The organism is Bacteroidota bacterium, assembly GCA_019637975.1.
In the GTDB taxonomy this organism is placed as follows: domain Bacteria; phylum Bacteroidota; class Ignavibacteria; order UBA10030; family UBA6906; genus CAADGV01.
The window spans coordinates 1-183,294 of sequence record JAHBUR010000004.1; the positions used below are offsets into that span (position 1 = coordinate 1).

Genomic DNA, 183,294 nt, shown 5'->3' on the forward strand with positions numbered 1-183,294 from the left:
GATCACATGACAGGGGGCCTTCCTTTGTGTTCAAAGGTACATGTACCCATGTCCGGTGGAGCGTGGTCGAATCAAGTTTTCGCGTTGTGAATCATTTCCCCTTGTAACAGGTCTTTGTGCCAAACCAACGACCGTCATAATGCACGGTCACGAATAAACGCAAGTACGCCTCAGCGTACGGCACCCCGTTCCTGGATCGAGGTGGGTAACACTTGTAGATATTGTTGTCCGCGGCCCTGATAGCGCGGACGGTATGCAGCAGTAAAATCTCGCCCTCATAACGATAGGAAAAGCGAATGAGATTTTCAAGGGCTATGCCCTGAACGTGTCACAGATCAACCCTCTTCACCTCAAGACCCCAAAAGAGCTCGAAAAAAATCCCCCCAACATGTATTGACCAGCCTAATTTGCTGCTTCCAGTGATCTTGATTGGCTTCGATTGGCTACAAAGAGCATACACCATATTCAGTCAGGACTGACACATTCGTTGCGATCCTTTGATAAATCCATGACATACCAGGTCTGCTATAAGGAAACCTGTGGCGATGTTGAAGAGGGTTGTTGTACCGGCGCCGTTGGGGCCGATGAGGGAGGTGTATTGTGTTGTTCAATCAAGCTCGGATCGTTCTCTATGTGTCCACTTTCTTTGTCCGTCACGCGAGAAGCGTGACGAGATCTCGATGCCATTGGGATCGGACTCGCCCAAAGTCCCGCTCTTTGAGATTCCGCAGATGCGGGATTCAAGGGCGGAAAAAGTGGACGGAAAGTCCGCCTTCCAGGATCCCGCACATAGGGCGGATCCAGAAGCGGGAAAAGGGCGGCGAAATCGTAACCCACGAATCACTCGCCACCCCGCATGCCAGAGATTTCGGCCGTGGTGCAATTGCTTGTTTTGCCGAAATCTCAACCCCTTCGAGTGATTCTTCCCACTGCGCACCGCCAGCGATTTCGGAAGCCCACCACACGTTAGATCAGATCCCCTGCGCTAATTCATTATCAACAGTTGTCATGGGACATCTTAAGGTTGATTCAAGTCAGTCTGTTGGTTTCGCCAAAGCCAAATTTTAAGCATGCGGTCAGTTCATCGCCCACTTTCTTTGCTCACCCAGTTGAAATCGCGAAGCTCTGCATGATTCGCCAACCCGCACAGCTCGTCAGAGTCCGTCGGACGACGGCCCTGCCGGAGTCTGACGACCGTCAATTCCGGACACCTCAGCTTATTGGCGGGCAAGCTGAAACCGCAAAGCCAGATTGGTTTGCCATCCCACACAGCTCGTCAGAGTCCGTCGGACGACGGCCCCTGCCGGAGTCTGACGACCGTCGATTCGGGAGGAGTAAGGGGCTGGATTCTTGGGGCTATGTATATCTGGCAGATAGACGGCCTATCTGCTACAAATAGATTCGATTGAGAAGACTCCTGCAAGGTACCGACATCTATCAATGGCACATTATGCTCTATGTGCCGGTGATATATTCTCAGCCAACCGAGGTGGGTAACACTCGTAGATATTGTTGTCCGCTGCCCTGATAGCGCAGACGGTATGCAGCAGTTACATTCTCAGAAAACGGTGCCGTACCCAACGTATTTCGGCTCAGCTGCAGCGACCACCTACTGTAGGAAAATAGATCGAAAGGAGAAGTGTTATGGCAATGCGGGGTTTTGTATTCCTGATTCTTGTTGTGTCGGCTTTAACTGTGTAGGTCGGCGCCCGAAAAGAGTGCTTTTTGCGCATGGCACCAATGCCTTGACATGGCGAATCGATCTCCAAGCGTACGCTTAAGGCGGTTTGCCCTATCCGCCGATTGCGACCATTGCGGCATTTCCGGAATGTACTAACTCGGGGACATCGGGATGGCGCTCCCATTTGGCAATGACGCATGCTTGAATTGCCCGTTCGATTTCCGTCTGCTCTGCTCCGCTACGAAGCAGCAGCTTGAGATCCGTTTCCTCGCGCGCAAAGAGGCAATTCCTGAGTTTTCCGTCTGCGGTGAGGCGCAAACGATTACACGAATCGCAGAAGTGTTCGCTGATCGTCGGGATGAAGCCAACCACTGCATCGGTTCCGGCAACCCGATACTCTTTCGCTGTTCCCCGCACACCTTCGCCCGGCAATATTGGAATGAGCTGATACCTCCGGCTGATTCTCTCTTTCATCTCACCGTAGGACATGAAGCGGACTTCGTTCCACCGGTTGCCGAGAAACGGCATGTATTCTATGAACCTGACATTCAGAGATTTGTCGACGGCAAGCGAAACGAAATCCGGTAATTCGTCGTCGTTGAAGTCTCTCATGACCACCGTGTTGATCTTCACCGATGCAAAACCGGTTTTCGATGCGGCTGAGATGCCGGCGAGAACATGGTCGAAGCCACTGCGAAGCGAGATATGCTCGAATCGTTCCGGTCGAAGTGTGTCAAGGCTGATGTTGATATGACGTACACCGGCCGCGTGCAGGGCTTGCGCATTCTCTTCCAGGAAAATGCCGTTGGTTGACAACGCAAGCGTTGTAAGACCGGGAATTGCCGAAAGGTGCGAACATAATTCCTCAACCCCCTTCCGCACCAAAGGCTCTCCCCCCGTCAACCGGATTTTGTGTACTCCCAGATCAACGAAGGTACGCGCAAGGGCCAGAATTTCATCGAACTTCAGAATCTCTTCCCGCGGCTGGATGGCAATTCCTTCCGCGGGCATGCAATACTTGCATCGCAAGTTGCATCTATCGGTGAGTGAAATCCGGAGATACTCGTGGCGACGATCAAATGTATCGGTGAGGGGGGTGACGGGCATACGTTTCAGAACGTTACCATGGTCAAAAGGTATCCCCAGAATGCAGCATCGCTGCCGTTAAACCGTTGGCGCATCGCCGAGGCCGGGAGGAATACCGAAGTGCCCACTTCAAAATTGACATTCCTGTTGTAGCGGAGTGTGAGCACTACATCGATTTCCTGACCCAGGGTGCGTTGGCCCGCGATAGATTGATGGTAGGCGAAATGGTGGAACCAAATGTTCAGGCTGAGTTTCTCGGAGGGCGTGATGGTGGAACGGATCATCAGATCAGTCAATCCGCGGTCAAGCGTCTGTGCCGGGATGTTGATGAAGTAGTCCATATACCCGTAGAACTTATGTCCCGTATGAAAGGCGGGATCAAACGACTTGTACGTCGTTCCGCCCGATAATCCGGACAGGAGTTCATAACCTGCCGCAACGCGGCTGAACACGGAACCTTCAAACGAGTATCCCACTCCTCCTGTCAACATATACGCCGAAATGTTGGTGGCCCGCCGCTTGCCCCCTTGATAGGCAAATTCACATTCGTAATCGAGAGCATTGGCCTTCCCTTTGACGTGCGAACCGGCTGTGAAACGCTGCAGTTCCGTGGCACCAGACGAAAGCGAGCGGTTCCATTCGTACAGAAGATAGCCGCTTACTGTGTGTTCGGGAATATTCTTTATTGAAAGATACGAACCGAAGAAATTGCTCCCCTCATCACTCACCGGTTGCACCGCCGGAGGAGTTGCCACCGGTGCATACGGTTGTACCTCGCCGGTGTTCATCGCAAAGAGATCGAGCATGAATGAAGGAATATCGAAACGGGCGAGACCACCGTCAAATACGCGGCCGACGTTATGCCAGCCAACCGTCCCGACCATTCTCTCATTGCCGTACGACAATTCCTGGCGGCCGAGACGCAGCGTCAGTTCATCGAGAAACAGCTTTGTAAGCTCAACGTATCCTTGGTGAAGGTCGAGGTTGCGTGAATCGGAAAGAGTGCTTGTTTCCTGGCCGAACACCCGCGAATCACGGGCCTGAATAAGAATGCGGACATCCTCCAACGGACGCGCTTCGAGCCCCAGCCGTGTTCGCAACAGCGTGTAGGTATTTGCATGGGTTCGCTGATTACAATCGCGCATGTCCACTTCACTGCGGATCCGGATATCTCCCATCCACCGAAAAGAGGGAGAGAAATCCTGGGAGGATGCTGGCACAGCGGCAAGAAGAAGGAAGAAGGCAAGAAGGCGCATACGTACATTGTTCCTGAGACAAGTTCAAGAGAGATGGAGGCTTTCCTCCAGCATCGGGTCTTTCACGGGAACTACCGGGGCCCGGGAGAGCGCCCGGAAAGTTCCGAAAAAAAAGTATGCAAGTGCAGCGGCAATCGGCCCGATAACCCAGAGGCTGAACTCCGGCCCCGACTCGTGAAACGGCGGCAGTATCATCCAAAACAAATCTATCCAATGCCCGATCATGATGATGATGCAGACCTTGAAGAGCAGGCCTTCGTTCCGCTTCGCTGATTGCGGAAGAAGAACAGCGAAAGGAATCACCCAGTTGAAGACAACATTGAGTCCGGTGAAGATGAGCCAACTCCCTTGCTCCCGACGAAGATAATATACCACCTCCTCGGGAATATTGGCATACCAGATAAGAATGTACTGGCTGAACCAGATGTACATCCAGAATGTGCTGAAGGCGAAGATGAGCTTCCCGAGATCGTGCAGGTGGGATTCGTTCACAACTCTTTGCAGCGGCCCCCAGCGCCGCAACAGGATAACGACGATGGTAATGGCGGCCAGACCGTTCAACAGCAACCCGCAGAAATTGTAAATACCGAAGATGGTGCTGTACCAGTGCGGCTCTAACGACATGATCCAATCCATGCTTGCGACAGTGAAGGTCAACGCAAACACGACAAGAAATACTGCCGAGAGTTTTGTGCTTTTTGCCGTAAGCGTAATGTCGCCGCTCGCATCCTGCTTGCGTGAGTACTTTACCAGCAAGGCCACAAACAGCAGCCAGAGACCAAGGTAAATCACCGTGCGGATCACGAAGAACGGGACGTTCAACCAGCCGGCCTTCTCGTGCAACATGTGGTCCGCCGCGACGACATCCTGATGACTCCACTCATACAACGTCCCTATGCCGAACAAAACGACGAACATTGCAAGGGCCGCGACGGGCAACACGCTTGTCATTGCCTCCGGTACCCGGCGGAATGCTACGGCCCAACCGGCGTTGGTAACAAACAGCAGGGCGATAAACACAGCCCCGGCAATTCCCAGACTCAGCAGATAGTATGCAGCAAGCAGAATGTTCGGCCAGGTCGCCGCGGGATTGACGATCACGCCTATAGCGGTGATGATGAGTCCCGCCCCGGCCAACAGCAAAAGATTCCGACGGAGAGCGGGAGAGAGCTGAAATGCAGCGTGCTTCATGATCATGGCTGCCCCGCTGCAAGTGATCGTTGCTGTGTTTGCAACGACCGGATGTACGCGATAACATGCCATCGATCGGCACGCGTTACCTGCGCGGCAAGGGACGGCATGTTCTTTTGTCCGAATGTTATCACATGAAACATTTGTCCATTCTTCATCTTCATGGCATTCTCTGCAAAGAGTGATGGTGGAGGGGGGAATCCACGCTGCGCGACAGTGCCGTCACCCGCTCCGCCGGCGCCATGGCACGGGGAGCACACTGCGGCGTACACTTTTCCACCGCGCTGAATATCGTGCAGGGTGTCGGCTGCGACCAGCGGGCTTTGCAATTCCTCGCCTGCCCGTTTTGCTTCGGCTTCGGAAGCCGAAAATGATATTGGCGGAAATCCGCGCGCTATTGTTCCCTCCACCGGCGGCTGCAGAAGCTTCCCGTCGGGAAAGACACTTGTTGCTGCAAGTGACGGATACGAAGTATGTGCCACCATCCCCGGAAGTATCTCGATGTTGCGTGTGGTATAGTCACGCCGGACGAGAAAAATAGTCGCAATCAACATTATGAACAACAACAACAGGACAGTATTGACGATTTTGATAACCATCAGTCGGCCTCCACCTGTTCTTCCATCTTCAGTAGATGAAACGGTGTGAACATCTCACGCACGGTGTGCACGTCGAACGCGGCGTCCGTTTGTGTCAGGACAAGCACGAATTTGTCGTTTGTCACTCCCTCGAACAATCTCTTCGGCTTCCTGCCCGGAAGGAGCTTGCTGCGCAGCAGGAACGCGAGTACTGTTCCGACTCCGGCGAACAATACCGTCACTTCAAACGTGACAGGTACGAACGCTGGAAGCGAAATCAGGGGTTTCCCGCCGACATTGACAGGCCAATCCCACGCCGAAGTCCAGATTTGAAATCCGAGCTTCGCAATCGCTCCGGTGAGGCCAAGCGCAAGACACACTGCAGCAATGCGAGTCGGCTTGATTCCTTGGGCGATGTCAAGTCCGTGCACGGCAAACGGCGTGTAGGCATCTACTATGTCATAGCCGCGGGTTCGTGCCGTCTTCGTCGCTGCAACGATATCGTGTTCGCTGCCGAACACGCTGACCAGCAGTCGTCTGCTCATGCGTGACCTCCTTTCCCGTTGCGGCCGTAGTGGAGAACCCCTTTTACTTCACCGATTGCAACCATCGGAAGGAAGCGGGCGAAGAGGAGGAAGAGTGTGAAGAACAACCCGAAGCTTCCGGCAAGTGTTGCAAGATCAATAATCGTGGGCGTGAAGCTTGCCCAGCTTGCGGGCAGATAATCCCGCGTCAGCGATGTCATGATGATAACAAAGCGCTCGAACCACATACCGACGTTGATAATGATGGAGATGATGAACACCCAGATGACATTCGTTCTCAATTTCTTGAACCAGAAGAATTGTGTCGCGAGAATATTGCAGCCCACCATCATCCAGTACGTCCAGCCGTACGGACCCAGCGCACGGTTGATGAATGCAAACTGCTCGTAGCCGTTCGCCGAGTAGTATGCGACGAACAGCTCCGTCGCATACGCCAAGCCGACAATTCCTCCCGTTGCGAGAATCACCTTGCACATGTTCTCGATGTGGTGTGTGGTGATATAGGCTTCCAAGCCATTTACCTTTCTCACAATCAGCATCAGCGTCAACACCATTGCGAAGCCCGAGAACACGGCACCGGCGACAAAATACGGGGGCAGAATTGTTGTATGCCAGCCGGGAATCACCGACGTGGCAAAATCCCAACTCACGATTGTATGCACGGAAACAACAAGCGGGGTTGCGAGTCCGGCAAGCAGCAAATAGACCTTCTCATACCGATGCCACGTCCGGTTGGAGCCGTTCCAGCCCAGACTGAAGAAGGCGTACACTTTTTGTTTGATGGTTGATGTTGTTCTGTCGCGCAGCGTTGCGAGATCGGGTATCAATCCCACATACCAAAAGACGAGCGAGATGGTGAAGTAACAGCTGATTGCAAACATATCCCACTCAAGCGGCGACCGGAAGTTAACCCACAACGGCCCGCGGAAGTTGGGATAGGGAACAAGCCAGAATGCAAACCAGGGTCTTCCTGTGTGAATGATCGGGAAGATTCCGGCGCAGATCACGGCGAAGATCGTCATCGCTTCGGCAGAGCGGTTGACGGATGTTCTCCATTTCTGTCTGAAGAGAAAAAGAATAGCCGAGATCAGTGTGCCCGCATGCCCGATACCGATCCAGAAAACGAAGTTGGTGATATCGAACGCCCAGCCTACCGTATTGTTCAATCCCCACACACCAACACCAGTCATAATTTGATAGGCGACGGCGGCAGCACCGATCAGCAACACGCCGGCCGAAATGATGAACGCTGCCCACCATGCTGTGGAGGTTTTTCTTTCGAGAGGCTTCGCGATGTCGTGTGTGACGTCGGCGTACGACTTGTTGTCGAGAACGAGAGGCTTGCGCAACACGGAAAGGACTTCAGCCATGTGTCACCTCCTTCGTCTCCTCACGGTCGTGCACAAGTGTCATATATCCCACCGAGGGTTTCACGCCGATTTCTTCCAACACGCGATAATAGCGGGGGTCCTTCATCTGTGCTGCAATTGTGCTCTTCGGATCGTTCATGTCTCCAAACATAATGGCTTTTGCAGGACACGATTGTGCGCACGCAGGTTGCACGTCGCCATCCTTCACCGGACGGCCGTCGCGCTTCGCTTCGATTTTCGCAAGCTGAATCCGCTGAACGCAGAACGAACATTTCTCCATCACGCCGCGGTCACGCACGGTCACGTCCGGATTCAGCACCATCCGCTGCATATCATCGCCGCGGTAGTAGTGGAACCAGTTGAAGCGGCGGATTTTGTACGGACAGTTGTTGGCGCAGTAGCGTGTTCCGACGCACCGGTTATAAATCTGTTGATTCAACCCTTCGTCGTTGTGCACTGTCGCAAGCACGGGGCAGACGGTTTCGCACGGCGCGTTGCCGCAATGCTGACACATCATCGGCTGGTGGGCAACGGAGAAGTTGCCGTCCGATTCATCGTAGTAGCGGTCAATGCGAATCCATGTCATTTCCCGGTTGCGACGGACTTCGTCTTTTCCCACAACCGGAATGTTGTTTTCCGCCTGACAACTCACGACACACGCCGAGCAGCCCGTACACGCCGTCAGGTCAATCGCCATTCCCCAATGATGCCCCGTGTACTTGTGATCGTCCGACCACATCGAAACGATCTCATGCTTGTCGAAACTTCCGGCGGAGGGATCCTTGGTGTATGCGGCGAGCGTTGTCTCCTGCACGATTGGCCGCCGTTCGGTGGTTGGCTTGCCTAACAGATCGGGATTGTAGAGAGAATCATACTCCTGCGTTGCAACCAACTCGACACTCCGGCTGGTCGGCGCGAGTGTGACGTTGCGCCCCGCGTATTGCAGCGAGCCGTTCACGAAGGCGAGCAGCGGCGCGGCATTCACGCCGACAAGATGTCCCTTTTCAACCGTTGGTCGGGACTGCATCCACTTCGGACCGATATCGAAGAACCGGTCAGTTCCTTTGCGCCCATAGCCGAACGCAACGGCAACTACACCCTCATGCTGGCCGGGCTGAATGTGCACCGGAAGTGCAATGCGTTTACCGTCATCGGTCGTGATGGTGACGATGTCCCCTTTTACAACACCGAGTCGCAGCGCAGCGCGTTGCGAAAGGGACGCGTAATTATCCCATACAATCTTCGTCACCGGGTCGGGCAATTCGTGCAGCCACGGATTGTGTGCGTGCCGGCCGTCGAGCATCGTGAGTGACGGCTGCAGAACGAGCATCATTGATCCCGTTTCGGTTGACGCCGGTTCGTTCAACGTGTCAGCAATTACAGATTGTTTGAATGATGCTTTGACCGGCGGCGGATTGGCTTGCGCGACACCTGTCATCACAGCGTCGTTCCAGAACTTCTCGAACGTCGTTGCGCCGGTTGCACGCTTGAAGATGGTAGCGTTCCATTCTTCACGAATCAATTCGTATGCTGTCTTCTTCTCACCCATCCACCGGGCCAATGATTCTGCAAGCGAACGCCCGTTCGAGAGGGATTGCATGACAGGCTGCGTGACAGCGACAACGCCGGCAACAGGCTCCGCATCGTTCCAACCTTCAAGCGGATGCGGAAGCGGTAACGCAAACCGTGCCGCCGACGCGGTTTCATCAAGCCGGTCGGAAAGCGCGATCGTCAGCGGCAGAGTTGCCAACTTCTCCCCAAGCGAAGTTCCAACAGGAAGATCATACACCGGATTACAGCCCGCGGTGATGAGGATGCCGACTTGGCCCGACTCAATCTCATCGAGCAATGAATTCAACTCTGCGTCATTTCCCTTCGCCTGCAATGACGGGCGTTCGACATCTAACGTGCTGCCGTAGTTGCCGAGCAGTTGGTTGATGACGTTTACCATCAATTGCGTGTGCGTATCATTTGCGCCGCATACCACGAGTGATTCGCCGCGTGCGTTCCACAACTCCCCGGCAATTTCCTCGATCTGGTCAGCGAACGCAAGATTGGGTGCAGCTACAGAAGCGGGCGTGCCCGACTTCTTCAACAGATTCATCATCAAGAGCTTGACGGATGCCTGCATTTCACCGGGCGAGACGGCGATGCGTTTGTCCGCGTTACTGCCCGTGAGCGAGAGTGCCGATTCGATGTGGATATGACGGGAGAATTTCGGCGGCGTGCCTTCAAGCGAGCGGCCCTTCCTGTACGCAGCAGTGAACTCAACGGCCGAAATCCAGCTCCCCAGAAAATCCGCCGCAAAGCTGACGATCGTCTTCGCTTTATCGAAACGGTAATGCGGCAGAACGCGCACGCCGTGACTTAGCGCGTGTGCGTCGAGTATCGCCGAAGTTGAAATCGCATCGTACTGGATGTGCCTCGCATTGCCGTAGCGGGCGAGAAAGCGGTTGATGACCGCGAGCGTTGCGGGACTGTTGATCGTTCCGGTGAGAATGCGGATGCCGGATGGGGCATGACGCGCAAGCGCGTCCATCACTGCTGCGTCGAGTTCCTCCCACGTAATCTGCTTGCCTCCTGCGTGTGGTGCGCGCAAACGCTGCGAGTCGTACACTGTTAGAAGCGACGCCTGCCCGATAGCGCATAAGCCGCCGCGTGAAAGCGGGTGATCCGGGTTCCCTTCAAGTTTGACCGGACGGCCGTCACGGTTCTTTGCCAAGACGCCGCATGCCGCGCTGCAACCATGACATGTTGTCGAGTACCAGTACGCGAGCCCGGGTGTCACTTCCTCCGGTTGTATCAGAAACGGAATCGCTTTCTCAAGCTTTCCTTCCTGACATCCGGCAAGGATTGCGCCGAACGAGAATCCCGCCAGCTTCAAAAACGACCGGCGGTCAAATCCCGTTGTCTCTTCTTCATGATGATGATCGTGACTCATGGTGCCTGCTGTTGTTCTCCAAGAATGCATTGCAAATCGTTTTCGGGGGATGAGGTCTGTCGATGCTCACCCTCTAATGATGACACGTCACACAATCAGTTGACGCCTTCACTTGCATCCCGTTGATGCCGTTGATATTTGCGTCACGGTGGCAATTCACACACCAGCCCATTGAGAGGTCGGAGACCTGGCGCACACGCTCCATCGTCTCGACGGCGCCGTGGCATTTCTGACACGAGACACCCGCATTGACATGTGCGCTATGATTGAAATAGACGTACGCCGGAAGATTGTGAACTCTCACCCATTCAACCGGCGTTGCGCTTGCCGCCAAAGCGCTGTCGCGGCTCATGTGTTCATACAATTTCTTCAATTCGGGCGAGACGACTTCACGCGGCTTGCGCTTTTCTTTGTCCGCCACATCACCTTCCGCCTTCACGTCAACCCATGGTGCGGTCACAAATTTGTGACAGTTCATGCATGTGTTGACCGGGGGAATGCCGGCATTCTTGCTTCGCTCGGCTCCGCCGTGACAGTGCATGCAGTCGATGCCCAACTCTCCGGCATGGAGCCGATGCGAGTAGGCAATAGGTTGCACAGGTTCGTAGCCCTGATGATTGTCCGGAAGCTTGATGTTATAGGTGAAGGAGGTCATAAAGACACTTCCGGCAAGCAACACAGCGACACCGAGAATTACTGTAAGAAGTCGACTCTTCAACCAGTTCATGGATCTATCCCGTTATGCGTACTGAATACATCATCTGTCAGCTTGGCTTCTCGCATCCTTTGCGTGTGTAGTACCACCAGTTGATGGCGGTGGCGATCACATAGAATACCCCGACACCAACGAAGAACGGCACCGGTGTTCCGACGTTCGTGATCACGGCTCCGATCAATGTTGCAAACACAAACGGCCCGTATGCGGCAACTGCGGCGGTCCATCCGATCACGCCGGCGGCCTGCCGGGGTGAATGGGAAAAGATAATCGGATACTGCCGGAAGGTCGAGGCATTCCCGACCCCTGTCAGGAAGAACAACACTAACATCAGCACAACAAACATCGGGAACTGATCGATCGAAGCCGGATGCAGCAGGCCCATCCCGATCATGATTGCAACACCGGCAATCAGGCCGATGCCGACGAGATGAGTGAGTATAGCGCCGCCATACTTGTCCGCCAACGGCCCGGCAGCTACCCGCGCCGCTGAGCCGACAAGCGGGCCGAGAAACGCATAGGTCAGCGCGTCCGGTGCGTCAGGGAATCCTCCGTACAGTGTCTTGATCAGAAGAGGAAACGCCGCGGAGAGTCCCGAGAACGATCCGAACGTCATGATGTACGTGATCGTACAAAACCAGGTGTGCTTATTCTTGAAAATATCGAGCTGCTCTCTGAAGGTTGCTTTGATAGGCACACTCCGCAAATAGCGCCACGCCACCACGCCGACAATCAAGAGCAAGGGCACGTACCAGAATGCGGCGTTTTGCAGCCAGATTTCGCTTGATACTCCTCCTTTTGTCATTGTGCGCGATTCGCCCAGCAGCGACCCGAACATTGCGAAGCCGATGATCCAGGGAGTCACAAATTGTGTCAGGCTGACGCCGAAATTGCCAATGCCGGCTTGAATGCCCAACGCCGTGCCTTGCAGGCGCTTCGGGAAGAAGATACTTGTGCTCGGCATGTAGGAAGAGAAGTCGCCGCCGCCGAATCCCGCCGTAAATGCAAGAACCATGAAAATCCAGAACGGCGTATCCGGGTTCATCACCGCAAGCCCGATGCCGATGCACGGAATGAGTTTGATGAGAGTTGCGACAGAAATCACATTGCGCGTACCGAAAATCGGGATGAGGAATGTGTGCACGATGCGCAGAGTTCCCCCGGCGAGACCGGGCATAGCCGCCAGCCAGAACAGCTGCATCGTATCGAACGTGAAGCCGACTTGCGGCAGCCGCACAACAATCGCGCTCATCATGAACCATGTGGCAAACGACAGAACCAGGCTCACCGTCGTGATCGTGAGCGTACGCCAAGCAATCTTCTTCCCCGTCTCTTCCCAGAATCGTTCATCTTCCGGGAGCCAAGTGTCAAGATACGTCGTGTTGGATGCGGTTCTCATTGCCGTTTCCCTGACGTTGAGGAGGTCACTTCAATTGGTACCGGAACAGGCTCTCCCGAAACGACTGGTCCCAAAGTCGTGTGATGTGTACTCTCCTCCTCGATGTGATGCGGATCGAGTTCCTCATCGAAAGCCCCCTTCGGCTCTTTCAGGAACACGAGACAGTACAGGAAGCTGAACGCCGCTCCGCCCGCAAGGATGTAGAAGAAGGTTGTCGCATCGACCAGAGAGTAGATAACAAGATAGATCACGGCTCCCACGTTGCCGAACGCTCCCGCCATTCCCGCAATCTGGCCGGTCATCCTCTTATTGATGAGGGGAATGATGGCGAACGTCGCCCCCTCCGCGCCCTGCACAAACATCGAACACATAATGGTGATGGCAACCGCAATCCAGATCGGCCAGGCTGAGTCGATCATTCCCATTCCGAAGAACCCGAGCGCGATACCAAACATGTAGATGCTCATGACAAGCTTGCGGTTCTTCATAGTGTCCGACAACAACCCCCCCAGCGGGCGGGCGAAAAGATTGACAAACGCGAATGACGAGGCCACAATGCCTGCAAATTCCGGCCCGACGGAAAACGTGCTCTCGAAGAACGCCGGCAGCATCGAGACGACGGCCAATTCCGCCCCAAAGTTTGCGACGTACGTCGTGTTGAGTGCTGCGACGTTGTTGAAGGAATAGCGTTCCTCTTCCGGCACACCTTTCTTCAGGATCGGGAGGTTGATCTGGAGTGTCTTGATCACGTGTCCGATGTACACAACGATCAGCCCTGCGTAAATGATGTACAGGTATTCCGCCGGGATCAGGCTGTGCGTCTCACCGGACTCGTTGGTCAACTGAATGCGGGCGATACGCCACGCAAGCAGCCCGAGCGCCCCCACGAGAGGGAATGACCAAAGCAGATACTGGACAAGATCGCCGTACGACGTCACGGTCATCGGCTGGGTCTTCTTCGTTCCGACGAACCTCGTTCCCTTCGGCGTGTCTCTCACGACAAAATAGTACACGAAGCCGTATACAAGAGACACGAGGCCGTTGACGAACAGTGCCCATCGCCACCCATTCTCTGTCTGTCCGAACCATCCCTCCATCACGGTCAAGGCAATCCACGGCAATGTCATTGCGGCCCATGCCGAACCGAAGTTCCCCCATCCGGCATAAAAGCCTTCCGCCCGCCCGATCATTTTCGGAGGAAACCATTGTGACACCATCCGGATGCCGATAACGAAACTTGCGCCGATCATGCCGAGCACGAGCCGGGCGACAAGAAGCTGAAGGAAGGAGTTGCCGAACGCGAAGATGAATGTCGGAATCGCCATCACCACAAGCAGCCCCGAAAACACGATGCGCGGCCCGTACTTGTCAATCAACGCCCCGACGATGATGCGGGCGGGGATCGTCAGCGCGACATTGCAAATGGCAAGGATCTTGATGTGTTCAGGCGTCAACCAGTTGACTTCACGCAACATGGTGGTCGCCAGCGGCGCCATATTGAACCACACGTAGAACGAGATGAAGAAGGCAATCCAAGTATAGTGCAGCACACGGATGCGCTCTTGCGAGAAGTCGATCAGTTCAGGCTTTTTCATAAATGATGATGAGTGGAATTATGCCTTGTTGCGCAGCAATGCATACCATCGGACGACTTGCGGCTTCCGCCAGAAGTAGGGGTTCGGTGCCACAAGAATGTGCACGAGCCTCGTGAAGGGAGCGAAGGCAATCATCAGCCACGCACTGACGATGTGCAGTTTCACCATCCACGGCATTGCCGTCACATAGGTGATGTCGGGACTCAACGTGACGAGCGACCACAAATAGGGTGCAGCCAGAGAGGCAAACCATGACGAGCCCCAGCTGTGAAAGATTGCCACGTAAATGCCGCTCAGGATCTGCACCACAAAACTCGCAAACACAACCCAATCTGCCCAGCTTGTCACTTTTTTGACTTTCGGGTCTGTTATACGACGGAAGATGAGCGCACCAAGCCCGATCAATGTCAACAGCGCCGCGATGAAGGCAGATGCTTCGAGGATGTACAGACGGAGCGGAACACTGTTCCATGCCAGCACTTCGCGAGGGAACAGGAAAGCAATAAGATGCCCCAAGAGAACGGTGATAATGCCGAAGTGAAACGGCACGAGCCCCCAGAAATGCTGTTTGTTCTCAAGAAATTGAGATGAGAGACTCGAGAATGTGAAGGCCTCGGTCCGGTAGCGGCGAATTGAGACGAGCAAAAAGAGAATCACCGCCACGTACGGAAAGACGATGAAGAAAATCTGATCGAGGAAAAAAGGGCCCGTGCTGATCATGACTCTACTCCTTCATGAGTTTGTATCATCATTGTGAGCATCAACTGCACACTCACAAGGACATGTTCGTAGGGGTTTTCCTGCCCGGCAAACCCTTCGAGCATCTTCGCCATCGCTTTGAGAACGCGGGAGGGGATGAATTCTTCCGCTTCACTACGCTCCATTCTCCCCACTGCGTGAAGCACCGAGGTGAGATGATCGGGCAGTTCAGTAGACTCCTCAACGCCGCACCTTCTGAGCACATTCCGCATCTGTACCAGAAACGCCCCGCGTTCGTACGTCTCGCCATAGAGATGCCAACCCACTTCGAGACTGCTGACGGGATTGATATCGAACGTGCGTGTGTAGAGTTCCTCCATCTCTCCCTTGTTCAGTCCTTCGATTGCTTTCGAGAATGCATACAGTCTTCCCACCATCTCCTCCGCGTCGGAATGTGCCGCAATGAATTGCAGGGACTCCGCCACGCGGGATTTGTAGTCTTCGCCGGGATAGGAGAGGATGGTGGCGAGTCCGTCAAGTGCTTGCGCGTAGTGTGTCATCAGAGACCTCGCTTCGGTGGTTCCATGAATCCGAATCCGACTGCCGTTTTGTGCTCCGCCGGGTCACGCATCATCTCGATCGCCTCTTCACGATGCATCGGCGGAATGACAAACCTATCATCGAATGTACAGAGTGATGTAAGATTGTAGATGGCTTCGGCTTGTTCAATCGAGCAATCTGCTTCACGGAGCATCTTTTCGGCAGTCTCCATCGGAATGTCGCCGACGGTTTTTGCGCGGCGGTAGGTTCGCACAGCCTTTTGCTTCTTCAGCGCATAGACCACTTTGCCCTGATGTCCCGCGCCGAACAGATTCGCCATAAACTGCAGCGGCACACGCGAATGCTCGATGTCGTGGAAGAATTCCTCTGAAACGCTGCTCACGGTGTCATCGCCGCGGTTGGCCATCACAGGCGACATGGGCGGAACGTAGTAGAGCATCGGCATTGTGCGGAACTCGATGTGCGGCGGCAATGCGAGCTTCCATTCCTTCACAAATTTGTAAACGGGCGATGCCTGCGCCGATTCAATCACGGAATCGTGGATGCCGTTCGCCTGCGCCCCCGCAACCACTGCAGGGTCGTGCGGATTCAGGACGAGCGAACGGTGGCCGTCGATCAGTTGATCATCGGGGAGCTTTGCGACCTCCTCGATCCGATCAGCATCATACAACATCACACCGAGATAGCGTATGCGCCCGACGCATGAGTGGAAGCACGCTGGCGCCTGTCCTGTTTCGAGCCGCGGATAACACAACACGCACTTCTCTGACTTGCCCGTTGACCAGTTGTAGAACGTTTTCTTGTACGGACACGCGGCGACACATGCGCGCCAACCGCGGCAACGTTTCTGGTCGATCAACACAATGCCGTCCTCGCCTCGCTTGTACAATGCGCCCGAAGGACACGCAGCAACACAGCTCGGGTTCAGGCAGTGGTTGCAGATACGGGGAAAGTAGAAGAAGACAAGCCGTTCGATGGCAAACAACTGCTGCCGTTGATCTTCCGTCAAGCCCTTCAGATTCGGGTCGCTTTCCGCGTACACGGGCGAGCCGCCGAGATCATCATCCCAATTCGGGCCCGATTCAACATTGATATACTCTCCCGTCACCATCGAGATCGGGCGGGCGGTCGGCTGGTCGGAACCTTCCGGTGCGTTGAACAACTCGTCGTACTTATAGGTCCATGGTTCGTAATAATCATCCATGCTCGGCATGGAGGGATTATGGAAGATGTTTGTGAGCGTCTTCGCCTTGCTGGTGGATTTGAGCTGCAGCTTGCCGTCTTTCAATTCCCAGCCGCCGCGATACTTGTCCTGATCCTCCCACTTTGTCGGGAACCCGGTGCCGGGCTTTGTCTCGACGTTGTTCCACCACATGTACTCCGTCCCCTTGCGGTCCGTCCAGATGTTTTTGCATGCAATGCTGCACGTGTGGCAGCCGATGCACTTGTCGAGATGAAACACCATCGAAATCTGTGAGCGTACGTTCATTGTTTGATCTCCTACCAGAGTAACTCGGGAAGTTTCCGCACAAGAATGTGCGTGTCACGGTTGCAGCCTGTCGGGCCCCAATAATTGAAGTGGAACGTGAACTGTCCGTATCCACCCACCATCAGGTTGGGCTTCAGGCGCGTGCGTGTAAGACTGTTATGTCCGCCTGCGCGGCGGTTATTGCGCATCGGCGATTTCGGAACCGAGTAGGTTCTCTCCGGCGAGTGGTAGATGATGCAGATGCCCCGTGGTATTCTGGCGCTGACAGCCGCACGCGTAACGACAACACCGTGATCGTTATAGACTTCAACCCAATCGTTATCGTTGATGCCGAGTTCCGCGGCATCTTTATCGTTCATCCAGAAAGGTTCGATGCCGCGGGAAAGTGTCGTCATCCGTTGGTTGTCGCCGTATGTCGAGTGGATATGCCACTTGCCATGCGGCGTCAGGTAATTCAGCATCTTCGTCTTGCCGCCATCGGTCGAGAACTGCAAGTCCGAATACTGTGTCGGTAGCGGCTTCGGTTTGTACGTGGGAAGATGTTCTCCGAACTGGATGTATCCCGGATGATCGAGATAGAAATGCTGGCGGCCGGTCAGTGTCCGCCACGGCACAAGCGCCTCGACGTTGTAGGTAAAGGGTGAATACGCACGGCCATTTTCCGTCAAGCCGGACCACATCGGACTGTTCAACAGCCGCATCGGCCTCCCCTGTAACTCACGATAGCTGATGCGGGTACCGCGGTTCTTTTCGGCGAGATGGACAAGCGGCAAGCCTACTTTCTCTTCCATATTCTTGTAGGAACGGTAGGCAAGCTCGCCGTTCGTGACTGTTGCGAGATGGAGAATCGCGTCGCACACATGCACATCTTTTTGGAGAGAAGGATATTTCTTGCCATCGAACGACGCAGTCGGACCGGTGACGAGCATCTGATCGTAGAAATCATCCACGGCGTACTTCGTGCCGTGCGCCCCGATACCGTTCGCCCTCACATTCGGGCCGAGCGAAATGAACTGATTGTAAACGTTCTTGTAATCACGCGACACCACCGCAAGCGCCGGCATTGTTTTGCCCGGGATCGCTTCGATTTCGCCGCTCATCCAATCCTTGATGTCGAGTTGAGAGATCTCCGCGGCCGAGTCGTGCGCAAGCGGGGTAGCAACAATGTCCTTTACCGGGCCCGTGAAGTGCCGTTCCGCGAGTTCGGAGAATTGTTTTGCGATTGCCTTGAAGATATCCCAATCACTCTTCGACTCCCAGCACGGCGGCACAGCCGCCGACAAGGGGTGGATGAAGCTGTGCATATCGGTGGAGTTCAGATCGGCCTTTTCGTACCACGTTGCCGCGGGCAACACGATATCCGAGTACAACGCCGAGGTATCCATCCGGAAGTTCAGGTCAACAACAAGATCCATCTTGCCGTGCGGGACTTTGTCGTGCCAGGTAACTTCCTTTACGGAATCTTTTGCCAACTCGCCGGCAACGGCATTGTCGTGCGTGCCGAGGTAGTGGCGCAGGAAGTACTCATGCCCCTTGCTGCTCGCCATCAGTGCATTACCGCGCCAGATGTACCAGACACGGGGCCAGTTCGCTTCCGCATCGGGATCTTCAACTGAAAACTTCAGCTCGCGACTCTTCAGCTTCTTGACTGTCTCCTTGATCATTTCTTCGGGAGTCGAGCATCCGGCGGCTTCGAGTTCCCGCGCCAGGTCAAGTGAGTTCTTGTCGAATTGGGGATAGAACGGCAGCCAGCCGTTGCGCACCGCTTTCACCTGCACATCCATCGTGTGGCCTTTTGCGAGCGAGCCGTCCGGTTGCTTCATCGGAACGGTGTGGTAGTCGGTGAACTCCTTCTCATATCTCCATTGATCCGTGTGCACGTAGTGCCAGCTCGGCGCATTTTGCTGACGCGACGGGCCGAACCAATCTTTTGCAAAGGCAATTGCGCCCCACGATTCGCCCGGCGCGAGTTTTTCCTGCCCTACGTAGTGCGCAAGTCCGCCGCCATTGACGCCGATGCATCCGCTGAACATCAGCGCATGAATCGCCGCGCGGTACATCAAATTTGCATGATACCAGTGATTGATTCCGGCGCCGATGATGACCGTACACTTGCCGTTCGTATGTTCGGCGGTGCTTGCCCATTCCCTCGCAAACTTAATCAGGTCTTTCCGCCCGATGCCTGTGTATTTTTCCGACCATGCGGGTGTATAGGGCTTTTCTTCATCATCGTAATCTGAAGGATATTCACCTTGCAGGCCGCGAGGTACGCCGTACTGCGCCATCAGCAAGTCATACACCGTTGCAACGAGAATCTTTTTGCCATCTTTTCCTTTGATGGATTTGACGGGGACGTGACGCGTCAAGCTGTTCCCCTCGCCAAAGTTATCGAAGCGGACGGGAGCAGTTGTCTCTGAATCCTGCAGGAAGGTGAGTTGGGGCTTGATGTCGGAATTATCGATGCCGTCCTTCAGCAGAAGATTCCATTTTCCCTTCTCCGCCCCCCACCGAAATCCGGAGCTTCCCATCGGCATTTTTGGTGCTTTCGCATCTTCATCCCACATCAAAAACTTCCAGTCGCCGTTCTCAACCTTCTCATACTTCGAAAGGCGGTTTGCCCGAAGCATTTGTCCGGATTCGTACACTCCGCCGTCTTCCGTTAATTCAACGAGATACGGGGCGTCGGTGTATTTCTTTGTGTAGTCGATGAAGTACGGGACCTGGCGTTCGTGATGAAATTCTTTGAGGAGAACGTGGTTGACGGCCATCCACCACGCGCCATCTTGTCCGGCGTTCAACGAGACCCAATGATCGGCGTACTTCGCAACCTGATTGAAGTCGGGAGAGAAGACGTACATCTTGGTGCCGTTGTGCCGTGCCTCTGCGGCGTAATGACAATCGGGTGTACGTGTCATGTTGAGATTGGAGCCCATCACGGCGAGGAGCTTTGCGTTGTACCAATCGGCGGACTCTTGCACGTCGGTTTGTTCACCCCATGTTTCCGGAGAGGCAGAAGGCAAGTCACAGTACCAGTCGTAGAAGGAGAGCGATATGCCGCCGAGAAGCTGCATCAACCGGGCGCCTGCGGCATAGCTCACCATCGACATTGCCGGAATCGGCGAGAACCCTGCGATGCGATCCGGGCCATGCTCTTTGATCGTGTTGACGTTTGCAGCCGCCATGATTTCGAGAACTTCGTCCCAACTTGCCCGCCGGAAGCCGCCTTTGCCGCGCGCACGCTGCCAACGCTGTCTGCTTTCGGGATTGGAGACGAGGAAGCGCCATGCGTCCACGGGGTCTTCGTATTCAGCACGCGCCTTGCGCCAGAGATCGAGCAACGCGCCGCGTATGTATGGGTACTTCACACGCAGCGGACTGTAGAGGTACCACGAGAACGAGATGCCGCGCTGGCATCCGCGCGGTTCGTACGGCGGCAGGCCATGTTCAAGCGAGGGATAGTCGAGCCCCTGCATTTCCCACGTCACGATGCCGTCCTTCACGTGAATCATCCACGTGCAGCTTCCGGTGCAGTTCACACCGTGCGTGCTGCGGACGACCTTGTCATGCTGCCAGCGGTTCCGGTAGAATTCCTCCCAACTGCGCAACTCGGCACTTGCTTCATCCTTAATCCAGGAAATTTTGTTGTCATTACTCATGAACAGCCTCCAGACGTTTTTCGCGTACGAGTGCCCGGCGAACGGACCGCAGCCGGTTGTTCCAGATCAGATCGAACAGTGCCAGCACGAGCAATGCTCCGGCAAGTCCGACCAGTACAAAGTTCAGCCGCGCAGTTGATGGATCTTCGGGATTGCGTTGCAGCGTGCTTTGGAAGTATGCGACCAGAGGAAGAACTTCCTCCGGGTCAATGGGGTGAGCTTTGAACACAGCTTGCATTGTCGGGGTTGCCGGAGCAGTAAGCCACGTTGAAAGGGTTTTCCTCCCACCATACCGTTCCATCACGGTTGTGAGATCAGGCGCAAGTCCGCCCCCACCGAACCCTGACAGGCCATGCACATTATGGCATGCATTGCAGGCGGGGCCGCTGTTCTTCAGCTTCACGGTTCCGACAAACAGCTTGTGCCCTATCACGACATCCTCGGCAGTGAAGGGGCGCTCGCTCAGTTTTATTCCCTGAAACTGCGACTTCTCAAGTTTCGACTCCGCCTCGATAAGATCAAGCAAGGCCTGAATTCTCTGAGGCGTCATTCCCGGCAGCGTCGGCATGATGACTCCGCGGGATTCCTCTTTGAGTTGCCGTGCGTACGGGTCACCGCTGTCGATGACGGCTTTGGGATCGATCATGAACTTCGCGAGCCATGCGCGATCCTTGCGCTGCGAAACGTCTTTCAAATCAGGGCCGGTCAGGCGTCCTCCGCCAATCGTGTGGCAGCTCATGCAGTTCTGGCGGTAGTCTGTTGCGGGATCCTGGGCAGCGAGCTGCATTGGAACAAGGAGGAATACGATCATTCCCGCGAGCCGGTTGATTTTCGGGAAGATGTTCCACTTCTCAATCGGGTGTTGTGGCATGGGATGTCACCTCTCGTGATGCTGGAACTTTGGACTGGTGCAATTCTCCGTCACTAATCAGATAACGTGCTCTGAAATACACGTACATCACACTCTGCACCATGCAACAGTCATGTTAAGATGTTTCGTTGTGCTCTTTCAAACGATTGAGATAGCCGGGTTTCCGTGTGCTGAGTGCCATGCTGGCGATGTTCTTTCTTGTGAGCATACGGTAGACAGCATCGCGCAATTCCGCCCATTCGTCGTGAACCCCGCACGGACATTGCGGCGTACACTCCGAGAAGCCGAGGACACACATTGTTGTGAATGCGATACCGTCGACTGCCTCGACGATGTGAAAGAGCGTGATATCTTCCGGGGGCACACTCAGTGCAAACCCGCCTGATGGACCTTTTTGCGACACGAGAAATTCCTTGCGAGACAGATCCTGAAGGATTTTTGCGAGGAAGTGATAGGGGATATCGAGTTCTGTCGCTAGCTCTCGTATTGATGTCATCTGTGACCGTGGCTTCAGTGCGAGATACAACACACTTTGGATTGCATACTCACATTGACGGCTAAAGATGAGGCTCATCAGAATTATTCAGACTTATTTATCTTAAATATAAGATATGAAACTGCGTTTGTCAAGGGGGAGTGAAAAGGTTTCTTGGGGGGCAATAGCTCTGTAGAAATGCCAGGTTACGTTGGGGTTTCCATTACCACAAGGAGCCCCCGTGACAGATACGCTATCGTCGTGGGCGACGAGTTGCGCACACACATCCGAAAAGACGCCATTGGCAATCAGCATCATAACAATGGCTGCAGGTCGAAGATTCGAAATGAGCTTCATAGAACCTCCTTATATGTTAAACATGATGAACATTCCCGCAAGTCACTGCACGCGTGTGCAATGATACTTGAGGGTAAGGTTGAAAATCTCAGACTCTTGCAGCAGCACAGAAATTCCTTCTCGCACAGAAAATGCTCAGTCGTACGATCAAGTCCAACTTCGGTCAAACGTGTTCGTGGTCTGGTTCACCGGGAACCACGTGATGCGTCAACTCGCAGTCGCAAAGGCCTGTCGCGTGAATTCATTCATTCCTCCTTGGATCGAAGCATGTCGGCACGTTGCCGGTGTCTTGTAGCCCGTTGTTCCGTCATCGATGTGGCTATCGCGCGGAGGTCAGGACATATGCCTTCAAATCTTGCCTGAAAGAACCGGAGTGTCGGCGGCTCGTATACCATTTTCAATCCCGTGATGCGCTCCCGTTCTTCATATAGGGCGATGCAGCTTTCTGCAACAACATCCATGTGAAGATTCGTGTAAACCCGGCGCGGTATCGTCAGTCGGACGAGTTCGAGTTTGGGGAAACGATGATTGCCGGTTTTCGGATCGCGTCCTGCCGAAACAACACCGCGTTCCATGCTGCGAACGCCGGCGTCGACGTACAGCTCTGCGGCAAGGGTTTGCGCGGGAAATGCATCCTGTGGAATGTGTGGCAGAAAACGCTTCGCGTCGAGGAAGACAGCGTGCCCTCCGATAGGGAGGACGATAGGGACACCGGCCTCATGGAGTGTGTTCCCAAGGTACTCCACCTGGCGGACGCGGCTCCCAATGTACTCATCATCGACCATTTCGTAGATACCGCGGGCAATCGCCTCCAGGTCACGTCCCGCCAACCCCCCGTAGGTGTGAAGACCTTCATACACGACAACCATTTCCTTTGCCCTGGTGAAGAACTCCTCGTTATTCGTCGCAAGGAAACCGCCGATATTCACCAGATTGTCTTTCTTGCTGCTAACCGTGCATCCTTCGCCATAGGACATCATCTCCTTCAGAATGTCGCGCACGGGCGTGTGTTCATATCCGACTTCCCGTTGCTGAATGAAGTAGGCGTTTTCCACTGCTCGTGTTGCGTCAAAGATGATGGGAAGGCGCAGAGGCTTTGCCCATTCTGCAACTTCTTTGAGATTCTCCATTGAGAACGGCTGGCCTCCTGCCATGTTCACGCAAGGCGCGAGAGAAAGGTACGCGATAGCCTTGGCCCCATACTCGTGAAGCAGACGGTTTAGTTTTCCAATGTCCATGTTGCCTTTGAACGGAAATTCGCTTTGAGGATCGTGGGCTTCGTCAACGATCACATCGACGAACACGCCCCCGGCGCGCTCCGCATGTTCGCGCGTAGTCGTGAAGTACATATTCATCGGCACGAATTGCCCGCGCTGGATGCGCAACTGCGACGTCATATGTTCGGCTCCTCTCCCCTGATGTGTCGGGACGACGAATTGAAAGCCGTACATCTCTTGCACCGCCCGCTCCAAGTTGTAGAAGTTCCGGCTGCCGGCGTACGCCTCGTCCCCAAGCATCATTCCGCTCCATTGCCAATCGCTCATGGCGCTTGTTCCGCTATCGGTCAGCAAGTCGATATAGACGTCTTCACTTCTGAGTAGAAAAGTATTCATGCCAGCCTCTCGCATCTTCTCTACGCGATAGTCGCGCGTGGTCATGCGGAGCGGCTCAACCATTTTGATCTTGTATGGTTCGGCTTTTGTTCGTTTTGTCATGACTTGTTCTTCATCTTATGTTGTGTCTGAATCTTGATCAGGACTGGGGCACGGTCCGCACCCAACATCCGAACTGCTTCAACTCTTCCATGCGGCAAGACCATACCAACTCTCCGTTGTACAGGGTCATGTCGGGGCAGCCGTCACACATGTTCTGCAAGCCGTTCTCCAGAAAATCCACGGGCTGAATGATCATCACGGATTGGTAGTGCAGTCCCTTGAACAGACGAACAGGATTAGCCAGCGTGGACGTCAGATAGTGTGCGGCAGTCGAGCGCACGCCTGAATCGATGGCAGAGAGCAGCAGCATCGTTCTTCCCATGCTCGTCAGGCGCGGTTGGGCGTATGCAAGATACCGCCCTTTGAAGAGGTGGTAGGAAGTCTGAATTGCTTCCATGAACTTGGGACCGACGTATCCATACATCTTCTCCTTCGTGCCGATGCGGCCTGTGAGAAGCCACTTGAAGGAATTCGGTTTCTCCGTCCCATTCAAGTAAGCACAAGGCGTGAAGTCAGGGAAGCGCTTGCGAATTTCCGCGACCACATCCGTGGATTTTAGATCTATCTTGCGCTCGTGCGTTTCGCTATACACCAGCTTCTTGCGGTCAATCTTCTGCCCGCCGGCATACCAATCGAACGGAAGTTGCGGCGCGGCTGCACGGTAGAGGATAAACACCATCACGTGCACAATGTCTATGTGTTTTGCAGCCCAGTCGACGAGTTCGGGCGTGTAATGCAGCGTGTCTTCGTACACCGTCGAGTTGAACGCACAGGACAGCCCGCCGACTTCCGCAACCATCTCCGCATATTGCAGACGTAGCTCATTCATGTCCAGTTCGTTCTTGCCTCTCCACTTTGGCCTTCCTTGCTTGCTGTCGATGTGAAACGTGAAGCCGTACACGCCTGCATTCTTCAGGTCCCGCAAGAGTTCCTTCGTCAATGGCCCACCGTTGGTATTGATAATGGGCTTCAACCCTTTTGCAGCGACCAGCCTTACGATATCGGTAATCTGCGGATGCATCAGCGGGTCCCCGCCGGCGATTGAGATGCCGTCGGAGTTGCGCAGCTCATGGAAGAGGTCCACTTCCTGCGATACGACATCCAACGACTTGTGACTGTTCCTGAGGTTCTCACGGTAACATCCATCGCACGCGAGATTGCACGCTGATGTTGGCTCAAGCCACGAGATGGCGTTGTCGGGTAACGACCAGGGCAGACGGTAGAGATCACGGTGATTTACAATTGCGTTGTTCGTCATGGGGAGTACTGTCCTCCTCTTGCTGGTGGTAATTGTGGTTTGATTTTTTCTTATCTACTCCAGAACTGAGTTTTCCACTTTTTTTCCCGAGTGCACGAGTATTCTATGCTGCTCCAGCATCTCCTTCAAAGCACCGGCCTTGTTATGGTTCTCATCGTTTGCTGTAAATAAAGAAGCGTCACGTCTTGCTTTCTGCGCTCGAATCGGTTGATGGTTCGAAGAAGTTCTGGCTTGGTTGTGAGCTTACGATCTCGACTGACGGCTGATGACATTCTATGAGTTCGTTAATTCTTGCTCAAGCGCAATTGCCTTCGGAAAAAGAAGATTGTTTTCAAGATGAACGTGCTGATGAAGGTCTCGTTCAAATTGCTGTAACTCCTGAAAGCTCACACGATACGTTGTGCAAGCGTCTTCGGGGGGAACATAGTTACTGCTTAGAGTTCGTACTTTGTACAGTTCATCGCCCGCTGCTTGATGTTCGGCCTCCATCATTCGAATAGGATTTTGAATGGTACCAAACGGGGAAGCTATTGATGCGCCGTTCGTACGTTTTGCCTCAACAATCGCCTTCATATAGGGAAAGAGCATATGTTCTTCCTTCATCATGTGCTGTTGCAAGTCTGAAGCCACAGCTTCGAAATGACGAGCAATCTCAATTACTTCAGGGTGGTTGTGACCGTGCACCATGGCAACCTTCTGAGTGTGCGCGTAAATGACAGGGGTCATTTCACGCACATACTTGTGGTGCACATTGACTATATGGTCAACAAGTTTGTCGATTGGCCACTCAGAGTACTTGAGCGTTTCCTCGGGTAACGTCTTTGTCAATTGCTCGAGCTCAGCGAGCACCAACTCTGCATTGATGTGTTTTTCTGAGCACGCTTCTTTGATGGTGACCCCGCCTTTACAGCAGAAATCCAGTGAGTATTTTTCGAAGATAGCTGCTGTCCGATAGTCGCGTGTAACAATTGATTTGATTGTCGTGTTTTGCAGTGCTTCCATTGATTTATTTTCCTTTCTGATTCGTTGATGTCTTTTTCCAAAGAATTTTTCGCTCATCATCGAGACTAAGAGGATCCTCTTTGGAGTCTGTTGAAATATGCGCCGCTTGCTCCACCACTAGGGCCGATCCAACAAAATGAATAGACGAAAATCGGCAGTAACTGCATGTTGGATACGGCACTGTGCCCCTTTGCTGTACAAACAATTAGTTGGAGGGGCACTAGCATCCCACTGCACCGATTGTCGGGTTGAACCGGCTTGGATTATTCTGCGAGAGCGAACAATAGAGCGGTAGACCGTTTGTATTTCCCATGATTCCCGTGGTACCTCTCGTCGGCTATTCCTGTACTCTACTTGAGCTTGATCATCTATCCATCAAATCCTTTGCACGAACCCACTGCTCTGCCGTTCCATTAAACAGAATTTGCAGCGCGTGGCCAGGGAGTCAGACCGGGCTTGTCGTTCAGAACCTTCTTCAGCTTGACCAGCGCTGTCCTCTCTTATTCTCCAACGCCAGAGTCACCGATCGAAGACCATCAGATGCTTCACATCAATGCGCGCTCGATTGCGTTGGGTGTAGTCCCAACAGAACACTGCCGGGACTACCGAAGAAAGACACGTTTTGACCCTACAAGATCTCTCAATAGGAGATACTGCCTTCCAGGTTGAGGATAAAATCCCCCGTTGTCACCTGCACACTCCCCGATGGTGTGCCGCTCCCTGTCGCGTGTGCGAACCTGCCTGTTCCTCCAGTGAACGAAAAGCTGCCCGTGAGTGCGAATACAGTCGGATCGGCACTCGGCACTAAATTGCCAGAGTACGTCCCGGATAACCGATCGCCGTTGGCCGCCGTGTACTCGAACTCCCCGTTACTAAATGCACCTGTTGCAGGATTCAGGCAATGATGCTGAGACCCTGCCAGTCGTCCCAAGTGCGTGGCGGTTCCTTGAATGGTAAGCGCCGTAAGAAGCAAACCAGGACATTGTGGACTCGGCACTGGTGGTGTACCGCTTCCGCGAAGCGCTGCTCTAAATGGGACGAACTTCGCAAGTGGGGCCAATGTGCCGTTGCCATCGCTCGGCGCGACGTCTGATGGTGACTCGTGCGCGCATCCGATCCACGCGAAGGACGCACACGCGACAAGGAAGAGAAGTTGTTTCATGATACCCTCCATTTGATTTTGAATGAACTTATCACAGGGAAAATTCCGATGTCGGTCAAGGCACCTACCTGACCAACAACATCTTCTTCACCTGATTGAATGAACCAGCCATGAGTTTGTAGTAATATACACCGCTCGCCACATTGCCCGCATCCCACGTGACCGAATACCTGCCCGGCGCTTTCACCTCGTTCACGAGTGTGGCGACTTCACGGCCAAGAAGATCGTAGACCTTCAACAACACCCTCACCCCTTTCTCCCCTCTCCCTGAGGGAGAGGGGTCGGGGGTGAGGGAATATCGAATCGTTGTAGTTGGATTGAACGGGTTCGGATAGTTCTGCTCAAGCCTGTATTCATTCGGCAAGGCTGATCCCTGATCGTCGCCGATTCCCGTGGCTTGGTTCTGCAACTCAAGCGTATCGTCTATTGTCCCGTTGTTGCCGATATCAACATAGACGATGAGGTCGCCGTGGGTGATGTCGCTCCAATCAGGAACGAAGATGTGCGACGTGTTTGCGGGTAAGGAGACATGAGAACGAACAAACCGGCCGAGTCCTGTTCCTGTGGCATGATGAAGCTCAATATCATACTCTTTGGCCGGGCCGTAGGAGATGAGTTTCAACCTGTTGCTATCCGGGTTCTCGATTCTCACCGAGTCATTCTGCGCAAGCTCAAGCGACCGCAGCGAGAAGAGTTTCTCTTGCGCGGTTTCATTGATGATAGTGACGAGACTTGCGGACTTCACGAACTGGTCGGGATTCACGACTGACACGCCGTTGTCAAAGAACAACCTGTCCGTTTGATTCTGTGCGGCGTTGCTTCTTGTGTAGCTAAACACCTTGTTGCCGGTTGCGAAGAGCGCCTTGACGGTATCGGCGGTGAAGTCACTCATGCTGACGGAGTACCTTCCCGTGGGAAGCACATACCCATACGGCGGCGTTTCACTTCCGTCCATCATGATAAGCGGCGTTGAGCCGGGAATCTGCGCATAGACAGTGTCGTTGTCATAGCCCGTGATGTTCCCGACACTGTCTCTGATCCGTGTTGAGGCAAATACTGAACCGAGAATCTGAAGCTGCGTGTCGGCAAGAACGAAAGGCGAGTGTTGAATGCCTTGCTTCGGCAGTATCGGGTCGACCAAATAGTCCACCGCCGGATCCATGAGAAAGATCCCGGTGTTCCCTCCCCAGGTGGGCCAATTCGGGGTGAACCAGGTTCCACTCCCGCCGTTTGCTGCGGTATCAAGCCAGATTCGGGCGTCGGAGGTGGGAAATGTATTATCGTAGATACTTACATGGAAGAGGGCTGGATTCACCGGGTCACGATCCACGCGATACGGCAAAACGGCGTGTCCTCCACTCCCACTGTTCTTCCGGATGGTCAACGTTCTGGGAACTCCGGTATCCTCGATCAGCATCTCCTTCAGCTCGTTCAGAGTTTCTGTCGGCGTCTTTCCCATTCCTACGCTAACTGTGTATGTGATGTGAGGATCTCCTATCTGGTGAGTATATAGCTCATTGACGACAGTCTTGACGCCCGGAGTAGACGCCAGCGTGACAGGCTCCAGGAAGGGGGGGAAGTTGGGATACGTGCTTTGAAATTGTTGCCTGTAGGAAAAGGCAAGCGCATTTGATACTGCTATTCCAAAACAGGAGCCGAACCACCGTTTCTTCAGGGCATTCCACCACGCAAGAGCAGTAGGTGAGTAGATCCCCAATGTGGTGCTTACATAACAGGCATCAACACTGAACGTGTTCACCCACGATACCCAGTCGGGAAACTCTGCCGAGATCGCCGCTGCAAAAACAAAATTCCCCTGCCACTGGGAATACTGACTATTGATAAATGGGTCGGTCCCTTGATAGTCGAATTGCTGATACCATGCGGGCGGGAACATATCAGACCGCGTATTGCTGAATGCCCACTGATCCTGCCCGGGTCTGAACGGCTCATACTGTCCGCTGCTGTCGCGGGTCAGGACGTATCCTTTAATCTTGAACACCTCGCTCGTGTCCACGATGCTCTGTGCATTAAAGTCCATGATCCGTATCATGCATTTCTTGGAGAGGATGTCACGGGGAATATCCCATACATATCTTCCCGTGTCACCGCTGGCTACGTAGTCCACCACATCGAACGTGGTTCCTCCATCTACGCTGTAGGAGATTTCCAGCACCTGATCCCGTTTGCCACCACTCCATGTGATCGTGTCTTTCTGTCCGGCGATCCATCGCCTGTTTGCGCGAGGCTCCGTGATGCGGAGGCCAGGCAACCTGACCCACCATCCCTCCTGGAAACCACCGTGGTTCCCATATCCAACGATGACAGAACCCGAACTATCCACTGCCGTGGCACTGGTGAGCGTCCACCCTGCAATGTTGAGGTTATATTCATTCTCCAGCACAGTCTGAAGATCCCGCGCACCGGAATCCGGGTCCCAGATGAATGCCCTTGTATTTCCCAATGTGCCGACGATGGTGTTGCCATCGGCAGATACGTCGAAGGCACGACTGGGACTTGTTACACCCTGGAGAACTTCCCATCCACCTGCCTGCGTCCATCGCGCCGCAATGGGTGACCCACCAAGGGTGGCGGTAAGCGAACCAACAATGACCGCTCCACCTTCCGAGACACCGTTTGCCGTGCTCCCGTAGTAGCCACCGGTTCCCAGCGACTGAAGCCCGCCACCATTGATTCTCCTGAATGCAACGGAATAGGGTTCAGTAGGACTATAGTACAATCTATCATCACCAACAATGACCGAGCCGTCTGGTGATATGTTAGTCGCAACACTTGAATTGCCTCCGGCGAGATAACCAAGGGGTTGCGGTGAACCATTAATCCACATCAATGCTTCATAACGATTGTCGGCATTGCTCCCCATTCCCACAATCACTGAACCATCATCTGAAACTTTACGCGCCCATGCAAAATTCCAGTTTTGAGGTATTGCGAGGACGGTGAGACTTCCCCCTACCCAACGAATTGCATTAGCTGGATTATACCCGACTATAAGAGAGCCGTCGCCTGAAACACCTTGTGCAAACCACGATTGGTTTTGATAGACAGGAAGAGCAACCATTCCCCCAGATTCAGTCCATCGAAACGGGTTAATTGAATTCCCTTTAACCACCCGACCATCAGCAGATACATTGCTAGCGTTGCTGATGGTCGACCCCGGCAGAAATCCCAAGCCAACGAACCTTGCAGTATCCTGAGCGGTAAGCGCGGCGGGAGAGAACAAGAGACCGAAGACAATGATCTTCCACCGTTCGGCAGGAACGATGTTAGCACACGCACGATTCACGGCAAACCTCCTCCTGAAAATTCTCATGGTTCAGATTTATCTCTGCTGCTCCTTACTTCAAGACAACCAGCCCTTTCACATCCACGAAACTGCCACTGTGTAGCCTGTACAAACTGAACGCAGGTTCGCAGCCAATTCGATTTCAGATATTTTTATCTGCAATATCTGAACACCACATTCGCTATGACAACAAGGTGCGAGACAAGAAAATAAAATCACGGCTGTTGCGGCGACGAATCATCGTCCCGACTACACAACTATTGATTCACTTAAGAGCCTTCTGCAAGCACTGTTCGTTTCCGATAAAGTTCGTAGAGCAATGTGTTATTAAGGAAGCTCTGTGTGCAAGTTCTTTCGAGAGGGGATTGAGAATGGTTGTAAGAACGCAAGCAAGCATGATAATCAGACATAATGCTCTCAAATATAGCAAGTGGAATCGTTCATGTCAAGAGGCAATCGCGAAAATGACCTCGGAACACCAGTCAGAAGCCAACGCCCGGGGAGCCTGATCGTACGAACAAGGCGCCAAATAACAGAAACTTGGCAGTTATGAGTAGACTTTGCTTCAGCGCAACCAGCTTGCGTGTGGATACACAGCCTGCTGCCTTCCGCCACTTACTTCGTGCTAAAGGCATCCCACCAGCTTTTTCAGAAAGGAAAGAGTCGTCTAGCAGCAGAAAGGTGATCGTGTCTGCATCACGGACATGCGTTATAAATGTGTCAAGAAAAGCGAATAAAATGAACATGAACATCCAGGCGGGACTGCCTCCCGCCCGGATGTGTGTAGCACTACGCCGCTTTCTGTCGGGCAAGATGTGCGTTTCGCTCTTGAATGGCCCTCTTGACCCTGTCGGCTTGTTCCGCGGTAATACGCTTTGCGTTCAAGCCTTTGCTCATGCTCTGCTCAATCGAAAAGAGGCGCTCTGCGGTTGCCGCATGTTTGACGGCGAACAGCATGGCATTGGTTTCCTGTTCTCCGGGCCTGTGGCCGTTGTTGTCGAACAGATTAGGTTTAGAGGGTAGAGCAGGTTGAGGATGAGGTTCAGGTTGAGAAGCGGACGGACGACTGGAGACGGGGGACGGGTTAGTTGATCGTTGTTGGCTGACAGTTGATTCTGCTGTTGTGTTTCGGTTCAACCATGAACCAATCTCTTGCCCGACTCTCTCATCGGGTTTGCTCAGCACGCGCCCATCGAACAGGCTGGAGCGGTCTTTGCTTGACAGCGCATTGTGATTCAGGTCGAGGTCGAACACAATGTCGAATTCGTAATCCATTCCCTCACGCTGAATCGGTGCAAGTCCGACTTTCTTCGGTACGGCCTTTCCCTTGTCGTTCTGCTCAACGATGTAATCCATTTTTGAACGCATGGTTGCAATGACGTGGAGCTTCGAGCGAATCATCGCCTCGACGAACGCGTTATGCTTCGGTGTGAGCTTACGCCATGCGGTAAAGCTGTTCATACCGCCATCGGCGAGCTTGCCTTGCGTATCGAGCAAGCCTCCCTCCCCGGCCCACGCGTGCGAGATGCTGTCAAGAATCAGCACGGCATAGTTTCCCTGCTCGGCAGCTTTGATGGCGTTGATGTATTTGTCAATATCGAACGGCGGTTCGATGTTCAACACATCGAAATCGATCCGGTCAGCGTAGAGGACGCTGGAGTTGTTCTCGGTATCGATAAGCGCAAGTCTCCCGCCGTTCGGCGTAAGTCCACCGGCAATCTTGAGTGCAGTCAACGTCTTGCCTGAACCCGACGGACCGGAGAGACCGATGCGGGCTTTCTTGGTGACATACTGTGCCTTCTTGAATTGAAGGATGGAGGGTTTGGGGAATGTGGTTGGGGTGTTCATGGTGGTGCTCCTTTGATTAAGGTTGAGGATTAGGTTAAGGTTGAGTTGCAGAGTCCAGTTGGTTAGAAGCTTACTTGAAGCGTGACTCCACCTGAAAGAAACTTTGCCGGATAGATTGGTTCGCCGGATTCATCCTTCATGGGATCGGTGATGCTTTCAAGGAACTTCTTGCGGGCTTTCAGCTGTGCATCGATCTCTGCCTTCTTCGCTTCGAGTTGGGTAACGAGCCTGTCGTTATACTCGAACTTCTTCGGCAACTGCTTGAGTTGTACCCGTGCGCCAAAGATTTCGCAATTGGAATCGTGCACGTCAACGATTGCATGCTCTTTGACCTGTGCGCACGCGATCTCGAGGATTTCAATCACGTTGCGGATGCGGACAAAGGCCTCGAGCGAGGATTGCTCTTCGAGCAGCCGGCTGATCAAGTGTGTCGCATACTCCGTGAACTGCGGTTTTGGTACAACTCGCCGAAGTATTGCGACCTGGTCGGTTTCGATGAGTTGCGGTCCTGCAACCTCGGCAGTTGCGATATCCTGAAAGAACTCATCGTGGTGGTTGGTGTTGGGCATGGTGTCCTCCTAGGGTTAAGGTTAAGGTTAAGATTGAGGTTTAGGTTTAGTGTTTGTACACGCAGCTTCTGCGGCGGCGTTGCGTTGGGCGATTTTTGCATACCGGCGCTTGCGGTCTTCCCGGTATTCCTGCTCGGTGGCAGGGCAGACTTTGTTTTTCGCAATGGAGACAACAGTAGAATGGAACGTGACATATTGAATGGTGTCGCCGTTGTCGCGATAGAAGAAGCCGAGCACAGTTTTGCCTGATATGCGCTTGATGGGTTGATAGGGTTTGAACATTGTTGCACCTGTTGTTGCTGAGACCGCCGCCGCCGATAAGCGCCCCCGAAAAAGAAAAGGGGAAAAGAAAAAGCGGGGGTTGTGGCACAACGGCAAACGAAAAAGGCAAGGGCGCGTTTACGACGACCGCCGGAGCGAAGCGCAGGCGGGCGGAGTGCGTTCACTTTACCCTTGCCTTTTTCCTCCTGAGCACTAACTAAGATGTTTGCCGTTGTATCTTGCGCCGCTTTTTCTGCTTTTTCCCCCTTTTCATTTTTTGCTTGGGGGCGATCCATACGGGGAAATTCCAAAGTGGTTGATCGTTGATGGTTCAGAGTTGATGGGGTGATGACCGGGGATGGAAGACGGAAAAAGGGGTGACGCTTGAGGGCAGACGTCGGACGTCAGCGTCAAGGGGCTTGGCGTGACTTTGGTGTGAAACTGATCGTCTATCGAAATATCAATGAGGCGGCGGCCAAAGGCATGCCAAGCCTATAACATGCTGAGGGCCGCAAGTACGCCGAGCGAAGTGATGAGGGAGGCGTTCTTGCTCATGGCTTCTTGTGGGAAAGGCGGCAGTATGTGACCCGCAGTGAATCGATTCATTTTCAACAACTCACTCGCGGGCACTTTCTGCCGCCGTGCGGCTGGCCTCGTGCCAGCAACGTTGTGGCGGTTCATTCAGTGCAGTTTGTGTGACGGGAATGAGACGAAACTATGTTGCAACAGGGTCTTTGGAGAAGCGGCAGGATATTTAGGGTTGAAGCTATATCCTTATAGATGATCTTGAGATGGCAACACGCTGCCGCTGTGCACGGGGATATATGCGCACGCACGCGCAAAGACCTTTTTCATGGCTTAGCAATGTTTGCACACTTACTATGTATTATGGAGTAGGCTGTGCATCAATGACTCAGTGGGCCCCTTCCCGTTGCAGGTAACTTTGTGGCGGCGTGCCATTCTTAACTTCAATGTTTCGGAGCACGGCAAGACGACACAAATTTGCTCCAGAGGAGCTTTGGGAGAGGATGCTTGGTGCAACCGATGTCGTCGTCTTTTTGTCAGCGAATTGTGACAGTCTATCTGTGGTTGGATTACTATCAATGAGCTCGACGAAGTGTAGCGGAATACGAAGGCAGGTGTTCTTGTAGAAGGTTTGGGAAGAGGCGGCTTTATCCGTCTTGAGTTTTATGAGCAAACGGGATTGCTCAACTCTGAGTCGACCAATTCCAATGAGACGGCCCTTGATCTGTGTCAAGCCAAGGTGAGGCAGCAGAATCTTTACTTACGTACCTCCTTGTTCTTTGCATTCAAGGCTACGGAGAGCTTCTCAGCCAGAGTATATCCAGTTTTCGGAATCTTGTGGCGGTCGCGGTGATTTTTGCATGCTCTTGCGTGCAGACGGTAAAACAAACAAGACTCACCGGTACAAGTGTCATTCGGGCAATAGTCGATAGGCATTTTCTCTAGCCATTCAATTTCGGTTAGAGCGATGCCAAGTAAGTTGTTCATTTGAATCTTGCTTGGAATAAAATCCTTCGCTTTGGGTGACCCACAAATTAAGAGACTGTCGGAGGGATGAAGAAACCACTTATGCATCATGCCCGGCAACCTTAGTCGTTGATAATCGGGGGTGGTCTTTTCTTCGATACATTCAGCTATGCGAACTTTTTCAGCCAGGCTCGGCATCGAGAACTTGTTAAGCGGTCCCCTACGGTTTAACAAAAGAGAAGTTGCACCGGAGAAACCATCGCGGTAGATAATTAGATCCGCATGCACACGAAATCGTGCTGCTTTGATGACCATCCCATTTGTGGACACTACACTAGCGATGCTTACATTCCTGACCTTGTGAACGATTCCTCTATTGTCAAATTCTTCCAAGGCATTTGCCCACTGTTTTTCTCTTTCCCAAATTGCATCCAACCAAAAATTAAATGTTCCAGTAATGCGCTCTTGATTGCCTTCTTCGCGAAACATCAGACCAGCAAGCAACGCGGGCAAAGAGACCATTTCATCTAAGGGATCTGGAGAGAAAGCAATTTCTGGATTCTCAATCAGTCGACGGTGCAATTCACGAATGGTAACCAAGGTTGGTTCTGCACTTCCAACCACTGAACCTCGGTCAAGCAGATATTTCCCTATCAATTCCTTCAGCAACAATCTGCTGTCTGGAGCATTCTGTGAATCTGTTTTTTCTTTTCTCTCTAAATACAATGTGATAACCTCCAATACGTTCATACCCTCATGTAAGAGGCGGTACGAATCGGAACCGTAGAGCAATTGGAGACCACTGAGAATAGTCGGCAGTGTTCCTAAATGGTGGACATAATCTCTAGAGCGGATGCTTTGCCCGGTGGTATCCTGCAGGCGTGTATACTGAATTAGACTTCGCCAGGCTGGATCGTCGCTTATGCCAACCATCTCCGCTGTGAGATCTGCCGCGCAGCGATCTTGTTTTTCTTTAGTGACTTGATTCTCAACGGGATGCGAGTCCAGCCGCCCGCCACCAACGTCGACTGCAAGTATGCCTTCTTTTTCCAATTCCTCAGACGACTTTCCTTCAGGGAGCTTTCCGGCAGGGCAGAACGCAATATCTGCCGTTCGCGCACCCGGAAACTGCGCTTCGCCAAAACGGCGCAGGACAAGTGTGGAGAGCATAGCATCAAGATCCGGGGACTCATGAGTGAGAATACACCTTATGGGAATCGGTCTCATTTGTTTGCCCATTTCATCTTATCAAGTATTGGTGGACGGATATCCCTGACTTGAGGAATAAATCTCGGCTATTGAGTGTGTCCGGCGGCTCCATGCGACCAGTGCGATTGTCTAGGAAATTCTGCAAAAGGAGAGTTAGGAATGACGGTGATGACCGCCGAGCCTCTAACAAGTAGCTTAGTGAACCGTAATCTCTTAGCGCGACTGCTAGCCCTGTTGAAAAAATGATCGAATTTGAGTCGGATTCACTTTCGGGATGATAAGAATTGCAATATTTCTTTAAGAGGTCGACGAGGTTGTCAAACCAGGCTTCCTCACTGGGCCTGCCAGTAGGTCGTTCGTGCAACCGCCCAGCCAGAAAACTCATGCACAGCCTTAGCACTTCGATACGCCGTCGCCAAGCTCGGTCTTCTTCCACAGATCCGAGATGATAGCCTGCTTCCTCAAGATGTTCTTGGACCTTTTCTTCGTTTTGCGAAACAAAATAGAGACACGCAAGCAGATAATGGAGCCGACCGACTTTCAATGTTGGTTTTGTTTTGACTTCACGAATCCAGTTTTCAATCGTATCGACGGTGCTGCCTAATTCTCCTGGGATGTATTGCTCAAGGGGATTTGTTGCTCTTCCCATTGTAGCAACAGCGTGATTCTCCATATCTTGTTTCCAATCCGGCCAATACGGCTGCAAGAACAATTCGAAGTGACTACCAAGGCGTTGGACAACCTCCTCAACAAGTTGAGTATAATCCATATCGGCGCCGCTTCGTCTGGCGGCAATGATGCGCCCGAGACCCGCATTCAGTGATTCTGGAATTCTCTCGTGTGTGTAGTTGACCATAGCATAGATCACTTTCCAATCTATGGAGTGTTCTTGATGGGATCGGTGAATATCTGCATACTCCTCAACGGACAAAAAATACTCTATTGCAGCAAGAAGCACCAGTGGATCCTGATCCTCACGATAAAGCTGCGGGTTCATTATGATTCTTGCTGTTCCCGACAGGAATGACGACCAATCATCCCGTGAAGCTTCCGGGATGACAGCAAACAGATGCAACTGTCGCAAGGGTGCAGCCAAGAAACGCGCTACAGCTGTCGCTGTTGTGCTATTAATTGGAACAAAGAGTTCTGACAGTTGGCTTCCAAAGGCCAGCCAGTCGTATTCTGAGTGCTTCGATTGTTTGCGACGATCCCAGAGATTTGTCCAAACCAATTCGGCCCATGCCGGAAAAAATTTACAGCATGTGTCCCAAGCCACTTGTTTACGATGAATCATTGAACTTTGACTGCGTACTGATAAGTGCCTCTTCTTCCCGATCATGAACTGGCTCAGACGTACCTCATCTCCAGTCTCTAAGGGTTCGTGAAATTCACTCTTGACGTAGTTCATGGCAACCATACCATACGATTGCTCGTAACGCACTAATAAACAGTCTGGATGTTTAGAAACAATTTTGGCCACGAAGGTTTCGTTTCGTCCAGCATCGTCAAATGTTGGTACACGGCTCAAGAGGATCCTTCCTTCTGAGGGACTCCATTCACGAAGAACGCAGCTAATGGCCATATTCTTCTGCAGCTTGCCTTTTCCGAAATAGCCATAAATCAGCTCGTCGTACAGAATGAAAGTGACAAATCCAGGAAATTGTATGAATGCACCTTCTGCACAGGCTCGCTTGACAATTCCAGGTAGTAGAGATGCCACACCAAAAGTTTGAACTCTTTCACTCAAATATTGATCGTAGCTTACTTCAATCGTGCGATCAGCGGCAGTGATCAGCACAGGGATTTCAAGGTTCTTCAAGTTGTCAAGGTTAATGTTGTTTCTCGAGAGACACTTGGCTTCTTGATTTGGCAAGAAGCCTGTCAAAGCGGCGTCTTCTTCGAAAACCACGCGATAACCATTTTCAAGAATCTCCTCTATTCGCACTCTTGCCAACCTACCAGTTCCCCGAACCGCGTCTTCCTTGACCTCATGCTGCAACCCGACCTCCACCCGAGTGATTTGAAAGACCCCATGTTCGCTATAGCGCAAGCCTTCATGCGCAACCATCAATCGCCCATGTAAGCGATCCCCGGGCTTAAGCCAAAGAAAGCTGCTGCGTTGTTCCGCAGGAAGCGCGCTGAGTTGAAGCAAAAGTCGTTCTTCTATCTTCTTATGGTTTGTGTAAAACACAGAGAAATAGTTTCTACTAATTCCCCACTTTTCGAAAACGAAAGAAGCGTCTTTAATATAGCCCTCACGATTAGGGTGAGGCGGTTGAGCGCTCTGTAAGAAGATCTTCCAGAGCCAGCCATCACGAAGGAACATTTCAATTTCCAACCGAAAGGAAATATTGTCGAATCTTACGACATGCGCGATGATGCGATCGCCACGGCGCAGATCTTTGATTCTCTGCGGACGGTCGAAGCGCGATAGCGGAATGCGATAGTTCATTCCTGGGACACGTTCAACAAGGATAGGTTCGTCAGACTTCGCAGTGTCTTGAAGCATCGTGAACACCAGACGTTTTTCGTTGGGGTTTTCTAAAAAGAACTGATCCAATTCCCCCACTTCCCGCGGAGTACTTCCGGTCAGAGAAAGCTTGGAGGAATTATCGTGCTTAACCAAAATTGCGCTATGCCATTCTCCGACATTAAAATTGAGGGTGCCGGGATGCATAACCGGATGCATCGGGCGAGTCAAGCCGAAGAGTGACAACGATGAGTTGGAAGTAAGATCAGGGAACTTGAGATTTCCTACAGGTCCGTTTGCGGGTCGAACTCGCCAACCGGTGTTGTTACCTTCAGGAACGAGAAGCTGGATCTCAATCTCGTATTTTTGGTGCTTATCACTATCCCAAATGCGGAAAACGAAGGCTTCCTGCTCTTTATCAAAGTGTCCGAAAACTACGGAAAAAATATCCTGATCGGATACTTTTTCCGTCAAGATCTGAGCATCCTCGAGTGCTAGGAAAGCCTGAACATGCTGCAATTGGATGTGCCTTTTCGCAGCTTCTCCCAAGAACCTAATCCGCCATTTTTCTCTCTCATTTGAGAGATGGCAACGAAAGACATGGTTTCTTAAGCTATTGAGTGTTTCGCTTAGTGAACGAACGGGCAGAGCTCGAAGGACCAGCTTGTTGTTATCAGAGAACGCAAAACTGAACATTCCGTCAATGAATTTCCAATTGAAGTATGATCGACGTTGACCCGGAGTGATTAGTATATCATCGACCGAAACCCTGCATATGACCAGAGTAGCTGTCTCAAAAATATACGAGCGATTGTCCTCTGAAATCCTGATGAGGCATGCTTCGCCCTTGTCAATACCAAACTCCGCATTGAGCTTTCCGTTGCGATTGAGGTTCTGAGGAATGCCCTGACAGAGACTGAGTTTCACGAGTTTCTTCTCTGTATCGACACCCATGACACGAAAGCCACGCACGAGATTCCGATTAGCCCGGGATTGATAGTACTGGTAATCGCGTCGTGATACAACATGTGAGATATCTCTATAGGGCACCAAGAAAGTAATATCGCTATCGTAATTCCAAGACTTAATCCGAAGCCCGTCTTTTCCAGCAGACTGTACTCTCCCCCAGACGTTGAAAAACTCATTCTTCGTCTTCTCTTTTAGAATCGAGTCTATTCCAGGGACGGTGGTGCTATCAGCAACTGGAACGAGATCTCCATGGAGCTTTGGAATACCGGATGAACAACTCATCCAAATTCGCTCGGCTCGGACATCAATCCGCGCCCGCGTTCGATAGTGTGAACCGCCGCCAACTAGTCTTCCGTTCATAGATCGGATCCCTGGAGGCGTGACTCTCACCAGCCCGTCTTCTGATATCACAAGTCCTTTCAGTGGCTCTTCTTGTGCAAGGATGCTCCTAATGCCGCCACTTTGGACTTGGAGATTATGCACAAGAAGAACGCGGTTCAGCTCGCGACCAGGTTTAAGACTCACCGCATCGCCTGCATAAAAATGAGTACGCCCGAAATCCTCGAAGCATTGACGCGCTATCCGCAAGCATATGCCGGGTTTTCGTTCGATCCAAACGTATCGGTCATATCCCTTTTCCTGATAACCAATGTAGATGCCGTTTGCCGGCAGCTTCAGCCGCTCAACTGACTGTATAGTTTCTTCGGGACTATCGAGAAGTAGAGAAAACTCCATTTCTCCTCTTTTTTCATTTTTCCCAACGTAACGAGCCTCCACGACAGTATCGCACGGAAAATCCTGAATCGTGATTTTCGGATTGTACGCAAGTTGGTCTTCATTAATTACGAAACTTTCGCGCGTCGTCCAATGCGATAGATTCAACCAATTTCTCCAGTCATCTCTAGACGAACCGATGACTTTGAGATGGTACCAATCACCCACTTCGAATTTACGGAATTCATCTATGAGGGGGATAACCAGAGGGACACTCTCTCGGTAGCCTATGATCTTGGCTCGAAGCTTCAGAACCTCATCAATCTCCCCAAGATGCAACAGCATCTCGGAGTCGACCTTATCCCACTCTAAGATTGCAGGAACTGGCCGTTCCTCAAATTGAGGCTCGATGATTTCTACTGTTTGTGGTTTATCGGACCAAGGTTTTGAAGGCTGAGCAATAATGGTGACGCGAGCTTCAAGTTCGAACTTCCCATGCAGATCATAGCGATAAGGTGCTATCCGTCTAAGCTTCAACACACACTCACCCTGCTGCTGCCAAGGGCGATTGTCCCTTTGGTTCACTTGAGGCAAGAGCCATTGGGCCTCGAACGTCTCGCCACATTTTGGGGGATAGGCTGTGAGCAGCGGATGATAGTTGAATTCATCCTTGTCCACCATTCTCTCCGCGCTAAGCTTACAAAGAGTTCCAGGACGTACAAAATGGTCGGGATAGTCTGATTCAGGTAAGGAAGTATGTACTTCAAAAAGTAGATCATTCTTGTCGAGATTAACAAAGGTCAGTTTGAAAGGAGCCGTTCCAAAAAACATGGCCAATTTTTCAGCGCCCCAAACAGGTTTGCGCCGCTTGAAAGAGAAGATAACCTTTGCACCTTCGGCAGGTCGAACAAGGCAAATCTTGATCCGCTCTTGTCGTTCCTCCAGGAGTTTAATTACTTCAAGCGTATTCTGCAAATTTGCCCAAGAAACCTCTTCCCTTGAAACCTCGAATGGCAAATGTCCACACAACACTCGAACATTGCCTTCCAGATTGATTGCATCAAGAGCGACTTCCATTTCGAGGTTATCCCTCACGTTGAGCAAAACTTCTTTTAGCGAAGCTATGAGCGCTCTCTTTGAGAGAATCAGGTCACCCGCCTGTTCGCGACCAGCGACCATGAACAAATGAAGTTGGCCTAGATTACCTAGCTTTTCCGTTTGTGTTTCACCGATCTCAGGCTCCGACCAGATCCCTTTGGGATAGCTTGCGCCTAAGTCGACAATGAACTTCTCGCCAGAGTTCGTTTCGCACAACCGTTCGATGCTTCCCAGCACACAATCCCCAACACAAATTTGTTTGTTGCTTTGAGGTTCTGTGTTAAGATGTAAGTTCTTGATTTTGTCAGCTATGGCTGAGGGGAAATCGGCTCTATTCGTCACTACACGCCACACATTCCGCAAACCCATGACCGGAGATGCAAAAACCACATTCCGATGGTGATGCAAACTTTCTTGAGTGAGTAGTTTAACAGTGCCACCTTCAGCAGTGCCTACCAAGGTTTCCTCGAAATCAAGCTGGGCTAGGGCACTTGCGAGTCTCGAACTGACTGCCTCGGACTCGCCAGTGCGATCCGATTGCCCTTCTGGGGGAAATGGCAAATGATGTTCATTGGCGAATTGGGACGCACGTAGCAAGCTCAGCCACGCGAACTTGGACAGTTCCGCATCTGTAAGCTCTGTTTCGCCACGCAACTCTTCATATAGATAATACGCAGCTTCTCCGCTCAGGTGCTGACGCACATATTTGTTGAGTCCCCCATAGAGAAATCCGTAATGAGAGTTGGTACGCTCATCTTGGAGCATGCACCGCAACAAATCTAATAAATTTTGGATCTCCCGAACCGGCAACTTCATGAGTACTGGTACGCTTTCGATCCAGCGATATTCCTTGATGTCACTAATCAGATCGAGGGGGGGGTGCCTATCTTCCAGAGCAAAAGGACAATTTTGATAAGGCATCTTGGGGTGGTTTGTCGCTAACTCAAGCCAAAGCGTCAGTTTTCGCGCGCGCACCGTCTCTTCATCAAATGCCTTCTTCAAAACCATCGCGTCCTTGATATGGCGGAGTTGCGAATCCTCATTCCTGAGTACAATCAATTCGTCGTCAGTCGGAATAAACCGGCTCAGATTCTCAGAGAGATCAAGCTTTTCTATCAGGAACGAGAATTGCACGAACCGCTTGATCATCGTTGCTCGATCCGGTGCTTGACGTAATGCGTCTCGTAAAATGCATCTGAGTTCTTCAATTAATTCTGGCATTAAAACTTGCCGCTCGTCCAAAAGTTCGTCTTCTGGAGTGAGAAGCATATTCCATAGATGCAAAAAATCCTCCATTTTGAAGCCAGACACGGAACTCTTGTAGCATGCTATGCTTTTTCGTAATATTGGATTGCGATTCCACACTTCGCCCTTTCCAATGTAGAGCGTCACCAAGTTGTTGGCGACATACCTGCTGTTGTACCTAACGAGATCATTCCACTTCTTCGGGTTGAGACTGCGGCATTTCCCCATGACTTGCATAACATGGTTTTCGACAGCTTTTCGCGAGCGTCCCAAGGTCAAGAGATGCTGAACGATTTCTTGACACTGCTCAGATTTGAACTGATCGAAGTTACGCACTAAGGCAAAGTGCCACATCTGCAATGTGTAGCTGACGGATTCGCATTGTAACCCCGCATCGAAAAACTTCCTTAGCTCAAACAACGAATCGCAAGCACCGATTTCTCCAAGTGCTTTGATCGCGTTCTGGCGGTTGGCGTCCTTACATTGGTCAGGCTTGTTTCTGTAGTCATTCTGCTGCCGAATGACACTCTCCAGCGCATGGATCAGTCTGATCCTGTTTTCCCGAGTCTTTGCAAATGCCTTCTCAAGATTCTCACCATCAGCAACGGACCTTATCTTCCATTTCTCGAGCAAAGCCTCCCATTGTTCCGACGACCAATAGCCATCATGACATCTTTTGGATTGTTCGACCAAGCCGTCGCTCATTCTTTCATCATGGAGCATATTGCCGATGATGGAGCGGGCAGATTCATACAAGGGTGTCGCCCATAACAGCCTAGCGCTACGTATTCCAGATTCAATCACCTGATAGTAAGCGTGAGGATCGTTACTGTACTCGAAATCTTTGTACGGAGGCGGTTGGATTAGCTCCAGCGCGACGTCAAAAGCCGAAGTCGTTTCGTCCTTTGGCAGACCCGTTCTTCCGAAGAAATCCAGAATTCTCCGAAGAACGAAAGGGTCTAAGTCCATTTTGAGAAGACTGTGTAATTGTTCGCCCAACTTAGCATTAGGGAATTCGCTCTGGAAATCTTTTTCGATGAAATCTACAAAGCGCGATCTGCTCGTATCTCCAACATCGGCCGGTAAGCTGAAAATCCCAGACTCGGTCCCGAGCCATAGGAGATCAAGGCCGTGCCGGTGATTCGGCTGAAAATAGCTGGGTGCCTCCCGGGAGCTTATCCCTTTCCTAGGTGGTTCTCCTTGCTCCAGCAGATCTAGTCCCTTGCGTATAATTTTTTTCAAGTTCTGCGGTAGAGGGTTGGCATAGAAAGTTTCGAGATCGACACCGACATATTCCCAACGTTCCGGAAATCTCTCACGCATAATTTGGGCAGCCCATTTCCTTATTTGCTCCTCATGAACAAATGACCCAGTGACAAGCCCTAAAAAGTATTCGCGTTCATCGGGGTTTGTCATCTGAGCCAAGCAATCTTCCATCTTCTGCATCCCGCGCAGTTGCACTGCAGACCAGGGGGAAGTCAAATACTCTTTGACGGACTTGATTTTATCAATTAGGCTAAGAGACTCGAATCTCGCTAGGCGCTTGTTCTTTGCCATGTGTTAACCTCTGCATTCTGCGTATGTTGTAACTTATCCATGAATGATCTGAATGATGTGCGTTGTTGCTCTGTAGGCAGCTTCGTCAGAATCCTCTCAAGTACCTTGATGTGAGCGGAAACTCGCGCGACAGCTTTAGCTTCCTCAAGGTTAATTCTTGTACGAGACTCAAGGAAAAAGTTTGCCACTTTGTCCCTGTGCGTTAGCGAAACTTCCGGCATCTTTGCAAGGCTTTTCAAAAGTTGGATGGTCGAAAGTCTGCTGAGTATGGCTAATTCTTTCTCATTTTCCCCTCCTTGGTGATAGCGTGTCAACAACGCAATAGCCGCACGTAAGCGCAGCAGAGGAACTTTTCCAGTAGCGACAATGTCTTCCAGTTTCGAAATTTCACCACAGGCAATAAGATGCTGGAGTATTCTATCCTTTACAAGTGGAGCTACTTCCTTATCGTAGAAGGTCGTAAGCCAACTAGCTGCTTCAGTAAGACTCGTGGATTGCATTAAGTCAAGTGCAACCTCTTTCAAATTGTTGTCCCGACGATCTTCCCCCAGTTCGCACAGTTTTTGAATGAAGGTCAGTGATGCAAATTGGCTCCAGCCCCGCAAAGCATAAAGTAGAGCAATTGTCCTCTGCGGATCTCGCACGTAAAGTCTCTCGGGCGCCTCCAGAATATCATTCATCCAAGTTTGAATGATGTCCCGTTGATTAGGTTCCAGACAAAAGAAGGAAAACGCGGAAAGAATTCGATTGATAGTGGCCGTGTCAAGAGAATTTCGATATTCGAAGCACGCCTTGACGGCTTGCTCTGCTGCATTTTCGATCGGATATTGTTCGATGATGCTTAACCACTCCTCCCAAAGTCGTGGCGAATTCCCATAGAGATCGGAACGGAGTTTTTCGGCGCCGTTAGAATGAAAGAGTTCACGCAATGATTGATGACGTCGTATCAAGTGATCAGAAAGCAGGTCGCACAAAGCAGGCGGTATCTCCTGATTCCCAAGAGCGAGATCGTCAAGCGTCATTTCACGTTCGCGTGTACTTTCTTCCCGTAACTCAGGATAGGTCTTCATCATATGGATGAGTTGGTCCCATGTCTGCTGATTCGCGTTGGATTGGGCTGAAACTCTCCATAAGAACTTGATCGCTATGCTGGCTTGATCTGAAGAGCGGATGTTTCTGAAGCGTTCGAAGCATTTTGAGACGACCAGATCCCAATCACGGCTATCCGATAGCCTTTCCAAAAAGAGTATTGCCAGCGACCAGAAATTGGGATTCTCCGACAACGCAGCGACCCCACCCGATATTTGGGCACGATTACCAGACCAAATGGTCAAGGCTGCCTCCACCACCCAGTAATTGAGCATGAACGGAAAGGAAATGGTGACCGTTGAGAAATCTCTTTGCAAAATGTCCTTCAAGACAACAGGGCCCAATTCTGGGAACGGGAATTCCCTGCGTTCGGCCTCAAAGCTCTCTGCGTCGATTTTTCCGTTCCAATCCTTCCATGTTTCCGGAGGGGAATTCAACCACTGTCTGGCGAAGGGTCTGATTATCAGCAAATCGACTTCTTTTATCTTTTCGTTACGTCGAAGACCAGATGGCAACACTTGTTTGAGAAAGCCATGGCTGAGTTCACGCAAGTAGTCAATATCGGACCCACCTTCAGCAGCACTTTGGTAATAGTTCAGCAACAGGTTCAAACCGAACAAACTATCCTTAGGTAGTGGAGATGAAGGCGACACCCAGAAATTATACAAGCTACCCCACTTTTCTCTAAGGAGACTGCGCTGAGCACGCAAATATTGCCACACTTCCGGAATCGATGGGGGACATATCGACATTTCCCGCCAGTTCTTGAGTTCGCCTCCGTGTTCTCTAAAATCTTTGCTGCGCAGACTGAGCCAAACGCGATTTGCCCGTCCCTCACGTTCATTTTCATCACGCAACCGTCTTAGCCAAGCCGGCAATAGCCTGTATTTTTCTTCGGCAGGATCAATCTCATCCAAATACAACCACAGGCTACCCTTATTCCAGCAATACTGGAGAGTTTCAAACTCTGGCCACAATGCCGATCTAAGAATCGTGAATGGAGGTCCATCGTTCGTGTCAAAGTCCTTGATCGCAGCAAAGCTCACTGGCAAGGGCCAATGTGTCGGATTTTGCTGTAGGTACAAAAGTTCCCGTACTACATGAATCATGAGTGACGTTTTCCCACTGCCGACGTCGCCAGTAATAATTGCATAAGGACTGTCGCATGCCACTTCCAAGGGTGACAGCCTCTGCTCGGTGAGATGCAGAGGACAATAAGGCTGCCCTGGAGTCTCCAGGATCGGATCCTGTTCCCATGCTCTCGGCCCTCGGTTCCAGTACTTCCTTATTGCGTCTCGAATTTCGCCACTGGTTGGATCTTGCCGTTGTTTATTATCTAATTTGCCTCCGTATTCATGCGCAAATATGTCCTTGATTCGAGAGAATTTGGGATAGTCTGTGTTATAGAGATTGACTATTTTGTGCAATAGATCCTTGGCCGAGAGAATATGCTTTTTAGGATCGAACCATTGGTATTTGCTCTTTTTCATCCTTGGGCGATCAAGTTTGAGAATAAGAAACCGAAGTCCGTTGGTGAAAGTTTTGTCATGCTGATACTTGACAAAAGCCTCTAGCGTGTCTCTTATTTTTGTTCCATCAGTTCTCGATGTTATTTGAAAAGCAACCTTACCTTGTGTATTATCGCCCAAGTCAATAGCCGGAAAATTTGCTTGTTTCTGGTTGAGGTTTTCCAGTCTCAGATCAAAGATCGTATTTAAGACATCTTTGCATAGATCTTCAGAAAGTTTGTTGATATCGAAAAAGTTTAAGGCATTCTGCGAATCAATTTCGCTGAGCCATTCCATCACATATTTCGATATGGTTTGTATTTCGGTTTGCTTATTCATGCAAATGACAGATTTGGAGCGAACTCAATAGTTGGTCATTGTGTCAACCAATCGTTTGACGAGTCATCTTCTGACTGGCCCCATTGGATCATCCGTTTGTCCACATGCCTCTCCCACTCACCAGATTTCAACGATACTGTTCTCCAAAAAAAACGGCAACCCATTTTTGCGATCGGCCAGTTATTCACGCTTCAAAGTTCAGCGCTGACTGACTTTCCCAACTCTAAGATGGCGTGTGCCAAAACAAATCTCCCTGCTTGAGTATGTCCGCGCGTTGACATTATTTCGGCAAGCCCGAGATGCGCCGACGCGACAGAAACGCGCAAGCGATATTCCCAGTTATCCCAATCTCCTTCTCTTTGCTCTTCAATCTTGTCTAATGTGTACTGCTCGACCCTTTTTCTTCTGAGCTCCGCAGCCTTGGGAATATCACTAAGATGAATATCCAGGACCCACCTGCTTTTTCTGGATGGCGGGATCCATCTGCTGTGGCAGGACTTGGGATTACGCGCGACCCATCCGACAGGTTGCATCCAATGTAACAGTTTTCCAAAATCATAGATTGGGTCGGACATTCCGATAAGAGGATTTGGATCTATCAGGAAGCATGAGAATCCATGACCGCGTTTGCGGAACAGGATATTCCCCAAGTGGGGATCCCCGTGCACAAGATTCATTCTCAGTTTGGGAAGATCCGCCTGTAATCGTGCCTTGACAGTCTTAAGTGTATTGTTCAGTGGAGGCACTTTCTTACCATTCACATAACCAGGCTCAGACATGATTGAAGAAAGCGCTTCGTCTGCCTTTAATATTGCACGCAGTTTAGAGTCAATACGTTTGGTGTAAGGATCAACGCTGGTGCCTATCCGGGACTTAATTCTGACAGTGGTCTTGTGAACATTCTTGATGGCGCTAATGGCCTTGTCTACTAGACGGTTCAAAACAGCTACCTCCGTTGCTTCATTGTAGAGGTACTTGGAAAATGACTTGAACTTTCTCATTTGTTCCATCAATAAAACAAATCGAACATCATCTAACACATCAATGTGCAGCACGTCGGGGAATGTCCTTGGATATTGGCTGTTGACCAACTCTATGAGAGCCTTATGCAATTTCAATTCATCAGTCCCGAGTTTTACTACCGTATGCACATCAGTTCGCACCGTTCCAACAAAGTCGGCTTTGAATCCTTCGCCGAGTTGCTCTATCTTTCCTATTCTCACGCAGCTTCGCATGAATTGTTCGGAGAATCCTAATTGTAACACCCGCCTGACTATCGGAACAAAGTCTATTGGGTTGTGTTGAAAATCAGGGGCTTGGATTGAAGATGACAGGTTTTGGAAGCCACGAAGTTTTCTGAGGGCTATTTTGTTGTTGAGCGAAGTGAGGTTTTTTTCAGGTGCGGTCAAGAAGCATTCCCCTAAGTGAGCCACGGAACGGAATGAAACCAGTCGGATATTTCACCCTGCACACCTACCACGGTCAGGGCGTACCGTTCACATGAAGTAGCAGAGAACTAAAAGCCTCTACTAGGCCGTAGGCCAATCGAGCTGACGGAGGTCAGGTTGATTGTGTGTGGTAACTTAGATGATCGCACGGAAAAAGTCAATAGAGCGGGGTGAAGCAAACGCGGACTCGACGATGCTGTGGAGTGGGCATCCGCAGCTGTGAATCGCCATTCTCTCCCAAGTAGGTCTTGGAATGATGGTTTGAGATCAGATTGAGCTGTCAATGAAAAACCTCGACAATTGCTACCGGGGGACTTCTCGTCTTCGGTGCAGCCGGTCGTTCACCCTTGCGGTAAGGTCACATCACGTAATCGTTTACGCCGGTCCCACGTTTCGCGCCAAATGAACAATTCGGTGATTTTGCTTTTTTACCAAATATTCTTATCCTGTGTAAAGGTTGGGAGCGCGCGCGTTAGTAAGGGGATGGGAGCAATACCCAACCGCCCATTCCCTTACTTTTTTTCCTGGGTGTAGGTCGCAAGACTGAATAACGAGGCGTAAGTAGGACGCCTACAAGAGCCATTCGCTCGGAGACCCAGACCTGTCCCTTGCCACTTTTCAAGATTCCATCCGTGGTGAAATGCGGGAATGGCGCGCTGAACTCGGATTTTTGATTTCTCAGTTAGTACAGGACGAAGTCGTTTCATTTCAATGTTTCTAAGATCGTAGAACAAAGAAGTTCCTCAGGCAGCAGACCAAATACGCTATCGTGTGCAGTTCCTGTTCCGGGCACAGCCCAAGGGGTATCGTTCACGCGGTACCCCTTGCTGTTTTGGATTGATGCAGTGAGCACGATCCCTTCAAAAACAGAACCGCCCCGCACGTCTGCGGGGCGCTTCATTTTGCTCTTTGCATTGTACTTCTCATGTTATTTCTAACATCAGTTATACTCCGCAATCGCGGCGGTGTGCACACGGAAGTCGCCGCGCTGTATCTACCTGACCTGCCCCCAATAAACCGTTCCAAGTGTTATCTTGGATAAAAGGAGGCAGCAATGAGCAAACAGAGACATACGGCAGAGCAAATCATCGGCAAACTTCGCGAAGCAGAAGTGTTGCAAGCAAAGGGGATGTCGATGGAAGAGGTAATGCGCCAGTTGTGTATCAGTGATGCAACATATTACAAGTGGCGGAAAGAGTATGGCGGTCTTCGCGTTGATCAAGCAAAACGGCTGAAAGAGTTGGAACATGAGAACAGTCGGTTGCGCAAGGTGGTGTCAGATCTCTCGATCGATAATGCCATCTTGAAGGAGGCGGCCCGGGGAAACTACTGAGCCCGGCCAAACGGCGCCGGGCGGTGGAAGAGATTGTGGAGGCACTTCACGTATCCGAACGACGAGCGTGTCGCGTGTTAGAGCAGCCGCGAACAACACAACGTCATCAGGCGTCACGCCGAAGCGATGAGGAACCGTTGCGGAAACGGATTGTTGCCTTGGCGTGTCTGTACGGACGCTATGGGTATCGGCGAGTAACGGTGTTACTGAGGGACGAAGGCTGGCGAGTGAATCACAAGCGCGTTGAACGCCTATGGCGCCAGGAAGGCTTAAAAGTGCCGCAACGACAAGCCCAAACGGAGACGGTTGTGGTTCAATGATGGGTCATGCATACGGTTACGTCCGTTGTATCGGAACCACGTGTGGAGCTACGATTTTGTTGCAGATCGTACGAGTGATGGCAAGCCGATACGGATATTGAACATTCTAGATGAGTATTCACGCGAGTGTTTGAAGATTCGCATCGACAGACAGATGAAAGCAGTAGATGTGATTTATGAATTGTCGGAACTGTTTGTTGAACGCGGAGTACCGGATTACCTCCGCTCTGATAACGGGTCGGAATTTGCAGCGGCGATAGTCCGTGATTGGCTGAAACGACTCGGCGTCAAGACACTCTTTATCGAACCAGGGAGTCCATGGGAGAACGGCTACATCGAATCATTCAACGGAAAAATGAGAGATGAATTATTGAATGGAGAAATCTCTGATACTATTCTGGAGGCACGGGTGATCACAGAACGATGGAGGAAGGCATACAACACGGTTCGACCACACAGTTCATTGGGATACCGTCCACCGGCGCCAGAAGTACACCAATATCTTAGCTTGCCAGTGGCTGAGCAAATTAACTAACTTTACACTGGCACTACAACTGGGGGCAGGTCACTATTTCCGGTGATCTCAGATTGTCGCATAGTTGGCTTCTGCTTCTCATGAAATTTCTGGCTGGTACCATAATCCACGTTCCTTCCAAGCGACAAGATTCTAGTAGCTAATGCGGGAATTAGCAACCATATGCTTGCAGTTTTGTGCCTTGAAGGGTTGCCTTGAAAAGGGCAGGACCAAAACGAATACTCGTTGCAGTCATTTTGCCCTTCGGTGAACAGACTGTTACCATATCTCCTTTTTTGAAGGAACTCCAAGTTACTTTCTTCGTGTTCCTACATAGCTTTGTTACTGGTGTGATATCAAAGCTAAGCACTGTGTCCTTGGCCTCCAACGTGATGCGTTTTGAAGTGATCTCGGATATTGGGAAACTGACAAGAACGAGTTTCGGGTTGATCAAATAGGTTCCCTTCCCCTGCATCATAAGTTGGCCTCCTGCACCCGTGGTAGTTCCGACGAAATTGATCTGATATTCAATGGTTTGAGAACCAAGGCCTTTACTATTCTGCGTGGCAGTGTAAGGCATAACAGCCCTTCCTTTCCGGCTGGCGGTAGAAGAATGAGGCTTCTCGAGCAGCTCCACAATTTCACTGTGATTGTTTTTTTTTGCTTCACTTAAGGCCGTACTTCCATCATTTGCAGTGAGGTTCTCTGACAGGCTCGATAACCTCTTCGTTGCCGCATCAGCCGATGCTTGAGAATATGCAGTACTTGCACTACATCCTGCTAAGACATTGATGAAGTAAACGAACAGAAGGAGTAAAAATGAATACCGCTTGCCCATGTTGTTGACTCCCAAGGTAATATGAGACTTTCGACGTGAGGGGGATTATCGCAATCATATGTTTGCAGTTTTCACCGAATTCTTTCCCTTGATTAGCAGGTTCTCTTCAAACGTCATCTTGACTTACGTGAAAACACCATCAGCAGGATAATCAGTTGTGACAGAACTTTCAAAGCGTCCTTGGAAAGAATCGCAAACACCGCAAATGAAGAAGTTAGGGCGAGCAGGAACAAGATAGCGAATGACCATACTGATAATCCGAAGATCTCCCTGATTTGCAGCAGGACAAAGGTGATGAAAACGACAAATGAGACAATCATTTTCTTGATTAGCGAGCCAATGTCCTTGCATGATATCACGTACGCGTTAGAAGCTTATTCCGGCCGTTACAAGGATAAGAGATGAGGGTTGCTGGCCTTTGCCTATTGTCTGACCACCGGATTTGAATTCGTATTCAGGCGAACTAGCATAATAGCGAACTGAAAGATCGAAATGCGAAATCGTAATCCCGATTCCACCGCCGTAGGCAACAGCAGTAGCTGTAGCTCTCTCAATGGTTACCGAAGCGCTTTGGCCAGTTGTGCTTCGCGCGGAGAGGGTGATTTCAGGTGATAGCCCAATTAACGCGCCAAGCAATCCTTCGCCGTGTATCCTGACGGTCGGCGAAATTGCCCCAATCACACGGACTCCTAACATTGGCCAGATTCCTGTCCATGAGCCTGACTCCACATTGACCGTGACTGTCGGCGACACCGAACCAACACCTGCGATCACAGTACCAAAGTCTGAGCCGTTAAACGAAACTACGGTACCAAGCAGCACCTGAATGGTTTGTCCGCTGCTATTCCATTCTATGCCTGCAGCAAAACCCGATTTCGCGAATCCGGCATCAGGAGTGCTTATATTTGATTCACCGAAATTGCCCACTGGCATTGCAAGACCACCAAACAGCGACACGGAATTGCTTTTCTCAGGATATGTCCCGGTCGGGGTAAACTCTGAATCGAATGGTGGCCGTTCTGCAGTGGAAGGTCTTGAGGGAGGCCTTGAAGGGGGTCTCGATGGAGGCACCGGCGACATGCTCGATTCTCTGGTGATTGAGATAACGTCGTTCATATTCAGTGTGACAAGGCTTGAATCAGCGAGTTGCACAGTCAGGGGCTCGTAGCTCAGGATCTTACCTCGAATGTTGCTGCCACCTTTTAACATGATGACGTCCTGAGTTTCTTGGCTCTGCGCGGCCTTCTCGCTAGTCACCGCTCGGGTTGTATCTGCTGTCGGCGATTCGAGAATCCAAGTGGAGTTGGCTGTTGCTGATATGATTGTAGGGAAGACCAGGCATAAGAGTGTTTTATTCATGATTCACATCTCCAAGTATTAGGGTGCATTCTCTTATTCTGATACGCCCATACTTCCCTGGAACAACTGATATTGATAGCCTTTGTCCGTCTGACTGATCTGCAAGGCACTCCACATAGTACGTCTTACCTGCCTCTGCCTTGAAGACAAACTTGGCTGGTCCTCCAATAGCCTGGATCCCCGTAACAAACAGCTTGAAACGGACGGCAGAAGTAATTTCGACTTTCCCTTCCTCAATGACCACCGGAAAGTATCCCATCCTTTCCAGAATACCGATTTCTGCACCATTAACCTTCAGGTCGAACTCGGTGCTTTTGCCATCGTCAGGACGATAGAGATATGCAATGCTGCGACCATGTGGGATGCCGGCCACCTCCTTGAAAAGCGGTCCACGACTTGAAGAGCAGCCGACACTTGATAAGGTAATGGCAAAGAGCAACCCCAAATGGAACGTGTCAATTTGTCTCAAAAGAAGTTTCCTCCCAGCAAGAGTATAGGGCAGTTACACTGACGACCCAGCACATCTCAACTGCTTTCAGAAAAAAACGTTATAGGATACGGCCAATCCACCATTGTGGTGTCGTTTGATATTGAGGCCCCTTAGAAGCGCGGAGCTCTTGCTGTAAACCGTACTCCAATCCTCAATGGCCTGTCCTATTAAGTAACCAACCAACCCGCCTCCAAGTACGGCGAGCGGTATTATGAGCGCAGTCGTAAGCTCCTCATCTGTAACCAAGCCAGGAAGGTTTGACTTTTCAGGTTCACTCCCCAACGAAATAGCTAACCCAATGCCACCGCCCATGAGAGCGCCAACCACCCCTCCGGTTAGTCCATAGTCGCCGCTATACTCTTCCATCCTCGCGACTTCACTCAAACTCATTGCGTACCTAATCGGAGAGTCTTTTACATAGTACTCGACGGAATCACTAGTTAAGACCATGTGCTGTCCATTGATAAGAACGTTATCAGCAGTATAGATTCTACCCTTGTTAATTGCTTTGGCTTCAACACGCTCATTTCCTTGCCCGAATGATGACTGGTTCATCGTGACCAGAAGTACGAAAATAGCTATCTCTTTCATGTTAACCTCACTGATGATATTGAATGTACAGTTGATTCTGCTGTTGTGCGAATAGAACGACTATGATCATCATTACAGCGCCAGATGGAATCTCCTGCAACGGAATTTGAATATTCAGATCATCTCTTCGATTGTCTCATTCTTCAAGCTTGACAGTAGCGAAGATCGAACTGAAAGGACGGAAGCAAGATTGGACAGTGTGCTTGTGGTTTGGCACCGACCACTCGTTCACTTGGTATTCGTTCCGGCTTGCCTTGTACGCAGAAAAAAAGCCAGACTTTTTGAGTCTGGCTTCCTTGACAACGGATGCACAATGGTAACGTTACTTCACGCTTTTCAGCGCCTCGACATACCTCTTGTTAGAAACCGGCTTGTCATGCCATGTTTCGCCATCCCAATAGCGGATTGATTTTTGGTATTCGCTCATGTAAAGCCCTCGGTCCAAGCGTCGTATGCGCCCTTTCTCCATGAGATCTTCATAAACAAGATCAAAATCGTCTCCAGTACCGATGCCGGTAACGGTGAGGTCCGTTTTGAAGTACGCCCATAGTGAGGGGGACAGTCGGTCTTCCTGACGCTCACCATCGATGTCGGCATCCTCCAACCTCAGAACGAAGGTAGATGAATCTTCGTAAAAGATACGCCGCGCCCAATTGTACTTGTTTCGTAGCCCAAAAACCTCGCCAACAACCGTTCTTGGTATCCGGATGTAAGAGCGCTCGGTGCCTGCATCGTACCCATCCACTTGATACTCAGCAGTGAGCGGAGAATGTCCTGACATGAAACGAGGGTCAAGTACAACAACACACGCAGATCGCAAAGCGTTGTTAGTTCCACACAGTAGGATTTCTGTGATACCATCCCCATCCAAGTCCCACGGCAGTATATCCACCAAGTGACCAATGTGAACATAATGCGCTAGTTCTTTCCCGGTTGCTGCATCGAGCTTCATAACAATGCCGGGAAAGAACGGCGAGAGGCGTCCACTAATAATGACTTCATAAGAGCCATCATTATCAAAATCTCCTGCAATGAGCGCGTTTGGGACCAGCTCTTTCCCTTTCACGTCGGTGTTATGCGGAAAGTGGAGAGTCTTCTCCATGACTTTCGACCAAAGAGGGGTTTTGGTGCCTATCGATTTACAGTCAATTCTTGTAGGAAAAACGCTTGCCACCCAAATAACCTCGCTCACCCCATTATGATCAACGTCGGCAAAACCTACAAACACCGTTCGAGGACGCCGAAGATCGTCATCCTTTGAGCCCTTTACGATTGTCTCACCAACCCATATTTCGTCCACTGTCTGGCCTTGCTTGTTCTTTATGAACAACATCCCACCCTTAAATTCAAATCCAACTGGATTCTTGTCGAGCGGACCGTACCACAATCGCCAGAAAGCGACAACAAGAAAGAGAAAGGCTGCCGCAGCAATCGGGAACCGCCACTTCCATAGCCTTCGCGCGGCGTGCTTGTGAATGGGAACACGAACCAGGTCGGAAAGCCGGCGGTCGAAAAACACCTCGCGTAAATCAGTGACGCCGACAAGAGTGAGAGTTCGATGTGGATATTTTTCCGTCAATGAGCAAAGTGCTTCTTCAGCAGCAGCAAGTTGTAGCTTCGGAAGGACAAGAAATTCAATCCATGAAAAGAAGGCTGCCTTCACCTTCTCGGGCAGGGTTGCCGACTTGACCTCCTGCACGTAACCTTTTTCGTCAATGGCACCCGTTAACGCAACTGTAGGTCTGATCCGATAGTACTCCCGCTGCATCGATGAACGGAGTATTTCACAGCAGGTAAGCGCCGCTATGCCAAGGTTTGCCGAGAGTCCTTCGTGCATAGCATGTTCGTCTTCAAAAACCAATCTGCCGGCAACAAAATGCTTGGCTGCTTCGGGATACTTTTCTGTAATCAGATTGCGGGTGGCTGCGATTGGCGCGGCAATGATGTCGGCTGAGGTTGTGTCGGCTCCAAACACAGCAACATCTGCATAAATTTGGTCTTTACCATTACGAGATTCACCAAGGACCTCCACGCTGACACGACGGAGGCCGCTGTCACCCTGTTCTGAATGTACCCTTACCAGGGAATGCTCGACAACAGGAATCACCACACTACGATTGGCTCCGGATATTGCCTTTACCCAGATGGCTTCGATTTTCTTCAGGGCAGAAGTCGTCTTCTCATCCGTGGACCTTTCCACTGCCTGACGCAAACGATTCAAGGGGGGAATTGACGGATTTGTCTGGATTTCCGTGACCCAAGGTTGCAGGTTGCCTTCCTGCAACACAGACATTGCTTTGGCAAGCTCTCCAGCATATGCAAACAATGTCGCAGCAGCGAGCTTCATCTCGTTGATGTCAATGCCGTAATCACGGAAGACCACAATATCATTGTGGACCAACAACACATCTTCGGGATCACATCCAGTCAGATCGGCGTTTGACAGGATGTTTGGAAGATACTCGGTCAGTTCTGTGAGGTACGGTTCTCTGGAAATCTGACTCTTATTCAGCATTCCGAGAAATCTGGCCATCGCGAACAAATGCTGGCGGGCTGAAGATGGAAAAGAAAGCAGGTGCTTCAGGTCTTGAAAATGCTGTTCGATATCAAGGGGGGAGTTCACTACGTCACTACAAGATTGTTCAGAGCTATCCAGTTCATAAGCAGTGGTTGGCACTCACGGCAAAGTTGAATCAACAGTAGAGCCTGATTGCAAGTGTATCGGGAATACTCGCCATTGTGCAGGTTCCCGCCCCGTTCTTTAAGGGGATAAGAAGTGCTCTCCCGCTACCGTCAGTTATCAGCGCCCTTGTGATCTCCTTCTCAGACGCTGACTGTGCATTAAGGTGAAGGGTGGCCCCGTCATAATGCACAGAGAGCGTGAAGTCGGCCTCACTTGATCGAGAATGGCCTTCGTGATTGACAACATCTTCCTTGGAATACTCAAAATGAGCGGCAGCCGTGTAAAGTAATGCAGGCATTCCTGCAACTTCCTTTGTCCGATACGTCGCCGGAACCTTGAACTCGGCAAACCCTTGCATGTCCGTAACACACTCTACTGCAAGTTCCGGGAAGACGACGATCCCATATTCCCGCTTTCGTACATCATCGGTCAGAACGTAGAGCTTATATGTGCCGTGCGTTTTATCATACAGAATGCGGGCAACAATACTCTCTTCTTCGGAATGTAGTGCAAACGATTCAAAGCGATGCTCTATTGCAGTATCGGCAGCTAATACAGTTGTGAAACCTGAAGGGACCGCTCTTGGCCCCGGTTTGTATACGAGAGGGCGCAACGGAACAACTCCACTCACCGGAAAAATGGAGTGTACAAAAGCGGCCGCCTTCGGTGTCCGAACATATGGACGAGCTTCCACCTCGGAATAAAAAGACTGCAGAAATTCAAGAGCCTTGAGGCATACTGGGCAGGATTGCAGGTGTTCTCTCGTTGCTGCAACCTCGTCCTCGTGAAGGGTATCCGGGGCACGCAGGTAACGCTCTAATATAATTTCATCAATGTGTTTCATGTTCCCCAATCTGATTCGTAACGGTTAGCATGCCGTGCAGAAAAATCAGAGCTCATCTTTCACTTTTTTAAGGAGAGCTGCACGTGTTTCTTTCAATAGATACTCTAAGAATACTCGATGCACTGCGTGGTACGTCTCTCTGGAGAGGTTGTCGCATTTGTCCGCCAATCTGGCGAATAACGATGTACCGTCCCCATCATTATGAATGAACTCAGCCTCCAGAGACTCTGAAATCACATCGAAGTAGATGCAGTACATGGTTTCCTCAATTTTGTTCTTGCCTACATAGCTTTGCTTCTTGTCGAATTTGACTGTTGCTATGCATTCCTCGAGAAACGTTCGTAGCTCTTGCTGCTCAAATGATCGATCGTCCTCGGAGGCAATGGAGCTCATTTCGCCGAGACTTTCAAAGGCCGAAAGAAGAATCTGTGCGAATCCAACCAATGGGAATGCCCTGCTGTAGCAGGCCTGATCAGCGAGCTGTTTCGTAAGATCATTGAGAAGCACCCTCAAGTTCCGATTTGCACTCACCAAAGGAACAAGATACACTTCCAACAGCTCGGGAGGTATCAATGGCAGCGTAAACGCAGACGGGTTCGCATCACCAAAACAAACCCACCATTTGTCATTCACGAGCTTAACTGATGCCCGGGAGGACGATTTTGTATCTTTCAAATTTCGAATCAACTTGCGAAGATTTGGGTCAGACTCGCCGTACGCTTTGAAGATTCGGTTCGATACTTCGCTGAATACGAGTCTTCGGGTAATGCCGTAGAGAGCGGTTTCATCCATTGCCGCAATGGAGAATTGAGAATAATAGTCAACCAGTCTAGTGAATTTGTTTTCCTTGTCCCTCTCGAAGAGTTCGGCAATGCAATCAACCGCAAAGTCTTCCAAAGAAAGATGAAGAAGGAACCCTGCCAGCCTGCCGGATTTCTGTTTGGTGTACAAGTAGGCAATGGCGATCTTGTGAAATTCTTCGAATACCAAACCAACACATTTTTGTGAGGGGAAAGGCGAGATAGCACCCGAAATGATTTCTTTCAAGCTCATCGGAGACGGGGAATCATGAACTAACTCCGGAATGTGTAGACTAAAGATACGTTGAGAGATGATGATTTACAATAGAAACCGAAGAGATTGGGGCGGCCCCTGCCGTGCATCATCAGCAAGGTCTGGAAAGAAAATCAACTGAGGGGGATGAGGGATGCAAGCAGGAATTCGATAAGGGCTACCGGGCAACTGAAGAAAAATTGCGTCTTCGCTACTGTGACATCCTTAGATTATCATTTCAAACACGGTATGATAGTGCGAACGTGTGAGCAAAGATTTTGGTGGGTTGCTGGCACAGCCCTTCAAGCGTGTGAGTTTAGATTTTGGTGGGTTCCGGGCACAAACATAGTCAGGAACCTCGTCCGCTTTGTGGACGGGTCCTGTTCCGGGCACAGCCCAAGGGGTATCGTTCACGCGGTACCCCTTGCTGTTTTGGATTGACGCAGCGAGCACGATCCCTCCAAAAACAGAAATGCCCCGCACGTCTGCGGGGCATCTTATTTTGTTCTTTGCATTGTACTTCTCATGTTATCTCTAACATCAGATACTCCGCAATCGCGGCGGTGTGCACACGGAAGTCGCCGCGCTGTATCTTCCCTACCAGCGGATCTACTGCACGGTCTCCGTCTTCGTTCCGATGTTGCCGGGACGGTCGTTAGCCGTTACCACAACAGAGTACGCCTGTCCCGCAGGGACCTGCGCTGTTGCGGTATAGACCCACCGGTCGAGCAAGCCTCCCTCCTTCACCGCGTTGCCGCTTTCCACTTCGTTGCCGTTCGCGTCGTTGATGCGGACTTTGACGCTCGTGACTTCGAAGTCGTCTGTGGCACCGATGATGATTGTGCCTCCGGGCTCACGGTTGTACTGCGAGAGGTCGATGGAGTTGACCTCGGGAGCATTCAGGTAATCGCCGGAGATGAGACCAGCTACGGGACGGTTTCTGAGTTTTGCCGCCTCGTCGTACGGTGCACGGGCTTCCGGATCGGCAGCAACAAGTTTCACGTAGCGCCCCGCAAGACGCACGCGGGCTTGCTGTGTAACCTGCTTCTCCGTAAACGGGGCGTTCCGTTTCGGCTTGCGCCGCATCCCCGCTTTCCCGTAGCTCTCGTAGAAGACGACGTTTCCCATCCGGCCCGAGAGACCGTCGAGGAATGAGCCTAACCTTGGAGTTGCCATTGTAGTACCTTTCAATTAGTGGTTGATGTATGATTTAGGTATTCACTCCGGCCTGAGTGTTTTCTTCGTCGTCGTGCAATGCCCGGAACCACTCACTACTCCGGGCGTATCTCTCCGGTGTACTTGTCTCAAAGAACATTTCTTGCTACTTGTCCGCTACTTCCTTGCTATCTTGTCGCTACTTGCTTGCTACCTTGTTGCCTTTCCGTTGCTTTTTGGTATTGACTGTTGACGATCTCTACAGATCGGTTACACAGATGGCGTGCCAAAACAATTCGTTGCTGAAGTGTAGCAAGAAAATTGAGGATGGGGATCTGAGAGAGGTAAAAATGGGGATGTACTTCTTTCCTCAGAGGAAAATTTTGCACCGGCGGCTCGTGACCGGGGCGTGTGTACACGCGGCTCTCGAAACACACCCCCCGCCTCCGTTTCACTTCGGCGCGGCAGGCCTCCGTCTCCCCTCTCGCAAACGCTCACGCCAACACACAGAGGGGAGTGTGTTCACCGGATTTTCTTTACCGCGCTCAATCCCATTCCCCTCTTGCCTGCCCGCCGTCTTTGTGGCGGGAGAGGGCTTGCCCCGACGGAGCGCTTTTGGCGCAGTCGGGGTGTCCCGACGAAGCACGCTTTTGCGTAGTCGGACGGGGTGTGACAATCGCATCTCAGATTCAGCGCTCAACAACTACTCCCCTCTTTGTGCTGGCATGTGTGCTGGGGAGAGGGCTTGCCCCGACGGAGCCGCTTTTTGGCGCAGTCGGGGTGTCCCGATGATCCCGACTTGTCGGGAGAATCGGGACGGGGTGTGTTCCGCGCCCACTTGCAGCAATCAACCCACCGGGGATTGGCAATCAGGACAACAAGAAGAAAAAAGTCCCACGAGCAGCCCCGGCAAAACCGATTTGGCGGTCTGTAACGGCGCAGGGAGTGTCGTATTTGCCGTGACAGCCGAGAGTAAGCAGTACGTTTCTTCAGGGTTGGCGTGAGCGTTTTGTCTTTGATTCTGCGTGCCCCAGCACTTCACGGCATAGCTGGACAAATTCTGCCAGGCTGAGATCACTCTTTGCATCGTTCACGCGCCATGAGCAGATCCTAAAGTTCGGTGCATCCATACCATCGTCCACGTGATCGACGGTTGGCAGGTCGCCAAAGTTCTTCTTATACGCTCTTCCGCCAGCTTGAGCTGCATCATTATCGTAACGGGAAATGAGTTCCCATTTGAGTGGAAGACCAGTGTACGCATCCACACCATTGCTCGCTGTGACAGCTGCGTGAATGGCTTTCTTGTAACTCCCAACCTTTGCAGTAGTATTCCCGCGCTTTCTGTCCCGGCGGACATGGGCATTCGCTTTTGCATGCAACCATTTCTGGTATACACGCTCGGAGCACTTGCCATGAAGAAAGAAAGGTAAGGTGTACTTCATGAGCTCTCCTTGGTGCCGACAACGATACTTTCATCAACGAGTTCAAAGGGTGATGTCTCACGTTGGTAGTTAGCCCAATGAGAACGGTACTGAGTCTGCTCAAGCAAGTGCATGTCAACGTTGTCCCCATCAGGGCCTTCATCCAGCCCCCATTCGACCAGAACACCTCCAAGATTTGTCAAGATAAACCTTGGATGCATTCTTTTTCCTCCCGCACCTTGTTCCCAAGCTTCAAACCTCTTCCAACGAACGAAATTGACGCTGAGAACTTTTGGAATAATATTCCCCAAGAGCTGGGTGCACCCCTTTGAAAACTTCGCCTTGTCCAGATTGCCCGAAGCAAGCAGGTGATATTCGATTCTCGTCTTTTGAACAGTGCCGCGAGCAACTTTGCCGAGGAACAACTCAAGGGGTCTTCGAAATCTCTCCTCGGCTGCGTCGAAGTGTGCATCAACGAAGAGAATCTCAGTACTCATCTGAAGCAAACGACCGATTGCAGCTGCCATCGGCTCTGCTTTCCGTTGTACATTCCGCTGGCGGGGCGTGTTCCACAGCGGCGTCTCTTCCGATAGATCCTTCGCTATGAGAATATTCGGATGGCTTCGTGGGTTCTGATAGGAAACAATAGCATGAAACGGTTCCGCTTTGTGTGCCTGCTCTGCATTTGCCAACCAATCAAGAGTTTCCGAGTAGTGACGATCGGTCTTGCAGAGCCGGTCGCCTATTGTGTGGAGCCTTTCTTCGATTCGTTTGAGTTCGATTTCCTTGCAGGCCTTTTTGCATGCCCGATAGACTACACGTTTCCATTTCTCGGGGTACTCGGCGATAATACGGCCATTGTGGACACCGCAATGGTCGACAACGTAGCGGAAGTCTTGCCAGTTACTGATGGAGGCCGGCTCGATTGCATATTCGAATACCATGGCTAGAACAGCTCCTCCGCCCGCTCTGCGAAGAAACCGCCGGGCCATTTCTGTACGAAGTCTCCCTCCGGCGTGATATCTAATGGAATCACCGCAGAACCATTGGCTCCGGGCTGAACATAAAGAACCTGAACATCATTCGGGGTTATGTCGGGAACTTTTTTCTCGGAGCTTTCCCTGATCCTTCGCAGAATCCTCAGTATCAAATGCTCACTATGCGTCTCCAAGATAAACGTGTTCTTCCGTTCACCCAAAGCAGACTCAATGAACACATCGCCGAGTTCGGCTTGCAAGGCCGGGTGAAGATGAATTTCCGGCTGTTCGATGGCAATAGTCTTCTTCTCATTTGCAAACGCATAAACGAGAACTGGCAATGCTTGGCTTATACCTATTCCCACGTCACGATGGCTGACGGGTGTGTCTGTGCGCAGGTCAATCAACACGAGGTCTCTGATTTGGTCGGGTGATGTTTGAGCAAGTTTTCTTGCCAACTCTTGTCCTCGCGAAGGCTCACGAAAGAATGCTTCAATTTCTTCTTTCGTGGCCTTTTTCATTTCCACTTGAGAGAGATCGATTCTCTCAAGCAGACGGTCATTGTACTCGTCAAACATCGCATCGAGTTCTTCAGAGAGGTAGGTATCAGCGATGAGATCTCTCACGACAAGGGCGTAGGGGGTTGAGAGACGGTCGGGGCCAAGCCAATTGTTGACCATGTTGCGAACTTCAAAATTGCGACGAACAATGTCCCAAGCGTATCCTCCGCCGGCTTGCCAGTTGGCATCGAGTTCCTTGGAGAAGGCAAGATGTCGCTCCGGATAGGAACGTAACGGCCCGAGGTAAACGATAGACGAAAGCCAGGATTCGAGCTCTTTTGTAGAAGACAACACCATATCTGAGAGCTTGCCCGGAAGGAACAGATCGATTGCCGCATTGATATCGTCTGTACGCGTACTGCGCCCAACTGGAATTATTCTGTCGGGGCCTTCCTCCGGTCCCTCCCCGGCAAACCCCAGTTGGGCAGGAAGTATCCCTTTGAAGAAGACGCCGGCGCTTGCCATGAACTCAACAAGATGGGCCTGCACTTGCTTCACGTCATGATCACTTGTCACAGTTACCGTAGTTGACATAAGAACAAGTGCTTGTATCAACTCCACTATCAATGGATGCGAAGCGATGAGGTTAAGTTTGTACATGCCATTCTTCGGACTGCTGACTTGCGCAATATCCTTGCCGTCGACTGCAATTGAAAAGGATTCCACGCGCGGAATACCGACCGGCACAAGGTTTCCCGTTGGAACTCTGATCGTTACAGGTTTTCCTGTACGTGGATCCGTGGATTCCTTTTCCACCATTTCTTCCTTGTGCTCCAAACCAATCAATATCTCGAATCGTATTGTGGAACCCGCGTGAAAGACGGAGAACGATTCGGGGGCAATCATCTCAAAACAGAGTGAGAGTCGCCTCATTGAATCAGTTCTATGGATGTACTGTCTGAAACCTCCCAGATCGACGGCATCACCGCCTACCTGCGTGTGGCTGATATCAAGCTTTCCAGTCTTGGTTGCTTCATTTGCCAGAAGCAGGGAGTGGATAATACTCGACTTTCCCGAACTGTTCGCCCCAAAAATAAGCGTGAGCGGACGAATGGGGATGGTCTGCGTTTCTGCAAACGCTTTGAAGTTGCCGAGGCGGAGGGATTTGATCATTGCGGATTGCGGATTATGGATTTCGGATTGTGGTTGTTGGGTTCTGTGGTTTCGACCTCACCCCCGTCCCCTCTCCTCGGAGGAGAGGGGTGGGTTGTGCTCAGTTATTCTGCCCCTGAAGGCAGTACACATTCGTTTCATGTCGAACTCATCCCCCGCCCCCTTCTCTTTCAAAGAGAAGGGGAGGTTTGTGCGCGGATTCGATAAGTCCCTCTCTTCACAAGAGAGGGATTTAGGGTGAGTTCCATCGGGTGTGAGTTGATTCAAGAAACACCTCAATTATTCTGCCCCGGCAACCCCTTGGGATAGAGCAGCACAACATCCGGCGTTTGCGGGGTCTGTTTGATTTTCCGTTCAGCATCTTTTCTGTCACGTGCTATTGCTGCTTCGATTTTCTTTCTCAACTCAGGATGCGCGTCCAAACTCTCGTTGCGTTCTTCAAGCTTCTCCATTACTGCCCAATACGTTTTGTTGTAGTGAGGATAGCATTTCTCCTCAAGCTCCAGCGAGAGTTGCTCGCCTAACTTCGGACCCTCATTGTCCAACACCCAATGGTTCTCAATATCTGCACGGAGCGTGACGAGGACCGGCGACCTGAGCCTGATGATGAGCTTGCGTGAGATAGGGCCGACTTCATCAAAGAGCCACGCGGCTTCATCTTTGTTCTTTGCGCTGCAAACGCTGACCGTTCCGTCAGCCCAGCGGTAGGCGTAGGTGGGCATGGGCAACCTCTCACTTTTTGTTATCCTCTTCCGAACTCATCCCCCGCCCCCTTCTCTTAGACTCAATGACTACTCAGAAACATGAAAGAACCGTCTGAGAAGTGATTCTATCCGAAATTCGACAGCGTTCTGCCATTGCTTTACGTACCATCCCCAAACAAGCCCAGCGACGCCAGATACCCAAACAATGCCGCCAATGATTCGGGCCCATATTCCCGTGATTATCGTCCCAATCATAAAAGGACACACTAGCAGGACAACAATCGAAAAGATGAAAAAGACTTTGCCGACTATTAGAGCAATTGTCTTGGCACGTCCGCGTAGGGCGAGCATGAGTTCTCGTTGCCTAGTTTCGGATTCTTCTAGACGAACTTGAACTTGTGTCTTCTCAGCGTGGACCGCCGCAATTTCCTGTGAAGCTTCACCTCTTATTTTCTCAATTTTCGCTTCCGCTTCACTTGCATATGATTCCTTTACACGGTTGACAACCTCTGTTAGAGTAGTCGAATCAGGCTCGACATCTTCATCAAATTGGGAAAGAAGATTCTCCGTTAATTCGCTTGCAATTACCGCGACCATTTCATCATCGTTGATTCGGTTTTCCGTGCGCATGTTTTGTAGATGCTTGACAAACAAATCCCACGTTCTTTGCGATGGCACCAGAGCTGCAGAGCATAACGCAATTAGTTCATTGAGCTTGAGGTCTGCAATCGCAGTAGGTTTTTTAAGCCAGGCTATGCTTGAAAGAGCCGAACTGTGAATAACTGGGTAAACACCGATTTGGCCTTGACCCCTGAACCATTCTTTTACATTCTTAACTAATAGCCCAGTAGTTGTTACAAATACCGCCTTTGCTGAGTCGTATGATTGTGGATGACGCCCCTTCCGCACTGTGAGCACAGACGCAACACAATCTACATCGTGAACTACCCGTGGTTCGGTGTCACTTTCTGCTGGGCGTTTCAATCTTCGTGTTAGGTCAGCCTCATCAAGAGTGAATTTGTCAATATGGTCCGGCACTGGCACTATTCGAAACCCCAAGTCTCGAAGGTGTGAACGAAGCATCGCTGACTCTTCACGTACATCGCTGGGCGAGTAGCGTCGAGCAAGAAGGTGCCTTGTAATCGGATAAGCGCGAAGTGTTTCAATTCCTTTCTGGGTTGCCAAATGGCGCTCATACACATGAAGAATTCTCCTGATTTCCTCCACCGTCGTATCGAAGACTGCCAAAGAAACGTTGGTAACTTTTAGTAAATCTAGGGATTCTCTTGCGGCCACTTTTGCTGCGTCGCCTGTAAGTCCCAATGCATTAAGTAGAAACGCCGTATCAAAATATGCGGTCAGATCTTTGAATCTGCTTTGCGCTGTTGATATGTCCTTGAGTAGTAAGGCATTTTGAAGGACATATCCTTCAAGCACGCGTCGAACAATCCGCCGCAATTCTTGATTTGCAAGGCACTCAGCCAGTACGAACCTAGCTACGATCCTCAATTCTTTCGTCCCTAGTGAACGAAATTGGTCTTGGAAGACTGGGCCGCCGCCCTCATCTGTGGAGGGATCAAGTAGTAATTCTACGTGAAATTGTGAGATGAATTCGAAGAGAAGAGCGAGTGCATCGTCCTCGTTTTGCAACTTTAAGTTGTGTTGTTGCGCATGATGCATGAGAGCTTTTGCGATGACTGCATGCTCGGTTTGAATTTCACTCAACCGTTTGCTAATATCAGGCGTCGTTGTTCGTGATACTTTATCACGAAAGTAACGACCACCTTCTCGTCGGACAAGCTTGCGTTTGCTAGCCCGTGTCAAAAGCATTTGCATCGACGTAGTCGGAATTTTCAGACCGTAACGTTCAGTCAGTAGGTTTCTCATGTCTTGCGCTGAAAAGTCATCATACGGAAAGCATATTATGCAATCGGCGACGAATGGAAGAAGCATATCGAGGTGATCTATCCCCGAGTCATAGTTTGCCTTCAGCAATGCAAGAGTGGCCAAGCCTTTGGCAAGTTTGTGTGATGACAGCACAGACACTGAAGCGTTTTTCATGTTTCCTGCAACTCCTCTCAAGAAGTCCTTAGAAATTTCGTGTTTCCCTCCACCCCTTCGTCAACTCCCCCGTGAAGGCGCGGTGAAGCAGCACCGAAAACAACTTTTCCAGATTGTCTTTCGCTTCCGTCCTCGTGTACGCTTGCTCTTCAAGCATCTCCACTTGTTCCCCAAACTCCTTTTGTTTGTCAATCGACGGGACAAGAATTTCAATCGGGTAGATGCGGCTGCCCGAAATCAGTGGCTGGCCCGCACGACCGGCGTACTGGTTCAGGTTGGCCATTCTCAGCGCTTCAGTCAAGTATCTGTCGAGTAGCTCTTCGCTTTTCTCGGCAACATAGAGTGCATTATCTGTAACCCAGCATTTGGGCTTTGAGTAATACACCGCGCCGCAATAAACACCAACTCGACCGATAACGACGACAGGATTTTCGAACATAAACTCTGTATGATAGCCGTTGATACCATTCCCGCCGTATACGGGGTAGCCTTCTGTTGGATGAAGACTTTTGACTGCGACGCCTTCTCCACTTTTGACTCTGATGAGATCACCCAGTTTCTTCTTAGTCAACCCCTTCTCATTCCTCACCGGGTCCCCAAACATCTTGTAGAACAGCGCCGGGAGAATCCGCTCGGCGAGTTGGTCTGCTTCGCGGCGGAGTTTGCGCAGCGCATCCGCCTGGTCGAGTATCTCCACTATCCGCCGCTGCTCGGGGGGCGAGGGGAGGGGAATTTTCAACGATGAATACTCAGTCCCGTTTATATTCGGCTGCCCAGCAACTCGCTTCTTACTCAGAACCCAATTACTATACGTTGACGACTGAGTGAAGTAGAAGACGTAGCGAGAGTCTGCAAGTGCCGGATTCACTCGGAACCTGATCATGTACCCCGCAAAGATACTTCTCCCGTCCTTTGATGAATAGCGATACGACTTTCCTACGGTGTTGCCGCTTCTGGCAAACAACAAATCTCCTTCTTCCAATATGAATTCGCTCTCATCATCTATATCCGCCTCTACTGCATCGTCAGGCCGAAGGTTCCCACTTTCGTCAATGTCAGTGATACGTATGTATCTCGGCCGCAAACCCGACCAATCAATCGCTTTCGCGTTTGCTCCATATTGGGGGCCTAGAATTGATATTTTTCCAAGCGGAAGAGTCTGCCAGTCGCTCATTACTCCACATCCTTTAGTAACTTCCGCAAGGCTTCCGTTATTCGCTGTTCAACTCCTATTGTTTCACAAATCAGTTGAGTTGGATCATCAGTCGGCGCCTTCTCCGCCACCTGAGGCTTGTACCGTCCCGCCGCAAGGTTGTAATCCTCGGCGGCAATCCGCTCAACCGTTGCCCACCAGCATTTGGGTTCTTCGGTTCCGGCCTCGAGCAGTGTGCCTGCTTCAACTCCGGGTGGCGCGGTGAAGTCGGAGGATTTGTATGTCTTCCATTGCCTGAGCAGGTCGGGAATGTCGTTCAACTCCGGTGTTTCCACGCGTCCGCCTCCGCTGATCTTGTCGGGGTCGAAGCCGTCGTTTTTGATTTCGTAGAACCAGATTTTGCGTTGGTCGTTCGACCTCCCCCCATCCCCCTCCTTCGTAAGGAGGGGGAGTGAGGGGGTGGTCGGCCTCCTAAACACCAGCACCCCCGTCTTCACCCCCGCATACGGCTTGAAGACTCCCGCCGGAAGAGAGACGATGGCGAGGAGGTTGTATTCTTCAATGAGCTTCCGGCGCAATTCAACGTGCGCGCTTGTCGAGCCGAAGAGGAGTCCTTCGGGTACCACAACGGCACAGCGGCCGCCGGGGGCAAGGGCTTCCATCATCACGCCCAAGAACAGCAGCTCGCTTTTCTTCGAGTTGGTGGGAAGGTCCTTGCGGATGGATTCCTTCGGCAGCACACCGGCAAACGGCGGGTTGGAGAGAATCACTTTGTACCTGCGCCGCAGGTCTTCGTCGGAAAGTCCGCCAAGGTCGGAGAGTGCATTCGCCCGCTTGATGTTTGCCCTCGGCACGCCGTGCAACACCATGTTCATCGTCGCAATGCGCATCATCTGGCGGCTGACATCGTTGCCGTAGAGTGAGGCCTCGAGCAATTCCCAGTTGGGGACTTTGTCGCCGTTACCCTTGCGGTAAGTCTGGAGCTTGGGTATCTGTTGCTTAAGCTTTTCGATGAAACCGGGGGGCAATTCAATGTCATCTCCGTTTCCTGCCCGTCCGTTAGGCGGGCAGTTCTTCTTCAATCCCATCTTCTCGCGATACTTGTCCACCATCCACTCTTCGCCGTAAATAGGGACTTCAACCGGCTTCTCGGAGTACTTGGCAAGAACGTAATCGAGCGTGTCAATCAGGAAGCCCGCTGTGCCGCATGCCGGATCATAGACTGTATCGCCGAAATCGGGCTCCACTAATTCCACCATCATAGCCCGTATCTGGCGCGGTGTGCGGAACTGTCCGTTGAGTGCCGACTGCCCGAGATGCGTCAGCAGGTACTCGAAGATGTCTCCCTTCTCATCAGGCCCCAACTTGCGGAAGTTGATGCCGTCAATTTCATCAATCACCTGCTTCAGCACGTTCGGGTCAACGATTTCAAGAACGGCGTCACGGAAGTACTCGGCAATGTGCGGCTCGTCTTTGAGAAGGCTGTTCGCCATATAGTTGAACACCTCATCGCGGACGAACTTCACGAGCTTCTCGCCGCTGTTGAAGCGCCACTTGCTCCAGCGGTATCGCTCGGCCTGGTCCGGAAAGAGACGCCTGCCGTTGCCGCCGGCTAACCTGCCCTGCAGTTCACGGGAGTTCTCTTCCTCATCCAACAGTTTCAAGTAGATGAGATAGGATATCTGTTCGATGTACGTGACCGGGTTGGTAACTCCTCCGGCCCACAGGACATCGGTAATGCGATCAAGTTTACGACGGATTTCGGTGTTCATGTGTTGTGTTGGTTCATGGTTCTGCGACCTCCCCCAACCCCCTCCTTATGTAAGGAGGGGGCAAGGGGGTGGTCGGCATCTTGCAAAGCAGAATGCCTCTCAATGGCACGATGTATCTTGTCTACGACTGCATCTACATTCCCTTCAACTTCCTCGTTGCGAAATCTTAAAAACCAAATATGAAACTGCTCAATGTACTTCTGCCGGTCACGGTCAGACTCTTGAGCCTCCGGGCCGTCGTGGCTCTCACCGTCAACTTCGATTGCGAGCTTCAGTTCAGGACAATAGAAGTCCAGAACAAAGGCACCAACGCTGAATTGACGCCGGAACTTGAACCCTCCGAGTTGCCGTCCTTTCAATTGTTGCCAGAGAATCCGTTCGGTGGCGGTCATGTTGTTGCGCAGGAATCGCCGTTTGGTCTTCTCGGAGGATCTGTTGTAGAACAGGGTCACGCCGCGCTCTTCGTAAACACAGTTTCATTCAAATCATTCACAACGTCTCTCAAGCCTTGCTCGCCAAACAACTCGATGCCCAGACCTGCGGCGTTGAGTATCGAAAGGGGCGGCTTGAACAGATCCTCCATATCCACTTTGCCTTTGGCAATGCCACGGTTCTTGAGAAGGGAAAGATATTGCGCCTGTTCGGGGGTGAGCGACTTCGTTACCAGCCACGCCTGGAAGTTCTCGACAATCTCTTCCTCGCGGCTTTTCACTTTTGACCCGCTAAGAACTTCCTTGATGAAATCAATGAGCGTCCCCGCAGGCTTGCGGTATGCCCGCCTCAGGTTATCCTCGTTGAAGTACATCCTTGGCTGGTTCAGCCGTTGAGAAAGTTCGTTTTCCTCCTCTTGTGTCAAGGCATAGCGTTCACGTTCATCCTCGTTTGCCGCTTCGGCCTGTCTGCGAATCTTCTGGAGAATCGGATCATCGGGCGCCGTTTTCTTGATGGTGTCTTCCCACGTGGACTGATACTCGCGACGATCAATACGTTCTCCATTGATGCCCACTTCGACATACTCAACGCTGTAGAGCCATTCGTCCTGAAGGCCAAGCTCAACCAGCTCACGCGCTGTCTTGGGTCGTGATGGAGTCCCTCCGCCGGAATAGCCCCCGGTACCTGTGAATACATCCGTGTCGCTGTCATTGAAATACTGATGATTCCCGAAGAAGTCATAGATAACAAACTTCCGCTTGTCAATCTTCGGGCATGTTCTTGTGCCGCGTCCCCGCATTTGCTGGTAGAGAATCGGTGACCGGACACGGCGGCACATCACCAGATGAAGAATCTCGCGGCAATCGAAGCCGGTGTCCAACATTCCAACGCTGACGGCTACCATCGGGTACGTTTCGTTCTTGAACTTGCGAATCAGATCGTCGGCGTTCGGTATGTCGCTGGTAATGACTTCGGCATAGCGGCCCTTGAGATCGGGATGAAGACTGTTCAGGATCGCCGTAAGTCGTGCGGCATGATTCTTTGTAATTGCAAAGACCACAGATTTCCCCGGACCGACCTGCTGTCCGGGGGCAAGCTCTTGGTAGTTCTGCCACGCGAGTCTGTCGAACTCTTCCATCATGAGACGGTTGGACTTTTCGTTCGTCCACTTCTTCTCAAATTCGGCGGGGTCGTAATGTTCTTCGTCGACATCCGCACCCTTTGCAAGGATAACGGTAATCCCTTCAGCGAATTTGTATGGCGCCAGATAGCCGTCTTTGAAGGCGTCTTGAATTCTGAAAGAGAAGTCAGGCTCTTCGTTCTTACAGTTGTAGAACTGGAACGTATTCCGCTCAATGTACATTGCCGGAGTTGCGGTAAGTCCGATATGCAGAGCATCGAAATGGGTCAGGGCCGTTTGCCATGCGCCATAGATTGAGCGGTGGCACTCGTCCGCAACAACGACATCAAAGTACCCGCTCGAAAAATCCTGGTAGCGTGAGGTCATCGTCTGCAAGAGGCAAACGGTGATTTGTTGCTCCTGCCGCTCGCCACCCGATTTCAGCCAGTAGCTGCCGTGAGTGGTCAGCAAGTCCTGCAGCGCTTCAAGAGCCTGTTTCGCAAGCTGCTCCCGGTCAACAAGGAAGAGAATTCTCTCAGCGCGTCCGGCTTCGATCAGCCGTTTCAGGTACAGCGCGACAAGATCGGTCTTTCCGGTTCCGGTCGGAAGCTCAATAAGGAACCGTCGCTTACCAAGCTCCACAGCATGGTCAAGCGCTTGCATCGCCTCCTTCTGGTAGCTCCGAACCTCCCGTTGCTCACCCTGTCTGATGTAGAAATCCGGAATGGGAATCGTTGCGAGCGGCTTTCTCTCTTCACGAAGGTGGAGAATCTTTTCAAGATCCCTCTGCGAGAAAAACGAATTGACGATACGGGCATCATCATTCGTGTAGTCCCAGAAGTAGATCAGTTCGCCATTCGTCAGGAAAATGAACGGGGCATTCAGACTCTTGGCATAAGGCAGGGCCTGCTGCTTTGCAATGTAGGGGTGAAGGGCTTCTTTCTTCGCTTCGATAACGGCAAGCGGGCGACCGTTTTGCCCGCAAAGGACATAGTCTGCAAAACCGGTTGGGTGTGCAGAGGAAAAATCCGCTGGCCTGGCAGCCGGTGTAGGGTTATAGCCCGGCGTCGGCTCCGCCACGTTCTGCGAGCCAAAAATCGGGACCTGAGTCCGAACTTGTTGCTTGTCGTTCAGGTCCCAACCAACAGCTTTGAGTTGTTCGTCTATCTTGATGCGAGCGTCTTGTTCAGATGGAGACATTCCCCTGATTGCTCCCGTATGTTAGTGATGTTCACGTTCCGCAAGTTCTCGATACGTTGGCTGAGACGAGGGCTATCGAGTCACTCACGGTCAACGACATTCCGGTCTCTGCATTGTGCTTCTGGCACAACGGAATAATATACCAACTATTATCGGTTGAACCATCCTTTTGCACGTGTGCACCAACTTCGGGTTTCCTTGTGCACGTTTGCTCGGGACAGTAGGCTGGAAGTGATTGGCCGCCGTAATTCTTCCAGTGCGCCAACCAACTTCCGCATTTGCAGGTATTTTGGCTTGTGCCGTTGATGTTCTTTACTTTCATGGGATTGGCTCCCCTTGTTGTTGTACATAGTTAGCTTGCCAATCCAAGATAATGCACGAGCTGAACCCGCAGATTGCGACAATGTTGTGGCAATGTTCGCAGGACTCACTTGGTGATTCTAATCTTGTGCGACGGCATCTGTAATCCATAGAAGAGAGCGTGCCGTTTTCCTTCGGTCGTGACCATCAAGAGTTTCTGTAGTGCCGGGTTCTTTAGAGCATTTTTGATCTTCGTGTTCAACTTCACAATGTTGGCCCGGAAAGTCCCGACGCTGAGATCATTTCTTGCCGATAGCATGCGTTCAAGCTTGTCACGGAACAACTCAGATTCCGGAAAGCTCTCGCGGTGGAAGGTCACGACCTTCTCCAAGAAATGGCGGGGAACTGCAATTCCTGAAAAGCGCTCGAACTCTTGAGCATTGCGGTCCCGCTCGGCAAAATAGCGGTAGTAAGAGAACTCTATGGGGGAGAAACGAATCTCTATACCGCCGACAAGCACCCTTCCTTTTGACACTTCTATTTTCAATTCCGGAACAAGATCGAGCTTTTCCTTCTTAAGAAACTCGTTCTCCTGCTCAAGCCTGATGATCCGTGGTAACCCCGTTCCAAGTCGGATCGGTGTTACGGGAGCCTTGCCGAATCGTGGTTCATTACTGCGGATAAGCTCCAAAGGAAAGTCCCCCGACTCCGCCATCAATATCCAGCATACTTGCATCGCAGGTGTGCCGGAAGCTATTGCGGCGGTGAACTTCTTGCTTTCAGCCGGCCCCAAGGAATTACAGAAAGCAAGAAGCTTCGGATAAATCTCGTTGTGGTCGGTCACATCATCACAGTCAAAACGGTGGAGCTTGACTGTGTCACAATGGCCTCGGTTGACGATCTCATCTCTGACATATTTCGCGATATGTTCAAATGAAAGGTTCTTTGCCTCGCTAGTGTTCCAAATGAGGTGTACTTCTTCAAATTGTCTCTTCTTGAAAATGGTAAGGATCGCGCCATCGGAATCCCCTTTTAGTTTCCCGGCATCATTGGTCCCGACAAATGACAACAACACTCGCTTGAGTTTGACTCTCTTCATCGTCATGACAGTACATACTCCATCAGGGCAGGTGTATGCGGTTTTCTTGAATGAACAGTGAGCATCCTACATGTATCAGGTCTTTTGTGCCAAATCAACGACCGCATAATGCACGGTCACAATGAACATATGTACGCTCTCAACGTACGGCACCTCGCCCTGTCTTCGAGATGGGTAACACTTGTAGATATTGTTGTCCGCATACCTGGTAATGCGGACGGTAGGGGAGACAAAAATCCCTGCTAAACGATAGGAAAAGCAGGTGAGATTTTCAAGTTATTTCCCCGGGTCGCAGTGGACTCACCTCCATAGCAACGGAGATTGCAGCTATTACAGATTGTCGAGAAGTCCCCGGTAGCCTTTGCCGATGGGAATGGATATTCCGTTCACTTCCACTTTTTCAGCCGTATAGGAATCAATCTTACCGATCGAAACAATGAAAGAACGGTGAATGCGTTTGAAGAGACCCGCTGGCAACAGGCGTTCGATTTCATGCGTACTCATCTTGGTAACGTATTCGTTTTTTGCAGTAACAATCTTGACGTATTCCCGCTGACTTTCGATGTAGACGATTTCCGGGAAGAGGATTTTCACCTTCTTGTTTTTCACATTCACGAACAGATGTTCTTTTGTTTCGAGGGCAGCTTCAGGTCGCAGCCTTTCCCGCAACGCTGTTCTCGCTTTGTTGGCAGCAACAAGGAACCGTTCAAAATCGAACGGCTTCAGCAAGTAATCCGTGACGTTCAGATTGAACCCCTCCACGGCATATTGGTGATACGCAGTCGTGACAATGACGAGCGGCGGGTGTTTGAGGGCTCTCAGGAAGGCGAACCCCTTCAGCTTTGGCAGATGAATATCCAGGAACATCACATCGACGGGATTCTCCTGCAGGTACTCGTTTGCGTAGATCGCATCCTTGAACGTTCCCTGCAGTTCGAGGAACGGCACCTGCGAGATGTACTCCGCCAGGATTTTGACCGCCAACGGCTCGTCTTCTACGATGATGCATTTCAACTTAGACATGGGTCGCAAGGTTGATGGTGAGTGTTGCGGTAAAGGACGATTCGTTCTGATGCACAGAAAGATCGAATTCGCTGTACAACAATTCCAGTTGGCGTCTGAGGTTTGAGAGGCCGATCCGTTCGTTCACCTCCGGTTTCTGCGAAGAACCCTCAAGAGAGTTTTTCACCACGAACGTGAGCCGCCGCTGATTCACAGAGAGATGTATATCAACAAACGGATGATTCCGGGTTTCCGAGACACCGTGCTTGAACGCATTCTCCACGAGAGGAATCAGCAACAACGGCGGCAGGGCCTGCTTCACATCCTCCACGTCATGACTGAAACTGACATGCAATGAATCATCGTAGCGCAATTGTTCAAGGGCGATGTAGTCATTGATGATCTTCACTTCATGCTCTACCGGCACAAACTCCCCCTTGGTTTCATAGAGCATGTAGCGCAATATCTTGGACAGACGTACGATGGATTCGGCAGTCAGGTCGGACTTGTCTTTCGCCAACGAGTAGATATTGTTCAGCGTGTTGAAGAGAAAGTGGGGGTTGGTTTGTGACTTGAGGTAGTTCAGTTCGGCCTGTTGTTTTTCGATGCGGAGTTGCTGCGCGGCATGTTTCAGCTTGTTGTGCTCAAAGAAATGCCGCGCAGTACCGAAAATGATCAGCGACAGGAAAGCAAAGGGGAAGCCGTAGCTGACTCCCTCCATTATTGAATCGAATGTCCTCAACTCGACGTAGAGGTGCAGTCGTATTCCGATAGATCTCCAGGCATACACACCGAATGAGTACAGCATCAACTGGAGCCACACTGCAATCAGGAACAGGGGGATTTTGAACACAAGGCGATTCCTCCGGCGGATGAATGCGAGGGTGTACTCGTAGAAGAGGTAATTGATGACGAGAATAAAGCATCCCCGCCAGAAATTATTCAGCACCCTGGCCGGAAAGTGTCCCCCGAAGGTTCCCACGTCAACCACTACGCCCAATGCAACATACGCAAGGGCAACCCAAAGATAGAACCGTACCCGTTCTTTGTCGATTGGCATTATCATTTCATGCGGTGCAGGTGTTGTCACAAGATCGCTAAAATCCCGTTCTTTTGTCAGAGTGCAGTCTACGGAATGCCCTTCTTTATCTACAGAATACCCGGAGAGGTCAATCAAAAAACCGGCGGAATGCCGTATCCTGTACCGGGCACGATTCCCAGCTGCCTTTCAGGATGTGTCGCGCGGACTGTTCACAAAATGCCGCGACACATCACAACAAACAAAAAATTCGAAAGGACTACAACATGCTGAACATGGCGCGACTCTGCTTCCTTGTTGCCGGAATATTTCTCACGGGGCGGTCATTGGCGGCGGTAGGGACTGAATCCAGCCTCGTCACCGCCGGCTGGCTTGAAACAAACCGCAAGAATACCGTCTTGGTATTGCTCGATGCTTCGCCTTCCCACATCTACAAGCATAAACATATTCCCGGGGCGATACACTTCGACATCTTCACGTATGGCGTTCATGAACTGCCCGTCGCCGAGATCGAAAGGCGCTTTCAGTCATGGGGTATCAGTCGGGACAGGAAAATTGTCGTGTACGATCAGGGTGGTACGTTCCTGGCCACACGACTTTTCTTCTTCCTCGAGCAATACGGATTTCCAGCGGAAGATATTTTCGTCCTGAACGGCGGACTCTCCAAGTGGCAAGAGGCAGGGCTGCCGGTGACGAGCGAACCGGCACAGCTTCCGAACAACGGTTCCTTCACGATTACGAAGATCAATGAAGAAGTACGATGCGACCTGCCGGAATTCCTCGGCGCCGCGGGAGACACCCGCGGCAATGTTCTGCTGGATGCGCTCGATCCCGGCTGGCATTTCGGCGGCACGCAATTCTTCAGCAAACCCGGCCACATCCCCCATTCCATCATGCTGCCCGCCGCCGATTTCTTCAATACCGACAAGACGTTCAAGTCCGCCAGCGAAATAGAGAAGATGCTCACGTACTTCGGCATCAGTCCCAAGCAGCATATCTACTCGCATTGCGGAGGCGGCATCGCCGCGAGTGTCCCCTATTTTGCACTGAAGTTCCTGCTTGACTATCCGCACGTGAAGCTGTATCCGGGCTCGCAGCTCGAATGGATTGCCGACGAACGCGATCTCCCCTTTTGGACCTATGCCGCACCATACCTGATGCGGGAAGCAAGCTGGTTGCAGAGTTGGGGTGGCAAGATGTTCAGGATGTACGGGATTTCAAAGGTCAGTATCGTGGATGTGCGACCGGTGGAGGCGTTCCAAAAGTCGCATGTGCCGTTCGCAATCAACGTCCCTGCTGACGTGTTCAGAACCAATATCAACACTCCGCGCACGCTTGGAGAAACCCTTGGCCGGGCAGGCGTTAACGCATCATTTGAAGCGCTGGTATTTTCGGGGGCGGGATTGACTAAAGACGCGGCTCTCGCATTCGTCTTGCTGGAAAAGTTGGGCCACAAGAAAATTTCTGTCTTCACCGACTCAATGGAGAAATGGGCGGCACGCGGATTTCCCGTGGAGAAGGATACGGCAACCGGAAGCGAGAAAAAGGCACAAGACGCCTCTGCTGCATCCGGGGCCTACACAGTACATCTTCAGAACGGCATTCTCATCACGGACGTGAAGAGTACTTCGGGTGTCTATCCCAAAGTGCTGATCGCTTCGGGCAAGGATGTGCCCGCCAAGGCGCCGGACGGCAAACTTGTTCACGTTCCCTACACGGATCTGCTGAACCCGGATGGCACACCCAAAGCAGCAAAGGACATCTGGGATATTCTGAGCAAGGCCGGTGTGCCGAGGTATGCCGAACTAGTCTGTTTTTCCAAAGATCCAGGCGAAGCAGCAGTCAACTACTTCGTGTTGAAACTCATGGGCTACCCTGATGTGAAAGTCTTGGTGAAGTAACCGCGGCACAACGCTGACGTACAATATCGGACACGCCATAGAATCAGATGCGAACACCAAAGCCGGTACTTGATTCCAGTCGATAGAACCATGAGGTGAGTTATGTTCAAGAGCATCCTTCTCATATTCCTTCTGCTTTCGACTACTCCACTATGCCATGCAGGCACCGGTGAGAACACGTCGCTCACGATAACACACTACACATGGGACATCACGCTTGATTATGACACACCTCTGCTGAGCGCTTCTTGCCAAATGAGTGTCAAGAACCTCTCAGAAACAGAAGTGGTTGAAATACCGATCCTTCTGTATAGACTGCTGCGTGTAACCTCAGTCACTGGAGACCATTCCGTGTCGTTGTCCTTCACGCAGCACATACAACCGTTTGAGGATTGGAATACAATGCATGTCAACGTTGTCCGTGTGAGACTGAAGCAAAGTCTGTTACCTCAGGAGACGACGAGCATCACTCTCATATATGAAGGCATCCTCCACGGATATGAGGAAACCGGCATGCTCTACGTCAGGGATAACATCAGTCCACAGTTTACCATTCTTCGTCCCGACTGCAAAGCATATCCGGAACTTGGCTATCCTTCTGCCGCGACCAATCGGAGATTTCCAAGACAGAGTTTCGACTACAGGATTCGCGTTACCATCCCCGACTCATTAGTAGCAGTGAACGGTGGGGCATTCGTTTCGCGGGAAGACCGGAACGGACAATCGACATTTATGTTTACCAATCTCAAGAAAGCCTGGCGAATGGATGTGGCCATTGCGAAGTACAGAGAGCTTAGCGATGGGAAGATGAAGGTCTGTTACTTGGAAAAAGATTCAGTCGGTGCCACAATGGTACTGCGGTACATGAAACGGACAATCGCCTTGTTCTCATCGTGGTGGGGGCCGCTCCGTGATTTTCAGAGTTTTTCAATCATAGAAATTCCTAATGGCTACGGCTCCCAGGCCGATGTGAGTTCAATACTGCAAACTGCAGCTGCTTTCAATGATTCAACGGAACTGCGACAGATGTATCACGAGCTATCTCATCTCTGGAATGTCAAGCTCAACGAAATCTCTCCTCGCTGGGAAGAAGGGTTGGCTTCCTTTGTTGAATACCTCACAATAGAGAAGCTCGAACATCGCGCTTATCTTGACTATGTCACCGCGTGGTATTTAGATCATTTCAAGAAGAAACTCTCCACCGACAAAGAACTCAGAATGACGCCGATGTGTGATTTCGGAGCTAAGGCCATGACCGACCATGCGTATTCCTTAGGCATGATTGCGTTTCGAGTGTTGTACGAAATTGTCGGCGAATCAAAATTCCACAGGATTGTCAGAGAATTATACCAGCGCTACTCCGGTTCGGCCAGTACGACGAAAGCGTTTGCGAACTTGGCAAGCGAGGTGAGTAACGTGGATCTGTCAGGGTTTTTCAATGACTGGTTTTTCACGACCAATTATGTCTCTACCCTTGAGAAGGCAAACGATTTTTCAGGCATCGTACGCCATTATAAATGACTCTCGGTCAATGCGCGGTGGGGACGATTGCGGAAGCAATAAATCCAAGCGTGGACTATCTTCCATCCGAGCATACGCCGCTTTGAACGCGGCAAGAAGCCGCAACTTGCAGGTGGGATATGAAATATCCATCCTCCTTGTCGTCATAATGGCCATTCACTTCCTGTCCTTTAGTCGTATCACAAGTTTCAGTCCCGACCAGGTTGCATCTATAGAGCAGACTTTTACATCTACCAACCCATTCTTGAGTGCTATTTCCCGGACAATGTTCTCGTTTACATCGGTTTCAACTTTTGCTGCTTTCTTTGGCCATGAGATCCAAATCATGCCATTCTCCACAATCTCTTTTCTCAGTTGCCTCATGTCCTTGTCAAGCTGAGAAGCACTCGTTGTGAAGTAATGTATGAAGTCTTTCTTGGACTTCCCGTCAGTGAGTTCTTGTGTGCCCGCCGGCCAATCGCTGAAGAGTCTAAAATAGTAATCAGGTTGATTCACCAACTTTATCCTGTACTCTTGCTTGATGCCGAGCTTCTTTGCCAACGGAGTTCCTGAGTATCCTGATGCAATCATAGAATGAAATCCTGTCATTGTGAAACGTCAACCAGACTTCGTTGAGGCACTGGCCTAGTAGTCAGTGCCCGGGCTGAATTGTTCCAAGGTTCAATGTTGGGGTCGCACTATTTTGTCTTCCTCGCATCAGCCGTTCGTCCACTTTGATTCAGGATTGCCTTCGTTACGTTACCAGAATCGTTTCTGACAAATTCAATCCGCGCATCATTAACTTTGAGAAAGAATGTTGTTTCTGTGTCGGCAAACATTTCAATTTTGTCCTGCCCTGTTCCTTGCAAGAAAAGTCTGTTTTCCTCTTTGGTGACCGCAAAAGTGAACACGGATGGAATTTCATATTCACCCACATAGGTTTCTAATATCTTTCCATCCACTGTTATTCCGGTTTCGGGCGGCAGAGGTTTATTGGTTTTCTTCCACACCTCATTGCGGTCCAGTTTCTTAGTGAGCAATCGTTCAATTGTTCCTTTTGTATTTCTTAGAAATTCTATCGTTTGCATGGCATTGTCACCAAAGAAAAACAGATCTTTTTGATATGCTTTCAAGTTAGACTTCGGGCCTCTGCCTAATTGAGAATACAACTGATCATCAGACACGGTAATGATTCGTTGCTGAGCTTTGTCGTTTTCATAAAGACCTGTGTATTCTTGTAACTTTGAATTCTCCAATGCTATTTCCTTGTACTCGGAAGAATTTCCAGCGGCAAGGGCTGCCAGCCTGAAGGTAATATCCTTGGGATAATTGCAGTCACAATTGGAAAAGACGGTTACAAAAACATCTTCTTCAGGCAAATAGAGTTCCATCGTTCCAAAACCAGCGATGAGACCGCCATGCCAAAGGGAAGGGCTATCATAGACGTAACCTAAACGCCAGCCATAGCCATACTCCGTTTCTTTTCCATCTGCCAGTCTATAGCTTGTAAAGGCTTTGTCAAGGTTTTCTTTTTTTAGCAATCTATTTGTATGCACGGCTTGGTGCCACTTAAACAAATCCTCTACAGTGGATTGTATCGCACCTGCCGAGTAAACGTGGGTAATGTTCCGAGGTTTGGAGTTTTCAAAACCATTATCACCGTAAGTATAGGCATCAACTCTGTTCTTAATGATTCGTGTGTCATTCGCGTATGATGAATTCGTCATACCAAGCGGCTTGAAGAAGTTTTCTTCAAGGTATTCAGCATAGGGTTTGCCCGTAATTGTTTCGATGATATAGCCAAGTAAGAAATAGCCTGAATTACTGTATTCCCATTTTGTACCCGGGGCAAAACGCATAGGCAAGTTCTTGAAGAAGTCAATTACTTCGTTCGGTGTGCAGTCCAATGCCAGCTTTTTGTCGGGGTCTTTCATACCTGAAAAATTATGAATACCCGATGTATGTGTCAGCAAATGCTCTATGGTGATTCTCTTTCCCTGTGTGGGATAATCGGGGATAAACTTGGTGATCTCGTCCTGCAAATTCAACTTGCCCTGTTCCATCAGCTGCAATATCGCCACCGCAGTGAATTGTTTACCAATTGAGGCAATCCAGAAAACATTATCCACCTGCATGGGTGCGTGTAGCTCCAGGTTGGCCATGCCGAAGGCTTTCTTGTATACGATCTGACCGTCTCGGGCAACCAGTACAGTCGCGCCCGGCTCGTGAGGCTTGAATTGTTCCGACAATATCTTGTCGAATGTATTGCTCAGCTGCCGGAGATCCTTCTGTTGCGCACTCGCCAGAGAGAAGGTGAGGACAAAGGCAAGAACAATTGCGACGGCGCGCATGATCAGTGGATTTTGCATGTGGTGTCCATACTTGATTTTCGTTCCGAGAAAAGAAGCTGAATTATAGTACCGGTTGATTCTCGATATTCTTCCCATCACACAGTTGCAGGCCCGGGCTCAAAGCTCAAAACGTCAACGCATCCGGCATGAAGACGAAGACGAGTATCGCAAACGACAACAAGAAGATGGCGATGTTTACCGGGCGGTATTTGAAGGTGATGAGGAGTTCCCTTCGTTCCCTCACAAGCGTGAAGTGAGAGAATGCCAACAGGTTGATCACGATGGCGGCGCAAGGGAGCCCGAGAACAACGAGAGGAATCAAAAACGTAAGAATCGGATTCCCGTCAATAGCGCGAAAGATGCTTCCGATGCCATTAAGAAACGGCGAGGATATTGCCAGTTCCCGCTTCAGTATGGATGTGAGTACGACGATGATCGGCAGAACGAGGAGCCATAATCCCGCCTTGGACGATCGTTTGTAACGAAGCAGCGGGATTTTCAATTCCTGTTGGTGTTGTATATTCTCGGGGTGAGGCACATCCACGTTGCCGAGCATTGAATCAACGTCTTCGTTCTTCATATCATGATCCTTCAATGGTTTCTTTCAACTTGTCAATCCCGCGAGAGAGAAGTGACTTGACGGTTCCTTCTCTTTTGCCGAGGATGACTGCAATTTCCTTGATCGACTTATGTTCATGAAATCGTAACGATATGACTTCCTGGTATTTCGTATCGAGTTGCTTGACAAGGGCGTTGACTCTGGAAAACTCCTTGTGCTTTTCCATCTCCTCCTCAAGCAGGATTCTTTCGTTCTCCGCATTTGAATAATCCGTTATATCAATCCCGTACTCCTCGTGTATCCTGCCAATGGCACCCGGCTTATACGAGCGGCTGTTAAAGTACTTGTTGATTTCATTTGTTGCGATCCTGTAGAGCCAGTGCAGGACAGAGATATTGCGCCACGTGAACTTCCCGATGCCGACGTACGCCTTGAGAAACGTCTCCGCTGCAATATCTTTGGCTGCGTCATAGTTCGTGGTTCTTCTGAACGCATACCCGAATATGTTTTTGTAGAATGCCTCATATATCTCACCAAATTTGTGAGGATCATTCTCGATCTCCTTAAGCAGTTTCTCTTCATTCAAGACAGGATGTTCTTCCATATGGTAGTATAATCACGAAAGGGGAAAAAGGTTGCACCCTTTGGGAACGGGTGAGAACTGAATGAGAAAGTCAGGGCTGCAAGTGGAGAAATTGTAACCCATCACTTACGAAGGCATTTCAGGGGCTCTTATGCGCCACTAATAGGCTCCGGTCGGAAGGCATAGGGTCTGATCGTACACCGGCCATCCGTCATCATCTCCTTGAACAAGACGGCTGCATCGTGGTTTCGAAAGATCGCAAAAGGCTTCTTCTCATCCTTCACAAAGACAGCCCAGTATTGCATTACCTTTGGTTCGCGGGGTGAGACCCCACCGTAGGGCATGAAGTACATTCTGGTTTTCCCTGTTTGGTTTAGGTGAGTTCCGGACTGGTTAACCGAGTGTACGACATTGTTGTCGCTTACCGTAGGGACACACAGCCGTGCGTCCTTACGAATGGCGGGTGATTGTCGGATCATTGTTCGCGGTGAAGACTGGTCGGCCTAATACTTCCATCCTCGGCCTGACGCCGAGTCCGGGTTGTGTTGAGGCGGCCAGACGTCCGTTATTTCGTTGCGGCGCACCTTCAGCAATACTCACGGTCACGTAACTGTTGAAATCTGTTGACGAAAAGAGAAACTCAGGTGGTGTGCTGTGTGCCAGTGCTGCGATCGCGGCCGTCACAATGTCGCCGCCCCACGTGTCTTCGATGGTCATGGCAATACCCAGTGATATGCACAGGTCACGAATCTGCCTCGCTTTGGTGAGCCCGCCCACTTTCGAGATCTTCAGGTTTACCACATCTGCTGCCTGGTCGTTGACGAGGCGCACTACCATTCGCAGGTCGTCAATGACTTCATCCAGCACAAACGGTCGATTCGTATGACGACGAACCGCCAGACATTCCTCATAGCTCATGCAGGGTTGCTCGATATACACATCCACATCACGCACGGCATCTGCAACCCGGATCGCTTCGTGCTGCCTCCATCCGGTATTCGCATCGGCGATCAACACGTTGCCCGTTTCGAGTTGCTGCGCGCACGCGCGGATGCGTTCGATGTCCGTCACCGGGTCTCCGCCAACCTTGAGTTGAAACTTGGAATAACCCTCGGAACGGTACTTGGCGATACTCGCAGCCATCGCCGTCGGTGTATCCTGCGAAATCGCACGATACAGCGCAAAGTCTTTTCCGTACGTTCCCCCTAAAAGCGTAGCAACCGATTGTCCACTCGCCTTGCCCAGAATATCCCAGCAAGCCATATCGAGAGCTGACTTGACGTAAGGGTGGCCGCGCATTGCCTCGTCCATGCTCCGATTGATGAGTCCAAGCTGTGTGGGATCCATCCCAATCAGGCGTGGCGCCAGTTCCGCAATGCCGGTGCGCGCGCCGCTGGCATAGGCCGGGAGGTACGCAGGACCAAGAGGACATATCTCGCCGTACCCGGTGATCCCGGCATCTGTCTTGACGGCGACGATGGTTGTATCAAAGACTGCAACCGTGTTCCCGCCAGACCAGTTATAGCTCCCTTCATGCAGGGGAAGTTCGACACGGAAGACAGAAATTTCAGTTATGCGCATTTCAATCTCCTGGAAAAACGAAAATCATTTAGGAAAAGACAACACCAAAAAGATACGAATTTCAGATCATAATAGATTGAAGGAGAGGGGGCGACCGCCTCGACGAACGTGTTGTGCGTTGGTGTGAGTCTACGCCATGCTGTAAGCCTGTTCATTCCGCGTATTCTTGCCTCGGTTTGGATTTCAGCATGCAATCGAGTACATTTGGCGAAATCATTTGCCACTCAAATATGAAGTCCCCCATGAAAAACTTCTGTTTGTATCGATTCGCGGCCGCTCTTGTTAGTGCCGTGGTTCTTCTCGTTTCTTCCGGTCTTCAGCCTCTTATGGCCCAAAAACACAGCGAGGTAACCGGACTGGCGTTCCAGGGAAAGACGGTTCGCAGTGCCCGGGTGACGGTTTTGCCGCCCGGGAATGCGGGCAACAAAACAGAAGCTGCGGTTGGTGATCGCTACGTGTCGGGCACGCGTCTGACCATTCCTCCCAATACCATCATTCAATTGAAAAGCCCCGGAGGAACACAGGTGGTCAAGTCCACCATTCAGGGAAAGGCGATGCAATATACAATCGAGTTCACCGCCAAAGGCGAAAACCACGTCACCAAAGGCCTCGGCGCCCAGATTGCCAATACCGTCCATAAAGCAGTCGGCTACAACTATAGAAACACGAACGAAAAAGGAACAACGGCTGCCAGCAAGGGAACCAGGTTTACCTTCACAGACTATTCAGACGGGAAATCCAAGAAAGCCGTTATCAGTACCGAAGAGGGAAGCATACAGATCATCGACAAGGTTCCTATCCACATTCAGGGTGCAACGCTGAAACCCAAGCGGCATGGAGACGAGTTGTCCAAATCCAATTCCGTTGTACAGTCGGCCGGTCAAGGCGCCTTTACTTCGAGCAATGCCGCTGTTGAATATAGCAACTACCAGGAAGCGATCGCCGCGTTGCAACAGGAACTCTCCGATGACGCTGCGCCCGATGAACTGGCGGAGGATTATTTGGGGTTGGGAGAATTGTTCATGGAAATGGAGAGGCCTCTTGATGCAGTTCCGGCCTTTCGATACGCAATGCAATATTTTGAGACTGAATACGGTTCCGACGATATGAGCACGCTCGAATCCGCTTTGTCGCTTGCCGAGGCTCTGCTGAGTACCGGCAACGCGAAAGATGAACAGGAAGGGAGCGCTCTGTTGGAGAACTCGATTCAGCTTCTGCTTGAGGAACTGGAGATGCAGGAGGATGACCTCACCTTTGCCCGGCAAGAGGATGATGGCGAAACCGTGCATCTGCTCTGCGAAGATCTGGTGGAAGTCTATGCATTCCTGGGATGGGCATACGATGTGGCCGGAGATGAGGGCAAGAGTACTGTGTATTACACGAAGTCTGAAAAAGATTGCCGCTGATTGCCCCTATGCTTACGCTCAAACGCCTTGCAATTTACCTGATCGCGTACCTGCTGACCGTTGTGGTTGTAATCGGGCTGATTAACTGGAAATGGATGGATACGTGGCTGGTACACAAAGCCAATACGGCGGGTGAATCCGGCGAGATCGTCAACAACAAGCTTGTGTTGGTGAATTTGGAAAAGCCTGCGACCGGCAGTGAAGGAGAGGCGTTCCGGCTTTTCCGGCAACGCGTCGTGCAGTTCCTGAATACCGTTGCACGGGAAAGCCGCTCGAACAACAGTCCCGCCGGCGTGGTTCTGGATATCTGGTTCAGCAGAGACACTACGGAACTGGAGAACCTCAAGTCCGCTCTGGACAAACTGAAAGACCTGAGGGTACCGGTGTACGCGTCGTACAATATTAGGGCAGGACACGAGGAAGCGGATCTCACACAAATCGATTTCGGTGAGATCGAGGAGAAACACGCTATCGAAATCTACAACGCCTACCTTGCGGGTTCCGACGGACAGCAACCGGGAAGCGGACGGTATCATACCTATATCTATCCCCGCAATGAAGGGGATATGGCCACGTATGAGAATGATATCCACCTTCCATCGGCCATGTTTGATACTGTATGGATTGAATCACTCGCCCGAAGGGTTGCGACGGATCTTGGGGATTCAAGACACCGGAGACATGAGCCTAAGCGGGAAGGTTCGATTATTCCATTTGGCTCAATGGAGGAGATGCAGAGAATCACATACACCTTTGTTCCGGACTCGCAGGAAACAGGTCGTCTGAAAGATTCGCAAGCAACAGATGGCCGTGTCAACCTGTCAAACAAGATCATTGTTGTCGGCGATGCTGAAAATGATATTGTGACGGTCGGTAGCCGTAAAGTGCCGGGACCGTACATTGTTACGTGGGCGCTAAGCGACAACCTGGAAGGAAGTACGCGTCTGAAACTGCCGGTGGAGAACCGCTACGCAATAGTCGGGCAATTGCTGTTCTTCTCTTTTTTCAGCGTGCTGATTTTTGCCTTGCTGTTTAAATATGTCAAGGCTCTCCAAACAAAGCCGGCTGTTATTGCGATCCTCGCTTTCACGGCAGGTGTCGCACTGTTGGCACTGTTCGGATTTATCCTGTTGGGCTCAGGCAACGTCATTCCCGTTGGACAAACCCTTGCAGCGATGCTGGCAGCCGTACTTCTCTCCTTGAGATTCACCTACAAGTTTTTCGTAACCGGAGTAGTAGAGGGATCGCAAAAATACGACGTCTTCATCAGCTATTCCCATTCACAAACAGAATGGGTGAAGAAGAATGTGTATGAACCGTTGGCTGCCTTCCGGAAACCGAATGGCGACAGGCTGAACATTTTCTTTGACCAGAACAGCATCGGCGTCGGTGAAGCGTTCACTGCCAAGTATATGTGGGCCATTGTCGATACGAAGTGCTTCGTTCCTGTTATCTCGGAGGATTATTATGGCAAGAATCACTGCCGGAATGAACTGGACTGCGCCATGAAGCGCTGGGTCGAGAAGTTGCTGTCGATACAGGCCCTTGCCTTCTCCTTCAAGGCCGTGCCCGAGGCATACAATGGAATCAATTACATCGACATCAACCAGAACCCGGATTTCATCGGGGTCATCACACAGAACCTGCACAAATGATCGTTACGAACGATCACCTTCGGGCCTGAACGCGTAGGCTTTTATGCTGCATTCCCTTCCGATCATCATCTCCTTGAACAACACTGCAACATCATATTGTTCAAAGAGCGCGACCGGTTGCTTCCTTTCATCGAGAAACACGGCCCAGTATTGCAACACCTTCGATTGACGCGGAGAGTGCCCGCCGTATGGTGCGTGAAACATACCGGTACAAACAACAGTGGACTGAATATGTTACTTCCGGCGGGCAAGAAGAACATACGACATATTTGTCGTGTTGTCAAGTTGTCCATAAACGGAAGAAGCTTGCTGGATTGTTCGATGGACTTTTTACGACCCTCTGAACAAACAACCTCCAAAGATTGTTGAAGATGAAGTGGACTGGCTGTCCCCTCGCCCGATTGCCGGGCAGCAACCGCCGCAATGCTACGAAAGATTGGGGTGAGTGTCAAGCGAGGAATCCCCACTCCCGATGCAGAAAAGCCGGATTTGTTCAGCATGGGAAATCGGTTGCAGATTTCAGTATCTACCCTCGGCATCTTCAGTTCAATTTCATTTGGTTGCCTTCATTTGTATATTCGAACAAGGATGTCCAGTATCCCAATGAGGTGTGGAGATGAGGTTTCCCTCCATCCGCGCAGTTCTCGCCCTTGCAGTCGATGCAGCACTTCTCGTTGCTTGCTTGATCCATATTCCCTATCTGTTGGACAGACCCCAACCGCCGTTCGCCCTGATGGACATCCATGATCGTGTTGTCGTAAAAAGAATTCTCGACGCATCAGCGTGTCCTGACGTGCGTGTCGGCGATACGCTGATGACATGGGGAACATACAACCTCACAAACAGACACGAGGTCGAATTTCTTTCCGACTTTGCGTCGATTGGCGAACGTGTTCAGGTCACAGTTGGGCGGGGAGGACAGACAGAAGAGAAAGCTGTTCAATTGGTTGAAACCCACGACACAGCATACATGCTGATCGTTTTATTTGTCGGCATCGTTGCGTGGGGAACAGGGGTGTTTGTGGTGATTCGTCGGCCTGCAGACCGGGCCGCATATCTGCTTCACTGGTCGATGGTGATGATGGGCGTGAGCGTGATGATCACGTGGGGCGGGACACCGCCGGGCGACGGCTGGGTGCACGCGAGCCGCGTACTGTTCTTCATCTCCTACGCCGGAACCGTGGCCACTTTTCTTCATTTCACGTTCGTGTTCCCACACCCGGCAGAAAGCGGCACGGGTCGCACTCTTGCGCTTTATCTTCCCCCGGCACTCCTTGCAACAGCAATGTCGTATTTCCACGTACTCGCCGTACACAGGAAGTCGCCGGAACTCTTCGCCACATATCATAGTGTCTTCGAGATCTTCGTGCTTGTCGCTTTCGTATATGTGTGCACAGGGATCGTCCGGTTTGTCCGGGCGTTTCTCGGGTCAACATCGCCGGAGGAACGGAAGAAGCTCACGTGGGTGTTGTGGGGACTTTCCCTCGGCCCGACGCCCTTCTTTCTCTTCACCCTCATTCCGCAGTATCATCTGGGAACAGGCTTTCTTCCGGAACAGTACACCTTGTTGTTTCTCGTTCTTATTCCCGTTGCATTCGGCATCTCCTTCTACAAATATCAGCTGCTGGATGTTCAAGTAATTGTCAACAGGACGACGGTGTACGGCATTGTTCTGGGTCTCGTGATCGGAATCTACATGATGCTGGTGGCAACTCTCGCCTTCCTTGCAGAGCGATACACGACCGAGATGTCCGTCGCCGCCGCCATAGTCGTTGCCCTGCTCTTCGAGCCTGTGCGGCGTCGCGTCCACCATATTGTCGACAAGCGGTTCTTTCGCGTTCGCTACAATTTCCGCGAAGCGTTGAGCCGCATTTCCCGCGATCTCAATCTATGTGTTGATGCGAAACAGCTTGCAGAGATTCTCATCGCCAGAATGGACGACCTCATCCCCGTTGAGCGTACAGGCATTTTTCTTCTCCGTCAACCTGAAAACCGTCTGTACGTCCTTTCGCACAAGGGCTTCGGTTTTCTCGAACGGCGAACCGTCCAATTCCGACCGGAGAACATCCGTACGCCCCTGTTACTGCCGATTGCGCTCAACGGATGCGTGGAGGATGGCGTGGCGTACGAAACCGCCGATCAGGATGTGTTTGCACGGTGGGGAATATCCCTCGTGATTCCGATGCGTTCGGCAACAGGTGCCTTCACGGGCTTCATGGTGCATGGCTCAAGAAAGTCCGGCGAGAAATTCAGCCGCGAGGATATCGACCTGCTCGTGAACCTCGCCGCAAGGGCGGGATCGGAGTTCGAACGCATTGCTCTTCAACGCAAACTCATCGAAGAGCAGGAGGAGAAGCAACGGCTGGAAGACGTGAACCGGATGAAGTCGGAATTTGTATCAAACGTTTCGCATGAGCTCCGCACGCCGTTGACATCCATCAAGCTGTACGCCGAAATGCTCGGCGCGGGACGACACTCCACCCTCCGGCTTCAGCAATATGCGGCAACAATCGTCGGCGAGGCAGACAGGCTCGACCGTATGGTAACGAATGTGCTCGATACATCGAGAATCGAGAGAGGAGAAAAACACTATACCTTTGCGAAGACGGATTTGAGAGAAATTGTCGGGGAGGTTCTTCAAACGATGAAGTTCCAATTGCACAAACACGGCTTCACCGTTCTCTACAACAAGCCGGCCAGGCGTATGCTTATCAGCGCCGATCGCGATGCGGCGGTGCAAGCCCTGATGAATCTTGTCGAAAACGCCATCAAGTATTCCGGCCCGAGAAAATGGCTTCGCATCTCGTTGACGCGTGAACGCGGGTACGCTGTATGCTCTGTTCGTGACAAAGGCATCGGAGTTCCACCGGAACACATTCCAAAACTGTTCGAGCGGTTCTACCGCGATCCTTCTTCACGCGACTCGGTACCGGGTATAGGACTGGGGTTGGGATTGGTCCGGAGCATCATGGATGCACACAGGGGAAAAATCGAGGTTACCGGGTCGCCGGGTGGAGGAAGCACATTTGCACTCCGGTTTCCTGCCATCGTAACGCGAACTCACAAAAGGTCGGCCAAATGAAAACGATTCTCATTGTTGAAGATGATGCGTCAATACGCAAAGGGTTGGAGGATGCTCTTACCGCAGAGCATTTTACTGTTGTGTCGGCAACCGACGGCGTGAAGGGCTACACCATGGCGAAGCGTGAGAATATCGATCTGATCATTCTTGATTTGATGTTACCGGAGAAGAACGGACAAGAGGTATGTCGCGACCTGCGAAAGGAAGGCATCAACACGCCGATTATCATGCTTACGAGCAAAAAGCAGGAAATGGACAAGGTGCTGGGATTCGAATTGGGAGCCGATGACTACGTCACGAAACCGTTCAGCATTCGTGAACTCATTGCCCGCATTCATGCGCTTCTACGCCGGAAGTGGGAACTCAAGAAAGATATTGATGAATATGCCTTCGGAAGCGTGGAGATCGATTTCAAGAAGCAGGAGGCGACAAAGAACAGCAAATCGATAAAGTTCTCCGCACGGGAATTCGAAATACTGAAGTACTTCATACAACATGAAGGAGAAGTTGTTACCCGTGAAATGTTGCTCAATGATGTATGGGGGTACGAGAACTACCCGACAACCCGCACGATCGACAACTTCATTCTTTCTCTCAGAAAGAAAATCGAGGACAATCACTCCAAGCCGAGACATCTGCTGACCATCCACACGTCGGGCTACAAGTTTGTGAAGTGAGTGTGCGGCCATCCAGGGACTCAACCGCCAATTCACATCATACCGCCTGCCTCCGCAGAACACAGGATGCCGGAGTGTTGTGTGGGATGGAAAGAATGATGCACGCGTGCTGCTCCCTAGCAGTACTTATATCTCCCGTCTTACTACACCGGGCGGGAGTATTCAGCCGCAAGTTGATTATGATGAAGGAAGGATGAATGCAGTCGAGGCCGGGTTGAATTAACTCGGCCTCATCGATAACACCGGAATCCGTTTCATGAACAAAGAGAGGGTCTTTTGTTCATATTGCGATCTCCAGAGTCAACATCACTATGTCACCATTCTCTAAATTCTCTTTGTTTCGAACTTCGGCTTTCACGGGCAGAACATAGGAATTTGACTTTTGGTCGGGAAAAATGGAGGTCTTCCACGTAGTTCTGCCAATCGATGCTATTACCCGCAACGCCCCCCATCCCCGCCTTGTGCCTTGAGATAAGGTCTTGACTGCCTTTGCGTGCTTGAGGGGAAGAGTGATGAAATGCCACGCCCCCGGCCCATGATACAGCCACAGTGCGGATCGGAATTTCAGAGTCACAGAAGATCGCCTTACTCTACAATCTGGAAAATCTCCCGACGTCCGGTCAAGTACAATTCTGTGTACTTCGACAATTCCTCCGCCACTTTGGGGTCCATATTCGGGTCGGGCTTGCCCGACTTGTACTCTTCCATCATCTTCTCAAAGTCGGCAAGACTCTTCGCCTGCATTTCCATCACCACGGTGTTATAGTCTCCAACCATGTCTGTCATAACGCGCACGTTGGAATCGGCAGCAAATGCCTTCTTGAACAACTTCGCCATCTTCGATGCCTGTCCCGGCTTCGCAGTAAATACTTCACGAATGATGATCATGGTGGAACCTCCTGTTATGAATTATTCAGTTACTTCCCCTCATACGCTTTTTGAAGAGCAGCAATATCGAACTTCTTCATCTGTAGAAACGCATTGGTGACTCTACCGGCTTTCGACTTGTCCGGATCCTGCAACATCTTTTGAAGAATCTCCGGCACAACCTGCCATGATACGCCGAACTTATCCTTCAGCCAACCGCATTGTTGCGCTTTTTCATCCCCGCCTCTTGAGAGGTGTTCCCAAAAGTAATCCACCTGTTCCTGTGATTCACAAGGCACAACAAACGAAATCCCTTCGTTGAATGCAAACGCGTGTTCCAATCCGCTATCCATCGCCATAAAGACGTTGCCGTCGAGCGTGAACTGCGCGTGTTTGACTGTTCCCTCTTTTTCTCCCTCGTTCGCGCCGTAGCGGAGCATACCCGCAATGCTTGAATTCTTAAAGATGGAAGTGTACAGCCTCACCGCCTCTTCCGCACGGCCGTGTTGCGACCCGACGAACAACAGCGACGGCGTGATCGTCTGACCGACATCCGCTTTCTTTCCCAGACTCACCTGCCAAGATACGCCGAACCTGTCCTGCACCCAGCCGTACTTCTCGCTCCAATCATACTTCTGAAGTTCCATCATCACAGCCCCGCCTTCTGCAAGTTTCTCCCACAAGGCATCCACTTCCGCTTCCGATTCGGAGATGACGAAGAAGGAGACGGAGGGATTGATTTTGAAATGCGGCCCGCCATTCAGCGCAGCAAATGATTGTCCCTCAAGCTGAAATTCCACAGTCATCGCCGAGCCTTCAGGCCTTTTGTGAATTTCATAGCCTTCCTTGCCATAGCGGGAAATCCTACCGAGTTTGGAATTCTTGAAGATAGATGTGTAGAATGTCGCTGCTTCTTCAGCCTGCGTGTCGAACCACAGAAACGGGGTAATTCTCGTCATGGAATCTCCTTTCAACATTGGTGTTTGCGACTGCAAAGATGTTGCTGATGTGCAGAGGATGAGAACCACTGCTGTACGCAAAAGGGATGTGTTCATTTGCGGGATCCTACTATTATCGGGCATCGGAATGACTTCGTTTCGCCGGCCGGCTTTCCATCAAGACAAGAAGTTTCGTGGTTGTATTCCAATTGCGTATCGTCATGTCCTGGTAGATAGGAAGCGAGATTATCTTCGTCAACCTGCTTTGTGAAGCCCTTGCGATGAGTCGTGAGAAGTAAAGAACGTCCCGGCCTTCAAACGCACAGTCAACTCCTTCTTTGATCGTGATACTCTCCATCGCCACTTTTGCCGTCAACGGCTTCATCAGAAAGATCACGTCATATCTGTATTTTGCCGGCTCGCTCCCGAATCCGTTAGGCGCATCCTGCACGGCACGACCGAATTTTTTGTGCGGCACGATCAGGACGCGGGAGTTGTACCGAAATGTGGCGGACAAGACTCTTTCGATCTTGCTTGTCAGTTTTGCTTCGTTCTTCCCGCCCGAACCGAATATCACATTGCCGCTTTGAATGTACGTCAGAACATCGGCAAAGCCCATCTCCTCAAAGCATGACTTCAAGTCCGCCATCTTAATGATATTGTTGCCGCCGACATTGATGCCGCGCAGCAGGGCGACGTATTGTTGAGTTGGCATACTTCCGACCAACCCGGCTATTGTTCCGCCAACACTTTGAGTTTCTGCAAAGCCTGCGGCCATGTATTCGTAAACATCTCCTCATATTCCTTCACTGAATCCATTTCCACCAACACTTCTGTCTTCCCTCCCGACTCTTTGAAAGTGTAGTTCTCATGCGCGCCGGCCCAGGCATTAACGGCCTCACTTGATGTGTCTTCTTTTCCGTTCTCGACAACTCCAAGATGTTCGATGGAGATGAATTCGTAGGGACGGTTTTCTTTGATTCTGCTGACCATTCCGGACACGCCGCCGTCTTGGCTCGGACCAAGAAAGAGAATTTTGCTTCCCGTGTTCCAATTGCCGACGTAATGGGAACCCGGCGAGAATACATCCGTCCATGCCCGGTACGATTCGTCGCCGAGCATGGTGTTCCAGACTTTCTCTTTCGGGGCGTTGATGGTGATTGAAAAGTTTAGCTTTTCCAATGTATCCTCCTACTTCTTCTGGTTGGTATCGTAATTGATCATCCACTGGATGCCGAACTTGTCCCGCAACGAGCCATAGTAGCCCCCCCAGAACATATCCTGCATCGGCATTTCGACAGTGCCTCCGGCCGAGAGACCGTTGAAAAGCTTGTCCGCCTCCGTTCTGCTGTCCGGCTGTATAGTGATATAGAAATTGTTGCCGGGAATCAACTTCTGTCCCATGCTGTCAAGCGCATCGGTGGCCATCAGGACATTCTCTTTGCCGATTGGCAATGCAATGTGCATGACTTTGTCTTTTTCATTGTCAGGAATGTTTCCTGCCTCAGGCGGCACATCTCTGAAACGTTGCAAGGCCAGAAACTCTCCGCCGAATACCGACTTGTAGAAATTGAACACCTCTTCGGTATTACCCGCAAAGTTGAGATAGGGGTTGAGTGAAGGCATTATTGGAACTCCTTATGATTGGTCTGTGAATGCGTTACTTGATTCCTCTCGAACACTCTTCTGTCGGTGCTTCAAGTCCCGGCGATCCTCTCTTTAGACCCGCAACAAACCCCGGAACCCTCTCGCTGCATAGTAGGATTCCGCGCCGTTGTGATACACGAAAACATGACCGTAGCGACAATCGCAGAAGAGGGCGCCGCCAAGTCTTCTTATATCGGCCGGTGTTTTCACCCAGCTCGACGTTTTCGTATCGAAACTCCCAAGTCTCTGCAGATCCCGATACTGTTCTTCTGTCAGAAGCTCAATGCCCATCGCAGCTGCCATATCAATCGCGCTGTTTTTTGGTTTATGTTCTTTCCGTGACTCCAGAGCCTCGCCGTCGTAACAAAGACTTCTGCGGCCTGTCGGACTCTCCGCCGAACAATCACAGAACATGTATTCGCCTGTCTTTTTATCATGCCCGACAACATCCGGCTCACCGCCGGTTCTCTCCATTTCATTGAGTGACCAGAGGTTTTTGCTACCCTCAAGTCTTGCCTGTACGTTGGCCCATTCAAGACTCTTATGGCGGCTTCTCTTCTTCTCAAAACGGGCTTTCAAAACGGCGAGGAGTTCTCGACGTTGTGCAGGCGACAACTTCTTTGTATTGCTGTTGTGCATATTGTTCTTGCTTTCAGATTTCGAGTGTGGAGTTCATGCCAAGTGTTCGTTCTTCGTGGCATGCGCCGGTTTCTTCCGTATTGTTGTGTTACTTCGATGCAGACCGCCGTCGCTCACTCTCGGTCACCATTTCCGATAAATCAACTGCGGGTCGTATCTCGAACGGCCCCGCCTTTACACCCGGATGCTTCGACATAAGTTCGACGGCGTGGTTCATGTCCCTCGCTTCAAGAATCAAAATGCCGCCTAATTGTTCCTTGGTCTCGGCAAACGGGCCATCAGTCACCGAAACCTTGCCGCCTTTGTACCGCAACGTTTTGGCGATCCGGGCATTGTCGAGCGCTTCGCCACCTGCAAAATGCCCGTTACTCCGAAGAATGTTGTCGTAAGCAAAACACTCGTCCATCATGCTGTTTTGCTCGTTTTGTGAAGTGGATTCCCAGCTATCCTGGTCGATGTAGCCAAGGCAAATGAATTTCATGATTTCATTTCCTTTTGTTTTTCGAGTTGAGCTTCGACTGTTGGATTGTTGGCCGCTTTCTGCACATCCTCCGGGAAGTCTTCCATCTCAAAAATCTGCCGTACCTCGATGACGTCGCCGCGGTCGGCAGGAATCTGCTTCGCCCATTCGATAGCCTCTTCTTTCGATTTCACATTAATCAGCCAGTAACCGCCGACTACTTCTTTTGTTTCAACGAAGGGGCCGTCGGTTACCTTCGGTTTTCCGTTGGCAAACGAGACACGGAAACCGTTGGCAACCGGGTGAAGTCCATCGAGGGCAAGCAAAACTCCGGCTTTTGCCAGTTCCTCGTTGTATTTCATCATGCGTTCAACGGCATCTGCAGGCGGGGCAAATCCCGGACCCGGCTTCTCCGACTCCGGAATACCGGGTTGATAAACTCTCGGAATCATCATCATCATGAAGCGCATATCGTACCTCCTTACAGTAGTATGTTGATGTGTGAACTTCTTTTCGAATTCACCAGATAGTCGATTGACGTAGCGGGAAATCGACATCCCTGATTCAACTGTACCGTCGTTCCTCGGGCAATCCCTCTTCGATGGGCCTCACTTCAATACTGCCAAACCGTGCCGAGGGCCACTTCACTGCAACCTGAATCGCTTCGTTCAGATCCCTCGCGTTAATCAGAAAGAATCCCCCTAATGTCTCTTTCGTTTCGGCGAAGGGGCCGTCGGTAATCGACACTTTGCCGCCGCGGACGCGAACAGTCGAGGCGAGCTTCACACTTTGCAGTGGCTCGGCGGTGATAAGACGGCCGTTGTTCTTAAGATCGTTCACGTAGTCAAGCGTTTCCTTTCTCAAGACTTCCCACTCAGTTTTCGTGAGGGAGTTGAGAATGCCTTCCTCTTCGTACGCCAGACAAATGTACTTCATGAGTTCTCCTTCAGAAATAGAAAGCCGTTTGCACCAGTTAGTCGATTCGCGGACGGCGGAATCGCATCGTGCAGAAATTTGGTAAAACAGTCTACTGCCTCTTCTCGCCGGGCAAGCCCGGAATCTCCAGCACAGGACGAATTTCTATCGTTCCGAGAGTCGCAACGGGAATTCGGGTCGCAATTCCGATTGCTTCGTCTAAGTCGTTGGCATCTATGAGATAATAGCCGCCGAGTTGTTCGTGCGTCTCGGCAAAGGGCCCGTCGGTTACAAGTGTTTTGCCATTGCGCACCCGGACACTCGTCGCTGTGTCAACCAATTGCAGCGGACTTGCGTCGACGAACTTGCCTTCCGCCGCAAGGTCACAAGAGAGCCGGGCGGAATCAACATAGCACCGATCCCGCTCGGAGTCGCTCATTTCCTTTTCGCTGTAATACACCAGCAGCATGTATTTCATAGGTATTCTCTCCCTTTCAACTTGTAGTCGATTGGCACAGGCTGAAATCGACAGGGGGGGGAACCAGAAGATTCCTCCCTTCACATCACGCCAAATCATGTAGTCTTCTCTCCAAAAACCTTCGCTCCGGCTCAAGCTTCGTAAGTGCAAGCGCCCGCTCGTACGACTCCCTCGCCTCGGCAAAGCGTCCCATTCTTCGGCACAAATCCGCACGGGCGGAATGTGCAAGATGATAGTCGGATAGCTCGCCGCGGGCAAGAATGCCGTCAATAAGCTGCAACCCGGCTTCGGCGCTGTCACTCAGCGCAACGGCAACGGCGCGGTTCAACTCGACAACGGGCGAAGGGGCAACCTGCAGCAACACATCGTACAACGCAACAATCTGTGCCCAATCTGTTGCGGCCGCGGCGGGCGCTTCGGCATGAACGGCGGCAATTGCCGCCTGCACTGTGTAGGCTCCGAAGCTCTGCGAAGCAAGGGCTCGCCTCACGAGTTGCGTTCCCTCACGAATCATCTCCTGATTCCAGAGGGAACGATCCTGATCCTCCAACAAAACAAGATCGCCTTCAGCAGACGAACGGGCAGCCCTCCTTGACTCTTGCAAGAGCATCAATGCAACCAGCCCCCTCACTTCCGGCTCGAACGGTGCCGCTTGCGGATTGGCAGGCAGCAACTCCAGCAGCAATCTGCCAAGCCTGATTGCCTCGCCCGACAAATCGGCCCGCGTCAGCGAGTCGCCCGACGATGCCGAATAGCCTTCATTGAACACAAGATAGATGACATGGAGAACGGCTTCGAGACGTCCCGGCAGATCATCGTGTGAAGGGATTTTGTACGGAATTCCCGCATCACGGATTTTTGCCTTTGCGCGGACAATGCGTTGCGCAAGAGTTGAGGGAGTTGTCAGAAACGCCCTGGCGATTTCTTCGGTGGTAAGTCCGCACACCTCGCGAAGCGTCAATGCGATGCGCGCATCCGGCGCAAGGGCCGGATGGCAGCAGGTGAAGATCAGTCGCAGTTCGTCGTCTTTAACGGCACGGTCGGCGAACTCGGCGGGATCGCCGTTGTCCGCCTCAAGGTGTTCAATGATTTCCGCCCCGGACTCGTCTATCCGCGATCGCCGCCGCATGACGTCAATCCCCTTGAAGCGCCCTGCGGAAACAAGCCATGCCCGGGGGTTGGCGGGAATGCCCTCTTCTGCCCATTTCTCCATTGCAGCGGCAAAGGCATCGTGCATTGCCTCTTCGGCAAGATCAAAATCTCCGAGAAGACGAATCAGCGTTGAGAGAATGCGGCGCGATTCAGTCCGATAGAGTTCGTCGATTGTTCCGCGAACATTGATGTTCGACGCTTCATTCATTCTTCAACCTCATCCTCCCTCTGTCACATACGGGATAGAGATCCCGCCGGGAGAGGCGAGTACAAACGAGACTAAAACGGACGAAACAGGTTTGCGCATATGGGGCTGATTGACTTTTGTGCGACAGAGACGGGAACTAAAAACGGAAATATCGGGTGGAAAAACAAGCGCCTGAAGCTCTCATCTACAAAAGGAAAATGCCATCCGGCAACTATCGATGGCATTTTCGAGATGCACACTGAACCACGCCGAGTTAGAATCGGAGCGCAACACCAATCTGGATTGTCATAATATCGGTATGGGATTTCAGAACATCGTACTTGACCTGGCCATTTTCACGGCGAATAGAGCCTTGCTTCAAATACTCGGCCTCGCCTCCTTTGATATAGCGGCCGCGGAAATCAAGCAACACTTCGTTGAGTCCCGATCCTTCATGCTCCGAAGAGTAAAGCTGGATCATCAAGCCGCCGCCGCCGCCGTAGCTGAAGGCAATATCGTCCTTGTTGTTGGAACTGGCAACTTCCTCGCCGCCCCGTCCCCGATTCTGGATTTCGGTTTGCGTGTACAGATAATTGATTCCGGCCACGCCTTCAAGGTACGGGCGGATGCTTCCCTGGTTCGGTTGAAGTCTGAACACGCCGTGAATGAGAGCGAAATTATTCGACGTTTCGACATCAACCATCACATCCGGAATTGTGCTGCTGAACGGCTCCCGCCTGCGTTCAGTGCCGTACCGCATGAATCCCGCTTCGACACCCACCATGAAAATTGAGCTGACGGGCGCAATGCCGATACTTGCCGAAAGGCCGTAGCCGTTTTTGTCAACATTCGATTTGAAATCGCCCATCGGTACGCCGACGAGGAAATTCAGTCCGCCAAGCGCATTTTGTGCGAATGCAGCCGGTTGCGCAGCTATCCCGAACAACAAAATCACACTCACTGCAAAAAGTATTCTCTTCATAAACTCAATCCTGAAGTTAATAGATCGGGAAAATCAAAACACTCGCTGGAAACATCTCCATTCAACGTTGCCGAAACGAAAACAGCAAAGTCCCGTACTTATACGTATCCGGCGGCAAAAAGATTCCTACATAGAAATGCGGGTGGGAAGACCAATGCCGTCAGGGAGACTGTTGCTTATGGTTTGTTGACAAATCCCAAGGAAGTATGGTATATTTGGAATGAAATGAGAATGGAGGCCGATTATGAAACGCCTCGAATGTGCAGTACTCGTGTGTGCGGTTATGTTGTGGGGATGCACGCACACACGCCCTCTTGACGTTCCGCATCCTGAACTTGTACGTATTTCTTCCCTTCCGTCGTTCTCATCATTTATATACAAGGATAAACTCACACTAAGCGTGTTGTTTCGTGTTGTTGAGGACGGAACAATTGCGGAAGTGAAAATGTTGGGATCGAGCGGCGATCCGCGATGGGACGCCGTTGCAATTGATTCGATGAAGCACTGGCGGTTTCATCCTCTCGCCGGTGAGTGCCCGCCCGACGGCATCTGGGTTCGCAATGCTCTCGTGGTTCAGGTTGAAGAACAGGTTGTCATGGCGCTGGCCGGCCTGACAGCGCCGGATGAACGCGGAGCCGATTCGTTGTATGCACTGCTTGAGCAGGGAGTTCCGTTTGAAGCTCTCGCCCGGGATGAGGGAGAGACACCGGGGTTCAGCGCCCCGGCATCAAGAAACATTGCACAGTTCCCGCGAAAAGTGCGGGATGAAGTCCGTAAGTTGCGCGTAGGCAATTTCACCAAGCCAATCCGCGTCGGCGAACGGTATGTTATTTATCAACGGTTCGAACAGAATTCGGGGCAGTCGATAGTTCAGTAGAGCGGGTACCCTACGGAAATGGAAAAGCTCCCTGAATAGGGAGCCTTTCCAACATCCGGAAATCAACATCAATCCGGCAGCTTCAGTTTCTTCAGCTTCGGCTTGATCACGAACTGGCAGTAGGGTTGGAATTTGTTGTCGTTGTAGTAATTCTTGTGATACTCTTCCGCTTCGTAGAATCTGGTCAACGGCTGAAGCTCGGTAACAATGGGAGTATCGAAATCTTTCTGTGCTCCCTTTCTTGATTTGCCGGCAATCGCCTTCTGCGTTTCGTCGTGGTAGAAGATGACAGAGCGGTATTGCGTTCCGACATCGGCGCCTTGCCGGTTCAATATTGTCGGGTCATGCGCCTGCCAGAAGATATCGAGAATTCTTTCGTAACTCACTTTCGCCGGATCGAAGGTAATCTGTGCAACTTCCGCGTGGCCGGTTTTGCCGGTTGTGACTTCCTTGTAGGTCGGGTTTTCCTTCTGCCCGCCCGCATATCCCGGAAGAACCGACGTTACGCCGTCGATCCGCTGAAACACCGCTTCAACACACCAGAAACAGCCGGCACCCAATGTCGCCTTTTCCAAAAGACGTGACTCCTTTCCTTTCTGACCTCCTCCTCCGAGAAGCATCAGGACAATCAAGAATGTATTCATGCATCCTCCTTCCGCCACAATCTAACAAACAAACATCACAAATCGTTCACGTCTATCTGATTCTTCCGACAAATACATCCGGCTCGCGGCGGCTTGCAGCAAACAGTTTGACGAGAACCAATCCGGCAATGAAGCCGCCGATATGCGCTGCATACGCAACACCTCCTCCGTGCGAACCAATTGCGCCCGCGCCGCTGATCACCTGGAAGAGAAACCACAACCCGATAGCAATGATAGCGGGAACCTCCGTCAGCATGTTGAACATGATAACGCGAACGCGCTTGCGCGGAAACAACAGGAGATATCCGCCCAGCACGCCCGATATAGCCCCTGATGCCCCGACCATGGGGATATACGGATTGCCGCCGAAGGCAACCGTCGAGAACACATGCGCAAGCGCCGCAAGCACGCCGACGACGATATAAAACATGAAATACCGCGCATGCCCGAGGCGATCCTCGATATTGTCGCCGAATATCCAGAGGTATAACATGTTGCCTGCTATATGCATGAACCCGCCGTGCATGAACATGGATGTTAGAAGAGTGAGGTAGATGGAAATCGGCGTCGGCTGCAGGTCGAGGTGGCCCAATTCTTCTCCTGTTTGTATGTCCTTCAGCAGGACAGGTGTGTCGATGTCGGTTCCCGTCAGAATCTCTTGCGGCACGGCGGCGTACGCATACGTGAACTCTGTATTCGAACCGAGCCCTTGAAGAAACACGAACACGACGACGTTTATAACGATGAATGCAATATTGACAACCGGAAGAATCCGGCGGTCAGTGTTGTCATCTCCGATAGGGAGTATCACGGCAATCCTCCTTAGGTAAAATTGCGAACAGGTTCCGGGCATACTCTATGACGATTGTCGTAGAGGGATGATCGTTCAACAATTGATAGATGTGCCCGCGATCATTTTCGTCGTTCACGATTAGCGACACGTGAAGGGACACGTACTTTCCTGCGCGCTTGGCTTCGAAAACACAATCTCATAGGAGCGCTCATGCAACACTTCCCCGATTGCAGTTCGTACGTTGTGCTCGTTCAGTCCGATTGCAGCGTACGTCCATTGATGAGGATCGATGAGTGAGAGTTCATCGTTGCTGTTTTTCACTCTTCTTTCTAATCCAATCTGGTAAAATCGTCAGAAGCTCCGTACAACTCGTTGATGTTCACTTGCTTGATGTTGCGACGGTTTTGCGGATTGAGAATGTAGCGCGCCAGAATCTTGTACGCATCATAATCAAAACGGCTCACACCCTTGAACAATTCCGTCTGCCCGTATTCGGTAAATCTGAAGCACGACAGCAAACACCAGTTATCAATAAGAAAGGCCTCGCCTTCATTTGTTACCGGATTCCGTTCTTCGATAACAATGCCGCCGTTAAACGGCCACGCCTTCACCCGTCTTTCGGTAAACGCTTCTTCAACGCGGGCATTGTAGGTTTCAGGCGGCTCCTCGCCCATGCAAGCCCCGTCGCATTGATGCAAGTGATATGCAAAGCAATAGGAATTGGATTGATGAATCCCGAGAAGCTTCTGACAGAGACGAAACTCCCTTGTAATCTGCGCGAGATATTCCTTCGCCTGCGGCATGTTTTTGAAGATACCCATAATCGGGGCTTCAAGATCGATTTCTATTTCATGTGTCTTCTCAAGAACAATGCTTGCATACCCGTGTGATGTCATCACGCGGCGGGCGAGAACGAGATCGCGATGGCGGCGCGACGCAACGTTGTACATCGGGCGCAGTTCTTTGATGAGCTGCGATTCGAGAAGCAGGGCGCCAAGTTCGCCGGTTGTTTGCCGCGTTTCGATGCGGGCCACCTGATGCGCCATCTCCATCTCCTTCGATGAACGATGGTCGCCTGAAAAATGCGACATCACGCGATCCCGGAGAGAGACGCTTTTGCCAACGTAGAGCAGTTCCCCTTTCGTTCCGTAGAACAGATACACGCCGGGTGTTTCCGGCAACGCATCGAGCGACTCTTTGTCGAGTTGAGGCGGAAGGCTGCTCGACTTCAGAATTGCATTGACGGCAAGCGTCAGCAGGTCGGGCGTTGCCTCGTTCTGCACTTTGCGGAGGAACTCAAGCACAACGCCGGCATCAGCCATTGCGCGATGACGTGCCGGACACTCAATCCCGTGACGCTGCATGACGCTGTCGAGATTGTGGTTGCGGTGCATCGGAAAGAGCTTACGGGAGAGTTTCACAGTGCACAAACATTTCGCGCTGAATTCCCTTCCCAATCGTCTGAATTCGTTCTTGACGAACGCATAATCGAACCGTGCGTTATGTGCAACAAAAATCGCCCCGTCAAGTATCTTATACAACTCCCGCGCTATCGAATGAAACATCGGCGCCCGGGACAGGCTTTCAGCGTTAATTCCCGTAAGCAACTCAATCTCATGCGGAACGAACCGGTCAGGGTTGACCAGCGATTGAAACTCCTTGACAACTCTCCCCTTCTCGACACGAATGACCGCGACATCAATGACGCGGCCATACAATGCGTTGCCGCCCGTTGTTTCAACATCAACAATGGCATAAGGGCGGTCATCCAAAAAGGAGAGCCGGGGTTCGGAGCTCATGTTCGAGAATTGATCAAGGGTATCCGCTTGTGTGGTGATTGCCATGACAGATTGTAGATTTGAGATTGTGGGGCGGGTATCGTCTGTACTCCCTTCTCCACAATCGCTAATCATCGTTCTTCCTCTTCAAAAATCGTACAACATCGGCCGGAAACGGAACCGCTGCTGCCCCACCGCGCTTCCGCGATGTTAATGCCCCGACGGCATTCGCAAAGCGACACATGGAAGTTAACTCTTCCGCGGACAAATCACCAATCGGCATGTTCACACTCGCAATGCGGTGAAGCAATGCTGCAAAGAAGGCATCGCCGCATCCCGTTGTGTCAACCGCTTTAACGTTGAAACCTGGTATAAACCCGCTTGATGATGCCGCTTGAAAATAGCTTCCCCTCACTCCTAACGTGATGGCAACAAGTTCCGGTCCGAGCAACCGGAGTTTTGCTGCTGCCCTCTCGAGAGTTGCGTGACCCGTGAGGAAGGTCGCTTCTTCATCATTCAGTCGAAGCACGGATGTTCGTCTTGCCATGTGCAGCATCACCCTCTTTGCTTCAGCGGCGGATTTCCACAAGCCCAGGCGGACGTTCGCATCGAACGCAACAATGCCACCCGAGGATTTGACATCGTCGGCAATCTCAAATGCCGTCGAGCGTGCCGGTTGCTTCGGCAGCAGCAAGGGGGCAATGTTCACGATACGCGACGCTTTGAATATGGACGAGTTTAGTTCTGACGCGAGCAGTTGTTCACCGGCGGGCGTTTTCTCCCAAAACTCGAAATCCCGCTCTCCCTCTTTCGTCAGGGAGACGAATGCAAGCCGGGTTCTGTGAACCTTGTCGATTACAACTCCCCCCACATCAACCTTGTCCTTCTCCAACTCCTTAACCAGGAATCTCCCGAACGAGTCCGCCCCCACTTTGCCGACAAAGCAAGAATGCGACCCGAGCTTCGCAAGCCCGACGGCAACGTTCGCCCCTTCACCGCCGAGAGCCTTGACGAACCCCGGAGCGTCAACCAACAGACCGGGCGCCGTTGAGACAAAGTCAACTATCGCCTCACCAACTGTTGTGATTGTATGAGAATCGGAACCCGCCATTTGGATTCTGTTTTCCACAAGCTAGATGATTTGTGACGGATGAACAAGCCACACCGATTGATTTTGTACGCTTCGATGCCTACCTTGAACCCACAACTTTTACCTCCACCAACATTGAGGAGATGAACGTGACAACCGCAGTCGATCAACCCGGCATTACGTCCGCTACAAAACTATCCAACGACATTCGCGTGCTGATGAACTACGTGAACGGAAGATGGATTGATTCCCGCAGTACGAATCTCCAACCTGTCATGAACCCGTCGGTGGGACAGATGATTGCAACGGTTCCTTTCTCCCTCTCTCAAGATGTTGACGATGCAGTTGTCTCGGCACGGAAGGCCTTTCCAACATGGTCGAACACGCCTATCAAGGAACGCGTGCAGGTGTTTTTCAAATACAAGACGTTGATGGAACGGGACATCGAATCGCTGACGGCTCTGGTTCATGAGGAGAATGGCAAGACGATGAGCGAGGCGCGGGCGGAGGTGGAGAAAGCCATCGAGGTGACGGAGTTCGCCTGCTCGATGCCGCAGTTAGTATCCGGAGAGATTCTTGAAGTTAGTAAGGGAGTTGAGTGCAGAATTGACCGCTACCCTGTCGGCGTAGTGGCTTCAATCACGCCCTTCAACTTCCCGAACATGGTGCCGAACTGGACAATCCCGAATGCGCTGGTTCTCGGCAATACGATAATTCTCAAGCCGTCCGAACTCGTTCCGCTCAGTTCCATCCGTATCGCAGAACTGTTAAAGGAAGCAGGATTGCCGGACGGTGTCTTCAACATCGTGCACGGCGGCCAGGAAGCCGTAGAAGCGATTTGTGATCATCCCGGCATTGATGCAGTGACGTTCGTCGGTTCGACGAAGGTTGCAAAGCTTGTGTATGCACGGGCAACTTCGCACTGTAAGCGGGCGCTTTGTCTCGGCGGAGCAAAGAATCATCTCATCGTCCTTCCTGATGCGCATGAAGACATGACTGCCTCAAACGTAGCAGCAAGCATGAGCGGCTGCGCGGGACAGCGGTGTATGGCAGCCTCGGCGATGGTTGCCGTCGGTAACGTTGACCACATAGTCAAGAAATTGTGTGACGAAGCGAAGAAGATCGTTCCGGGAAAGAACCTCGGCTCCGTCATCTCTAAAAAGGCAAAAGAACGAATCGAGAGCTACATCACCGACGCGGAGAAGCAAGGGGCGAAGATTCTCGTTGACGGCCGCAACTGTGTTGTGGAAGGGAAAGAAGAAGGCTACTACGTCGGTCCGACGGTGATTGATTATGTTCGCCCCGACATGCGCATCGCGCAAGAGGAAGTGTTCGGCCCCGTTCTCGCAATCATGAGGGCGGACAATGTTGACGATGCATTGAAGATCGAGAACAGCAATCCGTATGGCAACGCGGCAAGCGTCTTTACACAAAGCGGAGGCGCTGCTCGTTATGTGATCGAGCGGGCAAGCGCAGGAATGATCGGCGTGAACATCGGCGTCCCGGTTCCCCGCGAACCGTTCTCCTTCGGCGGCTGGAACGAATCGAAGTTCGGCGCTGGAGATATTACCGGCAAGAGTTCTATCGAGTTCCTGACAAAACCAAAGAAGACCACCATCAAATGGAATCCCGAATCGAAGGTGAATTGGATGAGCTGAACGGGGTTCAAGGTTTGTGGTTCGGAGATCACGATACAAGAAGTTGAATCTTGGATTCTGGATTCTGGTGCCAAAAGTCTGATTGGAAAATCATGAAGAAGTCGGGTTCCAAAACGTCATCCATTATTCCCTTGGAGCAAGTGCAGAGAACGATCCTGCTCATCCGGGGAAAGCGTGTAATGATAGATTCAGACCTCGCTCGCCTTTATGGGGTAAGCTCGAAGCGACTGAACGAGCAGGTAAAGCGCAATAGGGATCGATTTCCTGCAGACTTCATGTTTCAACTGACGGCAGATGAGGCGTCACCTTTAAGGTCGCAAAATGCGACCTTAAAGACAGGTCGAGGCCGGCATAGGAAGTATCTTCCGTTTGCCTTTACCGAACACGGAGCGCTTCAGCTTGCCAGCGTTCTCAACGGCCCTACAGCAACCGAGGTAAGCATACTCATTGTCCGAGCGTTTGTTCAATTGCGCGAGATTCTCTCTTCTCACACCCAAATAGCCCGCAAGTTGGAAGACCTTGAGCGCAAGATCGCATCTCACGACGAAACCATCACATCAATCATTCAGGCAATTCGCCGGCTGATGGAACCTATCGAACCGGCGAAGCGACGGCCTATCGGGTTCCGGCCACCGGAGGAAGATATCAGCTAATCTTACTTCTTTCGCATTGCCACAACATACACACCAAAAGAAGCCGCGAAGCCCACGAACCATGCATAATCATACAGGAACCGCAGAGGTTCGTACAGAAGTCCGACGAGCGCGATAAACACTCCTGCTGCAAGCGCAAACAGTGCCTTCATGTTGAATCCGCCGGAAAATTCGTACTCGCCACTGCGTATGTAGAGATCGGCAACATTCAGTTTCTGTTTGCGGACGATGAAGTAATCCGCAATCAGCACGCCGGCGATGGGACCGAGGAAGCTTGAGTAGCCGACAAGCCACCCGAAGATGTACGTTCCGTAATCCGACAACAGTTTCCACGGCATCATCACGATGCCGAGCACGGCGGTGATGAGGCCGCCGGTTTTGAAACTGATTTTTCTCGGAAAAAGGTTAGCGAAGTCGTTTGCCGGTGAGACGACATTTGCAGCGATGTTCGTCGTGAGCGTGGCAACGGAAAGAGAGAAGAGCGCTAGCAGAATAACAATTGGATTTTCGAACTTTGAGAGAAGAACAACCGGATCCCAGATTGCTTCACCAAAAATCACAACCGTCGCTGAAGTAACCGCAACGCCGATGAACGAGAAGAGCGCCATCGTCGGCGGAAGGCCGATTGCCTGCCCGATCATCTGATCGCGCTGACTTCGGGCATAGCGTGTGAAGTCAGGAATATTCAGTGAAAGCGTAGCCCAAAATCCCACCATCCCTGTCAACGACGGAACAAAAACCTTCCAGAACTCGCCGACAGTTTCAAACTTGCTCGGCTGCGCAAACATCGGCCCGAAACTGCCGATCGTGAAGTATGCCCACGCAAGCAATCCCAATCCCATAACAATCAAAAACGGAGCCGCATACGATTCCAGCCATTTGATCGACTCGGTTCCTTTCACGATGAAGTAGACATTCATCGACCAGAAAATCAGAAATCCGATTGCCGGACCCCATTCGAAGATTGCCCACTCGGGCAGCAGCAGAATGATCATCGAATTGAATGCCTGTCCGCCGATCCACGATTGAATGCCGAACCAGCCGCACGCAACTACAGCGCGCAATAGTGCCGGCACATTCGAGCCGAGTGTGCCGAACGATGCACGTGCAAGGACGGGAAACGGAATGCCGTACTTCGTTCCGGCGTGCGCGTTCAAGACCATCGGAATCAACACAATGATGTTGCCGAGTGTCACCGTCATCAGCGCCTGCCACCAATTCATTCCGCTTGCGATGAGTCCGCTTGCGAGCATGTAGGTGGGGATGCAGACACTCATTCCGATCCAGAGCGCAGCAATATTGTAGGTACTCCAGGTCCGTTGCGAAATTCTTGTCGGCGCAATGTCATCGTTAATAAGAGGACTTTGCCGGACCAAAGTGAGGTCGACTTCGACCAAGTCGGTATTCATAAACGATGATATGATTTGCTAAAGAGCGGATTGTGGATTGTGTGTGTGAGTCAATACTGTCACTTGTTAGAATAAAATCTGCTCAACACATCGACCGTCAACTGCCATAATGCGCATCCCGTTTGAGCAACTTGCCCCGCCCGACCGTGCCGACGAACTTCCCGTCACGCGCCGCAACTTCACCGCGCACTGTCACAATGTGCGGCCTGCCCTTGATTTGCCACCCTTCAAACGCGCTGTAGTCAAGATTGAGATGATGTGTCCGGGCTGAAATTGTACCACGATAGTTCGGATCGTACACGACCAAATCGGCGTCGCTGCCAACGGCAATCGTGCCTTTGCGCGGATACAAGCCGAACAATTTCGCCGCCTTCGTGCTGGCGCAATCAACAAGCGTGTTCAAATCCAGGCGGCCTTCACACACGCCGTGAGTGTACAGCAAGTTGACACGGTCTTCGAGTGACGGGATGCCATTGGGGATTTTCGTGAAGTCATTCCGCCCCACTTCCTTCTGCCCGACAAAGTCAAATGGCGCGTGGTCGGTGGCAACTGTTGAGACGAATCCCTGACGCAAAGCGTTCCAGAATACGTCTTGATTCTTTTTCTCCCGCAACGGCGGCGACATGACATACTTCGACCCTTCAAAATTCGGCAGCTCAGCATAGCTCTTATCCAACAGCAGATACTGGATCAACGTCTCAACGTGCACATTGATGCCGCGCTGCTTCGCCAGCAACGCTTCCTGCAACGATTCTTCGCAGCTTGTGTGAACGATGTAGCAGTGCGTGCCGTGCAATTCAGCAAATGTCAGAAGATGATGAACGCCTTCGGCTTCGACGCGAGGCGGCCGGCTCCAGTAATGCCATTCAGGGCCCGTCTTTCCTTCACCAAGAAGCTTCTGCTGCAACTCGAAGACGGCGTCCGCGTTCTCGCAATGCGCCGTGACGATAACGCCCAACTCTTTCGCAAGGCGCATGGCGTGGTACAACTCTTCATCCGAAATGCCGAACGCCCCTTTGTAGGCCAGAAACACTTTGAAACTGGAAATACCGCTTCGGACAATTTCGATCAATTGTCCCTCCGTCTCCTTGTCGAGGCGACTCACCGTTTGATGAAATGTGAAATCGCATGCACTTTTGCCTTCGGCCTTGCCAAGCCACAATTCGAATCCATCGGCAAGCGGCTCCTCAGACCGGGCCTGGCATATCATCTCGATGAAGGTTGTAGTACCGCCGACGAGAGCTGCTTTACTCGCGGTTTCATGGGTATCTTTGGCGAACGTGCCCATAAACGGCAGGTAAATATGCACGTGCGGATCGATGAAGCCGGGGAACACATATTTTCCTGCGGCATCAATGACAGTGGCGTTCGGCGGCGCATCAAGTTGTTTTCCGATGCGCGTGATTTGGTCACCTTCGCAATAGATATCCGCTGAATAGTCTTGATCGGCAGTGATTATGCGCCCGTTTTTGACTAGCATTGACATTGCTGTTTCCTTTGGTGATAAGGTTCGAGGTTTGCGGTTAGGGTTTCAGGGTTCGAGGTTGATGGATTCATCACTCACACCTCCCATCCCGAACGTCGAACCGAGTTCTACATCCACGGTTCATCCGCTGTGGGGCCGTAGATGGATGGCACCTTGCCGTCGGCAAGACGGATATACACCGAGAGTTGTCCGCGATGATGTACCGAATCCAACAACATCATCCAGCAGAGATCCATCTTTCTGACCGGAGCCATCGTCTTCGGCGCTACGGGGAACGTGACGCTGTCTTCAAAGCTTGAATCCGGCATGCTCTTGAGTTTTGCCACAATTGCCGCGTTTCCTTTTTCTGTCGCGCTGACAATTTCCGCCAGTGTGGGCAGCGGCTGGGGCGCTTGCGAAGTAAAGTCGAGGGCGCCGTCAAGTATCTGAGAGAAAAAATGCTGCTCGTTGATGAATACTGAAAGCAATTCACGAGCCGACTTCGATTTTGCCGCGGGCTTCAGATCGAGCTTGTCTGATGGATAGGCCTTCAGTACTTTAACCGTCGTTTGAAACTCGTGTTCCCAAACGCCAATGAAGTCTTCTTTCTGCGTTGGCATGCAGCCTCCTTGTTGGTGAAATCTGGATTGTTCGTGTATTCTCTAATGGATTTCAATACCGTGTTTCTTCTGAAACGCCCGCAGATCCTCCCACGTCATCGGTTGCGGGAGTTCCTTCACGAGTTCATTCCATGTTTTTGATTGTTTCCCGTCATCAAGTTGTACCATCGAAACACAGCCGTCAACCGGACAGACGATGTAGCACAACCGGCAACCAACGCAATCGTTTTCGCGGACTCTCGGCTGCTTCACAATCTCGGTAGAGCCGTTCGTGCCGATAACTGTGTCAACAAGGTCAATGCACTGGTGTGCCGTGTCTTCACAGGCAACGTAGCAGAGATTGCACCGGATGCACTTTGATTCATCTATGCGTGCCGCTGCTTTGAAGAGAAGGTTGAGATTGCCGAAGTCGTCAATCCGATGCAACGCCTTGCCGCGGACTTGATCAAGCGACGTGTAGCCTTTCTCTTCCATCCAATTCTCCATCCCCTCAATCATATCTTCAACAATGCGGAAGCCGTAGTGCATTGCGGCGGTGCAGACTTGTACGCTGCTTGCGCCAAGAAGAATAAACTCCAGCGCGTCTCGCCACGTTGAAATGCCACCGATACCGGAAATCGGCAGATTGATTTCCGGGTCGGTTGCGATTTGCGAGACCATATTAAGCGCAATCGGTTTTACAGCGGGACCCGCGTACCCGCCGTGTCCTCCTTTTCCTCCCACCGATGGCTTCAGTTCAAAGGTGTCGAGGTCAACGCCCATAATAGTATTGATGGTGTTGATAAGGGAAATCCCATTAGCCCCTGCACGCTTCGCGGCACGGCCGGGAAAGCGAACATCGGCAACGTTCGGCGTCAGTTTCACGAGAACGGGAATCGTTGAAGCTTCCATCACCCACTCGGTGATCATCTGGCAGTACTCCGGTACCTGTCCGACCGCTGAACCCATGCCGCGCTCGCTCATGCCATGCGGGCAGCCGTAGTTCAGCTCGATACCGTCCGCGCCGGTATCGATCGAACGTTTCACGATGTCGTGCCACGTTTCGCGTTTGGATTCCACCATCAACGACACAATCACAGCGCGGTCAGGCCAGAGTTTCTTTGTCTCGGCAATCTCGCGCAAGTTCGTTTCAATCGGCCGGTCGCTGATAAGTTCGATGTTGTTGAGGCCAAGAATTTTCTGTCCGTTATAGTCAACCGAACCGTAGCGGTTGCAGACGTTCATCACCGGCTCGCCGATCGTCTTCCAGACGGCCCCGCCCCAGCCCGCTTCAAAGGCCTTGCAGACTTGATAGCCGCTGTTCGTCGGCGGCGCAGACGCGAGCCAGAAAGGGTTAGGCGATTTGATACCACCGCAATCAACTGTCAAATCAATCATACAAATCTCCGGTTATTTGCCGAAACAAAACTCATGAATCCCGTATGCCGCCTTCTTCCCATCAGCCGCGGCATTCACTACTTCCTTGCCGCCATTCCTCATGAACTCCCGTTCTCTGTCTTCAACTCAAACGTCATTGCGTTCGGTTGCGTTACGAAGAGTGGCGTTGAGAATCTCGAAGCAGGTCAGTTCCTGTCACCTCTAGTCAATTTTGTCGAGAGACATTTGCAACAATTGGTTCACAACTTCATGTTGTGGAAGTCTCTTCTTGCGTGCAAGCGATCGAATCCTTCTTGCAACTTTATCGTCAATGAGGATTGCGTGCTTTTCTCCGATCAAGTCAAACGTGACATCAACCTCTTTGATGTCGTCGAACTCAACAAGGCTGTGTTCATCCCAGAAATCGGAGGCTTCACGCACCGTCATGTGTTCTTTGTATCCTGCCGGATACTTCTTCTTACTTTTTGCCATAACGTTTTCTCTCTGCGTTTGTCATATCTCGAGCCGACAGAATCAGCGCATCACTACTTGTCTTGTGAATGTAGAATATGGAAAGGTATCTCCCCGCCTCTGTCCTTCCCAGTGCATTGTACAAATCTTCTCCATCAACGTCACCTTTTTCCTTGAAAAGAACCTTCGGTTTTGAGTGCAAGACTTCTTTGACCTCATCTTTTGTGATGTTGTGCTTCCATACGAGTTTGTCTTCAACGTAATCGAGCCAAATGAGGTACCGGATCGTCATACAGCTTTTGGCTATACGAACAATATCGAGTGAATCCCGTGTGCCGCCTTCTTCCCATCAGCCGCGGCATTCACCACTTCCTTTCCCCCGTTGATGCAATCACCACCGGCAAAGTATTTCTGGTTGGATGTTTGAAGGGTGTCAGGGTTCACCCAGACCTTGCCACTCTCGATCTTGAGGTTTGAAATCTGAGCGAGAAACGCCTGCTCGATGTTTTGCCCCACGGACTTGATAATCATGTCCACCGGAATCTGAAACTCGGAATCCGGCACAGGAACAGGTCGTCGGCGTCCTTCTTCATCCCGCTCGCCCAACTTCATTTGAATGCACTCGAGAGCTTCAACATGACTATGTCCTATGATGCGGCTCGGTGCAGTGAGAAATTGAAACTGCACGCCATCACTTTTCGCAAGTTCGTATTCAAAGTCGTACGCCGGCATTTCCTCCTGGCTTCTTCTGTAGATGATCATTACCTGCTCTGCGCCGAGCCGACGTGCTTCGGTTACCGCATCAATAGCCGTGTTACCCGCACCGATAACGGCAACGCGCTTGCCGACATCAATGGAAGTCCAATTCCGCGTTGTGACTTTTCCAATGAAGTCGAGTGCGTCAACAACGCCGGGAAGATTCTCGCCCGAAATGTTCAATCGGGAGGGGAAACCGAGTCCGACGCCGAGGAAAATTGCATCGTGCTTCTGTTCCAGCTCCGCAAGCTGGATATCCCTGCCGACACGCACGCCGGATTGAATCTTCACGCCGAAACTCTGTACGAGCTTCACTTCATTCAATGCGTCTTCCTGCGTCATTTTGTACGGCGCGATGCCCCACGTGTTGAGGCCGCCCGGTTTTTCGTTCGCGTCATAGACGGTGACATCGAACCCGAGCAATGCAGCCTCGGCGGCACATGAAAGACCTGCAGCCCCCGCTCCAATCACACCGATACTCTTGCCGTTCTTCGGCGCCGGTGTGAACAGCGGCGACATGCCGTGTTCAAAGTACCGATCCATCGCGTAGCGTTGGAGCCGTCCGATCTGGATCGGCTCCTCACCACGTTCGTTGTACACACAAGCCCCTTCACACAATACGTCCACCGGACACGCCTTCGCGCACGTAAGCGCAGCCCAGTTCGATTTGAGAATCGTCTTGGCCGAACCCTTCAGATTTCCCGTCGCGATTTTCTTGATGAACGTGGAGATGTCTATATGCGTGGGACAGGCCTTCATACATGGCGAATCGTAGCAATACAAACACCTGTTCGCTTCCGCCGTCGCAGAATTTTCTGTGAACGGGGGGTGAATCTCCGCGAAGTTGGATTCGTATTGTTCGTGTGAAAGCTTGGCGGCAAGATTCTTCATTGAACCTCCGCATCCGCAATGCTCAAGGCTTCGTCCAACGCCCGAACCCCTTCATCAATCTCTTCTTTTGAAACAATCAACGGCGGCGCCACAACAAAGTGGCTGATCCACGCCTGAATAAACACGCCGTTCTTCATCATTTCGGCGGCGACTCTGTCGACAACCAACGGTTTTCCGGACACTTTGTCTGTTTTCGTGTTGAACGGTTCTTTTGTGTCTTGATTCTTCACCAACTCAACAGCCCAGAACAACCCGATGCCGCGGACCTCACCGATGCTCGGATGCTTCGCCTTCAGCGCGTTCAGCTTCTCTCCGAGATACGTTCCCATTTCCTTCGCACGTTGATTGGTATTCAGCCGCTTCATCTCGTTTATCGCGGCAATGGCCGGCGCCAATGTTATCGGATGCGCTTCGTATGTGTGTCCGTGTGAGAAGTAATGATCGTCGAAGTAGTCTGCAATCTTCTTTGATGTTGCGCAGAGTCCGAGCGGAACGTACGCCGCGGTGATGCCTTTCGCTGTCGTAAGAATATCCGGTTTCACGCCCCAATGATTGACGGCAAACCACTCGCCCGTTCTCCCCCATCCGCTCATGACTTCGTCGGCGATGAGCAACACGTTGTACTTGTCGCAGATTTGACGAAGGCGCGGAAGATATTCCCTCGGTGGAATGAGCACGCCGTTGGTTCCCACAACCGGCTCGATGAGCACGGCGGCAACGTCGCTTTCATTTTCGATCATGTGTTCGATGTACTCAACGCATGCAATGCCGCAGCCGGGATAGGTATGCAGCATCGGGCATTTGTAGCAGTTGACTTCGGGGGCAAAGATGACGCCGGGAATTTTTCCCGCCGGTTCCATCGCCCAGCGGCGCGGATCGCTTGTCGCGGCAATCGAACCCATTGTTGAACCGTGATACGAACGATAGCGGGCGATGATTTTCGTTTTACCCGTGTACATGCGCGCAATCTTGAATGCCGCTTCGTTCGCCTCAGTGCCGGATGTCGTGAAGAAGAATTTCTCCAATCCTTCCGGTAACACTTCAAGCAACATCTTGCTCAGTTCGGCGCGCACATCTGTTGCAAATCCTGGTGCAATGAAAGGGAGCTTCCTCGCTTGTTCATCAATCGCCTTGATAACCGCGGGATTCTTGTGCCCCAGATTCGAGCACATAAGCTGCGATGAAAAATCGAGATACTTCTTGCCGCTGCCGTCAACAAAGTAACAGCCTTCGGCGTCGGCGACGTGCATCGGCTTCCAGCCTTTTTGAAAGCGCCATGTGCCGTAGGTATAGCGGGCGGTGAGTTGGGTGATTTCTTGGGAGGAGAGAGTCTTGCTCATGATTTCCTTTTGATGACAATGTATGGGGTCTTCGGTATCCCGGACCCTGAATCCAATCGGCCGACTATTTCAGTTTGGATTGGGTTTGCCACAAGAAATTAGCAGGAAAGAACAGATCACAAATTGTGACCAGTTCTTCGCGTTCCGATTTCGTCAGCTGAGACACTCAGGGTTCAAGATGTCTCTCATATCTCGACAAGTTGCCTGTACATATCCGGCCGCCGGTCGCGAAAGAACTGCCATGTCTCACGAACTTCCTTAATCATATCCAAATCCAAATCAGCAACGACAAGTTCCGACTTGTCACGACTTGCCTGCGCGATGATTTTACCGCGGGGATTGCAGAAGTAGCTTTTGCCGTAGAACTCGCCGATGTTCCACGGCGCTTCAACGCCAACGCGATTGATCGCGCCCACGAAGTAGCCGTTAGCCACCGCATGAGCAGGCTGTTCAAGTTCCCACAAATATTCGGAGAGGCCGGCAACAGTGGCCGAAGGATTAAACACGATCTCCGCGCCGCTCAGTCCGAGACAGCGCGCTCCCTCTGGAAAATGCCTGTCGTAACAAATATACGCGCCTATTTTCGCGTAACGCGTCTGGAACACCGGGTAACCGAGATTGCCCGGCCGGAAGTAAAACTTCTCCCAAAAACCCGGGTCAACCTGCGGAATGTGTGTCTTCCGATACTTGCCGAGATATGAACCATCTGCGTCAATCACGGCCGCGGTGTTGTAGTACACGCCCGTCATTTCTTCTTCATAGATCGGCACGATGATTACCATCTGATACTTCTTTGCAAATTCCTGCATCAGCTTCACCGTCGGGCCGTCCGGAATGCGTTCGGTGGAGTTGTACCATTTCGTTTTTTGTTCCGCGCAGAAGTAGGGACCATAGAAAATCTCCTGCAGGCAGAGGATCTGTACACCTTTTCTGCCGGCATCTTCAATAAAGGGAATATGTTTGTCGATCATTGCCTTCTTGATCACCTCAATCGGCTGATCGTTGGATGTGGCGATAGAACATTGAATGAGACCGCATTTCACGATGCGCGACATTACTGCTCCTGATGGTAGTTATTGTGGTCAGTGGAAAGACGTTTGTGCGTGCTGAAAATAGTAGGCACAATTTTCGTTTATGTCAATACTACTGAAGCACGACAAGCTTCCGGCTGCGGAAAACCCCCTCCGCTTCGAGGCGGTAGAAGTAGATTCCGGCGGAAATCCCTGTCATATCAACTGCGACGCGGTGAAATCCTGCCTGCTGCTGTCCGTTCACAAGTTTCTGAATCGTCCGGCCGAGAACATCATATATAATCAGCCTGATATTCATGTCGCGAGGCAGGCCGTATTCAATGATCGTTGTTGGATTGAACGGATTGGGATAATTCTGCAGGAGAATGATTTCGGTCGGCATCTGGAGTTTATCAACGCCGACCGATGTCGGGCTTACATATTGAAGAACTCGCTTCCAGTAGATCTTGACAGTATCCGAACCAGTTACGACTCTGGCGGTAATCGTATCATCGCCTGCGGTGAGCGGGGCGGTAACCGTTGCCGAGTACGTTCCGTTCCCAAGGTTGTTAACGGCACCGAGCGTCCCGCTTCCGGTTCCATGTAAAAGGACCGTCCGCCCGCTGGAGAGCAATGTATCCGAGTTGTTTTTCGGCGTAATGAGAATTGTTGCAGTTGAAGTTCCGTTGGCAATCAACGTGTCGGGAGTGATGGTGAGTTGAGAGAGAAAGGGATCGACTTTGGTGCGCAGTGAATCTTTCCACTGATTGAATTGCGCACGCAGCAGATCGATGGGATCCACGCCGACGGACGTCGTCGGAATGATTTTTTGCAGGTAAGGAACTCCTCCATCACCAATCCGCACAACTTTGATGAAGCCGGACTGTGACGACGTGTTGCGGACGGCGCATCGCGTATCGGCACCGATGATCTTCGCCGCTTCAAGGGTTGCCATCAAGCGATCTGCGAGCGGACCGGGTGTGCGCAGAAACGTATTTCTCATCGTGTCAATAATGACCTGTCCGGATAGGATATTCCCCTGCACGGCGTAACCGGGGCCGGTTGCATGGTTCTTGTAGTTCGTGCAATTCACGCCCGTATACGCGGCGCTTTCACCATTGCGCCGCAGGTCAACAATTCCGTACTGGCGGATGGTGGGGTTACCCTGTGCATCATTCGCCACCATGTAGTTGATGATTTGTTGGGGTGAGTCGCCTGCCAACATTCGCTGACGTGCGGCAATTTGGTTGGATTCAAGCCACGACGCTTGGGTATGAATTGCGCCGATTCCTTCCAGCACATCGCTCAAAATAAAGGCGCCGACTCCGTTGATCGCGCCTACGCACGACGCACCCGCGCTGCCGATTTCACCCGTCACCGTGTCAACGGCAACGATGGAAAAGGTATCCTGCGCCGGAAGCGATGAAACGGCGGCGAACAGAGCAATTGCTACGTAAACGGTTTTCATGATGGCATGAAGAACTGTTGAGGAAAGTTCTGATGAAGGATAGGAGAAATACGTCAGGAAAGCAAGGAACTACGCCGTGCTCGAGGCCTTGTAAGCGGCAGCTGCCTGAAGATCAACAGAATAGCGCTCTTTGAGGCAGTGAACGCACATCTCTTCTTTTGCCCCGGCACTCGGATACTCCAGAACAATCTCGTACTCATGCACGCCAAACATGCAGCAGAGCCGTTTCCAGATATCCCCGAACGACGGATGATAGATCACCGTTTTACGGGAAGAGATATGCACGCGAATGAATCGCATGACTCGTTATAGATGATGTTGAACTTGAAAAACAGAGGGTGAGATGTGTTGCTGATACAAATATATAACGCGGGCCTCCATAATACAAGGCCCGCGTCACACTTTGAAGAAATTAATTTGCGGTCGGTTACTTGTGAGTGATCACACGGTACGTGAGAACACCGGCTTCGTTTTCCCGATGGCGTCGATGTACGCATCGAAACACATCGCGATGTTACGCAGCAACAACCGGCCTGCTCCTACAATCGTGATCTTGTCGGAACTGATCTCAACCAGCCCGTCATCAACGAAGCGACCGAGTTGGGAAATGGAGCTTCCGAAGTATTCATTGAAATCGATCCCGAACTTCTCCTCCACCGCAGGAATCGTCAGCTCGAGATCACACATCAACCGCATAATGACATACTTGCGGACATGATCATCTTCCGTCATTTTGTAACCGACGTGTGTAGCGAGCCTGCCGGAATCAATCGCTTTGTAATATTCCTGCAGGGTCTTTTCGTTCTGCGCGTAGATGTTTTGGAAATGACTGATGGACGACATGCCGAACCCGTACAAATCAGCGCCGGATTTTGTCGAATAGCCTTGGAAGTTTCTATACAGAGTCTTTTCCTTTTGCGCAACCGAAAGCTCGTCCGTCGGTTTTGCAAAATGATCCATGCCGATGTACTCGTAGCCGTGCGATGCAAGTAATTCAATTGTCATCTTGAGAATATCCAGCTTCTGTTCCGGCGTCGGCAGATCTTCAGGATGAATGAGTTGCTGATGTTTCTTCATCCAGGGGACATGGGCATAGTTGAAGACGGCAATACGATCCGGGGAGAAATGAAGGACTTTCTTCACCGTCTTCTCAAACGACTCGACGGTTTGAAACGGAAGTCCGTAAATCAAATCAAGATTGATCGAATGGAAGTCCAATGCCTCGGCCCATTTCAGCACTTGCAGCGAAAGCTCTTCGGGCTGAATACGATTAACGGCCTTCTGCACCCTCTCGTCAAAATCTTGCACACCCATACTCATCCGGTTGAAGCCGATATGCCGCAACGTGCCGAGATGTTTCTGTGTCAACTCACGCGGATCAATCTCAACACTCATCTCCACTTCGGGATCGACATTGAATTTCGCCTTGATGTACTCGCCAATGTCGAGAAGTTCTTCAGGAGAAAGATGCGTCGGGGTTCCGCCTCCCCAATGGATTTGCGTTACCTTCCGGTTGCGCCCGAGCAACGGCGCAATCATGTCGATTTCTTTTTTGAGATAGCGCAGATATTCGGCAATGCGGTTACGATCCCGCGTCACCATCATCGTGCAGCCGCAGAAGTAGCAGAGCGTGTCGCAAAACGGAAAATGAAAATACAGCGAAATATCCGACGTGACATCATCGGTGTTAGTGTCGAGTATTTCCTGCCTGTAATCTTCTGCCGTAAATGACGTGCTGAATAACGGCGCGGTGGGGTAACTGGTGTAACGCGGACCTGGGGTATCGTACTTTTTGAGTAATCCGATATCAACTTGAGAGAACGGGGCTTGCATCAAACAGAACTCCTTCACTGGTTACGCACAGGTTTTTGCAAACCCAATGCCAAGGAACTGCCTCCAATATAGCCATTTCCGGCTGAAATTCAGCCGTTCTTGACTGAAAGGAGATTCGCCATGCAGAATGTGAGAAGATTTGTCACCTTTTTCCCAGCTTTGGGAAACAGGTCAGGCTGGCTGCCCGACAAGACGTTTCCTCGTATATGCAATCAATCCCCCTGCATCAATAATCGCCTGTCGGGATTTCGGAAGCGGGACGATCTTGAATGTCTTCCCCGTCGTCTTGTTCAGAACGAAGTCGTGGCCGATATTCAATTCATCCCCCTCGTTCGCTTCGATGTCGGGGACTTCCACCAATCGAAGTCCGAGATTGACGGAGTTCTGGAGAAAGATGCGTGCAAAACTCTTCGCAACAATGACAAGCTCGTGACCCTTCAACGTCGAGACGGCCTGTTCACGCGACGAGCCGCAACCGAAGTTCTTTCCTGCAACAATCACGCTGCCCGCCGGAATCTGTTTTGCCTTCAGCTTTCCGTTAAACTCCGTCATATCAGCAAATGCAAACTGCGGCGTCTCCGTCGGCAGCACCGTTGCCATGTAGCGGCCGGGATAAATGACGTCGGTGGAAATGTCGTTGTCAAGCTTCAGCACAACCTGCGGCATGACGGATTCTCCTTCTATGATCCTATGTATTAAATACGAAATGCTAATTTCTAAATCCTAAACAAATTCGAAGTACGAATATCACTCCCGACGGTCGATTTTGAGATTTGGATTTGTTTCGAGCATCAATATTCGTGCTTCGGATTTCCTTCTTAGACTGTCCTTGGGTCTGTAATTGTTCCCGTTATCGCCGATGCCGCTGCTACTGCGGGCGAACAGAGATACACTTCGCCGGTCGGATTGCCCATTCTTCCCTTGAAGTTTCTGTTGGTGGTAGAAAGCGCAACCTCGTTATCGCCAAGCGCGCCTTCATGCACGCCAAGGCACGGGCCGCAGCCGGGATTCATCACGACAGCGCCTGCGTTCATGAATTCCGAAATATAGCCTTTCCCCAATGCTTGTCGGTAGATCTTCGCCGAAGCAGGAAACACCAGCATGCGGACATTCTTCGCAACCTTCTTGCCGTGAAGAATTTTCGCCGCAATCTCCAGATCGTCAAGGCGGCCATTTGTGCATGAACCGATAACGATCTGGTTCACTTTCACGGTGTTGATCTTGTCAATGGGTTTCACATTGTCAACTGTATGCGGGCATGCAATCTGCGGCTTCAAATCCGATACATCAATATTGATGATCTTTTCATACTGTGCGCTCGCATCCGGTTGCACGAGCTCGACGTCATTCGTTACTCCGGCCTCATGACGCAAATAGCGGAGGGTTTCATCATCGCCGGGAACAATGCCCGATGTCGCTCCGGCTTCAACAGACATGTTGCACAACACGAGCCTGCCGGATGTCGGCATGGCATCAATCGTCTCGCCGCCGAACTCAATCACCTTGAAGTTTGCCCCTTCCGCCCCGATCTTTCCGATCAAATGCAGAATCAAGTCTTTGGCGCTGACGAACTCGGGAAAATGTCCCGTCACGTTCACGCGTATCGTCGCGGGCACCTCGACATTCAGCACCGTGCCGAGCGCCCACACGCTCGCCATTTCCGTTGCGCCAATGCCGAACGCAAACGCGCCAAGCGCGCCGTGACTCGTCGTGTGCGAGTCCGTTCCGACAACAACATAGCCCGGACGAACATAGCCGTTTTCCGGAAGGATCTGATGACAAATCCCGCCGACATCGCCGCGAATATCGTGGAACTTGCGGATCGCGTACGATGCAACAAAGTCACGGATCTTCTTCTGGTTCGTTGCCGTCTTGGGAGATTCGGCGGGCACGCGGTGATCGAAAATGATCGCGACCCTGTCATGATCCCAGACTTTCGGTTGACGATCGGTTCCTTTGTAGATTTCCAAGAATTGGTTGATAACCAGCGCTGCATTTTCGTGCGACATCGCCAAATCAACTTTCGGCTCGACAACTTCTCCCACTTTCACCGATGCGCGCCCCGTTGCTTTCGCCAGAATTTTCTCTACGACAGTCATTCCCATAGAATCCTCATTCGTATCAATAGATCATGTTTGACTCACACCACCCCTTGTTGTTTCAACGCTTCAATCTTCTCACTTGAATATCCGATCTCACGCAAAATCTCATCGGTATGCTCGCCGAGTGTGGGCGGCGGGCATTCGACTTTGCCGGGCGTCTTTTCGAATTTCGCCGTCAAATTGAACAGCTTCAGTTCTCCAATTCCTTCAGCAGGAATTGTCGCAATCGTCTCACGATGCTTGATCTGCGGCTGCTCAAGCGCATCCTGCAGGCTCAGAATCTCGCCTGATGGCACACCGCGTTTGTTCAGCACTTCAACCCACCATTTAGTCGGACGCTCTTTTAGCTTCGCTTCGAGCAGCGGCGTCAACTCTTTTCTATTCTTCTTTCGGACATCACGCTTTTGAAACCGTGGATCGGTTTTTAGTTCCGGCACGCCGAGTTCTTCTGCAACGGCTTCCCATTGTTCCTGCTTGTTGGCGGCAATGTTGATGTAGCCATCTTGCGTCACAAACACGCCGGACGGCGCGGCAGTGAAGTTGTCGTTGCCCATAAGCACAGGCGGCTGTTTGCCGATGAGCCAGTTTGCCGCAACCCAGCCCATCAGCGGCATGATCGAATCGAGCAACGCGATGTCAATGAATTGTCCCTCGCCCGTTCGCTCGCGATAAAACAGCGCGGCCATGATTGCAAAGGCAGCGTTTAATCCACCGACCGTGTCGCAAACAGGGAAGCCCGCACGCAACGGATTCAGCCGTTCGTCGCCGTTGATGGCCATCTCACCGCTGAGGCCCTGAATGATCTGATCGTACGCGGGCTTCATGGCATCGGGACCTGTTTTGCCGAAACCCGATATGCCGCAGTAGATGATTTTCGGATTGACGTTCTTCAGCACGTCGTAGCCGACGCCGAGCCGATCCATCACATCGGGACGGAAATTTTCGACGACGACATCGGCTGTTTTCACGAGCTTCAGGAAAATGTCCTTCGCTTCTTCTTGTTTGAGATTGAGAGTAAGAGATTTCTTGTTCGCGTTCTGTGCAAGAAAACTCGTTCCCATCAGCTTCTCGTTCAACTCCGGAACGTTGCCGAGCTTCCGGGCAAGATCGCCATCCTTCGGATTTTCGATTTTAATGACTTCGGCGCCGAGCAACGACAGATGCAGCGTCGCAAACGGTCCGGAGAGGACGTTCGTGAGGTCGAGGACTCGTATTCCTGAGAGAAGTTTTTGATCAGATTTCATAGCACATTGTTGCTTGCGCGTCCATTCAACGATTGATACCTCCCAAGGCAAAACTCAACGTTCCGCTGAAACGCGAGAACCTCAGCTTGACAATTTTCGGGATACAGCCGAAGGAGAACGTCATCGCTTGATTGGTGTTGAACGTCAAATCCAACGTACGATACGAAATACTATCGGCTTGGATTTCAACTGAAGCGACACCCGAAGAATAGCCCGCTACTGCAAGACTGAACGCAAGCGAATCACACGTAAACGAGAGCGGAACACTCTGCTCCAGTGTGAAGTTTTGCGCGCTCACGAAATAACTGAACCCGTTTGGTCCGCTCGAAAACGACGGGTTGTTGAAGCTTCCCGGCTGCACAACTTCGTTCTTTGTGCATGAGAGGGAAAGCACTGTCATTCCGACAAATAGTAAGGCAAGGAGAGACTTTTTCAGAGGGGACATTTTACACCTCCTGAGTCCTTTGATGAATAATTCGACCAGTTCTATGCACCATTCCCGGCATCTCTCTTCCGAAAAAGAGTGCAATATCTGCTGCCGTAGTAATCAAATTGTCGAGAGAGAGATCGTCGCGCAGACCCATCTGGTGCAGCATGTGCACAAAGTCCTCTGTACACGTATTGCCACCTGCAATTTTCGTGAACGGGCAGCCGCCGAGTCCCGCCACCGACGATTCGAACGACGTTACGCCGACCTTCATCGCCGCATAGCAGTTGGCAAGCGCAAGGCCGTACGTGTTGTGAAAATGACAGGCGGCTTCAATGTTCTCGTCATATTCTAAAATTGCGCTGAACATCTTCTCCACGTGATCAGGCGTTGCGTGTCCGGCGGTGTCGGCAAGACTGATGTTGCGGAGTCCTGCTTCGAGATACTGTTCAACTATTTTCATCACCCGTTCCTGCGGCACATGTCCCTCGTAGCCGCAGCCGAACGCAGACTGCACAGAAACCTGCACCTTTCTCCCCGAAGCTCCCGCCAGCTTCGCCATTTCAATGATGCGGCCCGTCGCTTCGGTAACAGACATTCCGGTGTTCTTCTTGCTATGTGTCTCGCTTGCCGAAACTCCCATGCAAATCATCTCGACGTCGCATTCAAGCGCCCGTTCCAACCCCTTCTCATTCAACACAAGGGCGGAGAGAATTGTATTAGCCGGCTTCTGTCCAAGGAAGTGACTGAACAGCTTATCCGTATCCGCCATTTGCAGTACTTTGTCTGCACGAACGAACGATCCGACCTGAATGATGTCCACGCCCGATGCGATCAAACGCTCGATCCATTCAATTTTCTTCTCGAGCGGAACAACCTGCTTTTCCATCTGCAAGCCGTCCCGCATTCCTACTTCATGTATGATGATGTCTTTCATGACACCTCCGCGTCAGAATCTAATACGCTACATGCTGTGCGATGGCATTTGCCATATCGAGCGTCGAGCTTGTTCCGCCCATGTCGTACGTGCGGACTTTGCCCTCTTTGATTACCGATGCAGTTGCTTTCTCGATGCGTTCTGCTTTCTCCGTCTCGCCCAACCAATCGAGCATCATCTTCGCCGCGAGAATCGTGGCGATGGGATTCACTTTGTATTGTCCGGCGTACTTCGGTGCTGAACCGTGAGACGGTTCGAACACAGCAAGCTTCTCCCCGATATTTCCCGAACACCCGAACCCCAGGCCTCCGACCATTTGCGCGCCGAGATCGGAGATGATGTCGCCGTAGAGGTTTGGAGCGACAAGCACATCATAGCTGTGCGGATTTTTCAGAAGCCACATGCAAATCGCATCAACGTTGGCATCGTCCATCTGGATTTCGGGAAAGTCCTTCGCCACCTTCTTTGCTTCTTCGAAGAAGAGTCCGTCCGTTGCGCGCACGACGTTCGCCTTGTGAACAACGGTGACTTTCTTCCGCCTGTGTTTCCGTGCAAAATCAAACGCCGCTCGAACGATCCGCTCCGAACCTTTTTGTGTGTTCACCTTGCAGGAGATTGCATAGTGGGTTAAGGGCAGATCGTTGAACGGCGCAAATGGTTTTGAGATTCTTGCAAGAACATCGGCAAGTTCCTGCGGCACGGGACTGAATTCCACTCCGGCATAGAGATCTTCCGTGTTCTCGCGGAATACAACAATATCAATTCCTTCTCTGAAATTGAGAGGATTGCCCGCGTATGCTTTGCAGGGACGCAAACATGTGTAGAGATCGAACAGCTGTCGCATGCGGACGATGGGCGAACGGTAGGTTAATCCCTTCCCTTTCAATTCGGGGACGAGTTCCTGCTCGGCGGCTTTCACCGGTTTGGAAGTGATCGCGCCGAACATCGCTGCATCAACGTTCTTCAGCAAATCGACTGTTCTTTGCGGAAAGGCATCGCCTTCTTTGCACCAAAACTCCCAGCCGATATCGCCGTGGATGTAGTTCACGTCGATCTTGACAGCATCCAACACGATTTTCGTTGCGTCCATGACATCCTTCCCGATACCATCGCCGGGAAGCCATGCGATATTGTATTTTGCCATGCAAATCCTCTTTCATTCAATAGTGTTCAGTATAGATAGTTCTACAGCGATGCACATCGCCACGATGGACGATGAGAATTCCCACGCCATCACGGCGATCAGCGATCGTAAATAAGGAACAGAATACTTCTACGCCTTCGCGGCCGAATGCGCCTTGTGTTCTTCCCACGAGTGAATCAGCGATTCGGCACCTTCAACGCCGAGGCCGATTCCCAACCCGATGAGAAGTCCGTCAACCCAGTTGTCGCGAAAGAGGGATGCCGGCAGCATTTCCACTCCGGTAAGTACCGCAACCAACAGTGTCAGCAACACAAACATGATGCTATACACGAGGGCAACAACCGTGAATTTCGCCTGGCGGAAATGTGCGAGCTTGCGCTCGAACGTGAATGCGAGCGCAACAACAGGCATGTTCACCCCGAACGACCAGACAAGCGCGTTCACCCACGGAAACCACGCCGTTCCGATGATGAATTGAACCGTACTCACAACGATCGCTGCGACCACCGTTTCCGAAACGTTGCGGACGTGATAGAATGCAAAAATGAATGAGCCGCTCAACCCGAACGAGAAGAACGCAAACGCCACGGATTCCGGTTTCATGACGCTCCCGCCATAGAAAATCAATCCCACAGCAACACTCGCGGCAGTTCCTGCAAACGTGATAAGAAAGAGCCTAAAGATTTGTGTCCAGTTTAGTTTCATATCAGCCTCCTGTGAAAGAGTTGATTACTCCTGTATGCACAGCACGCAAGCGATGTGGAGTAGTGCCGCTTGCGCTTGTCGAGATGGAACTCACCTCCTTGCGAGTTCGTTACGAGTTCCGTTTCTACGGTCTCAATCCGCCATGCCGGCTTCTTCCTGCCGTTCGATGCGGAGTTCCTCCAATTCCTTCCGCAACGCATCCGCATGACCTTGTTCCATTTCGGAGAGTTGCAGCAGCATCTCCCGCGTGTGCGGATTGCCGGCCAGTGCGGCGGCATTTTTATAGTAGTCTCGCGCGTACTCTTCATCTGCTATTGCGAATTCGAAGATTTCCTCCAACGTCGCTTCTTTCCAATCTATGTCGTCATGTCGCTGATGCGTCATGCTTGCCTCCGTTTGTCAGGTGAAGCTGTCCGTTATGCGGTCAATCGCATCGAACTTCGCTGCAAGAATCGATCGTTTTTCCTGAAGCAAACGCAGCGAATGCTCTCTGTCCTTGATCATGTCCTCAAGCAGGACGCGTACATCGGGGTAGTCGCAGTTCTCGGCAAAGCGTCTGTATTCTTTGATCGCTTCCTTCTCGCGATGCTCGGCGACTTCCAGCGCGCTGCAAAGCCCTTTGCACGAGTGAACGCAGGTCATGTTCATGATTCATCCTCAGTTATGATTACGAATTGGAGATTACAGATTACCGTGGGAGAACCTCCGCAGTAATCCGTAATCAGTAATCTTATCTATACTTCAACATTCGCCACCAACTCCTGTCCGCGGCGCAACGCTTGCTCATTCAGCGGCAGCAAGTGATGATAGCGTTCGGGCAACACCTTCTTCAGCGCCGCCATAACGGAATCCAACGCAACGACGTCTTTTCGAGCGAGGAAAGCGCCGAGCACGATCATATTCATGATTTTCGAATTCTTCATGTTCGATGCTTCTTCACTTGCCGCTATCGGCTGCACGTCGATATCCGTACGAGTCGGCGGATTGATAATGTTGGTGGATTCGTAGATCAGCAGGCCGCCGGGTTTTACCGCCTTCTCGAACTTGTCGAGCGAGGGTTGGTTCAGCGCGACGACAGTGTCAAACGTCGTGATGATCGGCGAGCTGATGCGCTTATCCGATACAATCACGATGCAGTTCGCCGTTCCGCCCCGCATTTCGGGTCCATACGACGGCATCCAGCTGATTTCTTTCTTTTCAATCATAGCGGCATAACCGAGCGTCATCCCCATCGAGAGGACGCCCTGTCCGCCGAAGCCTGCGATAAGTAGTTCGTGTGTCATTCTTTTCCTGTATTCATATTAGAAATAAATACTCAAGCCGAATTTGACGGCGTTGCCGCTAATCTGCCATCCCTTTGAGGTTCTTTCGAACTTGAAATCATAAAACGTGTTCGTGGAGTTCTTCGACTTTTCCGACACTGTCTCCGTGGAATACCTGACGGACAAACCGTACTCCGCATGAAGCGAGAACCGCGTTGAAGCAAACCATTCAGCTCCAATGAGCCCTGAAGCTCCGAAAGACCATGTTGTGCCCTGCTGTTCAAATGTCCTTCCACTAGAAGCTGGATTAAGCAAATCCAGATCATCAATCTGACGAGTAGCCCTTGAATGCGATACCAAAGGTCCAAAACCAAAGTACAGATTCACCTCATCCTCCGGATTGGGATAAACATGATATTGTGCATCAATCTGAATGTTTTGGCCTGTTCTCGACGTGCCCGCAGTGTTTCCTCTATACATCGTATCAGCTGCGAAATAGCGATAGTCTACATCCTCCTTCGATCCATCAATTCCAATTGAAATTCCGAATCGAAGTGCGCTATTGGGACCTAACTGGCATTTCCCAGAAATGGCTGTGCCTTGGAACGACGTAAGGGTTAAGTTGTTGCTGATTTGAAACTGCAACGCCCAAGCCCCTTCCTTGAGCGAGTTGTGAGATTGAGTTTCCTCCGTCTGTGCAGAAACACGTACTGCGCCGAACGAGGCCGCAAGCATCACAACGAGGACGATATGCGAGTAGTGTTTGCGTAGCATGATTGAATTCTCCTTCTTCGTGTTGTCTCTCCGTTTGAATAGCGGTTGAAAGTTTTTTACTTCGGAACCTTGATTTCTCCGGGAGGATAGAGCGGGAACATATTCTCCTCCATCCACTTGTTTGCCTGCAACGGCGTCATCTTCCAGCCGCTCGGGCAGTTGGAAACGACTTCGATGAAGCAGGTTCCCTTCTTTTCTTTTTGATATTGGAATGCCTTCGTGATCGCCTTCTTCAGATAGCGAACGGCATTCGGTGTGTGAACGGAATTTCTGCTCACGTAGTATGCGCCGGGAAGCGTTGCCACCATTTCGGTAATCTTCATCGGAAAGCCGGCAGTTTCCACCGTGCGTCCGGCGGGCGATGTTGTGGTTTTCATGTTCAGCAGCGTTGTCGGAGCCATTTGCCCGCCCGTCATGCCGTAAATCGCGTTGTTGATGAACACCACAAGAATATTCTCGCCACGGTTGACGGTGTGAATCGTCTCGGCAGTTCCAATCGCCGCAAGGTCCCCGTCGCCCTGATACGAGAAGACATATTTGTCAGGGAGAATGCGCTTGATTCCCGTCGCCACCGCCGATGCACGACCGTGCGCGGCTTCCTGCATGTCAACGTTCATGTAGTGATAGGCAAAAACCGAGCAGCCTACCGGCGCAACGCCGATTGTCTGCTCCGCAATGCCGAGTTCATCAATCACTTCCATCAATACGCGATGGGCAACGCCGTGTCCGCAGCCGGGACAATAATGCAAACGCATGTCGGTAAGCGTGTCGGGTTTTTCGTACACGCAATCCATGTTTGCGATTTCGGGTTCGATCAAATCGAGAGTTTCGAGTGACATATCAGTATGCCTCCGCGGTCTGTGCTACATTCTTCCGTATCAATTTGTCAAGCGCTTTGACAATTTCTTCCGGCGATGGGATAATGCCGCCCATGCGTCCGTAAAACTCAACCGGCACGCGGCCCTCGACGGCAAGCCGAACATCTTCCACCATTTGCCCGGCGTTCATTTCCACAGTCAGCATTCCCTGCACACGCCCGGCAAGATCAGCCAACGCTTTGGAGGGAAACGGGTAAAGGGTTTGAGGCCGCAACAGCCCGACACGAATTCCCTGGTCACGCGCCAACTCTACTGCACGATGCGCGATGCGCGCAACGAGTCCGTACGCGACAATGAGAAACTCTGCATCGTCTGCATCCATCAATTCGTAACGAACCTCGTTCTCCGTCACTTTGCGGTATTTTTCTTGAAGATGGAGATTGATCTCTTCCATCTTTTCGGGCTGAATATGCAACGACGTGATGATGTTCCGGGGACGTTCTGCCGGTTTGCCGGTTGTTGCCCACGGTTTCACAGGGACATGATCTTTGGGATCATACTCACGGAATTCGACCTTCTCCATCATCTGTCCGAGAGCACCATCGGCAAGAATCATCACCGGATTGCGATACTTATCCGCAAGATCGAAGCCGTCGAACACAAAGTCCGCCATTTCCTGCACGCTCGCCGGGGCGAGAACAATAAGCCTGTAGTCACCATGCCCGCCGCCTTTCGTTGCCTGGAAGTAATCACCCTGCGACGGCTGAATGGTGCCGAGGCCGGGTCCGCCGCGGTTTACATTCGCGAGAAGACAGGGAAGCTCGGCACATGCGATGTATGACAAGCCTTCCTGCATGAGACTGATGCCGGGACTTGACGACGAAGTCATGACGCGGGCGCCCGCGCCGGAAGCTCCGTACACCATGTTGATCGATGCAACTTCACTTTCGGCCTGCAACACAATCATGCCGCGCTTTCGCCCTTCGTCGGCGAGGTACTCCAGCACTTCCGACTGCGGGGTGATAGGATAGCCGAAGTACGCCTGGCAGCCCGCACGGATAGCGGCTTCTGCAAGCGCTTCGTTTCCTTTCATAAGTCTGATGTTGTCATTGTCAGCCACGTTGGTTCCTTTCTTCTTGCAGTGAAAATTAACAGTTTGAACATCCGTGAAAACACAAAACGCCGAAGGCACGACCATGCTGACTCCGGCGTTCTGATTTTGAAATAACATTTTCTCTTCTTGTCACATGACGATGAACCGTCATGCCGTTTACATCAAGGATGATACATCATCTTCAAGAAACATCCGTCATACCGGCTTTCTACCGTGCCTGCGTCTTCTTTCGTCGCCGGCGCATCGGCGGAAACAGCGGCCTGCGGCCCCGTTCATCCTCCTCCGTTGTTCCCTGAAACACCCATGCAATCACGTACACGAACGCGAGAAAGCCAAGCACAAGCGTTATGATTTTGATGAAGGCTGCGAGTTCCATGGTTTCCTCCTTTCGGTGGAATGATTCGGCCAGGCTCTACGAGACTGTAACCGTGATATCCTGCTTCACGTTGCTGATCGTCGCAACAGGCGTTTTGCCTTTCTTTTTCTCCCGATAGACGGTAATCACCGCATCGGGACACACGAGCGCACAGTTGACGCAGCCTGTGCAGTTATCCTTCACAAGCACCGCATAGTGGTACCCTTGCTTGTTGAGATGGGGTGATAGTTCGATGCTTCCCTGCGGACACGCTTCGATACATAACTCACACCCTTTGCAGGTTTCAACTTCAAATTTGACTGTTCCTTTTGCCATGTGTTCTCCTTGGTTCTGCGCTTGTCTAACACGTGAAATACTGTTCTCTTGCGAAATCCTCCAACTCCGGCCGGAATTTCGGATGCGCTATACTGATCAACAACTCAATACGTTCACGGACTGATTTGCCGTGAAGATTTACAATACCGTATTCCGTGACAACGTAGTGAACATCGCCACGCGTTGTTGTCACTCCGGCTCCCTCTCTCAGATGCGGCGTGATGCGGGAAACGGTATCATCCTTTGCGGTCGAAGGAAGGGCAATGATCGGCTTGCCTCCTTCGGAACGTGACGCCCCACGAATGAAATCCGTTTGCCCGCCGAAACCGCTGAAGAATTTGTAGCCCATCGAGTCGGCACACACTTGTCCGGTCAAATCGATTTCGATTGCCGAGTTGACGGCAACCATTTTACGGTTGCGCGCAACCGTAAACGGATCGTTGGTGAACTGTGTCGGGCGAAACTCCATAAACGGGTTATTGTCGATATAGTTGAACAATTCGTGCGAACCGAGCACGAACGAAGTCACGGTTTTCCCGGGCAGTAATGTTTTCCGTTGGTTGGTAATCACGCCCGACTCAATCAGCGGAATGATGCCATCCGATACCATTTCGGAGTGAATGCCGAGATGTTTTCTATCGGTCAGGAACTTCACCGTTGCATCCGGGATGCGTCCGATGCCGAGTTGCAACGTTGAGCCGTCCTCAATCAGACTCGCAACATTCTCGCCGATTTTCCTGTAATTCTCCAATTCTTCCGGCGTTTCGTCACCTTCCATCTGCGGAAGCTCGCGCAGGGGCGTATCCACCTCAACACAATAATCGATTTTGTTGATATGAATAAAGGAATCACCGAGTGTCCGGGGCATATTGGAATTGATTTGGGCAACTACAACTTTTGCAACATCTGTTGCCGTCTTTGTGCATTCAACACCGACTCCAAAACTGCAATATCCGTGTTCGTCGGGCGGCGAAACCTGAATGAGCGCAACATCAATACGGTAGTTCTTGCTTTGAATCAGTGACGGAATTTCCGAAAGAAAGATCGGTGTGAAATCCGCCCGGCCCTCGCAGACCGCCTTCCGGACATTCTTTCCGATAAAGAATGCATTGTGCCGGAAGTGTCCCTTCATCTCGGGGCGGACATACACCGCTTCGCCGACGCCGAGCAAATGACAGACTTCAACATCGAACAACTCTTCGTAGCGCCCGACCATCGCATCCACCAGCACCTGCGGAACAGCACAGCCGGGATGAATGTAGACGCGGTCGCCCGAACGGATAACAGAAACGGCTTCTTCCGCACTGACGAATTTTCTTTCGTATTTTGATTTTATTGCCGGTGAAACTGAACTGTAGTGCATACTCCTGTTCGATCCTTTCCTGCAACTAATGGGTTTCGTCTAACGATACTGCAAGATCCCTGATGATATCTTCCGGTTTCTCGAGTCCGGGCGCCAGGCGAATTCCGCCGGGATTCATTCCTGCCGCCATTTGTTCTTCGGGAGGAATTGCCGAATGCGTCATCGAACCGGGATGCTCAATCAGCGTTCTGATGTTGCCGAGACTGACGGCAAGCGTGATGCAATACGCGTGCTTCGCCACGTGGTTGATGAAACGTTCTGCACGCTTGAGGCGATCGGCCGGACTTTCGCCCTTCATCACGAAGTAAAGCATCGCGCCCGGGGCAAAGTTGCCGTCGTAGTCAACCATTTGGCGTCGCGCCAGTTCCGCTTGACCAAATTGCGCCAACCCCGGATAGTGGACACATTCAATTTCCGGGCGCGTTGTGAGAAACTCTGCAACCCTTTGCGCGGTTGCCTGCATTTGTCGCATCCGGACGGCCAGCGAGGGCAATCCCTGCACAAGCACGGGCCACGCCGCCTTCGACGACAACACGCCGCCGAAATCTTTGCGGTACAACATCAGCCTGTCATGACTCCACTTCGGACCGATGACAACTCCGCCGATGTCGGTTCCGAATCCCCCGATGGCTTTTGTGAGCGAGTGAACGACGAAGTCAATCCCCAAAGAAATCGGGCGCTGGCAGAACGGTGTTGCAAACGTGCTGTCAACAACCGTATAGATCCTCTCTTCTTCCGATCTGTTCCGGTTCAAATCTTTCACAATATCCGCAACGGCTTTCAAGTCAATGAGGCGAAGTGTCGGATTGACGGGTGATTCGAGATATACAACACGAGTGTTTTTTGTGACGTGACGGAGAATCACATTCGGATTCGTCATGTCAACAAACGCTGTTTCGATCTTGAGCCGGGGATACCAGTTCGTCAACAGCGAGTACGTGCAGCCGTACAACGTTTTGTGCGCAATGATCTCGCTGCCGCTTCCCGTCAGCATTCCTAAAATGCCTGAGATTGCCGCCATGCCGCTTGCAAACGTAACGGCAACATCCCCGCCTTCAGCATACGCGAGATTCTCTTCCAGCATATCCTTGTTCGGTTCGCCGAGCCTGTCGTAGATGTAAATGGGAGCCTTACTCCTGACGGTAACTTCGTCGCTTGAATGCGCAAACTCCGCAAATCCCTCTGCGCCGCGTTGTGCCGAGTCGAGACGGAACGTTGCCGACGACGAGATGGGCGGGAGAAGATGGTGGCTGTAGTCCCATCGCGGATTTTGCGATTGTCCATAGATCAAATGAGCTTCAACCGAATGGCCGTCTTCTTTCTTGTTGAGTTTTTCTGTCGATTTCATAACATCACCGTAGACTTGTTTATCAGCGCAAAATGCAATCTTCCACCGGTCTTCTCGGACTCGGCGCCGGTTGGTCCAACGAATACCCGATGCGGAGCAGAAGTTGCGGCAACATGCCCAAGCCGAGTATCTTCTGCAGGTGCAGTCGTGCTTCCGGTATTTCGATCGGCATGTTGAAGAAGCTGAATTGCAACCCGTCACGCGTCAGGCCGAGAAGAATTCCCTCCAGTGTTTCCCCGACGCCAAGCCATGCCGGAATGGAATCTTCACTATACAGAACGAGAAGCGCCGGCGCCTCACGGCAGAGGCGCTCGTCGTGCTTTGCCCGTATTCCACCCATATCAATTGTCTTCACTGCCCACGGCGCAACGGTCGAAGGCAAATCACCGATTCCAAAGGAAGCGCCCGTCATGCCGTCGGGCTTCTGTGTTGCGTTCGGACGAAGCCATTCGCCGAGTTCCTTTCTGAATTCCGGATCGGCCTGTTGAAGGCGGTCGGCGTGTGCTACCAGTTTTGCCACCGCTGCATTCCTTTTCGAATCTGTCGAGATGAAGATGGAAGCCTCCGATTCTTCTCTCGCTTCGCGATATCGTTCCATTATTACGTCCGGAACACGTGCCGCCAGAAACGCATTCCGGTTGGTGTGCCGACGGGCAATGACAGGAAACAACTGCTCAATCTTTTTGTCTCGATTACTCTGCAACGAGGGAGAGAGGGAGACAAAGGCAATCGGCATTTCGCTGTCGCCGCTGAAATTGTAATCCGCACGGACATCAAACCCGAAGTGAATTGCGGCAATGCGCAAATTCATAATCGCCGCTCCGACACCCATCAACAATTCCCTGTTGCTCGGATCGGCAACCGGAAGCCGCCGTGTGTAATCCGCATACACGGCAATCCCGTTATCGAACAGCCGGAACAACCAAGGTTGCGTGTTGTGGCTCGACGGTGCAAGAATTGCGTATCGCAGCAAATGCGTGAACCGTTCTTCATGAGGCCCGTTTTGCGGAAACGCGAGGTTCTCCACTTCATACGGGGTTCTCAAAGGATCATACGCGTCTGCCTTCATCACTTGTATATCATCAACCTCGATTGTTGCCATGATCATCTTCTTGAAGCTGTGGCTCAGCCACTTCATCTTCCGACCGGATTGCGTCGAGCGGGCAATCTTCTTTCGCCTCCAATACCAATTCTTCTTCTTCACTGTCAACAGGCTGCTTTCCGACGAAGTATGTGTTTGTCGGTTTGTGAAACTCGAAATTGTCGGGTGCCACAGCCGCGCAGTACGCGCAGCCGTCACACTCTTCTGTTGTGTGATATTTTCCCGGCACATTCTCCGGTAGTTTCGCCGCTTCGCTCATGGTGTTTACGCCTCCTTCAAGCGTTTGAACATTGCTATGAAAAATCCGAGGGTCATGATCACCGTCCCCCCCCAGAGAAGATTGATATACGGTTTGATGCTCGCTTCGACCACCAGTGTTTCCGGTGTTGACGATTCAGACTCGCCGTCGCGATGGAGCGTGACTGTTATCGTGGAGGGCTCAGTGCCCATCCCGACATTCAATGACACAAGCTGGATTTCGCCGTTTACCAGCTTGGAGGGCGTCGAGGTGTAATGGGGTTCTCCGTTGCCCGAATAGTGCATCGCAGGGACAACGGTTTCGCGTGCCGAACCGTTAGTCAATTCAAGCACCGATCCGATGGTCATACCTTGCGAGCTTGCCGCCATTCCTTCCTGCGAATGGTCATTCATATCAAACTTGACGAACTTTGCTTTCACGTCACCCCATACAACGGTTTCGCCTTTCGGCATCGTGTACGTGTCGTGGGTATGTGATGCATGCGCGTCGTCCTGCTGCAGGGAAACAGGTGAGACGTACACATCCTTTGTCAGAAACGACACGATGTCCGGGTTACGCATCAGGCCTTGCTGGCCGGCATCGAACATGACCGGATCGAGCAGGAATGTCTTTCCATCTTTTTCCGCCGCCACATGAAAAGCAAATTTGCCATCCCCGGTCGGGTGATAGCCTGTGTATGTCATCGTATAACCGAGAACCTGCTGCGGCTGATTGAGGGGGAGGGAAAGGTGTTGCGAACTGCTGTACTTGCCCGTCGCAATGATACCGAGGAACATCAACGCAAGCCCGAGGTGGGCAAACTTTCCGCCGAGCAGCAACACGTTGCCGTTCATTGTTCGCGCGCCGGTTTCTATGTTAACGAAGAACGCAAACGTAGCAGAGAAGGCGAACAGTGCAAACATCCAATCCCTCACGCCGATAAACCAGAGCACCGCCGTAACGACAACCGATGCGAGAAGGGACATCATTGATCGTTTGAGCATTGACTTCCACTCATCAATTCCCCATTGCACAAAAAGACTGAAGCCTATCAACAACCCGATTGCAATGCCGATGGGCAGATGGGTCCTGTCGTAGAACGAGGGCTCGACGGTTGTTTTCGATACAATCGGCAGACTCGTACCGAACAGAACAACAGCCGCGCTGATGAGAAGAATGATCATCCCCGCACCAAGCGCTGTTTCCCTGCTGATGAACGCTGTTTCTCCGTTTTCCGGTCTCAGTTCTTTCCTGCGGGCCGCCATCATGCCGAGCCCGAGAGCCGCAATGAACGCGAGGTACATCACGAGCAACGAATACACAAACATACCGGGATCGGCAAACGAGTGAACGGACGAATCGCCCAACACTCCGCTGCGCGTGAGAAACGTGCTGTACACCACCAGGAAGTAGGAGATGATTGCAAGGAAGAGGTTCGTGCGAACAAACTTCCCGGAACGCCGCTGGGCGAGCAGCGTATGAATAAGCGCAACCGACGTAATCCAGGGAACAAGCGATGAATTCTCGACGGGGTCCCAACCCCAGTAACCACCCCACCCCAACACTCCGTACGCCCAATACGCACCGATGATAAGACCCATGCCGAGTGACACGGAGGCAAACAGCACCCAAGGGAATGCCTGCAGAATCCACTCCTGATAGTCCTTTCGCCACAAGCCGGCAACCGCGAAGCTGAACGGCACCGACATCGCTGCAAACCCGACGAACAGCACCGGCGGATGGATGACCATCCAGAAATTCTGCAACAACGGGTTCAGTCCGCTTCCGTCAGGGGGCATGTGACCAACCGCAGCATCCGGAAACATTTCCCACAAATGGATGAACGGAGTTTTTACCACGAGCAACAACAAGAGAAACGACTGAAGTGCCATGAACACACCCATCACATACGGCTCCGTTTTGCGTTTTGCCGTAAAGGGCGAAAGCCAAAGAGCTATCAACGATGAACAGAGTGCCCAGAACAGAAAACTCCCTTCCTGCCCTGCCCAGAATGTCGAAGCAAGAAGAAAGAACGGCAACGAACGGTCACTGTAGCTGTACACGTAACCGTTTGCAAAATCGTGATTGATAATGAGTGCAAGAAGAAGTGCCGATGCAGCAAGAATACTTGCCACACTGAGCTTCATCCAGACACGGGCGGGATAAAGAAGGAACCGCTGATGATTCGCATTACGATAGTAGTTGAGGCTCGCCACCAGTGAAGTGACCAACGCCAGAACAGTGACCCAGAAACCGAGAACAGTCATTACAACCTCCAGAATGAATACATGAACACACGGTATCTATAGGTCAACCCGTGTGCCACTGCCCGCCGCAGGCAAACTGCAAATGCGGGCGCTATTCACGACTTTTTGACGTGATGAAAATTCCAACATTGTTGAAATTCCGATTCGTGGGAAACATTTTGCAGGAGTGATAAAGGCAGGAATTACCGGATTTGCGCCGTGCAGGCCCGGTGGCAGCAATCCATTTCAGGCCACAACGAGCAGGCTTTCACAATCCGTATCTCTTTGGGAATGAGAACTGAAGAAACGGCAGCAATCCTGGGGGAAACTGCAACTGTTGCTTGTTGTTTCTTTTCAGGGCAGATGACAAGTTTGCCGCGACTATAACGCTGGTAGGTATCCACTATTGTGGGCATCGCAATCGAGATTGCCACAAAGTTGATGAGAAAGCTGATGACAAACAGAAACTCAATCATCTGATCACCCTATCTGCTTGCCGCGATATGTGATCGCTTCTGAGTTTCTTCAATCACCTCCACGATCAGCGGGAAATACCGGTCGAGCGCACAGTCAACCTCCTCGCGCAGCGAACAACTTCCGTTGGACGATTGATGTTTGCATGAGCCGCATACATGCCTCCGCAACTGTTCCTCGTACGGAATAATCGAATGGCTGTACACAGAATTGACAGCTTCAATAACCGCGGGCAAGTATTCCTTCATTGCGCAGAACCCGTCTCCCGCGATACGGCAGTGACCGTCTCCACTTCCATCGAGGCACCTCACACAAATCCTCGCTTGAAATGCCTCCCAGTATTCTTCTCGCGTCGGCATAACTACAATCCTTTCGCTCAACGGAGCATAAAGCGCTTTCGTCTGCTACCCGGATGCCGCGTCTTTCAGTGCAAACTTAAACGGTATAGACACCCATACTCTTACCGGCCCTTGATTCATCACTGCCGGGGTGAATACAAATCCCATAGCGGCTTCAACCGCCGGATCGTTGAACAGTTCGGCGGTTGACTTTATCACAACCGCTTTCTTCGGCAAGCCATCTTTATCCACCAGAATCTTCACCCACACTGTCCCTTCCAGTCCGGCGCGGATTGCCATATCGGGATACTTCGGGATGACGCGCTTGACAATCTGCGGCTGCTTTTCAACAGGAATGAAGGCATCCATCTCCGGATCATCATCAATGAGAATATCCTGCTGTATCTGGACGCCTTCACCCACTCCGGCGGCTTGCTCAAGCGCGGGTGATGGTGTTGCACTCAGTTCGGCTTGCGTGGCGAATGTTTGTTCGGCGGTCGCTTCCGCATCGGGTACCGGGACGGGAACGCCGATGGACGGCTTAACGTTTGCGGCAACCCCAACTGCGGGCGGCGGCGGCACAGCCGAGATGGACGGAGGCGGACCAAGGTCGCTGTACTTCATAATGCGCACAGATACCATGGGAATATCGTCTTCCGCATTCAGGTATTTGATCAGATAGTACGAGCCCAAGAAAACCGTGTGGACAACAAAAGAAATCACCATACCCTTGAAGTAGTTCTTGTGAAAAACCTTCTTCAGTTCCGATCGTCCGTAGGTCATCTTTTGTGCCCCGGCCTGAGCCGTAGCGGTGATTGCTTCATCTCTCATCGTAATAACTCCTTCCGTTTCGAGCGTGTGCCTGCAGGGAAACCGTTCCCCTTTCATGTAAACCGCAATACTAATGCCAGCAAAAGGAGGGGGAAAACGCCATAAGAGGAAGAGAATAGCGAATCGAACGCGTTCATTTTCTCAATACTGAGAATCCAAACTGATGGAAAGAAACAGGGAAAGGGTGTACTACGGACGCCCTCCATCGGAAATTCGAACGAAAAGAGGCTCGAATATTACCGCGCAAATGCAGCGGCAACGAGAAGGAGAAACAGAAAGGGTAACACGAGCGCAACAAGGCACATCTGAATACGCATGGAAGTAACCACTCCGAAATGTATATCAATTCAACACTTGATGGGGCAATTGATGTGCCATTCCGAGGACACATGATTGGACAGTGAATGACAGAGTATGCACAAGAAGTGAAGCTGCGCCTTCCTAAATCTGGGAAGAACGCCGCGCCCGTTCCTAAAAATGAAATGTCCCGTCTGCCGGAAGGCAAACGGGACATTCACGTCATCCACTATGCTGCGGATCAATAGTCGATCTCAGCGCCGCCGATATTGAGCTTGCCGTTTATGTGTTTGGAGGGATTGATGATCTGTGTGTTGGCATTGACTACATCGCCATGGCAATTCGCGCATGTCCATCCCTGCGGAATAGGAGGATGTGACCCGCCTTCAGCCGCCGTTTTCGGAAGGGCGCGCAACATCAACGTCGGGCGGGATACATCGCCGTGACATGTGCCGCATGCCATCTGACTTCCACTCGGATCGTTCCACACGGGGGCAAACTCAGGATTCCCATTCTTGAAGTTCCCGTGACAATACGTTGACGAGCATTTCAACGTAATCGGGTCGTACACCGGGTTCGGTGTGAACAAGGGAAGATTCGGGCTGTAGTTCGGAGTCCCGGGCTTGTTCGTGACTGTACGGGTGAGTGTGTTATTCATAATCACTTCAGCACCGGGAGTTTGATCGATATGACCCGGAGCATACGTCGGCCCCGGAACCGCATGGCACTCGTTGCAGAGAATAGGGAATGCCAGCGAACTTCCCAGAAAATGAATCTGATGGGCACCGACTCCGCGTGCAGTCCGCGCCGTGTTGCCGCTGAGATCACGCGGCGGTGCAGGATTCGTTGTGCCATGACACGTTACGCAATTTTCCGGTCCTCCGGGTTGATTATGGCACGTTCTGCAAGACGAAGGCACTGTACCGCCGGCGTAACTTGCCCCGTGGCAAGTCTGACACGGACGCATATCCCAGTTGTTCGCTGCAATTGCCTTGCCGTGAAAGTTGGGAGATGACGGATCTTCAAATCCGCGGCCGTGAATATTCGCCCCCGTCGCGTTATGACAGGTGATGCAGGAAACCTGCGAGCTGCCGCCGTTATAATCCTGCCCGTGACACACAAAGCACGACGCAACGGTCGCGCTGCCGGTTTTAAGAACCGTGCCGTGGAAATTCGTCGACGCCGTGTCGAGCCAGCTGTCGAGGTGAACCTGCGTTCCGGGTGAAACCGGGGGCAGGCCCTCCTTCAGTTCTGTGCAGCCATTCCAGAGAACGGCTGCACCAAAGATGATTGTGAGAAGTACAATTCTCGTTTTCATATTCGTCACCACGTTAAGGTGTTCGCAATGCTTGCAGAGATGAGTTGAGCAATGCCTGTGCATACTTCTTATTGTGCATGCCGCGGCTCATGTCATGTTCAATGAAGAAGTAGTTGTAGAGAGCCCCGGCTTTGTAGGCAGGGGATATTCGTAACGGGTTACCCCCACTTGCATTGATGCTTCCCGATGCGGTCACCCAATTCCGCTGGCGCAGCAAAGTGAACAAGGAATGCAGCGAGTCTTCAATTGCCTTTTCGGATGCAAGCAACGTCGCCTTCGTGAACCCGCCCGTTCCGTGGCAGCCGCTCACGTTACATCCTGCCAGAACGAACAACGTATCTGTTCCTGCTTCCGTTGACGAATACCGGATTTTCATCGTGTGCCCGCCTCCGCGTCCGGCACCGAGATCGGGCGGATAGACTTGCGAGGCCATATGGCACGCCACGCAACCTTCTTCCTTGATAGCGGTGTTCAATGTGTGACCGGAATTTTCATACGCCGTTCCCCGGAACTGGAAGCCTCCTGTGCCCATCAGCATCTGCGCCTGAACACCGTAGTGCGGGTACCATCGCGATGATGTGATGACAATGGTATCGGAAGCAGCATACTTCGAGGTATCGGGCCTCGGACTCAATGAACGGGGCTGGTGGCATTGTGCACACACGTTTCCCTTGCCATAATCAAACGTTGCAGCGGAGTACCCAACAATTGTTGAGGCAAGTGTCACCGGATTGGAACTACGGAGAGAGAAGTCACCCCGTGAGTGCGGAGAATGGCAGGCAAAGCATCCGGGTGGGCTGGGGTTGTTCTTCGGCGCCACGATCTGCGATGCAAAATTGTTCTTCCATCGTTCAATAAAACCCTCGGTCGTGTGACATCCGGCGCAATCGGGGCCGTTGCGTTCCAGATCGCCGCCGTAGGCATGCAGCGAACGCTCCCATTGATACCGGCGTGCCCACAGGTAATAGGTCGTATCAATATCGGGGTTATGGCATGAACCGCAATTGATGTTCGGTGCAAATCCTTCGAGGTTCAGAACGCCTGTGGCCCCGTCTTTCCCGTCCTTTCCGTCCTTGCCGTCGGACCCTGCCGGTCCTTCGCAACCGAAAAGCACAAGCGCAACTGCGACCAGCACTGCAAGCAATGCTAATGGGGTGAATGGTTTTTTCATGACGATGTCTCCTTGTGATTCGAAGTATATTCGACTTTGCTTTCTCAACAATCTGTTACTGGAACTACACTCTACCGGACCCGGCCATTATCCATATGGCACGTGAGACACGACGGATCTCTTCCGGTTACATCATGACAGGTGATACATGTTTCCATATCGCGCCGGGCTTCTTCGGCGTGCAGCCCGCCGCCTGAGCCGCGTCCGAGCGTCGTGAACCCCGGAATGCCATGCGATGCAGGTTTAAACCGCAGCTGTGAAATGTTGCCTCCCGTGCTGTGGCATTCTGTGCAGAATGTTTGCACTGAATGGCATGATTGACAATCTGCTTCTCTCGCTTTTGCATCAATGCCGTGCGTAAAGCGGTAATTCAGATCGTGAACGTTCTGCAATAATGTTTGCCTGGGCGAATCCTTTGTCGAGGTTTTGTGTGACGGTTCTGTCGCCAAATCTCTGCCGCGACCGTAGCTGTACGATTTCAATCCCGGATCGAGATGGCATTGCTGGCAGAATGTTTCCTTGTGACACATCTGGCAATCGGCGTTCAACGCTCCGAGACGCGTCATATCGCGATGGTTTCTCGAGAAATCGGATCGTTCATGGTCGGGAGGAATCAAAGTAACAAAATTCGTGTGGCAGGCTTCGCAGGTATTCGTGGCCTTCCGGTCGTTGTGGCATGTGTTGCAGGTCGCCATCGAGGGGAAATTCGCCGCCGATACGTTGGCGACGTTTTCCACGCCGGCGTGGCACGTGGCGCATTCAACCCCCTCCATCGCAACGTGTGCTTCATGCGAGAAAATCAGGTCCCGTTTCACCTGCGGTGCAGCCTGGAAATCACTGGTGTTTTTGTGGCAGTACCCGCATTGAATCATTTCCGGATCGTTTACCTGTTCCTCATGGCAAGTGATACATGCATCATGATTGGCTGCGAGATTGTCGGATGTGAGTTTGCTGGTTTTCGCGGCCGCGTGGCAGGTTGCGCAATCTTCAATTCCCGCTTCTTTGATGTGGAACTCGTGCGAGAATTTCACCGTCGGGACTCTGCCCACTTCAGGAGAACTCCCTCCTGCACTCAGCGGAGATTTCTCCGAAAGAACAACAACGCCAAGCCCGACGGCACATGCAACGAGAAGTATGATGTATCGGCGTATCATAATCTTATCCCTTTACTTGGAAACTCAACCATAGAAAAAATCGCGTCTGCCTCCATGGTTACATGGAGGCAGACAGGAAAAAGACACTCAGCCAACGGCTGTTCCGCATGCCGTGCAACGTCAGGCGGATAATTCGCCACAAAGTTGTATTGCGGGTTATTTCTCTCAGTGTTCATGCAGAGTTCTTTGCGCGTCATTTGTGTCTTTGATTCACAGCCTATCAGAACTGCGTTGTAAACCAGTAGTTGACCTTTCCAAAAACACGGATGTCACTACGGACAATTTTGTTCTGCAGCCACTGTCCCTGCAGGTCGAACGAAAGCTGCGACATGGGACGAAACGTTGCGCCGAGAGTTGTTGCAATGCCCTCTTCACGCTTTGCGTACTTGTCCAGTTTGTACGTGATGTACGCAACCCCCAGCGAGGGGACGAACATATTGTCGAAGAAGGGGTACGTTGCCTGGATGCTTGCATTATCCTGCTCGCCGGCATACCCTGTTGTACCGCGATACGACAATCCGATGTAGCGGTGGACAAGGCCCACCGTATAGCGGAAACCCTTGTCGTCGGAGTACTTCACGTACGCGCCGCGGGCAAACGCCCGCACGTCGGGGAACATGATGTAATCGGCGCCGAGCTCAAATTCATCCACCGACTTCAAATCGAACAGCGAGAAGAACGAATTGTACATCACCCGCGGCTCACGACGAATGAAGTCGCCGCTGACACTCAGGTCATCGAACAAGCCAAGCCGGATACCCAACTGGCCGCGCTGCATTTTCTTGAAATTCAAATCATAATCATACCTGCCGTACACACGGGAAGCGCCGAACCGGTACGACACATCGCCGCTGACGTATTGTTCCTTTTCTGTTTCGGGCATGACATAGACAAGAAAGGGATTGAACAGCGAGTCGGCACGGGAGGCCCAATATCCGATTCGCTCACGATTGCGGTTGATATAGCTGATGCCTACGCGTGCATTCTCGATTGCATTCACGAGGAACTGGCCGCCAACGGTAAAATTGTTTTTCAACTTCTTCCACTCGCGCAATTCGTACTCAACCGGAGTCGTTTGACCGCCGTAGGCTGTAAACCGGAATTTATTTTCCGCAAAACGGAGTGTCAGCAATCCGCCATCGATGGTCCCATTGCCCACACCGGCAAAATACGGAACACGTCCGAACGAAAGATCAGCAGTGTTGAAAATATTCTTCCACTGTCCGTACACATAGTAAAAGCGATAGTCGGGACGTTCATCGAGCGTCTTCTGCAACATTCCCGATACTTGGAAGTGCGTGTGAATACTGAAGTCGGAGAACGCCGCATCGAGAATCGCGGACTGGAACCCGCGCACAAATCTCTTCGAGACATCGACCGTATCGTACTTCTCGTACGTGTAGAACGAGCCGATTAAGCGACCGTTGATGACCTGCGCCGGGGCACTCGCTTGAACCAGGAACGAAATAAGTGCGAAAGAAAGAACGAAAGGAGTGAACGTTTTCATAGGTATCTCAGTAGTGTTTGAGATAGGATATGTCTGTTGCACGGCAACCCGTGTGCCACGGTTAATGAGCCAAAAGTGGCGAATTTATATCAAAGAAAGCCAACTTCCCGACATGCCAAGGCTTCCGGATTCCAATTTTTAAGAGAACTTCTTTGGGATTTCCGACAAATAAGAACTCTTATCGGGAATGTGTGCGCTGTAATCGAAAAAGATATCGCTCTTAGCGGGCCGACCATCTGGAGAATGAAGCGCCGAACCCCGGAAGTGTTCGCCCACCCAGCACCTCCTTGTGCTTCTCAGAGAACAGTTGCTTTCTGCTGCTTTTTCTCAATGCGTCGAATGGTCAGGTATAATGAAACAACCAAAACTGACAGAATCAAGGTCGCTATCCCCAAGCCGAAACGACGGAAATAATACTCGTCAACCGCAGCGTGTGCCTCGCCGTGCACTGTTGAGGCAACGGCAAGCCCTTTTCCGATCACCTCGCTGAACTTCTCGCTGTCAAAAGCATGTACCATCGTCCGTGCTTCCAATCGCGCTTGTCGTGCGTCGCGGAGTTTGTATTTTGCTTCGCTGATCTCCATCCCTTTTTGCTCGGCTTCATCGACCAGCCGTTGAGCCCGTTGTTCATCCGATTCAAGACTGTCGGCAAGAAGCCGCATCAACGCCGCCGCTTGAAATCCCTTTGCGTTGTCTTCTTCACTGTGACATCTGCCGCATGTTGCTTCGGGCGCCGTACCAAGAAGCTCATTCGTCGCAGCGACGATTTCATGATTGCCGTGACAGGTCTCGCATTCAGGCAGCAGTAGATCATCGAACGCCCTTTTGTGCGGACTCGCGGAGAACAAGTCCGCATTCAACGCATGGCATGTGCCACACACTTTCGAAATGGACTCGACGCCGGGGGGAGTCGCTGCATGGTTGCCGTGACAACTGTTGCACGCAGGCGCGCCGAGATCGTGCTTTTGCAGCAATGCAATGCCGTGCACACTTGAGGAGAATTTCTCAAGCTGGTCAGTCGGAATGCCATACTCCTTCATGTACTCCGCGTTGCTGTGGCATGAGCCGCATGTTGCCGGCAGGTTTGTCGCGTACACTTTCGACTTCAGGTCCTTTGCCGAGCGGATGTCATGCGCGCCATGACAGCTTGCGCATTCCGCCACTTTTGCATCCCCCTTCGCGTTGCGCATGCCGTGGATACTTGTTCTATATTTCTCCATCTGATCGACAGGCAACGACGGGTTGTACGACCGCATATAAACGGCATTGGAATGACACGTTGCGCATGTCTTCACTACATGCAACGGGTGCACGGGAGAAGCAGGGTTCTTCGCCGACACTATGCCGTGCGCGCCATGGCATGTTGTACATTGCGCGATATGTTCCTTTCCCGTCACGGCTAATTTACCGTGAACGCTTGTCTGCAAGAACTTCCATTGGTTTACAGGCAGTGCCGAGCCGAATGATTTCATCGTTGCTTCATCCGCATGACATTTCGCGCACGCTTCGGAAATCGCATCGCCCTTCGGTATGCCGATGAACCCGGCGGCTTTGCTCATTGCGCGTTCCATGTCGTCAGATTTGGGGTTTCCGCCGTGGCAATCCGCACACGAGATTCCCTTTGAGGCGTGAATATCCTTCTTGAACAGTTGCGTCGGCTTGTCTCCCAACAATTGATGGCACTTCACACATTCATCCGCTCCGTGCGAGTAGCCTGCACACACAACCAGCAACACCGATATTGCAGCGAGTTGTTTCATAGCAGCCACCCGAGAATAGTGAGAATAATGATGTACCCGACTACAAATATTCCGATGTATGTAATGGTCCGGTTCTGCTCGCCGCGGGCGCTTTTTCTGTCCCAGAAAGGAACCAGCATCCAGAGCAAGCCCGCAATCCCGAATGTCACTATCCCAAGTACTTCTCCGTCAATGAACCAGACGTGCGCAGGGATCATCTTGAGTGTCTGGAACATGAACAGGAAATACCATTCGGGCAGAATTCCCGCCGGAGCGGGAGCAAACGGGTCGGCCTTCTGCCCCAATTCCCACGGAAAGAACACCGCAAGAATCGCCAGAATATTCAACACAATGAGCCAAAGAAGAAGATCTCTGAGCAGGAAATTGGGAAAGAACGGCATCGTCGTTTGTGTTGCCGCGGCTCCACTCTCCGCTCCAATCGGCTCGCTCATGCCTTGTCGTTGAACAAGCAGCAGGTGAATCCCCAACAGCACGGTAAAAATTCCCGGAAAGACTGCAACATGAAAACCGAAGAACCGTGAGAGTGTCGCTCCGGTTACATCTTCTCCTCCCCGAAGGAAGATCATAATCGGTTTGCCGATTACCGGTACTACGCCCGCGATATCGGTGCCGACTTTGGTTGCGAAGAAGGCGAGTTCATTCCACGGAAGCAGGTAGCCGCTGAATCCGAAGCCGAGACCGAGAAACAGCATCAGCATCCCGGTAAGCCACGTGAGTTCACGCGGTTTCCGATATGCCCTCTCGAAGAAAACGCTGAACATATGAACCATCGCCGCAAGGATAAACAGGTTTGCAGCCCAGCTGTGAATCGAGCGAATCAGCCAACCAAACTGCACTTTCGACATGATGAACTGAATGCTCTCGAAAGCAAGTTCTTCCCCGCTTTTGTAGTACAGGAGGAGAAGAATTCCTGTCACAACCTGGATGAGAAAAAGAAACAGCGTGATACCGCCAAAATAATACCACACGGAATGCCGGTGCACGGGAACATATTTCTTTCCCATGAAATGGACGAGGTCTTCGAGCTGTACACGCTCATCAACCCATGCATAGAGTTTTGTCAGGAAGGTTTTCATGATTTCTTCGAGATGAGAACCTCCTCTCCTTGCAGCACAACCCGGTATTCATCAAGAGGTCGAGGCGGCGGGCCGGCTATATTACGGCCGTTGAAATCATACTTGCCGTTGTGGCACGCACACCAGATAACGCCCATCTCCTTGTGGTACTGCACCGTACAATCGAGATGGGTGCATGTTGCATCGAACGCACGGAGTTCACCGGCGGCCGAGCGGACGAGAATAACAGGCTTATTGCCGAACCGGACGATCATGCCGCTGTCTTTTTCAATCGAGGACAGTGTGCCGACTTTAACGCTTGTTACTTCAACTTCGGCTTGCTTGGGTGGTTTGAGATATGCAAAGAGCGGATAGAGAATCGAGGCAGCCCATGCGACGAGGCTGCCGCCGAGAATGAGTTTCAGAAAATCACGTTTCCCGGGTTGTACGTGATCGTCGGGATCGCTGGTCATGAATGACCTCCAAAATGTCAGTTGGACTTACGGCAATCGCTTCGGTTGATGCTTTCCATTTCACAATGTTTGGATTGTTCTCTCTCCGGAATTCAGGATCGCATGAACAAGACCCTATTGCCCGGAATGGCAATCCCGGCACAACGTTTCCTTCCAGGTATCGCCTATGTCTTCGGGATGCTCGAACTCAAGTCCCGCAATGTTCAGTGTTGTCGGAACGGGGGCGGTACCCTGATAGAGAATTGTGTGGCATGTGTTGCAATCGCTGGAGATTGTTTTTCCTCCGGGACTCACATGCTTGCCTCCGTGGCAACGGAAGCAGCCGATGTTCGTCATGTGATCGACATTGTTGGGATATGCTTTCCAACTCACTTTCATGCGGGGAAAGAAATTGCGACTGTACTGCAACTTCAATTCCTCGGAAGCAAGCCGGATCACTTCTTCTTTCTCGCTTGCTACAGAGGGATAGTTGTCGCGGTAATATTCGCGTAACAACAGCGGAATACTGTCCATCGCCGCAGCGGTTGATGAGTAGGGCTGTACGAGAGCATTAACAGACGTTGCGCGCACGTTCGGTAATTCCGTACTGATACGCCCCAACGTCATGCTCTGGTCGACAATGCGGACGGGAGGCCTGTAGATGTGTGACGGCCGGTTGTGGCAATCGATGCAATCCATCTTGTTCTTCGGTAGCTTCGCCAGCTCTTCTTCAGAAATATTTTCCTCAGTGGAGAAGTACTCAGTTACCTCACCCGTGTTCTTGTTCATCATGCGCACCCACGGAATTACCTGCCTCTGGCTGTCGGTTGCAGCGTACGTCACCTCGTTGGCAATATTCATATGCCAGTGAATACCGCTCGTGGGGCCCCGGTCGGTGCTGCCGCCGCCGGTTTTCATCAGCAAGGCGATCGTCCAGCGCGTGTTTTCCTCGTCCGATTTGAAGTATGTATTCACGTACTTCTTCTCGCCTGCAAAATGCGACGGCCAGTGACATTGTTCGCACGTCTCTTGAGCGGGTCGCAAATTCGCAATCGGTGTAGGAATCGGGCGGGGATAGTTATTTACTGCAACAGCGTACACCTGGTACGCCCCCGACAATTTCGATCTTACATACCAACCGGCACCCGAACCGACATGGCAGTCGACACATTTTACGCGGGCATGAGGCGAGTTCTGGTACGCAACAAACTCGGGCTCCATTACAGAGTGGCACGCCTCTCCGCAGAATTCCGTTGACTCGGTCCACTCGAATGACCGGTAACTTCCGTATGCCGTAAACAGCAGAAAGAGAACCGTCCCGGCTGAGAACACTGTAATCGCCGAGCGCTGTCGCGGGTTGTTCAGATCGACCAGGAATGACATACGACTCGCCGGAAGGCCCTTGGCGCGTCGGCGTTTTTCCCGCCATATTCCCAAGGGGATAAGAACGAGCCCGAGAACAAGCGGAATCGGCAGCATCACATACGAAATAATGCCGATGTATGCCGGGGCATGCTCCTGAAACACTTCAATGAACGTGAGAAAGAGGATGGTTGCAAAGCTGGCAACCGCAAGCGCCGTCCCGGTTATGGTTATCGGGTTATAAAAACTATCGGGCAGTTTTCGTTTCATGTGGATTGTTGGATTGGGAAGTGTCGGGAAAATATTCCCATTGCATATAGCGCGAAGAGTCTGAATAAATGGGTTTTTCCAGACCCTTCGCACGATCGGAGATTATGATAATTCTATTTCTTGGTTGCGTGGGCGATCTTGGCCCATTCTGTATCGAACTTGAAGCCCTTGAACGTCGGGCTTTCGGAGTTGTGGCATGTGATACAGGCTTTTTCGTTCTTCTCGGCCACAATCAAGCCGGCTTCCTTCGATTTTGCCAGGTCGCCTTTGCTGTGAAGCATCTTGTACGCCGATGCCGCGCCGTGGCACGATTCGCATGTCACGCCTTCTTCCTTTTTGAAGCTGGCTTCAACGTTCTTCGCCATACCGCCGCCGGTCACGTGGCATTTCAAGCATTCGGGTGCCTCGTGCGGGGCTGCTTTCAGGCCTTTGTCTTTGGCGATCTTCTTCGACTCTTCGCTCAGAAGCGTTTTGTATGCGTTTGCGTGGGCGCTTTTCTCCCATACGGTGTATGCTGTTCCGCCTTTGCCGCCTTTATGGCACGCGGCGCACATTTTTGCACCGCTGAATTTATTTTGTGCAAGGCTTGTCCCCATAACCAGAACAAGCATTGCCATACACAGAAATACGAACCGGGTTGTTCTCATCGATATTGTCCTCCTTTTGGCTTGTGTTGTTGAAATGGAGTCAACCATCTCCACGTTAAGGTATAACATTAGACTGCAAAATTCAATTCCTTTGTGCTGTCGGCACACCGGGAAGAACATCACTGGTATGCGAACAGCATTGCATAAATAATCCACACAACAATGCTGAATCCGATCGTGAGTGCAGTCCAACCGAATACGCGTATAGCTCTGATGACAATCGGCGGATACGGTTCGACCAGATGTTTCTCCAACTCGCCGCTTTCTACAAGAGCTTCGTATTCCAGCGGCTTATCGCGCTTGAATTCTTCAAAATCCATCCGGCCGCTGAACACACAAATATCCATCGGGAATTTTTCCGGACGCAGGTGCGTGTTGAAGAAATGCACGGTGAAGATGAAACCGACCGCGAGCAAGGCTTCATCGCTGTGAATTATAGTGGCGACATTCAATACCTGCCCGGGCATGAATCGTGTAAAAAACTCTGAAAACCATAACATAAACCCGGTTGAGCCGATTACAAAGATTCCCCAAAACACGGCGAAGTAGTCGAACTTCTCCCAATATGTCCATCGCCCGTACTTCGGGCGCGGCCCTTTGCCAAGAAACCATTTAATGTTGCCGACGAAATCCTGCCAATCTTTTTTATTAAAGAGCATGGAATCCGGGCCAAAGAGAAGAGCTTTCCAGGATCCAAATTCTTTTCGTCTTCTCTGAACAAGATTCGTGATGTGGGCTACAAAAATCCCTACCATCAACACCGCGGCGAACCGGTGAATGTACCCCGCAGACTCAAAGCCGCCAAAGAATTTCCCCAAAATCACAGCCCAGCCCGTGTACGAGAATTTCAGAGTCATGCCGGTGAGTGCGAGACTCATGAAGCTGACAATCATGATAATATGCAGAGTTCTGTTGAGACGCGAGAAGCGGAGAAACTGCTTCTCTCCTGCAACAACTTCAACAATTGCTGGCTTCGGCGCTACACCCTCTGCTGCATGTGAAGCATTTTCCATGGATGAACCGAGGATCGTGATTCCTTATGATGTTCTACCTTCATCATCGTCTGACTTTTGCTCCTGCGCCGGCAACAGGGGCAGCTTCCCTGCTTTTTCTCTGTTCAATTCGCGACGCATTTGCACAGCACGGGGAAGCCAGAGAAGCGTGTGAAGACCCCCGAATATGAACGTGCCTACAAGCAACGAAGTCATCCCCCAGAATGTCCAAAAGAGAATCGGATACTTTTCGGGGTCGTGGTGTGTCGCATGTGTGAGGTAGCCGGCGAATCTGCGTGTGGCCCCTTCGTGGCATTTCTGACATGTGGCGACGACGTTCTCCCGGCTCAAGTGTGATTCAGGATCGGATATTGGAAGAATGTCGTGGGCGCCGTGACAATCATAGCACTTTGCGGTTTTTGTGTAGCCGAGTTGCGATACTTTGCCATGATATGTGTCGAAATACGTCTTTGCAATATCTTCATGACAGCGGCCGCATTTCGACATGATTTCCAGTTTGAACCCCTGGGCATCAGCACGTTGGATTGTGTGCGCGCTGTGACAATCGCTGCAAATTGGCAACTGTTTGTCTGTTTGACCGATCTTTTTGAAGTGAATACTCTTTTCGAACTGATCCTCGATACCGTGGTGGCAGCGACCGCAGGTGGCGGGAACATTCTTCGGATTGACACTTGATGCTGTATCGCTTTTCGGCAAAATGCCGTGGGCAGTATGGCAGTTTGTGCATGTTGCTGTAACCGTGAGCCCGCTCTTCATCAAGCCTTTACCATGGATACTTTCGGTGTAGTGTGCAATAATATCGTGTTGTTCGCCGGTGTAGCGAACGGCGGCCTTCTCTCCCTCGCGATGACAGCGTTCACACAAACCGGGAATGTTCGTTGCAAAGATCGGCGAGTTCGGATCAACTTTCCCTTTAACGGCATGCGTTCCGTGACACTCTTTGCAAGTCGGCCCGTTGGGATCATCCTTCGCAACAAGCCGGCCGTGCATACTGTTCGTAAACTGCTGGCCGACTTCTTCATGACACGAGGCGCAATCAACTTCTTTCGTAATCGTCTCGCATGGCCGGACGTGTGACGCGTTCACCCCCGAGTGACATTGGCTGCACGCAATTTTCGAGTGGCGGGAGTGATGCAGATCTTCTTCGCGAGCAAAGAGCGAACGCCCATCTTCGCTTGACTTCAGATCCCGGTTACTGTGGCAACGGAGACAATCGGCATTCGACATGCCGAGGGAGTAGAAGACCTTTCTGATTTTATGGGGCTGATGGCAATCAACACACGCCGGCAGAATATGTGCCTGTTTCTCCCATAACTCACCGCTAATCACCTTGCGGTGCACGGTTTCAATTTGTGCGTGACACTTCGTGCAGGTCGCCGCAATATTTCTGCGCGCAATAGATGAAGCAGGATCGGTATGCGGCAGAATGGAATGGGCGGTGTGGCAGGTGGCACAATGTGGTGCAACAATGAGGCCTTTCCGCAGCAACCCTTCGCCGTGAATACTCTCGGAGAAATTCTCAAGAATATGATCCTGGTGAATTGTACGTTGTTTGGTCACCGGCGTTCCCTCTTGATGGCATTTGCCGCAGAGGTACGGTACTTGCAGGGCCGCTACCGGCGAAAGCGGATCCTTCCCCGATACGACATCATGATATCCGTGACAATCCTTGCATTGCGGTGCGAGAGGGTCACCGCGAAGTATTGCTTTGCCGTGCAAGGATTTGGCGTGCTGCTCCTGTTGCGTATCGTGGCATGTGCCGCACGTAACGATCGCAAGTTCATCCTCGTGCGGAAGTTCTTTCCCTTCAAGATCCGCGTGACACGAAATGCAGCCGAGTGATCCGTGAACCGAGTTTGCAAACTTCTTTTCGTTAACAAAAACGGAGATCGTCTTCCCTTTCCGTTTTCCAACCTGTGTTCTTTCCCCGTGACACAAGAAGCAATCACTATTCTCCTGCGCCAACAGCGATGACATACCCGCTGCCAAGCTTACAGCAACGACAAGAAGATGTTTTGAAAGCTTCTTCATGGTTCAGGCAGTTGTCTGCTGTTGCTCCTTTTCCTGTTTGGCTCGCTCGGCCAGTTCCGCCGCTTCACGTTTCTTGATTTCTGCCAGTTCCAGCGGGTGTTCTTCGGCCATCTCTTCTTCCGTCAAAGTACCTTTCCAGAATGCGAGGTTGAGCGGATACGAATCAGGGTTGAAGATGACGAAGTAGAAATGCCAAACGATAATGGCGAGCGTCGCAAGCCATGCCTCGTAGAAGTGGATTGTGCGTGCAATATCCCAACCCATTTTCGTGAACAGGCCCATGAACGTATTGTCAAACCACAGTATCACGCCGGTGACTGCCATAACAACTGTTCCCCAGATCAGCGCCCAATACTCAGCTTTTTCAATGTAGCTGAAACGGCCGAATTTGGGCTTTTCTTCGGAAAACCGCAGGTAGTATTTCATCATTGCCACCACGTCCAAAATGTCTTGGCGAACCGGCAACAAATCCTGCAGGAGACGTTTCCCTCGCGGCACGGCGAGAACATAATACACGTGATAGAGACTCACCAGCACAAGCACAACGCCGGCAATGCGGTGCAGCAAACTGCGCAGTTCAAACATCCAGGGACTGATGTCACGAACGGGGACTACCCACCACGCATCGGGGTAGCGCAATGCAAAGCCCGTCACAACAAGTATCATGAAGCTGATTGCCAGGGTAGCATGTTGAATGCGCTCGTTCAGCGACATGCGGAGATACAGCTTGTTGGAATGATGCTCGCGCTCGAGAAGGCCGCGCCGATACATAAGCTGGCGTTTTGACTTCTTGACAAAATCCAACGCATTGTGAACGAACATCCCACCAATAGTCAAAATGATGAGAGCAATGTAGCCCGTCGCAATGTAGTACAGGATCGCATCTTCACCCGAGGTCGCAATAACGTGCACTCTTCCCCTGGTGAAGTTCTCGTTGGCGCCCGGATGGCACGAGCCGCAGGTGTTCACAAGGTTCGAGGGATGGATGAGGGATGTCGAATCCGTTGATGGTTTGATGTCGTGCACACCGTGGCAGCTCGCACAATTTGCCACCTCGACAGAGCCTCCTCTGCTTGCGAGTCCATGATAACTATCTGTAAAACTCTTGAAGCGGTTGGCCGCCAACCCGTACTTCTCTGTCAACTTCAGGGAGGCGTGACACGGTGTACACACTTGTGAAGAAACGTTGCGCGGTGCGACGGGGGAGCGGGAATCCTTGGGAGAGAGAATATTATGTTCGCCATGACAATCCGTACAGGTTGCGGAGGCGGTGATGCCCCGCATCAACGCTTTGGCGTGAATACTCTCATCGAATTGTGCTTGAATGTCGCCGTGACACTGCCCGCATGTCTCGGCAATATGTTTTTTCGACACTTTGGAATCCGGATCTGAGCCTTTCTTCATTTCATGGCTGCCATGACAATCGCTGCAGGTTGCGGCTCCTTCATTGCCATGCTGTACAGCCTGTCCGTGAACGCTGTTCTCGTAGCTTGCAATGAAACCCGCTGAAGGGCCGACCCGCTTTCTCACTTCTTCATCATCCAAATGGCAGCTCAGGCACATCCTTGCTTCCTGTTTGCGGCTTGTCTTGGCATCCTCGGACGTGGGTGCGACGACTTCATGTTCGCCGTGGCAATCAATACACGTCGGGGCACCTTTGATGGCAGCAGCGAGGGCCTTCCCGTGATCGGACGCTATGTACTTTGTTGCAACGGACGTGTGACATGTCGCGCAGATTTGTTCTGTAAATGCCTTCTTCTCCGACAAGGGCATCTCGGACAACTTCCGGATCGAATGCGTAGTGTGGCAATCTGTACATGAGGCGGCGGGCTTCCCCTTTTTCAGCGCGCCGTGAACGCTTTGCTGGTAGTTCGTGAACTTCTCATCGGCGTGGCACGATCCGCAATCAACCGGTTTGATGCGTTTGGCGTGCGGCAACTGGTCGGCCTTGAATCCTTCGTGGCAGGAGACGCATCCCAGGTCTGCGTGGGCCGATTGGTCAAAATGTGCTCCATCGACAAACAGCGAAACGGACTTTCCCTTCCGTTCCATCGTCAACGACTTCTCCGAATGGCAAACAAGGCAATCTTCTTTGTCCTGAGCCTTGAGGTAGAGTGGATTCCATACGGCTGCTGCCGCAAACAGCAACCCGGCAGTTCTTACACTTCGAAACCAAAGATGTCGTAAACTCATTTAAATACCGGTGTTATCGTTTAGGCTGTGTCATGTAAATTGCCAATGGTTAGGTCAATTCACATGCCAATCATTTGAGCGGAAATAAGGTAGATTTTGTTGAAAAACACAACACTTTTCAACTCCTCACCGACGTTCTGTTCCAAAAAGTGGGACTATTTTGCATTTGCGGGAAAATCTCGGATGCGGGTCCTGTGGACGAAGCTTCAGACAGGCAAGAGTTCATTGATGCGCTTCGACATTGCTGAAAGATCGAAGGGCTTGTAGAACACGGAATCCACTTCGTTTCGGGCAATCGCATCAAGGCCCGAATCTTTGGGGCTGTACACGTACACCATGATGATGGGGAGGTCCGTGTTGAGTTCCTTTACATGATGCAAGAGCCGGATGAGTTTCTCCGTAGGCGACGCATCAACAATCAGCAGGCTTGCAGCATAATGCGTCACCAATTCTTCCAACATCGAAGAACTCGTGGTCGTAATAACATTATATCTGTCTTGAAACAGCATGGAAAGACTGAAACAGAAATTCAGATCGGGACTGTAAATGAGTATAGTCTTCTTCTTCTCATCCATGGTCGTTACGCCGCCCGGTTCGTTCTTTGACTGGTTCTTGTCGTATTCAAGTGTCACTGAAAGCCATCCTCTTCTTGCCGGTCAGCGAATGTGCAATTCCTGCTCAATGTCTTCTTTGCAGACAATTTCCTCACGCATCGGGATCGGCTTCACCGTCAAAACGGGAACTGTTGAACCTCTCAGCACTTTTTCGGCCACACTGCCCATCAGTATATGACGCAACCCGGTCCATCCGTGCGTTGCGAGTACAATCAGGTCAATCCCTTCTTCCTCGGCAAACCGGATGATCTCAACCTCGGGAACGCCTGCGCGTACCACAGGAACCACTTTCCTTTCCGTTCCAACATGCGTAGTGATGAACTGATCGAGTTTTTCGCCGGGGGATTCAAGTTCACGATGGTGTTCGGGCCGGAGAACCGTATCAAGTCCGTACAGTCTGAACATCGGCTGTGCGTCTTCGGCAACATACATCACGTATATTTTCGACGCGTACAGAAGGCCGAGCGAAAACCCGTGATCGAACGCGGCGACAGAATGTTCCGACATGTCGGTTGTGATAAGAATTTTCTTGAGATTTATCATCATGCCCTCGTGTCCTGCACAAGACGACATGTCTCATGCTCACAGCACATTTTTCAACATATGTGCCAAACACACAGGATACCCCGGGCGCATTACGGGGGATGAATAGGGCAAATCAGGCTGATTTTACAGCGGAGATGTGAAAGACAGGCTCGGTTTCCAATTTGTGGGAATCGGAGGAAATTGGATTCTCAACTCTGAGAAGGGATGTTGAGTTCTTCAATCTTTCGATAGAGTGAAGAGAGGCTGATGTTGAGCGCCTTCGCGAGTTCATCTTTGCTCGGATGAATACGCAACATGTGCCCGATGTACTCGCGTTCAAATTCGGCGACGGCTTCTTTGAGAGGCTTGTTACCGCCGACTGAAAATGAGCCGGAGGATTGACCGAAAAAGGCCGGAAGTTCTTTCGTCGTGATCATATTGCCTTCGGCGAAGATCGTCGCCCGCTCGATGATGTTTTCCAACTCGCGGACTTCTCCCTTCCAGTTGTGCGCAAGAAGAAGTTTCATGGCTTCATGGTCAACGCCGCGCACATCTTTGTTCATTTCGCTTGCGTACCGTGACACAAAATGCTGGACAAGCAAGGGAATATCATCAATGCGCTCGCTCAGCGGCGGCAGTTCAATACCCACAACATTCAACCGGTAGAACAAATCCTCGCGGTATTTTCCGTCCTGAACTGCTTTTTCGAGGTTGCGATTGGTGGAGGCAATAATCCGGACATCGACGGGTATTTCATGCGATGTGCCGACGGGGGTCACCTGTTTCATTTCGATGGCACGCAACAGCTTCACCTGTAAATGCAGGGGAATCTCGCTCACTTCGTCGAGGAAGATAGTTCCACCGTCGGCGGTTTTGAAGAATCCGACACGATCCATTGAAGCCCCTGTAAAGGCTCCTTTTTTGTGGCCGAACAATTCACTCTCGAACAGGTTTTCCACAAGGGCCCCGCAGTTCACCGGAATGAACGGCTTCTCCTTTCGCTTGCTGTTATAGTGAACGGCCCGAGCGACAAGTTCTTTTCCGGTTCCGCTCTTTCCGGTAATCAACACCGTGCCGTCCGTTTGCGCGACCTTCTTGATTGTTTCAAACACCCTCTGCATTGCGGAACTTTTGCCGATGATGTTCTCAAAATCATAGTGCCGGTGAATTTCGCTGCGCAGCAATTTATTCTCCAACCGTATCCGGCGGTCGCCTAACAAACGCCTCGTCTTCACCAGCAATTCATCAAACTCGACCGGTTTCAGCACGTAGTCGATGGCGCCTCTGCGGAGCGCGGCAATGGCACTTTCAATAGAGCCGTATGCGGTAATCACGACAACCATGGTTTCAGGACTCAGACGGGAGATGTTCTCCATTAACTCAATCCCCTTCATCTCAGGCATTTCGATGTCGGTGATTACGAGATCGAAGGCGCGTTCTTTGATATACTCGAGCGCCACTTTGCCGTTCTCGGCTTCCTGAACAGAGTATCCTTCTTTCTTCAGAACAAACGAAAGAGATTCGCGAATGATCTCCTCATCATCAACTATAAGAATAGACTCTGCCATGAACTTATTCCTTTGGATGGAATGGAAGAATAATCGTAAATGTTGTGCCCTCGCCGCGCTTGCTCTTCAGCCTGATATCGCCGTGAAAACTCTTGATGATTCCGTGACTTACCCAGAGCCCCAGGCCTGTTCCCTGCCCGACGGGCTTTGTCGTGAAGAACGGTTCGCCGATCTTTGCCAGATGGTCTTCGTCAATCCCGCAGCCGCTGTCCGAAATGGCAATGCGGATGTCGTCGTCACCTCTCTCAACAACAACATCAATGCGGCCTTCTTTTCCGTCCATCGCATCAACACCATTCAGCAGGATGTTGATGAACACCTGTGAGATCTGATCAGGCACCAGAGACAACAAGGGAATGTCGTTCCTGACATCGACGAAGAACTTCACGTTCCTGGCTTTCTTGGCCATCTTCACAATTTCCACCGCTTCCTTCACGTTGCTGACGATGCTCGTCGGCTGCAACTGATAATTGGAGGGACGGGAAAAATCAACAAGATCTCTGATAATTTTCGTGATACGATGAACCTGCGATTGCACAAGTCCGAGCTTCTCTTTTGCGAATTCATCGTTGATCGTACGTTGAAGAACCTGCACAATTGATGAGATAGAGGTGAGGGGATTGCCGACTTCGTGGGCAATCCCGGCGGCGAGAGTCCCCATGCTTTCCATCTTCTGGGAATGCATTAATTGCTGTTCAAGTTGTTTCTGCTCGGTAATGTCGCGATGCGAACCGAGATAGCCAACAACTTTTCCGTCGGCATCAACAATGGGAGAGATCAATACTTGAGTGTAGAGCGAGGAACCATCTTTGCGTTTATTCTCGATCTCTCCCTGCCAGATCTTTCCAATGCTGATTTTTGCCCACACCTTCGACCAGAATTCTTTGCTGTACTTTCCGCTTGAGACAACGTTGGGGTTTTTGCCGATGAGTTCATCCTTCGAGTAGCCGGTGGATTTTTCGAACGCAGGATTTACGTACACCATCCGGCCCCGTGCATCGGTAATCTGTATCGGATTGACGGTATAATGAACCACGTTGGAGAAACGCAGAAGGTCGAGTTCCTTCTTCTTCTCTTCGGAAACATCGCGGGCAATCACATACAGGAATTCGGTGTTCGGGCCTGATATTTTTCTGATTGCCAACTCGGTATCAACAATCTGGCCGTTCATGCCTTTGAACCGGGCCTCCGCCTCACGCGCGCTGTCTGTTGCCCGCAACACGGCAAGCAACGGGCGGGGCGAATCATCAACAAGAAGGTCATAGAAATTGATGTCACCCGTCGGCACATCCGGCAAACCAAGCAACTCGCGGGCCCGCTGGTTATACGCAAGAACAGCCCGTTCGCTCGACACGACGAAGCACATGTCGGGAATGAGGTCGATAAAGATATTGGCGATGCTGGATTGGATTGCCATGGGCAGAAATGACTTTCTTTAACTTAATCAAAGAGGGGGGGAATTCCAACGCGAACCGCAGCCGTAATCCACTCTCCGGCATACAGTTACTGAATTCAGAATCACCAGCAACATGCTTGCGTTTTAGTTGTGAGTTCTTTAGTATGAGTGCGCGAATCGGACGCTTTGCAGATTCCCCGCCTGCGCCCATGCGGCACTTGCTTCATACGCTTGTCCGTTTCGACGGGGAGTTCACCTCATAGCGATCCCCGCACTCCCCGAAATGCCAGAATGTTGTATTGCAACGGGAGCGTCTTCTTATGTACTATTCCTGTTTTGAGAAGAGCCGGCGTACAGAGGCATACAGCGACGCTTTCCCACGCATGAGCCTTGCCCAATCGAATCCGGATCAATACAAGCCCCACCTGAAAGTTGACATCCGCATCAAGGTTAGTTGCCGGGCCACGACATGAACCACACGCCGATAATGTTGACAGCAGGTAGACGTGTCGCCTGGATTTGCGCGCTTCTTGCCGCAGCGATTGGCGGTGCAGCTATTGCCGGTTGGATCTGGGGCTCGCGAGCACTCACCAGCTTTGATGCCCATTATATCCCCATGGCGCCAAACACTGCAATCTTCTTCCTGTTGCTTGGCATTTCGACATTTCTTCTCTGGTTTCCCGCAAGAATCAACCTCCTGATTATTCGACTTGTCGGACTGTTCGTTGTACTGCTCTCGTTCATGCGCTTGTGCGAGTTCGTATTCGACTTCGATATCGGTGTTGACAGGTGGATTTTTGCTGCTCCGGAAGCGTATTTCGGCCTTGCTCCCGCCGGGCGTATGGCATTCTTCACGGCAGTGAATTTCCTGTTTACAGGCAGTTCTCTCATTATTTTATCGATTTCCGGCGAACGTCACAACCTCAACAATATCGCCGGGGTAAACACCATTGTTGTCGTATGCCTTGGGGCAGCATTCTGTACGGCGTATTTTCTTGATGCTCCATTGTTCTATAGCGAGGCAATCATACCAATGGCTCTCAATACGGCCATCAGCTTTTTCCTTCTCGGTATGGCGCTATTCGCAACGGTAACCGTGAAGGATTTCTCCCGGCAGTATGAAACAGAGAAACATCTTCATATTTCGCTCGACAGAAAAATTCTCGCCGCGTTCGGCCTGGCATTCTCGACAATTCTCATTGTCAGCATCATAGCCTACAACAGCATTACAAAAACACTTGAGTCGGCGAGGCTTGAGGCACACACGCATGAAGTGCTTGCCGAAGTCTCGGCCCTCCTCTCATCAATCAAGGACATGGAGAATGCCTCGCGCGGATACATCATTACGAATGAGAAGGAACTGCTTGTCGAGTACCGCGCTTCTGTTCTGGAAATCACTCACTACGTCGACCGGATCAGGTCTCTCACCAAAGATAACCCTGAACAACAGAAACGGATCGGCACACTGGATTCACTGATCCAACGGAGAGTGGAGTTCGCGAACAACACTATCCAGGTGTTCGAAGCCGAAGGGGCTGCTGCTGCCAGGAGTATGGCACGCGAGGCAATGGCCGTGCCTGCAATGATTCAGCTTCATGAACATGTCGAGAATATCGAAAGAGCCGAGCGACTGCTGTTGAACCTGCGGGCCGACGCGCAAAAGAGAAGCTCACGCAATATGGTAAACGTCCTTTCCCTGCTTGCTGTTCTGGTTACGTGCATGCTTGCGGCAATCTATATGGTTGTGCATCGCGATCTGACGGGGCGCAAGCAGGCGGAGCATGCGCTCCGGCAGTTGAATACGTATCTGGAACATCGCGTTCAGGAACGGACGGCGTCTCTTCTGCAAAGCGAGGAACGCTACCGGCACTTGTTCGAGTCTAACCCGCTACCCCTCTGGGTTTTCGCTACGGACACCCTTGCATTCCTCGAGGTAAATAATGCCGCAACTGTCAACTATGGCTATTCCCGTGAAGAATTCCTGACAATGACAATCAAGGATATCAGGCCCGAGGAGGAAATTACACGACTCATCAACGACGTGGCGCAACAGCACAAAGGGCTCGACTCGGCAGGCGTGTGGAAACACCGGAAGAAAGATGGAACCCTCCTCGATGTCGAAATAACGTCGCACGAAATACGCTACGCCGGAAGAGGTGCCAAGCTGGTTCTTGCAAACGACGTTACCGAGAGAACCCGCGCTGAAGAACGCTTCCGGCTGGTGGTCGAGGCATCTCCCAACGGAATTGTGATGGTGGATCCCCGGGGCAACATTGCCCTTGTTAATTCTCAAACGGAACGGATGTTCGGCTATCCCCGCTCCGAGCTTCTCGGAAAATCCATAGAAATACTCGTTCCCGAACGCAACCGCGATATTCATGCGCAAAACAGGGACGGCTATCTGGCCAACCCTCAAGCAAGGGCAATGGGTGTTGGCCGTGAACTGTATGGTTTGCGAAAGGACGGCACCGAGTTTCCTGTGGAAATCGGGCTGAGCCCCATTGAATTGTCGGAAGGGTCAATGGTGCTCGGCTCCATCGTTGATATCACAACACGAAAGCTGGCCGAAGATGCATTGCGGAAGTCGGAAGGCCGGTTCCGGACGACGTTGGATCATATGATGGAGGGCTGCCAGATTATTGGATTCGATTGGCGGTATCTGTATGTGAATGAGGTTGCCGCGAGGCAGGGCAAGTCAACAAAGGAACAACTTCTCGGACGAACGATGATGGAGATGTATCCCGGCATCGACAAATCCCCCTTCTTTGAAAATCTGCGCCGATGCGTGAACGATCGCGTTCCACTGCGGATGGAAAACGAATTCACATTCCCGGATGGAAGCAAGGGCTGGTTCAACCTCAGCCTCGAGCCCGTGCCGGAAGGAACATTCATTCTCTCCGAGGATATCACAAAGCAGAAGCAGATGGACGAGGAATTGAAGCGATACCGCGACCGGCTTGAAGAACTGGTGCGCGAGCGGACCGCCCAGCTTGAAATGGCGAACAAGGAGCTTGAGGCATTCAGTTACTCCGTGTCGCATGATTTGCGGTCGCCGCTCCGTCATATTGACGGATTTTCGGAGATGTTGCAGAAAACTGCATCCGAGCGTCTCGATGAAAAAAGCCGGCGCTACCTTACCATTATTTCGGAATCCGTCAAGAAAATGGGGACGCTGATCGACGAACTGCTCGTATTTTCGCGAATGGGACGTACTGAGATGAGAAGTTCGGAGGTGAACATCGAAGTGCTTGTCAAGGAGGCCCTGATCGAATTGCAGAACGAAGTCAACGGCCGGGACATATCATGGACTATCGGACGTTTCCCGGAGGTTGTGGGAGATCCTTCCATGCTGCGTCTCGTTTTTGTGAATCTTCTCTCCAACGCAATCAAATACACACGTACTCGCACGCAACCGCGGGTGGAAGTCGGCCTTATGACTGACCCGAATGAACACGTGTTCTTTGTGAAAGACAACGGCGTCGGATTCGATGACAGGTATGCCGGCAAGCTGTTCGGCGTGTTCCAACGGCTTCATGCCGATACCGAGTTCGAGGGAACGGGAATCGGGCTGGCAAACGTCCGGCGCATCGTGAATCGTCACGGGGGAAGAACCTGGGCTGAAGGCACAATCGACGGAGGAGCGACATTTTATTTCTCCCTTCCGCTCGATCGAACAGTACATCGCACCACGTAATTAAGGAGGATTTGTCATGAACAGCATCAAGCGTATCTTGCTTGCAGAAGACAACGTCAACGATGTAGAACTGACGCTGGAAGCTCTCGACGATCACCATTTGGCAAACGAAGTGATTGTGGTAAGCGATGGCGCCGAAGCCCTCGATTACCTCTACCGGCGGAATGCATTCCAAAACAGGCCTATGGAAAACCCGGTCGTGATTCTTCTTGACCTGAAGATGCCGAAGGTGGACGGCCTGGAAGTGTTGCGGATTATAAAATCCGACCATGACCTTAAGAGAATACCGGTTGTCATTCTCACCTCATCCCGCGAGGAAAGCGATCTCATCCGAAGTTATGAACTCGGAGTCAACGCCTATGTTGTCAAGCCCGTGGCATTCCAGGAGTTTGTTGAAGCCATAAAGAAGATCGGAGCATTCTGGGTGCTGACAAACGAACCGCCTGCACATAAACCTGAAGAGACACATTCAAGCCGGTAATCGGACATGAAAGAACCCATTCGTATTCTCCACCTCGAAGACAGCGAGTACGACGCGGAGTTGATCCAGAATATGATTGACGACGGGGGCATTGCCTGTAGTATTCAACGCGTTGCTACCCGGCAGGATTTTGACGTTGCTCTCGACCGCCGTCAGTTCGACATGATCCTCTCGGATTACTCCCTGCCGGCGTTCGACGGAATTTCCGCCCTTGCCCTTGCGCGAGATAAAGCGCCTGATGTCCCGTTCATCTTTGTCTCGGCAGCAATGGGAGAGGAACGGGCAATCGACAGCTTGAAACGCGGTGCAACGGATTACGTCCTAAAGCAACGCCTTTCGCGACTTGTACCCGCCATCCAACGTGCAATGCAGGAAATCACGGATCGGAACGAACGGCAACGCGCCGAAAGAGCCTTGCACAAAACGGAGCAGAAATTTCATGCTATTGTCGAGTCGAGCCAGGATTTGATTTGGGAGGTTGATCGGGAAGGGCGCATTATACTCATCAACTCGTCTGTCTCGCGGTTACTGGGTTATCCCGTCTCCGGGGTTATCGGGCAGGAGAGCTTTGCCTATCTTCACGACGAGGACAGATCTTCACTCAAAGAAGAGTTTCGCACCCGCGTAGCGGAAAAGGCGGGCTGGTCCGGACGCATTCTCCGCTGGCGGCATATCGATGGAACGTACCTGTGGTTTGAAAGCAATGCAACTCCGGTTCTGAATGATGTGCATGAACTTGTCGGGTTTCGCGGCGTTGACCGCGACATCACACGAAGAATGCAGGCGGAGGAAGAACTGCGGCAGAGTGAGGAACGGTTCCGCCTGATTACCGAAAATGTTACCGACCTTATCGCATTACTCGATCTCAACGGCCAGCGACTCTACAATAGTCCATCCTACAACGACATTCTCGGCGACCCGATGGCGTTGCAGGGAACGGATTCATTCCGGGAGATTCACCCCGGCGACCGTGAAAGAATCGTCAATCTGTTCAAGGAGGCTGTTCGCACAGGTATCGGGCAGAGGGCTGAGTACCGCCTTCGGGGCAAGGATGAAAAAACCAGGTTCATCGAATCGCAGGCAAGCGTCATCAAGAATCAACGTGGCGAACCGATGAACGTGGTGGTGGTTTCGCGTGATGTCAGCGAGAGAAAGAAGCTCGAACAACAACTCCTGCACGCTCACAAAATGGAAAGCCTCGGAACGCTCGCCGGCGGCATCGCACATGACTTCAACAACGTTCTCGCCATCATGCTCGGCTACGCATCGATGCTGACGCGGGAGCCTATTACACACGAGCATCTTGAGAAAAGTGTCGAGGCAATGACCACCGCAATTCAACGGGGGGCCGGACTCGTGCGCCAGTTGCTGACGTTTGCGCGCAAAAGCGATATTGCGTTCGAGCCGGTAAATGTGAAAGCTACGGTTCAGGAAGTTGTCGGGATGTGTTCGCAGACCTTCCCTAAAACCATTACCTTTTCACCGCAGGTGAACTCCCAACTCCCGACTATCATCGCCGACAAGAATCAGTTGCATCTTGCATTGCTCAACCTGTGCGTGAATGCCCGCGATGCCATGCCTGCCGGAGGCTCCATAACGATCAACGCAACCGTGATCCGCGGCGATGATATTCGTGATCAATTCCGCGACGCATCAAGCGGCAGCTATATTCATATCACGGTGTCCGACACGGGTGTCGGAATTGATCCGAACACCGTTGCCCGCATTTTCGAACCCTTCTTCACGACGAAGGAAATCGGCAAAGGAACCGGGCTTGGCCTTGCGATGGTGTACGGCGTGGTCAACAGCCACCGGGGCTTCATCACCGTATCCAGCAGCGTGGGACTCGGCACAACCTTCCACCTCTATTTTCCCGTCACACCACCGACAGGAGCCGATCGTACATCCACTGAAGAAGTCCCGAACTCCGTTACCAATGGAACAGAAACAATCCTGCTGGTCGAAGACGAATTGTCGCTCGCGGAATTGGTACGCGCAGCATTGGAACAGAAAGGATACACCGTACTTGTTGCGCACGACGGACAGGAAGCTGTGAAAGTTTTCGCTGAACATTCCGAGGAGATTGCGCTTGTGTTGACAGACCTCGGGTTGCCGAAACTCGGCGGGCTGGAGGCATTCAAGAAGATGAAGAAGAAGAAATCCGACGTGATAGCCTTGGTTGCAACGGGCTACCTTGACCCGGAACAACGTTCGGAGATGCTGCGAATCGGCGTGCGGGATTTTGTCGACAAACCCTACTCACCGAACCAACTGCTGAGAAAAATCCGCCTCATGCTCGACGCCCGGAAACCTGCTTCATGAAAGACTTTCCTATCGGTGGAAATCTCTTAGAAATACCGATCGCCGGAAGACAGGCTCGGAAGCCAGATCCTTGCACATGTCTTTGACAACGGCTTCAAACTCATCCCGCGAAATATCATAGTCGGGCAGATCGGAGGTTGCGCGCCTGTTGTTGTAAAAGATATTCCCTTCTATCAAAAAGTCCTTCGGCACGGCGTGCAGGGCAAGCGCGCATTGGTAACAATAGTAGTCGGGCGAGTCATACTTTTCGTTCTGCCCGGTCTCGACAACAATGTTGTCGGTGAACAGTCCGGGATCGTCCCCTTCGCGCGTACGCGCAATCGAAGCACCGCATGCGCCGGTTTTGTAGATAACGTTCTTGTTGATGAAACCGACCGGCATCCCCTTGTCAGCATCCCAGTAGGCAATTCCCCACGTGAGGATATCCTCCACGATATTCCGTTCGACAACGCCGTTCGCATCAACGAACAGGCCTATGCCTTTCCAATAGCGGGTCACGAGGTTCTGCCGGATTGTCGCCATTGCGTTCCACGTCACGCCGATGCCGACGCCGCGTCCTCCGCCCACTTGAGTACCGCATGCTTTATCTACGCCGTCAACAATATTGTTCTCAATCGTCGCATTTGCGCCGCGGTATAACGCGATGCCATCCCACGAATTGCGGATAATCTCGTTGTTGGAGATCGTGAGAGCCGAACCTTCGCGCCCGCAAATTCCCATCACCCCCACAACCTTTTTTGCAACTGTTGCCGAATCGCCGATGTTGTTGGTGATGAGATTGCTGCGAATGACAACGATGCTGTTCTTCGCAACAACTGCCGCATCGGTTGCCATGCCGTTCGTATCGCGCTCGCCGCCGGTGATCGTGAGATTCTCGATAAGCCCGTCGTCACAGTCTTCAAAATACAATCCGTAGCCGGCATGTGTGTAAATGATCGCAGACTTGTCGGCCGGACCTCTCAGGTGGATTTTTCTTCCCCGAAGATGAAGCCCGACCGTGGCTTCGACTTGTGTCGAGTCAACTTCACAATTTCCGCACGATGAATCGAGAATAGGCGAGGGCGTAAGATGATATGTGCCGGGCATCAGTGTCACCACCAGACTTCCGACCGGGAATCGAAAGAGTTGTTGCAACTCGGCTGCATCGCGAACGGTAACAGAAGTTGCCGCACAAGCATGGGCAGCCAGACAAGTTATTGATATGAATAGCTTTAGCATGGATCTGATTTTTGATATTTCATGATTTCATCGCCCGGTACTCCAGACACAGTACCGTCACATCATCGCTCTGCAGTGCTTTGCCCATGAATTTCAGCACGTCGACAACAACACCACGTACAACGTTGTCCGGATTCTGCGCTCTGTGCGTGTCGAGATACGGCAGCAAGCGCTGTTCCATGTACATTTCTCCGGCTTCATTGATTGCTTCCGTAACGCCATCGGTGTACAGCAGCAACCTGTCGCCTTCCCGGCATTGCAGTTCTCGCGTTCCGAATTTGAACGACTCAAACTTTCCGAGTATAATGCCGGGCGAATCTTCGACCTGCTCCACTGCCCCGTTGTTTCTTATAATAAACGGAAGATTATGCCCGCCGTTGCAGTACCGCACAACTCCGGTTGATGTATCGAGAACGCCATAGAACACCGTGACGAATGTTCTCGGGTCGCTTTCAGGAATGAGCATTGTGTTCACTTTCGAAAGGCACGCTGCTGGATCGAGAATCTGCGACGCAAAGCTCTTGATCATCGTTCGTGCGACCGCCATGTAGATAGCGGCCGGAATACCTTTGCCCGACACATCTCCCACAACAAACCCCAGATGCGTTTCATCAATCAGAAAGAAGTCGTAGAAATCGCCGCCTACATCCTTTGCAGGATGCATCTCGGCGTAGATTGAGAATTCGGAGCGATGAGGAAACGGAGGAAACTCCTGCGGCAGAATCTGTTGCTGTATTCGATGGGCTGCATCCAAATCGCTCTGAACAGCCACAAGTCGCTTCCGGTCATCAAGGGCGGATTTGATCGTTGCAACTTCTTTCATCCCTTTCTGAATAGTCAAATGTAGATCGTTGAAGTCAATCGGCTTTGTGACGAAGTCAAATGCGCCGCGGTTCATTGCGGTACGGATGTTTTCCATATCGCCGTACGCGGAAACGATGACAGTCTTCAAGGCGGGATTGTCTTTCTCCTGCAACCGTTGCAAGAGGGTCAGCCCATCCATCTTTGGCATATTGATGTCGGAAAGAATGAGGGTAATATCATCCGATCCATTCAGGTGCGTCAGCGCCTCCTCGCCGTTCTCTGCAAACACAAACTGATAGTCTTCATTCTGAATCTGCTTCCTGAACTTCTGTAGAATCAGCATTTGCAGATCGGGCTCGTCGTCAACGACCATGATTTTAGGTAACGCCATAGCGATATTACTCCTGTACAATCAGCTTGAATGTTTCTTGAGAAGCGACTGGATTTCTTGTCTCAATGTATCAAAGTCAATCGGTTTGGTGAAGAACTCCTTTGCCCCCGACTCGATCGCTTTCTTCTGGTTCTCCGCATCGCCGTACGCCGAGATCATACTCACGTGAATGTTCGGGTATTTCTCTTTGATGATGTTGAGAAGCTCGATGCCCGTCATCCCCGGCATGTTGATGTCCGAGAAGACATACACCACGTCAGGCGGCTCGGCACTCCCGATGATTGCCAATGCTTCTTGTCCGGAGAAAGCAAACACCAACTCCAGTTCGCCGCTGCGTATTTCCTTCCGGAACTTCTGCGTGAAGAGGAGTTCGACGTCTTTTTCGTCATCTACCACAAGAAATTTCATTTCACTGTTCCATTATGCTGTTTCGAAACATTTGTGTACTTAACCGGGCAACCCGACAATGAATATCGCTCCGCCATTATCGTTGTTTTCGATTCTCATCTCACCCCCATGCGCTTTCACAATGTCATGAGTGATGGAAAGTCCCAAACCCGTTCCCTGAGTTCCTTTCTTCGTCGTGAAGAATGGGTGAAGGATCTTGTCCTTGATCGCATCGGGAATGCCCGGACCGTTGTCTTCGATTTCGACTGTTACCTGATTCGCTTCGCGCCGTGTGCGGACCGAGAGCTTTGGCAAGTACGACTTGCCGCCTGCGTTCAACTTCTCGCGCATCGCGTCAAATGCGTTCTGGCAAAGATTAAGCACAACCCGACTGAAATCCTCTGCTATCAGCGGCACCATACCGACTGTTGAATCGAGGTCGAGCGCAATGTCCACGTTGATGGGGTTCTTCCCTGCACGCATGCCGTGGAACGCAAGGTTCACATACTCCTTCACCAACATGTTCAAATCTGTCGGCTCCCTCTTGCCGCTTCCGCCTCGCGAGTGTTGCAGCATGGATTTGACAATGCCGTCGGCCCGTGTTCCATGCTCGATGATCTTTGTGAGATTGGTTTTGATGTCGCCTAAGAGTTGAGGAATATCCCCGTTGCCTGTAACCGGGGATTTCTTGACTTCCTCCATCACTTCATCAACCAACTCGACAGAGACAGACGAGAAGTTGTTGACGAAGTTCAACGGGTTCTTTATTTCGTGGGCAATGCCCGCCGTAAGCTGGCCGAGCGAGGCAAGCTTCTCCTGTTGCACAAGTTGCGCTTGCGTTGCTTTCAACTCCGTCAACGAACGATTCAGTTCTGCTGTTCGTTCTTCCACCTGCTGCTCAAGAATGATGTTCTGGTTTGCGAGCAGTTCCTTCTTCTCCTCTGTCATCCTTAGAACCTTGTTTGCCTCGTCCTGTGCTTCCCTGAGAATCTCCTTGAAGCGTACTGCAATGTACGTCAACAGCATTAGCGGCGCGCCGAGGATGATAACCGTAAACAGGGGCTTCTCGTACGCGAGATAAAGATCGTACGAATACTTGTGGATGCTCGTAAACACGACGGCTCCAACCACAGGCAAGAGCATGGCGGCGACAAGTGCCCACCTCGACCATGTGAGAGTTTTTCTGAATGAAAAGATAAGGTATGCGAAGCTTGCAAGCATAGTGGAATTCACAGTGCCAAATGGCCACGAGATATCATACAAATGTGCAACAACACTCGCCAGTGGCAGCAAAACGAGGATTGCTTTGGTAAGCAGGGAGACCTTCCGCTTGAGCGACCACTCAACGATAACCAGCGTGTACACCGTGAGAACCGGACCCGCAATCCCGAAGAGTATATCCCGCAATTTCTCCGCCGGATATGAAAGCTCAACGAACGAATTGAAGTTATACACCAGCGAGTTGAACAACACAATCGAAGCAAGCACCGCAACAAGACGAAATAGTGTTTGGTCCGGATTCAGATAGACCAGGAGCCAGAACAAGATCATCAGGAGTAACGATACAGAAATCCAGAGAGTATTGTAGATGTATGTTCGCTTCAACTCGTGTGTCATGAAGAGATCGTAGTGCGGGCCTGTGAGAGCGATGAGCCTTGAGAGATTTTCCGGTTTCAGCCGGAGATGACGGTTCGTGAACATCGTCTCATAGTCAACAAAATGAATGGCGAGAGTGTATTCCCTACCGGAATCCAACCGCACAGGTGTCGCGTATTTGAGATGGGGATTGTACGCTTCATACGGCTTTCCCGTATTCCCAAACGAGGCAGCAAGTTCTCCATCCACGTACACATCAGTCGCAGCCCAGAGAGCCCTGCTAACTCCCACATTCAGGCCTGCAAGAGTAGAGTCCAACTTCACTCTCACACGAAACCATCCCTCAACACGGCCATCCGCATCTGCCATTGCCGGGGTAAGTTCCGTCGGTTTCAATCGTTGCCAACCAGCAAGATCGACATCATCGTTTGCCCAGGATGGATCGTGACCTGGCCTGAACAACCATCCCTCCATTGGAGCGAGAAGTATTTGCTGGCGGGCATCGAACATGCTGGCTGAAAGGACAAGCACTGTCTCCCCGCCGAACAGTTGTTGAACGCCCGCTATGAAAAGCAGAACCGAGACTATCGTCTTCATATGGTTAAGCAACACAAACATCTATGCGCCACCGGAAGGGATGGCGATTCTGAAAATCGTGCCGTTCGATTCTGAACTTTCTATTGTCATGATTCCGCCGTGCGCCTTCACAATATCATGCGTGATGGAAAGTCCCAAACCCGTACCCTGAGTTCCCTTTTTCGTCGTGAAGAATGGCTGAAGTATCTTGTCCTTGATCGCATCGGGAATGCCCGGACCGTTGTCTTCGATTTCAAGCGTTACCTGATTGCCTTCGCGATGTGTACGCGCCGAGAGCTTTGGCAAGTACGACTTGCCTCCTGCGTTCGCCTTCTCGCGCATTGCGTCAAAAGCGTTCTGGCAAAGATTAAGCACAACCCGGCTGAAATCTTCGCCAATCAGCGACACTGGGCCGACTGATGGATCGAGGTCGAGTACAATATCCACGTTAACAGGGTTCTTGCTTGCGCGCATGCCGTGAAACGCAAGGTTTACATACTCCTTCACCAACGCATTCAGGTCAGTCGGTTCCTTCTTCCCGCTGCCACCTCTCGAATGTTGCAGCATGGACTTGACAATACCGTCAGCCCGCGTGCCATGCTCGATGATTTTGGTGAGATTGGTTTTGATGTCCCTCAACAATTGAGGTACATCACCGTTGTCTGCACCCTGAGATTTCTTGATTTCCTCCATCACCTCATCAACCAACTCGACAGAGACAGACGAGAAGTTGTTGACGAAGTTCAACGGGTTCTTGATTTCGTGGGCGATGCCTGCCGTGAGTTGGCCGAGTGAAGCAAGTTTCTCTTGCTGGAGAAGTTGTTCCTGTGTGGACCGCAGGTCAGTGAGTGCATCTTCCGCTCTCTTCTTTGCTTGTTGCAGTTGGATCAGATCAAGTTGCGCTTGTCGTGCCTGTGCTTCAGCGATCTTCAAGTCTTCGAAACGGCGATAGGCGAGATCAAACACACTTGCAAACCGTGCCAGGGTGGCAACGGCTTCTTCGGATGGATTGGGAACAGGGCCTGGCAAACTGTACCCGATCTCGCCATGCGTAGTCCGTGCCATAATGAACGTAAGTCCACCGATGTGGCGGATGTCATCCAACGTGGGCGCCTGGGGATCCACTTGTTGAAAGTCACCCAGTTTGATCATTTTGTCCACGTATGCCACAGCAGTATCCACATCCATTGGGAAAACCAGGGTGGGCTCGTCACTCTTTTCCCAAGTGGCTACCAGCTTGATGTCTCCATGGATATGACGTGGCAGTGTCATCACCATGCCGATGCGCGTACCATCTCCCGACGTCATGGCTTTTTCATATTTGTCGGGAAGCCAACGCATATGCCAGAAGTAGTGCGCTTCATGTCCCAACGAGACGAACTCGGAGCGCATCGTGACAACGATATCGAGCAGGTCTGACGATTCTTTCATCGCAGTCACTTTTGCCCGGATCTTTTCCAGTGAGAGTTCGATCTGCGCTTCTCTTGCCTGCGCTTCGGCTTTTTGGAGGTCGAGGAAACGGGTATAGGATTGTTCGAGCACACCTGCGAAGCGCTTGAGAATTGCATTGTCGGCATCGGAGAACTTTCTGCCATGATGATTGGTGATCCCGATGGCAGTGTGGCGGCTTACCGATATCGACCTTGTTAACCCACCCTCCCTTGCAAGCAATTCCGCTTTGCGTTCTTCACTGTTTTGGTTCCACGGATGGTGCCGGAACAAATGCTCAAGAAATTCATCCTTCTCCGCTTTTGAATGATACACTGTCAAAAAAGGTTGACGACGTACGATGGCATCACGCACCTGAGTGTAAATAGGCCTGTCCAGAAACGGTACGGTCGCTTTCTGCACATAGTCGGTAGCGCCGGCGGCGGCCCACAACGGAAGATTATTTGTTACTTCATCATTGATCGCAACAAACACTCCACCATCAATATCAACACTCATCTGGAGTAGTTGTTGTGCCACCACATTGACGACCTCCTGCAATTCGTCCGTGTGGTGCATAGCCAGGCTGCGTGCCCGCACTCTTTCCAGTGCCAATTGTATTTCTGCTTCTCTTGCCTGTGCTTCTGCCTTCTGCAGATCAAGGAAACGTGTATAGGTTCGTTCAAACTCGATGGCAAACCGATGCAGGATGTCTTTCTCCTGCTGGAGCAGAGGTCTCCTGATATCAATACCAAAACACCCGTATTTCATGAATGCCTCTGTGTAATAGATGCCATCGGGGAAAAATCCGGGCTTCAATCTGTCGGCTCCCGCCAGCAATTCTTCCCAGGAGGCAAAGAATGTGGGAATGTTTTCAGGGGCAACAAAATGTTCATGTACAGAAACCCCGCTTCTCCAATCCGTAAAACATGCAGCAGTATAAGGTTCCGTCATGTCCAACGGATAGGAGATGGCCCTTGCGTGAAAGTCTTTGTTGCCGTCCTTTTCTTCCATCCAGGTTGTCCAGAACAAATGATCGCCGTTCTCTTCATTGGGGAGCCATACAAAAGAGAATTCAGAATCAACGCCCAGAAGCAATAGCTGCTCGTGAAAGACTTTGGCAATATCAAGCAGTTCCCCGGAATGTTGCATCATCATGCTCCGGGTACGCGTGCGCTCAAGAGCAGCTTCAATCTGCGCTTCCCTTGCCTGCGCCTCTGCTTTTTGAAGGTCGAGGAAGCGGGTGTATGTTTGCTGGAATACTTTCCCAAAGCGCATGAGTGTGGCATTCTCGTCCTCTGAATAAGGAACGCCGGCAAAGTTCTCTATATACAGAGCCACATTTTCCAACAGAACAGTAGAGATCGTAAAAGCAGGTGCGTCAAAAATGGCCTTCTTTGATTCCTCCGGGAACCCGGGTAAACGTTGAAAGAGATCATGGTAAAATCTGTTCTTCTCTTCAAAGGAGAGAGTGACGGCAAAGAAATCCAGCCCTCTTCTCTTTGCCTCATTGAAACGGTTGTAATAGATGCAATCGAAGTAGGGGATAGTTACTTGAGAGGGAGTTCCAAACCGGTCGGCGATCCAGCTCTTGTAGTCATCCCTTGACTTGTAATCCATAATAAACCCTGTATGTTCAGTATGGATTTTCAGTTGAACGAGTTGATCATAAACGATCTGGATGACATCCTTCAGCTCTTCGCTTTTTTGCATCCCCATTGACCTGCTTCTCACTCTTTCCAGAGCGGCTTCGATCTGTGCTTCTCGCGCCTGTGCTTCTGCCTTTCTCAAGTCAAGGTAGCGGCGATACGCCAGGTCGAACACGGCCGCGGCACGTCGTTGCAGCGACTTGGCTTCCTCCGAAGGCGGTTGATGGGAAACCATCAGCAGCGTCCCGCCGGAGAAGAAGGTAAGAAAATGCCACACTCGGTTAGAAACTCGTTGGCCGACGTACGGAGCAAGTTCAGGTTCGGCCCGGACAAGCGCCCTTTGCATCTCCATGGCTTTCGCGGCATCTGCCTCTATGATGTATTCTTTGTGCCCGGAACGGTACGCTTGCACCATTTCTCTGGTCAGCGCGCTGTCTTGCCACAGAAAGGACATCTTTCCCGTAACAATCTTCCCGGATGACAATGCAGGAGGCCGGAAGGCATACCAGGAAAGCAGACAATCTGAATTTTCTTCCAGCAGGCTTATCACAGAAGTCTCGAGCTCCGGCTGGCCGAGCAGGCCCATTTGTTCACGCAGAATGTGCACAACATTCTCAATCTCGCCGGATGCATGCATCGCCATCGCGCTTGCGCGGATACGCTCCAGAGCGGCTTCGATCTGGGCTTCACGCGCCTGGGATTCCGCCTTTTCAATATCCATGTATCGCCGGTACGCAAGCTCAAACACGTTGCGGAAGCGTTTGAACAAGTCCAGGTCTTCGTTCGTGAGGGGTGAGTAGCTTGAAACGCCCATCGCCACCGGGCCGAGAGAGTACCAGTAGTAATTCAGCGATGATGCAGTATTGAGGTACTTATCAATAAACACATTCGTCGTCTTTTGATACGCAATCCACTCCTTGACCTTCTTGCCCTTGATATGCGTCGTGAAGAATTCGCCATCGCCTTTCAGCATCTTCATGGCAAAAGCTCTGTGAGTCTTGTTGTTCGTGTATGTTGTCTCAGTGATGAATGTCTTCTTGTGCTTTGCGTAGTACTCATAGTTCATGTATGTGCCGCGGTGCGGGTAGAAGATGGCCGTCTGCACATTGCGGATGGCTTTCACGTTCAGCAGGGCCAACTCATTCGAGATGGTTCGGCATATCTCCAGCATATCAGCCGGTTGCTTCATGCCCATCGCCACGGCGCGCACGCGTTCCAGCGAGGTTTCAATTTCCAGCTCGCGGTTCTTCTGCTCCAGCTCAAGGGTGCGGCGTTGTACCGCTTCACGCAAATCCAGGTTCTCTTTCTTGATTTTCTCCGCTGCAATCTGTTCGCCTTCCTCTGCCCTCGAATCCGGCAAAGACCCGTGCTGGTGGACGAGTTTCCAACCCGACGGTGTCTCCTGAAACACTGCGCTAATCCGGACGCGGCCGTAGAACGTCCATTTCTTCTCAATCAGCACATACAGGTTGCTCTGCTCTCGAATCAGGATGCAATCACCCGCCGGTTGCAGCTTGATGTCCCGGTTGCGGAATTGCGCCTTGCCCGTCATCTGATCGGAGGTTGCTTTGTAGAACCTGACTGTCTCCTTCTTGCTGTTGAACACTTCGCTGATCGCCGAACCAAACACGCTAACCCTCTCATCCAGCATGGATGCAAAGGTTTTTATGTCTCCGTCGAGATATGCATCCCAATAGGCATGATAGATCTTGAGAATTCCGGCCTCGAGTTTCTTTGTCAGCTTCATGGTCGTGAATGGTTGATGGGTATGCTGAAGGTGAATGATGTTCCTTCACCTTCTTTCGTCTCCACTTTCAGTTCCCCGCCGTGACCTTTGGTGATGATGTCGTAACTCAGGCTCAATCCAAGTCCGGTCCCATCGCCTGTCGGTTTGGTGGTGAAGAACGGCTGAAAGATTTTCTCTTTGACAGCATCAGGAATACCATTGCCGTTATCCATCACACTGACGAAAACCTTGTCGGCAGACCTTTTCGTTGCAACGGTCACGGTCGGTTTGTATCCGTCGAGACCTTGCTTCTGCTTTTCGCTGACAGCATAGAATGCGTTGTTGATAAGATTGAGAATCACTCTGCCGATATCCTGCGCGACGACATTCACAGAACCAATATCGGCATCGAAATCGGTCGCAAAATCGGCATTGAACGATCTGTCCTTTGCCCGCAAGCCATGATATGCCAATCTCACAAACTCATCGCACAGCTCGTTGATGTCGGTCGGCTCTTTCTTGCCGGCGCTTGTGCGTGAGTGCTGCAACATGCTCTTCACGATGGCGTCGGCACGTTTACCGTGATGCAGAATCTTCTCAAGGTTCTTTTTGATATCTTCGGCAAGGGCTTGTGCATCCTCCACGTTTCCTTTTTGGAGCTCTTCCTTCATCTCGTCGAGCAACTCGGTAGACACGTCCGAGAAGTTGTTCACGAAGTTCAACGGATTCTGGATTTCGTGGGCGATGCCCGCGGTCAGCTCACCGAGCGAGGCCATCTTTTCGGATTGAATCAATTGGGCCTGAGTTGCTTTCAGTTCTTCCAATGATTGTTGCAACGCCGCTCTCGATTCCTCAACCGCCTTCCGCTTCAGTTCCAGTTCCTGAATCGTCTCTTCAAGCAGGATCGCAGTGGTGCGCTTCACCTTCTCCGTCCGGTCCAACTTGAACTCGGCAATGGCGATGGCTTTGTCAACTTCCTTCACCCAATTGGAAACAGATTGCTTCTGTTCAGGCGTCAGTGTGCCGGATTGCTCGACGAGGTTGAGTATGTTTTGTAGTGATTGATGCATCTCTCATGATTTCAGTTCTGCATTCTGGCCCTACCTCAACCCCCGGCCCCTTCTCCTGAGAGGAGAAGGGGAGGATTGAGCCTTGGATATCAAGCCATTTAGGCTAGTGACACTATTTTTCTTTCAGTGCTACCCAGCTTACTGTTGTTCCTTGAAATTCACAGCGGCCTTCATCCAATTTTCCAAACTCACCCAATGAGAAGTAGCCTATCATTGGTTTGCCCCATGTTGATGCCAGCCCTTCTATTTCGTTGGAGATCAATGGACCAAAAGTCCCTAATCTTCCTATGCATGAAAAAACCATCAATACATCGATATCCGGCATCTCCTTTTCTTTAATGATCCTGGTGTTTTCAACCACTTTGTCAATCACATCAAAATCCGGTGGCAGGGAAAACCGGAAATGATCTCCTTCTTGTATTTCACCTCCCATCATGACTGATTGATCGGCAGGATTAAACAATAGCGCTGGCTTCATGATAGCATTTCCTGATGCTCTCTCAAATTGTAGAGGATAGCCCAGGTCTGAAGGAAGCAGGCCTCTTCCTTCTGTCGCAGAAATCACTATGCCATTTCCTAAAAATCTTTGAATGACATGCATCGCCGGTTCATGGTCAATAGTGAAAACCCAAGGGCCTTCACTTCTTGTAATTGTTTTGCTTGTCCCTACCGGTTTCCATCCTGAAACAGCCATTCCGCTTATCGAAACTTTGTCCCGGTCAAGGATGAGTGCAAGTAAACCTCCAGTACTTGATGCATCATTGGTGAAAAGGATTCCTGAAAAATCAGCCGGATTACCGGTAACACCGCCTGCAACCATGATTTCATGGCCTGCTGCATCGGTCAATCCTCGGATCAGGTCATCTCCGGAAACTTTGAAATCCACCGGTGAAATGATGAAGCAGGGATTCGCAAAAGCGTTCTTTCCGGATATGCCTGTTTTATACCCGGCTTCGTAGGCAGATGAACCCTCGTAATCGTTCAATACAATCTTGAAATGTTCCGGTTTAATATCCATGAGCATCACAACGATATCACCGGCTGTAATTCCCTGTTCGGTGAATTTTTGTGGTGCAGTGACCCCGAAAATCGCAATGCCTTGTTTCCCAAAAATTGAACGGAGTTGTTCCGCATCTTCCATGTTGCTTACAATGACGATGGCAAGGGTTGGTTTGAAACCGTCTGCCATGCATTCCTTCAAGGGAGACTGTATCTCTAACGGCGTTCTTCCTTTGATAGATTTTGCTTTCATGATTATCTTTCTTTCAATGCCACCAGACAGCAAGCGTTGTTGTGATATTCATACTTTCCCTTTTTTGATTTTCCATATTCGCCATAAGTAAAAAAGCCCGCCATGGGTGCGTTCCAAATTTGTTGCACCTGTTCTATCTCTTCCTTGATTACCATTCCAAATGATAAATGCCTGCTCACACATGAAAACAGAATTAGCGCATCGGCTTGTTGATCTGCATGATCCTTTATGCCTTTACAGTCTTCTACTACTTTATCAATGGAATCAAAATCAGGCGGCATGGCAAATTTGATTTTCGATCCTTGCGGCACATTTCCGGAACAAATCAGTGAGCGGTCAGTACGATTGGCAAACATGGCTGTACGTATTACCGGATCTACATTTTCACGTTCTAACTGCAAGGGATAATACCAGGAACTGAGAAATCTCGCAATGTCGTTACCGGAATCCAGCAGTATGTCAACGCCCAGGTAATTCATCAGCATATCCAATGCGGGTTTGTCGTCAATCGTATATATTATGCTGCCTTCACTTTTCGTTACTGTTTTTGTCGTGCCGATGGCATTCCAGCCACAAGTGGCGATACCTCTTACATCGATCTTATCTTCATCAAGGATGAGTGCTACCAATGCGCAGTCGTTACTTTTCCCGTTGGTAAAAACATAGGTAGCTTCAAGAGCCAGGTCGTCTCCAGCCTTACCTCCAAATACAGTCACTTCACTGTTTGGCGATGAAGTATGTGTTGTACTGCCTTGCAAGATACCTTCGACTATCGGTTCACCATCTGAAGATACCCCACTGTTTGCTATGATAAATGCGGGGTTGCTGAAAGTTTCTTTTCCGATGGCACCGATTTTCCTTGCGTCTTCCAAAGCAGTTCTGGGGTTTGTTTCAAGAAATTGTACTTTAAAATACGCCGGGTTCATGTCGAGGAGTAGCATTACTATGCTGCCTCCTTCAATTTCACCATCGATGAATTCGCCTGCGGTTGTAGCGCCGAATATCTGAATACCTTTTTCGTCAAGCAACATGGAAATAGCTCTTCTATCTTGTTTGACAGACAGGAATACTATGGCTAAAGTTGGCTTGAAACCCTGCCTGTTCGACAGGCAAGCGTCAGCCATGATTCCTTCCAATGCTGATTGAATTTCTTCCGGGGTTTTCCCTTTGATTGATTTTGCTTTCATGTCTTCTCCTTCAAGGCCACAACGCAACACGTGTTGTTGTGAAACTCATGCTTCCCTCTTTTCGACTTGCCATATTCCCCGTAACTGAAGAATCCTATGAGAGGTGCATTCCATACGTTGGTCACTCGTTCAATTTCTTCGCTTGTCATGACACCGAATGACAGATACCTGCTGACACAGGAAAACATGATCACTGCATCGGCATCCCGATCCTCTTTTATTTCAGTACATTCCGCAACAACAGCATCAATGACATCGAAGTCAGGAGGAAGGGAGAACCGGATTTTCGCTCCCTGAGGTACATTGCCAGCGCAGACCAACGAACGATCTTCAGCATTACCTAACATGGCTGTTCGCATCACCGGTGGAGCATCTTCTCTTTCCAGTTGCAGCGGATAATATGCGCCAAGATTGAAAACGGTATTATTGAGAGGCTGCTGATCCAGACTGAGTCCCAAATACTTCATTACCAGATCCAACGCGGGTTGATCGTCAATAGTGTAAACTATATTACCTGCGCTCTTAGTAATTGTTTTGGTAATGCCGATAGGTTTCCACCCGCAGGTGGCAACTCCGGATATTTCTACTTTGTCCTCGTCGATGATCAATGCCGCCAGACCGGTGATGCTGCTCTTACCAAGGGTGAACACAGCTGGCCCGGTTAAGGTGAGGTCATCACCCGCCATACCACCAAAGATGGTGGCTCCTTCTCCGAATCCATCTTCAATGCCTTTTATGATCTGCTCACCGTCCATTTCAGTGCCCCAGCCGGATACAATGATAAATGCCGGGTTCGAGAACGCTTTCTTTCCCTCCTCACCTAACTGCTTTGCAATTTCGTAATCAGAACTGTTGCCCGTTTCGAGGAACACCAATTTGAAATAGGAAGGATTCAAATCAAGCAGCATGATAGCAATGCCCCCTTCGCTGATCTCAGGGCTGATGAACTCGCCAGACGTTGTGGAGCCGAAGATGCTGATGCCTACATTGTCGAGCAATGAACAGACAGCTTCACGGTCTTGCTTGATGGACATGAAGACGATGGCAAGCGTCGGTGTGAAGCCATCAGCCATACTTTGTTGCAATGACAGCCGGATTTCTTCGGGCGAATTTCCTTTGATGGATTTTGCTTTCATGAGTTACGTCTCGACTTGTCCTATCAATATTGTGACTCCACCCGTTGCAAAATTGGAAAGGTCGGCTGCCATTGCTTTTCCTTCGGGAGAACCCAATGTCTGCTGCATCTCCGCAGGTCCTGCGAAATAGAGTTCAGCCATCCGGTAATGCGCCGGAGTCGAACCGTCGGGATTGGGCAGGAATCTCGTGTACTCCGCTTTTGCAATGCCCGCAGCTTTTGCCACCAGCGGCAGATGGGTCTGGTGATAGTATTTCTCAAATGCATCCACATCGGCTGGATGCCCGTATAACACTGTTGCTTTGATCATGTGTGCCTTATTGTTTGTGGTTGAAGTTAGAACTGTGCTTTAATCATCCCGTTCTCCGATGGCTAATCACCATCTTCGTTGTTTGCTTCTTGAGGAAACTCTCCTCCATGCAATTGTGGGTACAGCGTCCCCACTTTTCTTCGTGTTGTTGATGAAGGCAGAGTTGTTCTGAATTGTGCGGACATTGTCCGCACAATTGTGGTTCTGTTCTATGTTCGCTCCTTCAACGCAACCCAGCTACAGGCGCCTGAATGAAACTCCTGGTTGTTTTGATTGTCCCTCCCAAATTCCCCATAGGTGAAAAAACCGGCCATAGGAGCGTTCCACACCTTATGCAGGCCTTCGTTCTCTGCATTCACCAACGGGCCCAGCACATTGATCCTTCCTGCACAGGAAAATACGAGCAGTGCATCCGCCGCATTCTCACCTTTGATGCGGGTAGCTTCCTGCAACACTTCTTCTACAATGTCAAAATCGGGGGGCATGGAGAACCAGAATTTTGTTCCTTCCGGCATGGCCACATCCAGGTGCAAAGCATTTTCATTTTCATCAATACGTAAAGGAGTATGTAAAAATGTTCCGCCTCCGGGTCTTTCAACAATGAAAGGATAGTACATACTCACATCATTCATCAGGTCAAAAGATGTAGCACCTGCATCCTCTTTCCTGCCGAGATACTGCAAATACATTTCTATTGCCTGGTTGTTATCAATTGTGTAAACCAGGTTACCTTTACTTTTCGTCACTGTTCTTGAAATACCCATCGGTTTCCACCCGGTGATGGCTATGCCCTGTATGCTCACGTTGTCTGCATCCAGTACGATTGCCGCCACGCCAAAATCAGTTTCCCTATCATTTGTGAAAACATAACTGCCGGTAAAGGTCATATCATCGCCTGCCATGCCGCCGACAAAGAACCGATCCTGACCCAGGGCTTCTCTCACTGTCTGAACCAGAGTCGGTCCATCAAAAAATTCCCCTTTTGCATTCATACCCGTGCTGCACAACAGCAAGGAAGGATTTTTGAACTGACGGGCTGCCTGTTCCGCTAATTGACGGGCTGCTTCTGCAATGCTTCTACCACCAATGTCTTGAAACAAAACAGCATAGTTATCCTTCGATACATCCAGCAATAACATTGCTATGGACTCTTCGCCCTGGTATCCGTCTGTAAATTCACCGCAGGAAGTGGCGCCAAAGACATCTATTCCCTGCCGGGTCAGCAGCTCACGGACAACTTTGCGGTTCTGCTTGACGGAGATAAACACAATCGCCAATGTCGGCCTGAAGCCGTCGGCCATACCGTGTTGCAAGGCCGATCGGATTTCTTCGGGCGAATTGCCTTTGATGGATTTTGCTTTCATGATCGTATTGGTGTTGAAACGGTTGATTGAACATGTCTCATCCTTCGGGGCAGTCGGCAGTTCCAGATCATTGTCGAAGTGCTGTGACTTCATCCTCCAGCCCCGTCATCTGCCAACGGATGAGGGAAACGGGTATCATACCGACGCCGTACATCTCGTCGAAAAAAGGCTTGAGCCTGAAGGCATCACCAAGTTGCCGGCTGCGGTCTGCGATGAGCCTCTCGATCAGGTACTTGCCAGTGACGTAGATTGTGCCGTAGCCCGGCTGGCGCAGATACAGATGTTGTTCGCCGCCGATCAAACTCAGATCCTCGCCCACCCAACCACGGGGTGTCCACTCGATTTGATACGCACGGGCTTCTTCGAGTGTGATTTCGTTTGCGTGCGCGTAGAGTGAAGCAAGCCCCCTCGCACATCGGAACGCTAACATGATCCAGACCAACTCGCGTGCACGCGGGTTATCGTCGTACAGCCCGGCGTGCATGAACATCTCCTCCACCCCCGTTGCAAACCCCTCCGATCTGCTCATCCAGATATTGTAGAGAAGGGGGTCACGGCGCGTCGGGTTCGGGTGTGGTTCATCCCGTATCATTGCCGTCTCGAACCAGTGAACGAGATGCGTGTACAACACTGCCGGCTCAAGATGCATCACGTTAGTGAAGAAGTTCCTCTTCTCCGGCGGCCTGTAGCTTCCGAGGTGCTTGCGAAGCTCAGGTTCCATATAGGGCTTGACCGTCAGGATGTCCTGATTCTTCAGGAAGTCCATCATCTTTCGTACCGATGCATCCGCCCGTTGATCATATTCGGCGGGGGATGATACCGGTGCAATCGGCGAGAGGTTTCGATTTCGGTGACGTTCAAGACTGAGCATGGCCAACGAGCGGTCGAGCTCGCGCTTCAACAACATCTCCTCTTCCTCCCAAGTCATGGGAATGAGCAGAACATTCTGCAAGTGCCACGTGTACGCCTCCTTGCCGATTCCGGACGGGCCTGTCTTGGACGGCGCTTGCTGTTCCAACCACTCGGCCAGACTTACTGTCGCCGCCCGCGCTTCCGCAAGGGCCTTCTTGAACTCACGGCCCGCTGTTCCCGTCTTCTTCGCAAGATCATCCAAATCGTTGATCTGATCGCGTATGCTTTGGGTACCCTCAATCCACACATCACGTGCGTTGCCCGTCAGGTTTGCGCGTGCTTGCTGAAGAAGCGGGGGAATCACCCGCAGTTGCTTCGCAAGCTTTGCCTCATCCATCTTGGACAGCGGGAATGTGTACATCCAGAGTTCGATGGCAGCGTGGCTCGTCGGGCCTTCGTGCGCGGGTGTATCGCTTTGATCAGGCCAGACGATTGCATAGTACGCCGGGTCGCGTGCCCATGGTTGCAGCACACGAATGTTGAAGTCGAGGCCGTTCATTTCCGCACGCAGCAACTCGAAGTCAACCTGATGTTCAAGCGGCCATCCACTCTGATCCATTGATGAGAGACGCGCTTGAAGAGCTTGCAGCTTGCGATGAGTTGCAGCAATTGTCGCCGTGGTGTAGTCGGGAACGCCCCCGGGCAACGTCGGATGTGCAAGTGCACGGAACTCACGGAAGAGGGAGAGAAGTTCGTCGCGAGAGCTCTGAGCGTAGGCAACAGCATTCGTGGCAACGAGGAGGGAAATAACCATCAATGTGAGAAATGAGAG

148 protein-coding genes and 1 pseudogene are annotated in these 183,294 nt (G+C 51.4%); 13 read left to right on the top strand and 136 right to left on the bottom strand.

The window, feature by feature from the left end; translation table 11 throughout:
• Window positions 1-1,792: 1,792 nt before the first annotated feature.
• From moaA to KF749_02895, 28 genes are all read right to left on the bottom strand, one after another.
• Window positions 1,793-2,788: a GTP 3',8-cyclase MoaA gene (moaA, locus tag KF749_02760; GenBank protein MBX2990069.1), complete on the bottom strand. Its 996-nt coding sequence runs from the start codon at window positions 2,786-2,788 to the stop codon at window positions 1,793-1,795.
• Between the two features lie 5 nt (window positions 2,789-2,793).
• The gene (locus KF749_02765) at window positions 2,794-4,023 is read right to left on the bottom strand and encodes an alginate export family protein (protein MBX2990070.1); all 1,230 of its coding nucleotides are present in this window, start codon (window positions 4,021-4,023) and stop codon (window positions 2,794-2,796) included.
• A 24-nt stretch (window positions 4,024-4,047) separates the two neighbouring features.
• Window positions 4,048-5,220: a hypothetical protein gene (locus KF749_02770; GenBank protein MBX2990071.1), complete on the bottom strand. Its 1,173-nt coding sequence runs from the start codon at window positions 5,218-5,220 to the stop codon at window positions 4,048-4,050.
• On the bottom strand, window positions 5,217-5,813 hold the full coding sequence (locus tag KF749_02775; GenBank protein MBX2990072.1) for a cytochrome c: 597 nt from the start codon (window positions 5,811-5,813) through the stop codon (window positions 5,217-5,219). The genes KF749_02770 and KF749_02775 overlap by 4 nt, the downstream gene beginning before the upstream one ends.
• The gene (locus tag KF749_02780; protein MBX2990073.1) at window positions 5,813-6,337 is read right to left on the bottom strand and encodes a DUF3341 domain-containing protein; all 525 of its coding nucleotides are present in this window, start codon (window positions 6,335-6,337) and stop codon (window positions 5,813-5,815) included. Before KF749_02780 ends, KF749_02775 begins: the two co-directional genes overlap by 1 nt.
• Complete coding sequence (gene nrfD / locus KF749_02785; protein MBX2990074.1) at window positions 6,334-7,707, bottom strand: polysulfide reductase NrfD; 1,374 nt, start codon at window positions 7,705-7,707, stop codon at window positions 6,334-6,336. The genes KF749_02780 and nrfD overlap by 4 nt, the downstream gene beginning before the upstream one ends.
• Window positions 7,700-10,648 carry a 4Fe-4S dicluster domain-containing protein gene (locus KF749_02790; protein MBX2990075.1) on the bottom strand — a complete coding sequence of 983 codons (2,949 nt, stop codon included), beginning with the start codon at window positions 10,646-10,648 and terminating at the stop codon, window positions 7,700-7,702. The genes nrfD and KF749_02790 overlap by 8 nt, the downstream gene beginning before the upstream one ends.
• Before the next feature lie 73 nt (window positions 10,649-10,721).
• The gene (locus tag KF749_02795) at window positions 10,722-11,375 is read right to left on the bottom strand and encodes a cytochrome c3 family protein (protein ID MBX2990076.1); all 654 of its coding nucleotides are present in this window, start codon (window positions 11,373-11,375) and stop codon (window positions 10,722-10,724) included.
• Window positions 11,376-11,412: 37 nt separating this feature from the next.
• A complete protein-coding gene (locus KF749_02800) occupies window positions 11,413-12,762 on the bottom strand; it encodes a NarK/NasA family nitrate transporter (protein ID MBX2990077.1) in 1,350 nt (449 codons plus the stop codon).
• Window positions 12,759-14,357, bottom strand: a complete 1,599-nt coding sequence (locus KF749_02805) for a NarK family nitrate/nitrite MFS transporter (protein ID MBX2990078.1) — start codon at window positions 14,355-14,357, stop codon at window positions 12,759-12,761. Before KF749_02805 ends, KF749_02800 begins: the two co-directional genes overlap by 4 nt.
• A gap of 18 nt (window positions 14,358-14,375) precedes the next feature.
• Window positions 14,376-15,077 carry a respiratory nitrate reductase subunit gamma gene (gene narI / locus KF749_02810; protein MBX2990079.1) on the bottom strand — a complete coding sequence of 234 codons (702 nt, stop codon included), beginning with the start codon at window positions 15,075-15,077 and terminating at the stop codon, window positions 14,376-14,378.
• Window positions 15,074-15,616, bottom strand: coding sequence for a molecular chaperone TorD family protein (locus KF749_02815; protein ID MBX2990080.1), 543 nt, complete (start codon window positions 15,614-15,616; stop codon window positions 15,074-15,076). The genes narI and KF749_02815 overlap by 4 nt, the downstream gene beginning before the upstream one ends.
• Window positions 15,616-17,106 carry a nitrate reductase subunit beta gene (gene narH / locus KF749_02820; GenBank protein ID MBX2990081.1) on the bottom strand — a complete coding sequence of 497 codons (1,491 nt, stop codon included), beginning with the start codon at window positions 17,104-17,106 and terminating at the stop codon, window positions 15,616-15,618. Before narH ends, KF749_02815 begins: the two co-directional genes overlap by 1 nt.
• A gap of 11 nt (window positions 17,107-17,117) precedes the next feature.
• Window positions 17,118-20,762 (bottom strand): nitrate reductase subunit alpha, encoded by a 3,645-nt coding sequence (locus tag KF749_02825; GenBank protein MBX2990082.1) that lies wholly within the window; start codon window positions 20,760-20,762, stop codon window positions 17,118-17,120.
• Entirely contained in the window at window positions 20,755-21,633 is an 879-nt protein-coding gene (locus KF749_02830; protein ID MBX2990083.1) for a cytochrome c, read from the bottom strand. Before KF749_02830 ends, KF749_02825 begins: the two co-directional genes overlap by 8 nt.
• Window positions 21,634-21,748: 115 nt before the next feature.
• Complete coding sequence (locus KF749_02835; GenBank protein MBX2990084.1) at window positions 21,749-22,207, bottom strand: Rrf2 family transcriptional regulator; 459 nt, start codon at window positions 22,205-22,207, stop codon at window positions 21,749-21,751.
• 503 nt (window positions 22,208-22,710) lie between these two features.
• The gene (locus tag KF749_02840) at window positions 22,711-24,180 is read right to left on the bottom strand and encodes a tyrosine phenol-lyase (GenBank protein ID MBX2990085.1); all 1,470 of its coding nucleotides are present in this window, start codon (window positions 24,178-24,180) and stop codon (window positions 22,711-22,713) included.
• Between the two features lie 37 nt (window positions 24,181-24,217).
• Complete coding sequence (locus KF749_02845) at window positions 24,218-25,438, bottom strand: radical SAM protein (protein MBX2990086.1); 1,221 nt, start codon at window positions 25,436-25,438, stop codon at window positions 24,218-24,220.
• Window positions 25,439-25,711: 273 nt separating this feature from the next.
• On the bottom strand, window positions 25,712-26,440 hold the full coding sequence (gene ric / locus KF749_02850; GenBank protein ID MBX2990087.1) for an iron-sulfur cluster repair di-iron protein: 729 nt from the start codon (window positions 26,438-26,440) through the stop codon (window positions 25,712-25,714).
• A gap of 640 nt (window positions 26,441-27,080) precedes the next feature.
• A complete protein-coding gene (locus KF749_02855) occupies window positions 27,081-27,602 on the bottom strand; it encodes a hypothetical protein (protein ID MBX2990088.1) in 522 nt (173 codons plus the stop codon).
• Window positions 27,603-27,666: 64 nt separating this feature from the next.
• Window positions 27,667-30,684 carry a T9SS type A sorting domain-containing protein gene (locus KF749_02860; GenBank protein MBX2990089.1) on the bottom strand — a complete coding sequence of 1,006 codons (3,018 nt, stop codon included), beginning with the start codon at window positions 30,682-30,684 and terminating at the stop codon, window positions 27,667-27,669.
• 1,014 nt (window positions 30,685-31,698) lie between these two features.
• Window positions 31,699-32,757: an ATP-binding protein gene (locus tag KF749_02865; GenBank protein MBX2990090.1), complete on the bottom strand. Its 1,059-nt coding sequence runs from the start codon at window positions 32,755-32,757 to the stop codon at window positions 31,699-31,701.
• 62 nt (window positions 32,758-32,819) lie between these two features.
• The gene (locus KF749_02870; GenBank protein MBX2990091.1) at window positions 32,820-33,326 is read right to left on the bottom strand and encodes a hypothetical protein; all 507 of its coding nucleotides are present in this window, start codon (window positions 33,324-33,326) and stop codon (window positions 32,820-32,822) included.
• 27 nt (window positions 33,327-33,353) lie between these two features.
• The gene (locus tag KF749_02875) at window positions 33,354-33,608 is read right to left on the bottom strand and encodes a hypothetical protein (GenBank protein ID MBX2990092.1); all 255 of its coding nucleotides are present in this window, start codon (window positions 33,606-33,608) and stop codon (window positions 33,354-33,356) included.
• Window positions 33,609-34,868: 1,260 nt separating this feature from the next.
• Window positions 34,869-36,248, bottom strand: coding sequence for a hypothetical protein (locus KF749_02880; GenBank protein MBX2990093.1), 1,380 nt, complete (start codon window positions 36,246-36,248; stop codon window positions 34,869-34,871).
• 70 nt (window positions 36,249-36,318) lie between these two features.
• Entirely contained in the window at window positions 36,319-44,340 is an 8,022-nt protein-coding gene (locus tag KF749_02885) for a hypothetical protein (protein ID MBX2990094.1), read from the bottom strand.
• Window positions 44,319-47,276: an SMEK domain-containing protein gene (locus tag KF749_02890; GenBank protein MBX2990095.1), complete on the bottom strand. Its 2,958-nt coding sequence runs from the start codon at window positions 47,274-47,276 to the stop codon at window positions 44,319-44,321. The genes KF749_02885 and KF749_02890 overlap by 22 nt, the downstream gene beginning before the upstream one ends.
• 191 nt (window positions 47,277-47,467) lie before the next feature.
• A complete protein-coding gene (locus KF749_02895; protein MBX2990096.1) occupies window positions 47,468-48,685 on the bottom strand; it encodes a phosphotransferase in 1,218 nt (405 codons plus the stop codon).
• A gap of 1,093 nt (window positions 48,686-49,778) precedes the next feature.
• On the opposite strand from KF749_02895, the pseudogene KF749_02900 reads away from it, so the two are divergent.
• Window positions 49,779-50,912 (top strand): annotated as a pseudogene (locus KF749_02900) (IS3 family transposase).
• A gap of 151 nt (window positions 50,913-51,063) precedes the next feature.
• On the opposite strand, the gene KF749_02905 reads toward KF749_02900, so the two are convergent.
• The 20 genes from KF749_02905 to KF749_03000 form a co-directional block, all read right to left on the bottom strand.
• A complete protein-coding gene (locus KF749_02905) occupies window positions 51,064-51,729 on the bottom strand; it encodes a hypothetical protein (protein ID MBX2990097.1) in 666 nt (221 codons plus the stop codon).
• Window positions 51,730-52,095: 366 nt separating this feature from the next.
• Complete coding sequence (locus tag KF749_02910; GenBank protein ID MBX2990098.1) at window positions 52,096-53,088, bottom strand: hypothetical protein; 993 nt, start codon at window positions 53,086-53,088, stop codon at window positions 52,096-52,098.
• Window positions 53,081-53,557 (bottom strand): DUF2846 domain-containing protein, encoded by a 477-nt coding sequence (locus tag KF749_02915; protein MBX2990099.1) that lies wholly within the window; start codon window positions 53,555-53,557, stop codon window positions 53,081-53,083. The genes KF749_02910 and KF749_02915 overlap by 8 nt, the downstream gene beginning before the upstream one ends.
• A 66-nt stretch (window positions 53,558-53,623) precedes the next feature.
• On the bottom strand, window positions 53,624-54,169 hold the full coding sequence (locus KF749_02920; protein ID MBX2990100.1) for a hypothetical protein: 546 nt from the start codon (window positions 54,167-54,169) through the stop codon (window positions 53,624-53,626).
• Between the two features lie 322 nt (window positions 54,170-54,491).
• On the bottom strand, window positions 54,492-56,702 hold the full coding sequence (locus KF749_02925) for a hypothetical protein (GenBank protein MBX2990101.1): 2,211 nt from the start codon (window positions 56,700-56,702) through the stop codon (window positions 54,492-54,494).
• Window positions 56,703-56,862: 160 nt separating this feature from the next.
• Window positions 56,863-57,696, bottom strand: coding sequence for a hypothetical protein (locus KF749_02930; protein MBX2990102.1), 834 nt, complete (start codon window positions 57,694-57,696; stop codon window positions 56,863-56,865).
• A gap of 45 nt (window positions 57,697-57,741) precedes the next feature.
• On the bottom strand, window positions 57,742-58,686 hold the full coding sequence (locus tag KF749_02935; protein MBX2990103.1) for a hypothetical protein: 945 nt from the start codon (window positions 58,684-58,686) through the stop codon (window positions 57,742-57,744).
• Window positions 58,687-59,358: 672 nt separating this feature from the next.
• Window positions 59,359-59,925: a hypothetical protein gene (locus KF749_02940; protein MBX2990104.1), complete on the bottom strand. Its 567-nt coding sequence runs from the start codon at window positions 59,923-59,925 to the stop codon at window positions 59,359-59,361.
• Window positions 59,926-60,893: 968 nt separating this feature from the next.
• Entirely contained in the window at window positions 60,894-61,199 is a 306-nt protein-coding gene (locus KF749_02945) for a hypothetical protein (protein ID MBX2990105.1), read from the bottom strand.
• Window positions 61,200-61,342: 143 nt separating this feature from the next.
• A complete protein-coding gene (locus KF749_02950) occupies window positions 61,343-62,269 on the bottom strand; it encodes a hypothetical protein (GenBank protein MBX2990106.1) in 927 nt (308 codons plus the stop codon).
• A gap of 2 nt (window positions 62,270-62,271) precedes the next feature.
• Window positions 62,272-63,975 carry a DUF3696 domain-containing protein gene (locus KF749_02955; GenBank protein MBX2990107.1) on the bottom strand — a complete coding sequence of 568 codons (1,704 nt, stop codon included), beginning with the start codon at window positions 63,973-63,975 and terminating at the stop codon, window positions 62,272-62,274.
• Between the two features lie 275 nt (window positions 63,976-64,250).
• Complete coding sequence (locus KF749_02960; protein ID MBX2990108.1) at window positions 64,251-64,697, bottom strand: hypothetical protein; 447 nt, start codon at window positions 64,695-64,697, stop codon at window positions 64,251-64,253.
• Window positions 64,698-64,766: 69 nt separating this feature from the next.
• On the bottom strand, window positions 64,767-66,740 hold the full coding sequence (locus tag KF749_02965) for a hypothetical protein (GenBank protein ID MBX2990109.1): 1,974 nt from the start codon (window positions 66,738-66,740) through the stop codon (window positions 64,767-64,769).
• Window positions 66,741-66,768: 28 nt separating this feature from the next.
• Window positions 66,769-67,914, bottom strand: coding sequence for a restriction endonuclease subunit S (locus tag KF749_02970; protein MBX2990110.1), 1,146 nt, complete (start codon window positions 67,912-67,914; stop codon window positions 66,769-66,771).
• Window positions 67,914-69,665 carry an SAM-dependent DNA methyltransferase gene (locus KF749_02975; GenBank protein ID MBX2990111.1) on the bottom strand — a complete coding sequence of 584 codons (1,752 nt, stop codon included), beginning with the start codon at window positions 69,663-69,665 and terminating at the stop codon, window positions 67,914-67,916. Before KF749_02975 ends, KF749_02970 begins: the two co-directional genes overlap by 1 nt.
• Window positions 69,662-70,117, bottom strand: a complete 456-nt coding sequence (locus KF749_02980; protein MBX2990112.1) for an endonuclease domain-containing protein — start codon at window positions 70,115-70,117, stop codon at window positions 69,662-69,664. The genes KF749_02975 and KF749_02980 overlap by 4 nt, the downstream gene beginning before the upstream one ends.
• Window positions 70,114-72,417 (bottom strand): DEAD/DEAH box helicase family protein, encoded by a 2,304-nt coding sequence (locus KF749_02985; protein MBX2990113.1) that lies wholly within the window; start codon window positions 72,415-72,417, stop codon window positions 70,114-70,116. The genes KF749_02980 and KF749_02985 overlap by 4 nt, the downstream gene beginning before the upstream one ends.
• Window positions 72,418-72,844: 427 nt before the next feature.
• Window positions 72,845-73,822 carry a hypothetical protein gene (locus KF749_02990; GenBank protein MBX2990114.1) on the bottom strand — a complete coding sequence of 326 codons (978 nt, stop codon included), beginning with the start codon at window positions 73,820-73,822 and terminating at the stop codon, window positions 72,845-72,847.
• Window positions 73,823-74,146: 324 nt separating this feature from the next.
• A complete protein-coding gene (locus KF749_02995) occupies window positions 74,147-74,839 on the bottom strand; it encodes a response regulator transcription factor (protein MBX2990115.1) in 693 nt (230 codons plus the stop codon).
• Complete coding sequence (locus KF749_03000) at window positions 74,832-75,884, bottom strand: histidine kinase (protein ID MBX2990116.1); 1,053 nt, start codon at window positions 75,882-75,884, stop codon at window positions 74,832-74,834. The genes KF749_02995 and KF749_03000 overlap by 8 nt, the downstream gene beginning before the upstream one ends.
• A gap of 239 nt (window positions 75,885-76,123) precedes the next feature.
• Between KF749_03000 and KF749_03005 the strand changes: the two genes are divergently transcribed.
• Both KF749_03005 and KF749_03010 read left to right on the top strand, forming a co-directional pair.
• Complete coding sequence (locus tag KF749_03005; protein MBX2990117.1) at window positions 76,124-77,758, top strand: hypothetical protein; 1,635 nt, start codon at window positions 76,124-76,126, stop codon at window positions 77,756-77,758.
• Between the two features lie 102 nt (window positions 77,759-77,860).
• The gene (locus KF749_03010) at window positions 77,861-79,279 is read left to right on the top strand and encodes a hypothetical protein (GenBank protein ID MBX2990118.1); all 1,419 of its coding nucleotides are present in this window, start codon (window positions 77,861-77,863) and stop codon (window positions 79,277-79,279) included.
• Window positions 79,280-79,435: 156 nt separating this feature from the next.
• On the opposite strand, the gene KF749_03015 is transcribed toward KF749_03010, so the two are convergent.
• From KF749_03015 to KF749_03035, 5 genes are all read right to left on the bottom strand, one after another.
• Window positions 79,436-79,849: a DUF3052 family protein gene (locus KF749_03015; protein ID MBX2990119.1), complete on the bottom strand. Its 414-nt coding sequence runs from the start codon at window positions 79,847-79,849 to the stop codon at window positions 79,436-79,438.
• Window positions 79,850-79,956: 107 nt separating this feature from the next.
• Window positions 79,957-81,627 carry a serine hydrolase gene (locus KF749_03020; protein ID MBX2990120.1) on the bottom strand — a complete coding sequence of 557 codons (1,671 nt, stop codon included), beginning with the start codon at window positions 81,625-81,627 and terminating at the stop codon, window positions 79,957-79,959.
• Window positions 81,628-81,733: 106 nt separating this feature from the next.
• On the bottom strand, window positions 81,734-82,189 hold the full coding sequence (locus KF749_03025) for a hypothetical protein (protein ID MBX2990121.1): 456 nt from the start codon (window positions 82,187-82,189) through the stop codon (window positions 81,734-81,736).
• Window position 82,190: 1 nt separating this feature from the next.
• On the bottom strand, window positions 82,191-82,754 hold the full coding sequence (locus tag KF749_03030) for an RNA polymerase sigma factor (GenBank protein MBX2990122.1): 564 nt from the start codon (window positions 82,752-82,754) through the stop codon (window positions 82,191-82,193).
• Window positions 82,755-83,201: 447 nt separating this feature from the next.
• A complete protein-coding gene (locus tag KF749_03035; GenBank protein ID MBX2990123.1) occupies window positions 83,202-84,332 on the bottom strand; it encodes a mandelate racemase/muconate lactonizing enzyme family protein in 1,131 nt (376 codons plus the stop codon).
• A 242-nt stretch (window positions 84,333-84,574) separates the two neighbouring features.
• Between KF749_03035 and KF749_03040 the strand changes: the two genes are divergently transcribed.
• On the top strand, window positions 84,575-85,738 hold the full coding sequence (locus tag KF749_03040) for a tetratricopeptide repeat protein (protein ID MBX2990124.1): 1,164 nt from the start codon (window positions 84,575-84,577) through the stop codon (window positions 85,736-85,738).
• 8 nt (window positions 85,739-85,746) lie between these two features.
• The gene (locus tag KF749_03045; GenBank protein ID MBX2990125.1) at window positions 85,747-87,393 is read left to right on the top strand and encodes a toll/interleukin-1 receptor domain-containing protein; all 1,647 of its coding nucleotides are present in this window, start codon (window positions 85,747-85,749) and stop codon (window positions 87,391-87,393) included.
• A gap of 3 nt (window positions 87,394-87,396) precedes the next feature.
• On the opposite strand, the gene KF749_03050 is transcribed toward KF749_03045, so the two are convergent.
• Complete coding sequence (locus tag KF749_03050; GenBank protein MBX2990126.1) at window positions 87,397-87,597, bottom strand: hypothetical protein; 201 nt, start codon at window positions 87,595-87,597, stop codon at window positions 87,397-87,399.
• A gap of 412 nt (window positions 87,598-88,009) precedes the next feature.
• On the opposite strand from KF749_03050, the gene KF749_03055 reads away from it, so the two are divergent.
• Window positions 88,010-90,475 (top strand): GAF domain-containing sensor histidine kinase, encoded by a 2,466-nt coding sequence (locus KF749_03055; GenBank protein ID MBX2990127.1) that lies wholly within the window; start codon window positions 88,010-88,012, stop codon window positions 90,473-90,475.
• Window positions 90,472-91,152, top strand: coding sequence for a response regulator transcription factor (locus tag KF749_03060; protein ID MBX2990128.1), 681 nt, complete (start codon window positions 90,472-90,474; stop codon window positions 91,150-91,152). Before KF749_03055 ends, KF749_03060 begins: the two co-directional genes overlap by 4 nt.
• 280 nt (window positions 91,153-91,432) lie before the next feature.
• Here KF749_03060 and KF749_03065 read toward each other — a convergent pair whose 3' ends face one another.
• The 13 genes from KF749_03065 to KF749_03125 form a co-directional block, all read right to left on the bottom strand.
• The gene (locus tag KF749_03065; GenBank protein MBX2990129.1) at window positions 91,433-91,783 is read right to left on the bottom strand and encodes a DUF1905 domain-containing protein; all 351 of its coding nucleotides are present in this window, start codon (window positions 91,781-91,783) and stop codon (window positions 91,433-91,435) included.
• The gene (locus KF749_03070; GenBank protein MBX2990130.1) at window positions 91,738-92,040 is read right to left on the bottom strand and encodes a hypothetical protein; all 303 of its coding nucleotides are present in this window, start codon (window positions 92,038-92,040) and stop codon (window positions 91,738-91,740) included. The genes KF749_03065 and KF749_03070 overlap by 46 nt, the downstream gene beginning before the upstream one ends.
• Before the next feature lie 29 nt (window positions 92,041-92,069).
• Window positions 92,070-92,978 carry a VOC family protein gene (locus KF749_03075; GenBank protein ID MBX2990131.1) on the bottom strand — a complete coding sequence of 303 codons (909 nt, stop codon included), beginning with the start codon at window positions 92,976-92,978 and terminating at the stop codon, window positions 92,070-92,072.
• 112 nt (window positions 92,979-93,090) lie between these two features.
• Window positions 93,091-93,672 (bottom strand): DUF1697 domain-containing protein, encoded by a 582-nt coding sequence (locus tag KF749_03080; protein MBX2990132.1) that lies wholly within the window; start codon window positions 93,670-93,672, stop codon window positions 93,091-93,093.
• Window positions 93,673-93,689: 17 nt separating this feature from the next.
• Window positions 93,690-94,139, bottom strand: coding sequence for an SRPBCC domain-containing protein (locus KF749_03085; GenBank protein MBX2990133.1), 450 nt, complete (start codon window positions 94,137-94,139; stop codon window positions 93,690-93,692).
• A gap of 9 nt (window positions 94,140-94,148) precedes the next feature.
• Window positions 94,149-94,583, bottom strand: a complete 435-nt coding sequence (locus KF749_03090) for a VOC family protein (protein ID MBX2990134.1) — start codon at window positions 94,581-94,583, stop codon at window positions 94,149-94,151.
• A 93-nt stretch (window positions 94,584-94,676) separates the two neighbouring features.
• Window positions 94,677-95,243, bottom strand: a complete 567-nt coding sequence (locus KF749_03095) for a DUF4256 domain-containing protein (GenBank protein ID MBX2990135.1) — start codon at window positions 95,241-95,243, stop codon at window positions 94,677-94,679.
• Between the two features lie 88 nt (window positions 95,244-95,331).
• The gene (locus KF749_03100) at window positions 95,332-95,724 is read right to left on the bottom strand and encodes a YciI family protein (GenBank protein ID MBX2990136.1); all 393 of its coding nucleotides are present in this window, start codon (window positions 95,722-95,724) and stop codon (window positions 95,332-95,334) included.
• Complete coding sequence (locus tag KF749_03105; protein ID MBX2990137.1) at window positions 95,721-96,173, bottom strand: YciI family protein; 453 nt, start codon at window positions 96,171-96,173, stop codon at window positions 95,721-95,723. Before KF749_03105 ends, KF749_03100 begins: the two co-directional genes overlap by 4 nt.
• A 94-nt stretch (window positions 96,174-96,267) precedes the next feature.
• On the bottom strand, window positions 96,268-96,639 hold the full coding sequence (locus tag KF749_03110; protein ID MBX2990138.1) for a YciI family protein: 372 nt from the start codon (window positions 96,637-96,639) through the stop codon (window positions 96,268-96,270).
• Between the two features lie 91 nt (window positions 96,640-96,730).
• On the bottom strand, window positions 96,731-97,096 hold the full coding sequence (locus tag KF749_03115; protein ID MBX2990139.1) for a YciI family protein: 366 nt from the start codon (window positions 97,094-97,096) through the stop codon (window positions 96,731-96,733).
• A gap of 85 nt (window positions 97,097-97,181) precedes the next feature.
• Window positions 97,182-98,456, bottom strand: a complete 1,275-nt coding sequence (locus KF749_03120) for an RNA polymerase sigma factor (GenBank protein ID MBX2990140.1) — start codon at window positions 98,454-98,456, stop codon at window positions 97,182-97,184.
• 253 nt (window positions 98,457-98,709) lie between these two features.
• Window positions 98,710-99,417, bottom strand: coding sequence for an outer membrane beta-barrel protein (locus KF749_03125; protein MBX2990141.1), 708 nt, complete (start codon window positions 99,415-99,417; stop codon window positions 98,710-98,712).
• A gap of 244 nt (window positions 99,418-99,661) precedes the next feature.
• On the opposite strand from KF749_03125, the gene KF749_03130 reads away from it, so the two are divergent.
• Window positions 99,662-100,294, top strand: coding sequence for a hypothetical protein (locus KF749_03130; protein MBX2990142.1), 633 nt, complete (start codon window positions 99,662-99,664; stop codon window positions 100,292-100,294).
• Window positions 100,295-100,362: 68 nt separating this feature from the next.
• Here KF749_03130 and msrA read toward each other — a convergent pair whose 3' ends face one another.
• Genes msrA through KF749_03160 form a run of 6 tightly spaced genes read right to left on the bottom strand, consistent with a single transcriptional unit; the run spans window position 100,363 to window position 104,620 of the window.
• Window positions 100,363-100,938 (bottom strand): peptide-methionine (S)-S-oxide reductase MsrA, encoded by a 576-nt coding sequence (gene msrA, locus KF749_03135; GenBank protein ID MBX2990143.1) that lies wholly within the window; start codon window positions 100,936-100,938, stop codon window positions 100,363-100,365.
• Between the two features lie 52 nt (window positions 100,939-100,990).
• Window positions 100,991-101,746 (bottom strand): rhomboid family intramembrane serine protease, encoded by a 756-nt coding sequence (locus tag KF749_03140; GenBank protein MBX2990144.1) that lies wholly within the window; start codon window positions 101,744-101,746, stop codon window positions 100,991-100,993.
• Complete coding sequence (locus KF749_03145) at window positions 101,727-101,891, bottom strand: hypothetical protein (GenBank protein ID MBX2990145.1); 165 nt, start codon at window positions 101,889-101,891, stop codon at window positions 101,727-101,729. Before KF749_03145 ends, KF749_03140 begins: the two co-directional genes overlap by 20 nt.
• Window positions 101,870-102,052: a hypothetical protein gene (locus KF749_03150; GenBank protein ID MBX2990146.1), complete on the bottom strand. Its 183-nt coding sequence runs from the start codon at window positions 102,050-102,052 to the stop codon at window positions 101,870-101,872. The genes KF749_03145 and KF749_03150 overlap by 22 nt, the downstream gene beginning before the upstream one ends.
• Window positions 102,053-102,060: 8 nt before the next feature.
• On the bottom strand, window positions 102,061-103,644 hold the full coding sequence (locus tag KF749_03155) for a GIY-YIG nuclease family protein (GenBank protein ID MBX2990147.1): 1,584 nt from the start codon (window positions 103,642-103,644) through the stop codon (window positions 102,061-102,063).
• Window positions 103,637-104,620 carry a carbohydrate kinase gene (locus KF749_03160; protein ID MBX2990148.1) on the bottom strand — a complete coding sequence of 328 codons (984 nt, stop codon included), beginning with the start codon at window positions 104,618-104,620 and terminating at the stop codon, window positions 103,637-103,639. Before KF749_03160 ends, KF749_03155 begins: the two co-directional genes overlap by 8 nt.
• Before the next feature lie 122 nt (window positions 104,621-104,742).
• Between KF749_03160 and KF749_03165 the strand changes: the two genes are divergently transcribed.
• Both KF749_03165 and KF749_03170 read left to right on the top strand, forming a co-directional pair.
• Window positions 104,743-106,257 carry a CoA-acylating methylmalonate-semialdehyde dehydrogenase gene (locus KF749_03165; GenBank protein MBX2990149.1) on the top strand — a complete coding sequence of 505 codons (1,515 nt, stop codon included), beginning with the start codon at window positions 104,743-104,745 and terminating at the stop codon, window positions 106,255-106,257.
• Window positions 106,258-106,349: 92 nt separating this feature from the next.
• Window positions 106,350-106,910, top strand: coding sequence for an ORF6N domain-containing protein (locus KF749_03170; protein ID MBX2990150.1), 561 nt, complete (start codon window positions 106,350-106,352; stop codon window positions 106,908-106,910).
• A gap of 2 nt (window positions 106,911-106,912) precedes the next feature.
• Here KF749_03170 and KF749_03175 read toward each other — a convergent pair whose 3' ends face one another.
• The 51 genes from KF749_03175 to KF749_03425 form a co-directional block, all read right to left on the bottom strand.
• On the bottom strand, window positions 106,913-108,319 hold the full coding sequence (locus KF749_03175) for an NCS1 family nucleobase:cation symporter-1 (GenBank protein MBX2990151.1): 1,407 nt from the start codon (window positions 108,317-108,319) through the stop codon (window positions 106,913-106,915).
• Between the two features lie 97 nt (window positions 108,320-108,416).
• Window positions 108,417-109,805: a dihydropyrimidinase gene (gene hydA, locus KF749_03180; protein MBX2990152.1), complete on the bottom strand. Its 1,389-nt coding sequence runs from the start codon at window positions 109,803-109,805 to the stop codon at window positions 108,417-108,419.
• A gap of 107 nt (window positions 109,806-109,912) precedes the next feature.
• Window positions 109,913-110,404 carry a hypothetical protein gene (locus KF749_03185; protein MBX2990153.1) on the bottom strand — a complete coding sequence of 164 codons (492 nt, stop codon included), beginning with the start codon at window positions 110,402-110,404 and terminating at the stop codon, window positions 109,913-109,915.
• A gap of 42 nt (window positions 110,405-110,446) precedes the next feature.
• Window positions 110,447-111,781: an NAD-dependent dihydropyrimidine dehydrogenase subunit PreA gene (gene preA, locus KF749_03190; GenBank protein MBX2990154.1), complete on the bottom strand. Its 1,335-nt coding sequence runs from the start codon at window positions 111,779-111,781 to the stop codon at window positions 110,447-110,449.
• 201 nt (window positions 111,782-111,982) lie between these two features.
• A complete protein-coding gene (locus tag KF749_03195; protein MBX2990155.1) occupies window positions 111,983-112,252 on the bottom strand; it encodes a hypothetical protein in 270 nt (89 codons plus the stop codon).
• Window positions 112,239-112,523: a BrnT family toxin gene (locus KF749_03200; GenBank protein ID MBX2990156.1), complete on the bottom strand. Its 285-nt coding sequence runs from the start codon at window positions 112,521-112,523 to the stop codon at window positions 112,239-112,241. The genes KF749_03195 and KF749_03200 overlap by 14 nt, the downstream gene beginning before the upstream one ends.
• 11 nt (window positions 112,524-112,534) lie before the next feature.
• Window positions 112,535-113,878 carry an NAD(P)-dependent oxidoreductase gene (locus KF749_03205; GenBank protein MBX2990157.1) on the bottom strand — a complete coding sequence of 448 codons (1,344 nt, stop codon included), beginning with the start codon at window positions 113,876-113,878 and terminating at the stop codon, window positions 112,535-112,537.
• Window positions 113,875-115,218 carry an aminotransferase class III-fold pyridoxal phosphate-dependent enzyme gene (locus KF749_03210; GenBank protein MBX2990158.1) on the bottom strand — a complete coding sequence of 448 codons (1,344 nt, stop codon included), beginning with the start codon at window positions 115,216-115,218 and terminating at the stop codon, window positions 113,875-113,877. Before KF749_03210 ends, KF749_03205 begins: the two co-directional genes overlap by 4 nt.
• 185 nt (window positions 115,219-115,403) lie before the next feature.
• Window positions 115,404-116,273 carry an acyltransferase gene (locus tag KF749_03215; protein MBX2990159.1) on the bottom strand — a complete coding sequence of 290 codons (870 nt, stop codon included), beginning with the start codon at window positions 116,271-116,273 and terminating at the stop codon, window positions 115,404-115,406.
• Between the two features lie 88 nt (window positions 116,274-116,361).
• A complete protein-coding gene (locus KF749_03220; GenBank protein MBX2990160.1) occupies window positions 116,362-117,696 on the bottom strand; it encodes a DUF1028 domain-containing protein in 1,335 nt (444 codons plus the stop codon).
• Between the two features lie 69 nt (window positions 117,697-117,765).
• Window positions 117,766-117,996, bottom strand: coding sequence for a hypothetical protein (locus tag KF749_03225; GenBank protein MBX2990161.1), 231 nt, complete (start codon window positions 117,994-117,996; stop codon window positions 117,766-117,768).
• Window positions 117,997-118,137: 141 nt separating this feature from the next.
• Window positions 118,138-119,529 carry an oxygen-independent coproporphyrinogen III oxidase gene (hemN, locus tag KF749_03230; protein ID MBX2990162.1) on the bottom strand — a complete coding sequence of 464 codons (1,392 nt, stop codon included), beginning with the start codon at window positions 119,527-119,529 and terminating at the stop codon, window positions 118,138-118,140.
• A gap of 171 nt (window positions 119,530-119,700) precedes the next feature.
• Window positions 119,701-120,195: a 3-isopropylmalate dehydratase small subunit gene (gene leuD / locus KF749_03235; protein MBX2990163.1), complete on the bottom strand. Its 495-nt coding sequence runs from the start codon at window positions 120,193-120,195 to the stop codon at window positions 119,701-119,703.
• A gap of 152 nt (window positions 120,196-120,347) precedes the next feature.
• Window positions 120,348-121,634, bottom strand: coding sequence for a 3-isopropylmalate dehydratase large subunit (locus tag KF749_03240; protein ID MBX2990164.1), 1,287 nt, complete (start codon window positions 121,632-121,634; stop codon window positions 120,348-120,350).
• A gap of 35 nt (window positions 121,635-121,669) precedes the next feature.
• Complete coding sequence (locus KF749_03245) at window positions 121,670-122,875, bottom strand: CoA transferase (GenBank protein ID MBX2990165.1); 1,206 nt, start codon at window positions 122,873-122,875, stop codon at window positions 121,670-121,672.
• A gap of 25 nt (window positions 122,876-122,900) precedes the next feature.
• On the bottom strand, window positions 122,901-123,320 hold the full coding sequence (locus tag KF749_03250) for a hypothetical protein (protein MBX2990166.1): 420 nt from the start codon (window positions 123,318-123,320) through the stop codon (window positions 122,901-122,903).
• 1 nt (window position 123,321) lies between these two features.
• Window positions 123,322-124,239 (bottom strand): hydroxymethylglutaryl-CoA lyase, encoded by a 918-nt coding sequence (locus KF749_03255; GenBank protein ID MBX2990167.1) that lies wholly within the window; start codon window positions 124,237-124,239, stop codon window positions 123,322-123,324.
• Between the two features lie 19 nt (window positions 124,240-124,258).
• Window positions 124,259-125,383, bottom strand: coding sequence for an isocitrate/isopropylmalate dehydrogenase family protein (locus KF749_03260; protein ID MBX2990168.1), 1,125 nt, complete (start codon window positions 125,381-125,383; stop codon window positions 124,259-124,261).
• 129 nt (window positions 125,384-125,512) lie between these two features.
• Window positions 125,513-126,088: a hypothetical protein gene (locus KF749_03265; protein ID MBX2990169.1), complete on the bottom strand. Its 576-nt coding sequence runs from the start codon at window positions 126,086-126,088 to the stop codon at window positions 125,513-125,515.
• 132 nt (window positions 126,089-126,220) lie between these two features.
• On the bottom strand, window positions 126,221-126,472 hold the full coding sequence (locus KF749_03270) for a hypothetical protein (protein MBX2990170.1): 252 nt from the start codon (window positions 126,470-126,472) through the stop codon (window positions 126,221-126,223).
• Window positions 126,473-126,487: 15 nt separating this feature from the next.
• On the bottom strand, window positions 126,488-126,736 hold the full coding sequence (locus KF749_03275; protein MBX2990171.1) for a hypothetical protein: 249 nt from the start codon (window positions 126,734-126,736) through the stop codon (window positions 126,488-126,490).
• 86 nt (window positions 126,737-126,822) lie between these two features.
• Window positions 126,823-127,371 carry a 2-oxoacid:acceptor oxidoreductase family protein gene (locus KF749_03280; protein ID MBX2990172.1) on the bottom strand — a complete coding sequence of 183 codons (549 nt, stop codon included), beginning with the start codon at window positions 127,369-127,371 and terminating at the stop codon, window positions 126,823-126,825.
• A gap of 18 nt (window positions 127,372-127,389) precedes the next feature.
• A complete protein-coding gene (locus KF749_03285) occupies window positions 127,390-128,124 on the bottom strand; it encodes a hypothetical protein (GenBank protein ID MBX2990173.1) in 735 nt (244 codons plus the stop codon).
• A 56-nt stretch (window positions 128,125-128,180) separates the two neighbouring features.
• Window positions 128,181-128,963, bottom strand: a complete 783-nt coding sequence (locus tag KF749_03290; protein ID MBX2990174.1) for a 2-oxoglutarate oxidoreductase — start codon at window positions 128,961-128,963, stop codon at window positions 128,181-128,183.
• A 1-nt stretch (window position 128,964) separates the two neighbouring features.
• Window positions 128,965-130,140: a 3-methyl-2-oxobutanoate dehydrogenase subunit VorB gene (locus KF749_03295; GenBank protein MBX2990175.1), complete on the bottom strand. Its 1,176-nt coding sequence runs from the start codon at window positions 130,138-130,140 to the stop codon at window positions 128,965-128,967.
• A 124-nt stretch (window positions 130,141-130,264) separates the two neighbouring features.
• The gene (locus KF749_03300; protein MBX2990176.1) at window positions 130,265-130,432 is read right to left on the bottom strand and encodes a hypothetical protein; all 168 of its coding nucleotides are present in this window, start codon (window positions 130,430-130,432) and stop codon (window positions 130,265-130,267) included.
• Between the two features lie 36 nt (window positions 130,433-130,468).
• Window positions 130,469-130,747 (bottom strand): 4Fe-4S dicluster domain-containing protein, encoded by a 279-nt coding sequence (locus tag KF749_03305; protein ID MBX2990177.1) that lies wholly within the window; start codon window positions 130,745-130,747, stop codon window positions 130,469-130,471.
• A 25-nt stretch (window positions 130,748-130,772) separates the two neighbouring features.
• On the bottom strand, window positions 130,773-132,110 hold the full coding sequence (locus KF749_03310) for an acetyl-CoA hydrolase/transferase family protein (protein ID MBX2990178.1): 1,338 nt from the start codon (window positions 132,108-132,110) through the stop codon (window positions 130,773-130,775).
• 25 nt (window positions 132,111-132,135) lie between these two features.
• Entirely contained in the window at window positions 132,136-133,458 is a 1,323-nt protein-coding gene (locus tag KF749_03315; GenBank protein MBX2990179.1) for a PLP-dependent transferase, read from the bottom strand.
• 22 nt (window positions 133,459-133,480) lie between these two features.
• Window positions 133,481-134,560: a hypothetical protein gene (locus tag KF749_03320; GenBank protein ID MBX2990180.1), complete on the bottom strand. Its 1,080-nt coding sequence runs from the start codon at window positions 134,558-134,560 to the stop codon at window positions 133,481-133,483.
• Complete coding sequence (locus KF749_03325; protein MBX2990181.1) at window positions 134,541-134,819, bottom strand: ferredoxin; 279 nt, start codon at window positions 134,817-134,819, stop codon at window positions 134,541-134,543. Before KF749_03325 ends, KF749_03320 begins: the two co-directional genes overlap by 20 nt.
• A 5-nt stretch (window positions 134,820-134,824) precedes the next feature.
• Window positions 134,825-137,065 carry a cytochrome c biogenesis protein CcsA gene (gene ccsA, locus KF749_03330; GenBank protein ID MBX2990182.1) on the bottom strand — a complete coding sequence of 747 codons (2,241 nt, stop codon included), beginning with the start codon at window positions 137,063-137,065 and terminating at the stop codon, window positions 134,825-134,827.
• A 182-nt stretch (window positions 137,066-137,247) separates the two neighbouring features.
• Window positions 137,248-137,520 carry a hypothetical protein gene (locus tag KF749_03335; GenBank protein MBX2990183.1) on the bottom strand — a complete coding sequence of 91 codons (273 nt, stop codon included), beginning with the start codon at window positions 137,518-137,520 and terminating at the stop codon, window positions 137,248-137,250.
• A gap of 9 nt (window positions 137,521-137,529) precedes the next feature.
• Window positions 137,530-137,877 carry a hypothetical protein gene (locus KF749_03340; GenBank protein ID MBX2990184.1) on the bottom strand — a complete coding sequence of 116 codons (348 nt, stop codon included), beginning with the start codon at window positions 137,875-137,877 and terminating at the stop codon, window positions 137,530-137,532.
• Between the two features lie 45 nt (window positions 137,878-137,922).
• Window positions 137,923-138,687: a TonB family protein gene (locus tag KF749_03345; GenBank protein ID MBX2990185.1), complete on the bottom strand. Its 765-nt coding sequence runs from the start codon at window positions 138,685-138,687 to the stop codon at window positions 137,923-137,925.
• 538 nt (window positions 138,688-139,225) lie between these two features.
• Entirely contained in the window at window positions 139,226-140,302 is a 1,077-nt protein-coding gene (locus KF749_03350; GenBank protein MBX2990186.1) for a CxxxxCH/CxxCH domain-containing protein, read from the bottom strand.
• A gap of 13 nt (window positions 140,303-140,315) precedes the next feature.
• Window positions 140,316-141,473, bottom strand: a complete 1,158-nt coding sequence (locus tag KF749_03355; GenBank protein ID MBX2990187.1) for a hypothetical protein — start codon at window positions 141,471-141,473, stop codon at window positions 140,316-140,318.
• 71 nt (window positions 141,474-141,544) lie between these two features.
• Window positions 141,545-142,627 (bottom strand): cytochrome C, encoded by a 1,083-nt coding sequence (locus tag KF749_03360; protein MBX2990188.1) that lies wholly within the window; start codon window positions 142,625-142,627, stop codon window positions 141,545-141,547.
• 220 nt (window positions 142,628-142,847) lie between these two features.
• Window positions 142,848-144,134 carry a hypothetical protein gene (locus tag KF749_03365; protein ID MBX2990189.1) on the bottom strand — a complete coding sequence of 429 codons (1,287 nt, stop codon included), beginning with the start codon at window positions 144,132-144,134 and terminating at the stop codon, window positions 142,848-142,850.
• 296 nt (window positions 144,135-144,430) lie between these two features.
• Window positions 144,431-145,894, bottom strand: coding sequence for an ammonia-forming cytochrome c nitrite reductase subunit c552 (locus KF749_03370; GenBank protein MBX2990190.1), 1,464 nt, complete (start codon window positions 145,892-145,894; stop codon window positions 144,431-144,433).
• Complete coding sequence (locus KF749_03375; protein ID MBX2990191.1) at window positions 145,891-146,958, bottom strand: cytochrome bc complex cytochrome b subunit; 1,068 nt, start codon at window positions 146,956-146,958, stop codon at window positions 145,891-145,893. Before KF749_03375 ends, KF749_03370 begins: the two co-directional genes overlap by 4 nt.
• An 8-nt stretch (window positions 146,959-146,966) precedes the next feature.
• The gene (locus tag KF749_03380) at window positions 146,967-147,422 is read right to left on the bottom strand and encodes a Rieske 2Fe-2S domain-containing protein (GenBank protein MBX2990192.1); all 456 of its coding nucleotides are present in this window, start codon (window positions 147,420-147,422) and stop codon (window positions 146,967-146,969) included.
• Between the two features lie 114 nt (window positions 147,423-147,536).
• Window positions 147,537-149,033 carry a NapC/NirT family cytochrome c gene (locus KF749_03385; protein MBX2990193.1) on the bottom strand — a complete coding sequence of 499 codons (1,497 nt, stop codon included), beginning with the start codon at window positions 149,031-149,033 and terminating at the stop codon, window positions 147,537-147,539.
• Between the two features lie 113 nt (window positions 149,034-149,146).
• Window positions 149,147-149,680 carry a cytochrome C554 gene (locus tag KF749_03390; protein ID MBX2990194.1) on the bottom strand — a complete coding sequence of 178 codons (534 nt, stop codon included), beginning with the start codon at window positions 149,678-149,680 and terminating at the stop codon, window positions 149,147-149,149.
• A 119-nt stretch (window positions 149,681-149,799) separates the two neighbouring features.
• Window positions 149,800-150,693 (bottom strand): hypothetical protein, encoded by an 894-nt coding sequence (locus KF749_03395; protein MBX2990195.1) that lies wholly within the window; start codon window positions 150,691-150,693, stop codon window positions 149,800-149,802.
• A gap of 24 nt (window positions 150,694-150,717) precedes the next feature.
• Complete coding sequence (locus tag KF749_03400) at window positions 150,718-152,724, bottom strand: hypothetical protein (GenBank protein ID MBX2990196.1); 2,007 nt, start codon at window positions 152,722-152,724, stop codon at window positions 150,718-150,720.
• A 3-nt stretch (window positions 152,725-152,727) separates the two neighbouring features.
• Window positions 152,728-154,917 carry a cytochrome b/b6 domain-containing protein gene (locus KF749_03405; protein ID MBX2990197.1) on the bottom strand — a complete coding sequence of 730 codons (2,190 nt, stop codon included), beginning with the start codon at window positions 154,915-154,917 and terminating at the stop codon, window positions 152,728-152,730.
• 206 nt (window positions 154,918-155,123) lie between these two features.
• Window positions 155,124-155,549 (bottom strand): hypothetical protein, encoded by a 426-nt coding sequence (locus tag KF749_03410; GenBank protein ID MBX2990198.1) that lies wholly within the window; start codon window positions 155,547-155,549, stop codon window positions 155,124-155,126.
• Between the two features lie 24 nt (window positions 155,550-155,573).
• Window positions 155,574-156,077: a universal stress protein gene (locus KF749_03415; GenBank protein MBX2990199.1), complete on the bottom strand. Its 504-nt coding sequence runs from the start codon at window positions 156,075-156,077 to the stop codon at window positions 155,574-155,576.
• Between the two features lie 188 nt (window positions 156,078-156,265).
• Window positions 156,266-157,624 (bottom strand): sigma-54-dependent Fis family transcriptional regulator, encoded by a 1,359-nt coding sequence (locus KF749_03420; GenBank protein MBX2990200.1) that lies wholly within the window; start codon window positions 157,622-157,624, stop codon window positions 156,266-156,268.
• 4 nt (window positions 157,625-157,628) lie between these two features.
• A complete protein-coding gene (locus tag KF749_03425) occupies window positions 157,629-159,041 on the bottom strand; it encodes a PAS domain S-box protein (GenBank protein MBX2990201.1) in 1,413 nt (470 codons plus the stop codon).
• A gap of 466 nt (window positions 159,042-159,507) precedes the next feature.
• Between KF749_03425 and KF749_03430 the strand changes: the two genes are divergently transcribed.
• From KF749_03430 to KF749_03440, 3 genes are read left to right on the top strand one after another with little or no spacing between them, the layout of a single operon-like run.
• Entirely contained in the window at window positions 159,508-162,714 is a 3,207-nt protein-coding gene (locus tag KF749_03430) for a PAS domain S-box protein (GenBank protein ID MBX2990202.1), read from the top strand.
• Between the two features lie 16 nt (window positions 162,715-162,730).
• The gene (locus tag KF749_03435) at window positions 162,731-163,195 is read left to right on the top strand and encodes a response regulator (GenBank protein ID MBX2990203.1); all 465 of its coding nucleotides are present in this window, start codon (window positions 162,731-162,733) and stop codon (window positions 163,193-163,195) included.
• Window positions 163,196-163,201: 6 nt separating this feature from the next.
• A complete protein-coding gene (locus KF749_03440; GenBank protein MBX2990204.1) occupies window positions 163,202-165,517 on the top strand; it encodes a PAS domain S-box protein in 2,316 nt (771 codons plus the stop codon).
• 9 nt (window positions 165,518-165,526) lie between these two features.
• Here the strand turns inward: KF749_03440 and KF749_03445 are convergent, their stop codons facing one another.
• The 12 genes from KF749_03445 to KF749_03500 form a co-directional block, all read right to left on the bottom strand.
• Window positions 165,527-166,735 (bottom strand): right-handed parallel beta-helix repeat-containing protein, encoded by a 1,209-nt coding sequence (locus tag KF749_03445; protein MBX2990205.1) that lies wholly within the window; start codon window positions 166,733-166,735, stop codon window positions 165,527-165,529.
• 19 nt (window positions 166,736-166,754) lie between these two features.
• Entirely contained in the window at window positions 166,755-167,930 is a 1,176-nt protein-coding gene (locus tag KF749_03450; protein ID MBX2990206.1) for a SpoIIE family protein phosphatase, read from the bottom strand.
• A gap of 21 nt (window positions 167,931-167,951) precedes the next feature.
• A complete protein-coding gene (locus KF749_03455; protein MBX2990207.1) occupies window positions 167,952-168,338 on the bottom strand; it encodes a response regulator in 387 nt (128 codons plus the stop codon).
• Window positions 168,339-168,377: 39 nt separating this feature from the next.
• Window positions 168,378-170,510: a GHKL domain-containing protein gene (locus tag KF749_03460; protein MBX2990208.1), complete on the bottom strand. Its 2,133-nt coding sequence runs from the start codon at window positions 170,508-170,510 to the stop codon at window positions 168,378-168,380.
• A gap of 21 nt (window positions 170,511-170,531) precedes the next feature.
• A complete protein-coding gene (locus KF749_03465; protein MBX2990209.1) occupies window positions 170,532-175,313 on the bottom strand; it encodes a nuclear transport factor 2 family protein in 4,782 nt (1,593 codons plus the stop codon).
• Complete coding sequence (locus KF749_03470; protein MBX2990210.1) at window positions 175,310-176,362, bottom strand: GHKL domain-containing protein; 1,053 nt, start codon at window positions 176,360-176,362, stop codon at window positions 175,310-175,312. Before KF749_03470 ends, KF749_03465 begins: the two co-directional genes overlap by 4 nt.
• Before the next feature lie 112 nt (window positions 176,363-176,474).
• On the bottom strand, window positions 176,475-177,614 hold the full coding sequence (locus tag KF749_03475; protein ID MBX2990211.1) for an FIST C-terminal domain-containing protein: 1,140 nt from the start codon (window positions 177,612-177,614) through the stop codon (window positions 176,475-176,477).
• A 2-nt stretch (window positions 177,615-177,616) separates the two neighbouring features.
• The gene (locus KF749_03480; GenBank protein ID MBX2990212.1) at window positions 177,617-178,801 is read right to left on the bottom strand and encodes an FIST C-terminal domain-containing protein; all 1,185 of its coding nucleotides are present in this window, start codon (window positions 178,799-178,801) and stop codon (window positions 177,617-177,619) included.
• Window positions 178,798-179,937, bottom strand: coding sequence for an FIST C-terminal domain-containing protein (locus tag KF749_03485; GenBank protein ID MBX2990213.1), 1,140 nt, complete (start codon window positions 179,935-179,937; stop codon window positions 178,798-178,800). The genes KF749_03480 and KF749_03485 overlap by 4 nt, the downstream gene beginning before the upstream one ends.
• A 3-nt stretch (window positions 179,938-179,940) precedes the next feature.
• On the bottom strand, window positions 179,941-180,246 hold the full coding sequence (locus KF749_03490; GenBank protein ID MBX2990214.1) for an EthD family reductase: 306 nt from the start codon (window positions 180,244-180,246) through the stop codon (window positions 179,941-179,943).
• Between the two features lie 209 nt (window positions 180,247-180,455).
• Window positions 180,456-181,703 carry an FIST C-terminal domain-containing protein gene (locus KF749_03495; GenBank protein ID MBX2990215.1) on the bottom strand — a complete coding sequence of 416 codons (1,248 nt, stop codon included), beginning with the start codon at window positions 181,701-181,703 and terminating at the stop codon, window positions 180,456-180,458.
• Entirely contained in the window at window positions 181,678-183,276 is a 1,599-nt protein-coding gene (locus tag KF749_03500) for a DUF885 family protein (protein ID MBX2990216.1), read from the bottom strand. Before KF749_03500 ends, KF749_03495 begins: the two co-directional genes overlap by 26 nt.
• Window positions 183,277-183,294: the final 18 nt, after the last annotated feature.

Excerpts from the sequence above, each read along its gene's own strand:
- moaA (MBX2990069.1), bottom strand. The coding sequence starts at position 2,788 with ATGCCCGTCACCCCCCTCACCGATACATTTGATCGTCGCCACGAGTAT.
- KF749_02765 (MBX2990070.1), bottom strand. The coding sequence starts at position 4,023 with ATGCGCCTTCTTGCCTTCTTCCTTCTTCTTGCCGCTGTGCCAGCATCC.
- KF749_02770 (MBX2990071.1), bottom strand. The coding sequence starts at position 5,220 with ATGATCATGAAGCACGCTGCATTTCAGCTCTCTCCCGCTCTCCGTCGG.
- KF749_02775 (MBX2990072.1), bottom strand. The coding sequence starts at position 5,813 with ATGGTTATCAAAATCGTCAATACTGTCCTGTTGTTGTTGTTCATAATG.
- KF749_02780 (MBX2990073.1), bottom strand. The coding sequence starts at position 6,337 with ATGAGCAGACGACTGCTGGTCAGCGTGTTCGGCAGCGAACACGATATC.
- nrfD (MBX2990074.1), bottom strand. The coding sequence starts at position 7,707 with ATGGCTGAAGTCCTTTCCGTGTTGCGCAAGCCTCTCGTTCTCGACAAC.
- KF749_02790 (MBX2990075.1), bottom strand. The coding sequence starts at position 10,648 with ATGAGTCACGATCATCATCATGAAGAAGAGACAACGGGATTTGACCGC.
- KF749_02795 (MBX2990076.1), bottom strand. The coding sequence starts at position 11,375 with ATGAACTGGTTGAAGAGTCGACTTCTTACAGTAATTCTCGGTGTCGCT.
- KF749_02800 (MBX2990077.1), bottom strand. The coding sequence starts at position 12,762 with ATGAGAACCGCATCCAACACGACGTATCTTGACACTTGGCTCCCGGAA.
- KF749_02805 (MBX2990078.1), bottom strand. The coding sequence starts at position 14,357 with ATGAAAAAGCCTGAACTGATCGACTTCTCGCAAGAGCGCATCCGTGTG.
- narI (MBX2990079.1), bottom strand. The coding sequence starts at position 15,077 with ATGATCAGCACGGGCCCTTTTTTCCTCGATCAGATTTTCTTCATCGTC.
- KF749_02815 (MBX2990080.1), bottom strand. The coding sequence starts at position 15,616 with ATGACACACTACGCGCAAGCACTTGACGGACTCGCCACCATCCTCTCC.
- narH (MBX2990081.1), bottom strand. The coding sequence starts at position 17,106 with ATGAACGTACGCTCACAGATTTCGATGGTGTTTCATCTCGACAAGTGC.
- KF749_02825 (MBX2990082.1), bottom strand. The coding sequence starts at position 20,762 with ATGAGTAATGACAACAAAATTTCCTGGATTAAGGATGAAGCAAGTGCC.
- KF749_02830 (MBX2990083.1), bottom strand. The coding sequence starts at position 21,633 with ATGCCACAACACCCGATTGAGAAGTGGAACATCTTCCCGAAAATCAAC.
- KF749_02835 (MBX2990084.1), bottom strand. The coding sequence starts at position 22,207 with ATGAGCCTCATCTTTAGCCGTCAATGTGAGTATGCAATCCAAAGTGTG.
- KF749_02840 (MBX2990085.1), bottom strand. The coding sequence starts at position 24,180 with ATGACAAAACGAACAAAAGCCGAACCATACAAGATCAAAATGGTTGAG.
- KF749_02845 (MBX2990086.1), bottom strand. The coding sequence starts at position 25,438 with ATGACGAACAACGCAATTGTAAATCACCGTGATCTCTACCGTCTGCCC.
- ric (MBX2990087.1), bottom strand. The coding sequence starts at position 26,440 with ATGGAAGCACTGCAAAACACGACAATCAAATCAATTGTTACACGCGAC.
- KF749_02855 (MBX2990088.1), bottom strand. The coding sequence starts at position 27,602 with ATGAAACAACTTCTCTTCCTTGTCGCGTGTGCGTCCTTCGCGTGGATC.
- KF749_02860 (MBX2990089.1), bottom strand. The coding sequence starts at position 30,684 with ATGGTTGCTCTTCCTGTCTATCAAAACCAATCGTGGTTTGCACAAGGT.
- KF749_02865 (MBX2990090.1), bottom strand. The coding sequence starts at position 32,757 with ATGAACACCCCAACCACATTCCCCAAACCCTCCATCCTTCAATTCAAG.
- KF749_02870 (MBX2990091.1), bottom strand. The coding sequence starts at position 33,326 with ATGCCCAACACCAACCACCACGATGAGTTCTTTCAGGATATCGCAACT.
- KF749_02875 (MBX2990092.1), bottom strand. The coding sequence starts at position 33,608 with ATGTTCAAACCCTATCAACCCATCAAGCGCATATCAGGCAAAACTGTG.
- KF749_02880 (MBX2990093.1), bottom strand. The coding sequence starts at position 36,248 with ATGCTCTCCACACTTGTCCTGCGCCGTTTTGGCGAAGCGCAGTTTCCG.
- KF749_02885 (MBX2990094.1), bottom strand. The coding sequence starts at position 44,340 with ATGGCAAAGAACAAGCGCCTAGCGAGATTCGAGTCTCTTAGCCTAATT.
- KF749_02890 (MBX2990095.1), bottom strand. The coding sequence starts at position 47,276 with ATGAATAAGCAAACCGAAATACAAACCATATCGAAATATGTGATGGAA.
- KF749_02905 (MBX2990097.1), bottom strand. The coding sequence starts at position 51,729 with ATGGGCAAGCGGTATTCATTTTTACTCCTTCTGTTCGTTTACTTCATC.
- KF749_02910 (MBX2990098.1), bottom strand. The coding sequence starts at position 53,088 with ATGAATAAAACACTCTTATGCCTGGTCTTCCCTACAATCATATCAGCA.
- KF749_02920 (MBX2990100.1), bottom strand. The coding sequence starts at position 54,169 with ATGAAAGAGATAGCTATTTTCGTACTTCTGGTCACGATGAACCAGTCA.
- KF749_02925 (MBX2990101.1), bottom strand. The coding sequence starts at position 56,702 with ATGGCCAGATTTCTCGGAATGCTGAATAAGAGTCAGATTTCCAGAGAA.
- KF749_02930 (MBX2990102.1), bottom strand. The coding sequence starts at position 57,696 with ATGAAACACATTGATGAAATTATATTAGAGCGTTACCTGCGTGCCCCG.
- KF749_02940 (MBX2990104.1), bottom strand. The coding sequence starts at position 59,925 with ATGGCAACTCCAAGGTTAGGCTCATTCCTCGACGGTCTCTCGGGCCGG.
- KF749_02950 (MBX2990106.1), bottom strand. The coding sequence starts at position 62,269 with ATGGTATTCGAATATGCAATCGAGCCGGCCTCCATCAGTAACTGGCAA.
- KF749_02955 (MBX2990107.1), bottom strand. The coding sequence starts at position 63,975 with ATGATCAAATCCCTCCGCCTCGGCAACTTCAAAGCGTTTGCAGAAACG.
- KF749_02960 (MBX2990108.1), bottom strand. The coding sequence starts at position 64,697 with ATGCCCACCTACGCCTACCGCTGGGCTGACGGAACGGTCAGCGTTTGC.
- KF749_02965 (MBX2990109.1), bottom strand. The coding sequence starts at position 66,740 with ATGAAAAACGCTTCAGTGTCTGTGCTGTCATCACACAAACTTGCCAAA.
- KF749_02970 (MBX2990110.1), bottom strand. The coding sequence starts at position 67,914 with ATGAGCGACTGGCAGACTCTTCCGCTTGGAAAAATATCAATTCTAGGC.
- KF749_02975 (MBX2990111.1), bottom strand. The coding sequence starts at position 69,665 with ATGAACACCGAAATCCGTCGTAAACTTGATCGCATTACCGATGTCCTG.
- KF749_02985 (MBX2990113.1), bottom strand. The coding sequence starts at position 72,417 with ATGTCTCCATCTGAACAAGACGCTCGCATCAAGATAGACGAACAACTC.
- KF749_02990 (MBX2990114.1), bottom strand. The coding sequence starts at position 73,822 with ATGACGATGAAGAGAGTCAAACTCAAGCGAGTGTTGTTGTCATTTGTC.
- KF749_02995 (MBX2990115.1), bottom strand. The coding sequence starts at position 74,839 with ATGTCTAAGTTGAAATGCATCATCGTAGAAGACGAGCCGTTGGCGGTC.
- KF749_03000 (MBX2990116.1), bottom strand. The coding sequence starts at position 75,884 with ATGATAATGCCAATCGACAAAGAACGGGTACGGTTCTATCTTTGGGTT.
- KF749_03005 (MBX2990117.1), top strand. The coding sequence starts at position 76,124 with ATGCTGAACATGGCGCGACTCTGCTTCCTTGTTGCCGGAATATTTCTC.
- KF749_03010 (MBX2990118.1), top strand. The coding sequence starts at position 77,861 with ATGTTCAAGAGCATCCTTCTCATATTCCTTCTGCTTTCGACTACTCCA.
- KF749_03015 (MBX2990119.1), bottom strand. The coding sequence starts at position 79,849 with ATGATTGCATCAGGATACTCAGGAACTCCGTTGGCAAAGAAGCTCGGC.
- KF749_03020 (MBX2990120.1), bottom strand. The coding sequence starts at position 81,627 with ATGCAAAATCCACTGATCATGCGCGCCGTCGCAATTGTTCTTGCCTTT.
- KF749_03025 (MBX2990121.1), bottom strand. The coding sequence starts at position 82,189 with ATGAAGAACGAAGACGTTGATTCAATGCTCGGCAACGTGGATGTGCCT.
- KF749_03035 (MBX2990123.1), bottom strand. The coding sequence starts at position 84,332 with ATGCGCATAACTGAAATTTCTGTCTTCCGTGTCGAACTTCCCCTGCAT.
- KF749_03040 (MBX2990124.1), top strand. The coding sequence starts at position 84,575 with ATGAAAAACTTCTGTTTGTATCGATTCGCGGCCGCTCTTGTTAGTGCC.
- KF749_03045 (MBX2990125.1), top strand. The coding sequence starts at position 85,747 with ATGCTTACGCTCAAACGCCTTGCAATTTACCTGATCGCGTACCTGCTG.
- KF749_03050 (MBX2990126.1), bottom strand. The coding sequence starts at position 87,597 with ATGTTTCACGCACCATACGGCGGGCACTCTCCGCGTCAATCGAAGGTG.
- KF749_03055 (MBX2990127.1), top strand. The coding sequence starts at position 88,010 with ATGAGGTTTCCCTCCATCCGCGCAGTTCTCGCCCTTGCAGTCGATGCA.
- KF749_03060 (MBX2990128.1), top strand. The coding sequence starts at position 90,472 with ATGAAAACGATTCTCATTGTTGAAGATGATGCGTCAATACGCAAAGGG.
- KF749_03070 (MBX2990130.1), bottom strand. The coding sequence starts at position 92,040 with ATGATCATCATTCGTGAAGTATTTACTGCGAAGCCGGGACAGGCATCG.
- KF749_03075 (MBX2990131.1), bottom strand. The coding sequence starts at position 92,978 with ATGACGAGAATTACCCCGTTTCTGTGGTTCGACACGCAGGCTGAAGAA.
- KF749_03080 (MBX2990132.1), bottom strand. The coding sequence starts at position 93,672 with ATGCCAACTCAACAATACGTCGCCCTGCTGCGCGGCATCAATGTCGGC.
- KF749_03090 (MBX2990134.1), bottom strand. The coding sequence starts at position 94,583 with ATGCCTTCACTCAACCCCTATCTCAACTTTGCGGGTAATACCGAAGAG.
- KF749_03095 (MBX2990135.1), bottom strand. The coding sequence starts at position 95,243 with ATGCACAACAGCAATACAAAGAAGTTGTCGCCTGCACAACGTCGAGAA.
- KF749_03100 (MBX2990136.1), bottom strand. The coding sequence starts at position 95,724 with ATGAAATTCATTTGCCTTGGCTACATCGACCAGGATAGCTGGGAATCC.
- KF749_03105 (MBX2990137.1), bottom strand. The coding sequence starts at position 96,173 with ATGCGCTTCATGATGATGATGATTCCGAGAGTTTATCAACCCGGTATT.
- KF749_03110 (MBX2990138.1), bottom strand. The coding sequence starts at position 96,639 with ATGAAGTACATTTGTCTGGCGTACGAAGAGGAAGGCATTCTCAACTCC.
- KF749_03115 (MBX2990139.1), bottom strand. The coding sequence starts at position 97,096 with ATGAAATACATGCTGCTGGTGTATTACAGCGAAAAGGAAATGAGCGAC.
- KF749_03120 (MBX2990140.1), bottom strand. The coding sequence starts at position 98,456 with ATGAATGAAGCGTCGAACATCAATGTTCGCGGAACAATCGACGAACTC.
- KF749_03125 (MBX2990141.1), bottom strand. The coding sequence starts at position 99,417 with ATGAAGAGAATACTTTTTGCAGTGAGTGTGATTTTGTTGTTCGGGATA.
- KF749_03130 (MBX2990142.1), top strand. The coding sequence starts at position 99,662 with ATGAAACGCCTCGAATGTGCAGTACTCGTGTGTGCGGTTATGTTGTGG.
- msrA (MBX2990143.1), bottom strand. The coding sequence starts at position 100,938 with ATGAATACATTCTTGATTGTCCTGATGCTTCTCGGAGGAGGAGGTCAG.
- KF749_03155 (MBX2990147.1), bottom strand. The coding sequence starts at position 103,644 with ATGATTAGCGATTGTGGAGAAGGGAGTACAGACGATACCCGCCCCACA.
- KF749_03160 (MBX2990148.1), bottom strand. The coding sequence starts at position 104,620 with ATGGCGGGTTCCGATTCTCATACAATCACAACAGTTGGTGAGGCGATA.
- KF749_03165 (MBX2990149.1), top strand. The coding sequence starts at position 104,743 with ATGAACGTGACAACCGCAGTCGATCAACCCGGCATTACGTCCGCTACA.
- KF749_03170 (MBX2990150.1), top strand. The coding sequence starts at position 106,350 with ATGAAGAAGTCGGGTTCCAAAACGTCATCCATTATTCCCTTGGAGCAA.
- KF749_03175 (MBX2990151.1), bottom strand. The coding sequence starts at position 108,319 with ATGAATACCGACTTGGTCGAAGTCGACCTCACTTTGGTCCGGCAAAGT.
- hydA (MBX2990152.1), bottom strand. The coding sequence starts at position 109,805 with ATGTCAATGCTAGTCAAAAACGGGCGCATAATCACTGCCGATCAAGAC.
- KF749_03185 (MBX2990153.1), bottom strand. The coding sequence starts at position 110,404 with ATGCCAACGCAGAAAGAAGACTTCATTGGCGTTTGGGAACACGAGTTT.
- preA (MBX2990154.1), bottom strand. The coding sequence starts at position 111,781 with ATGATTGATTTGACAGTTGATTGCGGTGGTATCAAATCGCCTAACCCT.
- KF749_03195 (MBX2990155.1), bottom strand. The coding sequence starts at position 112,252 with ATGGCAAAAAGTAAGAAGAAGTATCCGGCAGGATACAAAGAACACATG.
- KF749_03200 (MBX2990156.1), bottom strand. The coding sequence starts at position 112,523 with ATGACGATCCGGTACCTCATTTGGCTCGATTACGTTGAAGACAAACTC.
- KF749_03205 (MBX2990157.1), bottom strand. The coding sequence starts at position 113,878 with ATGAAGAATCTTGCCGCCAAGCTTTCACACGAACAATACGAATCCAAC.
- KF749_03210 (MBX2990158.1), bottom strand. The coding sequence starts at position 115,218 with ATGAGCAAGACTCTCTCCTCCCAAGAAATCACCCAACTCACCGCCCGC.
- KF749_03215 (MBX2990159.1), bottom strand. The coding sequence starts at position 116,273 with ATGTCGCGCATCGTGAAATGCGGTCTCATTCAATGTTCTATCGCCACA.
- KF749_03220 (MBX2990160.1), bottom strand. The coding sequence starts at position 117,696 with ATGAAAACCGTTTACGTAGCAATTGCTCTGTTCGCCGCCGTTTCATCG.
- KF749_03225 (MBX2990161.1), bottom strand. The coding sequence starts at position 117,996 with ATGCGATTCATTCGCGTGCATATCTCTTCCCGTAAAACGGTGATCTAT.
- hemN (MBX2990162.1), bottom strand. The coding sequence starts at position 119,529 with ATGCAAGCCCCGTTCTCTCAAGTTGATATCGGATTACTCAAAAAGTAC.
- leuD (MBX2990163.1), bottom strand. The coding sequence starts at position 120,195 with ATGCCGCAGGTTGTGCTGAAGCTTGACAACGACATTTCCACCGACGTC.
- KF749_03240 (MBX2990164.1), bottom strand. The coding sequence starts at position 121,634 with ATGGGAATGACTGTCGTAGAGAAAATTCTGGCGAAAGCAACGGGGCGC.
- KF749_03245 (MBX2990165.1), bottom strand. The coding sequence starts at position 122,875 with ATGAAATCTGATCAAAAACTTCTCTCAGGAATACGAGTCCTCGACCTC.
- KF749_03250 (MBX2990166.1), bottom strand. The coding sequence starts at position 123,320 with ATGTCCCCTCTGAAAAAGTCTCTCCTTGCCTTACTATTTGTCGGAATG.
- KF749_03255 (MBX2990167.1), bottom strand. The coding sequence starts at position 124,239 with ATGAAAGACATCATCATACATGAAGTAGGAATGCGGGACGGCTTGCAG.
- KF749_03260 (MBX2990168.1), bottom strand. The coding sequence starts at position 125,383 with ATGGCAAAATACAATATCGCATGGCTTCCCGGCGATGGTATCGGGAAG.
- KF749_03265 (MBX2990169.1), bottom strand. The coding sequence starts at position 126,088 with ATGAAACTAAACTGGACACAAATCTTTAGGCTCTTTCTTATCACGTTT.
- KF749_03270 (MBX2990170.1), bottom strand. The coding sequence starts at position 126,472 with ATGACGCATCAGCGACATGACGACATAGATTGGAAAGAAGCGACGTTG.
- KF749_03275 (MBX2990171.1), bottom strand. The coding sequence starts at position 126,736 with ATGAACATGACCTGCGTTCACTCGTGCAAAGGGCTTTGCAGCGCGCTG.
- KF749_03280 (MBX2990172.1), bottom strand. The coding sequence starts at position 127,371 with ATGACACACGAACTACTTATCGCAGGCTTCGGCGGACAGGGCGTCCTC.
- KF749_03285 (MBX2990173.1), bottom strand. The coding sequence starts at position 128,124 with ATGCTACGCAAACACTACTCGCATATCGTCCTCGTTGTGATGCTTGCG.
- KF749_03290 (MBX2990174.1), bottom strand. The coding sequence starts at position 128,963 with ATGTCACTCGAAACTCTCGATTTGATCGAACCCGAAATCGCAAACATG.
- KF749_03295 (MBX2990175.1), bottom strand. The coding sequence starts at position 130,140 with ATGGTCGTGCCTTCGGCGTTTTGTGTTTTCACGGATGTTCAAACTGTT.
- KF749_03300 (MBX2990176.1), bottom strand. The coding sequence starts at position 130,432 with ATGGAACTCGCAGCCTTCATCAAAATCATAACGCTTGTGCTTGGCTTT.
- KF749_03305 (MBX2990177.1), bottom strand. The coding sequence starts at position 130,747 with ATGGCAAAAGGAACAGTCAAATTTGAAGTTGAAACCTGCAAAGGGTGT.
- KF749_03310 (MBX2990178.1), bottom strand. The coding sequence starts at position 132,110 with ATGCACTACAGTTCAGTTTCACCGGCAATAAAATCAAAATACGAAAGA.
- KF749_03315 (MBX2990179.1), bottom strand. The coding sequence starts at position 133,458 with ATGAAATCGACAGAAAAACTCAACAAGAAAGAAGACGGCCATTCGGTT.
- KF749_03320 (MBX2990180.1), bottom strand. The coding sequence starts at position 134,560 with ATGGCAACAATCGAGGTTGATGATATACAAGTGATGAAGGCAGACGCG.
- KF749_03325 (MBX2990181.1), bottom strand. The coding sequence starts at position 134,819 with ATGAGCGAAGCGGCGAAACTACCGGAGAATGTGCCGGGAAAATATCAC.
- ccsA (MBX2990182.1), bottom strand. The coding sequence starts at position 137,065 with ATGACTGTTCTCGGTTTCTGGGTCACTGTTCTGGCGTTGGTCACTTCA.
- KF749_03335 (MBX2990183.1), bottom strand. The coding sequence starts at position 137,520 with ATGATTGAGTTTCTGTTTGTCATCAGCTTTCTCATCAACTTTGTGGCA.
- KF749_03340 (MBX2990184.1), bottom strand. The coding sequence starts at position 137,877 with ATGCCGACGCGAGAAGAATACTGGGAGGCATTTCAAGCGAGGATTTGT.
- KF749_03345 (MBX2990185.1), bottom strand. The coding sequence starts at position 138,687 with ATGAGAGATGAAGCAATCACCGCTACGGCTCAGGCCGGGGCACAAAAG.
- KF749_03350 (MBX2990186.1), bottom strand. The coding sequence starts at position 140,302 with ATGAAAACGAGAATTGTACTTCTCACAATCATCTTTGGTGCAGCCGTT.
- KF749_03355 (MBX2990187.1), bottom strand. The coding sequence starts at position 141,473 with ATGAAAAAACCATTCACCCCATTAGCATTGCTTGCAGTGCTGGTCGCA.
- KF749_03360 (MBX2990188.1), bottom strand. The coding sequence starts at position 142,627 with ATGATACGCCGATACATCATACTTCTCGTTGCATGTGCCGTCGGGCTT.
- KF749_03365 (MBX2990189.1), bottom strand. The coding sequence starts at position 144,134 with ATGAAAACGTTCACTCCTTTCGTTCTTTCTTTCGCACTTATTTCGTTC.
- KF749_03370 (MBX2990190.1), bottom strand. The coding sequence starts at position 145,894 with ATGAAACAACTCGCTGCAATATCGGTGTTGCTGGTTGTGTGTGCAGGC.
- KF749_03380 (MBX2990192.1), bottom strand. The coding sequence starts at position 147,422 with ATGACCAGCGATCCCGACGATCACGTACAACCCGGGAAACGTGATTTT.
- KF749_03385 (MBX2990193.1), bottom strand. The coding sequence starts at position 149,033 with ATGAAACGAAAACTGCCCGATAGTTTTTATAACCCGATAACCATAACC.
- KF749_03390 (MBX2990194.1), bottom strand. The coding sequence starts at position 149,680 with ATGAGAACAACCCGGTTCGTATTTCTGTGTATGGCAATGCTTGTTCTG.
- KF749_03395 (MBX2990195.1), bottom strand. The coding sequence starts at position 150,693 with ATGGAAAATGCTTCACATGCAGCAGAGGGTGTAGCGCCGAAGCCAGCA.
- KF749_03400 (MBX2990196.1), bottom strand. The coding sequence starts at position 152,724 with ATGAAGAAGCTTTCAAAACATCTTCTTGTCGTTGCTGTAAGCTTGGCA.
- KF749_03405 (MBX2990197.1), bottom strand. The coding sequence starts at position 154,917 with ATGAGTTTACGACATCTTTGGTTTCGAAGTGTAAGAACTGCCGGGTTG.
- KF749_03415 (MBX2990199.1), bottom strand. The coding sequence starts at position 156,077 with ATGATGATAAATCTCAAGAAAATTCTTATCACAACCGACATGTCGGAA.
- KF749_03420 (MBX2990200.1), bottom strand. The coding sequence starts at position 157,624 with ATGGCAGAGTCTATTCTTATAGTTGATGATGAGGAGATCATTCGCGAA.
- KF749_03425 (MBX2990201.1), bottom strand. The coding sequence starts at position 159,041 with ATGGCAATCCAATCCAGCATCGCCAATATCTTTATCGACCTCATTCCC.
- KF749_03430 (MBX2990202.1), top strand. The coding sequence starts at position 159,508 with ATGTTGACAGCAGGTAGACGTGTCGCCTGGATTTGCGCGCTTCTTGCC.
- KF749_03435 (MBX2990203.1), top strand. The coding sequence starts at position 162,731 with ATGAACAGCATCAAGCGTATCTTGCTTGCAGAAGACAACGTCAACGAT.
- KF749_03440 (MBX2990204.1), top strand. The coding sequence starts at position 163,202 with ATGAAAGAACCCATTCGTATTCTCCACCTCGAAGACAGCGAGTACGAC.
- KF749_03445 (MBX2990205.1), bottom strand. The coding sequence starts at position 166,735 with ATGCTAAAGCTATTCATATCAATAACTTGTCTGGCTGCCCATGCTTGT.
- KF749_03450 (MBX2990206.1), bottom strand. The coding sequence starts at position 167,930 with ATGGCGTTACCTAAAATCATGGTCGTTGACGACGAGCCCGATCTGCAA.
- KF749_03455 (MBX2990207.1), bottom strand. The coding sequence starts at position 168,338 with ATGAAATTTCTTGTGGTAGATGACGAAAAAGACGTCGAACTCCTCTTC.
- KF749_03460 (MBX2990208.1), bottom strand. The coding sequence starts at position 170,510 with ATGAAGACGATAGTCTCGGTTCTGCTTTTCATAGCGGGCGTTCAACAA.
- KF749_03465 (MBX2990209.1), bottom strand. The coding sequence starts at position 175,313 with ATGAAGCTGACAAAGAAACTCGAGGCCGGAATTCTCAAGATCTATCAT.
- KF749_03470 (MBX2990210.1), bottom strand. The coding sequence starts at position 176,362 with ATGCATCAATCACTACAAAACATACTCAACCTCGTCGAGCAATCCGGC.
- KF749_03475 (MBX2990211.1), bottom strand. The coding sequence starts at position 177,614 with ATGAAAGCAAAATCTATCAAAGGAAGAACGCCGTTAGAGATACAGTCT.
- KF749_03480 (MBX2990212.1), bottom strand. The coding sequence starts at position 178,801 with ATGAAAGCAAAATCAATCAAAGGGAAAACCCCGGAAGAAATTCAATCA.
- KF749_03485 (MBX2990213.1), bottom strand. The coding sequence starts at position 179,937 with ATGAAAGCAAAATCCATCAAAGGAAATTCGCCCGAAGAAATCCGGCTG.
- KF749_03490 (MBX2990214.1), bottom strand. The coding sequence starts at position 180,246 with ATGATCAAAGCAACAGTGTTATACGGGCATCCAGCCGATGTGGATGCA.
- KF749_03495 (MBX2990215.1), bottom strand. The coding sequence starts at position 181,703 with ATGAAGTCACAGCACTTCGACAATGATCTGGAACTGCCGACTGCCCCG.
- KF749_03500 (MBX2990216.1), bottom strand. The coding sequence starts at position 183,276 with ATGGTTATTTCCCTCCTCGTTGCCACGAATGCTGTTGCCTACGCTCAG.